This is a genomic window from Marvinbryantia formatexigens DSM 14469, from assembly GCF_025148285.1.
Classification (GTDB): domain Bacteria; phylum Bacillota; class Clostridia; order Lachnospirales; family Lachnospiraceae; genus Marvinbryantia; species Marvinbryantia formatexigens.
Map to the genome: position 1 here is coordinate 1317048 of NZ_CP102268.1, position 230686 is coordinate 1547733.

A 230686-nucleotide genomic window follows, 5' to 3' on the forward strand; every position below is an offset into this window, starting at 1 on the left:
GCATCGTTCAGTTTTACCTTCTGTCCCAGAAATTCCACGTCGCCGCTCGCCTCATAAACGCCCATGATACCGTTCGGCACGCCGATCTTTCCCTGCCCGGCAAGTCCGCCGATTCCGAAAATCTCGCCCTGGCGCACGTTAAAGGAAACATCCTTTACCACCTCACCCGGCATATCCACCGCCAAATGGCTTACCTTCAAGGCAATCGGTGTATCCGCCGCAAACTCGCGCGGCTCGGCTGTCACCAGGGAAAACTCCCCGTCACCGCCGGAACGTCCGATCATCATCTCCGCCAGACGCACGGCATTCGTCTCCGCTGTCGGGCAGGACGCCACGAACTGACCGTCCCGCAGAATAGTGATGGTATCCGCCGCGCTGATGACCTCATCCAGACGGTGTGTAATAAAGATGATCGCGATTCCCTTTGCCGCAATCTCCTTCATCACCTTCAGAAGCTGCGCAGCCTCGCTCTCCGTCAGAACCGCCGTCGGCTCGTCAAACACCAGAAGCTTCACGCCCTGTTTATCAATTTCACGCGCAATCTCGACAAACTGCATGTAACCGACCGGAAGTCCGGCAACCATCGTGTATTCACTGATGCCCATTCCTACGCTGTCCAGCGCCCTCCGCGCATCCTCAGCCATTGCTTTCATGTCCAGCGATTCCATTTGGGAACCGAAAATGCGCGACATAATATTCGGTTTGGTAATCTCACGATTCAGTTTAATATTCTCGGTAATAGTAAAACCAGGAAGAAGCATAAATTCCTGGTGGACCATTCCAATCCCCTTCAGCATCGCATCATGCGGAGAGGCAATGACCGTCTTTTCTCCATCAATCAAAACTTCACCGGAAAAACCGCCGGTTGCATGAATCACAGGCATACCAAAAAGAACATTCATTAACGTACTTTTTCCTGCACCGTTTTCCCCAAGCAACGCATGTATTTCGCCCGGACGAATTTTCAGCGATACATTCGACAGAACAGTATTTTCACCATACCGTTTGGTGATATCTTTCATCTCCAGAATGTATTCTGCAGCCAATTTCTTTCCTCCTTACTAACCCGGAAAACGGTCCGCCTCAACCAGATGAAGCGGACCGGCATATCCATTTGTCTATATGCAGCGGTCTTCCTTGTCCGCCGCCTTGTCTTTTTTCACCTGCTGCAGATTAGTTGAGATAGTCGTTGAAGTCTACCGGAGCAAGCAGAATGGTGTAGTAGTTGTCGATGGTCGTGCCATCTGCGTTTACGTAGTTCTCTACGATCGCACCCGGGCATTTTCCTTCGAACATAGCAACAACCTGATCATGATCGTTGCGCTCTGTGATAGTGCCTTCGATGAATGCTTTGGAGTACTCAACAGCAACGTCGATGATGGTCATGTTAACCGGTGACGGCCATGTGGAGTAACGTCCGACTGCATCATGCTCAGCCAGCTTTTCAGCGATTGCCTGCAGTGCTACTGTGTCATCGCCGCCAACTGCGATTTCCAGACCCAGAGAAGCCGGGAATGCATGGTACGGGCTCGGGCAGCACGGCTGCGGATAGTAAGCATCCGGCTGATCCAGGATCGCTGCCTGCAGCGGCTCCTGCATAGAGCAGTTTGTGGTGAAGAATGCTACCTTCTTGCCAGCGTACTCTTCCATCTTAGCCGGAACATCTTCCAGGATGAACTGCTGTGCGCCGGATACACCGGAGTCACCTGTCGGGTCGGGAGCGGTTGCTTCCACATACTCAATGCCAAGTGCTGCACAGTTCTCTTCCAGAAGCGCTTTACGTGCTGCGATGGTTTCCATTGCCAGATGACGCGGGAAGGAATAGTGTACAAATACCTCTACGCCCCAGTTTGCGCAGGTCTCCATGATGGTGTCACCCTGTTTTGCTTCGTTGGTGTAGAATACCAGGTCTGCCGCCTCAGAGATAACTGCCGGGTCTTCCTGCGGAACACCTGCGATCAGCAGCATGTCGTCGCGGCCAAGCTCTGTGCGGATCTTATCAAATGCAGCCTTTGCGCCCGGTACAGCCTGGCACATAACGATTGCTTTGATGTCCGGATCAGATGCGAAAGATACCAGCTTGGAGATGGTTGTCTCTGTCTCATCCATAAAGTTGTCCGGATAGGTATCCGTAACGATATGTTCCTCTCCGTAAGTTGCCACAGCACGCTCTGCTGCGCGGAACTCTTCTTCGCCCTGAGAGGTGGTCCCTGTCAGGATTGCGATTTTCCAGTTGCCTTCCTCTGCAAATACGCCCATGTTAAAGGTGAGGCACATTGCCAGAGTCAATAACAAAAAACCTAACTTTTTCATTTCTCTTTCCTCCTTGTTTTCTCCTTTTGTTTTGCTTGCGCAAATATACTTAGTTAGTCTACCATATTTTTCAGCACTGTGCAAGATTAAATCGTCAAATTCGTGAAATTTTTATAAACTTTTTTAAATTTTTGCCAAAAAAACCTGCCGGTCAAACGCCGGCAGGGAAATTTTTTCTGAACATCAATAAGAATATACAGTTGTATTATTCGGAATCGTATTGTATAAGTACCACAGGTCGTCCGACGCGCAGCGGATGCAGCCACCCGAAACAGCAGTACCTACCCGTGCTCCCAGGAGCGAGTGGAATGCGTTGCCATTGGGCGACCAGTAAACCACCGGCAGATTTTCATACCCCCACCGGCTTCTTCCGTAAATCTTGCGGATACCGCGCACCGAACCGGTACGCCCCAGCACGACCTTAAAGCTTCGCACAAGCTTCCAGTTTCCGACAGAACCCTTAAATACATTCACACGCGCACGGTACTGGTTGATCCAGATGAGATACTTTGTCGGACTGGTGAGGTTTTTGGAATTGATAAATTCCTCCTTCACCGCCGTTGAATAATCGCTCTTTGCATTAAATTCAATGCCCGAAGTGCCGCCAAGGGCGCTCGCCTTAATCTTTACCTTCTGACCGTTTGTAAGATATCCGTACAGATACCCGCTGGTCGTCTTGCTGCTCACATACACTTTTGTGCCTGCTGAGAGCGTCTGGTTTTTCTTTTTATCATAATTATAAACGGTCACTCTCTTTTTCGTTTTCCGGATGTAGCGGAAGCTGCGCACCGCCGCCGCTTTTGCGGAAAGCTGGATCGCCTCCTCTGACACCAGCGGGGTGTATGCGCTGTATGCATACTGCCCGGAGACCTTCCGGTAGCTTCTCACTGCGAAGGTATACTTTTTCCCGGCTGTAAGCCCGGTAAACTTGCAGGAGGTTCCGCTGACCGTTTTCGCCAGCGTATATTTCCTGGCAGCGCTGTCATAGCGGAACACCTGATATCCGGTGGCATTCGATGCCTTGTTCCAGTTGAGTTCCAGCGTCCGGCTGCCGTTTACGCCCACACGGAAGCCTGTCGGCTTCGACGGCTTTTTTATCTTCGACGAAACGGTAATTATATTGGACGGCGTGTCGCTCATATAGATTTTATTCTTCACTTTCCGGTAAGCGACCACCATAAAACGGTAGCTCTTTCCCGGCGTCATCTGCGTGACTTTGTACGATGTTGCTTTTGTATTGGCAAGCATTCTGACTCTTGTTTCATCCACCCGGTAAACATAATAGCCCGTCGCTTTGGAAACCTTGCTCCATTTCAGGGTAAAGCCTGTCTCACCCACACTCGTGGCTTTTATCCCGTTCACCTTTCCCGGCTTATCATCCGCCGCCAGCACGCTTGCACTGCACAGCAGAAGCATTAGTACCAGCATGGTCAGGTATCTGGCTATTTTCCTCATTTTCGCTCCCTCATAGCTTTCCTTTTTCTACTTATTATGATACTCCCAGACCGGTTTTCTGTCAAGAAAGACTGGTCTCCGGTTCACTTTTTACTGCCCCGTCTCAAAAAGCTCTTGTGATTTTGTTGATTTTTTATATAATAGAATAAGAAATGCAATTACTTCACAGGAGGATATATGAATGCCCAAAAGAACAGATATTCACAAAGTGCTCATTATTGGTTCCGGTCCGATCGTTATCGGACAGGCATGTGAGTTCGATTATTCCGGCACGCAGGCGTGCAAGGCGCTGAAGAAGCTTGGTTACGAGATTGTGCTCGTCAATTCCAACCCTGCCACCATCATGACAGACCCGGAGACCGCGGATGTCACCTACATTGAACCGCTGAACGTAGAACGTCTGGAACAGATTATCCAGAAGGAACGTCCGGACGCGCTGCTCCCCAATCTCGGCGGACAGTCCGGTCTGAATCTGTGTGCCGAATTATATAAGGCAGGCATCCTGGACAAATATGGCGTAAAGGTAATCGGCGTGCAGGTGGATGCCATCGAGCGCGGCGAGGACCGTATCGAATTTAAAAAAGCGATGAACGCTCTCGGCATCGAGATGGCGCGCAGTGAAGTGGCGTATTCGGTGGAGGAGGCGCTCGCCATCGCAGATAATCTCGGCTATCCGGTCGTTCTGCGCCCGGCATACACGATGGGCGGCGCCGGCGGCGGTCTTGTCTACAACCGCGAAGAGCTGAAAACTGTCTGCGCCAGAGGTCTGCAGGCAAGCCTTGTGGGGCAGGTGCTGGTGGAAGAATCCATTATCGGCTGGGAAGAGCTGGAGCTGGAGGTCGTGCGCGACGCTGACAACAACATGATTACCGTCTGCTTCATCGAAAATATCGACCCGATGGGCGTTCACACCGGCGACTCCTTCTGCTCCGCCCCGATGCTCACCATCTCCGAAGAGTGTCAGAAGCGTCTGCAGGAGCAGGCATATAAAATTGTCGAGTCTGTCCAGGTCATCGGCGGAACCAACGTACAGTTTGCACACGATCCGGTCAGCGACCGCATCATCGTTATCGAAATCAACCCGCGTACCTCGCGTTCCTCCGCGCTGGCATCCAAAGCCACCGGTTTCCCGATCGCACTGGTATCCGCCATGCTTGCCGCCGGTCTTACCTTAAAAGACATTCCCTGTGGAAAATACGGCACCCTGGACAAATACGTGCCGGACGGCGATTATGTGGTCATCAAATTTGCGCGCTGGGCATTTGAGAAATTCAAGGGCGTCGAGGACAAGCTCGGCACACAGATGCGTGCTGTCGGCGAAGTCATGAGCATCGGCAAAACCTACAAGGAAGCCTTCCAGAAAGCCATCCGCAGTCTGGAGACCGGACGCTACGGTCTGGGACATGTGAAAAACTTCGACCAGTTGAGCAAAGATGAGCTGTTAAAGCTTCTGATCACTCCATCCAGCGAGCGTCATTTCATTATGTACGAAGCGCTGCGCAAGGGCGCCACTACCGAAGAAATCTATGAGCTTACGAAAGTAAAAGCTTATTTCATCGACCAGATGCGCGAGCTTGTCGAGGAGGAAGAACAGATTCTGACATATAAAGGCTCCATGCTGCCCGACGAGCTGCTGATTACCGCAAAGAAGGATGGCTTTTCCGACAAATATTTAAGCCAGCTTCTGGAAGTTCCGGAGGAGGATATCCGCAGCCGCCGCATCAGCCTCGGCGCAGAGGAAGCGTGGGAGGGCGTACATGTAAGCGGCACGCAGGACAGTGCTTACTACTACTCCACCTACAATGCGCCGGATAAAAATCCGGTGAACGAAGACAAGCCAAAGATTATGATTCTCGGCGGCGGACCGAACCGCATCGGACAGGGCATCGAATTTGACTACTGCTGCGTTCACGCGGCGCTGGCGCTGAAAAAGCTCGGCTTTGAGACGATCATCGTAAACTGCAACCCGGAAACGGTTTCCACGGATTACGATACCTCCGACAAGCTTTACTTCGAGCCGCTCACACTGGAGGACGTGCTCAGTATATATAAGAAAGAAAAGCCGCTCGGCGTCATCGCGCAGTTTGGCGGACAGACGCCGCTCAATCTCGCCGCTGACCTGGAGAAAAACGGCGTGAAGATTCTCGGCACCTCTCCGTCCGTCATCGACCTGGCAGAGGACCGTGACCAGTTCCGCGAAATGATGGAAAAACTGGAAATCCCGATGCCGGAATCCGGCATGGCAGTCAATGTAGAAGAGGCTCTGTCGATTGCAAAACAGATCGGCTATCCGGTGATGGTGCGTCCTTCCTACGTACTCGGCGGACGCGGCATGGAAGTCGTTTACGACGACGAAAGCATGACCGAATACATGAAAGCGGCTGTCGGCGTGACGCCGGACCGTCCGATTCTGATCGACCGTTTCCTCAATCACGCAACCGAGTGCGAAGCGGATGCTATCAGCGACGGCACGCACGCTTTCGTTCCGGCGGTCATGGAGCACATTGAGCTTGCCGGCGTACATTCCGGCGACTCCGCCTGCATTATTCCGTCTGTGCATATCTCTGCGGAAAATGTGGAAACGATCAAAGAATATACCCGGAAAATTGCCGAGGAAATGCACGTAAAGGGTCTGATGAACATGCAGTACGCTATCGAAAAGGGCAAAGTGTATGTGCTGGAGGCAAATCCGCGTGCATCCCGCACGGTACCGCTGGTATCGAAGGTCTGCAACATCCGCATGGTGCCGATCGCAACCGACATCATCACCTCGGAGCTGACCGGACGTCCCTCGCCCGTGCCTTCCCTGAAGGAACAGGAGATCCCGAACTACGGCGTGAAGGAAGCGGTGTTCCCGTTCAATATGTTCCAGGAGGTCGATCCGATCCTCGGACCGGAAATGCGCTCCACCGGCGAAGTGCTTGGTCTTTCCCGCTCCTACGGCGAAGCATTTTATAAGGCGCAGGAAGCCGCGCAGCAGAAGCTCCCGCTGGAGGGTACCGTGCTGATTTCCGTCAACCGCAAGGATAAAGCGGAGGTCGTGGAGGTTGCCCGCATGTTCGCGGACAACGGCTTTACCATCGTTGCCACCGGAACCACCTGCGACTTAATCACGGAAGCCGGCATTCCCGCCACAAAGGTGAAAAAGCTGTACGAAGGACGCCCGAACGTGCTGGATATGATTACAAACGGCAAGATTGATTTGATTATCAACTCCCCGGTCGGCAAGGATTCCGTACACGACGACAGCTATCTGCGAAAGGCGGCGATCAAGGCAAAGATTCCGTACATGACCACCATCGCGGCGGCAAAAGCAACCGCAAGCGGTATTCACTATCTGAAAACCCACAAGAGCAGCGAGGTGAAATCCCTGCAGGAGCTGCACAGTGAGATTCACGACAAGGCATAGCCGGATGCAGACAACATATTAACAGAAATTACACATTGGCGGCAGGAAATATCGTTTTCCTGCCGCCAGTTTAATAATAAGGTTATTGCATTGTTTCTGTATATAGAATAAAATAGAAATAGCAGATTTTCGTGAAAAATTTCCACAAGGAGGACTCTTATGCAGCACCACAATCCATTATTACGCGACAATGACAGCGAAAACAAATTTATCACCATCGGGGAAATCATGCTCCGGCTGACGCCGCCAAACTATGAAAAAATCCGTATGGCTTCCAGCTTTGAGGCAAGCTACGGCGGCAGCGAGGCAAATATCGCGCTGGCTCTTGCCAATCTGGGCGTGGACAGCACTTTTTTCAGCGTTGTCCCGAACAACAGCCTCGGCAAAAGCGCCATCCGTATGCTGCGCAGCAACGACGTGCACTGCACGCCGGTCATTTTAAGTACGCCGGAGCAGACGCCGACACATCGGCTTGGCAGCTATTATCTGGAGACCGGCTACGGAATCCGCGCAAGCAAGGTTATTTACGACCGCAAGAACAGCGCCATCACAGAATTTGATTTTGATACGATTGACCTTGCCGAGCTTCTGGATGGCTTTACCTGGCTCCATTTAAGTGGCATCACTCCGGCGCTTGCACCGAACTGCCGCAAACTGATTATGGACTGTCTGAAGGTTGCCAAAGAAAAAGGCATCACCGTCAGCTTCGACGGCAACTTCCGCAGCAAGCTCTGGACCTGGGAGGAAGCCCGCGACTACTGCACCGAATGTCTCCCCTATATCGACGTCCTTCTCGGCATCGAGCCATATCATCTGTGGCGCGACGAAAACGACCACAGTAAAGGCGATGTTAAAGACGGTGTTCCGCTGCAGCCGAGCTACGAGCAGCAGGATGAGATTTTCCAGAAATTCATCGAGAGCTACCCGAATCTTAAATGCATCGCCCGCCATGTGCGCTATGCACACAGCGGAAGTGAAAACAGCTTAAAGGCGTTTATGTGGTACGAGGGGCATACCTTCGAGAGTAAGCTCTTCACCTTCAATATTCTCGACCGCGTGGGCGGCGGCGACGCCTTTGCCAGCGGTCTGATCTACGCCATGATGCACGACTACAAACCAATGGATATGGTAAACTTCGCCGTAGCCAGCAGCGCCATCAAGCACACCATCCGGGGTGATGCAAATATTACAGATGATGTTTCCACCATCCGCAACCTGATGAACATGAACTACGATATTAAGAGATAATATCCGGCCCGGTCTCAAAAGATCAGGCAGCCAACATGATACGTAGCCGCTGCAAGGATCAGTGACACAATTCTCATTCGCGAAGCGAATTTTAAATGGATTTGCGAAGGCTACCGCGAACAGAGTGAACAGTAAGTATTCACAAAAAACTCACAAAAAATACACCAATTTTGCACCGGATAGCATATTGAAATCCTTATCCGCATATGCTATAATGCCAGTAGGCAAAAAGATAACACAAGTCCATTGTGGACGACAACGAAAAGCCCCAGTGTTCCAGCACCGGGGCTTTTCTATTCCCTATTTTGGAATGGCAGGGCTTAGGACCATAGGCTAGTTACCGACTATTCATCGCCGTCTAACCATTTGATGATGTAATGGCAAATTACACCAGCCGCGGCGGCGTCTCAAAAAAGCAGGCAGCCAACATGATAAGCGACCGCCGCAAGGCTTTCGCCTGCAGATACAGAATCCGGAGATTCCACACTTGGTTCAATCATTCTTCCGATCCGGTACAGGACGCTCCGCGAAAGCTTTCCATCCGCTGTGTAGGAAAGCGCCCACATGATCACAAACACAACGATCACAATGCGGATCGCCCGTTTAAATGCTGCTGCCATCCTCTGGTCCCATGTGTCAAGCACACGCACACCGGTCGCACTGGCAATATTGCAGCCAAAACTCACAAGGAACGGCATGACCGCTTTTCCGTGAAGTCCAAGATGCCGCATAGTTCCATCAAACACATAGGAGATGCGGACCATATAGCCGATTTCTTCCTCAGAATTTGCTGCAAGGCTGTATGTGCCGGGAAGGTCTGCCACCTTATATGTATTTTCCCCATGCCGGAAGGTGCCTGTATTTTGCTCCATGATTTCGCATCCATTCCGGCCTTCTGCCTGTTTTTCTTGACAGTTCTCTGTTTCCATGATAACCTGTACTTCACATTTGGATTATACAGACGGGCAGGCAAAAGAGCCCTTTTTAAAACTATGAGGATTATCGAAAAATCTGGATACCATCTCAGAAGGGAGCAATTGATATGGAGCTTCTCACAACAATTATCGTCACCTTTTTTGCAGGCATGGGCGCCGGACTTGGCACCGGCTTTGCCGGCATGAGCGCCGCTGCAGTTATCAGTCCCATGCTGATTACCTTTCTCGGCATGGATTCCTATATGGCGGTGGGCATTGCCCTGTCCTCCGATGTGCTCGCAAGCGCCGTCTCGGCATACACCTATGGAAAAAATAAAAATCTCGACATTAAAAACGGTCTGATTATGATGGTAAGCGTGCTCATTTTCACCGTCGTCGGGAGCTACGTTGCCAGTCTGGTCCCGCCAGCCACAATGGGCAATTTTTCCGTATTCATGACGCTCCTGCTCGGCATCAAATTTATTGTAAAGCCGGTTATGACCACAAAAGAAGCCATGCAGAATGTATCGGCCAGAAAAAGAGCCGTCCAGTCCATCATCTGCGGTATCCTGATTGGCTTTATCTGCGGTTTCATCGGCGCCGGCGGCGGAATGATGATGCTCCTTATTCTGACAACGGTTCTCGGATATGAACTGAAAACCGCGGTTGGCACCAGCGTATTCATCATGACCTTTACCGCACTGACCGGCGCAGTCTCTCACTTTACGATCGGAGGAGCTCCCGACTGGACAGTCTGGATACTTTGTGTTGTATTCACGCTTCTCTGGGCAAGAATCGCCGCCGTATTTGCTAATAAAGCTGAACCAAAAACGCTCAACCGGGCGACTGGAATTGTTCTTGTGATATTGGGAGCGGTTATCCTGCTTTTTCCCGGCTGATGCTCCGCCTGTAGATGATACTTATTTCTGATGCCACATGATGTTGCCCGACAAATGATTCCCCCGGACATCACAAAACATGTTTTTATGTCCATTTGTCCTCTGGCTCATCACATAAATTTTACATGAATTGGAGATTACTATGAAACAGAATTTTAAGCTCACTGTCACTTACGACGGCACACGCTATCATGGCTGGGAAGCAAAGCCAGGCATTGAAATGACTATTCAGGGAAAACTGGAAGCTGTACTGACAAAAATGCTGGCGTTTCCGGATGACGTCCCGGTTCAAAGTCTTATAGCCCCCGCTGCCAGCGTGGTATCCTGCAATCCGGGCGCAGCGGACGGGATGCCCGGTTGCCCGGTGCCGGTCAAAGTTATCGGAGCCGGCCGGACAGACGCCGGCGTACATGCGAGGGAAATGACGGCAAATGTTCATCTGGACACCGCCATGCTCCCCGGTGATATCCGTGATTATCTGAACCGTTATCTTCCGGAGGATATCTGCGTCAGGGAGGTCTGCATCGTATCGGACCGTTTCCACAGCAGATATAATGCCACCGGAAAAACATACCGCTATACCTGCTTTACCGGCCCCCTGAAGCCGGTATTTGACCGGAAATATGTATACGTACTGGATAAGACCCCGGATATAGCTGCAATGAAAAAAGCCGCCGGATATCTCTGCGGCACACATGATTTTGCAAGCTTTTGTGGAAATCCGAAAATGAAAAAATCAACAGTGCGAACGATTGATTCCATTGAAATCACACAAAATAATTCCTACCTGTATTTTATGTATCATGGCAACGGCTTTCTGCAGCATATGGTGCGCATTCTCACCGGCACCCTGCTGGAGACAGGCTACGGAAGGCGCTCTCCCGAAAGTATGCCGGAGCTTCTCGCCGCCAGGAAAAGAGCTCTGGCAGGTTTTCTGGCTCCTGCCCAGGGACTTTGCCTGATGAAAGTGGATTACGGAAGCTGATGCGGCACCCCGGCGTCATCCCCGCCCCTCTCCAGAGCACAGTCCGTACACTGAAGCCTGCCGTGCCGCTTAATGCTTTATCCCGCTAAGTCCTTTGATATCCGGCTTCTGGTCTGCGTGCGTATAATTCTTCATTTCCGTTTTGAGCTGCTCATTTATGTCATTATAATAAGAAATCTGTTTCGATTTCAGCGTTCCATTCTGTTTGTATTCTTCAAACAGTGTTAAAAATTGCCGGTAATTTTCCTGTGCAGCATCCTTATAATTATTTGATGCATTTGCATGAAGACGTAAAAGCAGCTCCTCCAGGTTTTTATTCTTTTTTCCAAACTGAAACATTGTTTACCTCCTGCTGTTCAGCCAAAACATCACATATCTATATTCCAGCGGAATTAATCCGCTCTCTGATATATTTCTCCGTCTCCTCCAGAATTATTTCTACCCGTTTTTTTGTTTCTGCATCTACAAAACAGGTTCTGTCAAACGGCGCACGGTAATATTTTTCTTCCGTCAGAATCTCCAGGCTCTCTGCAAAATTCATATCATAAAAGAAGCCCAGAAAAGAAACCCATTTGTCCAATCCTGTTTTTCTCTCTTCCTTTTTCACACACTCATGGCGAAGAATACTATTATAGACAGCATCCGTAATTGTCTCCCCCGCCACCTGCTCTTCCGTCTCACCCATTGTATCCACCATATTCTCGCAGGCAAATACACGGAAGATGTCACATTTGTCGGCGTCCCGAATCAGCCTGCACAAAAACTCTGTGTGACCATCCAGTCCCGGTTCTATCTGGTAGCGGTTGTGATTCCGTATCGCTGTCAGAATCATCTGCTGCTTCGCCTCCGGCAGCTCAGCAAGGAAGCCCTCCTGCTTCAGCACCTCGCATCCCAGCTCCGCATGGTCTACACTCAGATGATCCAGAAAGGTATCATACCGTCTCACCTGCTCAAACCGTCCGATGTCATGAAACACTGCACAGATATGTGCCATTTCACATGTTTCCCCGTCCAGGTGCAGCTTTTTCGTAAGCCGGTCCATTACCTTTGCCACTTCCAGCGTATGTAATATTTTCAGTTCTATCTTTCCATTACTCCGGTCATACCTATCCGTATACTTCAAAAATATTGCTTCTGCATTCATGAATCCTGTTCCTCCATATCATGGTACCTCCGCTATTTCGTCAGCCCCCGTATATATTTCTCCGTTTTTTCCATGATATCCTGCATATTTTTAAGGTCGTTCTGCACATTTCCTGTTTCCAGGGAATGATTTGCCGCCTCATAAGAATAGCATGGGAGTTCCTTTTTCCGGCAGCCCTGCTGAATAATCTCCGCGTCTGCCCACGGGTCCGCAGTACCATGAAAAACAATTCCATTTTGCATCACAGGCAGCGATGCCTCCACCGGTGTATAGAATATGTGATGTGCACGTATCCCATACTTTGCATCATAAGCTCCCGCGACTGCAGTTCCTATACTTTTTGAAACAAACAGTACCGTTTCATACCTGTTAAATGTCACATGCTCCAGCACCTGTTCAGCCTGCATGAGCGCGTTTTCAAATGCCTCGCGCATTTTTTCTTCCGAGCCTCTGATATCCCGCCGAAATCCTTCGTAGGAAACCTCTGTAATCTCAAACCCATATCCTGCTGCAAGCTTTCTGCTGTAATACAGCAGCGGTTTGTCACAATGATAGCCAATTCCCGGAAAAAACACCGCCAGTCTCATTTATTCTTACCTCCCTGATTGCTGCCTGCCTCTTTATCCGCAGATTTTAAAAAAGTGTAAACCTCCGTCGTAGAAAGTTCCGGTGAAAAACAATACCCCAGTCCGCAAAACGCTTTCATCTGTTCCGGATTTTCCACCCGGTTTTCCGCCATATAGCGCACCATTTCTCCCCGCGCCATTTTCGCGATTGTTCCTTTCTGCACAACTCTGCCATTCTGCATTTCTCCAAAGATGCAGGTGAGAAACCGGTCCTCCGGCTGCAAATATCTCTCAATAATTTTCGCATATTCTCTGGATGCCAGATTGATAATTATCCTGCTTTCATCCAGAACCGCCCGGTATAGCCGCTCTGCCCAGAAGTCATATAAACTTTCTGTACCATTTACAGTTGCCTTTGCCTGCATTTCCAAACGGTATGGAACCACCCCGTCCATTGGTTTCAGTACCCCATAAAATCCGGACAAAATTCTCAGATTCTCCTGTATATAATCCAGTTCTCCATCCGAAAAAACTGTCGGAGCCATATACTGGTACTGTATCCCTTCATAAGAAAGAATCGCCGGTGTCAGATTCCGTTCCAGGTCCATTTCCCGCAGACGTTCGTAATTCAGACCGGCAATCCCGTCATTACATCCCCAGAGCTTCTTTGCCTCATCATATGTGAGTTTCTGCAGCCAGTGCATAATTTCTGTCGTTTCTTTTATAAATTCCGGCAATGTGTGTCCTTCCAGCGTATCCGTATCCACTCGCATCTTCTTCGCCGGTGAAATAATTATTTTCATATGTTGCTTTCCTCATTCTGCAGATGCGCTGTCCTCACGGAACAGATAATAAAACGCCTCTGCCTCATCCTCCGTAGTTTTCCACACAAAGCGCTTTAAATCAACTTTATATCCACTTTCTGTCCGCTCTGCTTCCACACCTTCCATTTCCAGCAGCTTTTTCTGCGTATCGGGTGCCTCAAAATATCCTGCCCCGCTCAAAAGTCCCTTACTGTTTACGATGCGATGCGCCGGTACCTCCCCTGCCAGCCCCATCCGCAGCGCATATCCCACCTGCCTGCTGTTTTTCGGTTTTCCGCAAAGCAATGCAAGCTGACCATAAGTAGCCACTGTTCCATATGGAATCTGGTTACATACAATATGAAGACGTTCGTAAAAATTCATCTCCGGATTCACTCCCGTTTTCCGCTGTTTACCACATAAATTCCCACGCACACAAGCACAAGCGAGATAACGCTCACCCACCCCGCTGCCTGTTCACGCTCGCCAAGCAGCAGCGCTGAAAGAATAACTCCAAATACCGGATTCATAAACCCGAATACCGTCACTTTTGATACCGGGTTGTATTTCAGCAAAATACCCCACAAAGAATATGCGACTGCCGAAAGCATTGCCAGATACAGAAGCATTCCGGCTCCCTGCAGCGATATTGTCCGGATTTCTCCGCCAGCCAGTATCCCGGCGGCAATCATAAGGGCTCCGCCAATCACAAACTGATATCCGCTCAGCATAACCGGATTATGCTTTACAGAAAAACGCTTTAAAAATACAGATGAAAAGGCATAGGCAACCGTAGAAAGAAGAATAAATCCCTCTCCCTGAAAGCTCATTTCCAGATTCAGACCGCTTAAATTTATCAGAATTACGCCCGCAAAGCCAATAACACAGCCTGCCATTTTTCTTATCGTCAGTTTTTCCTGCCGGAACAGGATACTTGCTATCAGAATCGCCACAAAAACGTTCACTGCCTCAATAATAGATGCTTTCACTCCGCTTGTGTGCGCAAGTCCGATATAGAAAAACAAATACTGTATCACCGTCTGCAGCATACTTAAAACAAGTATCGGTCCTGCGGCGTCTTTCGTCGGACGGAGTATCCTCTTTTCCGGTATGCTTCCTAAAAGAATACTGAAAATCCCGGCAAGTGTAAAGCGGCAGCCTGCAAACAAAATCTGCCCTGCCGTATCGGATGCTTCTATTTCAAAAAGCTTATAACCAATTTTGATGCATGGAAATGCACTGCCCCAGAGTGCGCAGCAAAGCAGCGCTCCCGCCCATACGACCCACGTTTTCTGAAGCCACTCTTCCCGTTTTCTCATATTGTTTAACATCTCACAAATCTCCCGTGATTTTTCATTCCTGCAGACTTCTGCAGTCGTACCTACTATAAGTCAATTTCACATAAAATGCAAGTGGCTGTCTGTATACTCCGGCGCCAGTAGTGTCATCCAGAATGTATATTTATCCACCGGCAGGAGATAATAATATTCAAATCCCCCGCAGTCAAACGGTAGCTGCACAGTCATGCAAGGCATATCTGTAGCTTCACAATCATGCAGGGCATATCTGTAACTACACAATCCTGCAGGGCATATTTGTAACTGCACAGTCATGCAGGGTATATCTGTCTCTGCCGCATGACCGGATAGTTACACAAAATTTAAGAAACAGGAAAGGATTGACGACTTTATGGAAAAGAAAGATACCAGAGATACTATCTGTCTGCTAAAAGAATGCAATGCCGGTTCAAAAATGGCAGTATCCTCTATTGAAGATGTGCTTGATAAAGTAAAGGATTCCAACATGAGAAAATTATTATCAGAAAGTAAAAGCCATCACGAAAAATTATGTGATGATATCCACACGCTTCTGGAACAGCATCACAGTGAAGAAAAAGAACCCGGTAATGTAGCCAAAGGCATGGCATGGCTGAAAACCACCATGAAACTCGGCATAGAAGAAGGCGACGCAACTGTTGCCGACCTGATGACCGATGGCTGCAATATGGGAATCAAAACACTCCATAAATACCTGAATCAATATCCGGCTGCCGACCATTCCTCAAAAGATATCTGCAACCGTCTGATTGATATTGAGGAAAAGCTCTGCCGGGATTTAAAAAGCTATCTTTAAAAATTGCAGTAACTACAGCGTATTTGCACGGTCGATTACCTTCTGCCGGAAGTTAATTACCTGGTGCTCATACTCCTCGTCCATAAACTTTGAAGTAATCATAAAATCTGCAGTCGCACGATTATTTGCAATCGGGATGTCATACACCTGCGCAATACGAAGCAGCGCTTTTACATCCGGATCGTGCGGCTGTGCTTCCAGCGGGTCGGAAAAGAAAATTACAAAATCAATATTTCCTTCAACAATCTTTGCGCCTATCTGCTGGTCTCCGCCGAGAGGACCGCTGTTATACCCCTTTACCGGAAGGTCCGTGTACTCGGAAATCATCCGCGCGGTTGTCCCGGTGCCGCAAAGAAAATGATTCTGCAAAATACTCTTATTTTTCTGGCACCACTCAATCAGCTCCATTTTCTTTCCGTCATGCGCAATCAGGGCAATCCGTTTTTTCTTACCTATTGTAAATGTGATATATTCATTATCCATATACATACCTCCTGTAACAAATGTGATTTTTATACCAATGTGCCGTATAATCCGGAAATCCCGAACCATACTGCACATTGCTATTTTACATGATTATCCAGAGAAAAACAACCAATTTTCTGTGAATTCTTTGTAAAATCACACTTTTGTAAATGCTTTCCGGTACAGCATCTCCACATCCTTCTGCTCCGTGCTTCTTGGATTTACCAGAATGTTGCCGCTCTTCATTGCGTCAGCCGCCATTGCTGCTATCCGTTCCTCCCCGACCCCCACTTCCCGCAGAGATTCCGGGATTCCCAGTTCCCTGTTCAGCTCCCGGAGCGCTTCTGTCAGCATCTGCGGTTCAAATTCTTCTTTTTTCACATTTTTACCGGTAATATAACTGTATATTTTCCGATATCTTCCCCGGTCCGCCAGAGCATTATATTCCATAACGACCGGCAGCAGTATCGCATTCGCCACTCCATGCGGCACATGATACATCGCACTTACCGGATGGCTCATCGCATGTACATTTCCCAGTCTTGCCCAGGAAAATGCAATGCCCGCAAACATAGAGCCGCTTAGCATGGCGGCAGCCGCCTCTTCATCTTTTCTGTTCGCCACATATCTTCGTATATTTCCGCCAATCAGCTCCAGCGCTTTTTCCGCCATCGCATCGGAAAACGGGGACGCCGCTGTCGAGATATAAGCTTCTATTGCATGAACCATCGCGTCAACACCGCAGGCTGCCGCAACATTTGACGGTACGGAAACCAGCAGCTCCGGATCCAGCAGCGCATACTCCGGAATTAACTCATAGCTGAAAACCGTTAATTTATAATTTCTGCTGCAATCCGTAATTACGGAAAAGGCTGTCACCTCCGAGCCGGTCCCCGCTGTAGTCGGCACTGCAATCAGCGGAACAATTTTCCCCGGTACCTTTCCGCCGCCCTCATATTCTGTAATACTTCCCCCGTATTTTACCAGGATACCTGCCGCTTTTGCCACATCCATCGGCGAGCCGCCGCCAAGCGCTATCATGCATTGCGCGCCGGACCTTCGGAATGCTTCTGCCGCTTTATCCACCGTTTCAACAGACGGGTTTCCTTCTGTCTCTGTAAATGCATCTGACTGAATATGTGATTCCTGCAAAAGCCTCCTGCATGTGTCCACCAGTCCCATCCTGTTCAGATGCGGACCGGAAATAATAAATGCATGGTCCGCACCCAGCTTTTTCACAAGCTCCGGTAATTTTGTGAGACATCCCTTGCCCGCAATAATATTCTGCGGTACGGAAAACGTAAACTCATTCATATGTGACCTCCTTGTATGCTGTTATCTCCGCCATGCGCAAACTCATTGCAAAGCAGATATTCACAGTTTACCTTGCTACATGCTCATAAACACAGGTCGCTGCGCGGCTTGTCAATGGGAGCTTTAAGCTCCCACTGACATAAGCATATGCACCGCCAATTAGCGCTATGCACACCTAAAGCGTGGGAATGCTTATCTGAATTCAAATCCGCCTCCGGCCGCCCCTTTCTATTGCTGTGCATTCGAAGCAGCTTTTTCACTGTATTCTTCTACCCACTTATCAAAGTTTCCATTTTCCTGGTTTTCTTTGATTACCTCATTCACAATTTCCATAAGGTCTTCGTTTCCTTTGTCCATTGCCACTGCGGATGTTTTCAGCTTGCCTGTTTCGGCATCCGAAAATACAATGTTATCGTAAGCTATCACATATTGTTCCCCAACAATATTTTCAACCATAACGCCTGCAACCTTTCCGTTCTGAAGCTCCATCAGACAATCAGGCACTTTTTCCAGAGATACCAGCGGGGAATCCGTAAGCAGCTCCTGGCAGACAGTCTCCTGCGTGGTAGATTTTTCAGCAGCAACCGTTTCACCGCTAAAGTCCTCCAGCGTCTTATATTTATCCGCATTTTCACTTAAAATCAGCATTTTCTGTTCTGCTTCCAGATACGGTTCCGAGAAATCCATCGTTTCTTTTCTCTCTTCTGTAATGGAAATACCGGCAATCGCCATATCTACCTTATGCGTCGGAATAGAGGAAATCAGAGAAGTAAAGTTCATATCCTGTATTTCCAGCTCCACTCCCAGCTTATCTGCAATCGCCTGTGCCAGCTCCATATCTATGCCGACAATGTCCTGATTTGCAGATGTGATGTCTATAAATTCATACGGCGGGTACCCCGATGCCGTTCCTACTACCAGCTTGCCTTTTTCTTTTATAGATTCCAGAAGCCCTCCTTCTCCGGTTCCTTCAGCCTCTGTTTCCTCCGCAGCCTCTGCTGCCTCTGTTGTAATCTCTGTTTCCCCTGCCGCTTCCGTTGTGCCTTCCGCGTAAACCGGAATGCCCGCCAGCATAGCTGCCGCCAGAATGCCACTCATTGCCGCTGCTGCCAAATTTCTTTTCTTCATAATGTTTTCCTCCTCTGACTTAATGATGCGGGGCGAAAGTATTGCCCCGTGACGCCTTCTGATTTTTGCGCGCTTTCAAAATCCGGCATCACATAATGTTTTATAACCAGAAGCGGTTGATTGCCGCTTCTAATTACCAGATAAATAAAAGTATCGTATCTATAATACCAGTCTGTCCCGGTTTACGATTCTATTCACCAGGTCATACTCCCCTCTCAGATAATGTACGACATTTTCGCAGGAAATATCCTGCAGCGCCTTCAGTGTTTCTACCGTATAAAACGCAGCATGAGGAGTGATGATAACATTTTCCCTTCCTGCCAGCTCCTCCTGCGCCAGATCCGGATTCTCCTGCGCCAGCACATCCAGACCCGCTCCAAACATGCGCCCCTCATCAAGAGCCTTTACAAGCGCACTATGATTTACCACTTCTCCGCGACCTGTGTTGACAAAAATCGGGCACTGCTTCAGACTTCCAAAAAATTTTTCATCCAGTAAGCCTCTGTTTTCTTCACTTAATATCATGTGATTTGTAATAATATGACACCTTTCTGCAATTTCCGGCAGGCTCACAAGCTCTGCTCCCGTCTTCCTGGCAATTTCCGCCGGAAGATAAGGGTCATAAGCTATCACACGAATCCCGAAGCTCTTTGCCCGATCCGCTACCGCCCTTCCGATTTTTCCCAGTCCCAGGATTCCCATCGTCATTCCGCTGATTCTGCGCAGCCTCTGTCCGGAATAATACTGCCACCGTTTCAAATCGTCAATGTCATGTCCGTAATGCTTCAGCCCTCTGGCAAGCGCCAGTACCAGAGCCATCGTGTGGTCTGCCACCTCTCCGGTACAATACTCCCCGATTGGCACAATTCCGATATTCCGTCTGCACGCTTCTTCATAATCCACCGCATTGTAACCGGTAGCATTAAAGCAGATGCATTTCATCCCCGGCGCACTGTCCAGCAGCTCCTTATCAAAATACAAAAAAGCCGTCAGCACCGCATCCGCGTCCGAAACCAGACGCTTCAGCTCTTCCTTATCTCCTCTGTACAGATAGCAGATCGTCTCACATCCCGGAAGCCCTCTCTTCAGAATGGCTTCCTCATATGCCAGATTCCGCCCCATTGTATCCGGATAATCCGTAATCACTACCTTCATTTCCAGCCTCCTTACGCTTCTGAGATACCGGGCATCTTCCGCTGTTCACTCTCAGCTTCTTTTCTGAACATCCGTTATCTTCTGCCGTTCTTACCATCAGCTTTTCTTCATATCCGTTGTCTTTTTCTGTTCTTCCCATCCGTTTTTCTGCATATCCGTCAGCTTCTGCTGCTCCTGCGCATATTTTTTTCAATTCTGCGAATGACGCAGGACAGGGAAAAGGTGATGATAAAATAAATCACAGCAACAATAAGTAACGGTTCCATCGGACGGAAGCTGATGCCCCGGATCGTATCCGCCGCATACATCAGTTCTGCAATACCTATCACAGAAACCTGTGAAGACGTTTTAATCACCGTCACAAATTCATTCGCAAGCGCCGGAATAATATTTTTTATCGCCTGCGGCAAAATCACATACCACATGCGTCTCCTTCCATTCAGACCGAGCGCCATTGCGCCCTCCGTCTGTCCGATATCAATCGACTGGATACCGCTTCGTACAATCTCGCAGATATACGCTGTCGAGTTGACACTTAACGCAACCGTTCCGGAAAGGAGTCGTGAAATGTCCACGCCGCCAAACATAATAGAAGGAATTTCTATCCCCATCATCGGCAAACCGTAATACACAATAAAAATCTGTACCAGTACGGGCGTACCGCGTATGAATTCCACATAAGCTGCCGCAATCGACCGCAAAACAGGGGATTTGCTGATACGCATAAACGCCATCAGCGTTCCGCAAATCAGACCAAGGATAATCGTCATGACGGAAATCAAAAGTGTAATTTTGGTACCATTCCAGAGCAAAACTCTGTATGTTGATAAAATACGTAAAATCTGTGCCATCCTGCTCCCTCCTTTACAGCATCTTTTTCAAAAACGCCTGTACCCTTTCGTTCTGCGTTTCCTCAAACACCTGCTGCGGGGTTCCTTTTTCCATGATTATTCCCTCGTCCATAAAGACCACGCGGTCCGCGACCTCCCTGGCAAATCCCATTTCATGTGTGACAACAACCATCGTCATGCCCGTCCTGGCAAGCTCCTGCATGGTACTTAATACTTCCCCGACCATCTCCGGGTCAAGCGCGGAGGTCGGTTCATCAAAAAGAAGGATCTCCGGCTCCATTGCCAGCGCCCGCGCAATGGCGATACGCTGCTTCTGCCCGCCCGACAGCATTTCCGGGTACACATCCTTCTTATCCTCCAGCCCGACCTTTTTCAAAAGCTCCAGAGCTTTCTTTTCCATCAGATCCTTCGGCTGTTTCTTTACCTTTACCGGGGACAGCAGGATATTTTTCATCACCGTCATATGAGGAAACAAATTAAAATGCTGAAAAACCATTCCCACTTTCTGTCTGAGCAGGTCATAATCCACACGCCGGTCCGTGATACACTGTTCCTTAAACCAGATCTCTCCTCCGCTCACCTTCTCAATCGCATTCATGCACCGCAGAAGCGTGCTCTTTCCGGAACCGGAAGGACCGATGACAGCCACCACCTCTCCCGGCATAATATCCAGATTGATTTTTTTCAGGACCTGCAGGGAGCCATAATTTTTTGATACATCCTTTATTCTGATTACCGGATTTTTCATAACCGTTCCTCCTCGCTCTTCTCACGGTGTACAGAAGTGCTCTTCCACAAAGCTTTTCAGAAGCTTTACCGTTCCCTCTGTGCCAAGCACACTGCTATCTATCATAATGTTTTTGTAACGATAGTCTCCGGGCAGATATCCGGCATAGGCTTTGTGATAGCGTTCCCTTGCCTTATCCACCTCCAGGATCATTTTCTTTGCCTCATCCGGCTGCAGGTGAAATTCTTTGAGACATGTTTCATATCGTTTTTCGTAAGGCGCGTAAATAAAAACATGTATGCAGTTCGGATATTCCTGCAGAATACTATCTGCGCATCTTCCTACAATGACGCATGGTCCCTGCTCCGCGAGCTCCCGGATAATCTTCCTCTGCGTGCGGAAAATGGTATCCTGCGTATCCGTCGTCCCCATTCCCAGGGGATATTTCATGCGGAAAAATCTCCCCTGGACGGCTTCCTCCAGCTCTCCGATTACAGAAAGCGGAACACCGAGCTTCTTGGCCGTCATATCCACAATGTCTCTGTCATAATATGCGACACCAAGAGCCTCCGCCAGTTTTTTTGCAATCGGTCTTCCAAGGCTTCCAAACTGCCTTGTCACGGTGATAATATAGTTGTTCACGCTTTCCGCCCCCTTTATTTATGAAACCGGCATCCGCCACAACGGCAATGTGGAACAATGGATTCCACCGCCCAGTCTGTTAATTTCCGAAATATCAACCGGTATCGTTTCTACTCCTGCTTTTTCCAGATTCTTTCTGGTTTTCACACCGGAAGCGGAAAACAATACCTTTCCCGGCTCAAGCGCAAGGCAGTTGTTTGTCAGCATCGGGTCTTCCATGTCCGTTTCAATAAGCTGATATCCCCTTTCCTTCAGCATCTTCAGAAACCAGTGCGGCAAAATGAAGGTGCTCACCAGTATCTTATCTTTATCAACAGGCAGGAACGCCTCGTCCAGATGAATATAATATGCCGGCATATCCACAACAATCAGCTCAATATCCTGATACGACAGCAGCGTGCGCAGCTGCTCAATACCTGCATCATTAATCCGTACCGAGCGTCCGACGATTGCCGTATGCGCATCGAGCATGGAGAAGGAACCGCCCTCCACCGTGCCCCTGCCCTGGATTGCCCCGATAATCGGGATTCCCTGCTCCGCCATAAATTTTTGTGTGATGCAGGTATCTCCCTGATGGAAATACATCGCAAATCTTGTGAGAACAACACCCTTTGGCAGCATCAGTGCAACGTCTCTGGTAAATGTGAGGTTTGTCCAGTAATAAGAGGGATCTTCCAGATAAAAAATCTCAATTCCGTTGTTTCTGAGGATTTCTGCCATCCGGTCATGCTGCTCCTGCATCAGCCCGATATCCGGAAGTTTATGTGACTTAAAGTAATTGCGGATTCTTTTTCCGTCCCTGCTTTTTAAAATTCGGGCTCCTGCCTCCTCTTCATAAGAGCCTTCTGCAAGCTGTTTTAATTCTTCTCCCGGACGATGTATCAAAATCTTCCTGATTTTGCCCACAGAATTATCCACTCCGAATTCATTACCCCAGACCTCCCCGTATACCTCCGAAGTAAACATATTGTCAATTCTGCTCCTGTCCATATACATCTGTAAGGTTGCCATCTTCCTATCTCCCCTCTTCCTGCAAAATGTCGTCCACCACAGCGACTGCAAAATCAATTTCCTCTTTTTTTACAATAAGCGGCGGGATAAAACGAACAACATTATGGTCCGCCCCGCAGGTCAGAAGCACCAGATTCCGCTCCAGCGCTTTTGACTGAATTTTGGCAGTCAGCGCCGCATCCGGCTTCAACGCTGTCCCCATATCTGTAGTTCCGTATGCCTGTCCTTCCGGCACTTTTTCCGCATCCGTTTTTTGAGGACGTGTCACCAGCTCCATAGCCACCATAAGCCCCGCTCCGCGCACATCCCCGATTGCCTCCGGATGCTTTTTCTGAAGCGCCTGCAGTTTTTCCAGAAAATACGCTCCCATTTTCCGGCAGTTTTCCAGCAGATGCTCCTCCTCTATTATCTTCAGTGTTTCCAGACCGGCACGACAGGCAAGCGGATTGCCGCCAAAGGTTCCGCCATGCGCTCCGGCAGGCCATTTATCCATAATCTCTTTTCTGGCAATAATTGCCGAAAGCGGAATCCCGCCGCCAAGCGCCTTGGCAGAGGTCAAGATGTCCGGCTTTACGCCAAAGGTCTGATATGCATACAGTTCCCCGGTTCTTCCAATACCGGTCTGCACCTCATCGAAAATCAGCAGAATACCATATTTATCACATATTGCCCGCAGCCCCTCAAGGAATGCTTTTCCCGGAACAATATATCCGCCCTCTCCCTGCACCGGTTCCACAATGATTGCCGCCACACATTCCGGATCTATCATTTTATGGAAAATCTGTTCAAACTGTCCCAGACATTCCATGTGACATTTTCCTTTTTTCTGTCCGAACGGACAGCGGTAGCAGTTCGCATAATCCGCCCAGTAAACTGCCGGAAGCAGCGGTTCATAATATTTCCGGTACGCCGCATTGGAACCGGTAATGGATACTGCCGCCAGCGTGCGGCCGTGAAAGGAATTCCGGAAGCTGATAATCCCCGGTCTTTTTGTGACATATTTCGCCAGCTTGATTGCCCCCTCATTTGCTTCCGCACCGGAATTGCTGAAATATACCTTTGTGTCACCACCGGTCAGCTCCACCAGCTTTTCCGCCAGTGCAACATAAGATTCATAATACACGACGTTATGCCCCACATGTATCATATTGTCCAGTTCGTCTTTAATCGCTGCAACTACCCGTTCATTGCGGCATCCGATGTTGTTCACGGCAACTCCGCTTGCAAAGTCCAGAAGCCGTCTCCCGTCCTCTGTATACAGATATGCTCCCTCAGAACCTGTTACCCCCAGCGTCGTCGCACGTTTTGCAACGGCAGGCATTACCTCCATACATCTCTCATACATGCTCTTCATCATTCCGTCCCCGCTTTCTGCGCTTACCTTTTCGCCTTATCTTCTACGTTTTTCTCTGCTCTTCTTTATACCTTATCTCCTGCGTTTTTCTCTGTTTGCTTTCCGCTTTTCCTTCTGCGTTTTTCTGCGATAATTTACTTTTTATTTCTGCCCAGCTTTAACCCGATATCATTGCTTTAACCCGCTATCATTACTTTAACCCGATATCATTGCTTTACTTCAGATAATATGTAATTGTTTTCCAGATTAGTGTTGGTAAAGTCTCAAAAGTATATGGAACATGTACACGTTCTGTCCATTTATGCGCATCTTTCCCGTAGCATCCATAATTTACTGCCGGAATATTCAGCCTTTTCATCTGAGCAAGCGGCAACGGATACAGACTTTCCATTCCGGGAAAATTATCCAGAAGCAGTTTCAGTGATTCCTCCGTATCGTCAATTTTCAGATAGCTGCTGTCAGAAAGACTTGGGAAAAATTTCATGAACCGGAATTCCTCCCCCGTTTCCTGCGTTACTTCCTTTGCAATTCCCATAATCTGACTGATGAGCGCCTCATCTTTCCCCTGCAGTGTGTTGTGCGGACAATACGGAGCCGCAAAATATAACACAATAATTGGATGCGTTATTTTGGCGGTATGCAGCAGATAGCGTATCACATGAATGGGAATTTCCCTTTTATCTGTCCCCTTCTGCAACTCCCGTGTCAGTATCCTGTCAATCTCCTCATCGTCTGCCCCCAGCTTCTTTGCCCTCTGGTACAGCCCGTCATAGGTGCAGACATCACAGTGATATTTGTAGTCACTGTGCCGCTGACCGTTCCGTGCACAAAATCTCCGGCTCATATCATTGATGTTCTGTAACATATCTCTCATTGTTTCATCTGCCGCCGCCAGCAGTTTTGACAGAATCTCTTCCATCGAGCTGTTATGCACAAAATAATTAAAATAAACAAATGCTTCTGACGGTGTCTGCACATTGTACCAGGGCTTCAGGTCCTTCATCTTCAGTACCGACGGCGGATAGGCATACTCTCCGGCATATTCATCGGAAAAATCACAGTTCAGAGAAATTTTTTCCGTCAGCTTTGCCGCAAGCATAGCGGCGTCAAATCCTTCAAAGCACTGCCCCACATGCGTTTCCTTTCCCTGTATATAGAAACAGGGCAGCAGCTTTCCGACTACTCCTGTATAAATCGTCTTCGCCGTATCCCCCGGAAACAGCGGACAAATAAAATCATTATTCACAGCCATCAGATAGTTAAGATGGTAACGGTTCTTTAGTTCTTCCAGAATGTCCAGCCCCTCAATAATGCCGGTGTGAAGATTTTCCTCGACAGGATTCAGAGAAAGAAGAATATTTCCCCGCAGCTCCTCCGGATGCTCACTGGCGGTCTTCAGAATACTGAGAAACACCGCATCCCCGCTTTTCATATCGCAGGCGCCCCGCCCAAACATATACTCTCCGGATTCCAGGTCCTTTCGCACCTCTTCCGGAAGGTCCTCCAGCCTGCCAAGTGCCTCCTTCAGCTCATCCGGACTGCACGCCAGCGGTTTCAGTCCCTTATATTCCTCAATTCCAACCGTGTCGGTATGTCCATGAAAAATCAAGGTGTCTCCGCACGCATCCTTTTCGCCGATCAGCAGCGCGCAGACATTGCGCCGATGGAGCGCATCGTTTTTCAGTTCTCTTACAACGACCTGTTCCGGATGCTTTTGAAAATATGGAATCTGCCTCAGATACTGTTCCAGGAACATTCCAATCTGCTGCTCCCCTTCTGTAGAATTAATGCTGCATATACGAACGAGCTGTTTTGTCAAATCCACCATTTCCTGATTAATCACAATATTCCCTCCCCTTCTCAGATAGAAATCTGCCCTGGTGCAACAAAATCATTTTGAAATTAAAAGCACCCGGCTATGATATCTGCGGATTTTTCTGTGAAGCCTGCAGGAGCTGCCACCGGCAACTCCTTTCAGATACACGGCAACGAAAAGAGGCTATTGCTTTTGCAACAGCCCCTTTGCCATAATGGTGTTTCTCTTTTTTCAATTCGGTTTACGCCCTCCGGTATCCTCTCCGGCTTTTGCGTTATCCCTCTGTCTTTTGGTATACATTTTACACGGCTTTTTCGAATTGTCAATACCCAATTTTTAATTTTTTTCTTGATTTTTCGCGTTTTGCATATTAAAATAATTTTAAAAATGTATACATTTTTGGAGGAAAGACCATGAAAACGCCTACGAAAACAGGAAAAAAAGCTGCCAGCACTGTCACTTTAAAAGAGCAGGCGTACCAGGCGATCCGGGAACAGATTCTGAAAAACCATCTGCCTTCCGGCACGCCGCTCACGGAGGAACAGCTCAGTGCAGCGCTGAATATCAGCCGCACTCCTATCCGCGCCGCGCTGCAGAAGCTGACCTATGAAAAGCTGACCATCCAGGATGCGACCGGACATATTTTTGTTTCCACAATTACCAGAAAAGATGTGGAAAATCTCACCGTGCTCCGCGCCCGGATTGAACCGCTGGCAATCGAGCTGGCGTCCTTTCCCATAGACGCCGAAAAAATTGAATTGCTGAAAAAAGACTGCTCCGTACAGTCTGCCCTGGTGAAGGAACACCCGGAAGATGACTACCGCTACGCCATACTGGATACGCAGTTTCACACGGATATCGCAGCATTATGTGACAATTCCATTCTGGCGGATACTTTTAATTATCTGGCGCCAACCGTCATCCGCGTCCACATTCTTACCGGAACACTGAATCCGTATAAGGAAACTGCCATCGAAGAACACCTGGAGCTTATTCATTATCTGGAACGCGGAAAAAAAGATTTCGCCATGCTTGCATTAAAAGAACATGTTATGCAGGTGGGGAACCGGATTATGACCAGCTTATAAGATGTCATTTGACCGATTCCGGAAACAGCGTTATAATTACGCTATATTTTATGTTGCGGGGAGGTCGTCCGGTATGGAACAAAAAGTATCAAACTATGAAAAATGGTGTGAAGAATGGGGCAGACGTTTTTTAACGCTGAATCAGACACAGCTTCAGCAGACACTGCCGGAATTAAAAGAAGAGGGAGATTACCTCACCCTCTTCCATTTCGGGAAAAAATACGGCATTCACCGGCAGACCGGCAAAATTGTTCTTATGGAAGAGCCTGCGCAATCTGTCTTTGCGGTCTCTTCCACCGGAAAATCCCCTGCCGCCGGTACGCTTACCGGGCGACCTGTCTCTGCAGGCGCTCCCGCAGAACAGCCTGTTTCCACAAATGTCCGTCTGAATATCTATACGCTGCTCTGGTATGCAAAGCCTTCCGCCAGGTTACAAAATCACTGGGTGACATTTGCCGACCTCAAGGATGCACGCCCCTTTGCGCCCGCTTTTCAAAAAGGCGTTCTCCAGACATTTGCCCGGACCTTTACCGGACACTCTGACAGGCTGATTGCCGCCTGCGAAGCACTCGGCGGGCAGAAGCTGCCACATTCTGATGTCGGCTATCAGATAAATGCATTTGAATGCATTCCCGTACAGTTTCTTTTCTGGGAAGGGGACGACGAATTTCCTGCACAGGCAAATATGCTTTTTGACATCAGTGCAACCGATTTTATTCATGTGGAAAGTGTCGTAACTATCGCCTCCGTCGGGCTTGATGAACTTGCCGAAGCTGCCGGAATCCCCGTGTACGCCGGCGGATTCCAGACAAAATGAGACTTGCGCCGCCGGATTTCCCGTATGCGCCAGCTACAGTCCCTCTCCGTCAAACGCCGGAATAAAGCTTTCCTTTGCGGTTTCGCCCTCCTGAATAAACGCATTTTCAACGCCAAGAGAGAGGGCATAATCCAGCAGGCGCTCATATTCCCGTTTAGTCACTTTGCGGTTCAGCTCCGGCAGCTTTTCCACCTGCACAAGCGGCGTATACTGGTTCATAAGGCTCAGATACACCTGGTTTCCATATGTTTCATACACATATTGCACCACTGCCTTCGCATTTTTTAAGTGATTTGGCAGGAGCAGATGACGGACAATTACGCCTTTTTGCATCATCCCCTCCGCATCGAAGACCGGTTTTCCCTGCTGCCTTACCATTTCAGCAAGCGCAATCTTTGCTTTCTCCGGATAATCCTGCGCGTGCGACAGACGCCCGGCAAGCTCCGGCTCCATGTATTTAAAATCTGTCAGATAAATATCTACAATCCCATCCAGCATCGCCAGCGTCTCCGCTTTTTCATAACCACCACAGTTATAAACAATCGGAACCGTCAGTCCCTGCGCGCGCGCAATCTGCACTGCCCGGATAATTTCCGGCGTATAATGTGTCGGCGTGACCAGATTCATATTCGCCGCCCCTTTTTCCTGCAGCTCCAGAAATATTTCTGCCAGACGTTCCTGTGAAATTTCCATACCTGCCGCAGCATCCGCGATTACCGCATTCTGACAGTACACACACCGCAGCGGACACCCGGAGAAAAAAACGGTTCCGGAGCCGTGCTCCCCGGAAATACATGGCTCCTCCCACATATGAAGGCCGGCACGCGCAGCGAGAATCTTCGTCCCCGCCACACCGCAAAATCCTTTTTTTCCTGCCGCCCGGTCCGCTCCACATTCACGCGGGCAGAGCCTGCAGCCCCTCTGTTCTTTCTTATGCACCGCTTCACATTTCATCTCATGCGCAGTCGTACCCTCTGTCCCGTGTTCCATCCTACACTCCGTCTTATGCGCCATTTCATACTCTGTGCCGTGCACATTCATACACGCTGTTTCATGTCCCGTCTTATGTGATGTATCTGGTTCCATCTTTTATACTGTCCCCCATTTCCGGCTGCTCTGGTATTCATCCACCCGAATATCTCATATTAATCTGACACGATTCTGATTTTTATCCGCCGGGTCTGTTTTTCTTTCCTCACTTTTTCAGGTCTATCCGGAATGTTTCTCCAACCGGCTCTGCGTCAGCCACATCTCCCACATCTGATACTGCAAAATAAAAATCTCCATCGCCGGTCAGATTCTGTTCTGTCTGCAGCTCTTCCATTTCCAACTTATAAAACTGCAGCTCTATCCACTCGCTGTTCACGGAAGGAGCCGTCGCGGACAGGCCATACGCAGACCCTGTTTTAAAAGTATAACAGTTTTTATCAATTCCTTCCAGTGTAAACCGGACTGGATTTCCAATGCTGTCCCTTCCCTGTATAAAATATTGCGCGTTTCCGGAAAATTCCCTGCCGTCCCCGCTCACCTCAAGAGTTCCATAAATGCTGTTGAGAGTAAGTCTTTCCACATTCACATAAAAATCCGGTTCTATCTGTACCTTTTGTCCAACGTCACAGATTAATGTGCTGTCTTCCAGTTCTTTCCGCGAAGCCGAAAAGGCAAATGAAAATGTCACCGGCTCCGTGTCATCCATCCCCCTGCCTGCCATTGCCTCAAAAGAAATATCCGCAATGTCCGGGATTTCTTCATCTGAAAATCCCCACTCAAAAATATAATGCCGCTCATCTATATAGCTGATTCCTGTGCTTGCGCAGTTTATCGCTTTCCCGTTTATCGCAAGCAGACCGCTGTTACTTAAACAGATCTCCTGCAGCTCATCTGCTTCTGCATCAAGCTCCAGAACAGCAAAAAGATGATTTCCGGACAAAATCGCCTCTTTCAATGTAAGCGAAATTCCTTCTCTTGTCTGCGTCAAATCCGGCATTTTTGCGTATGGTGTCAAATCCTCTGACAGACCGAGTGCCTGTCCTATCAAAGTCGAAAAATTCCGGATTGCTGCCCGCACTTCATTATGAAACATACAGGACAATCCCAGAAGCACAACCAGGACCGCACATGCCGCCCGCCCGGCAAAATTTCTTTTTGTTTTATGTTGCATTGTATGCCCGGCAAATGTCTCTCTTTGCACGGGTTGTCTCCCGCCAGACGTCTCTCTTTGCGCAGACTGTATTGTTCCCCCATCAAATGTCTCTCTTTGCGCAGACTGTATTGTTCTCCCGGCAAATGTCTCTCTTTGCGGTTCTGCTGCCGCTTCCAGAATCAATACATCATCAATCTCGCCAAATATCTCTAAAAATTTCAGTTCTTTCTCTCTCATAGCCTGCCTCCTATATGCAATGCTGTACCACGCGCTGCGGCTGCTCATTTTCCAGATACTTCTTCAGCCGCCTGCGGTTGCGGAACAGATTGGACTTCACCTTGCTTACGGAACATCCGTGGCGCTTTGCAATATCCTTCAGCCCGTCCATATACCAGTACCGGCGGATAAAAATATCGCGGTCAATCTCCGGAAGGCTTTTCAGAAAGGTATTAAGAAGCTGCACCAGCTCCTGTTTTTCCATATATTCGTCCAGTGTGGACACTGCCACATCCGCCAGCGTTTCCACCTCTCCGGCAACGTCCGCTATATGCATATCCATGCGCTTCGCCGCATATTTCCTGCGCAGGCAGTCAATCGCCAGACCCCGTGTAATTTTTCCGAGAAACGCTGAAAGAATGGCCGGTCTCTTTGGCGGCATATACGTCCACGCGGAAAGCCACGTGTCATTGACACACTCCTCACTGTCTTCCCTGCTGCCGACAATATTCCAGGCAATTTGCCAGCAGTAATGATTATATTTTTCACTGACCGCAGAAATTGCCGATTCATCCCGGTTCCAGAAGAGCGCAATAATATCTCTGTCATCCATATTATTCACCTGTCACTGCAATGCAGTGTATCCTTTCTGTATATATAGTCGTATTCTATCGCTTCCGGTTGCATATATCACAAAAAAAATTTCATTCGCGAAACGAATTTTGATAGGTTTGCAAAAGTTGCCGCAAACAGAGCAGACAACAAACGGTTATTGCCCCATACAGATAAAAATCAATTTGACAAATGTCCCTTATCCTTATATGATGAATGTTGTTGGGGGCAAAAACCCTAAATATCACAAATATGTCAGGAGGCTTTTTATGAGATTTGTATACCCCGCTGTTTTCCACAAAACGGAAACAGACACCTATAAAGGATATTTCCCAGATCTGGAGGACTGCCATGCGCAGGGCGACACGCTGGATGAGGCGCTGGATAACGCCATTGAAGCGGCGCGCGACTGGATTACGCTGGAGCTGGAGGAAGGCGGCGTTCTGCCCTCTATCTCTGAAGATGATGATCTGACATTAAAAGAAGGCGAATTTATACGGAACATTGCCGTAACCATTCGCCTAATGGATGGATGGGATGAATAAAAATTTCATAACGGAGAGATTTCCGTACATTGCCCGCGCGCAAAAGCGCCCGAAGCTGCTTCGTCAATGTGCTATGCTCTGTATGCATACTACAGATTTTATTCTACATCAGTTTCTGCGACAGTTTTTGCGCCGTTGGTGTTGCTGCCAGACCACCGCGGGCAGTTTCTTTTAAATCTGAATGCATCTGGCATCCTACACATTTCATTGCTGTTACAACTTCATCAAACGGAATCAGACTCTTAACTCCTGCCAGGGCAAGATCGCACGAAAGCAGCGCATTTGCTGCCCCTATTGCATTGCGTTTCACGCAGGGGCACTCCACTAATCCGCCCACCGGATCACAGACAAGTCCCATGATATTCTTCAGAGCAATCGCCGCTGCATCCAGAACAGTGGGTACGTCCGCACCGCAAAGCTCAGCCAGGGCGCCTGCCGCCATTGCTGCAGCGCTCCCCGTCTCTGCCTGACAACCGCCAGAGGCGCCGGCGATACATGCATTTTTCGCTATGATGCAGCCAATAGCACCCGCAGTAAAAAGCCCCTGGCAGATTTTCCCGTCATCAAACCCTTTCTTTTCACCGCCGACAATCAATACTGCCGGAAGGATACCACTTGCCCCTGCGGTAGGCGCCGCCACAATTTTGCCCATAGCCGCATTGAATTCTACAACCGCCATAGCAGATGCAACCACAGCAGCCATATCTGTTCCCATATTGCTCTGCTCTGCAAAAGACATCAGCTTTATAGCATCGCCTCCTGTAAATAAGCCATGATGCTTTTCACTGGCATCCAAGCCTTTTTTGATAGATTCCCGCATAACAACAAGGTTGCTATGCATCTCTCCCAGAATTTCTTTCCTTGAGCGCTCACTCTTTTCCATTTCATTGCGCAGCATAATCTCACTGATTGAGATGTTTTCCCGCCGGCTGATTTCACAAAGATCTGTTCCATGATTAAATCCGTATTTCACAGCATACACACCTCCATAACGTCTTCCGATTCCCTGCGGATGTGCTCCAGTATTTCACGTTTGACATCCCCGTCTGTCTCAATAATCATACAGGCATTCTGCCAGCGTGAACTGCGGAAAACACACATAAATGCAATATTAATTTTCTCTTCTGCCAATACCCCCGTTACTTTATTGATTACACCCGGTCTGTCATGATGAAAAATTAAAATAGTAGGATACTCGCAGCCAAAGGATACTTCCATTCCATTAATTTCCTGAATTTCAATACTTCCCCCGCCTACAGAAGCGCCAAGCAAATCAATCTTCCGCCCGTTTTCGTCTTCAACTACTATTCTCGCCGTATTTGGATGATTCATACTTTGCTTTGAAAACTCTACCGATATATCCTTCTTTTGTTCCGCCGCCAGCTGAAGTGAATTACGCAGCCTGCTGTCATCCGGAGCAAGACCTAAAAGCCCTGCTACAATTGCTTTATCGGTTCCATGTCCCTTACCCGTATCCGCAAATGAACCATATAAAGTTACTTTCGCTTTTTTTATCTTTCCGTTTGCAAGTCTGTATGCAACGCCGCCAAGTCTTGCCGCTCCCGCTGTATGAGAGCTTGATGGACCTATCATCTGTGGTCCGATCAAATCAAACACTCCATATTCCTTCATAATATGTCTCCTGTATTCAGCAATTTCCACTGTTTCGACGAGTAAAGCATTGCCATTACTCTCTGCTCCATAACGTATCTTTTCCCGTACAACTTTCCGTTCGTCTTTTTCATTATAACGGATATGCTTTCTTAAGTCATCCATTATTTCATCAAAAATCCCTTGTCGTATGCATGGCAGCTAAAACCGGGAACCTGTTTCCAGATTCCCGGTTTTACGTGATTATTATCGCTCCATCTGGCTTTTCCACATTCCGGCATACCTGCCGTTCTTTTCCAGCAGCTCACGATGTGTTCCCTGTTCTGCAATCCGTCCATGTTCCACAACATAGATCCAGTCGAAATTTTCCGTCAGCTCCAGCCGGTGTGTCACAACCACCACAGTATGGTCTGTACCATACTGCTCAATCGCGCGTTTTACAATTTCCCCGTTTTCCGTATCAAGTGCAGAAACCGGCTCATCCATTAAAAGGAACGGGGCGTTCCGGTACAGACCTCTTGCCAGCGCGATGCGCTGCAGTTGTCCTCCGGAAAAGCTTTCCTTAGTCTGCCCAAGCGTCTGCTCATAGCCGTTCCCTGTTCCCAGGATAAAGCTCTCCGCTCCCAGCGACTTTACAAGCTTTTCTATTTTTTCTGTATCCGGCTTTGTCTCCATTCCGATATTTTCCCGTATGCTCATCTGAAAAAAGGAAAAATCCTGCGGCATATAAGAAAAATTCTTCCGCCACTGCGCCTTTGAAAACGCTGTAATGGGCGTATCTCCCAGGCAGACTTTCCCTTCCTGCGGTTTATAGAAGCCCAGCAGCAGCTTCAGAATCGTCGATTTTCCACTTCCGCTCCCACCCACAAAAGCCACCTTTTTTCCATATGGAATACGGACTGTAACATGCTCCAGAACCGCCTGTTCCGGATAAGAAAAGGATACGTCCCGCAGGCAGAGCTCCCCTCCGGCACAATTTACCGCTTCCCCATCCTCTGAGGCTTCCTCCTGCTGCAAATCCAACACTTCAAAAACCCGCTCCATGTGCGGAGCATGTATCCGTAAAATCGTATGATAATTTCCAAAAGCAACCAGCATCTGCCCAATCTGGTCCGACAGCGGCAGCGCCAGCATTACGTCGGAGAAAGCAATGATGCCCTTTCCCGCCAGAAATCCTCCCAGCAATAAGAGACTTACTATCGTGACACAATCCGTGACAATCACAACCACCGCTCTTCTAAACGCCCTGTACTTTCCAATCTGAAGCTGTTTTCTGCCAATCTCCTCCAGTTGTCTCTCCTGCTTTTCTTCAAACGGCTTCCACAGAAAATAGGTACGGATTTCTGTACTTCCCTGCACGCATTCCTGCATAAATTTAACCAGTCCGCTTTTTCCGGCAACCAGCTCTTTATTTTTTTTCTGCTGTTTCTTCGATGCAATCTGGACAACAAATAAATTCAGCGCCGCACAGAGGAAGGTCAGCAATGTCACACGGACATCTACAAAAAGCAGGAATATCAGCGAAAAGCTTCCCGATAAAATCGGCGCAAAAACATAACCGTTCATGTAATATCCTGTCAGCCGCGCGCAGGCAGGAATATCGGAGCTGATACGGTTTAACACCTCCACGTGCGAGAGCTTTTCCACGGCTTCCTCCCTGCCACGGATATACGCATTCATCATTCCGCTGCGGATATTTGCCTGGACCTTCTGTTCGATGTAGGTAAAGCCCAGCAGGGCAAAACCGGATATCACAGAAAAGGCCATAATTCCCACTAAGTATAACACCATCTGCCATACTTTCCCGGTTCCGTCTGTTCCCGAAACGCTTCCTACCACTTCACGCAGCAATACGCCCACAGATGAAAACACCAGAAAAAGCGCCATGCCGTTCACCAGACTGCATATTGCATACAGAGGCAGAAAGGGCTTCAGATATCCCAGCAGACGTTTATATAATTGATTCTCTGACGAAGCTTTCATCCAGTCACCTCCCCGGATATCATGTTTCTTTCACACAGCTCTTTATAACTTCCATGCGCCAGAAGCTTTCCGTCGCGCAGCAGATATATTTCATCCATAAATGGCAGCAATTCTTTCTGGTGCAGACCAAAAATCATCGTCGTCTCCGGATAATCCCCGACCAGTTTTTTCATAATTCTTTTTGCCAGTCCGGGATCCAGTGCGGAAAATGCCTCATCCAACAGCAGAATTTTCCGTCTGCTGTTCAGAGCTCTCGCCAGAGCAATCCGTTGCCGCTGTCCTCCGCTCAAGGTATCCCCGTTTTCTGTAATCTGCGTTTCATATCCCTCTTTCTGTCCGGAAACAAATTCATTTAACTGCATATCCTCGCAGACCTGTCTGAAAAAGTCATCCTCTTTATCACAGGAATATAAAATATTCCGCCGTATCGTATCGGTAAATAAATAGGGGAACTGGTCTCCATAAACCGCCTGCTTTCCTGAGATTTTCCCCTTCTGCGGACAGAGCAGCCCTGCTATCAGCTTCATCAGCGTTGTTTTTCCGCTGCCGCTCGCACCGACAAGCGCTATCTTTTTTCCCGCTTCTATCTGAAGCGATATATCAGTCAGCACCCATTTTTCATTTCCCGGATACCGGTACCACACCCGCTCTATCGCAACATCCCCGGAATCCTCTTCCTCGCGGGAAACCACCGTCCGGACCGGCTCCCCGAAGAAATCCATCAGCCACTTTCCGGAAGATCTGGCTTTCGCCGCTTCTGTCCACAGGTCCGTATAGTGAAGCTGGTCCGGCAGAATATTCTGGCAGAGATAAAAGATACCCATAAATGCGCCTGTTTCTACCAGCCCCGCCGGTATCAGCCAGAGCCCTGCAAGGCACAGACAGAGTATCGGTAAAATGCCGCACAGCAGCCCTATCATGCTCACCGGCAGCGTGCGCAGCCCCATGCGGATATTGGCTTTTATGTAAAGCGCTTCCTGCGATTTCCAGTAATCATCTATCCAGTCGAAGCATCCCCATACCTTGATAATTGTATGACTGCCAAGCGCATCCTTCATTTTCGTATTAAGCTCCGCCTCGCACTTTTTCACGTCATAGCTTGCTTTCTCCATAATCCTGCTGATGAAAAACTGAATCGTCATGGAAACCAGTATGGCGGCTACATAAACCACCGTGCTTCTCCAGTCCACCAGAGCAATATACACCAGGACAAGTACCAGACGGATGGTCTGGAAGATAATATTCGGAACCGTGTCCGACAAAAATCCGGTGTAATCCTCTGCATGACGGACCATCAGCGTATACAGACCGGAAGAATTTTTCATTTCCGGATGGTCCGGGCTTAAATACAGAATCTGATGCAGCAGTTTCTTCTGGATATTGCCAAACGTATAGCATTCTATCCGGCTTTTCAGAAGCTGATAGACCGCGTCCAGAAGCTCCTGCAGAAGAAAAGCGCCGGCTACGAGTATCAACAGTCTGCCTGCGCCGTCCGCGCCGAATCCGGACAGCTTCTCCGTAAGCTCTCCAAGCACGTTGGATGCCAGAATAATTGCTCCTGTCAGTAAAATACTGACAAGCACAGTCATCCCGTAATAAAATCTGCATTGATTAAAGTAATAAAAGAATTTTTTCATAGCTCTCCCCTGCCATTTCTAAATTCTATACTGATTTCAGAAGTATTCTTTCATATCGCTTTCTGCGTTTCTGGCAAATGCTTTCTTCCACCATTCCTGTCTGCCCCTCTTTTGCCGCTGTATAATGAGCAGGGCAAAAATGACATATCTTTCTTGCCCAGCATTGCTTACATATTTCATTTTCTTTTTTAGTGAATACCAGTAATTTATCCATATTTTTCTTAATATCCTCCACTTCACATGTATCTGCTAAATTTCCAAGGCAAAAACATCTGTCTGCCGCGTACATGTGGCATGGATATAAGTCCCCGTCCGGCATAATACATGCCGTCTGATACCCGGCATTACAAAACAGATTGCTCTGCATTTCCTGTGACAGGAACTGCCATAATTCTCCCTTTTTTTACATCAAATGTATCTGAAAGATACTTTCTCAAATCCTTCAGCGAAATATCCGCCAAAACATGATTTATTGTATATGTAGCCTCGATTGCATCTATATTTTTCTTTAATAATTTTGCATTTTTAAAAACAAGTTCCGCCGAACCACTCCCATTCGGAAAAATTCTCTGCAAATCATGAATTTCTCCCGGTCCATCCACGCTTATAGTCAGTCGAATATCATACTTTGCGATTACAGCACATATTTTTTCACTATATCCCACCAGATTCGTTATTCCATTTTTTACTATTAGATTGTCTAAATATTTTACAGCATCTTCGGGATTCATGTTTCCTTTTTCGTATCCTGCATATACCCCAAAATCTGCGAAACAATATTTACATCTCAGATTACAATTCGTTGTCACATTAATGGTCAGCTTTGAAAGAGTTTTGCTCTCTCCCCAATAGGAGTGTTCCGGAACAGGAACGGCAGCTATCCTTTCTCCCAACTTTTTTGTCATAAGCTCCTGTAAAATCCCATATGATTTTTCTGACGAATTCTGCAGCTCATTTATCTTTTCCGCTGCATCCGCCGGTACTTTGTAAAGCATATTTGCCGGGATATCATAGAGAAGCGCCTTCTTCCCTAAAATCGCTATATGTAAATTAAATACACTGGTTTTGAAATCATCCTCTTTTTTCGCAGCAGCTCATTAATCAGATTATTAAAGTGCAAATCCTGTTCTGAAAAGCCAGCTTCTGTATATACCCGGCATTCTTCCGGATATAATTCAGAAGGTGGATGTGTATGTGCAAACATCAACGAGTTGTCTGTATTTTCCGCTGCATTCATTCCCGCCAGAATAATCTTTGGTGGAATCTGCACGGATGCGGTATCTGCTGCCGTAAACTGTTCCTCTAATTGTATCGCTTCCTGTATACTACCTTGCCCTTCCTGTCCGGTTCCATTTTTAATAAAATAGATAACCGCCGTTTCTCTGAATGGTTTTCTATCCAAAGCGCTGTACAAAAGATTCAGCTTATTCTGTGGGTCCATTATATGCCGCATTTTTCTCACCTCTCCGGATTTCACTCCGAGCAGAGACCGCATCGTAAAACATAACCATTTGTATTTTCCGAATCAGTCTCTGCTCTTTTAAAAGTTAATCTTTAATAATGCATCCGACACCACAGTTTCCGCCTGTCAGTTCAAAATCTGCTCCATCAACAAGCGCTAAATCCTGCGTCGTAACTTCTTCCAGTTCCTCTTCAAAGATTTTTTTGATATCTTCCATGACTTTTTCCTCCTTTTCCACGTTAAAATGTTCTTGCTGTCAGATGACCATCTTTCTTCAATATATTTTCCATATGGTAAATATATATTACCATATATTTTTTCTCCCGTGCGGCATCGTCCTCCAATGGTCTTTTTCATGTCCATAAAAATGCTTCCTGACTATATCGAAATTTATATCACTTTCTCTTAGATATTTCCGGATAGCAGAACAAACGATACATGAAAAGCTTTCATTTGTTATTACTTCGCAGTATGATTTTTTCCGGATAATAATTCAAAACGACATCTACCGCTCTTCGTTCAAGCTGCTCCCAGTCTTTTTTCTTAAAATTCAGATCGAGCATATAGACCGGAAAGACAATCTCTTTTTCTTCCTGTTCTTTCAACTCCAGCTGCATCATTCCTTTCCCGTTTAACGCTTCAAACAGAAAAAATTCATGCTGATTATGCCATGCGCCGATTTCAAAGGCAATGTTTGTCAAATCCAGTACGGTATCATCTGCTTTATTTTTTTTGATACCAAGCGTTACCAGAATAACTTTTTCTTTCTCCGCCGGATATCGTTCTCCATTTTGACTTACAATCGTATATCCTGGAATGATTTCTTCTGTAATCTCGCCGGTATACCACGCTATATCCTTTAATACAAATTCATAATTTCCTATACGTGCTGCTTCTCCCTGTGGAATTATCGTTATTTTAGGATTGGGATATTTTTGATTAAGAGTAACATAACGCCAGACTGCACTAAGTCCAATCAGCACTATCATTAAAAATAGCAGAGTATTTTTATATTTCTTCAATGATTCTGCCTCCATTCATTACAAAAATATGGTCGGACAAATTTTCCAGTTCCTCCCGGTCATGACATGCCAGTATCACAAGCGCTCCCTCTTCTTTTAATCGGAAAATCATCTCTCTGATTAATTCTACACCAGAAATATCCAGCGCATTAAAAGGCTCATCCAAAATAACCAGCTCCGGCTTTTCCATAATCGCACAGGCAATTCCCAACCGCTGTTTCATACCCAGGGAATATTTTCTATATTTTTTCGGGTCATCCGGATTTAAACCCACCTTTTCCAGAGTGCCGCGTATTTCTTCTTTGCTCACCTTTTTTCTGATAGCAGCCAATAACTCCAGATTATCCATTCCCGAACAATTTGGCAAAAAAGACGGGTTTTCAATCAAAGCTCCCACATTGTCTGGAAACGTCATATCTTTACCCATTATCTTCCCATCAATCTCAATCTGTCCTTCCTGACACAAAATCAGCCCGCAGATTGCCCGCATCAACATTGTTTTTCCACAGCCATTCTTGCCCTGCAGACCATAGATATGTCCACTTTCCATCTCCAATGAAATATGATTCAATACTATATTTCCTTTTATTGTCTTCGATAAATTCCGTACCTTCAGTTTCATCCCTGCTCCCTCCTGCTAATAATGTCCATTTTTTCTATATAAGTAATGCCTGCTAAAATTATCACCAGACATACTATGGCACATTCTGCAACCCCATTCATCGTTTTCCTTCCTGTTTCAATCAGAACCCTGTTGCGCAGCAGCATTGCATGATTTGCAAGCAACCATCCTCTATTAACATATACGGAAACAATCAGATATGTAAGCATTATAATGTAGGATACAACGGGACCTGATATCAGTGTCAAAATCAACTCCAACAAACATAACACTATTCCAACGAGTACCGGCAATATATACAGCGTACACATATCCATATTTGTTGCAGAAAATGCCCGCAATGAAGAAAAGATTTGGTTTCCTGTATTCTGTAGATTATAAAGCTGTACACTTCCCATAAATATCAGAAATTGTGCAACAAAATACAAAAGTACCATTTCCATGCACCACACTGCTTTGCTCAAGAACCATTTTTGTCTGTTCTGGCACCGCAAAATTCCCTGTATGCCAATGCCCTTTAAGTCATCAGCAGGATAACTGCATACTAAAAATAATAAATACGAATAAAACAGAAACCACAAAACCGGTAATTCAAATTCGCTATCCGGAGTTCGTATATATTCCGGCTTTCCTAAAAACAACTGCAGCCAGCAGTCACCAAAGCTGACCATGCTTTCATTCATAGGCATCAATTCATTCACCAGTATGTTTCCAATAAAAATCAGAATACCCAAACCCGCCAGCACTCGCAGCCGCACCATATGCCAGCCATTTTTCCATTCATATTTCAGCATTAATAAAAGTCCTTTCTCCTTATAATCAGACATCCTGCAATATAAAAAGCAAAACAGCAGACTGTTGTGATATACAGCCATTTCATGTCCGGTGCCGTCCAAAATGTATGAGAAAAACTCAACGTATTTAATATCGGTCCCCCGCATTCATACTCCGTAACACACCAGCCCCCGGCAATCAAGCACCCCAGCGCAGGATTTCGATAAATATATCCTATAAACATCAACAACATTCCTAACAAAAAACATGATATTGCAATGCTGACAAAAAATGCGACAGCAACAACAAGTAAAGAAATTTCTTTTTTTATCCTCTGTCCAGTAATATACCAGAGAATATTTTTTTCCTCCGTCCAGTCCATTTGTGCCTGTCCACTGCATAAACCTGCCAGCCAGACCGTTGCCGTCGCTGTCAGTGCTGTAAAACACGCCAGGATCAGACAACGGCAACAATCCATATCCCAAATTTTCTTACGCGATTGACAACGCAAAATTACCTGTACCTGCTCCCGCTCATCACAGGTAATTAACAGAGACAGAAAAAAAGCGGACAGAATCAACAGACTTCTCTTATCCACAGCTTCCAGCAGTGCAAAATTATCTGCAATCGAAAGATGCAGTTTCACCGTCATGAAAAACTCATTTTTCACCGTTGTTATATAATATATGACACTGCACATCATCAACAGATGCAATCCCAAAATCTGCCTGCCTTTTTTCCTCAATCTATAAAAAGCATTCAAAAAAAGCGGATGATTAGTATACATCCTTTTTTACTCCTATCGCATAATAAACTGCCCCCGCAGCCACCATAAGTAACACTTCCGCTGCAATTACGACTACATTACCTGCTATCGGCTGTGCTGGTCTTAAAAAACCAAACGGACACAACTGATGCAGTCCCGTCAGTTGTGTTACCGCATATACAAACAGATATACCAGAAAAGGCATCAACACCACAGAAAACAAATTATCACAAAAATGTGCCGCTGGTAATGCCAGTGAAGCCAGCAATCCAAAATATAAAAAGTTAATTCCCAGATAGCTTATCAAGTATGCATATGGGTGCAGATAATACAAATCTCCCAGCAGACTGCTGCTAAAAATTGGAAACAAACCTGTGCCGCTCTGAGGAATCAGTGCCGGAAGAACCATAGCCGTCAAAGCAAAATCCAATACCATAGGAAAAACTACAATCATTCCTCCGCTCAAAAATGCTACCAGATATTTTGTGCACAAATACGTCCTCCGTTCGGTGCGTGTCAGTACATTTTTGATATAGCCGGATTTCATATCAGCTTTATAACTGCCCGCGCTGGGAAACGCCGCCAGAATCGGCGCAATAAAATAGAACAACGTCGAATACACCGTAGCATTTTCTCCTCCAAACCACTGTCCAAATGCAGAAAGCGGATAAACCTTTCCATCAATATGGTCTTTCATAGGCAGTATTTCTGTAAAAAAGTGGATGAACACGATTAATAATCCGATTATAAAAGCAAATCGGCTCCCTGTGCTTTTCAAACTTCGTTTCGTCTCTGCCGCAAACATCTGTTTCATTACTTTTCCTCCAGGTGTACCAGTACACAATCCGCGTTCTCAAAAGTTCCCCATACCCCAATATGATAATACAGTTCTCCCTCTGGCTCCTCCGGAAGAATATAACCTACTTCCAGGCTTTTTTCCTCTCCTGGTGCAAAAAAACAATGAAAGCGTTTTGATGGATTATCCGCCAGCTTTTGCTCCGGATTAATATAACGCATCTCTGCCCCCGTCCCTGTAAGAACATTTTTTTCACTTACATTCACGAGGCGGAAAGAATTTATCAAAATTTCTTTTTCCTGTTCTGTTTCATTTTTTGCTGTCAGAGAAATCCATACATAACGTTCTTCTCCAAGCAGATTTCCCTGTTCATCTACTTCTTCCTCCCAAAAATCAATTCTATCTTTATCATGGTCTCCTATTTCTCTTCCAATAAATACAGATTCTATTTCAAAAGAAACTCCCTCATACTCTGCCTTTGCAGGAATTTCTTTTTTGTTTTCATCTTTAATAATAATATCCGGCTCCGGCGCATAAGTCTCTGGTTCTGCCGACTGTTCCATAATTTTCTTACCCGTCTCGCTTTCTTCTACAATTAAGCCGGCCTGTACCGGAAAATGCTGTGCCAGCAGCATACCGGAAAATACCAGTATCAACGCAGGCATTGTTTTTTTAATATGTTTCATATCCTGTTCCTCCCTTTCGTTCAAGTCATTTTGGACAGCACTGAGAAATTAAATCTCAGTGCTGTCTCAGCATTATACGCTGTCCGGACTCCAGACTCCTTTTGCCGTATATGTAAATGAATAGTTAGGCGCCCCGGCAATTCCGCCATATTCATATCCCCGTTCCTTTACATAATTCGCAATATAACTTGTCGTACCCGCATAAAAAGTATAGGTTCCGGCAGCACAATTAACTTTCGGCCCGTTTGACGTTCTGGAACCAACTGCATGTGCTGTATAGCTTGCTCCCGTACTGGATATATCCTGGCATGACATATACATGGATGTGTAATCCTTTTTCGATCTCAACTCCGTATAATTCATGGCATTTCTAAAAACAAATTCATATGAAGAATCTTTAACATTGCCTGCCATCGCCGGTACCGTTCCGGTAACAATTGTTGCTGCCATCAAAATAGCTGCTACTTTTTTAAAAAATTTACTCATAAAATTCCCTCTTTTCTTTTTGTATTTTTAAAATTGCATTTTATACGTATACGCCTTTCCTGCTTTGCAGGCTTTTCCATATGGTATACATATATTATCATACTATTTCCTTACATATTCACCAGCGTCCGCCAGTCGTTTCTTTCCTGTCCTCAAAAAAAACGGCCACCGGAAATCCGGCAGCCAATCGTATTTTTAACTCATTTTATGCTATACTATTTTAGCTTTTTTCTCCCACTGCATCATAATTTTTACCGTAAACACGCCATCCTGCGCCCCGCATTCCAGAGTTCCGCTGTATTTTTCCACCGTATCCCGGACGCTACGCAGCCCCCAGCCATGCAGGTTTTTATTTGCTTTCGTAGTCTTTGGAATGTCTTCAAAACTTTTTATGTGTTCGCTGCAGGGGTTTGTCACTTTAATAAGCAGCAGATAATTGATTCTGCGTACCGTCAGACATACACATCCCTTCTGCTCTGTCTCCGCTGCGGCTTCTATCGCATTATCCAGCAGGTTTGAGAGAATTGTACACATATCATTCGGCGTGATATTACATTCTGACGGATATTCTACGTTAATATCCGCCTCAATTCCAAGCTGTTCCATTTTTTCCAGCTTGCTGTTGATGATTACATCTACCACATCCACACCGGTCCATATCGTTTTCGACAGCTTCAGAATCGGCTTACTTATCTCTTTAATATATGCTTTTGCCGCCTCCCCCTGCTTTTCCTCCAGCAACTGATACAAAGTATTTAAGTGATTATTCAAATCATGATACAGTTTTGCATTTTCCATGTAAACATCATTCAGCGTCTTATATTTATCTTCCAGTAAACGGCTCTGCATCTCCATAAAACTCAATGCAGTCTTTTCCTTCTGCTGCTCAATCATAAAATAAAATACAAGCACAATCAATACCAGAATACAGATAAACATAAACCATACCCACGGTACCGTGTAATTAAAAATCTGCATTGCCTGTTCAGCAAGAAATATAAAACCACAAAACCCAATCACCGATGTCAGGAGAGCTGCATAAGTACCCTTAATGGTAAAAGAAATCTTCTTTAAATATTTTTTTAATACCAAATATATCGCTACCCATAATATCTTTGTAAAAAAAATGACCCCGATACGCAATGAACTCATTTCCATTAACAAATAATTTAGCATATCAATATCTTTATAAAAACTTGATATTGTGGTCATCACTAAAAAATCCAAGCCACACAGGCACAATCCATAAAAGCTTATTATTGACAGCACCTGTATACACTTCGCCCTATATATATACATTCCGGAAACGCTGGAATAAAAAACAGATATAAAAATCGTGAAATACGAAAATAAGGAAATCTGATTACATATTCTGGTCACAACCGCGCCAACGAGTGCAAGTATTATCATTTCTTTCTGTTTCTTTCGCGAATTTCTTGCCGGAAAGAAAATTTCCAATACCTTATATGCAATATAAGTTTCTACAAAACATACCAGATATTCTATGATTTCCCACACTATCCTCATATCTGTTCTCCCCAGAACCGGCTCAGCGTCTGTTTAATCTGCTCTTCCTTTGCCTGGCTTGCCGGCAGACGTATCCCATTTTCCATCTCAACAATGCCATCTTTCACTTTCAATATGTATCGCAGATTTACAATATTTCCACGGTCTATATAAATAAAATCCTTACAGTCCAGTTCACTCATTACCTGCGCCAGACTTTTTCTCACCCGCGTTTCTGTATTATCCGTAAGTGAAATAACAGCATTCTTGCCCTCTCTCCAGATATACAAAATTCTCTGATACGGTATTTTTTCCACCCGGCTGGGCATCGTAATATGGTAGTACCGGTCTGACCTGCCCTCTATAAGCTTTACCACATCTTCCAGCGCATGACGCAGTCTTTCATCGATTGCATTCTTTGGAATATAGCGGAAGACAGCCAGTTCATACGCATCTATTGCATATTTCAAATGTGATGTAACAAAAATAACAAAAACATCCGGCAGATAAGATTTAATATAGCGCGCCAGATTCATTCCATCTATGTGCGGCATCTCAATATCACTCAGGATAATGTCGAAATATTTTCCCTCCTGGACGTCGTACTGAAGCATTCTGCTCTGGGAATATGTGGCAATTTCTATACCGATATTATTTTTCTTAAAATATGCCGCCACCTTTTTTGTCAGCGAATCCGCCGTTTTTTCATTATCATCACAAACTGCAATATAAATCATGCCCGCTTCCCTCTCTTTTTCTGTTTTCTATTGTATCAGTTTTCTGCTTTTTCCTCAATCCTCAAAGGTATAAAATATTCCGCTGCGGATGTCATGAAAAAATGTTTCTTCCTCACCGACAACAAGCTCATAGAAATCTCCGGTAGCAGCACACTCGTAGCCAAATATCCCCGTTTCTTTTGTTCTCACTTTTGTAATAATATCCTCCACAACCTCGCCAATCTTCATGCCCTGGCGTGAAGATGCCGGCCACCTCCGGAGCATACTTCTTACCCGGCTTTTGTTCAGCTTTATTTTTTTTGAGGCATAAAATTTATCCGGAAACTGTATCTCGCGCGTTGTTCCAAGACCTTCAAGAATCCTCTCAAATACTTCCGCTCCCTCATCATAGGCAAAGCCCATCTCCAGATATGCCTGCATATGCAGCATTGCTGTCTCCAGATAACGCATGTCTTTCAGCTTTTCATAATACCAGTAAAGCTGTTCTGCCGCTTTAATCATCGTCGTTTTCACAGAAAGATTTTTATACTGGACACTGCCCGCCGCCATCTTAATTGCCTCAATATAACTGTTCCGTTCTATTTCCTGCATTATATCTTCCCCCAGACTGTTTTTGACTAATTATAGCAAAGCAGCTTACCCGGAAAGAAATCCTGACCGCAAAGCACTGCTGTTTTGTCCGCCAACGCAGACTATTTCGATTCTGCTTCGCGAATGGGGATTGCCAATCACCTTAATATAAAGTATTATATAAATATAATTTGCAAAACCGGGGTGATAATGTCAAATGTCAGCAGAGGAAGTAATAAAACAAGTAGCGGAAATCTGCCGGAAATATAATGCCCGTGAAGTAATTCTTTTTGGTTCACGCGCGAAGGGTACCGCAAGAGACCGCAGTGATATTGATATTGCAGTATCGGGAGTAACTTATTTTGAAGAGCTTGCCGAAGAGGTGGATACATTTCCTACCTTATACACCATTGATATAGTCAACCTTGATACCTGCAAAAATCGCTTGCTGTTGGAGGATATAAAGGACTATGGACGGAAAATTTAAAAAACGTTATCTTTCTTATAAGAATTCATTATCTGCGCTTTCCGAAGCACGTGAAAGAGATCTGACAGATTCTTTTGTACTGAGTGGCACAAGTGCAAAATTCTGTATTACCTTCGACCTTGCCTGGAAAGTCATGAAAGATATCCTGACAGAATACTATGCCATAACGGATTTTGTGGCAGAATCTCCCAGAGAGGTATTAAAAAAAGCCTTTCAGGCTAATCTGATTCATGATAATACATGGTTGGAAATGCTTCAGGTGCGAAACCAGCTCACGCATGATTATGACGGAGATATTATAAAAAGCTGCTGCGAAGTAATTATAGAAAAATATATCGATGAATTTTATGGTTTCCAGGCAGAAGTGGAAAATCTCCTGGAAAATAATTCTGACTGACAACATCATCCCGCCTGCCATGTCTTCCTTCCCGGAAGGTCTGGCAGGCGGGATGAATCTTTTTACGCCCCTTTTATTCTATTTCCCGGATACGCCTGCGCAGCTCCAGCACCATTGCCGGAGAGACGGACAGCTCATCCACTCCCATTTTGATAAATTCCTCTGTCAGCTCCAGATCGGCTCCCAGCTCTCCGCAGATGCCCGCCCATTTTCCGTGGCGGTGCGCACTTTCCACTGTCATGCGTATCATCTTCAGAACCGCCGGATGATGCGGGTCGTAAAAATCGTCAAGGCGGGCATTCTGTCGGTCGATGGCAAGCGTATACTGCGTAAGGTCATTCGTCCCGATGCTGAAAAAATCCGTCAGCTCTGCCAGCTCATCGCTAATCATCACGGCGGCGGGCGTTTCTATCATGATGCCCTGCTCCGGCACCTTATACGGAATCTGCTCCGCCTCCAGCTCTTCCTGCACCTGCCGCACGATTGCGGCAATCTGCTGCATCTCCCCGACAGAAATAATCATCGGATACATAATGGAAAGATTGCCGTACACTGCCGCCCGCAGAAGCGCCCGGAGCTGCGTCCGGAAAATTTCCGGCTGCTTCAGGCAGATACGGATTGCCCGGTATCCGAGCGCCGGATTCTCTTCCCTGCCAAGTCCCAGATAATCCGCCTGCTTGTCCGCGCCGATATCCAGCGTGCGGATAATCACCTTCTTCTCACCCATCATGCGCAGCACATGCATATACGTCTGGAACTGCTCCTCCTCACCCGGAAAATCATTGCGCCCGATATAAAGAAATTCGCTGCGGAACAGACCGATTCCGCCGGCATCGTTCTCCAGCGCATAGCCGACGTCTCCCACACCGCCGATATTTGCATAAACATTCACGGTTCTGCCGCTGCGCGTGCGGTTTTCCTTTCCCTTCAGCTCCTGCAGAAGAGCCGCCCGCTCCCGCTCCTGCGCCATCCGGCGCTCCGCCTCCTGCAGGGCCGCCTGCGACGGCTCGAAAATCACCTCGCCGCGCATCCCGTCCACTACCACGGTCACGCCATTCTCTATTTTATCCAGGTCCAGAGGGACGCCCACCAGCGCCGGAATATTCATCTGCCGCGCCAGAATCGCCGTATGGGAATTTGTAGAGCCGTGCACCGTGACGAACGCCAGAATCCGGCTCTTATCCATCTGCACCGTCTCGCTGGGCGAAAGGTCATCCGCTATGATCACGGACGGCTGCTCTGCAAAAAAACCATCCTGTCCCTGCCCGCTCAGATTCTGAATCAGACGGTTTGTAATATCGCGCATATCCGCGGCGCGCGCCTTCATGTAATCGCTGTCCATCTCCGCAAACATTTTCGCAAAATTATCTCCCGCCGCTGCCGCCGCATATTCCGCATTCACCCTCTCCGTGCGTATCATATGATACATTGCTTCCAGAAAATCCTCATCCTCCAGAATCATCTGATGCGCCTCAAAAATCATGGCGTTCGCCTCTCCAACCTCCGTCACCGCCTTTTCATACAGCTCCTGAAGCTGCTGCTTTGTCGCTGCCGCCGCATCTTTGAGACGCGCAATCTCCGCGTCCGCATCCTCTGTTTTTCTGCGCTGCACCTGCTGGTCCTGCTTTTTCAGCACCGCGGCGGGTCCTGCAGCAATCCCTCTGTATACTGATTTTCCGGAAAGTTTCCACATCACACAAAGCCTCCGTCCCTGTCTTTCAGGCATTCCTGTTTTTCCCGCCGCATTCTTTATCTTTCCGGCGGGATTTTTTTGATTATATCATGCCCGGCTTTTTCTGTTAATATACTTATGAAAATTTTTCCACCTCCGCAAATCCATTTAAAATTCGATTCGCGAATGGGATTTACTTTCTGGTGTGGCTGTCATTCCAGTTGATTTGCCACATTCTGCGCATCTTCTATGTGATATGGCTCCGTCTCGTGCGAGCCGGGCGCTCCCGCCGTCACCAGAATATATTCTCTGCCGCCCACGCGCAGCAGACTTGCCAGACAGAGTCCCGCTTCCTGGGTATAGCCTGTTTTTCCTCCCAGAATCCTGTCATCGCCGCTTGCCTGCGCCTGTGAAAACAGCGTGCTCCAGAAGGTAAAGCCCTCCGGATGCTCCTGTGTTGGCTGCACATAATAATATTCGCTGGTAAACGCTTCCCGGAAGGAAGCATTCTGCAGAGCATATTGCAGAAGCGCCGCGATATCCTCCGCCGAGGAATAATGCTGTGCATCCTGCAGCCCGGTACTGTTTGTAAAATGTGTATTTGTCATGCCAAGCTCCGCCGCCCTCTGATTCATAATTTGCACAAAAGACTCCTCCGAACCCGCGATGTAACGGGCGGCAGTCAGACAGCACTCCGCCCCGGATGGAAGCAAAATTCCATACAGAAGGTCGCGCAGCGTCACCTCCTCGCCCGGCAGAAAGCCTGCCACAGAGGCGCCCTCCGCATAGAGCTGGTCATAAATATCCGTCGGTATCCATGCCGTCCCGTCCAGATTTCCGCAATATTCAACCAGCAGCAGCGCCGTCATGATTTTCGTAAGAGACGCCGGATACATCTGGGCACTGCCGTTTTTCTCCGCCAGCATTTCACCGGTACCCGCGTCCAGCAGAACCGCACAGGGGCTGTACAGACCGCCAAGATCCACGCTGGCAGTCCCGCTCCCGGCATCCGCCCCTTCGTCCTCTGACACGCCATACTGCTGTGCCAGGCTTCCGTCATCTGTCACCTGCGGCGCCGCACTCTCCCCGCCAATCGTATCCGCCGCACCGTACTGCTGCGTCCGCACCAGATTTTCCGCCACCTGCGTAAGCCAGGGAATTACTACCCGCACCGCCGCCAGGCAGACAAAAGCCGCACCCAGAAACCCCGCCGCAGTAAGCAGCATCTTCTGTATACGCACACGCCGTCTTCTGCGGCGCTGCTGCTTCATTGCCTTACGACTTCCCATCCGGCGCTCTGACTCCTGCCGTTTTCCCGTCTGCTGTCTTACCATATTCTGTCTTTTCCGGTTCCCGTCCGTCTGACGTCCCGCCGGACGCCTGTCATTTCTATATTCATAATTCACCATAATCTCCCCCTCAATCCGTCAAACGGCTCCATCGATTTTTCCGTGCCTCGCACCACCAAAATCCAAAAACATCAAAGCACCTTCCAGCACATCTGCGTTTTTCCTGCGCCGACCGGCGTGCAAAGGAATCCGGTTGTCATGCGCTGACCGGTGTGCAAGGGAATCCGGCTGTCATGCGCTGACCGGCGTGCAAAAGAATCCGGCTGTCATGCGCTGACCGGCGTGCAATGGAATCCGGCTGTCATGCGCCGACCGGCGTCCAAGGGAATCCGGCTGTCATATGTCCGGCGCAGACGATAGGCAGCTCCCGCAGATTTTGCGAGCATAGCGACAGCTTTTGAAGCTTGTCTGAGCCTGCAAAGCAGGCGAGTTTGCGCAAAAAGCTGTCAGATAGGCGGCGCAGCAAAATCAAGAGGAGCAACGTGTCTGCGCCGGACATATGACAGCCGGATTCCACGCACCGCCTTCCTGCGCACATAAAGCAGCCGGATTCCATACACCGCCTTCCTGTGCACATAAAGCAGCCGGATTCCGCGCACCGCCCTGCCTGTACACCTACAGGAGCTGTCACCGGCAACTCCTTTCGGATGCCTGGCAGCGAAAAAGCTCCTTCCGATATTTATCTTACCAGACAGAAGCTTTTCATCCTTTAATATGCGGTTGTTTATTTCCTGAGAAAAAATTAAGAAGCCGCCGGCAGCGTAACCGTAAAGGTGGTCAGCTCCTCCGCGCTTGCCGCCGTGACCGTACCGCCGTGCAGCTCGACAATTTCTCTGGCGATAGCGAGCCCCAGTCCGGCTCCGCCGGTATTCGTAGCGCGGGCGCCATCGAGCCGGAAAAATTTTTCAAAAATAGTCTCCAGCTTCTGCTTCGGAATCGTTCTGCCATGATTCGTAAAGCGGATTATCACCCTGCCATCCTGCTCCTGCGCGCTGATTTCAACCGGCGTATCCCGGTAGCTGTATGCCACCGCATTTTTCAGAATATTATTAAACACACGCGCCAGCTTCATGGAATCGCCGTAAACCGTCAGTCCCTCCCCCGCTTCCACCTGCGCCGTATTTCCATGCGCCTGCAGAATAGGATAAAACTCATCCGCCATCTGGATAAGCATATAAGAAATATCTATGCTCTCCTTCTCCAGCACAATCTGCTGCAGATTATAGCGCGTAATTTCAAAAAATTCATTGATAAGCTGCTCCAGCCGGAGCGCCTTTTCCAGAGAAATATGCACATACTTTGCCTTCTGCGCCGGCGGCATATCCGGCGCTTCCTCCAGCAGGCTCAGATAGCCGATAACAGAAGTAAGCGGCGTTTTTAAATCGTGCGCCAGATAAACAATCAGATCATTTTTCCGGCTCACCTCTTCCTTCAGCGTCTGTTCCCGCCGCTGTATATCATTTCTGATACTGCTCATCTGCATGGCGATTTCCTCATATCCGGGCGGAAAGACCTCCTCCGCCTCCAGATTCTTCGCCATATAGCGGCGTATCATAGCGCCCGTTTCCGTGACGGACTCCCTCACCTTTTTTCTGGCATAATAGCGCGCCGTCAGGTATGCCACCGCGATACATATCATCACGCCCAGAATCATCATTCTGAGAAGCAGCCACTTGACATCCCCCCAGATTGGCTCATAAACATAGGCGCCGTTATCCAGCATATACATGTTTGTATAATTTGCCGTAAACCAGTCTATAAACATGCCGTTCCAGAAATAATCGACAGTGCTGTAAATCCATAGACAGCCGGCAATCCCCGCCGCCATTATCAATATGAATTTTAATGTCCGTATGCATTTAGCCTTCAATTTTGTAGCCGCACCCCCAGACTGTTTTTATGTATTTCGGATTTTCAAAGGAATCGCCCATCTTTTCCCGCAAATGACGGATGTGAACGGTAATCGTATTGTTATTCTTCGTAAAATATTCTTCCTTCCATATCTGGCGGAACAGCTCCTCCGAGCTGACCACCCGTCCGCGGTTCTGGCAGAGAATGCGCAGAATGGAAAATTCGGTCGGCGTCAGCACCAGCGGCTTTTCGTTCAGCGTACATTCATGCGTCGTCACATTAAGCACAAGCCCGCCATATTCAAACACATCCGCCTGCGGCTGCGCCCCCACATTGTAGCGCTTATAACGACGGAGCTGCGCTTTCACACGCGCGACCAGCTCCAGCGGCAGAAAAGGCTTCGTGATGTAGTCGTCAGCTCCCAGCGTCAGACCGGTGATTTTGTCAACCTCCTCGCCCTTCGCCGTCAGCATAATAACCGGGTAATTATATTTTTCGCGGATTTTGCGGCAAATCTGAAATCCGTCGGTTTCCGGAAGCATCACATCCAGAATCGCCAGGTCCAGCTTTTCCTTCTCAATGCACCGGAGCGCATCCGCCGCACTATAGTATTTGTACACCTGGAAATTTTCATTCTTCAGGTACAATTCTACCAGATCCGCAATTTCCCGCTCGTCATCCACAATTAAAATGTTTTCACTCATAGCTGTCCCCCTGTTCCGGATGTTTTTGTCTCCTGGCATCATTATAATTTATCTGTCTCTAATTTATTTCTAAACGCGAATGGGATTTGCTCACGCCTGAATCACGTTCTTACGCCTCAGACCCACAGCCCCGGCTTTGCGTCGCAGCAAGTGTCTGAGGCCAGCGTGAACCCTCCACTTCATCAGTATAGCATCGTCCGGAAAATGTTGCTATCATTTTTGTATAGTTTGTATGGCAAAGCAGCGGCGTCAGAACGGTATAAACAGTAACAGGCGCAGAACCCGTCCGGATTCTGCGCCTGTCGGCATGGACTGTAGCTTTGCGCCTCATCAGCCCTCAATCGTAATGTACTTCTTCTGCTCAACTGTCTGTTTTGCGTCTTTCTTCGGAACGAACAGCTTCAGCGTGCCGTCCTCGAATCTGGCTTTGATTTCCTCCTGCTTTACTTCCTCGCCTACATAGAAGCTTCTGCTGCAGGTACCGTAGTGACGCTCTCTGCGGATGTATCTGCCGTTGTTGTCCTTTTCGTCATTGCCGCCGTTGGTGGTTGCCTGGATAGTCAGGTAGCCGTCCTTCAGCTCCGCCTTTACATCCTCTTTCTTTACGCCTGGGATGTTCATCGTAACTTCATATCCCTGGTCTGTTTCCTTCACATCTGTCTGCATCATGGTAGATTTTACTGCATCACTCGTTCTTACTACATCAAACGGATATCCAAAAAAGTCATCAAACATATCTCTTCCAAAAATACTCGGCATCATCATAAGTCATCTCTCCTTTTCCTACTCAAAATGTATTATATCCAATTTTTTATTTTTCAGAGCCTCCGGAAAGGATTTCCTTTTTGTAATACCCTTTCCATCTGTTCTAGATGTAATATAACACACTTTTTAGCACTCGTCAAGAGGGAGTGCTAACAATTTTGTGAAAAATTTGTGAACTTTTGGGAAATATGAAAAAAAGACAGTGTACCTTTATCTCAGTACACTGCCTTCTTTCCTTTGCTTCCATTTTCCGGTATCTGAACTGTCTTCCCGCGCAGTGCGCAGACATCAGCAGGCATGTCCGGCTGTTTCCTTTACGGCGCAGGCAATGGAGGTATCCACTCTGCGGTACGGAATCAGCATGGACTGCAATGCATGGTAGATGTCGGATTTTCCCGGCCACACGGTTCCGAGAAGCTGATTGTTCTGATCTAACTGATGGAACCAGGAGCCGTTTACATGGTCCAGCACGGTCTCATCGAGATACTGCATAAATTCTGCGTAATTATCCGCATACTGCTGTTTTCCGGTGACGCGGTATAAAACAGCGGAGGTGTTGATGGCTTCCGCCAGCGTCCAGTGCATTCTGTCGTGTACGCAGGGCTTTCCGCTCCAGTCGGTCGTGTAAACGATTCCCGGCGCCCCGTCCACGTTCCATGCATCCGCAATAGCGCGGTTGAAGAGCTTTTCAGCCGCTTCCACATACGGCTGCGCCTTTTCTGTATTTTTTCCATAAGTGGACAGCGCCCAGTGCGTGATGAGGCGCGCCCACTCAATGCCGTGTCCCGGCGTTGCGCCATACGGCTTGAAGGGGTCGTCCGGCTTTTCCTTATTCTTCTCCAGATCCGGCTGCCAGTCCTTTGTGAAGTGCTCCGGGATTCTCCACTCATTATCCTTTGCCCACGCAATCACATGGTCGACAATGCGTCCCGCGCGCACCCGGTATTCCTCTCTGCCTGTCGCATCGGCAACCGCCAGGAACGCCTCTACGGTATGCATATTTGCGTTTACGCCGCGGTAATCGTCCAGTACGGTAAATGCGGTATTCCAAGTATCGCAGGAAAGTCCTTCCTCCTCATTCCAGAAGCGCTTATCATACAGCTCCAGCGCTTCCGCAAGCAGCTCCTCCGCGCCCGGTCTTTTCGCCAGCATGGCGGAAGTCGCCGCCAGAATCACGAATGCATGTGCATAGCACTGCTTGTCCGGCAGAATATCGCCCTCCGGCGTGCGCCCCGGATACCAGCCGCCGTTTTCCACGTCCTTCAGCTCTCCGTTTAAGCCCTTCAGCGCCGCGTCCACCAGCTCTTCGCTGCCCTCGTGCCCCAGCAGGCAGCCGATGCTGTAGACATGCGCCATACGGCAGGTAATCCAGGTCTCGCGGTTGCGGTCCTTCCACGGCGTACCATCGTCCCCCAGATACCAGGAGCTTCCCTGCGGCGAGGGAAACTTGTGTCCAAACCGGAGCAGCTCGTCAGCGCGCTCCTGCAAAAATGCCCTGTTTTCCTCTGTGTCAATCTGATACTTTCTGTTCATTTCTCCCATCCCTTCCGACTGCGTCCGGAAGCAGCCGCCCGGCTCCGGCACGTCCGGACAGCGTCTCTTTTCCACAGTCTGTTGATAATAGTATATTTAATTTACTATCATTATAACAGGTATATGATGTATGTCAAGACAGTCTTTTTACAAAAATCAGACGAATCCCCTGAACATCTGGTCCACCGCATTGCACGCCGCCCCGATAAGCTGCGCCTCTTTCCCGAAATACGCTTTTTTTACCGGAAGCGGACGCTGGTCGTGCACGACCTTCCGCTCGTTTACCAGCTCCTCCAGCCTGCCGACAAGACGTTCGTCCCAGTCGATGCAGTCATGACCGAGCACAATCATTTCCGGGTGCAGAATATTGACGCTGGTAACAAGCGCGGCGCTGACGTCCTGCAGCATTTCCTCAAAGATTTCCTCTGTCTCCGCCGTCTGCGGCGCCCGGCAGAAGTCAGCGAAGGAAGCACCCTCCTCCCGGCAGAAGTCAGCAAAAGAAGCCCCTTCCTCCGCCCGGCAGAAGTTTGCCGAAAGAGCGTCCCCCGGACCGGCGCAGCGCTCACCGGAAAAAGCACGTCCCTTTGCCGCCCGCAGCTTTTCCAGAACAATATGTGTATTGGCGTACAGCTCCAGACACCCCCGGTTTCCGCAGGCGCACAGCGGACCTCTGCGGTCGATGCTGATGTGCCCGATTTCGGGCGGAAGTCCGCGGTGGCTGTGATAGACCCGCCCGCCGCTGACGATTCCGGAGCCGATACCGTTGGAAATCCCCACAAACAGAAAATCCTGCACGTTTCTTCCGATTCCGAACAGAAGCTCTGCCAGCGCGGCGCTGTTGTTGTCATGGTCGAAAAACACCGGCAGCGCATACCTTTTTTCCAGTGCCTCCCGGACAGGTACATTCTGTATCCCGTAAAACCGCGGCGGATTTAAAATCACGCCCTTCCAGATGTCCACCGGACCGATTGCCGCCACGCCAATGCCAAAAATATTTTTTTCTTTTTCCAGCAGCCTGTCAATCACGGAAAAACAGTGCGCATATAGCTGCTCCTTAGTCAGCGAATCAAAATGAATGCTCTCCGACGCCAGCTTTTGCATGGAAAGCGTGCACAGCACCGCCTCTATACGGTCGCGGAAAATCAGAAGCCCGATTACCTTTGGCGCCTTTCCGGAGATTTCCAGCAGTATCGGATTTCTTCCGCAGACCTCCGTCTGCACCTCCTCACGCTCGGCAACCAGCCCCTGCTGTATAAATTCCGAAACGATATTGGTGACGGTCATCTTGGTCAGACCGGTCGCCTTTGACAGCTCGATGCGCGTCCGGCAGTTCTGTGTCGCTATCAGCTTCAGCAAGAGACCTCTGTTGAACTGCTTTGATGTAAGATTATTTTTGCCCGTCATCCGTGCCATTTCCATTCCTCCCAAAGTTTTCCGCGGCATGTCTGTTCCTCTCCGGAGCTTTCCGCAGCATGCCTGTTCCTCCCCGAAATTTTCCGCAGCATGTCTGTTCCTCCCCGAAATTTTCCGCGGCATATCTTTGCTTCCCGCACCGGCTCTGCCGCGCGCAGACGCCGCATTACCCGCTAAAGCCGTGCGCCGTCACAGAAGCTTTTGCAGCGCTTCCAGATCCTCATCCGTGGTGGACCAGCCTGTCACAAAACGCACCACCGTATGATTTTCATCCAGCTTTTCCCAGAAGCTGAAAGCTACCTGCTCCTTCAGCTCCTCCATCCGCCGGTTTTCCAGAATAATAAACTGCTGGTTTGTGGGAGATTCCAGGTAAATATCCATATTTTTGCTGTGAAAAAGCGCTTTCAGCTCCTCCGCTTTTTCAATGGCATGACGACCGATTTTAAAATACAAATCATCCGTAAACAGCGCGTCAAACTGCACGCCCGTCAGACGTCCCTTGGCAAGCAGCGCGCCCCGTTTTTTCACAGACGTCAGAAAATGCGCCGGCTTATTGCCCTTTGTGAAAACCACCGCCTCCCCGCAGAGAGCGCCCACCTTGGTGCCGCCGATGTAGAAAACGTCACAGATCTGCGCCAGCTCCGGCAGCGTGATGTCCGCCTCGCGGCTCATCAGACCGTAGCCCAGACGCGCGCCGTCCACGTAGAGCGGAATCTGATATGCATGGCACACGCCGGCAATCTCCTGCAGCTCCTTTTTGGAATAAAGCGTGCCGTACTCCGTGGGCCAGGAAATATAGACCATTCCCGGAAAAACCATGTGCTCAAAGTTTTCGTCGGCATAGTAGGCTTCCAGATATGCGCGCAGCGCATCCGCCCGGATTTTTCCCTCTTCCTGCGCAATTTCCAGCACCTTGTGTCCGGTGTATTCGATGGCGCCTGCCTCATGTACGCTCACATGACCGGTTTTTGCCGCAATGACGCCCTCATAATCCTTCAGCATGGAGGATATGACGACAGCGTTCGTCTGCGTGCCGCCCACCAGAAATTCCACTTCCGCCTGCGGGCATCCGCACGCCGCACGGATTTTTTCCTTCGCGCGCTCACTGTATAAATCGGCTCCGTAGCCGGAAAGCGGCTCCAGATTTGTTTCCATCAGTCTTTTCAGCACCTGGGGATGCGCCCCGGCAATATAATCATTTTCAAATGAAACCATGTCTTTCTCCTCTCTGCCCTTTGCCTGCCGGCGGCATGAGAGGCAGATATCGCCTCCTGCCGCGCGTGCAGCAGCAAAACTACTACCTCGGTTATAGCATTGAAAGAAATAAATGTCCACCGTTTTTTCCCGGCAGGTGTTGAAATTTCCGGCGGAGGGTGCTAAAATAATCGTTGGTGACAAAGATTGCGGGTTCCTGCAGATGTGGCAGACCCCGACAATCTTATCCGTCACCAGATAATTCTGATAAGAGAGGTGAGACTATGGACGGCAACAGCGGTGGACGAAGTAGCGACAGGGCAGTTATCCCGCGGCGGATTTTCAGGCGCAGACCGTCTGTATTCTGACCGTTTTTATAACTGCCATTGTCTGTCTGAAAGCTGCGCTACATCAGCAAAGCAGGGTGCACGGCATTTTGCCGGGGACAATGGTTTTTTTGTGCTCTTTTTTACCCCGGCATCCTGTGCCCGTCTTTGCTCAGTCATAGTACGACAAAATTTATGAGTAAAGGAGGATGCAGACAATGACGATGAAAAAGAACCTTTCCGGCGGCACGACCGCCATGCAGCAGCCGGATTACGAGCGTGAGATTGTTTCCGTAATCCGCAGCACGCTGACCCCGAAGCTTCTGCAGGAGCGCCTGCACGAATACCACGAAAAGGATATTGCAGAGGCAATGGATGTCCTGCACAGGGACGAGCGCCACAAGCTGTACAGTATCCTGGATACGCAGACGCTTGCAGATGTGCTGGAATATTCCCAGCAGCGCGATCTTTATCTGGAGGAATTAAATATCCGCAGACGTGTTGCAGTGCTCTCAGATTTTGATGTCACATCGGCGGTGGAATATCTGCGGCAGCTCGACAAGGGGCAGCGCGACACGCTGATTGATCTGATGGAGGACGATTTAAAAAAGGAAATCGCGCTCTCCTGCTCTTTCGACAAAGACGAAATCGGCAGCCGGATGACGACCAACTATATTTCCGTCTCTGAGGGCACCGGTGTGCGCCAGGCGATGAAGGAGCTGGTGAGGCAGGCGGCGGAAAATGACAATATTTCCACCATCTATGTGTTAGATGAGGACGGCGTTCTGGTGGGCGCGGTCGATTTAAAGGATCTGATCATTGCGCGCGAGAACACGCCGCTGGAGGAAATCACTACCACCTCCTATCCTTACGTGTACGCGAGCCAGCTTATTGAGGACTGTGTGAATCTTCTCCGCGATTATTCCGAGGATTCGATTCCGGTTCTCGATGAGAATAACCGTCTGACAGGTGTGCTGACCTCCCAGGACATGGTGGAAATGGTGGACGACATTATGGGCGATGATTACGCAAAGTTCGGCGGTCTGTCCTCCGAGGAGGATCTGCGGGAACCGCTGAAAAAGAGCATCAGCAAGCGTCTTCCCTGGCTGATCGTCCTGCTCGCGCTCGGCATGGTGGTGTCCGGCACCGTCAGCCTCTTCGAGTTTGTGGTGGTACAGCTTCCCCTGCTCGTGAGCTTCCAGTCACTCGTCCTCGACATGGCGGGCAATGTCGGCACACAGTCGCTCGCTGTCACCATCCGTGTGCTGATGGATGAAAAGCTTCCCTTAAAGCAAAAGCTTTTTCTGGTTTCCAAGGAAGCGCGTATCGGTCTTCTGAACGGTATCATTCTGGGCGCGCTGTCCTTTGTGTGCATCGGCATCTATCTGGTGCTGTTTAAGGGGCAGGCGCCGCTGACGGCGTTTTCTACCTCGCTGTGCGTCGGCATTTCACTGCTGACAGCGATGATGCTCTCCAGCATCGCCGGAACGGTCATCCCGATTCTTCTGAAGAAGCTAAAAATCGACCCGGCAGTCGCTTCCGGTCCGCTCATCACGACACTCAACGATCTGGTTGCCGTCGTTACGTATTACGGACTTGCCTGGATTCTGCTGCTCAACCTTCTGCCGCGGCTGACAGGCTGAGCGCAGATGGCGACGCTCCTTCAGGTCCGGCTTCCGGTCCGGAAATCCGCCGTTCAAAATCCCCCCAAAAAAACAGTGAGCTTTTCCGCCCACTGTTTTTCTTTTGCTTTTTAAAAGCCGGCTACCTTTATAACGGCGTCCGCCGCGATAACCGACAGCCCTGCCACCGCTCCGATATCTGCCACATTTCTGTGGTTCTGATAAAGCTGCCGCATACGCGGCTCCACCTCTGTCAGCGCGATTACCCCGAAAAATCCCCAGATGAGGGAAAACAGCGGGCTTACGCGCGTGCCGATGCTGAACGGAATCATGGAGTAGTCCCACAGCAGCACATGGAATACCCGTTCAAAGGTAAAGGAAACGACGTATTCCAGCAGAGAAGCCAGCACGAAAATCTCCAGAAAGGAAACCCATTTCTTTTTATGATTGCAGAAGAGCGTAACAGCAACCACGCCAAAGCCGTAAATCGGGCAGTATGGTCCGTACAGAAATCCCGGAATCACCAGCTTCCGGCAGAATACCGACCGGAACGCCACTTCTGCGCACCATCCTGCCACACTGATTGTTACAAATAAAAACACCAGATACAGTAACATGATTTTGCCATGTGTTTTCATTCTTCCCCTCTCCCTCCCCGTTTTAGCAGCCAGTTTTTAAAAATGCTGCTAAAATAAAGCACATTTTTTCTCTGTGCTGCCGCCGTATCCGGGCGGCAGACAGAGGATTCTTAAATTCTATATTTTTTCAAGCTGCGCGGCGGTTTCTACGTGAACGCTCATCGGGAACTGGTCGACTGCCCGGCAGCGCTTCAGTGCATAACCGTTATCGCACAGTATCCGCAGATCCCGCGCCAGCGTAGCGCTGTCGCAGCTTACGTACACCACCCGCTCCGGCTGCATTTCAATAATCGTGGAAAGCAGCGAATCGTCGCACCCTTTGCGCGGCGGGTCCACCACGATTACCTCCGCATGGATGCGGTGCCTGCGGTATACCTCCGGCAGGATTTCCTCCGCCCTTCCCACAAAGAACTGGGCGTTGGCAATACCATTGATCTTTGCATTGCGGCAGGCATCATCAATCGCCTGCGGGATGACCTCCACGCCGTACACCTGGCGCGCCTGTTGCGCGAGAAACAGGGAAATCGTCCCGATTCCGCAGTATAAATCCCACACCGTCTCTTTTCCGGTCAGCCCGGCATATTCCAGCGCCAGAGAATACAGCTTCTCCGTCTGCACCGGATTCACCTGGAAAAAGGAGAGCGGCGATATCTGATAGCGGATATTTCCGATGTAGTCCTCAATATACGGTCTGCCCCACAGAAGGCGCACATCCTTTCCCATAATCACATTGGTTTTTTCCCGGTTCGTATTTATGGAAATGCTGGTCATATTGGGAACCTTCCGCAGCGCCTCCACCAGCTTTTCCTCCTTCGGAAGCGTAGTTCCGTTGACAATCAGGCAGACCATAATCTCTTTCGTGGTAAAGCCGCAGCGGATCAGCACATGGCGCACCAGTCCGCGTCCGGTCTTCTCGTCATACGGGCTGACAAATTCCTTTTCCATATAAGAAATAATAATGTTTAAAATTTCCTCGTTTACCTCGGCACCCAGGAAGCACCTGCGGTTGTCGATGATCGAATGAGTGCGTCCCGCGTAAAACCCGGCGACAATATGACCGTCCTTATCCTTCCCGATGGGGTACTGCGCTTTGTTGCGATAATAAAACGGCTGCTCCATGCCGATAATCGGCTCCATCGGAATGTCCGTAAATTTCCCGATGCGCTCCAGATTGCCGCGCACCTTTTTCTCCTTAAAGCGGAGCTGCTCCGCATAATCCATTTCCTGAATCTGGCAGCCCCCGCACTGTTTTGCCACCGGGCATACCGCAGGCACCCGGAAGGGTGAAGGAGAGAGAATCTTCATCAGACGTGCATAACCGTAGGTCTTTTTCATTTTTATGACCTTTGCCTCTATCTCATCGCCCGGAATCGCATCCTTCACAAAAAGAACCATATCGCCGGTCCGTCCGATGCCAGAGCCCTCGGCGCTGATATCTTCAATCGTAAGCTGTACATAATCATCCTTTTTTATCACTCTTTCCATGTCCTCCCTCACCTGCAATCTCCTGTCTGTCATTTAAGGACGGCACCGCTCTAGACACTCAGACGGCGTTCCATAATCCAGCCTGCCACCAGATACATCACAACAATTTCCACAAACAATACCCCGACTGACAGCGCAAACTGCAGTCCCTCGTTTACCATTGATACCGGCACACATTTGTCCGCAATCCAGCCGCACAGCCATCCGAGCAGCAGATAAAGGATAAAGCTTACCACACCGCTGAAGCGTCTGCCCGCCAGAACCGTCGCGGAGAGGGTGATTGCCAGATATCCCGTCACCACCAGCATCAGCCAGGAGACCAGGATGGAGAAAAATCCCATCGCAAGACTCTGCGCGGAAATATTGATTTCCAACTGGAGGTTAATCATCAGATCATGCAGCATATCCAGAAACTGTTTTACGCCGCCGATATAAATGACGCTGACCGTAAAGTCGAGCGCGGCAAGCGCAGCGAAGCAGGCGCCGGTAAACAGAATGGATATGCCGTTTTCGATTATCTTTGCGCCGAGCACCTGGTAGCTGTTGGTCGGCGTGAGAAACAGCATGTAGCTCTGCTTGGTATTCAGGTCGCGGTGAAACACCAGCAGACTTTCGATACCGATATAAAGAACGCCGAACAAAGAACACAGCAGCAATGCTATGATGCCGAATAAGAGCCCGTTTTCCCAGTCGAAGAATACGCCGATAAGATAGGCGATTTCCGCGATTGCCGTAATAATCAGAAGAATAAATTTTGAAAACATCGTTTTGCGCAGTTCATATTTCATTAATTTCAGCATGTTGCTTCCCCTCCATGTCCATAAATTTCCCGGTACAGATCTACCACGGATTTCCCACGCTCCTCGCGCAGCGCCTCCACGCCGACCATTTCCACCAGGTGGCTTTCCTTCATAAAGATAGCGGCGTCCACCACCTTCTCCAGCTCGTCGACCAGGTGACTGGAGATCACCAGCGTAGTGTCCTCGCCCGCCGCCTCCAGCACACTGCGGATGATCTCATCCCGCGCCAGCAGATCGATGCCGTTGAGCGGTTCGTCCAGCAGATATACCTTTGCCTGCCGTGCCATCGTGACGGCTATTTTCAGCTTCGCCATCATACCGGAGGAAAGGCTTTTGGTCTTCATATCCTCCGAAAGCTCCATCCGCTCTATCAGCCGCCCGTAATGCTCCATAGAGAAGTCGTCAAAAAAGTCATCGTAATATTTTCCCACGTCCTTTATGGTCATCCAGCTGTAAAAATATGGCTCCGTGGACATATATGCCACCTCCCGGCGGCTCCTGGGTCCGACCGGCTCCCCGTTATAATAGAAGCCGCCGCTATTTGGCTTCACCAGCCCGACCGCCATTTTCATCAGCGTGGTCTTGCCGCTTCCGTTCGGACCAAGCATCGCGTAGATTTTGCCCTGCTCCAGCTTAAAGGAAACATGGTCCACCGCTGTTTTTCTGCCATAAACCTTTGTGATTTCCCTGCATTCCAACATATTTATTCTCTCCTTCTTTTTCTATTTCCGTGCGGACTGCGCCGCATCGTCTCTTTTTGTTCTGCGGACTTTTCTGGTCAGCCGTCCGCATCGTCTCTTTTGCTCTGCGGACCTTTCTGGTCAGCCGCCCGCATCATCTATTTTGCTCTGCGGTTTCTCTGGTCAGCCGTCCCTGCCGCCGTCCGCATCCTTCTTTGCCTGGTAGCGTCCGACCAGCTCGATTGCTTCTTCCCCGGAGATACCGAGACGTCTCATCCCCCCCAGAAACTGGCTGATAAGCTCACCTGCCATTTCTTCCTTCATCTGCTTTATCCTCTCTTCATCCTCCGTCACGAAGGTGCCCATACCGCGTCTGGTAAAGCATATTCCTTCGTTCTCCAGCTCCTTGTACACTCTGCCGGCGGTGTTCGGATTGATGGTATACTGAATCGCCAGGTCGCGGACAGAAGGCATTTTCTCGCCGAGCGCAAGTCTGCCGGCGACAATATCATGCTTGATAGCCGTCATTACCTGTAAATAAATGGGAAGCGCCGGATTATATTCCATAATGTCCTCCTTTTTCCAGTGTATCTGTGTACTAGATATATAGTACACTAGGTTTCTGGGTATGTCAAGACCAATTTTGAAATTTTCTGAACAAAAGTAACTATTCAGCCATACAGGCCACATGGCTGAATAGTTACCACAAAAAAACAGCTCCGGCTCACACAAATGCATGTAAACCAGAACTGCCTTTGATTCTTTGCTGTCAGCGGCTTGTTTTGCGCACGTTGGAATCAAATATACGGTTGAAGCCGAGCCAGCCATTGTTATCCCCCGCACTTTTGATGACTTCCCTGAAGGATTCCAGCTTGGCGTCGGTGTTGTCCGCCATTGTCAGCGCCACCGCCTCTATCAGCGCCGGTTTTTTCGGCGAGCCGTATTCCAGTTCCCCGTGATGGGCGAGAATACAGTGACATAGCTCTGCGGAAAGGCGCTTCGGGAAATTGGGGATACGGCGGATGCTCGCGCGCACCAGCTCGGTTCCCATATAAATATGACCGAGAAGCTGCCCGTCGTCCGTGTAATCATTCTCCGGGAATACGGAAAGCTCCTTCATCTTGCCGATATCGTGAAAGGCTGCCGCTGTCAGCAGCAAATCGCGGTTCAGGTCGGGATACTGCCTGCAGTAAAAATCGCAGAGTTTCACCACGCCGAGCGTATGCTCCAGCAGCCCGCCCACAAAGCCGTGATGGACCGCTTTGGCGGCGGAGTGGAATTTAAACGCCTTTTCAAACGCCTCGTTGTTCTCAAAATACATGGCGAGAAGCTGCTCCAGGTATGGGTTCTGCACTGTTCCCAGGATCTGGCACAGCTCACTGTACATTTCATCCACATCCTTTTCGGAAACCGGCAGATAATCCTGCGGATTGTACTCGCCCTCCTGCGCCCTGCGGACGCGCTTGATGGAAAGCTGCAGCGCCCCCTGGAAGTTGCTCACGTCGCCCACGACCTCCACATAATCCATCGCCTCAAATTCTTCAATGCCGCCCGAATTCGGCTCCCATATCTTGGAATCAATCGTGCCGGTCTTGTCCTGCAGAATCACATTTTCATACGGCTTGCCGTTTTTCGTCACTGCCGCCTGCCTGTGCTTGCACAGGTAAATATCATTAATACGGTCTCCCTCTTTAAAATTCTCAATAAATTTCATCTGACTGCTCCTCATCTAAAATTACGTTACTGTTCACGTCAGCCATGCATGCCACAGACCGCCTGCCTGAACTGTAACCCCATTATACTAAACACCCGCAGCAATAACAAGATAAATTTGCAGATTGCGTCATTCTGTGGTAGAATGATGTTATTGTTCAAGTCAGGACTTTGCATTCACTGCAAAGTCCGTAAGAAAGTGATACAAGAGTGCAAAAATCCCATCGCGAAGCGATTTTAAATGGATTTTTGCAGGTAACAGGGCAGCCTGGCTGAACTGTTACGAATGTCATTATTGCTTACATCAGCCCCGGTCATTTACTGTCCGGGGCGCGGGAGCATGAAGAACGTTATTATACAGACAAAACAACGATACAGGAGATTTTCATGAACACGAAGGTGCTGAAAACATTAGAATATCATAAAATCATCGACCGGCTGACGGAGCTTGCCGGTTCGACGCCCGGAAAGGAGCTGTGCAAGAATCTGCTGCCCTCCTCCGACATCGAAGAAATCCGGATGCTGCAGGCGGAAACCAGCCTGGCGCTGTCCATGCTCTATCAGAAGGGGCATGTCTCGTTTTCCGGCGTCACCAACATCCGCGGTTCGCTGAAGCGCCTGGAGGTGGGAAGCATTCTCAGCCCGGCGGAGCTGCTCGCTATCTGCCGCCTGCTGGAGGTTACCAACCGCGTGAAGGCTTACTCCCGCAAAGAAAACAGCGAGGAAGAACCTAATGCGCTGGATGTCATGTTCGAAGCGCTGCAGCCGCTCACGCCGCTGGCGAACGAAATCCGCCGCTGTCTGCCCTCCGAGGAGGAAATCAGCGACGACGCCAGTCCCGCACTCCGCAGCATCCGCCGCGCCATGCGCCAGATGAACGATAAGGTTCACGCGCAGCTTAATTCTATGGTAAACGGCTCCGCGAAGGCTTATCTGCAGGACGCCGTCGTCACCATGCGCAACGGGCGCTATTGTCTGCCGGTAAAGGCGGAATACCGCGGGCAGGTGCAGGGCATGATTCATGACCAGTCCTCCACCGGTTCCACATTATTTATTGAGCCGATGGCGGTTATCAAATTAAATAACGAGCTGCGCGAGCTGGAAATCAAAGAAGAAAAGGAAATTGAGGTAATCCTCGCCAATCTGAGCGGACAGGCGGGCGTGGAACAGGAAGCGCTGGAGAGCAATCTGACGCTGCTTACAAAGCTGGATTTTATTTTTGCGCGCGCCCAGCTCTCCAAATCGTATGACGGCAGCGAACCGGTTCTGAACAACCACGGCGTTATCAATATCAAGAAGGGACGCCACCCGCTGCTCGACAAAAAAACCGTGGTGCCCATCGATATCCGTCTTGGACAGGATTTCGACCTGCTCATCATCACCGGACCAAATACCGGCGGAAAGACCGTTTCTCTGAAAACGGTGGGGCTGTTCACGCTGATGGGACAGTCCGGTCTGCATATTCCGGCGTTCGACGGGTCAGAGCTTGCCGTCTTTGACGATGTGTTTGCGGATATCGGCGACGAGCAGAGTATCGAGCAGAGCCTCAGTACCTTTTCGGCGCACATGACAAATATTGTATCTATTTTAAAGGAAGCAAATGAGCGCTCCCTGGTGCTTTTTGATGAGCTTGGCGCCGGAACCGACCCGACGGAGGGCGCCGCCCTTGCCATCGCTGTGCTGTCAAATCTGCACCGCCAGGGCATCCGCACAATGGCGACCACGCATTACAGCGAGCTGAAGGTATTTGCGCTCTCCACGCCGGGCGTGGAAAACGGCTGCTGCGAATTTAACGTGGAGACCCTGCGTCCGACCTACCGCCTCCTCATCGGCATTCCCGGAAAGAGCAATGCCTTTGCCATTTCCGCAAAGCTGGGGCTACCGGAGGATATTATCGAGGAAGCGCGCGAACAGCTTTCCCAGCAGGATGAGGATTTCGAATCGCTCATCAGCGATCTGGAGACGAGCCGCGTGACGATTGAGCGCGAGCGCGAGGAAATCAATCATTATAAAGAAGAAATCGAGCGTCTGAAGCAGCGTCTGGAGCAGAAGCAGGAAACGCTGGACGCCAGCCGCGAGCGTATTCTGCGCGAAGCGAACGAGCAGGCGCACGCTATTTTGCGCGAGGCAAAGGAGTACGCCGACACGACCATCAAGAATTTCAATAAATTCGGGAAGCAGGGCATTGATTCCAGGGCAATGGAGCAGGAGCGCTCCCGCCTGCGCGAGAAAATGTCCTCCGTGGAGAAAAATCTTGCCATCAAAACGCAGCGCGCGCCTGCAAAAACCCTGCAGGCAAAGGATCTGCATCTGGGCGACAGCGTGCGGGTACTCAGCATGAATTTAAAGGGCACCGTCAGCACCCTGCCGAACGCAAAAGGCGATTTGTTTGTGCAGATGGGCATCCTGCGCTCCCAGGTGAACATCAAAGACCTGGAAAAAATTGCGGATGTGGAGACAGCCGCTCCTTATAAGCACCAGACTGGCAGCGGCAAAATCAAGATGTCAAAATCCGCTTCCGTCGGTACTGAAATCAATCTGCTCGGCAAAACCACGGACGAAGCGATTGCTGAGCTGGACAAATATCTGGACGACGCCTATCTTTCCCATATGCCGAGCGTGCGCATTGTGCACGGCAAGGGAACCGGCGCGCTGCGCAAAGCGGTACACAATTATCTGCGCCGGCAGAAGTATGTGGAATCCTACCGTCTGGGAGAATTCGGGGAAGGAGACGCCGGAGTAACTATTGTAAAATTCCGCAGCTAGACTGCGGTGTTCCGGATGCCAGACCATCCCGGACGGACTTGTAAAGGAAGACAACGAGGTTTTAGAATGAACAACCCACAGAGAATTTTGCTTGTGGAACATGATGTACAGACCGCACGCACACTGCGGGATGCTTTAAAGAAGAGATTTCCGGAGGTGCAGGTAGCCTTCGACAGCGCCACCGCCGCCAGGGAGCTTATTATTCAACCGGTGGATTTTATTGTGCTTGATAAAGACACCGTACCGCGCATCGACTACGTGGACCTTCTCCGTGAGCTGCGCCCGAAGGGCTGCACGCCGGTTCTGATTCTCTCCGGCAGCCGTGACGCAGAGGAGAAAATCTGCGCGCTGAATGCCGGAGCGGACGATTTTCTGGAAAAACCGCCCGATACACGCGAGCTGATTGCCCGAATCCTTGCCATCTGGCGGCGCACCATGACGCCGCCCCCTTCCGCTGCCCGGCAGACTCCGCCCAAGTGCGTGGAATACCCGCAGCTTTCTATCAGCCTGTCCAATTATACTGTGACATGCGACGGCGAAGCGGTGGATATGCCGCCGAAGGAGCTGGAGCTGCTTTATTTTCTTGCTTCCTCCCCCAACCAGGTTTTTACACGCGAACAGCTTCTGGATCATATCTGGGGTTATGACTACATCGGAGACGCACGTACCATTGACGTACATATCAAGCGTATCCGCGAAAAAATAAAAGACCATGAAACATGGTCTCTGGATACCGTATGGGGTGTCGGCTATAAATTCCGCACAGCGGAGGAGCTGACCTGATTGTGTTATCCGGCGGTTCTGCCCGCCGGTCTTTATTTTTGCCTGTTTCCCGGCAGACGCACATTTCCTGCGTTTCCAGTCATGTCCCGACAGACGTGCATTTCCTGCGTTTCCGGTCATGTCCCGGCAAGAGCCGCCGGTCTTTATTTCCAGTCGTACTTTGTCAGATGCCCGGTCAGCTTCATCTGCGCGAACTGATTCTGGCGCAGCGCTTCGTAGAGAACGATCGCCACCGCATTGCTCAAATTCAGGGAGCGCGTTTCTCCCAGCATCGGAATACGCACCACCGTTTCCTGGTGCGCAAGCAGTATCTCCTCCGGAATCCCGGCGCTCTCCTTCCCGAACATCAGATAGCAGTCCGGCTCGTAATGCACTTCTGTGTACGTCTGCGGCGCTTTCGTCGTCGCCATGTAAATCTTTGCACCCGGATTTTTCTCCAGAAATTCCTCAAAATCCAGATAACGGGTAACGTCCAGCTCTTTCCAGTAATCCATGCCCGCGCGTTTGATTGCCTTTTCGCTTAAACTGAAGCCGAGCGGCTCTATCAGATGCAGCCTGGCTCCGGTCGCCACGCAGGTTCTGCCGATGTTTCCTGTGTTGGACGGAATCTCCGGTTCAAATAATACAATATTCAGTCTGTCCATCATACGCCTCTTTCTTTCCAGATTTCATCCTGTGCCGGACGATCCAGGAAACGCCGTTCCTCTCCGTTTAACAGGATCCGGTCGTTTGAATCCGTCAGCTTTCCGATGACCGCCGCTGTTATGCCATGCCGCGCAAGCTCCATTTCCACCCGCCGTCCGTCCGGCGCCACCACCAGGAGCGCTCCGCCCGAAAGCAGACAATACGGATTGTATCCGAAATATTCACAGATTTCGATGGTCTCCTGCCGGATGGGGATTTTCCGCAGGTCCGCCGTCAGCCCGCACCCTGCGCCCTCGCACAGCTCCCACAGAGCTCCGAAAATACCGCCCTGCGAGGCATCGTGCAGCGCCGCCGCCCCGCACTGCATGGCAACGCGCGCCGCCTGCAGAATGCTGATGCTGCTGCCAAAGCTCTCTGCCTGCTCCACAAAATCCGCCGGAAAGCGTTTTTTTAATTCTTCTTCATGCGCCCACGCCAGCAGCGCCGTGCCCTCGCGCGCCACCGTGCCCGCTATCAGAACATCCATGCCGGGCTGCGCGCCCGCCGCCCGCAGATAGCTGTCCATCGCTCCGGCACCGTGCACGCCTGAGGTCGCCGCTCCGGACGCTGCCTCTCCTGATGGTGTCGCTCTGGGTGCTATAGCTTTAGATGTTGTCGCCCCGGATGGCGCCGCTCCAAGCGCCGTCACTGTCAGCAGCGGAAGCATGACCGCCGGATTCACTTCCGTGTGACCTCCCGCAATTTGTATGCCCAGTTCTTTGCAGACTGCTTCCGCCTCCCGCATCACTTCTTTTAAAAAGGCTTCTTCTGTATTCTCCGGCAGCAGCACCGTCAGAAGCACAGCTTCCGGTTCAGAGCCGGCGCACGCCAGATTATTCACCGCATGTTCGATGGCAAAGCGCACCTTTTTCATGGTATCCAGCACAGCCGGATGCACAGAACAGGAAACGGCAGATTTCTCTGCCGTCAGAATCAGTGCGCAATCACTGCCGCTTCCCGCACCCTGCAATACCGCCGGATGCGTATTTTGGCATTGCTTTAACACGGAGCGCTTTAAAACCGCCTCCGGAATTTTTCCTGTTTTCATACTTTTTACTCCCAGATTACTACTCCGTCTGAGCTTCCGGCATCTGTATTTGCACCTGCATTCGGGTCGATATAATCCGTTGCCGGTGTATCTGTCGCCGGGGTATCCGTCGCCGGAGTTTCCGTGACAACCGTATCCGTGGCCTGTGTCTCACTCTCCGTCTGCGTAGTGACGCCGAGCGCCGCTGCCTGCGCCGCCTCCAGGTCGTTTGCATAAATCGCACTCAGCAGAGCGTCCGAAGCACCAAGCGTGCCGACCTCCCAGCTCGCCGGAGTCGCCTGATAATAGCTGGTGTTCACAAGCTCTGTCGTCGTCTCTCCGTTATATGTTACCTCTTTCCAGCACTCCGCCGACACGCCTGCCATCGCAGACTGCACCTGGTTAAAGTAACCGACCGGCTGGTCCGGCGCCGCGTAAAGCGCCACGCCCTCCGCATTGGTCTCGCTGAGCGTATTGCTGTAGTAATATATCGTCCTGTCCGCCGGCCGCGTCTCTTTGCCCCAGATGGTGAAGGTCAGCTCGCCGCCGTAAGCATAACCGGAAATCAGAATCGGCGTGTCCAGATTGTTGCAGAACTTAAGGTCCATGCTTCCCTCCGCGATAGCCGCGTCCATTGAGTACGGAACATAGGATACCGTCATCGTGTGATTATGCCGCTCTACAATCTCAAGCTCCGCCAGCAGCAGAGCATTGTACAGCGTGGTCGATACCTGGCAGATTCCGCCGCCATAGCCCTGCACGACCTGCCCCATCGAATATTCCGGCGCCAGCTCGTAGCCATTCTCCGCCGTAAACGGTACCAGCTGGTCACACACGGAGAAAGTCTCGCCCGGCCAGACCACATGATTATTAATCAGCTCCGCACCGCGCTCCACGTTCATATTACGCCCGGCAGTCGAGCCATAATATGTTGTATAAGTGCCCAGCATATCCTGGATGGACTCCAGATCCTCCGTATTGCCCTCCGGCTCCTCAATCTCGACAGAGAGCGCAATCGTGCCGTCTTCCCCCTGCCATTCATTTGCAATATAGTCCTGCACGGCTTTTACCGATTCGTCGACGTTGATCACCTGTCCGGTAACGCCCTCCTGCAAATCGAATCCGCCGCTTCCGTCCGCGCTGATTGTGGCGTTCTGCGGTTCTTTTTCAAACTGCTTGCATTTTTCCTCAATAAAATCGCGCACCGCATTGGCATTTGCGCTGAATTCCAGAGAAAGCACCTGCGTTTCCTGGTCCAGGTCCTTTCTTTCTTTATAACGCTTTACCGGATTGCCGGAATTTCCCAGGTCGATGGCATCCTGCACTACGCTTTTATTGTTCCACTGCAGTCCGAGCTCGCTTGCCGTCGTTTCGATACTGTCTTCCCCTACCTGGACCGTAATCACCGCCGAGCGCATCTCCCCGATACGCTGCTTCACCAGCGCATAAGCCTCGTCATATGTCATGCCGGACACATCGATATCGCCGATGCAGATGCCGTTATCAATGCGTACATCATCTTCCGCAGCCGCACAAAACGCACCCGTCATCACAAACGCGAAAACAAGTGTCCCCAGAAACCTCTTTTTTAATTTCATTCTATACCCCCGGTCTTTTTATAAAAACGCGCCGATAATCGTAGTAACCACCATCGCCAGCACTATCACGATTGCTATGATCGCTGCTATCATGCGTTTTCTGTCTTCTTTCTTTTTTCTGTTCGCCATACTTTCTCACCTCTTATCCTCACTCTATTCTATGCTATTTTACCAAATCTATCAAGTGAAATTTACATGAACAGTTCACCTGTCCGTACAAGCGGGAGGCCCAACATGCTTGCATGTGGGGGACTCACGTTGTGCGGACAGTGGGAGCGCCGTCTTATGAGCAAAGTTAGCTGCGTATGCAGCGGGAAAGCTCCGAAGGAGCCTTTGCGAATGGCGCGGGTGAACTGTTCTCAATTATTCACCTGTCCGTACAAGCGGGAGGACCCACATGCTTGCATGTTGGGGGCTCACGTTGTGCGCGGGAGTTTGACAATTGAATAATCGAAAAATCCTCTGCAGGCCGCATAAAGCCTGCGTTTTTTGTGTCAACTTTTTTGTTTTATTATATTGTATTTTATTGCAATGTATTGTATAATAAGGGCCAGGAGGGTTTTTATATGAGAGTTACAACATCAAAATCAAAAAATTCGGAATCATTTTATATTACGAAAGGTTACGTCAATAACAAAGGTGTTAGCACTTCTGTTATTATTCGAAAACTCGGAACCTTGAAAGAACTTCTTCCAGAACACGGTCCTACCCGCGATGATGTCATGAAATGGGCCAGAGAGGAAGCCAGACTGGAAACACTCAGATACAAAGAAGAACAGCAGGCCAAGTCGGTTCAGATAACTTTTCACTCTGACCAGAAGCTGGATTATAGTCAGCAGGTCTTTTACCGCGGAGGATATCTTTTTCCACAAGCCTTTTACTATCGTATCCAGCTTGATAAGACTTGCCGAAAGCTCAGAGATAAATATAAATTTAAGTATGATATCAATGCCATCCTTTCCGATCTGATCTATGCCAGGGTTCTGGAACCAGCAAGTAAGCGTTCTTCTTTTAAGATAGCTTCTGAATTCCTGGAAAAACCTTCTTATCAATTACATGATATATACCGGGCTCTTGATGTCCTGGGAAATGAATGCGATTTCATCCAGTCTGAAGTTTATAAAAACAGTCATCTTCTCGGAAAACGAGATGATAAGATACTTTATTATGACTGTACAAACTATTTCTTTGAGATCGAGCAGGAAGATGGGGAGAGAAAATACGGGAAAGGAAAAGAACACCGGCCTAATCCAATCATTCAAATGGGGATGTTTATGGACGGAGCTGGAATTCCTCTTGCTTTTTCCCTTTTTCCCGGAAATGCGAATGAACAAACATCACTAAAACCTCTGGAAGAAAAAGTCCTCCAGGACTTTGGTTGTACAAAATTTATTTACTGCAGTGATGCCGGACTTGGTTCAGAAGCCATTAAAAGAATAAACCATGCAGGCCAGAGAGCTTTTATTGTTACCCAGTCCATCAAAAAGCTGAATAAAGATGACAGGAAATGGGCACTGGACAAAACTGGCTTTAAACGTGTTTCCGATGATTCTCCGGCAGATCTTTCCAGACTTACAGAGGATGATGCCGGCCTGTATTATAAGGATGAACCATATACCCCTCATTCACTGCACCAGCGTCTCATTGTCACTTACTCTCCTAAATATGCAAAATATCAGAAAGCAATACGTGACGCACAGGTAGAGCGTGCCGAAAAAATGCTCCATTCCGGGAAAGTAAAAAAAGAACGCAGAAACCCGAACGATCCCGCACGATTTATAGGTAAGATTGCAGTTACAGAAGAAGGAGAAGCTGCTAAAATCAAGAATTATCTGGATACAGATAAAATAGAAACCGAAGCGCTCTATGATGGAATGTACGCTGTAACTACAGATTTGTTAGATGATGACGTAAAAGATATTTTAAAAGTAAGCGAGGGCCGTTGGGAAATCGAAGAATGTTTCCGCATCATGAAAACAGATTTTGAAGCAAGACCTGTATTTCTTCATGACGATGTGCGTATCAAAGCACATTTCCTGATCTGTTTTCTTGCATTAGTCATATACCGTTACCTTGAAAAAAGTTTGGGAAATGCCTATACCTGTGAAACAATCCTGGACAAACTGAAATCCATGAATTTTGCTGATGTACAGGAACAGGGGTTCATGCCACTTTATACACGGGACAAACTAACCGATGCCTTACACGAAGCATGTGGTTTTGAAACAGACTTTCAATTCATTACAAAAAGCCAAATGAAAACAATCCAGAAAAAAAGTAAAGGGAGAAAATAAAATACCATACTTCAAAACAAGAGCAAAACACCTTGCAACCAGCATAAACACTGGGTTTGCGAGGTGTTTTAGCCTTCTCAACTGTCAAAGATGGGATTTTACCAAATCTATCAAGTGAAATTTACATGAACAGTTCACCTGTCCGTACAGGCGGGAGAACCCACATGCTTGCATGTGGGGGACTCCTGTTGTGCGGACAGTGGGAGCGCCGTCTTATGAGCAAAGTTAGCTGCGTATGCAGCGGGAAAGCTCCGAAGGAGCCTTTGCGAATGGCGCGGGTGAACTGTTCTCAATTATTCACCTGTCCGTACAAGCGGGAGAACCCACATGCTTGCATGTTGGGGGCTCACGTTGTGCGGACAGTGGGAGCGCCGTCTTATGAGCAAAGTTAGCTGCGTATGCAGCGGGAGTTTACCCATCCACTTTCACCTCGTACACGGCGGCTTCCTGCGTCAGCGGATTCCGCTTCCGGTAATCAAACAGAAGCCAGTGCCTGCCCTCCCGGCAGTCCCCGCAGACGGCATAGTGGAACAGCTCCAGATGCGTCATATTCATCATCTGCCTGGCGCTGCGCCCCTCATAGCCGGAAAGCAGGCTGCGGTTTTCTTCCTCCCGCTTGAAAAATGCCAGCATTGCCGGTTTGTCGCCGCCAATATCTCCGGCCCACGCCGGACGGCTTTTGCTGTTTTCCCTCAGGTACAAATCAAGCAGAAGCAGCTCGTCATACAGCGCCGCTTCTGTCTTTGTGCGGATAAAATCCCGCAGAATGTCGAAGCGCGCCATCCGCGTATGCTTCTTTCCGGCAAGCCCGCTGCGCTCATAGTATTCTGCCAGCTCCAGATACATGGCAAAGGGATGCGCAAATTCGCGCTCCAGGCGGCGCATCGTGTGCGTAAACTGTCCGCTGTTGTAGTAGACCTCCACCATTTCCTCCACCATTTTCAGCCTCAGGAGCTCTTCATAAGAAATCCAGCGGGTGTGCAGGACCTCGTAAACCGGCTGTCTGCGGTAGCAGAGCGCATATTCCTGCGCCTTTTCGTGCATCTTCGACCCCTTCAGCACCTTCAGAAACCCAAGCTGGAGCTGCTCTGGATACAAACGGTACACATCATTGAAGGAATGTACAAAGCTGTCATAATCTTCATAGGGCAGCCCGGCAATCAAATCAAGATGCAGATGGATATTTTCGCCGCTCTGGAGCCGTTTTACAATCTCCGAGAGCCTGCCAAAATCGGAAATCCGGTCGATTTCCGCGAGCGTGCGCGGATTGGTCGACTGCACCCCGATTTCCATCTGCACCAGTCCCGGCCGCAGCGTATTTAAAAGCGCCAGCTCCTCCTCTGTAAGCAAATCTGCCGCAATCTCAAAATGAAAATTCGTAACGCCATTGTCATGCTCCTTAATAAACCGCCAGATTTCCATTGCATGGCTGTGGCGGCAGTTAAAGGTCCTGTCCACAAATTTTACCTGTCTGACTTTATGGTCCAGAAAAAATGCCAGCTCCCGCTTCACTTTCTCCGTGCTGCGGAAACGCACGCTTTTTTCAATAGAAGAAAGGCAGTAGCTGCAGGAAAACGGACAGCCCCTGCTGCTCTCATAATAAATGATGCGGTTCACGAAATCCTCAAGGGATATATTGGCGCCTGCCTTCGCAATCCCGGCAGACACACCTGTATCATTGTCCACACGACCGGCAGATGCGCCAGTTTCTTCCCCGCCGCTTCGGGGTGACGGCAGCGCGTACAAAAAAGGCAGCTTATCCATAGCGAGCAGCGGTCGCGGCGCATTGGTCCGCACCGTCCCCCGGTCGTCCCGGAAAACAATTCCCCGGATGGCAGACAGCCCGCCATCCGCCGGCATATCTGTCCGCCCGGCAGCATGTTCTGGCCACTGCGCCTCCTCCACATATGTCCGGCGGGTTCGCCGCGGCTCCTCTGTACACATCTGGCCGCCCTGTTCCTCCGTCCGGGCATACCATGCGGCAAGCTCCGCAAAGGTTTCCTCGCCCTCTCCTGTCATAATGCCGCGCACCTGCAGATGCTCCTCCAGGAAAGCCTCTGCATCCCAGGACACCTCCGGTCCGCCAAGCCACAGCTCCGTCCGCGGCAGTATATACGGAAGATTTTCAAGCAGCTTCTCCACCATCTCCAGATTCCAGATGTAGCAGGAAAATGCCAGAACCTCCGGCTGCTTTTTATAAATTTCCCGCAAGATTTCATCCGCCTCCTGGTTGATTGTAAACTCGACAATCTCAATCGTACATGCCGCAGCGCAGTCGCCGTTCCCACGCCCCGGCTTTGCAGACTGTCCGCCATCCCCGCGCTCCGGCTTTGCAGACTGGCTTTTGTCCTTTAAAAATTGCTCCGCATACGCCTTCAGGCTGTAGACCGCCGGGTTGGAGTGTATATATTTTGCATTTATTGCCGCCAGTAAAATATCCATCGTCCGTCCCTACATCAGTTCTTTCATCAGATATCCGTAAATCTGCTGGCTCTTCTTTTTCCAGTTGTCGCAGAGCACTATCGCCTGCTGCTCCAGCGGCACCGTAAGCGCCACCTCCACCAGCACCGCTTCCTTTTCCTTCACCTGGAGGCGCGCGGTAAATTCATTTCCGTTTGTCCGGTAATAATCGGCGATTACCGCATTATCGTTGCGCATCTGCAGTTTATTTTTCCGGAAATATTTTTCAATGTCTTCTTTAATACCATCCGATATATCATCTCCGAAATAAGCAAGCGTTTCCTTTCCGCTCTCCGTCATTGCGTAGCGCGTGCTGTTACGGATGGTTTTTGCCTCCAGAAGCCCGGATTCAATCATATCTGCCAGCGTCTCCTGCACCGTAAAATAATCGGTATACTGCTCTTCCAGAATGAACGCTGTAATCTGGCTGTTGGTAAGCTCAAATTCCACCCTGTCCAGCATAGATAAAATGATTAATTTATAAAGTGTATGCACATCCTTCATATGCGCTTCCTCCTCTCCCTGCCGGAGGCCCCGGCTCTTACTGGCAGACACAAAAGTGCGACAGCACGTATTATACAAATGGAACAATGAAGTGGACGCCCTTCAGAGCGTCTGGCCGCACTGCTGAAAAAATTTTCCCTGCCAGATCTCTTCTTCCTTCATCCGGCTGTGTATGGTATTTAATACGGTACGCTTCCGGCTGCTCCAGAGCGGAGCCAGAAGAAGCTCCTTCGGTCCGTCCCCCGTCAGACGGTGAATGGTGATATCCGGCGACAGATGCGCCACACAGTCCAGGACCAGATCAATATACTCATCCATCGAAAGAACGTGAATCGCGCCCTGTGCATCCGGCACAGACTTTTCATCCACTGTCATGCCCGCGCCCGGATTTTCTGCCGCCCGCATACTCTGCTGCAGATAGAGCGCCCCCAGATCAGTGCCCCGCAGAATATGCAGAAGCTGCAGCTTGATTCCCTGGATACCGGCATCGTTCAAATACCCGATCGTTTCCAGCATTTCCCTGCGTCCTTCGCCCGGAAGTCCCAGAATGGTATGCACGATCACTTCAATGCCGCGGCTTCGCAGACCGCGCACCGCCGTCTCAAAGCAGGAAAGCCCGTAGCCTCTGCGGATAAACCGTGCTGTCTGCGGATGGATGGTCTGCAGGCCAAGCTCCACCCATACCGGTTTTCTGCGGTTCAGACGCCCCAGAAGCTCCAGAACATCCGCTGGCAGACAATCCGGACGCGTTGCCACCGAAAGTATGACCACTTCGTCGTCCTCTATAGCTTCCGTGAAGATTTTTTCCAGATAATCCACCGGAGCGTAGGTGTTTGTGTACGCCTGAAAATAGGCGATATATTTTCTGGCGGATTTTTTTTCGCGCAGCGCTTCTTTCTGGATACGGAGCTGCTCCGCCACCGGCAGTCTTTTGTCGGCGGCAAATTCCCCGCTCCCGCCTGCACTGCAGAAAATACAGCCGCCCGTTCCCACTGTCCCGTCACGGTTCGGACAGGTCATTCCTCCGTTCAGAGACAGCTTATATACCTTTTCCCCAAACTGCTCCCGCAGCCGGAAATCCAGGGACCGATATGGCTTATCGCCCCACATCCGCCCCTTTGTCTTCTGCATCTGTGCCCCGTCTCTCTCCATCCGCCGTATCTTCCTCTCTGCCTTTCCGTAACAGTTCAGCCAGGCTGCCCTGGTGCCTGCAAAAATCCGTAGGCATCATATTTAGACCTTTTGACCCTGGCATCATTTTATTATAGCTTCCTGCACATTTCCTGTCAATGTGAGTCAATCCACTGTTTCTCTTTTCCCGCCCCTGTGCTATACTGATAGCAGAACATATAAAACATGAAAAAAGTCCTGCTTTACGGGATTTTGCACAGCAGCGTTTCCCATGCCGCGCTGCCGTCAGAGAAAGGAGTACATATGAACAGGAATCTGAACCAGGAGCAGCGTGAAAAGCTGACGCTCGCCATCCAGGCTGCCGTCGGCATACTGGTCATCGGTCTGTCCATCAGAAACAGCGCCCGGATACAGACCGCCGAAATGAAGAAGCTGGCAAAAAAGGATGCCGCGCAGCAGGCACGTCTGCAGAAAAACGAATATGCCATGAAGCAGAAGCTGCAGAAAAATGAATACTCCATGAAGCAAAAGCTGCAGAAACAGAAATACCGGGCAAAGCTGCAGCGCGCCAGAAAGTCCGGAAAGCGCGGACCGCTTATTTTTGCCCGCACAAAGCCTTTATCCGGCAGGCCCGGATTTTCCGCCCGCTAAACGCCTCCGCCCGGCAGACCCGGATTTCCGCACACAAAAAAGCTCTGCCCGTCGGCTCCGTTTTTTCACTAAAAAACGTCCACCGGACATTTTTGTCGTATGCATGGCAACACGGAGTGTCTCCGCCTTACTCCTCGCGGAGCCACCGCATATATTCCCGTATCTGCTTTTCGTATCCGTTCTCAGACGGATGATAAAAGACCTGGTCTTTGATTTCGTCGGGCAGATACTGCTGTCTGGAAAAATGCTTCGGGAAATCATGGGCATACTCATAGCCGACGCCATGTCCGAGCTTTGCCGCTCCCTTATAATGGGAATCCTGCAGATGCACCGGAACCGTCGCCTTAAAATTTTTCACCGCCTCCGCCGCCGAAAAGACGGCGTTGCAGGCGGCGTTGCTTTTTGGCGCCGTGGCAACATAGAGCACCGCCTGTGAAAGGATAATCTGTGCCTCCGGCATTCCGACGCGCTCCACCGCCTGCGCAGCGGCAACCGCCACCTGCAGCGCCTGCGGGTCCGCATTGCCCACATCCTCCGACGCGCAGATCATGATTCTGCGCGCAATAAACGTCACGCTCTCGCCCGCGTACAGCATTCTGGCAAGGTAATAGACCGCCGCGTCCGGGTCGGAGCCGCGCATACTTTTAATAAACGCCGAGATAGTATCGTAGTGGTTGTCCCCGGTCTTATCATAGCGCACCGCACGCTTCTGGATGCACTCCGACGCCACCTCCAGTGTCAGATGAATCTTTCCGTCTCCGCTGCGCTCTGTCGTCAGAATCCCCAGCTCCACCGCATTCAGCGCCGCCCGCGCATCTCCGTCCGCAACGTCCGCCAGAAAATCCTTTGCGTCCCCGTCAATCACCGCATTATAATTTCCCATGCCGCGCTCCTTATCGTTTATGGCGCGGTCTATCAGGGTGCAGATATCCTCCTTTGAAAGCGGCTTCAGCTCAAATACCACCGACCTGGAAATCAGCGCGCTGTTCACCTCAAAATACGGATTTTCCGTTGTCGCGCCGATAAGAATCAGCGTGCCGTCCTCCACAAACGGCAGAAGATAATCCTGCTGTCCTTTGTTGAAGCGGTGAATCTCATCCACGAAAAGTATCGTCTTTTTTCCGTACATGCCAAGGCTGTCCTTTGCCGCCTTCACCACATCCTCCATGTCCTTTTTGCCGGCAACCGTCGCGTTAATCTGCTTAAAATCCGCGCTGGTCGTGTTGGCGATTACCTTCGCCAGCGTCGTTTTTCCCGTTCCCGGCGGTCCGTAAAAAATCAGCGAGCCGAGCTTATCCGCCTTGATGGCACGGTATAACAGCTTGCCCTCCCCGATAATCTCCTGCTGTCCGACCACCTCCTCCAGAGTGCGCGGACGCAGTCTCGACGCCAGCGGCGCTTCCTTCTCCATTGTATTTTGTCTCATATAGTCAAATAAATCCATTGCATTTCCTTTCTTTTTCCTGCTGCTTACTCCAGAAGCAGCTCCTCGACAGTAACAAATGAGAAGCCCCGCGCCTGCAGGATATCCACAATCTGCAGCGCCGCTTCCACCGACGATTTGTAATAATCATGCAGCAGAATGATGTCGTCTCCGGCTGCCTCCGTCACTACCCGCTCGACCACCTGCGCCGTGTTCGCCGTCGTCCAGTCCAGCGGATCGATTGTCCAGTTTACGGCAATCATGGAGCTGAGACAGTCCAGCTCATCGTCCCAGTTTCCAAACGGAGGGCGCACATACGGCGTCGCCTCCCCGGTAATCTCCTCCACCAGGTCGCTCGTTTTCTGAAACTCCTCGCACACCTGGCTGCTGCTCAGTCTGCTGACGTCCGCGTGGTCGTAGGTGTGATTTCCAATCAGATGCCCTTCCTGCGCCATCCGCAAAATCACTTTCTCGTGCCCCGGAATATTTTTCCCGACTACAAAGAACGTGGCTTTCACACCACGTTCCTTCAGACCATCCAGCAGAAGCTCCGTATATACCGGATGGGGACCATCATCGAAGGTGAGCGCAATTTTCCGCTCTCCAACATCCGCCTGCTCACGCTCCGTTTCTTCTGCAGCGTCCGTCTGCATACTCTCCGCCTTTTCCCCTGTATCTGCCCCGGCGTCCGCCTGCATTCCCTGCGCTTCAGGGGATACCATCGCTTCCTGCTGCCGTTTTCCCTCCTGCTGCGCGCCGGTCTCCTGCACCTCCTGCTGTTTCTGTACATAAATACTGAAAAAAATCATAAATGCGAACAGCACAAACATCCACCGCCCGCCGCGGATTCCCGTTTCCTTCATAGACACACTCTGCCGGTTTCTTGCTTCTATGATATGCGCAGATTTCGTAACTTATGTTATCCGGTATACGCAGATTCCGTGACTTATGTTATCCGGTATGCGCAGATTCCGCGACTTATGTTATCCGGTATGCGCAGATTCCATGATTTATGTTATCCGTTTTCCGCATGGAAACCGCACCGCACCGTCTGCATCAAGTGTTCTCTGTGCGGCGGTCATCCGGAGCACGCCTGCGCATTACGACAGCGTACGCGGGTCGTCCACATTTTCGTCTTCACTTTCATCTGCCTCTCCATCCGTCTGTTCCAATACATTTTCCGTTTCCTGTTCCGTCTCATCCTTTTCTTCCGGCACGCCGTGGTAAAAAATATCCTGGCTGTCGCGCTTCGGCTTCATGGTAATCACATAAATGATGGCGCCCACCAGACCGTTGCCGCCGGCATTTCCCATACTGTACAGAAAATACGCGATACCGGCAAGTCCGGCAAAATCCAGAACGAGAAACTTTATATACGCCGTCTTCTGTTCCTGCGTGATGTCTTTAAACCGCTTCATCACGACCGGCTCCAGAATATCCGATAAAATCCAGAAAACCAGCAGGGAAGCCGCAATCAGAATATCCGACTGCCGTCCTGTCATTTTCCGTGTAACCGTTCCGTATACCATGACCGCCACCGCCAGCACAAGCTGGGCGATCGCCAGATACAGAACCCATGATCTCTTGTTCACATTTTCCTCCATAATACCCCCTGCCGCCATAACGCTCCCGGATACCTCCGTGCTGCGTATTATAAATATAGTACCAGTATATACTATTCTTCCCGCTTTTGCAAAACATTTGTAGACAAACTATATATATCCTGCTATAGTATAGTTAATAACAGAACCGGGTGAGCTATACCGATTCTGCTTTTTATGTGCAAAAGAAAGGAAGAGACACATGCCACAAACACAGGTAACAGAAAACAAAATGGGCATCATGCCCATTCCGAAGCTGCTGATTTCCATGTCGGTGCCGATTATGCTTTCCATGCTGGTGCAGGCGCTCTATAACATCGTAGACAGTATTTTTGTATCCAGAATCGATGAACACGCGCTGACCGCCGTCTCACTGGCATTTCCGATACAGAATCTGATGATTGCGGTCGCCTCCGGCACCTGCGTCGGCATCAACGCCCTGCTGTCGCGCAGCCTGGGCGCCAAAAACCAGCGCGACGCCAGTCTTGCCGCCAACAACGGTATTTTTTTGTCCATCCTCAGCTACATCGTGTTTGCGCTGATAGGAATTTTCGGCTCCCGGTTCTTTTTCTCTGTCCAGATTACAAAAGCTTCCGAAGCCCCCATCATCGAATACGGCACACAGTATCTGTCGATTATTCTCATCTGCTCGTTCGGCGTCTTTATGCAGTTTACCTTTGAGCGTCTCCTGCAGGCGACGGGAAAGACCTTTTACACCATGATTACGCAGGGGCTCGGTGCGATTATCAATATCATTCTCGATCCCATCCTAATTTTCGGTCTTTGCGGAATGCCGAAAATGGGCGTTGCCGGAGCGGCGGCGGCTACCGTCATCGGACAGATCGTCGCCATGCTGCTCGCGCTGTACTTCAACCTGACAAAGAACCCGGAAATCCAGATAAATCTGAAGGGCTTCCGTCCAAACGGGCGCATTATCCGCACGATTTACGCGGTCGGCGTTCCGTCCATTATCATGATGGCAATCGGTTCCGTCATGAATTTCTGCTTCAACAAGATTCTGCTGATGTTCACCTCCACGGCGACTGCGGTGTTCGGCGTCTACTTCAAGCTGAACAGCTTCGCGTTTATGCCGGTATTCGGTCTGAACAACGGTATGATTCCGATTATCGCATACAACTACGGTGCCAGAAATAAAAAGCGCATCACGGAGACGGTGAAGCTGAGCGTCTTTATTGCTGTTGGCATTATGCTGATTGGCCTGCTGGTGTTCCAGCTCATTCCGGACAGGCTTCTGCTGCTTTTCAACGCATCGGAAAATATGCTGGAGATTGGCGTGCCGGCGCTGCGCATCATCAGTCTGAGCTTTTTGTTTGCGGGGTACTGCATCGTAATCGGCTCCGTTTTCCAGGCGCTCGGCAACGGCGTTTACAGTCTGATCGTATCTGTGGCGCGTCAGCTCCTGGTGCTCGTGCCGGCAGCGTATCTGCTCGCGGTTACGCTTGGTCTGGGTGCCGTGTGGTGGAGCTACGACATCGCCGAGATCGTGTCCCTGGTTTTAAATACCATTCTTCTTAAAAAAATCTACAAATCGAGTAGGAGGAATTTCTCTTAAATGAGAAATTCCGACCTCTCACACCACCGTGCGTACCGTTCGGTACACGGCGGTTCAATCAACTTAACAAGTGACACACCTCTCGGTGTAGTAATCCAGCATTGAGACTAATCCAAATGAGGTTAGTCTCTTTGTACTTATAGCTTTCTGTATCCAGCCATTGTGTGCGAGACGAGCGTATTTATCGCCACAATAAGCGATATTGTATGCCGCCCATCTTGGTACATCAAGTTTCATCAGATTCTTTGCTCTGTTCTGGGGAGTTTTCCAGTGTTTCCATATACACATGCGCAATCTATATCTGATGTTTCCGTCCAGTTCTCTACAGAGCGTTTTCATGCTTCCTATCCTGAAGTAGTTTATCCATCCTCTGATGAGTTGGTTGAGTTTCTCCACCTTATAGCTGTTGCTAACGCCCCAGCTACGGCAGGTGAGTTCTTTCATCTTCTTCTTAAATTTCTCAGCTGATTTTGCATGTGGTTTAGCCTTGTATTGGTGTGCCATTGGGTCATAGTAGAATCCGAATCCAAGGTATTTTAACCCTTGTGGTCTGTCTGCTTTGCTCTTGGTCATGTTGACCTTGAGTCCCAGTTTCTCTTCGATGAAACGTGATATATTTCTCATCACCCGCTTTGCAGACATTTCGCTTCCTACCATGATAATGCAGTCATCCGCATATCTTACAAAGTTCAACCCTCGCTTTTCCATTTCCTTATCGAGTTCATTGAGCATGATGTTTGCTAACAGCGGAGAAAGATTTCCTCCTTGTGGTGTTCCCACAACTGATTCCCTGTACTCATCATCTATCATGATTCCGCTTACAAGATATTTCCTTACAATAGAGATAACATCTCCATCTTTGATTGTTCTGCCAATTAAAGTCATTAACTTGTCATGGTTTACTGTGTCAAAGAACTTTTCCAGGTCAATATCTACAATCCAGTCATTTCCGTCATTCATCATGTCGAGTGCCGCAAGGATTGCCTGCTGTGCACATCTGTTTGGTCTAAATCCATAACTGTGGTCATGAAACTGTTCTTCATAGATTGGTGTTAACACTTGTGCTATGGCTTGTTGTACAAATCTGTCTGTTACTGTTGGTACTCCCAGATTTCTGACACCGCCATCCGTCTTTGGTATCTCCACTCTTCGTACTGGCTGAGGCTTATATTTCCTTGTCCTCAGCTGTTCCTTGATGATTTCGCCGTTCTTTGCAAGGTGCTCCTTAAGTTCCGTGTACTTCATTCCGTCCACTCCCTCTGCACCTTTGTTTCGTACGACTTGCAGGTACGCTCTGTTGAGATTATCTCTGGATAATATCTGCTCCATTAGACTACTTGTGTCCATGCGTTCTTTCCTTTCCGTCTCGCTTGATTTGACCATCTTTTCCCCGATTGGTTACGGCGGATGTCTGTCTCTTCTGCAACACGAGACCTACTCAAACTGATTGATTGTTCGCCCCTTCGCTCCATCTCCATTACTGAGACTTCCTCACTACTATGGACTCTGCTGACTTCTCACAGTTCGTTGTTACTAGGCTGATGGAACCTCTGTGAGACCTCCACGCTTAAGGTGCACGCTCTTTCTCTCCATATATCCGCCGCATTTACTCTGCTACTACTAACGTGATAGTTATTAGACTTCGTTGCTTTCTGCCAGCTTATCTCTCGTAGCCTAGCCTTATATGCGATTTCTGTCCGTCGGACCAGAGATTTGCCTACAGCTTCCTTCAGATTCCACCTCACGATGGACACCCTTGCTGTTCAGCTATACATTTTCCACTATCCGGGCATGTTCGGGACTTGCACCCGTTAGAGCGCGCCCATGACGCGCAAACAGAAAAGGTGCAGGTTTTATAAGCCTGCACCCTTTTTCTGCCGCTTCCGGCGGACTACACAAATCTATTCAGCTCCGCATCGTATTCATAATCGATGGCGCGCAGCTTTTCCGTCAGCTCATCTTTGTCCAGCTCCAGTCCTTCCGCAAGTGCGTCCAGACTGGGGTAGAAATCGCGAAGCTGTGTGTTGATGTAGCTTAACAGCATCATCGGGTCCTTTGGTATCATGCCCGCACCTCCGCCGTCAGTTTTCCATCCTTTTCATCGATGGTGATAACATCGCCGCCGCGCACCTCGCCGGAGAGAATCTCCCTCGCCGCCAGCGTCTCCACGTTTTTCTGCAGGAACCGCTTCAGCGGTCTCGCGCCGTACATCGGCTCGTAGCCGCCGTCAATCACGAACGCTTTCGCCGCGTCCGTAAGCTGCAGCGAAATATCCTGCGAAGCCAGCCGCCTGTTCAGATCCGCCATCATCAGATCGATGATGTGACCGATATTCTCCCTGGTGAGCGGCTTAAACATGATAATCTCATCCAGACGGTTCAGAAACTCCGGACGGAAATGCGCCCGCAGATCGTTCATTACCAGCTCTTCGCACTCCGGCTTAATCGTTCCGTCATCCTCAATGCCCTCCAGCAGATAGGTGGAACCGATGTTGGATGTCATAATCAGAATGGTATTCTTAAAGTCAACCGTTCTGCCCTGGGAATCCGTGATACGTCCGTCGTCCAGCACCTGCAGAAGCACGTTGAATACATCCGGGTGCGCTTTTTCAATCTCGTCGAACAATACAACGGAGTACGGCTTTCTGCGCACTGCCTCCGTGAGCTGTCCGCCTTCCTCGTAGCCTACATATCCGGGAGGCGCTCCAATCAGCCTGGACACGGAGTATTTCTCCATGTACTCACTCATGTCGATACGCACCATATTCTGCTCATCGTCAAACAGGCTCTGCGCCAGCGCCTTCGCCAGCTCCGTTTTGCCGACACCGGTCGGTCCCATAAACAGGAAGGAACCGATGGGCTTGGTCGGGTCTTTGATGCCCGCCTTGGAACGGATAATGGCATCCGTCACCTTCTGCACGCCGTCGTCCTGTCCGATTACGCGCTTATGCAGCTCGCCGCTCAGGTTTAAGATCTTGCTGCGCTCGCTCTCCGTCAGCTTCGCCACCGGGATACCCGTCCAGCGGGAGATAATACGGCTGATTTCCTCCTCCGTAACGCTCTCGTGCACCAAGGAAAGGTCTTTGTTTTTCACCTTTTCTTCCTCGATAGCAAGCTGCTGCTGCAGCTTCGGCAGCTCGCCGTACTGGAGCTGCGCCGCGCGGTTCAGATCGTATTCCCGCTGCGCCTTCTCGATTTCCTTATTCATTGCCTCTATCTGCTCACGCAGCTTTGAGAGGTTTTCCACAGCGCTCTTCTCGTTATCCCACTGCGCTTTCATATTGGCAAATTCATCCTTCAGCTCCGCCAGCTCCTTCTGCAGATTTGCCAGACGGTCCTGACTGAGCTTATCGGTCTCCTTCTTCAGCGCCGCTTCCTCGATTTCCATCTGCATGACGCGGCGTCGCAGCTCGTCGAGCTCTGTCGGCATGGAATCCATTTCCGTCTTGATCAGCGCGCACGCTTCATCTACAAGGTCGATTGCCTTATCCGGCAGGAAACGGTCGGAAATATAGCGGTCAGACAGCGTTGCCGCCGCCACCAGCGCGCCGTCGGTAATCTTTACCCCGTGGTAAACCTCATAACGGTCCTTCAGACCACGCAGGATGGAAATAGTATCCTCCACGGTCGGCTCGTCCACCATGACCGGCTGGAAACGACGCTCCAGCGCCGCATCCTTTTCGATGTACTGACGGTATTCATCCAGCGTGGTGGCGCCGATACAGTGCAGCTCGCCGCGCGCCAGCATCGGCTTTAACATATTTCCGGCATCCATCGCGCCGTCCGTCTTGCCCGCGCCAACAATCAGATGCAGCTCATCGATAAACAGGATGATTTCGCCATCGCTCTTGCGCACGTCCTCCAGCACCGCTTTCAGACGCTCCTCAAACTCGCCGCGGTACTTGGCGCCAGCCACCAGCGCCCCCATATCCAGCGAGAAAATCTTTTTATTTTTCAGTCCCTCCGGAACGTCGCCGCGCACAATACGCTGCGCCAGTCCTTCCACGACCGCCGTCTTGCCGACGCCCGGCTCTCCGATGAGCACCGGATTGTTTTTCGTCTTTCGGGACAGGATACGGATGACGTTGCGGATTTCCGTATCACGCCCGATGACCGGGTCCAGCTTCTGCTGGCGTGCCTTTTCCACCAGCTCCTGCCCGTACTTTTTCAAGGTATCGTAGGTAGCCTCCGGATTGTCCGAGGTGACGCGCTGATTGCCGCGCACAGTGGACAATGCCTGCAGAAAACGCTCCCGCGTAATACCAAACTCCCTGAAAATCTCCTTTACCGCTTTGTTTGGGTGACGGATCAGCGCCAAAAACAGATGCTCGACGGAAACGTACTCATCGCCCATCGCCTTTGCCTCATCCTCGGCGGATACCAGCACCTGGTTCAAATCGTTTCCGATATAGGGCTGCCCGCCCGATACCTTTGTCCGCTTTTCCAGAGCCGAGATAACAGCGTTGGCAAAATACTGCGGCTGGATTTCCATTTTTTCTATCAGCTTTTTAATCAGGCTGTCTTCCTGATTCATAAGCGCATACAAAAGATGCTCTTCTTCAATTTCCTGGTTCCCGTATTCATAGGCGACTTTCTCCAGGTCGTTGATCGCCTGCAGGGATTTTTGCGTAAATTTATTGATATTCATAACATTCCCCTCCTCTTCACAGAGAATTTCCAGACAAATGAAGCATCGTTTCATTTGTTCTATAACTACTATAACACAAGTTTTCGAAAATGCAAGCACTTTTTTTCAAAACATGTAAATATTTTTGAAATATTTACGTGAACAGACCGCTTCTCTTTGCGCCGGAACTGTGATAGAATTAGATATCCTGCGCCATCTGTCTGTTTTGTCCATCCGGGCAGAACCGGCAATATTGCGCTGTTTTAGATTCGAAGAAAGGATGGATTTTATGGATTCTGTGAAGAGTATGACCTCCGGCAGTCCGGGCAGACTGATTTTTTCTTTTGCGCTTCCGCTGATGGTCGGCAATCTGTTCCAGCAGCTCTATACGGTTGCCGATGCCATGATTGTCGGACAGGTGCTCGGTGTCGGAGCAATCGCCGCCGTCGGGGCGGCCGAGTGGATGATATGGCTGATGCAGGGAATGATTCAGGGCTTTACCCAGGGCTTTTCCATCTGGATGGCGCAGGCGTTCGGCGCCGGAAAGACAGACGAGCTTCGCCGTGTCGTTGCAAACTCGGCGGTTCTGTCTGCCGCCATCGCCGTGCTGATGCTTCTCTGCGGACAGCTTGTCGCCGCGCCTATCCTTCATATTTTAAATACTCCCGCCACAGTATTCCCGGAGGCGGAGATTTATATGCGCACAATGTTTGCCGGTATCCCGGTTGTGATGGTTTACAACCTGCTTGCCGCCATCCTGCGCTCTCTTGGCGACGGAAAAACGCCGCTGTACGCAATGATTTTTGCCTCCGTACTGAATATCGCGCTGGATTTACTGTTTGTAATCGTCTTTCACTGGGGCGTGGCAGGCGCTGCCGCCGCCACCGTCACGGCACAGCTCGCCTCCGCTATTTTCTGCCTGGCGCGTCTCCGCTCCATCGAAATGCTGAGGCTTGCAAAGACAGATTTTGTTCTGACGCCCGCTACACATGGCAAGCTTCTGCAGCTTGGCTTTCCGATGGCGTTCCAGAATGCTGTTATCTCTGTGGGCGGCATGATTGTCCAGTCTGTTGTAAACAGCTTCGGCGTGCATTTCATTGCCGGTTTCACCGCGACAAACAAGCTGTACGGTATGCTTGAGGTGGCTGCCACCTCCTACGGCTTTGCCATGACCACCTACACCGGTCAGAATATCGGCGCTGGAAAGCAGGAGCGCGTCCGCAGCGGCTACCGCGCCGCTATGGGAATCGCTATGCTTACCTCGCTTGTCATTATGGTGGCAATGATTCTCGGCGGCAGGGCAATCCTCCGGTGCTTTATTTCCGGCGACGCGCAGACGGTGGAGGATACGCTGGCAATCGCTTATCATTATCTGTTTATCATGAGCGTGTGTCTGCCCATTTTGTACTATCTGCATGTCACCCGCTCCTGCATCCAGGGTATGGGCAACACCGTGCTGCCGATGGTCTCCGGCATTGCAGAATTTCTGATGCGGACTGGTGCCGCTCTCCTGCTTCCACTTCTTATGGGACAGGAAGGCATCTTCTATGCGGAAATCTCCGCCTGGGCAGGTGCGGACGTGGTGCTGTTTTTCAGCTACCGGTATTGTATGAAAAAACAAAAAGGATAGACACCACAGAAGTGCTTGCAAAAAGGCTTGAATGTAATGACAAACTATGCTATAGTAAACATAAGGAAGAACAACCGCCCACAAAGTGGTTAACCTCCCGTTTTGGCTATAAGCCTACCCAGACCGGTCAAGTACAAGGTAGGCTTATTTTTATTTTCGCTTGTTTTTCCTATCTATGTAGGCAAGCAGTGTTACTACGAATATACCGAATGAAATCATTAGGGAAATCGCTTCGAATACAGACATTTCACACCACCTCCCTTCTTTTTCAAGTACGGGAGGCTCCCCACCCTGTTACACGGTTGTCTGCATCATATATTATCACATATTTATATTTTGTGCAACTTAATTCGCAAAATTATCATATAAAATATATGTTCCTCTTAAGCCAAACTTCCAACTGATTCGCGAATACCGTTATACTCTAAGGCGATTAGCAGATTTCTCCTATCCGCATATGATAATAAAAAAGGATAGGAGGAATATGATGAGCACTCAGAATGATTGCGAAAGACAGAAGCACGTTCATGAAATTACGGGTATTACCGAGATTTTCAGAGAATGTCATGACTGTCATAATCATAGATTGGCTACCGTTTCCGGAGAAGCTATGCCGATTCCGGGTAAACAGGATCACTATCATGAAGTGAAATTCCGCACGGATTTCGCCGACGGACACTACCATGAGTTTTGCGGCAAATCTTCCGGTGCTATTGATGTCGGCGGCGGCAAGCATGTGCATTTTGCAAAAGCCTGCACCGAGGAAACTGACGGACACAGACATGAGTTCCAGGTTGCCTCTTTAATTGATAGCCCGACAGATTTTGTCTGTAAATAAAATCGGATAGGGGAGACTGACTCTCCCCTTCCACACCGCGCAGCGTACCATTCGGTACTGCGCGGTCCAATAGTTTACGCTACGCATACTTCCCGATAAAAATAATTGACAACCATAGGAAAAGCGCATATCATAAATTTTTTTTATTTATCATATTATAAAAGTTCGTCTTTTATCTCATCCGCAATCACATCCGCCACATATACCCCGCTGGCGGATGCATGAGACAGCGAATGCGTTACACCACTGCCGTCGCCGATTACATACAGTCCTTTATGGACTGTTTCCAGGTGATTGTCCAGTTCTACTTCCATATTATAGAACTTCACCTCCACGCCGTACAGGAGCGTGTCGTCATTGGCTGTTCCGGGAGCTATTTTGTCGAGCGCGTAAATCATCTCGATGATGCCGTCCAGGATCCGCTTGGGCAGCACCAGACTGAGGTCGCCCGGCGTAGCGGCAAGCGTCGGCCGCACAAGTCCCTCTTCTATTCTGGATTTTGTGCTTCTGCGGCCTCTTTCCAAATCACCAAAACGCTGCACGATTACACCGCCGCCCAGCATATTGGACAATCTGGCAATGCTTTCGCCATAGCCGTTGCTGTCCTTAAACGGCTCGGAAAAATGCTTTGCCACCAGCAGCGCAAAATTCGTGTTTTCTGTCTTTTTTGACGCATCCTCAAAGCTATGCCCGTTTACCGTCACGATGCCATTGGTGTTTTCGTTTACAACGATACCGTTCGGATTCATGCAGAAGGTGCGGACATTATCCTCAAATTTTTCCGTGCGGTACACGATTTTGCTCTCATAGAGCTGGTCTGTCAGATGCGAAAAAATGACCGCCGGAAGCTCCACACGCACGCCAATGTCCACACGGTTGGATTTTGTGGGAATTTCAAGCTCCGTACAGATTTTCTCCATCCACTTGCTTCCGCTTCTTCCCACAGAGACAATACACCGGCGACACTCTGCCGTCTCTTCCTTTGTAAATACGCGGTATCCGCTGTCTGTTATTTCAATCCGTTCTACCGGCGTGCGGAATTTAAATTCCACCTTGTCCTTCAGGTCCGCGTACAGCTTTTCAAGAACCACATAATTAATGTCGGTTCCCAGATGCCGGACAGACGCATCCAGCAGCTTCAGCCTGTTCTGCATACAGATTTTCTTAAACTCACTCCCGGCAGTGGAATACATTTTTGTCTGACCGCCGCCGTAAGATACGTTGATCGCGTCCACATATTCCATCAGCTCAATCGCTTTTTCTTTTCCGATATACTGGTACAGCGTCCCGCCGAAATCATTTGTGATGTTGTATTTTCCATCAGAAAAAGCACCGGCTCCTCCAAAGCCGTTCATAATCGCACATGGATTACACTTTACACAGCTTTTCACCTTTTTTCCGTCAATCGGACATTTCCGTTTTTCCAGCGGATTTCCGCTCTCAAATACCGCAATTTTCAGCTCCGGTCTTTTCCTTGACAGCTCGTATGCGGAAAATATCCCGCCCGGTCCCGCGCCAATAATAATTACATCATATTGTGTTTCCTGCGTCCTGCTCATTGCAACCCCTCCATAAAAACGCTTACGGTTCCCCGTTCTCCTGCAGATATGCCAGCGCTTTCTGGTATTTTCTGCACCGCTTATAATCCCTCGCTGACGGATTGGGAATCCGTGATAAATCCAGATTGTGTGTGATATCCGATATTTTGACTGCACGCGCAATCGGATTTTTTTTGACAAGATAAATATATTCCCGGTATGTCAGAGAATCATTTTTCGTGTGAGTGAGCACGCGGATTGCCTCCACCAGCTCCGGCGGAAAGCCTTCATTGAGAAGGTCCTCCGCCGTCACGCTGCTGTCCTCCAGAACGTCGTGCAGCAACGCTACGATTTTCAGTTCATACCCTTCTACGCCCGCCGCAACCGCAAGCGGATGACTGATATAAGGATTTCCGCCCTTGTCCACCTGCCCTGCGTGCGCATGTACTGCTATTTCTTCTGCCCGTCTGCATAATGCCTCAAGATTTTCCATAGCTTCTGTAAATCTCCCACAATGATTTTCCGTTTTCCGCCGCCAGTTTTACTGCGCTTTCATATTCCGGATAAATCCGCTCTTCTTCTCCCAGATATACCTTTTTTGCCGCCATTTTCCCGCATGGCGTGTTTACCTGCACCTGTTCTCTTTTTAATATGCTGCGCATCTCCGTCCGCCTGCGGATCCCGATAGTCGTCGTATGCCGGAACATCAGCCGTTCCATGCGCGCACCGTCCTGCGGTTTTGCAAGGACTGTCAGCCGGTATGCCGGGCGGTTTTTCTTCATATATATGGGTGTATAAAATACATCCAGCGCCCCCTCCTCCAGAAGCGCCCCCATCGCTGCACCGAGCATTTCTCCGGTGCAGTCGTCCAGGTTCGCTTCCAGAACGAGAATTTCATCCTGCACATAGTCCGTGTTCTCTTCCTGCCCGGCTCTCTTTTCCGCCAGACCATCCGCGTCTGTACTTTCTGGCGCTCTGCCCGTTTCTGCTCCTTCCGCTTCTATTGCAGTGCCCTGATAAACCCGCAGCACGTTGGGAACCGGCAGATTTTTCGTGCCTGCTCCCCACCCCGTCCGGGTAATCCGCATCCCCGGCATGACGCCAAAGTGCTCCGCCAGCTCCGTGATAATCGCCGCCCCCGTCGGCGTGATAAGTTCACCCTCAATGTCTATCTGCGCAAGCGGCGCGCCTGCCGCTGCCAGTATTTCCGATGTGGCGGGAACCGGCACAGACAGCAGTCCATGCTGGCACCTTACAAAACCATGCCCCTCATGAAGCACTGACGCGCAGATTTTATCGGGTTTTATCATATTTATCAGAATGGCGCATCCGACGATATCAATGATGGAATCCACCGCACCCACTTCGTGAAAGTGTACTTCATCTATGGATTTTCCATGCACCTTCGCTTCCGCCGCCGCCACTCGTCCGAAAATCCGGAGCGCCAGCTCCCGGACATTCTCCTCCAGCGCACTCTGCTCAATCATGCGGCGGATATCCGCAAAGTTACGGTGCGGGTGAGCATGGTCATGCGTGTGTGTATGCTCATGCCCGGACGCTTTCCCGTGCTCATGCCCGTTCAAGTGTATATCCCCACTCTCCTCCGGAACCCCGTCCACGCATACATTTACATGCTTCGCGCGAATGCCGTTTTTGTCTGTTTCTTCTATTTTTATGTGATATCCTTCTACGTGCAGCTTATCCAGCTCCTGCAGAAATTTCTGCTCATCCACGCCAAGATCCAGCAGAGCGCCCAGAGTCATATCTCCGCTGATACCGGATGCACAGTCAAAGTACAATACTTTCTTCGCCAAATTACTTTCCTCCCCTTATATACCGTCATTTCACCGGCTGCGTTTTCCCGCCAGACAGTTAATGCTGTGCGCCATATAGCCCGCGCCGAAACCATTATCTATGTTGACTACGCTGGTGCCGCTCGCGCAACTGTTCAGCATGGCAAGCAGCGCCGCCAGACCGTTAAAACTGGCTCCATAACCCACAGAGGTCGGCACCGCAATTACCGGCTTGTCCGTCAGACCGCCGATTACAGATGCCAGTGCTCCTTCCATTCCCGCCACCGCAATTACAACATTCGCGCGGGTGAGCACATCCATCTTTGCCAGCAGGCGGTGAATGCCCGCCACGCCCACATCGTAGATTTCCTCCACCTCATTTCCGAGGAAACGCGCTGTCAGCGCCGCTTCTCTCGCCACCGGCAAATCCGACGTTCCGGCGCACGCCACCAGAATCATGCCATTATTAAACGGCTGCGCAGGTTTGCCCCGGCTGATGATACGCGCCAGCTCATCGTATTCCATATCCGGGCAGATTTTTCTGACAGCCTCATATTTTTCCCGGCTGCAGCGTGTTCCGAAAATATGCTCCGCGCCATGCTCCAGCATATTTTTCACAATTCCGCAAATCTGCTCCTGCGTCTTTCCGGCACAGTAGATGATTTCCGGCACGCCGGTGCGCACCTCCCGGTGGTAATCCACCTTGGCGTATCCCAGCTCCTCAAAAGGCTCTATTTTGAGCATTTTTTCTGCTTCTTCCGCCCGTATTTCTCCCTTTTCCAGTTTCTGTAAAATCTCCATTGTATTCACAAAGCGTCATCTCCTTTTCCGGCTTCGTAACCGTTCAGACGGGCTGCCCTGTCACCTGCGGCAGACCGTTTTTATTACAGCGGACCGGTCCCGCTTATATTAATCAAACACGCCGCTGCGGATTCCTTCCAGGTCGAGTGTGACAAACGAAAATCCCAGTTCTCTGATTTTCTGAATCTGTCCGGTAAGCGTCACCAGACGTCCCATATCTTCCCGCGGCACCTCAATACGCGCAATCATATCATGAACCCGCACACGGCAAGCCGCAAATCCGGCATCATGCAGAATTTTTTCCGCCTCCCCCACCCGCTGCAGTTTTTCCGCAGTCAGATGCGTATGATATGAGAACCTGGATGCCAGGCACGCCTGCGACGGCTTGTTCCAGATGGAAATCCCCCACTCTCTTGCACAGGTGCGGATATCCTGCTTTGTAAATCCGCTCTCAAAAAGCGGCGAAATGATACCGATTTCCTCCGCCGCCTGCGCACCCGGCCGGTATACCCCGGCATCGTCCGCATTTTTGCCGTCCGCCACCGCCGTAAATCCGTTTTCTGCTGCACATTCCTTTATCCGGCTCATCAGATGCTTTTTGCAAAAATAGCAGCGCCGTTTATCGTTCTCTGCAAACTCCGGAATTGCAAGCACATCCACCTCCAGAATACGGTAATCTGCCCCCATATCTTTAAGAAGCCGCTCTGCTTCGCACACCTCCGCCTCCGGCATCATCAGTCCCCGGCAGAGAACAGCCAGCACCTGCTCTTTCCCCAGCGCCCGCAGCGCCGCCGCCAGCAGGAAATGAGAATCAATTCCCCCGGAGTAAGCAACCGCAAGCCTGCCTTTTTCCTGCAGAATGCTCTGCAGCTTATCTGTTTTTTCTGTCATATGCTTCTCCTTCCGATTTCCGTTAATGCTCATACCGGCTGCGAAGCAGCGCAATTTCCCGCGCATAGCCTTCGTCATCGTTGGGTGTTTCCAGAATAAACGGAAGGTGGCAGAGCTTCGGATGATTTATTACGCGCACCAGCGCTTCCAGCCCAATCTGGCCCTCGCCGATTCTGGCGTGGCGGTCCTTATGGCTGCCGCACGGGTTCATACTGTCATTCAGATGGATTGCGCAGAGCCGTTCCAGCCCGATAATACGGTCGAATTCTTCCAGAACGCCGTCCAGGTTTCCGGCAATATCGTAGCCGCCGTCCCATACATGGCAGGTGTCCAGACAGACGCCCATTTTCTCCTGCAGTTCAACTTTATCCAGTATGGCGCGCAGCTCTTCAAAAGTACGTCCGATTTCACTGCCTTTTCCGGACATTGTCTCCAGCAGCACGATCGTACTCTGCCCTGGTGTGAGCGTTTCATTCAGCATCTGCGCCGTGTAGGCAATTCCCGCCTCCGCTCCCTGCTTCACATGGCTGCCCGGATGAAAATTATAGTAATTTCCCGGCGTGTACTCCAGCCGTTTCAAATCATCCGCAAAAGTATTTTTCGCAAATTCCCGCAGATGCGCATCCGCCGAGCACGGATTTAACGTATAAGGCGCATGCGCCACCAGCTTTTCGAAGCCCTGTTCCTTTGCGAATTGAAGAAACGCTGCCGCGTCCTCCGGATTTATCTCCTTTGCTTTCCCGCCGCGCGGATTTCTGGTAAAAAACGCAAAGGTATTTGCGCCCAGCCTGACTGCCATTTTCCCCATTGCGAGATAGCCTTTTGAGGATGACAGATGATTTCCTATTTTCAGCATACTAAATTCCTTTCCATCATTAAAAAAGCAGATTCACAAAACCGATAACCGCACCAAGCAGACCGCCGATCCACACCAGCGCATTCAGCTCCCTGCGTGAAATATCCATAATCAGAGCTTCCAGTTCCCGTATATCAAATTCATTAATTTTTTCTTCAACAATGCCGGAAACATCCAGCCGCTCGATAAAACGCCCGGATTTCTTTTCCAGTATCTCCAGATACAGGTCCCAGATTTTTTCTTTGAACACATCTTTTTTCTGCCAGAGCAGCGTCGCCGCCTCTTTTACCGGCTTGTCCATCCATTTCCGGTACCCGTCGTCAATATAGCCTTTTATGATAGCCGGGCACTGCATGGCAATCACCTCGTCAATCCGCTCCGCAATCGCATCCTGCGACTTGCGGATAGCCGGTTCCGCAACCATTGCCACCATCGTATTCAGATTTGACAGAATCTCCGTGATTGCGTATTCCAGGATTGTATCCCCGATTTTCTGCGATATTATTTTATCCGTAACGTAGGCTGATATCGTATCCCCCGCGTATTCCTCTGCGGAATTGATTGCCGGATACACGCCCTTTCGTTCCAGATATTCCTGCACGGTACCTTCCTCATGCCCCAGCTTTTCTATTACGCTGTCCACTTTTCTGTGAAACGCATCGTGAAGCGTATCCGACGCAAGCGCCTTCTGCAGCGTATCCTTATCCAGCAGCTTGTCCCCGATGACTCTGCCGATTGCCTTCGCCAGTCTGGGCTGCTCTTTGGGAATCAGTCCCGGCGTAAAGGGCAGCGTAAACTTCCCGATTTTCACCGGGTGAAACGGGCGGAACAACATTCTGATGGCGATACCATTTGTAATAAGCCCAATCAGACCGCCAATCACCGGCGCTGCAATTATTTTAAAATCTATCATTTTACATCATCCACTCTTTTTCTATTGTCTCCTTCAGTTCCCCAAACATCGGATAAAAGCGGGTTTTTGTATCCTTTATAATATCCTCCGCAATCGCTTTGTTATACGCGTGTGTGACATTATTGCGGGCAACCAGCGCCGACATCCATAGTTCCTCATCAGAAATCAGACCTGCCTGGTAGGCGGTTTTCAGAATCTGCCTGGGCGACCCGGTTTTTCCTTCCGCAAATCCATCGCGCTCCAGAATTTCCTTCATTGCCTTCCATGATTGCTCAAAGCAGACCTCGTAGAGACCAACCATCCCGGTCAGTTCCACATTTCCATATGGCTCCGTATAGTCAAAGATATCTTTCAGATTTTTATACGCATTACAAAAATTCTCAAATTTTTTCATAAAGCAGTATTCCTTCCTCCTTGATTGCCGCTCTGAGCTCCGGCTCAACGGCTGCTCCAAGATTCACTATGTCAAATTTCAAAAGCGTCGGCGCCTCTTCATCCGCCAGGATAGTGAATTTATCCGTATTTCCGCCAAACACCGCCAAATCAATATCGCTTCTTTCTTTAAAATCTCCTCTCGCCCGTGAACCAAACAATATCACGCGCTCAATATTGCACTCCTGTGCATATTGTTTAAGCGCAGCAAGAACTTTTTCTTTTATCCCTGTTTTCTGACATATTGTATTTTCCATAAAGCACCCCTGCAAAATATCATACCATATTCTGCCGCCCGATGTCCACGAAATTAATTATACAGAGCTTCCTGGAACACAATCTTTCTGAATGATACTTCTGATTCTGCATACACTAATCGAAGCAGACAATGCGTGTATTGCAGCAATTCAGACAGGCGCCCGCCCCGGCTGCAGCAATCACAGAAAGGAGCATTTATATGAGCAGATATACAAAAAACGAAGATATTACAGAATCTTATGATTATCTGGGAAAATCGGCTTCCCGGACGGACTGTACCGGGCTGATTCCCTCCGCGCCGCAGAGCGACTACGAGCTGGAATCCTATGAAAATATATATCCGTTTCTTCCGCCACATATTGCAAACAAAGAAGGACCGGGCGACGCTTCCGGAAAAACGGACGCGCATGGCAGACTGCCCGGCGCCCGCGGCTGAAGTCACACAGACTTCCAGAACCGCTGGTTACTGTGAACAGAGTGAACAGTAACAACCGCTTTAACGGATTCCACAACCATTTCAAAAACACTTGTGCGAATCACCTTCTATGATATATAATATAAAGAAAACAGAATTCATAGGAGGTACATATGGAAAAGTCAAAGGTTTATTTTACAAATCTGCGTACAGACGGAAATCATAATCTGCAGCAGAAGCTCACCCGACTGATTAAAAAAGCAGGCATTGCCAATATTGATTTTGAAAATAAATATGTTGCAATTAAAATCCATTTTGGCGAGCCGGGTAATCTTGCCTACCTTCGCCCGAACTATGCAAAAACGGTTGTAGATATCGTGAAGGAACTCGGCGGAAAGCCGTTTCTTACGGACTGCAATACGCTTTATGTCGGCGGAAGGAAAAACGCGCTGGACCACATCGAAAGCGCTTATGTGAACGGCTTTTCTCCGTTTTCCACCGGCTGCCATATCCTGATTGCCGATGGTCTGAAGGGAACGGATGACGTGCAGGTTCCGGTAAGCGGCGGTGAATATGTAAAAGAAGCGAAAATCGGACGCGCTGTGATGGACGCCGATATTGTAATCAGCCTGAATCATTTTAAGGGACACGAGGCAACCGGTTTTGGCGGCGCTCTGAAGAATCTCGGCATGGGCTGCGGTTCCCGCGCCGGAAAAATGGAAATGCACAGCGCAGGAAAGCCGTCGGTCAATACGGATGCCTGCATAGGATGCGGAGCCTGCAGCCGTATCTGCGCACATGGTGCCGCTGTTGTAACAGACAAAAAAGCTTCTATCGACCACAATAAATGTGTCGGCTGCGGAAGATGCATCGGCGTCTGTCCGAAGGATGCCGTAGAGGCAGCGAGCGATGAGGCAAATGATATCTTAAACTGCAAAATCGCCGAGTATTCCAAGGCAGTTATCGACGGCAGACCGAATTTCCATATCAGTCTGGTGGTGGATGTTTCCCCGAACTGCGACTGCCATGCGGAAAATGACCTGCCAATCGTACCGGATGTCGGCATGTTCGCTTCCTTCGACCCGGTTGCGCTTGATGTGGCATGTGCCGACGCTGTAAATGCACAGCCGGTCATTCACGGCAGTATTCTGGATGAAGCCCGCCAGAAGCACGACCATACCGGACATGACCATTTCCACATGAATCATCCGGATACAAACTGGAAATCCTGCATCGAACATGCAAAGAAAATCGGTATCGGAACCGATGAATATGAATTAATTGAAGTATAAAACCCGCAGAGTATTGCATCAGCAGCCGGTCAGCCGGCTGCTGATTTTCTGCGAAAGTCCTGTTGCCGGCATTGCACTGCTAAAAAACACCGGACAGCATTTCCCCCAGAGTTTCTGCCGGTTCGCTGTGCGGTGTGTTCCGGTAGCGGTCACTGAGATACTCTCCCGGAACACGTCCCTCATCGGACAGTGTTTTTAAATAACTTTCTTCATCCCTGTAGGTGTGCAGAAACACCAGACTGTTCCGGGAAATTACCGGCATCTGTTCCAGATCCAGCAGAACCTCCCGCAGCTCATCCGGAGCCATACACAGGTTTTTTCCCAGAACAATCGCTTTGATATGCCCCAGATCCAGATATTTATCCAGTTCATTCTGATAGTTTGCCCGGATTTCGTCCACACTGTCTCCCTCCACCAGAAAATCCCCGAACCCGCCCGTCAGCGTTCCGCCGCGCCAGTCCAGTTCCATTGCCTGTGCAAAGATACGGTCTTCCAGTTCGCGCGCCGCGCATCCGCAGAGTGCCGCCGCACATACCGCACACATCAGCAGCATTTTCACAATCCGCATTTTTTCTTCATCCTTTCCAGTATACTAAGAAAAACAGGCGTTGCCGCCAGCAGCGGCACCAGAGCGCAAAGTCCCCATCTGAAATACAGGTGCGCGGCATTTTCATAGCTTCCCGTCAGCAGCGCCGGAAGTGTTCCTGCCGCAAATGTGCCTGCCGTCAGCCAGACGCTTTTGTTTTCCGGCAACAGTTCTCCCGCTATCCGCCTCAGATAATGGAATGCATTCCCGGCAGCAAGGAAAAGACCGGGAAGCAAAACCGCCAGAAATACTGCGTCCCACCGCTGTAAAAACCCGCCCGGTACCGAGGCGCTGCTCATGAGCGTCAGAGCCGGCCAGGGCAGGCGCGAAAAGCTGCTCTCCCCGAAAACTCCCAGCGCGATCCCAAATACGGCAAGCAGAACCCCCGCCGTAAGAAGTATTCCCTTCTGCATCGCTCCTCTAAGCGTTTTTACGGACCGGCTTTTCCGGCGGCTGATATACGGCAGTTCGTATAAAATCAGGGTCACTTCAAAGAAACTGCCGGCTGCTGCGCCGCTTCTGCCCAGAATTTTCATTATGTCAAAATTCCCCGCATCATGAAAGCTTCCGTTGCCGGATAAATTTTCCAGTCTTACCGACCCCGCCGACGCAAGCAGCATAATAATCAGCGCCGCCGCGACCGGAAGGAAAAATATCTCCGCCATCCGTCCGCATATCTGTCCGTCGTCCGCGCTCCTGCCCTGCGGCTTTATCTCCTGCTTTTCCATATGGCTCCCTGCCATCCGGCACCGCCCTCCCGATGCCGTCGCCGCGCCTGCCAGAAGCGTGCAGACCAGCAGCGTATTCTCTGACGTTTCCGGAAGCAGGTACAGTCGGCAGATGGCTCCCGTAAGCCTCGCCAGATACGCCAGATGCAGTATTAAAAATAAAATCATCAGAATACTGAAGGCATACGCCGTATATCTGCCCACCCGCTCCTGCAGATATACGGTGAAGCCGCCCGGTGCAGATACCGGATTTTCGTTACGCACCGTAGTTCCGGTATCTGCGGAATTTCCGGTATATTCCGCAATCCCGGCAATCAGTCCGGTATAAAGGAATGCCCAGAAAATTCCAAGTGCCACCGCCGCCAGAAATTCCGCTCCCGACATTCCCGTGCCCACATATGGCAGAAACAGCATTAATCTGGCAGTCAGACTGATAAAAAGCAGACGTGAAATCTGATGAACCGATATTTTCCCATTATTTGCGAGCATTGTCCCCCTCCTTTTGCCGCATACGGACCCGCTGTCTGTGCCAGGCAAAAAGCGGGCGTCTCTGCAGTGTCCGCATCGGCCAGCGCAGCAGACTGTCGCGCAGATCATATGCGTCATTTACTTCCGGCATGGCAAACGGGTTCAGGTACGGAACACCAAAGCTCTGCAGGCGGGTCAGATGCAGTGCCAGGAAATAACCTCCGAGCGCAATTCCCACAATGCCAAGAGCCCCTCCCAGAAAAACGTTTACATATTTTATGAGACGGAGCGCCTCCGAAAATTCTTCATTTGGAACCGAAAAGGAACCAAGCGCCGTCAGCGCAACCACCACGACGGTCATCGGACTGACAAGATTTGCCGACACCGCCGACTGCCCGATGATAAGCCCACCGACAATACCGATGGTATTTCCGATTGCTCCCGGCATTCTGAGCCCTGCCTCACGAATCAGCTCAAAAGCAAGCTCCATTAAAAGAACCTCCAGAAGAACCGGAAACGGCACTCCCGCTCTCGCCTCTGCCAGAGACAATATGAGATTTGTCGGAAGAAGCTGTGTATGATAACAGCTTGCAGCCACATACAGCCCCGGCAGAAACGCTGCCAGAAATGCCGCCAGATACCGTATCAGGCGCAAAAAGGAAACCACCATAAAATGACGGTAGTAATCGTCGCCCGTCTGAAACATACTGTTTACGGTAGCCGGCAGAATCAGCGCTTCCGGTGAATGGTCCAGCAGAATTGCCGCCCTTCCCTCCAGCAGCGCCTGGGCGGTGCGGTCCGGGCGTTCACTCGCCTGGCACTGCGGAAACGGCGACCAGACATTTTCTTTCATAAGCTGCTCCAGCATACCGCCATCCATCACACTGTCAATATCCGGCACACGCAGCTTCGTCCGCACCTGCTCCAGAATCTTTCCGTAAGCCACTCCCTCCAGATACAGAAGAACCGCCTCCGTCTTCGTGCGGCGCCCCAGCACCCATTTTTCCTGCGTCAGCGCACCGTCACGGATGCGCTTCTCTATCAGAGAAATATTCGTACCGATATCCTCCGTAAAAGCCTCTCTGGAGCCGCGGATGTTTTTTTCACCCTCCGCTTTTGGTATTTCCATAGATTTCCTCCTGTCGCTGTTATAATCAATATATTGCATCATTCTCCGGATACCTGGCAGCACTAAAACATCCACCAGAATTTTTTTAGTATGCATAACATCAAAAAAAGAGAGAACCGTGCAAAAACGTTCTCTCTTTATCCTGTCCATTTCTTTCCTTTTTATTCTCTAATGCTTTTCCCCTGCAGTCCACTTTTCCTTATGACGTGACTGCCTTGCAGCCCTGCATGCACTGTTCCTGTAATCTTCAGTATTGTTCTATTTTAACATTTCCTGTCAGGCTCTGCACCATTGAATCCTTCTGGTTATTGATATGCACGCGCATAGCGCTTCCGGCTTTCGCCGCATCCCGCTTCTTCAGGGCACGGCGGATGGTGTCGTGCTCTTCCACCAGCAGGCGGTGCATCCGCTTATCCTTCAGATATTCCAGACGGTAACGGTACATTTGCTCGCGGATATTCTGCAGCATCTGCTGCAGGCGGCGGTTGTTGGCCGCACTGTATATAATCTCATGAAATGCCATGTCTGTTTCCACACAGGCAAGCAGATTGTCCTCCTCCAGGCTGCGGCGGAATTCGCCCGCCGCTTTTTTCAAATCGCGGAGCTGCTCCTCGGTAATGTATTCACATGCCTTCTGGACAGCAAGCTCTTCCAGGGCGGCGCGCACCTCCAGCACGTCCTCCAGATCCTGCAGCGTAATCTCCGCCACCACCGCGCCGCGCCGCGGCATCATGCGCACCAGTCCTTCCAGCTCCAGCTTCCGGATAGCCTCACGCACCGGTGTGCGGCTCACCCCCAGGCGCTGGGCAAGCTGGATTTCCATAAGGCGCTCGCCCGGCTTCAGTTCGCCCTTTAAAATTGCCTTCCGCAATGTGTTAAATACCACATCCCGCAGCGGAAGATATTCGTTCATATCCACATGGAAATTATCGTTCATTTTCTCCTCCGTATTACATAATGCCCCGCACTACGCCTCCCGGCAGTCTGCACGGCATCCTCTGCCTCTATGATACAAGATAGACCTGTTTTGCTTCCCCGCCTCCGTCAAGCGCCCGGTAAGCCTCCTGCGCCGCCGCGGCATCCTCGAATAATCCGAACACGGTCGGACCACTTCCGCTCATCATGGCATTCAGTGCGCCGTGCTCTTTCATCACTTCCTTTATCCGGCGGATAACAGGGTATTCCGGAATGGTAACCGTCTCCAGCACATTTCCCATAAGACGCGCCAGTCCGTGCAGATCGCCGCGCTTCAGGGCCTCGATCTGTCCGTCGATGTCCGGGTGTTCTTTTAATTCGTCCGCCCGCAGATTCCCGTACACAAATTTTGTGGATACATGGATACCGGGCTTCGCAATCAGAATGTGACATTCCGGCATGGGCGGCAGCGGCGTCAGCCTTTCCCCGATTCCCTCCGCCAGCGCGGTTCCGCGCATGACGCAGAACGGAACATCCGCGCCGATTTTCACACCGCGCTTCATCAGCTGCTCCGTATCCAGTCCCAGCTCAAACAATTTATTTACGCCAACCAGCGTGGCAGCGGCATCCGAGCTTCCGCCCGCCATGCCGGCGGCCACCGGAATATATTTGCCAAGCTCGATTTCCACGCCCTGTTTTATCTGAAACTCGTCCATCAGAAGCTTTGCTGCCCGGTATACCAGATTATCCTCCCCGGTAGGCAGGAAGCGCAGATTTGTCCGTATGGAAATCTGTCCGTCCGCCGCCGGGCGGATTACCAGTCTGTCGTACAGCCCGATGGTCTGCATAATCATTCGTACCTCGTGATAACCGTCTTCTCTTTTTCGAAGTACATCAAGACCGAGGTTGATTTTCGCCTTTGCCTTCAGTTTTATTTCTTTCATTGTGTACCTCACTCGTATTTTGTATACAATCCTGTCAAGATTGTATCATGTTCCGTGCAGGATTGCAACCGTTGTCAGCTCACAGTTTTCAAACTGTTTTCAAAATTATAAGCTGCGTGCCAGGCCGGATATCCTTCTCCTCTATCTTGTTCAGCGCGCATATCCGCTGCGGTGTCGTGAAATAGTGTTTAGAAATTTCCCAGAGCGTATCCTCCGGCTGTACAAGATATCCGACAATTCCCGGCAGCTCCTGCAGCTTCTTCAGATCCAGCTCGTGCTCCTCAATATCCACAATGCACTGCTCATGATGGATGCGCACCACAAAGGCATTCAGATTTACGCAGATTTTTGCCTCGATTTCTTCGCTGTCAATCATGGTCGTGGACAACTGCTCCAGGTCGGTCTGCAGCGTAAAGCGGCAATCCGGCGTGATGTTTTTCACCTCGATGGTCTGCGTAAACGGCACGGCGCCCTCCATGACTGCATAGGGAGCCTGGTCATCTGGAGAGACATACAGAATCGTGACAAAAACCGCTCCCTCCACCTCGATTCCCTGCTCTGTAATGGCGGTGTTATCAATGCGCACCTCCCCACGGCTGCTGCAGGTCTGAAGCATACGCGGCTGCCTGCCATCCAGATGGATACGCTCGCTCGCCCGGATTTTGGAAAAGTTTTTCACCAGAAGGCTCTCGTAGACCTGCTGCTGTGTGACTGGCTGCAGATTCCTGACGGGCGAATAAATATCCTCCAGCACGCGCACCTGTTCCTCCCGGTATAGCTTGATATCTAAATCCAGCACCGCTTCAATGGACAGCAGACGCCGCTCCCCGTCATAATCCTCCAGCACCTCCAGGCTGCTCTGGGAGAGTACGATGTCAATCTGTGGAATCATATCCGCCGTGCATTCTTTGCACTCGATGGTTCCCTGAAACGGCAGGGCAGTCTCCAGCCACTGCTTTGTGCGGTTTTCATCGTCCCCCTCATACAGCACAAATACGAATAATTCTCCCTTAATGTCCAGTTGCCCGTCCAGTACGCGGCTGTCTGTTCCTCTGAGCTGGATACTCTCCCAGAGAACATTGGCAATATTAGGTTTATTGGAAGAAACCGTTGCTTCGTCCTTGATCCGCAGAATATCCTTTTTCTGCACAACAAGCTGCAGCAGCTCCAGATCTTTTGTCAGCGTGCTCACCTCCGGTACGCCGTGAAGCTCCACCGCCGCCTGCGCATCATAGATTTCTTCCATCGAAGCGGTAAATGCAAGCAGCGCTTTCACACTCAGCTTTCTGGAGTTAATCAGCGACACGCTGATGTCCTCCGTCTCCCACTTCAGATGCACATTTTCTCCCGGAGCCGCTCCCGGCAGATTCAGCACCTCCCTAAAGGGCAGCTTTGCGTCCAGCCTGCCCAGCGAACGTTCCGGCGTGTCTGTGATATAAAGCACGCAAACCTGCAGAAAGCCCGCGACCGTGACTCTGTCGGTGTCCACCTGCACATCCTCCGGCTTCACTTCCGCCTTGTTCTGGATGATACGCCCGGCATCCGCCTGGGAATCCGGCACATTACAGTCCTCCTCCAGCGTAATCCGGCTGACAGTTCTCCCCTTTTCGCGCATCATATGTATATTTTTCTTCAATAATTCCACAAAAAATCCCTCCCTGCATAGTCTCTTAGCAGTCTATGCAGAGAAGGATATAAATAGACCTCTTCCCGCTGTGGGCACAGCCGGGTCTGGCTATAACCGGGCATTCCTCTGTCCGGATGTACCTATATCCGGATACATTTATGTCCGGGCGTATTCATAGTCTTCCTTCCCGAAACGGTGGTAGGTAAGCCCGAATTCGTTTTCCTCCACGCAGTATACGTAACAGTCATCCGCGCCCTCTTCGAAATAAAACACATGCCCCATACCGTCGTGCGCTCCGTCCTCTTCCACAAAGCCGGTCTTCTGCCCGGCGGCATAATCCGCAAAGCACCGGCGCACGTCAGAGAGCGTTTTGCCCGGCGCGGTGATAACCGCCAGAAGCTGCTTTAAAAACGCCGGTTCCGGTACCTCCCTGGCAATATAAGCGCATCCCTCAGCCGGAATATCAAGACAATAGCGCTCTTTATTATGTGATATTTTTAATCTTCCCAGCGACGGATATACTTTCTCTGCGAAAACGGCAAGTGCCGTATCCAGCTCCTCCTGCGCGGCTTCCTCCGGAAGTCCGAGAAGCGCTTTCAGCGACTGCGCCGGATAATAGAGCTTCATGTTCTCCTCCATGTAGCCGATTTTAAGCTGCCACTCCTTTACCGTATCAATCATATGCTTTTTTAATGCGCCGGTCTCCACTGCTTCCATCAGATACATCTGCTGCAGCTTCCGCAGCTTCGCCTCATCCATGCCGAGCGCCTTTTCCAGATATTCCCGCATCGTCCCATACTTATTTTTAATGTAATCCAGCGCGCTGTCAAGATAGGCTTCTTTTGCGTCAAAAATAGTCTTTATCTTTGCCAGCTTTTCTTCATCCGCTCCGGGAACCTTCGAAAGCTGCGCAACCAGCTGCCTGTTTGCCGCCTGCAGATAATCGTTCGTGAGCAGATAATCCGCCCGGATGACGCTCTCTGGTACGCCCAGCGCCGCCAGAACCAGCGCACTTCCAAGACCGGCGCGGTCTTTTCCCGCGCTGCAGTGCCACAAAACAGCGCCCTCCTCCTGCGCAAGCAGATACTCGAAGAATAAGAATCTGGCATAATGCTTCTGCGACAGCTCACTTCCGACCAGCTCCGGATAAATTTTCAGCATCAGCGCATCTGCATCCTGCTTCAGATTCAGAAGCTCCAGAAGTCCCTGTCTGCCTCTGGTAATTCCCATTGTCTCTTCTTCCGCGATCGGGTCGATGATAAGGCGCACGCCCTCCATCTCCGGGTCCGGCTTTTCTTCGCGCTCCGTATCCGTCCGGAAATCAATCACGGTTTTTACGTTATATTCGTTTAAGAGAATCTCCCGGTCCGCATCGGAAATTCCCGCGAGCGCTCCGCTGCGAACAAGCCGGTGCGGTCTGATTATCCTGCCGTCGGCGGTGCGGATACCGCCAAGGTCCCTGGTGTTCGGCAGGCTCTCCAGCGGGATACGGGTGCCGGTCATATTCTCATGACAATCGCCGGCAGTCTTATCAAAAATGCTGTCCGCTGCGCTGCTGTTTTTCTTAAAAGTCATATATATTCCTCCCGTTTATCTTGTGGGAACGATCTCCAGCCAGTAACCATCGGGATCGACGATAAAGTAAATGCCCATTTCCGGATTTTCAAAACAGATGCAGCCCATCTCCTTGTGAAGCTGATGCGCCGCGTCAAAATCGTCCACGCGGAACGCCAGATGAAACTCGCACTCGCCCAGGTCATATTTCTGCGGATGCTCCTCCAGACAGGTAAGCTCCAGTTCAAAATCGGACTGCTCATTGCCGAGATAGGCGATCACAAAGCCCTCGCCGTTAATGCGGCGCTTCTCCGTAAGACCAAGTGCCTTTTCATAAAACGCTTTAGAAACCTCCAGATTGGCAACATTATAGTTTTCGTGAATCATTTTAAACTTCATAGTCGTCTCCTCCTCGTTTTCTATATCATAGGATTATTCCGGGTGCGCCTATTGGCACTCGTATCGTCTCAGTAAGCTTTGCGCTGTATTCGAAAGCTTCCGTACCCGGTTTCGCAGACGGAACTTTCGAAAAATACCTTTGCCGCTTTCACAAGATATTCCGTGTCCCGGATACCGCCCGTCTCGTAAGGCGAGTGCATGGCGAGCTGCGCAAGCCCGATATCCGCCGTGGCAACCGCCACCTGCGTTCCGGAAATATTGCCGAGCGTCGAGCCGCCCAGAATATCTGAACGATTTACATAATTCTGGTAAGGCACCTCCGCCATCGTGCAGATTTCCTTAAACACTGCCGCCGCGATGCCGTCCGTGGTGTATTTCTGGTTCGCGCTGTATTTGAGCACGATACCGCCGTTTAAGTACGGGCGGTTGGTCGGGCACGCCTTTTCCCCGTAATTGGGATGCACGCCCTGCGCGTTATCCGCCGAGAGCATAAAGCTGGCGGCAAGCATCCTGCGGTATTCCATCATCGTTTTTCCCAGCGCCCCGCAGATGTTCGCCAGCGTATCATACAGAAATGTGGAGGCTGCTCCCTGCCGGGTACCGCTGCCCACTTCCTCATTATCAAACACACAGTGCACCGGGATGCTCTCCCCCTCTTCTGCTTCCAGGAAGCCCTTCAGCGAAGAAAAGGCGCACTGCAGATCGTCCAGCCTTCCGATAGAGATAAATTCCCGGTTCGCGCCCCAGATGCTGCCCGGCATCCGGTTATATAAAAACAGGTCGCTGCCGGTCACCGCCTCTGGCGATACCCCTGCCGCCTCCGCAACAAGCGCCTGAAAGCTGCCCTTCGCCGTCTCATCCCCGTAAAGCGGCAGCAGATCCTTCTGTACATTGTATTTCATGCCGTCGTTTGCTTCCCGGTTCATGTGGATGGCAAGGTTGGGGATCATCAGAAGATCGCGGTCTACATTGACAAGCTTTACCTTAATCTGCCCGTTCTCACGCACCATCAGACGTCCCGCTACCGAGAGCGGGCGGTCAAACCAGGGAGCCATCAGCATTCCGCCGTATTTCTCCACATTCAGCTTTATATAATGTCCTTCTGCTTCCATTTCCGGATTTTCCTTGATCTTAAAGCACGGAGAATCGCTGTGGCTCGCCATAATCTGAAAGCCGCAGATTTCCGTCTCCGGGATACGGAACGCAATCAGAGAGGAACCGTTGCGCACCACATAATATTTTCCGCCGGGCGCAAGGCTCCACGGCCTGCTTTCCAGAAGCTGTGTATAACCCGCACCGTCAAGCTGCCTGCGCATGGATTCCACCGCATGAAAGCAGCTTGGACTTCCTTCTATAAAATCAAACAGTTCCCTTGTGAGCTGTACGCTCATGTCGCTTCCACTCCTTTACTTCTTCTAAATGCTTTTTCACTGCCGCCTCCGCGCCCTGCGAAGTCGGATGGTAATACTCCCGGTCCGCCATCGCTTCCGGCAGACACTGCATCGCCGTCAGCTTCTCCTGCGTATCGTGCGCATACTGGTAGCCGTCTCCATAGTGCAGCTCCTTCATAAGCCCGGTCGGGGCATTGCGCAGCCAGAGCGGAACCGGCTCCGCCCGCCGCTCCTTCACATCGCGCTTACATTCCTCGCAGGCTGTATAAAGCGCATTCGACTTCGGCGCCATCGAAAGATAGGTGACTGCGTGCGTCAGATGCACATCGCACTCCGGCATTCCAAGAAAATGACACGCCTGGTACGCCGCCACCGCCACCTGCAGCGCCTGACTGTCCGCCATACCGATGTCCTCGCTGGCAAAACGAATGAGCCTGCGCGCAATATACAGCGGATCTTCCCCGCCCTCCAGCATCCGGCACATCCAGTAGATCGCCGCGTCCGGATCGCTGTTGCGCATGGATTTATGCAGTGCGGAGATGAGATTGTAATGCTCCTCGCCGCTTTTATCGTATAAAAGAGACTTCCGGCTGATGCACTGCTCCAGCCCTTCGTCCGTGACGGTGATCCCCTCCGCGCTGATCTCGCCGTTTGTCACCGCCATTTCCAGGGTATTCAGCGCCGTGCGGGCATCCCCGTTTGCAAATGCCGCGATTGCCTGAAGCTGGCGCCCGCTCATTTTTACATGGGAGTGCAGAAAGCCGGAAGGACTGGTAAGAGCATTTTCCAGCACACGCACAAGGTCCTTCTCCTCCAGCGCCTTCAGCACAAATACCCGGCAGCGTGACAGAAGCGCCGCGTTTACCTCAAAAGACGGATTTTCCGTGGTCGCCCCGATTAAGATAATACTGCCCTTTTCCACAAATGGCAGGAAAGCATCCTGCTGCGCCTTGTTAAAACGATGGATCTCGTCCACAAAAAGCACCGTCCTGCGCCCCATGCGGCGGCTGTTTTCCGCCTGCTGCATCACTTCTTTTATTTCTTTGATGCCGCTGGTGACAGCACTGAAGTTAATAAACTCCGCCTTCGTGTGCGCCGCAATGATTCCGGCAAGCGTCGTCTTACCGACGCCCGGCGGTCCCCAGAAAATCATGGAGGATATCTGGTCCTCCTCAATCAGCCTGCGCAGCATCTTCCCCGGTCCGAGCAGGTGCTCCTGTCCCACAAAATCCTCCAGCCGCTCCGGGCGCAGGCGACTGGCAAGCGGCACCGTTTTCTCTCTGTCATCAAATAAGGTCATCTGCTCCATCGCATTGTCCTCCAAAAATAGCTCTGAGCATAGTATAACAGACAAGCCGGAAAAAGTACAGTACATTTTTCGAACTTTTGTTCTATTCTTGTGATCTGTCGTAACAGTTCAGACAGGTCTTTGCACTCGCTGCAAAGACCGTAAGAAAATGATACAAGAGTGCAAAAATCCCATCGCGAAGCGATTTTAAATGGATTTTTGCATGTAACAGGGCAGCTTAGCTGAACTGTTACAATCTGTCCTTCATCCATCGTATAAGATTTTTTCTTTTTTTGCTCCGGTCTGGCGCAAAGTATGTTAAACTGAATTCTGTACGGGTTTGTGGCTGTGAGCAGATGAAGCAGCAACACAGTTTTTCCTGCACGAACGCGGCGAACATTTATACAGACAGAAAGGAAGATGGCACAATATGAATCATTATGTAGATTATATTCTTGAACAGGCGCAGAAGCTTCTCGCCATTGACAGCCCCTCTGGCTTTACCGGGGCAGTCTCCGATTATCTGATGGAGGAATACCGGCGTCTCGGATATTCCCCGCAGAAAACCGTGAAGGGCGGCGTTCTTGCCGACCTCGGAGGCGACGGCAACGCGCTGATGCTGCTGGCGCACGTGGATACGCTGGGTGCAATGGTCGCGGAGATAAAAAGCGACGGCCGTCTGCGCCTCACGCCCATCGGAGGCTTAAACGCCAACAATGTCGAGGCGGAAAACTGCACCGTCTACGCGATGGACGGAAAAACATACGAGGGAACCATCCAGCTCGCGGACGCCTCCATCCATGTAAACAAATCCTACAACGATACCGCCCGCACCTTCGACAGCGTGGAGCTGGTGCTCGACGAACCGGTGTTCTCCAAAGATGATGTGAAAAAGCTTGGCATCATGACCGGGTGCTATGTCTGCCCGCAGCCGCGCACACGCATCACGGCTTCCGGCTACATCAAAAGCCGCTATCTTGACGATAAGCTCAGCACCGCGATCCTGCTCGGCTACGCAAAATACGTGAAAGAGGAAAACGTCGTACTTCCGCGAAAGGTCTGGCAGCACGCCACGGTCTTTGAGGAGGTCGGACACGGCGGCTGCGCCTCGATCCCGTCTGACGTAACGGAGCTTCTCTCCGTCGATATGGGCTGCGTAGGCAGTGGTCTGGAATGCACGGAACGCCAGGTGTCCATCTGCGTGAAGGACAGCCGCGGTCCCTATCATCACGATGTGGTAAAAGCATTAATAAAAGCAGCGCAGGATCACGGAATCGACTACGCTGCTGATGTGTATCCGTTTTATGGTTCCGACGCCGACGCAGCGCTCGCTGCCGGAATCGACGCCAGACACGGTCTGATCGGTCCTGGCGTCTACGCCTCCCACGGCTATGAGCGCTCTCACCGCGACGGCGCAGAAAATACGCTCCGGCTGCTGCAGGCATACGTCGGATGAAGCAGCTTTATCACATGATGCGCCCGGCGTTCTCCGTATATCATACCTATGAAATAGAAATTACTTTGTAGTCCTGGTCCTCGACCGTCTTTTTGAGCAGCTCGTCAGCTACCGGCGCATTCAGGGTAACAACTGCCGTGCCCTCCTGGTGGCTGACCACCGCCTGCTCTACCCCCGGCAATGCTTCCAGCACTTTCTTCACTCTCGCCTCGCAGTGTCCGCACATCATTCCTTCAATTTTCATTGTTTTTTCCATTGTTTTACTCTCCTTCTCTTTTTTCTTTCTGATTTTTTTGTCTCTGCCTGCATCATATATTTTGAACAGATTCAAGCGCAGCGCATTTGTCACTACGCAGAAGCTGGACAGGCTCATCGCCGCCGCTCCGAACATCGGATTTAATTTCCAGCCGGTGAGCGGAATCCAGAGTCCCATAGCAAGCGGAATACCCACCGCATTGTAAAAGAACGCCCAGAACAGGTTCTGGTGAATATTCCGCAGAGTCGCACGGCTCAGCCGGATTGCCGCCGGAACATCGCTCAGACGGCTCTTCATCAGCACGATATCCGCCGCATCAATGGCGACATCCGTGCCCGCGCCGATGGCGATTCCGATATCCGCCCGCGTCAGCGCCGGGGCGTCGTTGATACCGTCGCCGACCATTGCCACCCTGCCCTGTTTCTTCAAGCCACGGATAACGCTCTCTTTGCCGTCGGGAAGCACGCCCGCAATCACTTCGTCAACGCCCGCCTGTCTGCCGATCGCCCGCGCCGTCCGCTCATTATCTCCCGTGAGCATCACCACCCGGATACCCATGTTCTGCAGCTCGCTGATTGCCTGCGGACTGTCCTCTTTTATAACATCCGCCACCGCAATAATGCCTGCAAGTTTCTCGTCCTTTGCAAAGTACAACGGCGTTTTTCCTTCCTCCGCCAGACGGTCGCCCTGTGCGCGGATGCTTTCCGGCAGTTGTACCTTCGTGCTGATAAACTGCGCGTTTCCACCGTTCAGGGAGCTGCCCGCCAGAACCGCCGTCAGCCCGTTTCCGGGAAGCGCCCTAAAATCGGATACCTCCGGCAGCGCCCGTCCTTCCTTCTGCCCCCGCGCAAGCACAGCGCGCGCCAGCGGATGCTCGCTCTTCTGCTCCAGCGCGCAGGCAAGCGTAAGCAGCTCTTCCTCTGTAAAGCCGTCCGCCGGAAGAAGGTCCGTCACCTGCGGTTCTCCGCGCGTAATGGTGCCGGTTTTATCAAGCGCTACAATTTCCGTTCTGCCTGTTTCCTCCAGAGAAACCGCCGTCTTAAACAGAATACCGTTTTTCGCACCCATGCCGTTGCCGACCATGATCGCCACCGGCGTGGCAAGCCCCAGCGCGCACGGACAGCTGATCACCAGCACGGAAATTCCGCGCGCCAGCGCAAAGCCGACGCTCTCACCGGCAAGCAGCCAGCCGATGATTGTCACGATCGCAATCGCAATCACCGCCGGAACAAACACGCCGGACACCTTGTCCGCCACCTTTGCGATCGGCGCTTTGGTCGCCGCCGCGTCGCTTACCATCTGGATAATCTGCGAGAGAGTGGTGTCCTCTCCCACGCGCGTCGCTTCACATTTTAAAAAGCCGGACTGGTTGATGGTCGCCGCCGAGACAGCGTCCCCCGCCGCTTTGTCCGCCGGAATGCTCTCACCGGTCAGCGCCGCTTCATTTACCGCGCTGCTGCCCTCCAGCACAATACCGTCCACCGGGATATTTTCACCGGGGCGGACAACAAAAATATCTCCTTTGCGCACCTGTTCAATGGAAACCTCCGTTTCCACACCGTCGCGCAGGACCGTCGCCTTTTTGGGTGCCAGCTTCATCAGACCCTTCAGTGCGTCGGTCGTTTTGCCCTTTGAGCGCGCCTCCAGCATCTTGCCCACCGTAATCAGGGTGAGAATCATCGCTGCGGACTCAAAATAAAATTCATGCATGTACGACATCACGCCCGCCATATCGCCCTTCACCTGCGCATCCGTCATGGCGAACAGGGCGTAGGTGCTGTATACAAAGGAAGCACCGGAACCGAGCGCCACCAGCGTATCCATGTTCGGCGCGCCGTGCAACAGTCCTTTGAAACCGCTGATAAAAAATTTCTGGTTGATCACCATAATAATCTCCGTGAGAAGAAGCTGCAGCAGCCCCATCGCCACATGATTATTTTCAAAGAAGGACGGCAACGGCCAGTCCCACATCATATGCCCCATTGAAAAATACATCAGAACCAGCAGAAACCCGACGGACGCAATCAGACGTTTTTTCAGGACCGGCGTTTCCCTGTCCTTTAAAAGCTCCTCATCATTTGCCGCTGCCGCCTTCGGGGCGTCCGGCGCTCCCTTCACAGCGGCTCCGTACCCGGCGTCCGTGACAGCCGCTATGACAGCGCTATCGGAAGCGGTTCCCTCCACGCCCATCGAATTTGTCAGCAGACTGACCGAGCACGACGTAACTCCCGGCACCTTCGATACCGCTTTTTCCACGCGCGCGCTGCACGCCGCGCAGCTCATACCCGTCACTGTATATTGCTTCATCTTTCATCTCACTCCTTGTGTTTATTGTGTCTTATAGCTGTCCGGATATCCGGCAAAGTGTCCGAAATCAGATACACGCCTTTACTTCATCAGCTTCTGCAGAACCGCCACCAGCTCGTCCACCGTCTCATCCTTTCCCTCGTGAAGGTCCCGGACAACGCAGGTACGGATGTGATTGGCAAGCAGTACCTTATTGAAGCTGTTCAGCGCGGCGTTTGCCGCCGCCACCTGCACCAGGATATCGGGACAGTAGGCATTTTTTTCCACCATTCCCTTAATTCCGCGTATCTGCCCCTCGATGCGGTTCAGACGATGAATCAGATCCTTGTATTCTTTTTCATCGCGCTCTTTGGTTTTGGCGCAGCAGCATTCTTTTTTGCCATTATCTGAACAGACTTCCCCATTTAACTCTTCCATATACGTCCTCCTTCTTTCGTGTATACACCGGCATATCTTTTCAGCCTCATGTGCGGCGCGCCGGTTATCCTCTTTATAATTTTCCGCATTTCATATACCCCCGACCGGTATATCGGTATTATATACCCTGTCGGGGTATATTGCAAGCATTATTTTTGCAATTATTCGAAGGTTATCGTTTCATCCATCGCCTCCATCCTGATGACAATATAGGGATAGGACGCTTCCTCTTTGAGTTCCGCCCCGCTCTGCGGTCCAATCAGCTCGAATTTTACATGAATGCCATCCTCCGCAAGGTAGCACTGCGGCACCGCAATGCTGTATCCGGCTGTTTTCTGTTCGCCGAATCCGCGCGCTATGTAAAGATAGCCCTCCTTCTGATAGCTCAGCTTCATTTCCTTCTGCCGGTTTTCTGCGATTACCTCAGCAAGCGCTTCCGGTATATCGCTCTCCTCCAGAACCGTAAATTCCAGATCGCGGATTTTGTCCTCCGGCTGTGTCTCCCCGCATCCGGCAAGCAGCACGGCGGCGCCGAGCACAAGAAGACAGAGACACACTTTTTTCCATAAATACTTCATGGCTTCCCACATTTCTTTTTTATATGCTTATGAAATATTTTCCGCGCATATGTCTTTTCACAGGAAAAACACAGGAAATTCATAAAAATAAAATTGCTTTTCTCACCCCGATACACTACAATAAAAGCTATATCAGATTCACAAAATAAAAAAAGCGAGGTACGTATTATGTTAAAGAAAAAAATAGCGGCAATTCTTTCCTGCACCGTTGCACTTTCCGCCTTTTCCGGTCTTTCCGCCGGGGCAATGCTCTGGGACAGCGACAAGCTCCCGACAGAGGTTCCTTCCTTTACGACTGAGGACATTGCGGGCAACGAGGTAACGGAAGATATTTTTTCGGATAAAGATGTCACAATGGTAAATGTCTGGGGCACCTTCTGCTCTCCCTGTATCAGCGAAATGCCGGAGCTTGGCGAAATCGCGCGCAGTCTCCCGGAAAACATGCAGATGGTCGGACTGGTCATTGATGTCATGGACCAGAATAATGAGATTTCACAGACAAATCTGGACCTTGCCAACCAGATCGTGGAAAAGGCGGATGCCGGATTCACTCAGTTGATTGCAAATGAAGATTTTGCAGAATTTCTCTCTCCCGTGACGGGCGTACCCAGCACCTTCTTTGTTGATAAGGACGGCAATATTCTCGGTCAGTGGATTGAGGGCGCGGATGTGGACGCCTATAAAGAGCGTCTGGAAGAATACCAGGCAGAATACCCGGCAGACAGCACGGATGCGGACACCGAAGCCAGTGCGAAAGTGACCGGTACCGGTGCGGAATCCGAAACCGGCGCAGATGCCGCGGAGAAACAGAATGCGTAGCCTTACACGGCACCTGCTTCAGGCAGGCGCGCTTGCCGCGGCGGCGCTGTTTCTGATTTACGGCGTTTCGCGCGGCGAGGTTGCAATCGTCCTGAATAAAGCCATCCATATCTGTATGGAATGCATCGGGCTGGGGTGATGATATGATGAAGCTTACCAATCCTATAAAAAGAAAACTTATTCAGATTGCCGCCTTCGGCTTTTCCAATATTCATCTGGGAAACTTTAAAAGCGGCAGTCTGTACACCGGCTCCTGGAAACAATTCTGCAATCCGGGGCTGAACTGTTATTCCTGCCCTGCCGCCTCGCTCGCCTGTCCCATCGGCGCGCTGCAGGCTGTCAGCGGCTCCATGAATTTTAAATTCAGCTTTTATGTGGTCGGTTTTCTGCTTGCCGCCGGCGTTCTCTTCGGGCGTGCAATCTGCGGCTTTCTCTGTCCCTTCGGACTGCTGCAGGAGCTGCTGCACAAGATCCCGTTTCCCAAACGGAAGCTCCCGAAACCCGTGCGCTATCTGAAATATGTGATTCTGGCGGTTTTTGTCATTATCCTGCCGATTACCGCCACCGACTATATGGGTATGGGAAAACCGGCGTTCTGCGAATTTATCTGCCCGGCTGGAACCCTGGAGGGCGGTATCCCGCTGCTTCTGGCAAACCCGCGGCTGCGCTCTGTCATCGGGGAGCTGTTCAGCCTGAAGGTAGCCATTCTGGTGCTGACGCTTTTCGGCTGCATGTCCGTCTACCGCTTTTTCTGCAAGGCGATGTGCCCGCTCGGCGCTATTTACGGGCTGCTGAATAAAATCAGCATCTATCATCTGGAGGTTGACGAAAAAAAATGCGTGGGCTGCCAGAAATGCGCCCACGTCTGTAAAATGGATGTCGATCCGGTAAAGCATCCGGATTCCGCGGAATGTATCCGCTGCGGCGAATGCCGCGACGCCTGCCCGGTGCAGGCAATTCATCTTGGATTTAAAGGTCCGGCAAAGCGCACCGTACAGCCAAAAGCGGCAGGCGCGGGCTGCAGGTCCTGTGCCGGAGCGCAGAGCGTCCGCCACCAGGCAGCAGCCTCTTCAGAACACAAACTGCACGAGCAGCATATAGAGCACCGTACCGCCGGCGATTGACAGCAGCATCTGCCGTTTCCACAGGTGCAGCAAAACCACCGCCGCAATAGAAATGAGCTCCGGCAGGGCATGACTTCCGGAAAATACGGAAACGTCTTTCAGACAGTAAATAATCAGCATCCCGAATACCGCCGCCGGGAGCACCTTTCCAAGATATTGGATATATTTTGGCGTCTGCTTTCCTGCCGGAAAGATTAAAAACGGCAGGAAGCGCGTCAGCATGGTGCCCAGAACTACCACTGCAATGGTTATAATCTGCTGTGCAAGTGTCATCGCCACGCCTCCTCCCTTTTCTCTTCTTCATTTTCAAGGCTTCCCCGCAGAAGCGTCAGCGCTCCGAGAATTCCCAGCATAGACGGAATAATAAAATTGTCCGCCCCAAACATAATCAGGCACAAAAGCGACAGTCCCAGACCAAGCAGGGCGCTGGTATGATTTTTATCCTTCAGCCACTGCTCCATAAAGATGACGACAAACATCGCGGTCATCACAAATTCCAGCCCCTCTGTGTCAAAGTGCAGAAAAGAGCCGAAAATTCCGCCAAGCGTCGCTCCCAGGAACCAGTAAAACTGGTTCAGCAGCGTGACAGCAAGCATAAACCAGCCCCGGTCCACCCCCTCCGGCACCTTTGCGGTATAATTAATAGAGAATGTTTCATCACACATCCCAAAAATCAGATAAAACTTTTTCCAGCCTGTCCCCTTAAATTTGTCCAGCATGGAGATGCCGTAAAACAGATGGCGCGCATTGATCATCAGCGTCATCACAAACGCCTGCAGCGGATTGAATGCGCCCAGAAGCAGATCACAGGTCACAAATTCCATCGAACCGGCGAAAATCGTGACGCTCATCACCATCGGATACCAGAAGTCAAAGCCCGACACATTCATATAAATCCCGTAGGTCAGACCAAGAAACCAGAAGCCCGCAAAAATCGGAATGGTGTGCGGAAACGCCGCAGCAAACGCCTTCTTTATCTTCTCCACTTCTTATCCCTCATTCCATCTGCAGCTCTACATAGTCCTCCGGAATTTCCAGACCGAGCTTCTCACAGATTTCTTTATTATATTCCTTTGTTACCGCCGGCGCATATTCAATCGGCATGGTGGAGATATCCTCCCCGTCTGCCAGAATGCGTACCGCCATCTGCCCGGTGGTATAGCCAAGGTCGTAATAATCAATCGAAAGCGTTGCCACACCGCAGATTCTGCAGATACCCTCTTCGCCAGCCACAACCGGGATACCAGCCGGAATGCACACGTTGGCAATCAGTTCCGCGTTGGACGCTGCGGTGTTATCTGTCGGAACAAAAATCACATCGCACTCCATCGTAGCGTTCGTGGTGACAGAAGCAATATCATTGGAATCCGAAAAGCCATATTCTCTGCATGTGTAACCGCGCGCTTCCAGCTCTTCCGTCATCACGTCAATCTGATACTGCGAGTTCGGCTCCGCCGAGCAGTAAAGCAGACCTACCGTTTCCGCCTTCGGAAACAGCTCCTGTATCATGGACGCCTGCTCGTCGAGCGGCGCCAGATCGGAGGTGCCCGAAATATTTCCGCCCACCGTGCCGTCAAAATCATCCAGCTGCAGAGCCGCCTCATATTTTGTGACCGATGTCCCCAGAATCGGTATCTGACTGGTCGCCGTGGCCGCCGTCTGCAGGGACGCCGTGGAATTTGCCAGAATCAAATCCACATTTCCCGCCACAAAACCGTTTATAATCGTGGAGCACAGATAAAAATCCCCCTGCGCGTTCTGCTCCTCAATCACTACCTCATCGCCGAATTTTTCCGTCAACGCATCCTTAAAGCCCCGCGTCGCACTGTCTAACGCCTCATGCTGTATCAGCTGGCAGATACCGACATGATATGTCTCCTCCGCTGCCGCCGCATTTCCAAGGCATTCGGTCATTACCGCCGCTGCGGCTGCCGTCATCCAGAATCTTTTTTTCATCCTGCACATCCTCCCAGTCAAGTTCTTCCTGCCGCCGCGGCAAAAAGTCTGAACGGCTTCTGCCCGGCAGTATCATAATCTATAAGGATAGTATAATGCGGTTTTGGCAATTTGTAAAATTATTTCTGATTACATCTGATATAACCCAGCGCTTCCTCCCGGCTCAGCGAGAAATATTTCTGCAGCTTGTCTATAATTGATTCCGTTGTTTTTCCCTCCTCCTGGTTTTCCCGTATCATCGCCCCGATTCCCCGACCGAGTCCTTGGCTTATTCCTTGATGGATTCCGATATTTTTCCCTTCTTCCACTCCCGATTTGTAATGGTCCTCAAATGCTTTACACATAACTGCTCTCTCTCCTTTCCTTTTCAAGGCATTATAATAATCCAGATGTCCCGTCAACGCAAAAATCAAACGATTGGTATCCTCCGGCAGTTTTTCATATACAGACCGTTTTTTCTGCAGATAGCGCTGCATTTCCTTTTCGTCATTCCGTCTCTGCAAAATTTCAAATACCTCTCGCCAGCCTCCCGAAAACCAAGCCGCATCTACATTTTCCGGCGTAATCAGAAGCATGGCGTATGGTCTGATATACTTCTTCAACCACTTAAACTCCTCCGGTATCTTCACCATATCAGCCAAATCTGTCGGTCCGCTCCAGATTTGTGCTCCATAATAAAACACGATTGTGATTACCGGCGCTAGTTTTTCTCCTTTATGCAGTTTTTCATCTTTGCACATGCGCCGCTGCACATCATATTCCAGCGCATCCTCTGTCATAACCCTGAGAGGCATTCCAAAATCAACTGTCGTCTGATTCTGAAGCGCAACAATAATCTCTCCGTCCGGCGCCACAATTTTCTTGTTAAATCCCGGAAGCGCTGTACGCCTCTGACACTCTTTCTGTTTTCTTTTCCTTTCTGCGGAATTTCTTCTATGCGTACCAGCTCCGTGGGTACCGGTACCATCTGTCCGCACTGCACCAGTGGCTTTCCCTGTGCCAGCACACCATTTACAAAATCGCAGAAATGACGGCTGTTTTCTTGATACTCTTTTAAAATAATATCTTTTTCCTGCAAATAAGCTCCTCCATGCATTCATTTTGATTTTTCTGAAATGTGTAGCCGAACGGCTTTGAGTTGTAATCCAGAAACTACAGATAACACATTTTCAATGAGCTTATCATATCACAGGTCTTCCCGTTTTGCAATATTTATTTTAATGTTGTGTATTAATTATAATATGTTATTATTTATAATGCAAGTGAAAAATAAATTCCTTTTTTCCAAAATGCTTGCCAGCCGCCCGTTTTTTCTGTATACTAAACACAGTACAAACGACCGGGCACCGGGAGCGGACACACAAAAGCGTCCGTCCCCGGCGGCGCGTATGTTTCAAGGGAGGCTTTGTATATCATGATACGTTTTCTCATTGTTGCAGTTACAGTTATCGGCTTTCTGATTCTCTCCATTCCGATTCTGATCGTGGAATGGATCATCGGAAAATTCAATCCCCGCGCGCGGGACATTTCCTCGCTGCGGATTATCCAGGCGGTATTCCGGTTTATCCTCTGGGAGACCGGCGCAAAAATCACGGTAATCGGCTATGAAAACGTGCCGCAGAATGAAACGGTGCTTTATGTAGGGAATCACAGAAGCTATTTCGATATTCTGATGACCTACTGCCGCTGCCCGGACCTGACTGGTTATGTGGCAAAGGACAGCATGGAAAAAATCCCGCTGCTCTCCACCTGGATGAAGCGCCTGTACTGCCTGTTTCTGGACCGCTCCGACATCAAACAGGGGCTGAAAACCATTCTCACCGGCATCCAGCAGATTAAAAACGGGATTTCAATGTGTATTTTTCCGGAGGGGACAAGAAACCACGAGCCCAGGCTTCTTCCCTTTAAAGAGGGCAGTCTGAAAATGGCGGAAAAAACGGGCTGTGCGATTGTCCCGATGGCGATTACCAATTCCGGCGATATTTTTGAGGACCATCTTCCGAAAATCCGTCCTGCGCACGTCATTCTGGAATACGGCAAGCCCATCTATCCGAAAGACCTGAGCAAAGAAGAACGGAAATTCCTCGGATCCTATACGCAGAACATCATTCAGGATATGCTTGACAAACATGTTATTGAATAGCTGTAGAACCGGAAAATGCGCCGCCATGCAGGCCGCATTTCCCATCAGCATAAAAACAGCTTCCGGTACTTAAGCTGCGCACGGCAGCAAAAAGGAGCTGCGGTTACATATATCCCCCTCTTATCAGAGAAGGTATCTTAGTAACCGCAGCTCCTTTTAAATTTCCCCGCGCTCAAATCAGATATCCCGCTGCTGGCATGATACCCGGCTCATTGCCCGCGGGAACAAATTTCCCATGCCTTAGAAATTTCCCATTTCTTCCTCAAAATCCGCAAACTCGTCTGACATTTCCCCGTCGATGCTCTCCAGGATTTCATCGACATTCACGTCCGCCGATGTTTCCGCCGCGTCCGCAGCGCCCTCTTCCGGCGCTGCTGCGGTTTCCTCCATCGCCGCCTCCGTCATGTCTGCGGCATCCTCTACCTTATACGCATCCTCCAGAATACCCATGATGAGATTATAAAGAACCACCTCATCCGCGTCCTCCAGATTGCTGTCTGCAAGGAATTCCTCGGAATCTTTGAAAATCAGTCTTCTTACATACTTATCAAGCTGCACCATATCGCTGTCCTCATAGGACTTATCCGGCGCCTGCGCCTGGGTATCCGCAACGATAGTCTGGCTGATGGATGTATCCGCCGCTTCCTCCGCTGCAACCGCATCCGCGCCCTTCGTGAGCACCTTCAGCAGATACTGCTCAATCTTTTCCGGGAAAAGCTTCGCCGCCGTCTCAGTCAGATATACCTGGGACATGCCGTCCTCGCTGGTGATGGTCGTGCTCTGGAAAGCACTCTCCAGATCCTTCTTTACAGCATCGTAAATCTCACGGTCTTCTGCATTTAAGCTGTCCGCCGTCAGAACCTCTTCCGTTTCCTGAACCGCCGCTTCTGTCTCTGCAGCCGCTTCTGTCTCAGGAGCTGCCGCTTCTGTTCCCGCCGTGCTTTCCGTTTCTTCCGACGGAATCACTGCGTCACTGCTTCCGGTTCCATCCTCCGGAAGTGCCTCTCCACCGGCTTCCGCAGCATTCGTATCATCGGTAAATACCGGGTCTTCCACGCTGCCATCTGCGTTCTCAGAAGCCGCCTGGGTCTCCAGCTGGATCGTGCCGTCGTCCGTCGCCTCCGGGATACCAAATTCATTCTCCGTCTGCTCCTGCTGTTCGGACTGCTCCTGCACTGTCTGGGTGGTATCCTCCTCGGAAACCGTACCGCCGTCGCTCTCCAGCACGGACGGGTCAGTGTTATTCAGAATATTATCGTTATCGAGGTCTGTCACATCGTCGACGATCACCACATCGCCGCCTGCTTCTGTCTCCTGCGCTTCGGATTCCTGCTGCTTCGCCGCTTCTTCTGCCGCTGCTTCAGCTTCCTGCGCGCGCTCCTCAGCCTGCTGCTGCTCCTCCTCGGAAGCGCCGGCGTCGCCCGCTACATTTGCCTGCACACGCTCCAGCGTCGCTTGAAGCTGGATGATATCGTATTCCTGCTGTGCAATCTGCTGCATCAGCTCTGCGATCTCTTCACTCTGGTCGTCGTTAATAGTAACGTCGTAATTATTCGACACTTCATTGACAATGTTTGTAATCTCTTCTATATTGGTGACATTGTTTTCGATGACCTGTATCTTTGTCTCATTGATAACGGCGGTCGCCTTGCTCTGTCCGACTTCGTTCGCCAGATTTCCGGTCGTCACCAGTTCCTGGTTTGCCAGCTCCACCTTAACCGGGTCAAGCGACTGTTTGCTTGCCTGCTCATAAGCCATAATAACGCCTGTGAGCGCTCCGGTACCGGATACCTTGAACGGGCATGCCGCCACTACCTGGCAGTTTGTAACGCCGGAGGTCGACAGGGTGGACGCGATCATATTGCAGGTAACCCACTCCAGATTCGCCGTCTTTACCTGGATACCGCCGGAGCTGGTCGGCGCCACCAGCGCACAGCTATAGGTATAGTTTCCAATCTGTTCCAGCGGAACATAAGAACCGAGGTGATTTCTCTCATCGGTATTGTTAATATAAATAACATCCACGCTGTCATACGTTACTCCGAAATACCGCATCATGGTATCCTTCTGGTCCTGTGATAAATCCGTGCCCAGCGTGACCACCTTGCGGCTGTCCGCCAGCGCCGGAACCGCACATACCAGCACCGCTGCCAGCGAGAGAATGATGCTGCTGACGAGTTTCTTCTTCATATCCATATCCTCCTTAGAATTATTTTGCGCAACTGCCCTGTCCTGCAGCGCTTCCGCCTGCGCGGCAGTTACTTTGTGAGTGCCTCCACGATTTTCTCAAAATGCATTGCGTGAGACGCTTTTACAAGCACGGTGTCCCCCTTCTGCACACTGTCCGGAAGAAGCCTTAAGACCTCTTCCACCGAATCCGCCGTGATGACCTGCTTTTCCGGAGACAGCCTCCGGATTTCCTCTGCCATATAACGGCACAGCGCGCCCACACAGAAAAACACCGGGATATCGAGCCCCGCAGCAAATCTGCCGACCTCCCCGTGGAGCTGCTGTTCGTTCTCGCCCAGCTCTCCCATATCTCCGAGAACCGCTATTTTTCTGCCCGGAGCATCCGCAAGCACGCCAAGAGACGCCTTCATCGACATCGGGTTGGCATTGTAGCAGTCATCCACCACCGTAATGCCGCCCGCCTCCAGAATACGGAACCTGCCGCCAAGCGCCTGAAGCTTTTCAATTCCCCGCCGGATCTCCTCCAGGCTCATGCCGAGCGCCCTGCCGACTGCCGTTGCAGCCAGAGCGTTCAGCACCATGTGATATCCCGGAATGGGAATCGTCACAGCAAAGCTTTCCGTTCCATCATGGATTCTGCACTTTACTCCCTTTAAGCCCGCATTTTCAATGTCCGTCGCCCGGATAGCGCACGCATGCTCAATTCCGAAAAACTGCGGCGTAATCCCTCTGACCTCCTTTAAAGCGGACAATTTATCATCATCCCCGTTAAGGACGATCTGTCCGTCGGGGGCAATGAAATCAAAAATCTCCGACTTTGCCCGCAGCACACCATCCCGGTCTCCCAGAAACTCCAGATGGCAAGTGCCGATGTTTGTGATCACACAGACATCCGGACGGGCAATTTTGCTCAGCCGGTGCATCTCCCCGAAATGGTTGATGCCCATTTCCAGAACCGCCACCTCGTCTTCCTCCGTAAGCTGGAAAACGGTGAGCGGCAGCCCAAGCTCATTATTGAAATTTCCCGGCGTCTTTAGCACCCGGTACTTTTCCGAAAGCACGCTGGCTATCATTTCCTTCGTGCTGGTTTTTCCAACACTGCCGGTAATCCCGACTACTTTTATATCAAGCTGCTGCCGGTAAAACTCCGCAATCGCCATCAGCGCCTTCAGAGTGGATTCCACAAGGATATACGGTCCCTGCGCCTCTGCCGGCGCCTTCTCGCAGAGCACGCAGAGCGCTCCCTGCGCGTAAACCTGCGGAATGAATCTGTGACCGTCCACGTGCTCTCCGCAGATTGCCGCAAACAGACTGCCTTCCTTCGCCCTGCGGCTGTCCGTGACGATATCCGCCACCTCCCGGCTGCGGTCGGCGTCACTTCCAACATATGCTCCGCCACAGGCTCCGGCAATATTTTCCAATGTGAGATTTTTCATAAACTACCTCTTTGATACCTCTATCAGCTTTTCGCACAAATCAGCAAAGTTCATTCCGACCGCCGCCGCTTCCTGCGGGAGCAGACTGGTCGGAGTCATGCCCGGAAGGGTATTTGCCTCCAGGCAGTAGATTCCGCCGTCTTCATCCATCATGAAATCCATGCGCGCATAGCTCTCCAGGCGGAGCGTATCATACGCTTTCAGGGCAATTTCCTGCATCTTCTGCGTCAGTTCAGCACTCAGCGGCGCCGGACATGTCTCAATCGTGCTTCCCGCCTGATATTTGTTTTTATAGTCGTAAAAGCCGGCAATCGGACTGATTTCCACAATCGGATAGGCTTTTCCGTCTATCACGCCCACGGTGTACTCCTGCCCTCTGATGTACTGCTCCACAATCAGCTTATCTTCATAAGAGAAGCCATTTTTTACCGCCTCGGAGAATTCCTCCTCCGTATGTACGATATAAACGCCGACGCTGGAACCGCCGCACGCTGTCTTTACCACACATGGCAGCTCCATGCCAAGCTCCGCCGCGCTTTTAGGCGAATCTGTTTTTCTCACAATCACGCCCGCCGGCGCCGGCACGCCGTTTTCCCGGAAAAGCTGCTTTGTAATTGTTTTATCCATCGCCAGCGCGCTGCCAAGATAGCCGCTGCCGGTGTAGGTAATGCCAAGTAAATCGAATGCCGCCTGTATCCTGCCGTCCTCGCCGCAGGTTCCGTGCAGCGCCAGAAATACTGTGTCCGCCGCTCTGCATGTCTCCAGAACCCCCGGTCCGAAAAACTCCCGCCGCTCTGCCTTTATCTTTTCGATAGAATCGTTAAAGCTTCTTATGTACGCCGCCTCGCGCTCCACATCATATTCCTCTGCAAACGCCGTTTCCGCCTGCAGTCCTTCCTTTCCGCAGAATACGTCCAGCAGAATCGCCAGATGTCCTCTGCTGCGCAGCGCTTCACAGACCTTTGTCCCGGACACAATGGAAACATCGCGCTCCGTGCTGGTCCCCCCTGCCAGTACCACAATCTTCATTCCTTTAACCTCGCCTCCCTTTAAAGTATACCTAAAAGGAAGTCATAATACAAGTGTATCATCACTTCCTTTATCTTAAAAATTCATTATGATTTTATTTACTCTCCAGAATCTTGTCGATGCTTACCAGCTTCACGCTGAGCACGAAAATCTCCGATGCGATTGCCAGCTCCTCCGGCGTCGGATAAGACGGTGCGATACGGATATTGCTGTCCTGCGGGTCTTTTCCGTACGGATAGGTAGCGCCCGCTTCCGTCATAACAAGTCCCGCCTCTTTAGCTTTTGCCACGATTGCCTTTGCACAGCCCGGCAGCGCGTCAAAGGAGATAAAGTAGCCGCCGCGCGGACGGATCCAGCTTCCGATTTCCAGATCGCCCAGCTCTTTGTCCAGCACGTTCAGCACCGCCTCGAACTTGGGGCGCATAATTTCCGCATGCTTCTTCATATGGCTTACCATTCCGTGGATGTCCTTAAAGAAACGCACATGACGGAGCTGGTTCAGCTTGTCATGACCGATGGTCTGGATGCGCATCTGCTTGCGGATGTCCTCCAGGTTTGCCGGTGACGCTGCGATTGCCGCCACACCGGAGCCCGGAAAGCTTACCTTGGAGGTGGAGCAGAATTTGTATACCATATCCGGATTGCCCTCTTTTTTGCACTCCATGAGAATCTCGATCAGATGGTCCTGCTTATCCTCATATAAGTGATGGATGCCATAGGCGTTATCCCAGTAAATACGGAAGTCCTCCGCCGCCGGTTTCAGTCGCGCAAAACGGCGCACGGTCTCATCGGAATAGGTGATGCCCTGCGGGTTGGAATACTTCGGCACGCACCAGATACCCTTTACAGACTCGTCGTTGTTTACGTATTCCTCAACCATATCCATATCCGGTCCGTCCGGCGTCATCGGAATATTTACCATCTCGATTCCAAAATACTCCGTGATGGCGAAATGTCTGTCGTATCCCGGTACCGGGCAGAGGAATTTTACTTTATCCAGCTTGCACCACGGCGTGCTTCCCATTACGCCGTGCGTCATGGAGCGTGCAACGGTATCAAACATAATGTTCAAGCTGGAGTTTCCGTAAATAATAATCTGGTTTGCCGGAACCTCCGTCATATCCGCAAGAAGCTCCTGCGCTTCCGGAATACCGTCCAGAACGCCGTAGTTTCTGCAGTCTACGCCCGCTTTACATTTTAAGTTGGAAGTGCTGTTTAAAACGTCCATCATACCCATCGCCAGGTCAAGCTGCGCTGCGGAGGGTTTTCCCCTGGACATATCCAGATGCAGATTCTGCGCTTTAATCTGGTCAAATTTCTTCGTGAGTACTTTCTTTTCCTTCAGTAATTCTTCCTTGCTTAAATCCTTGTACGCTGCCATTTTTTCATTCTCCTCCTAAAGTTTATGATAAGGGCAGTTATATATGCCCCATGAAGCCTCCGTCCGTTTCCCGTGCTCTGCACTTCCGGAATGCGGCGGCATTCATTGCCTTAAATAGATTCCCTGCGACTCGATCCAGTCGTCGATATCCTCAATGCACTCCTGCGCCCAGGTCGGGCTGAGCTTTGTAGCCGCAGTTTCCTTTAACGCCTCTTTTTCCTGTTCGCTCTGTTCCTGTTTTTTTCTTTCTTCGCTCATACATAAGCCTCCTTTTCCCGCAGACGGCTGCACCTTCCGGAGACGTCTGCATGTCAGTCGTTTTCTTTGCGGTTGAAAAATCCTTCCTGTCCCAGCTCCTGCGTCTGTACACTTCCGCGTACCTTAAACTGCAGCTCCGGGTTTTTGATGCTCACCCTGGTATGGTCCGGCACGGACGAGGTGATGAACGCGTTACTTCCGATCACGGCGCCCTCCCCGATAACGGTGTCTCCTCCCAGAATAGAGGCGCCGGAATATACCGTGACATTGTCCATGAGTGTCGGATGACGCTTGACGCCCCGCAGGGTCTGCCCGCCTCTTGTAGAGAGCGCGCCCAGGGTCACGCCCTGATAAAGCTTGACATTTTTGCCAATAACGGTCGTTTCTCCAACGACCACGCCGGTTCCGTGGTCGATAAAGAAATATTCCCCGATTGTCGCCCCCGGATGGATATCGATGCCGGTAAGATTGTGCGCATACTCCGTCATGATTCTCGGAATCATCGGAACGCCCAGAACATGAAGCTCATGCGCAATGCGGTTGACAGTGATGGCAAAGACGCCCGGATAGGAGAAAATGACCTCATCCGTATTAAACGCCGCCGGGTCGCCGTCGTATGCCGCCTGTACATCCTTCGCCAGCATTTCACGCAGCCACGGCAGTCTGTACAAAAAGCTCTGCACAATTTCCTCCGCCCGGCATCGGCATTCGCATTCCGCCTGCGCACCGGCGCATTCCATCGCCTTACCCACCTGCTTCGTCAGCTCATATTCGATATTTTCCAGCAGTTCCCCGACATGATACCGCACGGTGCCGCTTTTCAGCTTCTTATCCTCGAAATATCCCGGAAACAGTACCTGTCGCACCATTTCGCATATCTGGATAATCATTTCCCGGTTGAGCCGGTTATCTGAATCGATATTGCTGATAACCGAATGCTCCTCATAGCTCTCCAGCAGGGACGCAACCAGCGTTTCCATCTGTGCTGCCTGTAATTTATTCATGTGCTGTTCTCCTGATAGTTACTAATTTGCGGATAGTATAGCACATTTTAAAAAAAAGGGCAAACCTTTCTCAGAAGTTTGCCCCTTTGCATAAATTTATTTTATAGCAGACCGCTTTTCCTGTCAAATACTATTTCTCCGGCAGCGCCACTGCTCACTCTGTTTTCAGCGGCAGCCGCGTCTCGTCCAGTATCTTTGACAGACCGTCCGGGAATTGCTCTGCAATTTCTTCCCCGGAGGGTTCTTCGCCTATCGCGGATACCGGTACTGTGGAATACTCTGCCAGCTCAATGTCCAGATATTCCGCCGTATCCACCGTCGGTGTGCCGTATGCGCAGTCCAGAACCAGAGCACCCGTTTTCTCATCATAGTCAACCGCTTCAAACAGCATCCGGTTTCCCTTATCGTCCGTCATATCCAGCCGGTAATAAATCTCACTGTAGCGCTCCTCTCCCTCGCCATAGAAAGTGCGCGGATCTCCCTCCATCTGCACATGAACGCGCGCTGAAGCTTCTGTATAGGCAATGTCCTGCACATGGAAAACAATTCCATCCTCCGTTTTCAGCGTCCGGTCAACCGGCAGAGTCATTATCTGCTCTCTGATATTTTCTCCAGAGGTTTCAAAAGCGAAGTCGAAATCAGCGATTCCGTCAATGGTATTGTCCTCCTGCGTCTGGACAAAGCGTATCATCAGCTCCGCATTTTCTATCTCCTGCGGAACCGCGCCCTCCTGATAGGGAGCAGACAGCACATACTGCCCTTCTGCTTCCATTTCATAGCTGCGCAGCATCAGGGTATCGACATATTCTCCGTTCACATAAATTGCGCCATAGTACACCCAGGGCCGCCCCGTCACAACGCCGTCCTCCCAGGAAACGTCTATGGCGGCGTTGATGCTGCTGGCATCAATCAGAACCTCTCTCAGTGTCATTGTGACGCCATTCTCTGTCTGTTTCTCATTTATCACCTCCGTATAGGGACGCAGGTCATTTTCATTTCCCAGCCACCGGGCAATCTGTGTGGTAAAGCTGCTGATTGCCGCCGCCACCTGTTCATGGAAAATTCCGCCGAGCCCCGCCGCCGCTACCAGCAGCATACACGCCGCGCGCACACCGGCGCTTTCCAGGATACGCTTCTTTTTTCCGTTCCACGGCTGCCCCGCCGTCTCAACAAATGTATCGTCCGCACACTGCAGCGCCTCCAGCAGTTCAAAATGCTTTCTGTTCATAATATCCCCCTCTCCTCTGAAAAATCCACGCGTCTTTTTGCCGTGCCATCTTTTTTGCGTACCGGCTCCTTCTGCTGCCCAGCAGATTCCACGCAATCTTCGTGCAGTAAGCATGATACTTCGCGCTCAGTTCTTCTACCGCCTTCTCATCTCTCTGAAAGAAAAGATCCACTATCTGAATATCCTCCATATCTTCCTCCTTTCCGCCCTGTCAACACTATCCGCCCGGCAAATGCTTCCTGTCCATTTTCCCGGCTTATATAATAAATCGTAAAAAAACAGCAAAGGTGTCGCAAAACCCTGCAATCAAATTATATTTATTTTATAAAAACACAGTTCTTTAGGGATTGCACTTTTCGATAAAATTCGCTATACTGTTATTTATATCTAAAAATTTTTCCGAGGTGATATCATGAATCGTTTTTTTAACATGGACAACGGTTTTTTCCAGGTTTTGTCCAGGATTGCAGATTTGATGATTTTAAACATCATTTTTATCATAACATGCATTCCTATTGTTACAATCGGCGCCGCCTGGACGGCTCTTTATTACGTGACGCTGAAAATGGTGCGCAATGAGGAATCCTATATCGTGCGCAGCTATTTCCGGTCCTTTAAGCAGAATTTCAAGCAGTCCACGATTATGTGGCTGGTTATGCTTGCGCTGTTTGTACTGCTTTTCTTCGATTACCGTATTGTGAGCGTTATGGATGGAACGCTGAAGCAGGCAATGCTGATAGGGCTGACGATTGTAGCAGTATTTCTGGCGCTGATTCTCACCTACCTGTTTCCGCTGCAGTCAAAGTTTTATAACTCTATCAAAAACACTGTGAAAAATGCGCTCCTGATGTCTATCCGTCATCTGCCGCAGACGCTTATCATGATTGTCATCACGGTAGCCGCTGTGCTGGTCACGTTCATTAACAGCTGGACGATTTCTTACGGTATCCTGGTCTGGATTCTGCTTGGATTCGCCACCATCGCACTGGCAAATTCCTGGTTCCTGGTGCGGATTTTTGATAAATATATTCCGCAGGATGACGAAGAGCCTGTACCGGATGAAGAATTTTCCGTTCCGGAGGTTGATGAAAACAGCAGCGAAGCGCTGACAGATGAGGGTTCTGATACGGCTGAAAATTAAATGTCCGGGTATGCTGTCAAAACCGGTGGTGTGTTGCACCGGAGATTCGCAGACATCCCAGGATTAATTATGCGGCAGGGAGTTTTATCCGAATCTCCCTGCCGCCCTCTGTTTATTCTATCATCACAGCAAAATCCCGTGCTCCCATCCGGCATAAACCCTCAGCTTATCCGGCGCAAACCCTCAGTCTTTCATCCGCTTTTCGTTGGTCCCCGCTCTTTTGTCCGGCATCCGCCGCCAGTCCATCATCCCTTTGCCTGCCCGGCTCCGCCGGATACAAAAATTTCTGTCATCCAGTAATAAATATCCCCGTAGACATCCTCTCTGTCTGTTTCATTTAAAATTTCATGGCGGTCCTGCGGGTAAAGCCTGCATTTTACGTTCGTCATCCCCATCCTTAGGAATTGTTTATATACCTTTCTGACGCCCCTGCCAAACTGCCCTACCGGATCATCGTCGCCGGAGACAAACAGCACCGGCAGGCTGCGCGGCATCCCGTCCAGAAAATTTTCAAAACTCAGTGTATAAATGCTGTAAAACAAATTGTAATAGCCATTTAAGGTAAAACGGAAGTTGCAAAGCTTTTCCTTCATGTATGTATTCACGTTTTCCTCGTTCCGGCTCAGCCATGCCTTGCCGCTTAGCTTTCCGAATTTCCGGTTATAGCCGCCGAACGCCATCGCATCCACCAGAAAACTGCGGTAATTCCAGCCGAGAACCTTTGCCATCGCCGTGGTAAGCACCATTCCAAACTGCGTGGCAATGCGCGGCTGCCAGCCTGTCCCCATAATCACCGCACCCGCAAGCCCTTCTCCGTGAATGCAGAGGTACTGCCTCACCAGAAAAGAGCCCATGCTGTGTCCGAGCAGGAAATATGGGGCGTCCGGATATCTTTTCTGCGTCAGCCTGCGCAGTCTGTGAATGTCCCGTAAAAGCGTCTTGTTGCCGTCCTTATCCGCAAAATAGCCATAATATTCCTCAGACCGCACCGAATCACCATGCCCCAGATGGTCGTTGCCCGTCACCAGGATTCCCCGTTCCGCCAGGTACGCCGCAAATTCATCGTAGCGGTCGATAAACTCCACCATACCGTGGGAAATCTGCAGTACCGCGCGCACCTTTCCCTCCGGAATCCAGCGGATGGCGTGAATCTCTGTCACATTATCACTGGAATGATACGTAAAATGCTCCTTCTTCATTGTCCAGCCTCCTTCTTGCTTATTATCTTGCTTATTTTCTTGCTTATTTTCTTACTTACTATCTTATCACACGCGCCCCAAAAATCAATATATTGAAAAAACAGACATCACATATGTGACATCTGCCTTTTCTGCTATCCGTTTTTGTCTCTGCCCGGCCATGCGGCAAATCCGGACGCGGATATAACGTGCCGGACCGCCTTTCTTTACTTCCTGTTATTTCTTCGCTTCCCCCTCCGGGAATATGATTTTGAAGACAAAGAAGAATATGACCATCGATATACCGCCCATCAGTACCGTGGTTCCGATGTTGTACAGCCATCCCGGAAGAAGCTGGCTTGCAACCGCCACCCACACGCAGTTGATGGAGTTTACCACTACCGTGATCACTGCCCAGGCAATCACATACCACATAATCTGCCAGGGAATGTTTCCGTGACTGCGGAAAGTAATGTTCCTCTGCAGCGGGAAATTGATGCACTGCGCGAGGAAGGAACCTACCAGCATGGCGATAAAGTAGCCGAGACCGCCGCCAATGATTACCTCTCCGGCTTCGTTGTACAGGACATCATAGCCGAGCGCATTCCATGTAAAATCAATTCCGAACAGGCTTACCGGAAGCGCCGGCCAGCTCCATTCCGTTCCTGCCAGCTCCAGACCGAGCAGATTCGGCAGGAACGCATAGATGATATACTGGACAACCGTTACCAGGTTACTGAAGATGAGGAAAAGACCGCCTTCACGCACCCACTTCGCTGCCGACGGGTGTTTATCGGCAAAATTTCCCCACCAGGATTTTAAAGCATTCATATGTTTACCCTCTCCTTATATATGTTGTTTATGTGATGCCTGCGGATTCAAAAGTACTGGATTCTGTTTCGTGCAAGCACGACAGTCCCAGCACTTCTCACCCCCTGGCATCACTTCATGTCATTTGCTTTTTTCATAACCTTCCGCTGACGGAAGAAGCCGCTGATTACTTTACCAAGCCCTTTGAAGAAATGACCGTTGACAATCTGCATGATGCCGCCGACCATTTCCTGGCTGCACATGCCGCCTGCCATCTTGCCAATTCCGCGGAACGGCATATTGTATATGAACAGAATGTTCAGATCCGGCTTGCCCTTCGCCTCGCTCTTGTTCTTCATGTTGGTCATGATCTTCCACACAAGTCTTGCCGGGGCGCTCTTTGCGTAATACATCTGACAGATAGCGTCATTTACATCCAGCAGCCCGTCGGTCCGCCAGCTTCCGTCCGGAATAGCGTGCCCAAGCAGCGCCTCATATTCCGCATCCGGCACCTTGCAGATATTTCCACTGTAATAATCCGCAAGCTTTTCCTTATCATACGGGCACGCCGCCTCTGTTCCCTTCACAGAAACAGTCGCGCGCAGACGGATATCCGCACTGGAGGCTCCGACAAGGATCTCATATTCGCCGCTCTCCACTTCCCAGCGGTTCGTCTTTACGTTAAAGTAGCGGAACGCCTTGTCATCCAGCGGCACGGTCACGGTTCTGCTCTCGCCCGCCTTTAAAAATACCTTTGTAAAACCCTTCAGCTCCAGCGCCGGACGGAATACCTTCCCGCCCTTTGCCGCCACGTAGACCTGCGCGGCTTCTGCGCCGTCCACGCCGCCGGTATTCTTCACAGTAAAGGTAACGCTCTTATCTGTCGCCGTAATGTCAGAGTAAGCAAATGTCGTGTAGGACAATCCGTATCCGAACGGATAGCGCACCTTCACGCCCGTCGTCGCATAATAACGGTAGCCCACATACAGACCCTCGCGGTACTCGCTGCTGCGCTCTTTGCTTGGGAAATAGCTGTACGCCGGTGTGTCCTCGTATTTATACGGATACGTCTCCGCCAGCTTGCCGCTCGGATTAATCTGACCGGTGATGGCTTTGAGCATCGCAGGCGCTCCCGCCTGTCCGGAAAGATATCCGTGGATAATCGCCGGAACCTCGTCCGCCCACGGCATTTCCACAGGAGAACCTGCACTGAGCACGACGATGATATTGGGATTTACCTTCAGAAGGGCTTTCAGCAGCTCCTCCTGGTTCTTCGGCAGACGCATATGGGAGCGGTCCAGACCCTCCGCCTCGCTCACCTCGTCCAGTCCGATGTACAACAGTACGGTCTCGTTTTCCTTCGCCAGACGCACCGCCTCCTGCTTCATCACATCGTTTGCCTCACCGGTGCGCACATAACCCGGCGCAAAGCCTGTCATTACCAGACCCGAATCTTTGATGACATCCAGCGTGCTCTCCAGCTTCGTCGGATTTACCACTGAGGAGCCTGCGCCCTGGTAGCGCGGCTTCTGTGCAAAATCTCCGATTACCGCCACCTTTGTGCCCTTCGCCAGCGGCAGCATACCATTTTTATTTTTCAGAAGGACAATACTGCCCTCCGCTGCTTTCTGTGCCATTGCATGATGTGCTTCCACATCAAATACTTTTCCTTTTGCCGCCTGTGTTGCCGGTGCCAGCTGCATGATGACCTTTACCAGCTCCTCCACGCGCTCATTTACCGCGGCTTCCGGTATCCTGCCGCTCTTTACTGCCGCAATCAGCTCTTCATCGCTGTCCCCTCCGGTCGTCGGCATTTCCAGATGGGAGCCATTCTCCACACCCTTTACGTGGTCGTTCGACCCGCCCCAGTCGGATACCACAAATCCATCAAATCCCCACTCGTCCACAAGAATGTCGCGCAGAAGATGTTTGTTTTCGTTTGCATACTCCCCGTTTACCCGGTTGTAGGAAGACATAATTGCCTTCGGATGCGCTTCCCGCACCGCAATTTCAAAGCCGGTCAGATAAATTTCACGCAGGGTCCGTTCATCCACGATCGAATCGCTTGCCATGCGGCGCAGCTCCTGACTGTTCGCCGCAAAATGCTTCGGACATGCTGAGGAACCGGACGCCTGGATGCCCTTTACGTAAGCCGCCGCCATTTTCCCCGCCAGATAGGGGTCTTCCGAAAAATACTCAAAATTACGTCCGCAAAGCGGGCTTCTCTTAATATTCAGTCCCGGTCCGAGCAGGACATTTACCTCCTGGGCGAGTGCTTCCTCTCCGAGAGAGCGCGCCATTTCCTCCGCCAGATTCTCATCCCAGCTATTCGCCATCGTCGCCGCCGTCGGGTAGCAGGTTGCCGGTACGCTGGCGTTCAGTCCAAGCTGGTCCGACGCTCCCGCCTGCTTACGCACGCCGTGAGGGCCGTCCGACAGAAAGATGGACGGGATACCCACACGCTCCACGCTTCTGGTCTGCCAGAAATCCTTACCGGAAAGCAGATAGCATTTTTCCTCCAGGGTCATATCCCGGACCATTTTTTTGATATCCAACTTTTCACCTTCTTTTCTTTTTATGGAAAGGGACCCGGCTTTTCGCCGCAATCCCTTTCCGCAGAATTCATGTCTTATTTTTATTTACTCAACAGATGCTTTTTTCTTTTTCTTCAGCAGATAACGTACCAGTACGAGAACCGCGATGCCCACGATAATCACGCCGCCGATAACGTCAACCATAACGAACAGCTTATCCATATTTGTCATGCCGCCTACCGGGTTGGTGTCGCCTGCATAATAGCCGCTGTTTACGATGGTGTACATGATGTTCTTACAAGCCTGGCGCATTGCAAGAGTCGCTGTTGCGCTCTGGTCTGTGAACTGGTTGGACGCTGCGCTTGCAAAGCCAAGCATCAGATCGTTGCCGGAACGTACACAGTGGTCGGAAATCATGTAGCCGTAGGAACCGTCGTAGTCGGTGATTACCATGCCCTCAAAGCCCCACTCACCGCGCAGAACGTTGTTGAGCAGATACGGGTTGCCGCAGCTCGGAATCGTTCCGATCCAGTTGAAGGAGGACATGCACGCCTGGCTGTTTCCGGTGAAGCCCTTCACGCAGATCTCAAACGGTTTCAGGTAAATCTCACGAATCGCCTGCTCGGATGCATAGGTCAGCAGGAAGGAGCAGCGGTTCGTTTCCTGGTCATTTACTGCAAAGTGCTTGATGTAAGCGTATACGCCTTTTTCTGCCGCGCCGTTTACCTGGTTCGCCGCCAGATAGCCTGCCAGAACGCCATCCTCGGAATAATACTCGAAGTTACGTCCTGCAAATGCGGAGCGGTGCGTGTTCATAGCCGGTCCATACCAGCCGTAGTTGTTTGCGTCTGCATATTCCTGTCCCATAGCCTGTCCCACTTCATAAGCAAGCTGCTTGTTCCAGGTCTGCGCAAGCAGAACCTCAGACGGATAAGCGGTACCATAGGAACCAGTGATGAAGTTACTTAAACCTGCAGGACCATCACAGTCGGAGGTCGCCACCTTGCCAACGGAATCGATAGCAACCGTCTGCCATCCGCCCACATTGATCATCATGGACATATCATCAAAAGTAAGCTGGTCAAGAAGCTGCTCCCACTTCGCATCGTCATACGGTGCACCCTTCAAATCAAACAGGGTCAGACCGTTATCCGCGCCGAGCGTCGGCATTACATCTTCATCGTTGTTATACTTTGTGCCGTCATAGGTGCCAAAAGCATATTCCTCTACGGCTGCGCGCGTCTCATCGGACATCACAAACTGCTCGTCCTTCAGCGGACCGCACGCTTCGTCATAGTTTGCAAATTTGTCTGCACGGGAGAGCTGTACGAAATCGCCGCGGGAGTAATCCTCAAACTGATTGGTTGCCGCCACAGCGTCGCCTGCGCGTCCCTCTGTGCTGTAGTCGATGTCAGCGTCAACCGTGAAGGTCTCCTCTGCATCTACGGTGTGTGAATCAGAGCGAACGGAAATCACATAATCGCCCTCTTCCAGGATGTAGCCGCCGCCCTGGATCTTGATGCCCTCGGAATCGTAGGAAGCAAGGTCTTCCTTTGCGATTTCAAAGGAGAGCGTCTCGGATGCGCCCGGTTCGAGCACACCGGTCTTTTCAAACTGAACAAGGTTTACAGAAGCCTTTTCAATGCCGCCATTCGTGTAAGGCGGTGTGAAGTAAATTTCTGCAACATCTTTGCCTGCAACGTCGCCGGTGTTGGTTACGACTACATCAAAGGAGATGCTGTCGCCGTTGTCCGCAAAGTTTTCGATAGTCTTCTCAAAGGTGGTGAAGCTTAAGCCGTAGCCGAACGGATACTGCACGTAATCTTCATATTTTAAGAAGCCCTCTTCTGCTGCTGTCTCGTAGAACTTGTATCCGACATAGATACCTTCTACATAGTTTGCAAATGCAATGTTTCCTTCGTAGGAAGCGTCCGCAGCAGCGATCTGCTGTTTCAGATCCTCCACATTGTTGTACGGCATATTGCCGATGTTGTTGATGTACGGTGTCTCCATCAGATCCTTTACAAAGGTATCGGTAGTCTTACCGGACGGGTTCACGGAACCGTTGATGATCTCACCAAGCGCTGCAAATCCGGTGTTGCCTGCGCCCGGAGCCAGAAGAACGGCGCCGATCTGTTCATACTCGTCTACCCAGCCAAGCTCCATCGTATTGTTCGCATTGATGATGACAATAACATTGTCGAACTCGGAGCAAACCTTTTCGACAAGCTGTTCCTCGGTTACGGAAAGCTCCAGGTAGGATTCGCCCGGCTCAAAATCATCATAGCTGCCGTTGTTGGTGTAGTAAGCATTCATGTAACACCAGTTTGCCGGAGCAACAGAAACCTCCAGACCCGGATTATAGGTGCCGTGGATGATGGCGTTCATGTCCATCGGAAGGTCTGCGCCCTCGCCTCCGGAACGTCCGATAACGATTACGGCGGTATCAGAGAATTCCTTCGCTTCTGTCATGATATCATCTGTATAAGCGTCTACCGTCGGTTCCGGCAGCGTCCAGTCCTGCGAAGACATCGCGATGGTCGGACGCTCTGTGCGGTAATCCGTATACAGCTTTGTGAGTGTTTCGTTGGTTGCATAGCCTGCGTCCTGCAGAGACTGCAGAATACCGACTGCGGTGGATGCATCCGAGGAACCGGAGCCTGTTCCGCCAAACAGCGGGTTGGTGGAATCCCATCCGAATACGTTCAGGGCATTTACATCAGAAGATAACGGAAGAAGACCGTTGTTCTTCAAAAGAACCGTACCCTCTTCACCGATTCTTTTAATGATGTCTTTACTCTGTGCAATCGTTTCTTCCGAGAGATCTGCTTTTGATGCATTCAGAAAACCGGAAACGTTTGTGTACATCGGTCCGTAACAAATTACATTGACCGTAATGAGCAGCGCAGCAAAGAATGCCATCACCGCTTCCCAGCGGATTACGTGTTTGAAGCCCTTTTTTGCTTTGGATGCAAGGATCAATACCACAATCAGTACAACCAGAGCGGCAAGGATGAAATACACGTATCCCTGCAGTTGTGTGAGGTAGGCGAGCAAATCTGCCTCACTGACTCCCAGGCTGCCGAAAATCGGACCTAAGAGATTTGCCAATAAGTTTACCATTTTTTCTCCTCCTTTTACTTTTCACTCCGGCGCCCCGAAACGCCTTCGTGATTTTGATGAAAAAATTATAGCATACATCTTGATTTATGGTGCGTTATTTGCACGAATTGCATGTTTTCCTTCCTAAATTGTCCTATGCTTTTTTCAATTCCTGTCCTCATATGTCTATTTTGTACAAATTCAACAGGTCAGTTTTGTGCACGATGCATAGTTGACGACGATAGGTTACTGTTCGCTCCGTTCACATTAGCGACGGCAGGACAGTGTACTCTAATTCGGGTACAAAACCCATTGAAGATGCCGGAAATATGATTTACAATAATAGATATCATATACGGGCGGTGATTATATGGCAAGAACGGTAGGAATCGGATTACAGGATTTTGAAAAAGTCCGTAAGCGAAATGTCTTTTATGTAGATAAAACAAAATTTATACAGGAATGGTGGGAATCACAGGATGATGTAACATTGATTACCCGTCCGAGACGCTTTGGAAAGACACTGACGATGAGCATGCTGGAACAGTTCTTTTCTGTTGATTACCAGAATCGCAGCGATTTGTTTGAAGGATTGTATATCTGGCAAAAGGAAGAATACCGCAGACTGCAGGGGACATATCCGGTTATTTTTCTGAGCTTTGCAAATGTAAAGGAAACCTCCTTTTCTGAGACGAGGAAAAAGCTGTGTAAAACAATTCAGCTTCTGTACCGTAAATACAGTTTCCTGCTTGAGGGTGATTTACTGAGCGAAAGTGAAAAAGAGGAATTTTTAAAAGTGTCACCGGATATGGAAGACTACGCGGCATCTTTATCGTTACAACAGTTATCAAATTATCTCTATCGATATTACGGGAAAAACGTGCTGATTTTGTTGGACGAGTACGATACTCCAATGCAGGAGGCGTATGTCAACGGGTTCTGGAATGAGTTATCTTCTTTTACACGTAATTTGTTCAATGCAACATTTAAGGGAAATCCCTATCTGGAGCGTGCGATTATGACCGGCATTACCAGAATCAGCAAAGAATCTATTTTCTCAGATTTAAATAACCTGAAGGCGATAACCGTAACCTCTGAAAAGTACGCAGACTGCTTTGGTTTTACAGAGGCAGAAGTATTTTCCGCCCTGGATGAATACGGACTTTCTGACAAAAAGCCGGAAGTGAAGGCATGGTATGATGGATTTGTATTTGGTAACAAAGCGGATATTTATAATCCGTGGTCTATTATCAATTATCTGGCTGAGCACAAGCTGGGCGCATACTGGGCAAATACCAGTTCAAACAGCCTGGTCGGAAAGCTGCTCAGGGAGGGCAGCAAAAATATCAAACAGGATTTTGAAATATTGCTGAAGGGCGGCTGTCTGAAAAAAGTGATTGATGAGCAAATCGTATATAATCAGCTTCACGCAAAAGAAAGCGCCATCTGGAGTCTGCTTCTGGCAGGCGGATACCTGAAGGCAGTGCAGACAGAACAGATTGCCTCAACAGGTACTGTGTATTACTATCTGGAATTAACGAATAAAGAAGTGCGCAGCATGTTTTGCAACATGATACATGAATGGTTTGCAGATTATGACAGTGGTTATAATGATTTTGTTAAGGCTCTGCTGCAAAATGACCTGAAAGCGATGAATGTATATATGAACCGGGTGGCTATGGCAACATTCAGTTTTTTTGACAGCGGCAGCAGACCTTCTGCCGAAAGTGAACCGGAACGTTTCTATCACGGTTTTGTTTTAGGACTTTTGGTAGATTTAGGAGAACGCTATGTGATCACTTCTAACCGGGAAAGCGGTTTTGGAAGATATGATGTGATGCTGGAGCCAAAAAATCCGGCAGATGATGCAATCATTCTGGAATTTAAAGTGCGCGATGCGCAGGAAGAACCAGATTTAAATGCAACGGTCCAGTCGGCATTGCAGCAGATTGAGGAAAAGAAATATGCCGAAGCATTGATTTCACGTGGAATTCCCCCGGAAAAGATTCGCAGGTACGGCTTCGCCTTCCAGGGAAAGAAAATTTTAATCGGCTAAGCAAATAAAAAGACAAAAAACAATGTAAGGCTGACAGGCACCCCTGCCAGCCCTTTCTCCAATCATATTTTCCGTTTCCGATTGTGCCGCAAAAGTGGAAATGCTTATTGATAAAAATATTGCTATCGTTAAGAACCTTTAAGAATCTTCATTTCCATGATATAATGTGCATATGAATAAATCGAAAGATGGAGGAATAAAATGGACAGACCAATTACAACCTTGTTTATGCTAATGTCTGTTGATGGTAAAATCAGCACTGGTGCGTCAGATAATTTAGATATGGATAAGGACTTTCCTAAAATTACAGGCGTGAAAGAGGGGTTACATCAATATTATGAAATTGAGCAGACAACAGATTTATGGTCACTTAATTCTGGAAGAGTGCAGGCGAAAATCGGTGTCAACACAGCGGATATGCCAGCTAAAACGCCTGTCTCCTTTGTTGTCATTGATAATAAACATTTAACGGAACACGGTATCCGCTATTTTTGTGCTTTATCAAAACAGTTCGTTCTGATTACATCCAACAAAAATCATCCGGCATTTGAAATGGAAGAGGATAATCTTCATATCATATACCAAAATGAATTATCGCCAGAGGACGCTCTTGCCAGGCTCAAAGCAGACTATGGCTGTGAAAGGATAACAATACAGACTGGTGGTACATTAAACGGACTGTTTCTTCGTGAAAAGCTGATAGATTTTGTTGATATTGTTGTAGCGCCTGTATTAGTCGGAGGGAAAGATACCGCCACTTTAATCGATGGAAAATCCTTACTGTCGGAAAACGAATTATCAAAATTATGCGTGTTGAAATTGCAGGAATGCGTCGTTCTGGAAAATTCCTATCTCAGATTACGCTATAAGGTAATTCACTGACCGCAGTCCATTTGTATGGCAGAAATGTGAAAGCTAAGTATCTGCAGATACCGCGCGGGGCGGTACTGTGCGGTCAGCCAGCGTCCTGTGTCCAGCGCAGACAATAGGCAGCTTTTGCAGATTTTGCGAGCATAGCGGCAGCTTTCGAAGCTTGTCTGAGCCTGCATCGCAGGCGAGTTAGCGGAGAAAGCTGTCTGATAGGCGGCGCAGCAAAATCAAGAAAGCAACGTGTCTGCGCCGGACACAGGACGCTGGCTGACCCCGGCAGAAGCCCCTGTACAGATTATCGCCGCAGACTACATGCCTGTACGTCACTCCCGCCAGACAAAAAAAGGGGCAATTTTTTTGTGTAAGTTTTTAACATATAGAAAATCCGGCAGAGGATAATCCCCTGCCGGACTCTAAAGGAAGAGTTTCTGCAGGGCTGAGCTCATCCAGCCCCGCAATCCGAAAAGCATCTTAACTTCTTTTCTGATCCATTATTTTGCTTCTGTTGTTTCTTCTTCCGCGGTTTCTGCTTCCGTTGTCTCTTCTTCCGTCTCCGCTTCTGCAGTTTCCGCCTCTGTTGTTTCTTCCGTCTCTGCTTCTGTCGTTTCCGCCTCTGTTGCCGCTTCTTCTGTCTCTGTTTCCGCTTCCGTCGTTTCTTCTTCTGTTTCCGCTTCCGAAGTTCCCTCTGCAGCATCTTCTCCTGCCCAGGAAGCAGCGTATGCATCATAATCAAGGCTCTGGATGGTGGTCAGCGGCTCTGCAGAATATTTCTCTGTACGCTCGTCGCTGATTACGCCTGCCCAGTTCATACCGAATGCGAAGTCATAGGTGTTGCCTGCTGCATCTTTATAGCATTCCATGTCGCGCGGTACGTCCTCAAGCTGTGCTTCCACAACTTCCATAGAAGCCGGCTGCTGGAATACAAGGAGACCGTTCGGCTCTGTCTGGCCAAGGATGATCTCAGCAACAACGTCATTGTACTGCTTGTTGTAGCATACCAGGATAGCGTCTGCCAGCGGCTCTACTTCATCCCAAACCATGCCGCGTTCCATCTTCATGGATACGATAACCGGAATGTCACCTGCTACAGAATCCGCATACTGGAGTGCTTCCAGGTCGCCGTAGTTTGCCGCCGCCGGAGCAGTCTTGCCCTTGTAGGAGCGGTTTTCCTTCGTGCCATCCTCCAGAATCTTACCGGAGATAGAAACCTCACATGCAGTGTCAGCCGTGTACTCAGCATACTGCAGGGATGCCGGATACCATTCATCTTCCGTTCCTTCCGGAGCCGGAGCGCCGCCGAATGCACCTGTCATAAGCGCATTGTAGGAAACGCTGTATGCATTGCTCATGCCAACCAGGATATAATCGCACGCTGCAATCTCTTCCTCAGTTGCACGTGTAAGGTCGTCCTTCGTGTAGGTCGCGTTGCCGTCTGCATCCGCCTCGCCGGTCGGATCGCCCAGTGTATCGGTTACGATGTTGAAATACTTGCCGAGAACTTCCAGATCCATACCCGGTGTCCAGGACGGTGTCCCCTGGCTGATGCCGGTTGTCCAGCTTGCGCTGAAGCCTGTGTTGTAAACGTACGGTACGTATACGGTCGGTTTTTCTTCGGAAGCTTCCTTCTCGCTGATCACGCCGTCGTTCTTAATCATAACTACAGACTGTCTCTGTGTTTCCAGACCATACTCGTTTGCGGAATCGCTGAAAATGATGGAATCAGCATATGCGGAATCACTGTACGGCTGATCGAACATTCCCAGGTTCATCATCACGATAATATAGTTGTAAGCTGCATGTCCAACGATCTCGTCAGCTTCTTCCTGTCCGTCGCGCTCTACCAGGATGTTGTAAGCTGCTACAGCATTCTCAACATTACTGTAACCGCCGAGCAGGTTTGCGCCTCTCTCCCAGCTTGTAGCGATACGATCCGGCTCTTCCAGGGATTCTGCACCCCATACGCCTGCGAACTGATATACGCCCCAGTCGGTAATCTTCAGACTGTCATAGCCTGCTTCTTCCAGCAGACCATACATATACGGATTGTAAGCGCCTGCCCACTCACCGCCGTACGGATTGCCGTCTGCATCTACGTTGATCGCATATTCTGTCATGATACCCGATGCACCTGTCAGACCCGGCAGATTAAATACGCCGTCAAAGTAGGTGATCAGGTGTGCCTGCAGGTTGTTGCCTGGGAACGTAGCATAACGTCCCGCATTGCTGTGGTCGTTGCGTCCGCCCTCGGTAGAGCCTGCGCCGCCGTAATGCTTTGTGAAGCAGTATACGGACTCGTCGCCCCATCCAAGGTCTTCGCCGTTTTCATCATAGGTGGACTGCATCGCGTTTACATAAGCGGTAGCGATGTCCAGTGTAAGCTGCGGATCCTCGCCGTAGGTTCCGCCTGCGCGTTCCATAACTGGAGATGCGATATCAACCTGCGGTCCAAGGAGCGCGGTAACGCCTGCCGCGCGGTACTGCTTCGAGGTTTCTTCACCGATCTCAGCCGCCAGCTCCGGATCCATAGTAGATGCCAGGGAAACCGTCTCGATCAGACCGGAAATGTTTGCCGGGTCGATAGAGATCATAGCCGGGATACCGTATAAGCAGCTCTCAGCTACTGCCTGGATTTCATTGGTCCATTTTGCATGTGCGCCGCCGCCAAGAGAGATATTACGGGTAACGCCGCCGCGGCCGCCCTGTCTTAAATAGGTTGCGGAGCCGTCTTCATCGGTAAGCGGTTCAGTGGTGAAATCGCCCCAGCCGCCATGTGTGAGCATTGCCGCCATCTCGGAGCCTTCCATCTGGCTTACGAGATCCTCTGCACGCTCTTCGCCTGTCTTTCTCCAGTCTTCATATACGTCCAGCTCGCCATCCTGGTCGAGATCCTTAAATGCGTAGCCATCTTCTTCGATAATCTTTACGCCGGAGCTGGAGGACAGTCCCAGAGTATCGCCATCCTCGTTCTCAATCTTGATCCAGTTGTCGTCTGTAACCGTAACGGTATATTTTGCGTCATCGCCCGGAACCGGAACGTAAGCTTCTGCCTCTGTTTCCGCTTCGGTGGCTGCCTCCGTAGCCGCCTCGGTCTCTGCTTCGGTTGCTGCTTCGGTTTCCGCTTCTGTCGCCGCCTCTGTCTCAGCTTCGGTCTCTTCCTCTGCTGCGCCGGCATTCTTATACGGATCTGCCGCTGCGTCCGCATTCTTGTACGGGTCTGCCGCTGCGTCTGCGTTCTTATACGGGTCTGCTGTTGCCGCATCTGCATTCTTGTACGGATCTGCCGTTGCCGCGTCTGCGTTCTTATACGGATCTGCTGTCGCTGCGTCTGCGTTCTTATACGGATCTGCCGTCGCCGCGTCTGCATTCTTGTACGGATCTGCTGTTGCTGCGTCTGCATTCTTGTACGGGTCTGCTGTTGCCGCGTCTGCGTTCTTATACGGATCTGCCGTCGCCGCATCTGCGTTCTTATACGGATCTGCTGTCGCTGCGTCTGCGTTCTTATACGGATCTGCCGTTGCCGCGTCTGCGTTCTTATACGGGTCCGCCGTTGCTGCGTCTGCGTTCTTATACGGATCTGCCGTTGCCGCATCCGCTGTCTTATACGGGTCTGCCGCTGCCGTTTCTGCTTCAGTTTCCGCCGCTTCTGTCTCTGCTGCTTCGGTTTCCGCTGCTTCTGTCTCTGCTGCTTCTGTCTCTGCCGCTTCGGTTTCCGCTGCTTCTGTCTCTGCTGCCTCAGTCTCCTTCGCTTCGGTTTCTGCCTCCGTCGCAGCAGTCGTCTCTGCCTTCTTCTGAGAACCGGAGTCTCCGCATGCGGTAAGACTCAGCGCCATCGTCGAAGCCAGCAACAGTGATAACACTTTCTTTCTCTTCAAAATACTTTTCCTCCTTTTCTCTTTCCCGGAACGACGGGGTGAGCTACTTCCCCTCTCTCCGGTCCGGCTGGGCGCAAAAAACATCTGTCGACTTTTCCCACACCTGCCGACTGTAAAAAAAATATACCACAAATACAGCTTTGCGGCACATTTATTGCACAAGCTGTTTCTTTTTTTGCATAAATTGTCGCTTCTGTTTTGTGGTATAGGATATGTTTTAAATATATTGCACAATTTCTATTTTTTATTTTTGTGCACTTCGCTGTTTTCCTGTTCCTTCGGAAATGGTATCAGAACCATCAGGCGGAACCAGTTTTTTTCCTGGCTCACAGTAATAGAACCGCCGTATTTCTGCGCGCTGTGCAGAATACTTTTCACCCCGAAACCATGATAGGCATGATCTTTTTTGGATGTCAGCGGCAGCCCGTCCTTAAACACCGCCTCCTCCTCACAGTAATTTTCGATACTGATCGTCAGAAACTGCTTTTTAGCCGCCACCGACAGATGAATCAGGCGCTTCTCCTTATCCGCTATTTTCAGCTCACACTCAATCGCATTGTCCAGCGCGTTTCCAAAAATCGTACAGATATCCATAACGTCCATAAATTCCAGGAGATGTCCGTCCGCCACGCAGGTAATCCCGATTTTATGCTTCTCACAGTACAGGCTTTTGGAGGTGAGCACAGTGTCCAGGATATCATTTCCGGTCTTATTCTGCGCCTCGTACACCCGGATTTCGCTTTCCATCTCATCCAGGTAGGCGTTGCGCCTGTCGGCATTGCTCTCTGCGCGCAGCACGGCAATCTGATGCTTCAGATCGTGATATTTGCGATTCACCAGGTCAATGCTCTCCCTGGAAAGCTTGTACTGCATAAGCTGGTTCTGCAGCATGTTTTCCATCGTGTCCCGCTCGTAGCGCAGGTAAAATTCATTCAGAAGCGCGTGATAGGCGTACAAAATAAAAAAGCCCGCCAGATCCACCCAGGTGCGGATATTAAAGATTTCCGTCTCTATACTGCTGCTGAACGGCGTTTTTTCGTACAGAAAGCTCAGGTTGCTCATGAAAAAGGCAAGCGCGCCAATCATGACAGCGGAGAGCAGCTCCCGTGTGGAAACCTGCAGCATATCGCCGTCCGAGAGCACCCGCTTCTCCAGCGTCCAGGCAATGCCAAACACAATACCGTAGATCACAGCAACATAGAGCAGACGCACATAAAATACATCCTCCGGTTTTCCGTGTACCATATAAAAATAAAGCTGCCATTCCAGAGACGCCGCCAGTTCGGCAAGAAGAAAGGCGCGCACTGCATTATACATGGCATTCTTCAGCGACATCGCGCAGCAGAACATAATCAGTCCGCCCATCGCCGCCACCGCCGTCAGCATCCCCGGTATCCAGAGAATTTCCGGAAGCTTCCCCGCAACTATCTGGATAATAAGCTGCCCGGCAAGCCCTCCTGCCAGAATCAGCGCTGTTTTTCCCTTTGCATAGCGTTTTTTCAGAATTGAGACATATACAACACATGCCAGCCACTCCGCCACCGCCGTATAATAGCGGGGAATATTGGGAATTACCGGTTCAAAGATCATAGCAGCACCTCGTTCATATAGGCGGCAAGCGTTTCCTGGAAAATTTTTCTGCGCGGACGGCTGACAGCAAGCGCGTCTCCTCCCGCCGTCACACAGCCATCCTGGATGCTGTCCACATGCTCCAGATTGACAAGGTACCCTTTATTACAGCGGCAGAAATGAAACGGCTCCAGCTTCTCCTCCATTTCCTTCATAGTGCCGGAGGTTTCACAGATGCCGTCCTTTGCGTGGACAAACAGCGTGTGCCCCTGACTTTCTATATAGTAGATGTCCTCCGTCGCAATTCTCCTGGAGCCGCCTTTTACGCGCACCACCAGATAATGCTTCTCCTTTTTGCCCAGCCGGCTTACCGCCCGGTCCAGGCGCTGGGAAAAAGCAAAATAAGAAACCGGCTTCAGCACATAATCCAGCGCATTTACGGCATACCCGCGGATGGCATACTGCGCCATGTTTGTGACAAAAATAATGGCGACCTCCTCATCCAGCCTGCGGATGTTTTCCGCCGCCGTCATTCCGTCCATAAAGCGCATCTCGATATCCATCAGAATAATATCGTAAATCGCCTGGTAATTCGTGACGATGTCTTCCCCGTCCTCAAAGCAGGTAAGCTGGATGGTCTGTCCGCTTTCCCTCTCATATCTGCGGATGTAAGCCGTCAGCTCCTGCCTGCATAAACTATCATCTTCCACAATCGCAATCCGTATCATTTGTTCTCTTTCCTCCGAGAATATTTGCAAGCTGCGCAAACTGCTCCAGCGCCAGCGTCTCCCCACGAACGCCCGCCGGTACGCCCAGCTTTTCTATCGCCCCCGTAATTTCTTCTTTTGTAAACGTAAGCTCCGGCGCATTGCTCAGCCCGTTCGCCAGGGTTTTTCTTCTCTGGTTAAAGGAAGCCCGGATAAGCGCAAACATCAGCTTCTCGTGTTCCGTTTTCACCGGAGGTTCCCTGTGCGCCGTCAGCCGGATGACCGCGCTGCCCACCTTCGGACGCGGGATGAAGCAGTTCGGCGGCACGTTCGCCGCGATATATGGCTCGCAGTAATACTGAACCGCCAGTGACAGCGCCCCATAGTCCTTGCTGCCCGGCTGCGCCTGCATCCGCTGCGCCACCTCTTTTTGCACCATCACGGTAATGCTTTTCACCGGCACATGCTGCTCCAGCAGCCCCATGATAATCGGCGTTGTAATATAATATGGAAGATTTGCCACCACCTTGATGGGCTTCCCACCATTCTTTTCCTCCACGAGCGCCGCGATGTCCACCTTCAGAATATCTTCATTTAAAATCTCCACGTTCTCATAACCGGCGAGCGTCTCGTGCAGAATCGGTATCAGCATTTTATCAATCTCCACGGCAAGCACTCTGCCCGCCGCCTCGGAAAGATACTGCGTCATGGTGCCGATGCCCGGTCCGATTTCCAGCACAAAATCTTCTTTTGTAATGTCGGCCGCCGCAATGATTTTATCCAGTACATGACCGTCAATCAGAAAATTCTGGCCGAATTTTTTCTGAAAGGCAAATTCGTATTTCTGAATGACCGCAATCGTGTTCTGTGGATTTGAAAGCTTTTCCATACTACTCCTTTACTTCTGCCGCCAGGGGAGCCTGCATACACTCCAGACGATACAGCCGGTACGCGTTTTCCCAGGTCGCCCGCTCCGTCTCCTGCGGCGTCAGTCCTTTGATTTTTGCAATTTCTTCTATTATATATGGAATGTACAGCGAACAGTTGCGCTTGCCGCGGTACGGAACCGGCGCCAGATACGGGCAGTCGGTTTCCGTCACGATTCGCTCCAGCGGAACCGCCGCCACCACTTCTTTCAGTACTCTGGCATTTTTAAATGTCACAACGCCGCCGACGCCGATGTAGTAGCCCATTTTTACGTATTCGCGCGCCATCTCGGCGGAGCCGGAATAACAGTGGATCACGCCGCCCGCAAAGCCCGTTTTCCCGGCGTGCACTGCCCGGATACAGTCGAAGGTATCCTTTGCCGCCTCGCGGCTGTGCACGATGATGGGCTTATCAAGCTCCAGCGCCAGCTCCATCTGCGCCGCGAACCATTTTTTCTGCACCTCGTGCGCCTCTTTATCCCAGTAATAATCCAGCCCGATTTCGCCAACTGCCACCGCCTTCGGATGACGCAGCATCCTGCGCAGCGCCTGCATTCCTTCCTCATCCAGCTCCCCGGCATGGTCGGGATGAATCCCGATTGCGCCGTAAACAAAATCGTACTTCTGCATAAGCCGCCAGGATTCTTCCGCTCCGCGCATACTCGCGCCCACATTTACCACCGCCCCGATGCCGTGCCCCGGAAGACCTTCCAGTAACTGTTCCCTGTCTGCATCAAATGCCTCATCATCATAATGCGCATGTGTATCAAAAATCATATCCGTTCTCCTTCTGCGGGCAGAGACTCAGAAATGCTCCGCATTTCTTCGTTCGCTTCGCTCGTCGAATGAACGGAAATATGGCTGCCTGTGCAAGCCCCGCATCCATATTTCTGTTCATTCTTCTCTGCCCTTTACGTGTATTTTACCATATACGCTGCCATTCTGAAAAGCATCTTTCCTTTTTTTTAAAAATAATATATACTTTGTATTGACTTTCCCCCTTGTGGAAGGTGTAGGATTTGAACAGGAGGTGGGGATTTGAAGATTCAGCAGGTAGAGGAACTGGTGGGAATCACCAAAAAGAACATCCGTTTTTATGAGCATGAAGGGCTGCTGTCCCCGAAGCGCAGCGAAAACGGCTACCGCGATTATACGCAGGAGGACGTGGAAACACTGAGAAAGATAAAGCTGCTCCGGAGTCTTTCTTTCCCGCTGGAGGAAATACGCAGGCTGCAGGCAGGCGTCCTGACTATGGAGGACGGCGCGCGCCGCCACATTATCGTGCTGGAGCGTGAACAGGCGTCCCTTGAAAAGGCGCAGTGTCTCTGCCGGGAAATGCAGGAGCACGGCGAGACCCTGGATACGCTGGACGCCGGTCTTTATCTGGAAAAAATGAAGCATATGGAAAAGGAAGGAGCTGTCTTTATGGATGTGAAAAAGCAGGACCACCGCCGGGATTATATCGCGCCCGCAGCGGCTTCGGTTATCATCGTTCTTTTCATCGGAATTGTTTTATTTTTTATGATAACAGAATCCATGAAAGAACGCCTGTCCACAGGTGAATTTTTATTTATCGCGGCTATGGCTGCGATGCTGCTCGCCGTCATCGTCGGCGTACTGCTGGCGCTCTGGCAGCGTATTAAACAGATTAAAGGAGGAGAAGAGGATGCTGCTTCTAAATATTGATTATATTCCTGGAAAAGAAATTGCCGAAGCGCTCGGCATCGCCAAAGGAAGCGTCGTAATGTCAAAGCATCTGGGAAAGGATTTTATGGCGGGCATGAAAACCATCGTCGGAGGAGAAATTGAAAGCTACACAGAAATGCTGGACGGAGCGCGGAAAATCGCCATGAAACGGATGGTGGAGGACGCGGAGGGCATGGGAGCCGACGCCGTCATCAACATCCGCTACGCTTCCTCCTCCGTTATGCAGGGCGCCGCCGAGGTGACCGCCTACGGAACCGCGGTGCGCGTAAAGGACTGACGCTGCTTCACAGAGACTTACACAGAGCGCAGCACTTCACAGCACAGCGCATCGCATGGCAGCACCGCCAAATGCCCGTACCCTAAAGGATTAGTCCTTGCATGGCGTCGCAGGCACGAAACCTGGCTCATTGCCCGCGGAAGTGAGGCACTGCGCAGCTGATCATACTTACTCACAAGGAGATTCATCATGATTACTCTTACAAACGTTTCCAAGACTTACGGAAACAGCAACAAAAAAGCCGTGGATTCCCAGACCTGGGAGATTCCGGACGGCAGCATCACCGGCTTTATCGGTCCGAACGGCGCCGGAAAGTCTACCACTTTAAAAATGATTACCGGTATCGTGACCCCCGACGAGGGAAGCATTGTCATCAACGGACACGATATTGTGAAAGAACCGATCGCAGCGAAAAAGCAGTTTGGCTTTGTGTCGGATTCGCCGGATAAGTTTCTCCGTCTGAAGGGCATCGAATATCTGCGCTTCTGCGCGGATGTCTATGAGGTTCCGGAGGCGCAGCGCAGAGAGCGGATTGATATGTTCGCCAGCCGCTTCGGTCTCACGGACGCCCTCTCCAGCCGGATTATGAGCTATTCCCACGGTATGCGCCAGAAGCTGATGGTCATCGGCGCGCTTCTGCACAACCCGTCCGTCTGGATTCTGGATGAGCCGCTGACAGGACTTGACCCAGGCTCTTCCTTCGCGCTGAAGGAAATGATGCGCGAGCACGCTGCTGCCGGAAATTCTGTGCTTTTCTCCACGCATATTCTGGAAATCGCCGAACGGCTCTGCGATTATGTGGCGATTATCAATCACGGACGCATCGTGTTCCGGGGCACGCTGGAACAGCTCCGCGCCCGTTATTCCGGCGAAATGTCGCTGGAAAATATTTTCCTGGAGATGACCAGTCATGCGTAAAGAATTATTACTCACAAAAATCCTGTTAAAATGCGGAATGGGCAGTATGCTGCCCGCAGGAAAAAAGAAGCGGCAGATAATCGGACAGTGGGCGCTCTATCTGCTGATTGCCGTCTGCATCGTGCCGCTGCTGGTTCTGCTTTACCAGTTTGGCAGAGCCATGTATCAGACGCTGTCTCCGCTGCGCCTGGAGTACCTTGCCTATGACATCACGCTCCTGCTGCTCTCCCTTACCACGCTGATCTTGTCGCTGCCCTTTGCGATGTCCGTTTTATTTCTGGCAAAGGATATTGAATATCTTCTGCCGATGCCGCTTTCCCCGTGGCAGATTGCGGGGGCAAAGCTCTGTACGGTGCTGCTGTACGAATATATCACCACCGCGGCTGTCGGCATCCCCATGCTTGCCGGAATCGGAACGGCGGCGCATCACGGCATTGCCTATTTTCTTTTTGCTGCGCTCGTGCTGCTCGCACTCCCCATACTGCCGGTGATTTACGGATGCCTCCTCGGCGTTCTGATTCTGCCACTCACCACAAAGCTGCGCCGCAAAGAGGCAGTCACAACGCTTTTTTCCATCCTGATTATCCTGCTCGCCAGCGGCGCAGGACTTCTCTTCAGTTACTTTGGCGAGACGCTGGGCAGTCTGGATATCGCCGCCATTATCACCGGAAATAAGCAACTGCTCATCCAGGCGGAATACCTCTTCCCGAATCTTCTGCTCGCCGGAAGGGCACTGAAAAGTACAGACCCGGCAATGCTGCTTCTCTACGTGCTGACTGCCGCGGCGGCAATCCTTGTTTTCCTGCTGGCAGGAAACCGGTTTTATCTGAAAGCGGTATCCGGCATGAACGAGGTTTCCCAGAAGCGCGAAAAGCTCTCCGCTGCAGAGGAGATGCGCGCGCTGAAGACTTCGGGCATTGTAAAGAGCTGCGCGCTCCGGGAGTGGAAGCTGCTGGTGCGCACGCCCGTGTATTTTCTGAACTGTGTGCTTTCCGCCTTTCTTGTGCCGGTCATCCTTCTGGCAGCGCTCATCGTTCCCCTGCTTGGGAACATGGAAGAGCTGCAGAAGTTCCTGCCTCAGGTGTCGCAGCTTTTTCAGATGTTCGGCACAGACCAGCTCTCCGGTGTGCTTATGCTAACTGTTTTCGCCCTCACGACGCTGTTCTGCACAATGAATCTGTCGGCTGCCACCTGCATTTCCCGCGAGGGAAGCAATTTTATCGAAATGAAATACATCCCGGTTCCCTATAAAAAGCAGCTCCAGGGAAAAATGCTCTGCGCCGTCAGCCTCAGCTTCGCGGCTACGCTGCCCTACACGTTTTTGCTTGTATTTGCAGGGGCGGCAATCTTAAAGACCCCGGTGTGGCTGCTCCTCCCGGCGCTTGCCATCAATGTTTTTACGGTATTTACCGTCAGCTATTTCCAGTTGCTCGGCGATCTCTGGAAGCCAAAGCTCTCCTGGACCAGCGAGCAGGCCGCCGTCAAACAGAATTTCATCGCCATGCTCACCATGCTCGGCGCATTTTTGGTCTGCCTGCTGCTCGGACTTGGCTGCATCGGGCTTTATCTGCTGCGGATTCCCGTCTACGGAATCCTCGCCGCAGGAATCATAGTCCTTGGCGTACTTGCCTTCGGGCTGCGCGCCTTCGCTTTCCGCTACGGAGAGCGGGCGCTGGCAAAACTGTAATCAGATACTATTCCCCGCAATAAGCTGCGTGATATCAGACCTGTACCGCAGCAGAACTGCGGGGATTTTCTCTCCGCTTATCTCTGACTGCTACTGAACGTGTGCCCTTTGCAACCGACCTTTTAAAAGTGTAAAAATCAGTCGCGCAGACATATCTCCCTCAGGTCGTTTCCATCTCCCGTTTCACGCTTTCCAGCTCCCCGGACGTCATTTCAACAAGCCTGAGAATCTCCTCCTCCGGATATCTTCCCTCCAGCATGGCCCGCGCTGTCCTTCTCTTCTCTGCCCGCCTGCCACGCCGTATCCCACGCTTTATTCCGCTTTTTCTGCCATTTTCATATACAGCCTCCGAAAGATTACACATCAGATTTATCTCCCTTCTCATATCTGCGTCCATTTTTATATGAAATTTTTCCCGCAGCAGACGCTCTTGCCGCAATTCCTGTTGTATTCATTACTGAAATTTTGGCGAGACGCCAGATTTTCTGAAATGTGAAATCATTATAGCATATCATTTTTTACATGTCAATATTTAAAAATATTTTTATAATATCTCTTACTATTTATAATATTCTCGGTCATGCAACAAATATCAGAAACAAATGTGTCTTACCTTCGACGGGAAGCCAGTCCTTTAAAGCATGTAAGCAGATATTTCTGATATTTAACATATGGCGTTTAGACAGAGGTCACAGACAGGAGCTGTCGCTGTCAGCCTCCTTCTTATACATGGCAACAAAAGAGCCAGCCCGGACAGCGTAAATCATCCGGGTTGGCTATGTCTGTTCTCATATTATAACCGGGCATCTGCCCTGTGCTGTAAATGTTCTGACAGGATAGTCAGGGTATCTGCCCCATGCTGCACATGTTCTGGTATCATCACCGGGGGCATCTGCCTTCTGCTGTCCGCGCCTTAGTTCAGCAGCGCGCTCTCCAGGTCAGAAAGCATAACATCGAATGCTGTCACGCCGCCCTCTGCGGTGTACCACACTGCCGGGTGCTCCAGAATGACAAGATTGCCGTTTTTGTATGCGTCTGTGCCCATTACCAGCTCATTTTCCATGATTTCCTGTGCGAGCTGCGCGCCGTTTGTGCCGATAGCCGCATCGCGGTCCATTACGAAAATGTAATCCGGATTCAGCGATACGATCAGCTCGAAGGACGCCTCATTTCCGTGCGCGGATTCCGCTGCGCCGCCATTTCCCTGGGCAGCCGCCTCTGTAACCGCTTCGGTTGTGCCTTCCTGTGCCTCTGTTGCTGCTTCCGTTGTACCTTCCTGTGCCTCACCTGCTGCTTCCGCTGCACCTTCCTGCGCACCGGCATTTTCTCTGCCGCCGCCCTGTCCGCCGTTGCCGCCTCGTCCGCCGCCGCTGGATTCCGCAACGTCAGCGCAAAGGTTCTCAAAGCCGACTTCCACGCCGATAAGAGAGCAGCGTCCGCCGTTTCCGATTACGTTAAAGCTGCCGCTGGTGCACATACCGATTACCGCGGTCTTTCCTTCCGCAAATTCATGCAGCGTGGCAATGCGCTCGTCAAACCCGGCAAATTTTTCTTCTATCTCAGCTTCCTTTCCGAAGATGGAGGCGATGGTCTGCGCATTCTGACGGGTACTCTCCAGAAGTCCAATTTCTGTGTCGGTAGACAGATAAACGACCGGGGCAATCTCACTGAGTGCATCGTAGCTTGCCGACAGACGTCCGCCGATGAAAATGATATCCGGCTCGCACGCCATGACCGCTTCCAGGTCTGCCTCTTTAATCGTGCCGAGATTTACGATTTCTTCATTTTCCATATAGCTCTGCAGATAATCCAGGGAGGTGGAGGCAGAGCCGACCACGCGGTCTCCCAGGTCCAGGTTAGCCAGGATATCCAGCGCCGCCATATCCAGAATCGCGATGCGCTCCGGGTCATAGGGAACCGCCATCTCTGTTTTTTCACCTGCTCCATTAAGGCAGGTAATCTCCACGGTCTCCGCCGAAGCATCCTCCGCCTGGCAGCACGCCGCCGCACCAAATGCCATCATTGCTGTCATAAGAATCGAAACTGCTTTTTTCATATCGTTTTGCTCCTCCTTAAATTTTAATAGTAAATGGAAAGAGGCTTTCCCTCGATCTCCATGATTTCAAAGTCTACATCGTAGATACGGGATAAGGTCTCTTTCGTCATCACCTCCTGCACCGTCCCGAATTTTGCGATTTTTCCATCTTTAAATGCACAGATGTAGTCTGAATAAAATGCCGCGTAATTAATTTCATGCAGCACTAAAATCACCGTCTTGCCCAGCTCATCGCAAAGGCGACGGACAATTTTCATCATATTGGTGGCGTGGTAAATGTCCAGATTATTCGTCGGCTCGTCCAGAAGCACATACTCCGTATCCTGGGCAATGACCATCGCAATATAAGCGCGCTGTCTCTGCCCTCCAGAGAGCTCGTCGATAAACCGGTCGCGGAAGCTATCCAGCTCCATATAGCGGATCGCCTGGTCGACAATACGCTCATCCTCCGGGGTAAGCCGCCCTCCGCAGTAGGGGAAGCGCCCGAACGCCACCAGCTCCTCCACCGTAAGCTTCATCTGGATATTGTTGCTCTGCGTAAGAATCGCCAGCCGCTTTGCCAGCTCCTTACTCTTCCATTTCGAAATGTCGGCGCCCTCAAATTCTACCTCGCCGCCGTCCCGCGCAATCAGACGCGAAATCACGCCCATCACCGTCGATTTTCCGGCGCCGTTCGGACCAATCAGGGACAGCACCTTCCCTTTGGGAATCTCGAAGCTTACCCCCTGCACGACTTCCTTTCCGTCGTATTTCTTTGTCAGTTTATCAATAATCATTCTTCAGGACCTCCTGTTCTTTAGCAGCAGATAAAGGAAATAAATGCCGCCGCCCACGGAAATAAACACGCTGATAGGAACGGAATACACATACACCCGCTCCACGATGCACTGCCCGCCGATCAGCACAATCATGCCAAAAAGCGCCGAGCCGAGAATCAGCTGCGAATGCCGGTATGTGTGCAGAAGCTGCCGGGACAGATTGGCAATAATCAGTCCCAGAAAGGAAATCGGTCCCACCATCGCCGTCGCCACCGCAATGCAGATGGTGACGCCCAGAAGCAGCCGCCGGATGCTCCTGTCGTAATCCACGCCGAGATTTATCGCCTGGTCCTTCCCCAGCGTCAGCACATCCAGCAGCGCCAGGTCTTTGCGCAGTACAAAAATCAGCGCGGCGAGTATAACCACCGACAAAACGATAATCTCCGAATTTATGTTGTTGAAGCTTGCCACCAGGGTGGCGAGCAGCGTGTCGTACTCATTCGGGTCCATAATGCGCGTCAGTGTCGACTGGATGCTGGAGAAAAAGGACGACAGCACCGTACCGATCAGCAGCACATAAAGCACATTATGGTTCGTCTTCTTAAACAGATAGCTGTAAATAAACGTCGCGATAATGCCCATCAACAGCACGTCCATTGCAAACGCAGCGTTTGCGTTCACCGCGAAAATGCTTGCAGAGCCTGCAAAAAAATACACCGCCGTGTGAATCAGCGTGTAAAGCGAATTCATGCCGAGCAGGCAGGGCGTCACGATCGTATTGTTGATAATCGACTGAAATACGATGGATGCGCCGCCGATGGCGAACGCCGTAATCAGCATGACGATCAGCTTCGGAATGCGGATTTTCATGGAATACTGAAACAGCTTCGGGTTATGAAAGTTTACGGCAACAAACAGGTACGCCGCCGAGCACAGCAGCACCAGCACCGCCATGATAATCAGCTTATTTTTATTTGAGAGACGTCTGGTTTTCATCACGCGTTCCCTCCTGTTCCATTCTGCGCCGCGCCTTTTCCGGTTTTTTTCGTAAAATCAAAGCGCACAGCCTTTCTGCCGCGCTTCAGGCGGTACAACAGCAGCCCGATAAACAAAATACTGCCGAGAATACCGACAATCAGCTCAATCGGCAGCTCGTAGGGGGCAATCACCACGCGCCCGATCATATCGCAGCCCAGCACGAAAATGGCTCCGAACAGCGCCGTGTCCACCAGCGTTCCGCGGATTTTGTCCCCCTTAAACATGGCGACAACATTGGGCACGATCAGACCTATGTAGGAGATAGAGCCGACCACCACCACGACTGACGCCGTAATCATCGCCGCAATGCTCAGTCCCATAAACAGCACCAGATTGTAGGGGACGCCGAGGTTTCTGGAGAAATCCTTTCCCATACCGACAATATTAAAATGATTGGCAAAGATAAACGCCAGAATCACCAGCGGAACCACCAGATAAACAATCTCGTAGCGCCCGCGCAGAACCATTGAAAAATGTCCCACCAGCCAGGAGGACAGCGCCTGCGTCATCTCATACTTGTACGCCAGATAGTTTGTGACGCCGTTTATCACGTTGCCGAACATAATGCCGACCAGCGGCACCATCACCACATCCTTAAAGGTGATGCGCTGGATAAACCATACAAAAATCCAGGTGCCGAGGATGGCGAACACAAATGCAAAAATCGCTCTGCCCCACAGCGTGGACTGCGGCATAAACAAAAGCGCCAGCAGGATGCCGAACTGTGCCGAAGAAATCGTAGCTCCGGTGGTCGGGGAAACAAATTTGTTCATGCAGAGCTGCTGCATAATCAGTCCCGCCACACTCATGCCGACGCCGGTGCAGAGAATCGCCAGCAGGCGTGGCAGTCTGGAAACAAGGAAAACCTCCCACTGCTGCAGATCTCCCGCAAGCAGTCCCGCCGCATCCACATCCAGCACGCCGATAAACAGCGACCAGATGGACAGCACCGCCAGGGCGACTGCCAGAATTATTGTAAGACTATACTTCCGAATAACAATCCCTCCATTGTTAGTTTCAACTAACTTTTGTAGCAAAAAAAAGAAGCCTGTCCGCGCAATGATATTCGTCTGGCCTATTACCTTCAGAAATCAAAAATGCGCTCTGTGCTAAGTTACAGAACGCATTATAACAGACTCTCTTCTGCCGTTTCCACTCCAAACGGTTCTTTCAATGCTCCAAAAGGATACTTTTCCGGTATTCCGTCGGGGAGACGCCCATCACCTCGCGGAACGCCCGCGAGAATTTGCTGCTGTTATCGTACCCGAAGGAAGCGGCGATCTGCGCGACCGGCGTGTCCGTTGTTTTTAAAAGCTGCGCCGCCGCCCGCATTTTGTATGCGCGCAGATAGGTCTGGATAGATTCCCCGTAAACGCTGTAAAAGCATTTTTTCAGCCGGGCAGGGGATACGTAAAACTGCTCCGCAAGCTGACGGATGGTCAGCCGCCTGTCCATATGCTCATTGATAAAACGGCAGACGTCCTTTGCCAGCTCCACCTGCGATTTCTGGCAGGAATGCTGACCGGACTGCGAAAGCGCCGTATCCAGGCTGCTCAGAAACAGAAACAGCTCCAGGACCTTCACCTTCAGATAGCCCTTGCGGATATCCTCCGGAACCGTGTAGAGCTCGGAAAAAACGTGCTCCAGACGCGCCGTGGAGCGCATAATAAAGCAGCGGTTTTCCGCGCAGAACTTCTCCAGAAGCGCAGCCGGGCTCACCCGCACATCCGCCAGAAAACAGGAAAGGCACCGCGGCGTCAGCTCCGGGTCGACAATCACGGAAACGCCGTAATAACGCCCCGTCGGGCAGTATACGGCGGTGCCGCTGCCCGCGCTTTTGCAGACCGCCATGTCGCCCGCGGCAAGATAAAAAAACTGCTCCCCGGCATCGTATTCAAACCGCCCCTCCCGGCAGTGCGTGATTTCCAGCACGCCCGCCGGATAAGAGGGCGGATAGGTGTACGTCTGCATCCGGGCGTCCTTATAGCACACCCAGATTCCCGGAAAAACAGGATATTCCGTAATCGTCAGCTCGCCGTCGTCATTCGCCACCCGGTAAGCGATACAGTCTTCATTTTCAAAAAGTAATCTGGCATCCCTGTCGCAGGTGCCCTCGCATAAATTCATCTTCATGCAGGCTATGATAACATCACATTTCTTTTTTGTCAATTTCCGCCCTGCCGTATTTTTCCCGTTGCCCTTCCTCTAATTGCTTTTCTTATACTCATTCGGCGTCATTCCCATAAGCTTCTTAAATACGCGGGTAAAATACTTCTCGTCCTTAAACCCGACCTTATAAGCAATCTCATAGGTTTTAAAATACTTCTGCTTCAGATAGGCGCACGCGTGCTCTATGCGGACCTGGTTCAGATAATCCACAAAGCCCTTCCCGCAGACCTGCGGAAAGCTGGTGGAGAGATAGCCCGGCGAAATCCCCGCCACATCCGCGACGCGCTGGAGCGTAAGCTCTTCGCTATAATGCTCCTCCACATATTCCCTGGCGCGGCTGACCGCTCCAAAGCTGGCGTTCTCTTCCTCATGCACCTGCACAACTCCGGCTATCTCATCGGCAATTTCCATGATCTGCTTCAGAATATCAGAGGAACGGCTGGGCTTTAGCATATAGCAGCGGGCGCCGTAACGCACCGCCTGCTGCGCATACTTAAATTCCTCATAGCCGCTTAAGATAATCGTTGCCGGCAGGATTCCCGCTCCCTTCGTCTCCTTCATGACATCGATTCCGTCCTTTCCCGGCATCTGAATGTCCAGAAGCATAATTTCGGGATGCTTTTCAAATATGATGTCAATCGCCTCCTGCCCGTTCCGCGCCAGATAAATCTGTTCAAAGCGGTCGGTATGCAGACGGATATATTTTTCCATTCCGTTTCGTATCGTATCCTCATCCTCCGCTATTAATAACCGCACACGCTCACCCCTCTTCCATGTCCGCCGGCAGGCAGACCGTCACCAGCGTTCCCCTGCCCACCCGGCTCTCAATATTCAGTTCAAAGTTTTCTCCGTATTTCAGTGCCAGACGCTCCCGGACATTTTTAATCGCATACCTGCCGATCCGCTGGCCGGAATAAAACTTATCGCTGTCTTCCTCCCATATCCGCCTGAGCTGCACATCATCCATACCGACGCCGTTATCCCGGACAAAAAATTTTACAAATGCCCCTTCCATACGCGCGGCAACCGTAATTTTAAAATCCTTTACCGCATCCTGCATCCCGTGAACTACGGCGTTTTCCACAAAAGGCTGCAGAATCAGCTTCGGTATTTTCACATTCAGAGCCGCCGGCTCCACCTCAAAGCTGTAATTCATCTGCTCATGAAAGCGGAGCTTCTGGATTTCCAGATAGCGCTCCAGAAGCTGAAGCTCCATCTCCACAGTCACCATACTCTTTCCCTGTCCCAGTACAAGCCGGAAGAGCTGCGCCAGCTCATATACGCTCTCCGCCGTTTTTTCATCGCCCTCTCCCTCCGCCTGCCAGTAGATGCTGTCCAGCGCATTGTACAGAAAATGAGGATTTATCTGTGCCTGCAGGACGGCAAGCTCGCTCTCGCGTTCCCGCAGCACCATCACGTAGTTTTTATTAATCAGCTCGCGGATATCCGTTACCATCTGGTTAAAGCATGACGCCACTTCACCGATTTCATCTTTTGTGGTAATTTCAATCTGCTGTTCAAAATCGCCCCTGCGAAACTTTCCCATCGCCACACAGACCTGCTCCAGCGGCTTCGAAATCACATACGAGATTATAATCGTCAGCGGCAGGATGCCCAGCGATATACCGATAAGCAGCAGCAGCGGAATGTAGGCAATCTCTCCGAAAATGTCAAAAAAGCCCTTTGTGGGCACTACCTTAAAAAATATCCACTGGTCGTCCGTTACGCTGCCTCCGTATATCTCCCGTTTTCCGCAGCGGACCTGCATGTTTCCCTTCAGCGCCTGCATATTTTCCGCAATATACCCGCGCACCTCTTCATCGACATTCCCGCAGATCAGAAGCTCGCCGCCGTTTTTTTCGTACAGCAGAATCGCTTCCTTCTCCGACTGAAGCGCATTCCGGCAGAGCTTCTCTATCGCTTCCAGCGAGATCCCGATGGTGGTATATCCCAGCATCTGCGATTTCGCCGTATTATAGACCGCCCTGCAGAGAACCAGCTTGTCCGACCTGCTTCCCTGATAGATTTCTCCGTTTCCATGCGGCACATACACCCACAGCCCCTTTCCAAGGAGCGCCTTTGTCCGCTGATAAATTCCGGTAGCGCTGATTTCCTCCAGCGTCGAAATATAAGAGCTGGCGTCCATGCAGCGCAGATACGGCGTCACTCCGTTTTCCGGATAAACAGACAGCGTCTTGATATAACCCTTCAGCGCAATAATATCCTCCACCATACGCATGGGCGCAAGATTCTGCCAGAGCCGGACGTCCCGGCTGACGGCTTCCGGGTCATCCGTGGTGAGAATGCTCCGTATATCATTATTGATTGCCAGGTTCAGAGAAAGATTTCTTACATCCTCCTCGATAATATCCAGAGAGGACTGCAGGTTGTTAATATTCTGCCTCTGAAGCCTGGCATATTCGTTGCCGGATTCCCGGTAGCGGTACACCGTCACCGCAATGCAGATGACAAGCAGCAGCGGAATCAGCACGACATACATATAGAAAACAATCTTCCTTCTGATAGACATATTCCCTATCTTTTCCCGCAGCCTTCCCATTTCTGCACCTCCGAGCCATTTTTCCGGCGGCAATGTCAGCCTTTTACCGCTCCCATTGCCACACCCTTTGTAATGTGCTTATTCAATATAATATAAATGATAACCGCCGGGGCAGCCGTCAGCGCCATGACCGCAAACTGCACCGCATAATTGGAGGAATACTGCCCGGTAAATTCCAGCACCGAGAACGGCAGCGTCTTCCATTTCGGCGAACTTAAATAGGTGCTCGCCATCATAAATTCATTCCAGTTGTTTAAAAATGTCATGATAGATACCGTCGCTATGGATGGCTTCAGTATCGGCGTAATAATCTGGAAAATAATACGGTAAATCCCGCATCCGTCCATGACAGCCGCTTCCTCCAGCTCCGCCGGGACCGCGCTCATAAAGCTGGTCATCAGAAACAGTCCCTGCGGAAGGGAAAATGCCACATAAGGAATCAGCAGCGCCCAGATGGTGTCCGTCATGTGCAGCGTACTGTAAATTTTGTAATTCGGAAGCAGCGTTGCGTGGATAGGAATCATCATGCCCATCAGAAGCAGCGTCTTTACAAATCCGTTCAGCTTCCACTGCATCCGCAGGCAGGCGAACGCCGCCATGATGGAAACCAGCAGCACCAGAAGAACCGCCAGCCCGTTGATCAGAAGGCTGTTTTTCAGATAGTGCAGGAAATTTCCGTCCACAAATGCTTTCACATAGTTGCCCCACTGGATTTTTTCCGGAATAATCAGCAGCCCGCTTGTAAACATTTCATTACTGCTCGCCAGCGAAAAATCCAACAGCCAGATTAATGGAAAAATCTGGATAACGGCAACAAATATCAGTATCGCCCAGAGGATTACTTTTCCAACGGACATTTTTTTCTTTTCTGTTCTTTTCATATCTTATGCCCTCCCTTCCGGTCTGCGCTCTTCAAAAATTTTGTTCAGAAATACCGTCGCAAGAAGGCAGATAATGATAAATACAACGCTGATCGCATTGCCGTAGCCGTACCGGAACGCTTTAAACGCCTGCTGGTACAGATAGGTCGCCGTAAACTGGGTGGCATTGCCCGGTCCGCCGTTGGTCAGAAGGTACACTGTTTCCATCTGCTTTAAAGCGGAGATAACAGCCATCGTGACATTCACCTGGATGACCGGCTTCATCAGCGGGAGCGTGATGCGCAAAAAGGTCTGCCTCTGATTCGCCCCGTCGATCGCCGCCGCCTCGTAAAGCGTCGGGTCGATATTTTTAATGCCGGAGTAGTAAATCAGCATACCCCAGCCGAAGCCATGCCAGATAAGCACCACCAGCACCGACCAGATCGCGTTTTCCGCACTGAGCCAGTTGACCGTCCCCTTATAACCGAACAGCTTCAGAATATTGTTCAGCAGACCGAAGTTGGGATTGTAGATAAACTTCCAGAGGTATGCGATCACGGCTACCGAGATAACGTTCGGAATAAAGTACACGCAGCGGAAAAAGGATTCGCCCTTTCCGCTTAATTTATCGAGCACCGCGGCTACGATAATCGCCAGCGGATGCTGGATGCAGATAAATCCGATTGCCAGAAGCAGGGAATTGCGCAGCGCCGTAAAAAACGCTTCATCCTTCATCAGCGCCTTATAATTGTCCAGCCCGATCATATTCCAGGAGCCCATGCCCGAATAATCCGTCAGCGAATAATATACGCTCAGGCATATCGGAGCCAGGATCGCAAATACAAAAAGCAGGACGCCCGGCAGCACAAGGCTTGTTATTACCAGCTTATTGCTGTACATTTTTTTCATAACAATAACATTCCTTTCTAATTATAGCACAAATTATTAAGAGCAGCTACCCTGTTCCGGCAGCCGCTCTTTTTCTTACTTATTTAATGCTGTCTATTTGCAGGCCGCTCCGATGTCTGCAAGAAATGTGTCGATGTCCATCGTTCCGTTGGAAACACTCTGAATCTCGCTTTCAATGCAGGTCTTAAAAGCGGAAGGTCCGCAGTCATTGACCGGCGTTCCGGAAACGCTCGTTGCTTCCGTAACAATATCTACGATCTGCTTCATCAGCTCAGTTTCTTCTCCGGTCATATATTCGGTCTGATCCTGTGCCGACATGCCGACGCCATTCTCCCAGCCATACTTTGAAAGCTTGTCCGGCTGATACATATAGTTAAGGAATTTAATTGCTTCTTCTTTGATTTCCGAGTTTGCTGACACGCCATATCCGCCGCCGTTCCATGCCGCGATATCTGTTGCGGAAGCTGCGCCGCCTTCTACGACCGGCATAGTAAATACGCGGATGTTTGTGCGGATTTCCTCCGGGATATCCTCGTTAAGCGCCATAGACGCCTCCCAGCTTCCCATGTAGAACATCGCCGCCTGTCCGTTTGTAAACAGGTTCATGGCTGTTCCGTAGTCCTGTGAATCATAGCCGACCTGGAAAAGTCCCGCATCCGCTGCATCCTTCAGAAGCTGTGTCGCCTGCTTTATAGTATCCGCGGTAAAATCGCCGTTTGCAACAGCATCCGCTACCGTCGTCTGATAATCTGCTCCTGTAATCTTGTAGAGCACATCGGAAAGATAAACCGCCATCGGCCATCCGTCTCCGCCGTCCATTGCTACCGGCGCAATGCCTGCTTCTGTAATGGTCTTTCCAAGCTCCAGAAGCTCGTCGTATGTAGAAGGCACGCTCCAGCCGTTGTCCTCAAACATTTTCTGGTTATAATAGAAAACCGCTACATCTGTGTTTCTCGGAAGTCCGTAAAGCTTACCGTCCTTCTTAAAGCCTTCCAGCGATCCTTCAATGAATTTGTAGTCCGCATAATCAGCTTCGTTCAACTCTGCGAGCACGCCTGCATCCAGTACCTCATCGAGGAAAGAAGGCTGTCCCCAGATGCTCACTACATCCGGCATTCCTTCCATCGCATACGCCTTGAATTTTGTTTTGTACGCTCCCTCATCCAGCGCTTCCACTTCAATCGTAACGTTCGGATTCTCCGCCATGTACTCGTCGATAATCGTCTGCTCTACCAGTCCCTGCCCGTTTTTACGGTCCGGAAGATTGGAAAACACCTTTAACGTTACCTGCTCCTCTGCCTGTACGGCTGCTGTTCCGCCCAAAAGACCTGTTACCATTGCCGCTGCCAGCGCTGCTGACCACCATTTTGCTTTCATATCCTGATCCCTCCTGATTTTCTGCCGTCTATGAAAACCCTTTTTCCGGTTCCCTCCGGCTTTCTCTTGATGAAATCAGTATAGCACCCGTTTTCTTCAGATTACAGATACCAATCTTTCAAAATAGTGGACAATTTTCATGTATGCAGACAGTTCCGGCAAACATTGACAAGATAACGGGCATTCCGATATAATGAAAAAAATAATAAGGAAAGGGACGGCAAGACATTATGTCGTTTTCAAAGAAATATACGGAAGCAGGTCTGCCTGCGGACAATAATTATCTGGAATGCGGACTGCCCGCTTTTTTGCAGGAATCTGTGCTGGCAATGAAGGAAGCGTGGAAAAAGCGGGATGCCGGAGAGAAGTATCTGCACTGGGACTGCGACTATTGCAATCTGCAGAGTGATATTAACAATGCGGAGGTAAACCAGCTAATCAGCACGGAGCAGGCATGGTACCTCCGGGAAAAATATTTAAGAATAGAAAGGATTTGAAAGAATGGCGGTGACTGATTTTACGCATCTTCCCAGACGGAATAAAATGTATGCGGGTGCAAACGGAAGTAAAATATGCGTTATATATGAAAATGCCCCATATATGCTGAAGTTTCCTCCTTTGGCAAAGCAGAATAAGGAAATGAGTTACAGCAACAGCTGTTTTTCAGAATATCTTGGCTGCCAGATTTACGAAAGTATCGGCATACCGGTCCAGAAAACCCTTCTTGGCACCTATACGGTAAAGGGACAGCAGAAAATCGTAGTGGCATGCAGTGATTTTACAGAACCCGGTATCGTTCTGCAGGATTTTGCCTCACTGAAAAACCAGATGATTGATTCGGAACGGAACGGTTACGGCACTGAACTGTCAGATATTCTTCTGACCTTCGAAGAGCAGACTGCCATTGATTCGTCAGCTCTTGCTGCACGCTTCTGGGATATGTTTATTGTAGATGCTTTTATCGGAAACTGGGACCGGCATAACGGCAACTGGGGTTTTCTGTACGACACCAGAACAGATGATATGACACTTGCCCCCGTTTTCGACTGCGGAAGCTGTCTCTATCCCCAGGCCGATGAAACTATTATGCAGACTGTACTGGAGCAGCCCGACGAACTGCATTTCCGCATTTATGAAATCCCAACCTCTGCCATTATGTTAAACGGCAAAAAAATCAAATACTATGATTTTATATCCTCTCTTCAGAATGAGGATTGTAACCGTGCGCTGCAGCGTATCGTACCCCGGATTGATATGGAACATATCCAGCAGATTGTGGAGGGCACACCTTTTCTCAGCACTCTGCAGCGCCGGTTTTACCTTACCATGCTGACAGAGAGAAAACGGCTTATTTTAGATTTCTCCCTCTCAGCACTGGTAAAGCGAGGCAGCAGACAGACTGATATCTGAAGCCGGCATAAGCCTTTATCCCAACAACCTCTTAAAGACACCCGCCAGACCAGAGGCGGGCTTTGCAATGTATCCGCACTCATAAAAATGGCGGAGGTAGCTCTTCATCAGCGCAGCGTCCACCGGCGGACAGGTAATGCCGCTTCCCGCCAGCAGCCTGTCGGTGTTGCCGGTATCGAACTCTGCCTGGCGCACACCGAAGCGTTCCACCATATTCTCGCCCGCCTGCCGCTTATCCGTGAACAGGCAGGATAAGATGCGCAGCACATTCTCCTCATTGGAGCAGGCCTCCAGCTTCTGACACCACTGTTCGAACGGAAGATGACCGACCCGGTAGCCGAGACGGTTTAAAAGCGCATAAAAATCCTTCATCGGCATCAGATGCCCGTTAATGATATTAAACGCCTGCCCGGCGGAAGCCGTCTGAAAGGCAATGCACACAATCGCATCCGCCACATAATCGACCGGCGTCAGATGAAGATTTACCTCGATTTCCGGCACACAGCCCATCTGGATACATCCCACGATGGAGCGGCTGATTAAGTCTTCCAGCTTCCAGATACCGTCCTTCAGGGTACCGGTAATATCTCCCGGACGGTAGATACTGACGCGCAGTCCCCGCTCCTGTGCGATCCGCACAAGTTTTTCCGCTACCCATTTCGTCTCGGAATATCCAAGGAAATAGCCGTCCGGCGATTCCAGCGGGTCGTTTTCCATGACGTGCCGCTCAAAATGGCTTGGATTATCATAAACACTGTAGGAAGAAATATAATGGAAATATTTCGCGCGTCCCCGGCAGGCAAAGCGCAGCGCCTCTATGGTTCCCTCCACATTCGTGCGCTTCATCTGCGTATACGGGAACACAAAATTCAGAATCGCCCCGTTGTGGATGACCATGTCTATCTCCTGCGAAAGGGATTCGTACAGCCCGGACGCAATTCCCAGATTCGGCAGATTCAGATCCCCCGGCACCGGAATGATATATTTTCTATATTCCTCCTCCCAGCAGTGGAAACGGCGCATATTCTTTTCGATCCGCTCCATCAGATTTTCCGTGGAAGAGCCGCGCCCGTGGCAATATACCTTTATGCCGCTGCCGCCCTTCTGCCGTATCAGAGAGCGCATCAGATACGCACCCAGAAAGCCGGTCGTCCCCGTAACCAGAATGTTTCTGCATTCCCTGGGACTGCACGCATAGCCGCTTTGCAAACGGACGTCCTCATCCAGCCTGCACTCCGCGCGCAGATCCAGCTTCCGGCTCTTTACATCGCCGTTTAACAGGGCACTGATATAGCCGGAGATTCCCTCTATCGTGGGCGCCGCCGCGATTTCCCGCAAATCGATATTAATATCCAGGTCATTTTCCAGCTCGCAGACCAGCTCCATCAGACGCAGCGAATCGCCGCCTTTTTCCATGAAGCTGTCCTCCGGACCAAATTCCGTGCCCGGCAGAAGCAGTTCAAACATATTCCGTACAATCGGGCGGACGTCCTCCGGGGACGGATTTTCCGGAAGCACCACCTTTTTCCGTTCAGCTTCCGCAGCCGCCTTTCCTTCCGCCGCATCGCCGTGCTTCTGCGTACTGAACAGAACCTTCAGACGGTTCGCCTCATAATTATCCCTTGCCGCCAGCGTTTTTATCTTCTGGTTATCGGTCCGCGGCAGACTGCCCGTCTCCACAAAAACAACGTCCATAAAGGAAAACCCGAAGGTATGGGAAACAGCCTTATTAATCTGTGCCGCAATTCCCTTAAAATCAGCGGCAGGCTCACATTCCGCGCAGAGAACCGGGCGCTCGCCGCCGTTCTGGCTTACGGAAAACAGCGCAATAGCGTTCATAGGCAGTGCGACGCCCGCTTCCTGAAGCAGCAGAATAATATCATTCGGAAAAATATTTCTGCCCCCGATAATGATCATTTCCTTGATGCGCCCGGTCAGATAGAGCTGCCCGCCGTACACGGCACCCATATCCCCGGTGCGGTAAAACTGCCCCTCATATCCGGCAATGGACGCTGCAAAGCTCTTACTCTCCTGCGGATTTTTCCAGTAGCCTTTGCATACATTGGAACCTTGCAGGTAAATTTCTCCGATTTCCCCGTCCCGGCACGCAGTACCATCCCCGCGTACCGCCACAACCTTCATATCAATTGCCGGACGCCCTACGCTCACAATCGATTTCCCGCCATCTTCCTCCGGCAGAAATTTTCCTTCGCGGTAAGCATCCAGACTGATATCCACGCGGCGGAAATCCCGGCTGGACAGCGTCGCCACACAGACGCACTCCGACAGTCCGTAGCCCGGCGCAAAGGAATCCGGCGATACCCGGAACAGTCTGCAGAATTTATCAATCGTATAGAAGTCGACAAATTCCGAGCCGTTGATAAAATGCGTCATGGAGGACAAATCATACTTCTGTGCTTCTTCCTCCGTAACCAGCCTCGTGCAGAGCTCATATGCGGAATTGGGGCCGGTCGTAATGGTCGCGCGATACCTGGACATCACCTCCAGCCAGACCGTCGGCTTCTGCAGAAACTGCAGGGTGGGAATAAAGCAGGCGTGCGCATCATTTGCAAACACCGGCAGAAAAATACCCACCACAAGCCCAATATTGTGATAAAACGGAACCCAGGACGCCAGCACCTGCTTTTCCCTGTTAAAGTCAAAGATTTCCAGACACAGATCAATACAGCTCATCACATTTTTATAAGTAACCATAACGCCCTTGGGCGCCGACGTGGAACCCGATGTATACTGCAGATAGAGCAGGTCGTCCGCATCATGGGCGCAGAGCAGCTCCGGTCCGTGATAAGGCTTTATTTTATCTGTATAAATGCGTTTCAGAGTAAGCACTTGAAAGAACGCCTGGCGCATCAGCGCGCCCGCCGCATTATTTTCGCTTGTTTTTATCTGAAGCAGATTACCGACGCCCAGACCGCACAGTATCAGCTTCTGAAATCCCATATGGACGAGACCCGGCGGGCAAGACACGACCTCCGCCATCATCTGCGCGCCCTCCAAGGATATGTTGACAAAAAGGACCTTGCCTCCCTTGCTTCTTATCTGCAGGATTACAGCAAAAGCATTCCTGCTGAGGCGCTCTCTGATTATTGCGGAAATTGCGCCGTCAATTCTCTTCTCTGCTATTATGCGGAAAAAGCCGCCAGCACCGGAATCCGGATGCACATTTCTTTCTGCGCACTCACAGATACGCCCATTCTGGAACCGGATTTCTGCGTGATTCTCGGCAATCTTCTGGAAAATGCTGTGGATGCCTGCCGCAAAAATGCAGGCGGCGGTTCCCCGCTGATTTCTGTCCGTGCCGCCAGAGCCGGCAGCCATATGTTTACGATTACCGTAGACAATACCTGCTCTGTCAGCCCTGCCTTTCTGGAAGACCGCATTCTCTCCAGCAAGCACGAAAGCTTCGGCATCGGAACCGATTCCGTGCTTAACATCGCCCGCAGATACAACGGGGATGCCCGGTTTGAATGGAAGGACAATGTTTTCTTTGCCTCTGTCATGCTCAATCCCTGACCTTTCCCGGATAGCAGCGTCCGCCCTGGCAGGCGCGTCCATTTATTGTACAAGCACCCAGCCGTCCAGCCAGCGCAGAAACGTCGACACATATCCGGCGGAAACCGGCTGCCCGGACAGCACCGGGTAAAATAACAAAAATAACACATACGCGGCCGCCCCATAGAACGCCACCAGAGCAGCGAATCTGCTTTCCCCCAGACGCGGTCTCCACAGCGCAAAGCTGTATGTAATCATGCAGACCACAATGGGCACGCTGGGAAAATAATGGTAAGCAAACGTGCACCTTGTAACAAGGCTCCACGGCAGGTAGCAGAATGCATACGCGATGCAGAGAAACATGGCGTTTCTGTCCTTCTTTTTCAGACAGAGGTACAGCATATAGATACATGCCGGGATTCCCGCCCACCATACCAGCGGATTTCCGAAAGCGCTGATTCCCTGGCGCATTGTGTCATCGATGATTCTGGAATAATAAAATACCGGGCGAATCATCAGCGGCCACTCATACCACGCGGACGCATACGCATGGTCCGCCTTAAGTCCCGTATGGTAGCGGAACATATGCTTCTGGTTCGCCAGCATCCGCGCAAGCAGTCCCGTATCCGTCCCGTTGGAAAACGGCAGATAGGAAAGCAGGTAAATCAAAAACGGTACCGCCACAAAAAAGAGAATGCAGAAAATCAGTGTTTTCACCGTATCCATACGAAAGCTTTTAATGATATAAGCGTGGGAAATCCCGCCGCTGCTGCCCTCCGGCGATTTCCGGGCAAAGACATATTCCCGGTACCTGCGCCACAGCGTCAGAAAGAACAGCACTGCCAGCCCTGCCCCGGCATAGAATCCGGTCCATTTGCAGGCGATTCCCAACCCGAAAGAAACCCCGCAGGCTCCCAGCGGCAGAAATGTGCGCCGCAGGGGCGTATCGTAAAAGCTCATCCGGCTGTACTGATACATAAAATAAAACATCAGGATCGTAAAAAACGTGATAAACACATCAATCGTCGCAATTCTGGTCTGCGTAAAATGCATGAAATCAAACGCAAACAAAAAAGCTGCAAATCCGCCCAGCAGGCGGCTTTTTGTTATATCACGCCCCAGCAGATACAAAAACGGAAGCATCAGAATCCCGAAAATGACACCGACGACCCGGAAGCCGAACGGCGTAGTCCCAAAGCAGTACGCCCCAAGGGCAATCAGAATTTTCCCAAGCGGCGGATGCGTCGTCTCAAAGGCACGGGTGCCATTCAAAAACTCGTAAGCTGTTCTTGTGTAATAGCACTCGTCAAAATAGGCGCCGCTCTGGTAATCAATCTCCTCCGGCAGCAGAACCGTCTCATCAAAGAGCGCCTCCATTCCCGCCGTATCTGCAGGCTTCACAATTTCTCCGTCCGCATTCTGTATTACCAGCTCCGCAATGGTCATATCACTCCCCGGATTAGTGAGCCGCAGATATTTTCCGGACGCTGTAAAAGAAGCGCTTCCCCAGCAAAATACCGTCCGCATATCGACCTCCTGCGCGTTCTGCCACGGCTCGTCCTGCGAATTTCTCCATTCTATCGTCACCGTATGATAAGCGGAATCCTTTAAATACCAGATCAGACTCCCGGAGCCTGGTTCTTCCTCCAGTTCCAGCACAATCGACTGCCCGGAGGGAAGCGCATATTCCGTAATGGGCGCCTCTGTGATTCCCAGTTTCCAGAAGGCAATGCAGCCATAAAACAGACAGATTGCCGCGATTATACAAAAATCCATCTTCCCGAAGGACATCCGCCCGGCGCTTCGCACCGGAGCAGCTTCCTTTTCGCCGTCCCCGGCAGGCGCCAGAAGCGCCCGGAAAAAATACAGCGCCGCCGCTGCGGTAAGCAGCCCGGTGACAACGAGCCACACCTGTCCGCTCCACGCCGCTTCTGCCTGCCGGACATAATAAAAATAAGCCGTTTTATATAGGAGGCAGGCGGAAAACGCCGCATAGCAGTCAAAAAATCTGGAATCCTTGCTGTATACGTATAAAAGCAGCAGAAGGAGCAAAGCCGGGTACAGAAGGCTGCTGTCGCTTCCCGCAGTCAGAAGCCCTGCAACGACAGCCAGAGCTGCGCACGCCTTCAGGCAGCCGGAAATAAATCTTTCCCGGCTTCTTCCCGCATTTACCAGCAGCAGAAACAACAGCACTGCAAGGCGCAGTGCCCATGTCTGCTGCCCTTCCCCGGCGGCAAAGCATATAACGATTGCCGGGTTGAACAGGTAAATTCCAGTCATCCCAAGCGCCGCATCGCCGCCGCTCTTTCTTTTTAGCGCGATGAAAAGGGACGCCCCGGCAAGCAGGTCGGAAACAATGCCCAAAATATTCTTCCACGCCGTTTCCCATCCTCCCGCCCACAATGCCAGTGCAAAACGCAGAAGGCACGCCAGCCACAGAATCGCCAGAAGCATGGAAAGCTGCCGGACTGTGTCCGGTCCGGAAATACACTCTCCGGAATCTGTCCCGGAGAGATTTGTTCCGTCTTCCTCCCGGCAGGATTTTGCATATGCCTTATAAAAACAATACAGCATCAATATCACGATGATATGAACTCCAACCATGTCTTTCCCTCAGTCGTTACTGTTCACTCCGTTCGCAGTAACCCTCAGTCTGCTTCTTTCTCTGTCGCCACAGTCCGGGCAGGTCTTTACCGCTAAGTGCAAAAAACCTGGATGAACTGTAAACATCTGTTATGATATACCGGATAGATACCGTACGCTTTTGCGGTATTTTTCCAGAGAACTGACCTCCACAAGAACCGACGCGTCCGGGCACATTGCCGGAAGAATCTTCTCCCAGGCAATATCGCCGTCTCCCACCGGAAGATGCTCGTCGACCCGCCCGTGATTGTCATTGATGTGATAATGGGCAATATAAGGCGCACACGTCTGCTGCCACACAGAAATCTCCGTCTTCGACAGATGGGCATGAGCCAGATCCAGGCAGACAGACAGGCGCTTTCCCTGCATCCGCCGGGCAAGGGCAACAAGACAGTCCGGCTCCTCGTCAAACATGTTTTCCATATAAATATGCAGCCCCGGATACTCCTCCAGCAGCGCTGTCAGATATTCCTCGTTCCTGTCGATCCAGCCTTTCCGGTAATTTTCCTCGTAAAAATTTGGTATAATATTTGTGTGAAGAATCATCCCCTTCACCTGCAGCCGCAATGCAATCTCGCTGACTTGCCGTATCCGGTAGTCGCTCGCCCGGCGTATCAGCGAATCCGAAGAATGGATTGTAATATCCAGGAAGGGACCGTGCAGGGTATCCCCGCTTCTGTCGCGTCCCGCTCCGAGATACGCACGGATGCGCCGCTCGGTCTCCTCTTTTCTGTCTAAAATTCCGGGCAGCATGAAATCATTATATTCAAAAGGAATATTCAATGCCGTCCATTCCTCCAGATGCTCTATGTCAGGTATCCCGTGATATCTCATGCTTCCTCCTTATATTCATTTTCTCAACGGACTCTGTCCAGCGCGTAAACCATAACGCCCCGCGATTTTCCCTTCAGCGGAATTTCCCCGATTTCCGTAACCTCTATCCGCTCCTTCAGCCGTTCGTATACAAATTCGCTGATAAAAATCTGTCCTGCGCCTGCGTTTGCCTCCAGGCGCGCCGCCGTGTTCACGGTGTCTCCGATTGCCGTATAATCCATCCGGAAATCCGAGCCGATATTTCCGACAACTGCATCGCCGCAGTTTACACCGATTCCATAGCTCACCTTTTTGCCGAAACGTTCCATAAACTTCGCGGCGATCCGGTCGCTTCCCGCCGCGATATCCCGCGCCGCGCAGACCGCTTTGTAAACATAATCCTCGCTGTCAAAGGGCGCGTTGAAAACCGCCATTGCAGCGTCCCCGATAAATTTGTCCAGAGTTCCGCCGTTCTTAAAAATCGCATCTGTCACAAGCCCCAGATATTCATTAAGAATTTCCACCACCTGCTCCGGCTCCAGCGCCTCGCTCAAAGGCGTAAATCCGCGGATATCCACGAAGAGCACCGCAATATGTCTTTTTTCCCCGCCAAGCTTCAGCCGGTAATCGTGATGCTTCGATATTTCCTCCACCACCTGCGGCGCGACATACTTCCGAAACGCGTGCATGATTTTCCGCCTCTGCAGAACCTCAGCCGCATATTTACTGACAATGCTCCATACCAGCACGACCAGAACGGACAGCGGAAAGGAAATCATATGGATTACAACGCCCTTTTCGTCCAGCTTCAGACAGAACAAATACCAGCCTGCAATGATGACTGCCGCCCCCAGGACGTTCACCGCGATTTTCATGCGGACAGCCAGCAGCGTCAGCGCAAAGGCAATCGACGCGTAGCAGAGCGCGTTCCAGAATCTGCTTACCTGCACCAGACTGCGCCCCTCCAGCAGGCTCTGGATAATATTGGCGTGAATCTCCACACCGTACATCTGAGCGCCCTTCCCGCTTGGGACAGAATATGCATCCCCCATTCCGGCAGCATGCGCTCCGACCAGCACAATGCTGTCTGCAAAAGCCGCCGCGGGAATCCTGCCCTCCAGCACATCAATCATAGATACCGTCTCGTAGGTATCCGGTCCTCCGGTATAATCAATGAAAATGCCGTGATTGGCACTCGTCTGCCGTTCATTTTCTGTCTCTGTCGTTTCCGTCTGCCGCCCATTTTCCGCCATCCGGACGATTGCGGAAGCAAAGGATTCGTAGCCGCCGCATTCCAGAAGCGTATAGCGCACACTGTTATCCCTGTAATCCTGCACGGTATTAACAAATCCCATCTGTACAATATCCGCCAGCTCCCCGAAGGGCGTTTCCACCATGTCGATGTGAAGCTGGTTGACCGTGCTCTTCCCGTTCTCTGTCTCAATCTGGGTAGAGAAAACCAGGTTGCATGCCATGACAATATTGTCATATTTTTTGCAGGCGTCCACAAGGAGCTGGTCTTCCTCTCCCTTTTCACTTACCATCAGAATATCCAGACCGATTGCCCCCGGCGCATACTCCCCGCCGTCAAGCAGCTCAATCAGCTCCGCGTATGGTTCTCTCGTCCATGTTTCAAACTGCCCCAGCGCTTCCAGTGTTTTCTCATCTATGGCGATGATTTTAATCGACGTGTCCGCACGGTTTTCCCGCTGGTAAACAGCGTCCTGGAGAGAAAGATTCAGGCTGGCAAACCATTGAAAATATGCGGCGGCAAAGGTGACTGCCGCGATGACCAGCGCCGCCGCCAGATTTCTTTTATTTTTTATCACTGTTCTTTTTTCTCTTTCTGACAAATGCCGCCATCTCCAGAAGCACAAGTGGGAAGATCGCCAGCCCGACAGCCTGTGCCGCTACATCCGGTGAACCGCTGTCACCGGAATCGTCCCCTGTCGGCGACTCATATGGTGTATCTGTCGGTGATTCATACGACGTGTCTGTTGGAGACTCGTACGGCGTATCCGTTGGTGACTCATACGGCGTGTCTGTTGGTGACTCATACGGCGTGTCTGTCGGTGATTCGTATGGCGTGTCCGTTGGCGACTCATACGGCGTATCCGTCGGAGACTCGTATGGCGTGTCTGTCGGTGACTCGTATGGCGTATCCGTTGGTGATTCATACGGCGTATCTGTTGGAGACTCGTACGGCGTGTCTGTTGGTGATTCATACGGCGTGTCTGTCGGCGACTCGTATGGCGTGTCTGTCGGTTCCGGGGACGGTGTCGTGCTCGTATCCGGCTGCGTCTCCGTCTCTGTTTCGGTCTCAGTTTCTGTCACCTGCGTCTCGGTTTCCGTCTCGGTTTCTGTTATCTGCGTCTCCGTTTCTGTTTCGGTTTCGGTCTCAGTTTCCGTTATCTGTGTCTCGGTTTCCGTTTCTGTCTCTGTCTCCGTTATCTGCGTCTCGGTCTCCGTCTCCGTTTCTGTCTCCGTTTCCGTCATCTGCGTCTCCGTTTCTGTTTCGGTCTCAGTTTCCGTTTCGGTCTCAGTTTCCGCCTCGGTTTCTGTCTCGGTCACCGGCGTCCCGGTTTCTGTCTGCTGCTCCGTCCCGGTCTGTTCTGTCATTTCTTCGGTTTCCGAAGGCCCAGTCTCCGATTCCTGCGCAGATGCGGCATCAGACGCCGGCTGCGATGCAGTGTTTCCGGTATTTCCGGCTATGGCTGCATTCCCGGTCGTATCTGCATTCCCCGCTGCGTCCGTATCTGCCGCCATACTTTCTTCTGCCAGCGCAGTGAGATAATCCGGCAGATTTTCTACCGCAATGTCACCGCCCCGCTTCCGGAACCAGGGTCTCGTCTCCTCCTCCGCTTCCGCGTCCCCGCTGATGTCCCGCTCAATCACAGCTTCCTCTCCGGACGAAATTACAACGTCCTCTTCCATATCATTGTAAACCTGTATATGAACAGCGCCCTCAAACACCGTGATAGTGGTCTCGCGAAGCTGGCCATCGGCTGATTTCCCCACGGCAACGCGGAATTTCGTTCCCCGGACCGCCATCACACCATCCGGCGTATGAATTTCATAACTGTCGTCCTCCGCTATGGGATTCTCAATTTCATTGTAAACAGCGCCCTCTGTCAGATGAATACGGATTGCGCCCTTCTCTTTTTCGCCCTCCAGCTCAAATTCCACCTTCGAGCTTTCTTCCACAACCACATATTTATCGTCATCCAGGCGCAGATCCACACGACCGTCCGCTCCCGTCGTCATGATATCGCCGCCCTGAATCGCCATCTGCGCATATACCGGCAGCTCCATCTCTTCTCTGTTGACAACCGCAGCCCCTGCCGTATCCAGCACCCTCACATTCCGGTACGTCTCTCCAGCGGCAAGCGCGCCCGTCTGCCCCGGATAACCGGATACGAGCAGAACCGCCGCCGTCATCACTATCGCCGCAATTCTTTTTCTCACTTTCATATACAAATATCACATCCTTCCTAATTACTGCTCACGTTTGTCAGATTCAGCTGTTTTACTTTTCTCAGCGCAATCAGATTAACAATCAGAGCAAAGAACGCACCCACCGCACAGGCGTACAGACATGCCGGAATATTCGGCGTGCGTACATAATGGATCGCACCGGTCTCTACCGCCCGGATTACCACATACGCCAGCGCAAGACCAAACCCGCTTCCCAGAAGCAGACCAAGTATCGTCAGAACGATATTATCCTTATAGACATAGGCTTTTGTTTCCTTGAGAGTATATCCGTTAATACGCATTACGGCGAGCTCCCGCGCTTTCCGGTTGATATACATCGCGATCTGATTCAGCAGAACCAGCAGCGCCATCACCGCCGACAGAAGCAGGCAGATTCCGATTACCGGGTCGATCACAGCCGAATTTGCCGTGAACTCACTGTTGTCCTTCAGCGAAAGGAATCCGTCTATGTCCTTAACACGTTCGTACAATCCGTCTATATCTCCGTTCAGCAGAAATACACACGCATCCGTCGCTTCCCCCATTGTCTCTTCAAAATAGCTGCCTGATGTCCCAAACAGATGATAGGAAAGATAATGCTCCATCACGCCCGCAATCTTAAATTCCCTGATGCCGCCCTCCGAATCCATAAATTCTACCGTGCTGCCCGCTTCCAGACCATATTCTTCCGCACATCTGCGCGAAACCAGCAGTCCGTCCTGCGGCACATCCACAACTTCCTTTGTTTTGATATCTTCGAGAACCATAAAATCCTTCAGTTCCTCAGCATCATCCACAGCAACGATTCTTCCATTTTCCCAGTTTCCGCCGTCCACGCGGAAATTTTCCAGTTTATCCTGAACCAGCGTATAGGAGATGCCTTCCTCATCCAGTATTTTCTCAAATTCCTCCGCCGAGCCCGTGCTGCTGTCAAAAACCAGACGGTTGTCATACAGAAAATATTTGTCGAACTGCCATACGGAAGAATCTGCAATCGCAAACTTCAGGGAAAAGCAGATAACCAGCAGGGATATGCAGCCTACCACGCCCATGATGGTCGTCGCCATCCGTCCTTTATCATTTAATACGTTTTTTATCATGGTACGGGAATACAGATTCATTCTTTTATAGCACTTCCAGTTTTCAAAGAACCGCTTCTTTCCCTGCACGGGAACCTCGCCCCGCAACAGCGTCGTCGCCGGCAGGCGCACCAGCTTCGCGCACGCCATATACGTCGCCGCCCAGAATACAATAAGACAGATAACGGCGGACACCAGCGCCGATTTCCATTCAAAGCCAAACGGAATACTGCCGATCAGAAACTCCGGCGCATAAATATACAGTACGATCACTTCCACAATTCCCACACTTGCCGCGTACCCGATCAGCACGCCCAGCAGACCGCTCAGGGTATTGTAAAGCATGTAATGCGTCAGAATTTCGCCGGACTGGAAGCCCAGCGCCTTCTGCGCCCCGATCAGCGCCCTCTGCTCATCAATCATCCTGGTAATGGCGGCATGACACACGATAATCGCCACCAGCAGGAAAATCACAGACATCGAGTAGCTTAATCCATAAATTCCTTCCACGAGCGTTTCAACGCCACGGACGTCGCCGATTTCATGCCGGTCGGCTACTATCCAGTCTTTCATCTGGATATCCGCCGCCTCTTCCTGCGCGTCCGCCAGTTCCGCCTGTGCATCCGCTAACTTTTCCTGCGCATCTGCAAGCTCCAGGCGGGCATCTGCAAGCTCTTCCTGTGAAGCTGTAAACTCCGTCTTCGCTTCCTCCAGCTGCCGCACGCCGTCCTGGTACTCTGTAACTGCATTCTTTAAAGGCAGAGCCGCCTCTCCAAGAGCTTCCATCTGCTCCAGCGCTTCGTCCAGGTCCGTGGATATCCCCAGATTTGTAAGCTGCGCTTCAATTTCTGCAAGCGCCAGCTCCAGTTCTTCTTCCGTGTCTGCAATCTCAGCTTCCGCATCCGCAAGCTCATTTTCCGCCTCTGCAATGTCAGACTGTCCGTCGTCAATTTCCGCCTGTCCGTCCGCTATTTCCGCCTGCGCATCCGCAATCGCCGTATCGGCTTCTTCTCTGAGAGAGGTATAGCGAAGCTCTGCCCTCTCTGCTCCCAGCTCCTCTGTTTTCTCCGCAAAGGCAGCCTCTTCCTGCGCATACTGATCCGAAAAATAATAAATTTCGCCCAGCGAATCATTTTGCACGTAAGCAGCCGAAAAGCAATCCTCATAATAAGAGGTGTCAAATGCTTCTCTGGAAAGCTCTATGTAATAGGAAGCAGCGCCAAGCCCCTCGGTGCTTTTTCCTCTGGAATCGATGACATTCGCGCAGGAGTAGCGCGGATCGTTAATAATAGACGTTACATGAAATGTATCGGAAACAAGGCTTCCGTCGTGGCTGACCGTAAACTCATCGCCCACTTGAAGCCCCTTTTCCTCAGCAAATTTTTCTTCAATCGCCGCCTCATTTTCCGCAGCCGGAAGCTCTCCCTCCAGCACCACCGGGTCATTCATCTCGCTGCACAGCGACAACGCCTGCAGCGTAACCTTCTCATCGCTGCCGTCCATCAGAATCATGGCGCTGTAGCCGCCCTCCACTGCGTCCACACCGTCCCATCCGGCAACCGCCTCAATATCCTCCTGCGTAATACCGTTTGCGCAGGAAATCTCCAGCGTTTCCAGACGGTTTTCCGTAAAATAACGATTCGCTTTCTTTAAAATGGCGTCCGCCGTAGACTGAAAGCCCAGAAAAATCGCAATGCTGACCGCCGCTATGAAGCCCACCGCAAAAAATGAAACGCCGTTTTTGCGGATTGTCCGCATCAGATGCTTTCTTCTTGTTTTTTTCATTACCATACCAACTCCTTTGCACTGGCAGGATGCCGGTTCATAATCACTTCGGCAACCACTCCGCCCTTCATGCGGATGACACGGTTCGCCATTTTTGCGATTTCCTCATTATGTGTGACCATCAGAAGCGTCGTGCCGGATTTGATGACCTCCTCCAGAACGGTAAGCACCTCGATACTCGTCTCATAATCCAGCGCCGCAGTCGGCTCATCCGCCAGAATGATCCGCGGCTTTTTCACAAGGGCGCGTGCTATGGATACGCGCTGCTGCTGTCCGCCCGACATCTGCGCCGGATAATTATCCCGACGTTTTGACAGCCCCACACGGTCCAGCGCCTCCGCAGAATCCATAGGCTCCTCGCAGAGTTCTCCGATAAAATCAAGATTTTCTTCCGCCGTCAGTGTGGGCATCAGATTATATGCCTGGAAAATAAAGCCCACCGAATTTCTCCGGTACATAGTCAGCTTTTTGTCGTCCGCATGGGAATAATCCTCCCCGTCAAACAAAAAGGTACCCGACGTAAGCTGGTCCATACCGCCGATGATATTCAGCATCGTAGATTTTCCGCAGCCGGATTCTCCCAGGATGACAAGAAATTCGCCCTCGCGGATATCAAGATTCACGCCCTTCAGCACCTGTATCTGATTTTCCCCTTCTCCGAAGGTCTTTTTCACATCACGCAGAGAAATGATGGATTTTTTTGTCTCAGCAAAGCCCAGATTCAGCCCGCGTCCATCCACCGCGATTGCGGTAAGCATCGCCAGATTCTCGCAGAGACTGACATCCTCGTCATTGTACAGAGAGCCGTCCTTTTTATTGATAATCTGGATACAGCCAATCACCTCATATTTATTTACCAAAGGAACACAGACCATGCTCTTTGTCACAAACCCTGTCGCCTCGTCGAACCGCCCTGCCCAGCGCTCATCCTTCTGACAGTCCCTGACCACGGTAGATTTTCCTTCTTTTACCACGGTTCCTGCAATTCCCTCTCCCGGAGCCAGACTGAGCCCTGTCAAGTCCGCCCCGCCAATCCAGAAGGACGGATAAATTCTCTTATCCCCGGACGCATTATAAAACCAGATGGTACCCGCTTCCGCACCGACCGCCTTTACCACCTCTTCCAGGCTGGCACGCAGCGCATCCTCCAGAGATTCCGCTTTCTGAAGCAGCCTGGTAATCTCCCAGACCACCTGCGTATAACCGATTTTTTTATTCATCCCTTCACCCGCATGTAACTGCTTTCACCTTTCTTTATTACTGCCTTACTGCCCTGCGGCAAAACTTTATCAAGTAATTTTATCATCTTTTTGAGGGTGCTTTTTTACATCTCATGCAGTTTTTTTACATCTCGTGCAAATATCAGTCGGATTACAGCACAGCCCTGCGAATCTATCTTCTGGAAAAATGCAAAAAAACCGGGAACCCGTTACGAATTCCCAGTCTAAAAACTTTAAGAGACATATAGCCTCCAACTACATTTTTTATTATACGCATGTATTAGTATTTTCCCTTACGTCTGTCAATATCACGTTGACAGACTCTCCCTCACACTCCAATATTTCTTCCATGAATCCAAACATCTGTTCCAAAATCAATTCGCGAAAATCGCTCGGCTGGATTTTTTCAAACATTTCAAGCTCCATGATGCCAAATCATACTCTCCTAAACATATCAGATTGTGACAACCGCGAAAGGTTCTATTCAGAAAAGAAAACGCGCTTTGCATGAACCATCTTTATTCGGGCGCTGTCATAATATTCCTCCGTTATTTCCGTTGCTGAAACAAAATTCTGCTCTTGCTCTCATCTGTTCTGTACAAAGCTTATAACACCTACATAATAAATCAAGATTAAAAAAACTGTAAGGCAGCCATTTCTTACCGCTTTACAGTTTTTGTGCTAATTCAAATTCCTATTTACCATATTTTCAACATCCGTCAACGCCTGAATATCTTCCCGATACCAGTCATCACATTCATCATAATAAACTTCTTCCTTCCGCTTCTTAAATATACGAAACGGCCTATTCCCCGAATTATCATAAATATGGCACACATCACATACTTTAACCAAATCCTTAACCAATGCTAATGCCCTGTCATATCTTGAAATGATTTTCTCCTCCGGCACATCATGCCCTCCGGATTCTACCCTGGATCTTACACGAAGTACATTAATCATCGGATCAGCCGTAAGCACATAATAGCAACGGATAAAATATCCCTTTTCTTTTGCTCTTTCAAGCAATTTCAAATTTCTCTCCGTTGACAAAACCGTTTCAAAGCAAAATTCCTCCATTTGTTCGACATGATCTTCTCGCTGCTTTTCCGCCAGCTGCGCAGCTTCCAGATCCGTGCATTTCAAATTCTTCTTTATTTCATCGGCATTAATATAGTCCATAGGAGGCTTTAATAATTCGGTAAAGGTGCTTTTTCCTGAACCGTTCGGTCCCGCGAAGACTACAACCTCAGGCTTCTTTTGCGACACGTTCACTATAACGCCCCTTTCTCATCCTTTTACCCGCTTCAACTCTGGTGCCATCACTGTTTTCATGATAGATGGTCTGCGTTTTGGGATCATATACTACAGCCGGAATGTCCATAGCTTTCTTTTTTTCCAGTTCAATTTTTACCGCTGCGTTTACTCTTTTTACAACCGCTTCATCAGTAATGTACTCTTCTCTTTTCATATTCTACACCTTCTTTCTGAATCGAGAAACCAATTATCTACACTAATATAATACCTTATCTCTCATTTTCTATCAATCAAAATCTTATACGTATGATTCGTTCAACTCATTTATACTTCAACGGTAAAATTACTCCGGCAGACTATCCCACACACACAGCGCCCCATACCCCACCTGGCTGTTGGGATACTGCGCAAATCCCGGCAGGGGGGGCGGGCTCCGCGGCGCAGATACACCCGCACCTTTTCTCCATATGCTGCTGTCAAGTAAAGACCAAAAATTTTTTATCCTTTCATTAAATTCTTCTCATCTCTTTTTACTCTGCGTTCCAACTTTTTCAGATCTTCTGCCGGAGGCAAATCCTCCGGCTTTATTCCTCTCTGTCCCAACATCTCTCTTACACTTGAATTATTCTGAACATGTTCATCTGTTATAGGAGCTTCGCCATATAATTCTTTTTGTTCCACATTATAATTGGTCATTTCTGTTGCCAGATTTTTAGCAGCTATGGTCAATGTTGGAAGAAAATCTGCCAGAGGTCTGTTCTCTTTTACTCTTAGACGTTCCTTCATGTCCTTTGTAGTAAATCCGCCAAAAAGCGCCTGATCACCCTTGGATCTTATTCTTCCAAAGCCAGCATCATCCACCCCACGTTCGTAAATATTCTGAGACAGCCTTTTTTCAGACTCTCTTAATTTCTCTCTTGCATTTAATCGCTCAATCAGCTTAATCCTGTCTTCAATAAGTTCCTGTTTTCTTGTCTGAACAGCAAAATAGCTTTGAGCAAAGGCAATCTCATCTTTTCTCACATCTCCGTTTTGGGCTATCAAATAACATGCATAACGTGTCAGCACATATTCTTTAATACCTCTTTCTGCATTTTTCGCCAATTTTATCATTTTCGTGACGCCACGAAAATGATTGTTTACATTTCCACCTGCATTCTCACAAGATATCATCGCTTTCTTTATAACTAACTCGAAATTTTCCCACCTGGAATATCCTAACAATGGCTGCAATTCCCTGGCATACCAAAATTCAATTGCTCCATCCTCCGATTTATGAATAATGTCATCAAAAAGCTTTTTTAATCTTCCAATCTTTTTTTCATCCATATGATTGCTATGTACCTCCATATAATTACAATTCATTCCGGCAAATATTTTGTCTTTCTTTTATATTGTCATCATAATTGCTGTTTTACCCGCAGCAGCTCTGCGTATTTCAATATATGTCTGTATTAATTCTCATTTATTTTTATCTTATCTACGATTCCTATCTCAATATCCGATTCCAGACGAAGCATATCGCAGATACTCCGCTCAATATCATAGATATTATAGCAGCCAAATTCTGTCTCTATTTTCCTCATGCCCATTAAGTAATTATTAGTCGAAAAATAATGCCGCATAATCGGGAAATTCATACTCAGCAAGCTACGGTCCGTCCGCGCTGTGGCAACATCCAATATTCCGGCTCTTCTTTAATTTCTCCTTGATAATAGAGCGCGCTGTTCATGCAAACGATCGCCCTGGGATCGCTAAAGCATACTTCTATGCATTTATAATCTGATGGTTTATCTTCCTCTTTCCCGTCCAGCCAATAATATCCATGACATACTTTTTCCAAATACCCCTCTTTTGCCAAGCCTGCTATCTGGCGATTTGAAAAACCCTCTTTCATAAGCTCCAGCGTTCCTATATATCCTTAAACTTCCGGTATACCTCTTCCATCTTATCATATGTACTGCTTCTCATATCAGCCTCCATTGCATTTTTTGTTACACATATATTAGCATTTTTTATTACACACGTTAATATCATACTGGCAAACTGTCCCTCACACACAGCGCCCCATACCCCACCTGGCTGTTGGGATACTGCGCAAATCCCGGCAGAGGGCGGGCTCCGCGGCGCAGGTAGGCGCGAACCTTCTCCCCATAAAGATAATCGTCGTTACCATTTACAATGCCCCACTGCATAAGCATTGCCGCCGCTCCGGTGGCAAATGGTGTCGCGAAGGAGGTTCCCGTAACGGAGGTATATCCTCCGCCAACCGCTGTTGTGCGGATATTCACGCCTGGTGCCACAATATCCGGCTTTACCACGGTCGCTCCGGATGTCAACGGCTGTCCGGGCGGATTGCCTCTTCCGGAAAATGGTGCGTAGGTAAGGCTGCGGGAATCGTATGCTCCCACAGCAACAATATTTCTGGCGGTTGCGGGGATTGTCAGCGTGTTTTCCACACTCGGCTCGTAAAAACGTGTTCCGCGGTTTAACGCCTCCGCCTGTGGAAGCCACATATCATATCTGCCGTCAACGACCCTGCGCGGCGCCAGATGGAAGCGCCAGATACCGCTGTCAATATAATCCCCCACAGGAAGAAAATCAAAATAGATTTCCTGTGAAATGCTGTACGGGCTGGGCTTCCCATAAAAAACAAGCAGTTCCGTGCCACCTGCAATATAACGCTGTGGTCCGAGATTTTCCGGCATCGGTCCGATTATCTGTCCCTCCGGAGAAATCAGCAAAACTCCAAATTCGTCTGAATACGATTTCCAGAGCTGCACGTTTATTGTTCTCTCAAAAGAGGCAACTCCCATCTGCACCTCCCGCAGTTCCCCCTGCCGCAGGATTCCAGACGCATGTCCCGCTGTGCTGCCCTCATTTCCGGTTCCAATGCAGATAACAGATTTCCAGCGGTCCGCAAGCTCTGCGATATAAGTCTCCAGAAGACTGGTACCATTATGCGGTCCATAAACATTTCCAAAGCTTAAATTTACGGCAACCGGAAGACGCCACTCCTGCGCCCTGCGATAAACATAATCCAGCGCCTGCATCAATTCTGTCGTACGCGGAAAGGATTCCGGCTTCGGATTGCCCAGCTTCACCACCAGAATATGTGCCAGCGGAACCACGCCGCGCTCTGATCCGAATTCGGGCTGCGCCGGGTCTGTCACCACATTACCGGCTGCCCGCTGCTGCCTGCCGGGAATCGACGTACGCCCATTGCCGGCAGCAATCCCCAGTACCTCTGTACCATGCCCGCTGATGTCCCGCGTGGGCAGGCGCTGTCCACTGCGAAGCGCCTCATCAATCTGCGCCTTTGTATACTCCGTTCCCAACGTATATCCCTCCGGCGGATTCCCGGCAACACTCTGGTCCCAGATTGCCAGAATGCGGGTACTGCCATCCGGATTGCGAAAATCCGGATGCGTGTAATCCACCCCGGAATCAATCACGGCAACCAGAATTCCCTGTCCCAGCAGCGGAAGCACTCTTCCTCCATTCTCCCCGGCAGATGCATCTTCAGATTGTCTATCTGTAACAGGCGACGTCTCCGGCACATTCAGCAGCGTCCCTGCCGCCTCCGTAATCTGCAGCGCATCCATGCAAGAAGCTGTCCTCCCCTGTCGTACAGAGAAGAACAGCCTCTTCGGTTTTTCAACATATTCAATTTCCGGCTGCGCAGAAAAATAAGAAATCATTGACTGCGCAATCGTAACAACCGCATAACCATTTGCCAGCTCCGCCACGCGGATACCCTGTTCACGGAATTTCTGCAGGCTGCCCGAATATTTTACAATTAAATCCCATTGCTGGTCCTGCGTATCGAATCCAACATTCAGCGTAAGCGACTTTTCCCGTTCCTCCGGCGTTGTATCGAGCGCAAGATTTAAAAGATTTTCAATTTTCTGGTCTGTTGCCATTTTATGCTTTCCTGGATTTTTCTATATTATATGAGTAAATACGTTTAAAAATACTCCTATCAGTTATTTCTTCTGTCAGCCCTACATAACGAACTATTTTTGCTCTTCTTAATTTTCTCTTTGGAGAGCGTAAACTTGATACCATTTGAAAGTGAAAAAGGAAGAAGTCACTCAGCCTGCACTTCTTCCTTTTTTATTATTTGTTTTATGTGATATGCAGTAAAACCGGAAACACCTATTGCTCTTGTGTCAATGCATCAATCGCAATGGAAAGATTCATATAGGCAACACCAATCGTGTTTATATCTGCATCTGATTCCGGATTGTCAGTCACATTTTGGGCTTCTTCTATCCTCTGCTTCAGTTTTTCTACGTCTGACTGCTCATATCCATTCAATTCTATACTTTCTGCTTCGACAATCAAAGCTTCCAGATCTTCCATTGTTAAACTGTCCTCATCAAATGCAGCCTTGCCTTGATTTGCCTGAATCTGCTCATATACATTTCCCAGTGTCCCAATATTCTCACTGTCTGGCTCCTGTCCTCTGTCCGTCCCTAAGCTGTAATAAATAAAAAATCCTGCCAGTAACATCAAAAAAATACAGCACACAATAATCAAAATTCTGTTTCTCTTTTTTCTTTTTTCATAACGTATTTTTTGTGTTCTTCTACCAGTTTCCCGATACTCTCTGCTATTTCGATTTTCCATAATTTCCTCAGATTGTCATGCCAGCGGTCGTTTACAAAGCGGATTTCCGTTAACATAAAATGTTTTATGAAGCTTTCGGCTAGGAGATTCATCATCTCCCAGCCGCTGAAAAGAGAGTCTGCACCTCTCCCTTCATGTATTCTTTTTTTTAGTTACATTGCTTTTCTCTTTTTTAATGCAAGAAGTACTGCGCAAATCGCCACTACAAGAAGAGTTATATACGGTGCAACTGTAGTATTATCTCCTGTCTGAACTGCATTGCCTTTCTGTTCAGTCTGTTTTGCACTGTCATCCTTCTTTGTATTATTGTTGTCCTTATTATCAGAAGCTGGCGCTTCCGTCTCCTCTTCTGTATCAGACTCTTCTTCCGTTTCAGATTCCTCTTCTGTTTCCGGTTCTGTTACAGTAGTATCATCCGTTGTCGGCTCTGATGTAGGTTCAGATGTCGGCTCTGACGTCGGCTCAGATGTCGGCTCTGATGTAGGTTCAGATGTCGGCTCTGACGTCGGCTCAGATGTCGGTTCTGACGTCGGCTCTGATGTCGGTTCTGACGTCGGCTCTGATGTAGGTTCTGACGTCGGCTCAGATGTCGGCTCTTGATCCTCAAAATACGGTTCAAATACGAACGCATATTTACCAAATGCCGGGCTTCCATTTTCCGTAGTCAGCACAAGTCTTTCGCCTGCCTTGTAAACCTCGGTTCCCTGATTCAGCGTCCAGCCTGCAAATACCTTGCCTTCCGGCACTTCGCCTGTATATTCCGGCATGTCTGTCGAAATCGGCAGAGAAACGCCATCCAGAACTGCACCGTCGATACCTACAAAGGATACGATTCCTTCAGCCTTCAAAATCTGGGCTTCTTCAAAATACGGTTCGAATACAAACGCATATTTACCAAATGCCGGGCTTCCGTTTTCCGTAGTCAGCACAAGTTTTTCGCCTGCCTTGTAAACCTCGGTTCCCTGATTCAGTGTCCAGCCTGCAAATACCTTGCCTTCCGGCACTTCGCCTGTATATTCCGGCATGTCTGTCGAAATCGGCAGAGAAACACCATCCAGAACTGCACCATCAATACCTACAAAAGATACGATTCCTTCAGCCTTCAAGGTCTGGGCTTCTTCAAAATACGGTTCGAATACGAACGCATATTTACCAAATGCCGGGCTTCCGTTTTCCGTAGTCAGCACAAGTTTTTCGCCTGCCTTGTAAACCTCGGTTCCCTGATTCAGCGTCCAGCCTGCAAATACCTTGCCTTCCGGCACTTCGCCTGTATATTCCGGCATGTCTGTCGAAATCGGCAAAGAAACGCCATCCAGAACTGCATCATCGATACCTACAAAGGATACGATTCCTTCAGCCTTCAAGGTCTGGGCTTCTTCAAAATACGGTTCGAATACAAAACCATACTTGTCCAGCGTCGGCATATAGCTTCCGTTTTCTGCTGTAAGAACCACTTTTTCGCCTGCCTTGTAAACCTCGGTTCCCTGATTCAGTGTCCAGCCTGCAAATACCTTGCCTTCCGGCACTTCACCTGTCCATTCCGGCATATCTGTTGAAATCGGAAGGGTTACATCAAGAACTGCTCCATCAATTCCATCAAATGATACTACGCCTGCATTGGACTGCTTTGTGAAATACGGCTCAAATACGAATGCATATTTTTCCAGCGTCGGCATATAGCTTCCGTTTTCTGCGGTAAGAACCACCTTTTCGCCTGCCTTGTAAACCTCGGTTCCCTGGTTCAGTGTCCAGCCTGCGAATACGCTACCTTCTGGCACTTCGCCTGTCCATTCCGGCATATCTGTTGAAATCGGAAGGGTTACATCAAGAACTGCTCCATCGATTCCATCAAATGATACTACGCCTGCATTGGACTGCTTTGTGAAATACGGCTCAAATACGAAACCATATTTTTCCAGCGTCGGCATATAGCTTCCGTTTTCTGTGGTAAGAACCACCTCTTCGCCTGCCTTGTAAACCTCGGTTCCCTGATTCAGTGTCCAGCCTGCGAATACGCTGCCTTCCGGCACTTCGCCTGTCCATTCCGGCATATCTGTTGAAATCGGAAGGGTTACATCAAGAACTGCTCCATCGATTCCATCAAATGATACTACACCTGCATTGGACTGCTTTGTGAAATATGGCTCGAATGCGAATGCATACTTACCAAATGCAACGCTTCCGTTCTCAGCGTTCAGTGTAATCTGCTCGCCTGCCTTATAAACTTCAGCTCCCTGGTTCAATGTCCAGCCTGCGAATACGCTGTTTTCCGGCACCTCACCCGTATACTCCGGCATGTCTACCGTAATCGGCAGGTCTACCTCTGTTGTTGCTCCATCAATTCCTGCAAAAGATACAATTCCTGTATTTTCCACAGTTACGAAGGACGGCTCGAATGCGAATGCATACTTACCAAATGCAACGCTTCCGTTCTCAGCGTTCAGTGTAATCTGCTCGCCTGCCTTATAAACTTCAGTTCCCTGGTTCAGTGTCCAGCCTGCGAATACGCTGTTTTCCGGCACCTCACCCGTGTACTCCGGCATATCTACCGTAATCGGCAGGTCTACCTCTGTTGTTGCTCCATCAATTCCTGCAAAAGATACAATTCCTGTATTTTCCACAGTTACGAAGGACGGCTCGAATGCGAACACATATTTGCCGAATGCAACGCTTCCGTTCTCGGTATTCAGCGTAATCTGCTCGCCTGCCTTATAAACTTCAGTTCCCCGGTTCAGTGTCCAGCCTGCGAATACACTGCCTTCCTGTACTTTACCCGTATACTCCGGCATATCTACCGTAGTCGGCAGGTCTACTTCTGTTGTTGCTCCGTCAATCCCCGCAAAGGATACAAGACCAACTTCTTCCGTTACCTCAGCATCTTCAAACACAGAAGTAAACATAAATGCATAAGTTCCACTGGGCATCGCTGTTCCAAGCTCTGTGGTTAATTCAACCTCTTCGCCTGCTGCGTATGTATTTCCGTTATAAAGCTGCCAGCCTACAAACTTCTTTCCTGGTTCCACTGTGCCTGTATACTCCGGCATGGTCTTCGTATACGGCAGAGTAATGTCCTCCACCGAGCTACCATCGAAGGATACAATTCCCTTAACTTCCTGCGGCTGTACCTCATTAAATACCGCTTCAAACACGAAATTGTACGCAGGAACTTTGCCTGTTAATTCCAGTACAATACTCTCACCAGCCTGATAAATTGTCTCCGTACCGGATAATTTCCAGCCAGCAAATTCATGTCCTTCCGGAATATTAGCCATCGGATATTCTGGTGCAGTTACCGTATATGTGGTATACGAATCTGTTACCCAGCCCGTTCCAGAAAGAACTGTGCCAAATGAATAATTCACGGGAATCTCTTCAATACCGACACCCCCGCCGTCATTATAAACCGTCTGAGCATCTGATACATATGTTTCATTTACAGTATCACTTCCCAAATCGTCAATATCATCGACGATTACCGGCTCATCCGTGACGTCTGTTCCTGCCCCGGTATTTTCTACAGCCAATACTCCCGATGCGCTGTTAAGCGCAACAGAGAGAGCCATTCCAAATACAAGGGCTCTTTTTAATATCGTTTTCCTTTTCATAATACCTCTAATCCTCTCTGCTCTTTAAAACTTTTTTCATGCTCCCTAAAACCCGCTTTGCAAACTTCCCTCCCCGCAATTATTTCATCTCGGTGTAACGACGCTATGGTCTTTATTACACTTTGATAAGTCCTATTTTATGTCTTATTTTTTAAGATGTCAATATATTTGAGCTTTATTTTTAAGACTTTGTTTATTTTGTCCAAATCCGGATATATTATGCCTGTCTTATTTGTTAAGACATCTTTTATTTGTCAATTATTCACAGATTTTCACTGTGCCGAAAGTGCAAATGCTTTAATATATGCACAAAAAAGAAAGGATTGTATATATGACAGATATTGGATTTGTGTTGAAAAATGCTCGTGAAAATAAAGAAATGACGCAGCAGAAGGTGATGGAGCTGACCGGCATCAACCGGAAATCACTGTCGGGATATGAAAATAATGTGGCAGAGCCGGACCTGTCCACCTTTGCCACACTGATTTCTCTCTACGGTCTATCCGCGGACGCCATTTTAAATATCAGTCCCGCCAGACCAGCCCCTGCTCTCACACGATATGACAGACAGCTTCTTTCACTTTTTAAGACACTGGATGAATCACATCAGAAGGAATTGCTGGTGCAGATAAACGCGCTTGTAAAGTATCTGCAGAAAGACGTGCAAAACAAAAAGGAGCATCCGGCTTCAGATACTCCTTCTAAATAGCTACAGCTTCCGGATAATGTTTTCCACCCATACGCACAGCCTTGCGCTACTTTCATTCGCTATGCGCACGACTTCTTCATGGCTGTGCTTCTCTTTTGCGATTCCGGTCGCCATATTGGTGATGCAGGCAATGCCAAGCACTTTAATGCCAAGGTAGTTTGCCGCAATGGTTTCCGGCACGGTGGACATCCCGATAGCGTCCGCGCCCAGACGCTCATATGCACGGATTTCCGCCGCCGTTTCGTAGCAGGGACCGGAAAACAGGGCGTACACGCCTTTTTTATAGGAAATGTCAAGTCCTCCGGCAATCTGCTCCGCTTTGTCAATCAGCTCGCGGGAATATGCCTCCGACATATCCGGGAAGCGGACACCGAAGCGTTCATCATTTTCTCCAATCAGGGAGTTCTGTCCCAGCATGTTGATGAAATCGGTCAGTATCATCAAATCGCCCGGCGCAAAGCTGCGGTTAATTCCACCGCAGGCGTTCGTCACAATCAGAGTCTTTACGCCGATCAGTTTCATGACATAAACCGGATAAGTGACTTCTTTCATGGTAAATCCCTCATAATAATGGAAACGTCCCTGCATGGCGGCAACAACGCGCTGCCCGATTCTGCCAATCACCAGATTTCCGGCATGTCCTGCCACATGCGACTGCGGGAAATGAGGGATTTCCCGGTATGGGATAACAGTCTTATCTTCCATCATATCTACAAGACTGCCAAGCCCGCTTCCAAGCACTACGCCAATAGTCGGCAGCTTTGCGCAGCGCTCTTTTATATACTCCGCTGATTCCGCAATATTTTCATAAAACATCTTTTTCCTCCTCCATAAATAAGATTCCGACGTAAGTCTCCTGCTATCTATTGTATCGAAAAACTACGCCTGCGCCAAGCACATTTTTTAAACAAAAAGAGCCGCCGAAGCGACTCTTCTTTATCTCTGCTATGTAATTACCAGTATCTTCTCGCACAGTACGGTGTCTGATAATCATAATTGGAAATGATGATACCGGTTTCTTCCGTGCTGGCGTGGACAATCTGACCGCCGCCGATATAGAGGGCAACATGTCCAACATAACCGCCGTCCGCATAGAATACCAGGTCGCCCGGCTGGAGATTGCTGATGTCAACCGCCGTGCCGCCGTAGGACTGGTCTGCAGCAGTTCTGGAAATATAGATTCCGAAGTTTGCCATAACGGACTGGGTAAATCCTGAGCAGTCCGCTCCGTTTGTCAGGCTGGTTCCGCCGTAAACATACGGATTTCCTACAAACTGTACCGCATAGTTAGCAATCTGCTGACCAAGGTCTGAATAGCTGGGTTCTGTTTCCACATACTCCGGCTCTGTCTCTACGTATTCCGGCTCTGTGTACGGCGCTTCCGTCTCCACATATTCCGGCTCTGTTTCCACATACTCCGGTTCCGTCTCTACGTATTCCGGCTCTGTGTACGGTGCTTCTGTCTCCACGTATTCCGGCTCCGTCTCTACATAATCGGTTTCCGTATACTGCGGCTCTGTCTCTACATAATCCGTTTCAACATACTCCGGCTCCGTATACGGCGCTTCTGTCTCTACATAACCGCCTTCCGTGTACTGCGGCTCTGTCTCCACATAACCGCCCTCTGTATACTGGGCTTCTGTTTCCACGTAACCGCCGTCCGTGTATACCGGTTCCTCCGCCGGTGCTTCTGTCTCCGGCTGCGTGTTCACCGGCTCTGTCTGGGCTGTGGTCTCCGTCGTTTCTGAAGTCTGGGCTGATGCCGCCTGGATGCTTGCCAGTCTGTCCTGCTCCTCCTCCAGCGTTACGCCAACCGGATAGTAAGTCTTATAATCCACATAATATGCATTGATGTATCCATATGTATCACTGTTGATTGCGACCGTCATCCAGTCTCCATTCCAGTCAACGACCTCCAGCTCTTCTGACTGCGTCGCCACATCCACAACCTCCGAATCCTCGCTCGGAGCGGAGCGCACATTCAGCACCTCCGGATGGACCTGCGCCACATTATATGCCACCTTGTCCGCAATCGCATCTGCTTCCTCGCCGGTAGCAAAATACTCCGCACTCACATAGCCGGATGCATTACCTGACGTAATCTGATACCAGTCACCCTCCTTGCCGACAATCGTTACCGCGCAGTTATTAAAAAGCTTTCCGGTAACCTCGCTGTCCACATCCGCGCTGCTGCGGATATTGATGTAACTGTCACACTGGGCAAATGCTATTGTACCAATCTCCCCTGCATCTGCCGCATCCTCCTCTGCGAAGACAGGAGTGGCCGCCCATGAAAACGCCATATTTGCAGACATTACAAAAGCTGTAATCTTTACCAGTCTGTTTTTCATTGCTCACGCAACCTCCTTATCCCTTTTTACACTTCTTTTTTCAAATCTGTTACATATTTGTTACAAATCCGTTGTCTGCATTATAGGACAATCGAAGTGCGCCGTCAATGTTTTTCGGAAAAGCTTAATGAATCTTAAGGATTCCTTAAATTTTTGAACACAATTTGCCCACAAACTGAAAATGCTCCGTTGTCAGACACGCAACCGGCAAAAAGGACGGCAAAAAACTGCCGTCCCGTCTTTTTCTTCACTTTTAATACTCTCCGGCTTCCTGTTTTTTAATCAGACTGATGGCGGAGCTGGTGCCGATGCGCGCGCAGCCCTCGCTGATAAAGGCTTCCAGGTCCTCCACGCTCTTTACGCCGCCCGCCGCTTTCATGCGGACGCCCGGTCCGATATGCTCCTTAAAAAGCTTAATATCCTCCAGCGTAGCGCCGCCGGTACCAAATCCGGTCGATGTCTTAATAAAATCCGCCCCGGCATTTGTCACTGCCTTGCAGAGCGCGATCTTCTCTTCCTCCGTCAGATAACAGGTCTCGATAATCACCTTCAGAATTTTGTCGCCTGTCTCCTTTTTCAGCGTCGCGATTTCCTGCTCCACCTTGTCGATGTCGCCGTTTTTCACGTCTGAAATATTAATGACCATATCAATCTCATTTGCTCCGTCCGCAAGCGCCTGGCGCACCTCCGCCACCTTTGCCGCCGTCACGCTGTAGCCCAGCGGAAAACCGACTACCGTACAGATATTGATTTTGTCGCCGTAAGCGTCATGCACCCGCTTTACATAACAGGGCGGAATACACACCGAAGCCGTATGAAATTCCAGGGCTTCCTCACATAATTTACGGATATCCTCCCACGTCGCATATGCTTTCAGCTGCGTGTGGTCTACATATGTCAACATTTCCTTTGCTTCCATGATTTTCTCCTTTTTAAAATTCTTCTACGTTTCCTTTTTCTACTCTCGCCAGCACCAGCGGTCTCTCCTTCGGACAGGTATCCGCAATCGTAACCGCCTTCTGGTAACGCTGCTCTGCCGCCGCAAAAAGCTTTTCCTCAGACGCAAAGAGCCGGGCAATCACATCACCCTTCTTTACAACGTCCCCCGTCTTTTTCACCAGCAAAATTCCTGCCGCCGGGTCAATCACGCTGTCCACCGTCTCGCGCCCTGCTCCCAGCATGGACGACGTGATGCCGATGCTCTCTGCATCCATATGCGCAATATAGCCGTCCGCCTGCGCCGTCACCTCCCGGCAGTACGGAGCCTTTTCAAACAGACCGGTGTCGTACACATAGCGCGCGTCGCCGCCCTGCGCCTCCACCATTGCCGCCAGGCGCTCCAGCGCGCGTCCGCTTTCGATTGCCTCCCGCGCCTTTTCCCGGCACTCCTCCAGTGTGCCCTGCTGCGCGAGATAAAGCATATTTGAGGCAAGCGCCAGGCAGACCTCCTGCAGATCCGCCGGCCCGCCGCCCTTTAATACCTCAATTGATTCCACGACCTCCATCGCGTTGCCGATAGCAAACCCAAGCGGCGTATCCATATCGGTAATCAGCGCAGCGGTTTTCTTTCCCGCCGCCTCCCCGATTGCCGTCATTTTCAGCGCCAGCGCAATGGCGTCCTCTTTCTTTTTCATAAACGCGCCGCTTCCGGTCGTCACATCCAGCAGAATAGCGTCGTTGCCCGCCGCCAGCTTCTTGCCCATGATGGATACGGCAATCAGCGGAATGCTGTCCACCGTCGCCGTCACGTCGCGCAGCGCATACAGCTTTTTATCCGCCGGCGTCAGATTGCCGGACTGTCCGATTACCGCAATGCCGGTCTTATTTACCACCGCAAAAAATTCCTCGCGGTCCAGATCGGTGCGCAATCCCGGAATACTCTCCAGCTTATCGACCGTTCCGCCGGTATGACCAAGCCCTCTTCCGGACATTTTCGCCACCTTCACACCGCACGCCGCCACCACCGGGGCAATGACAAGCGTCGTCTTATCGCCCACGCCGCCGGTGGAATGCTTATCTACCTTCACGCCCGCAATCGGCGACAAATCCACCATATCGCCGGAATGCGCAACGGCGTCCGTCATAATCGAGGTTTCCTCGTCGCTCATCCCCCGGAAATAAATCGCCATCAGCATGGCGGACATCTGGTAATCCGGGATATCGCCCGCCACATAACCGGAAATAAGCCAGCGGATTTCCTCCTCCGACAGTTCCCCGCCGTCGCGCTTCTTTTCAATCAGATCATACATTCTCATGTGCTATCTCCCCTTTCTTTAAAGCCATGCCGCTGAAATCGTATCCGCAGGCTTTCTGCAGGAAATCAGCAGGATTTTTTTATAAGCGGATAAAAGCTTTCGCCCTTAATCTGTCCCTTCAGACCAAGCATATCCAGCACGGTCGCGCCGATGTTTGCATAGGTGCTGCCGGTGCCGAGATTCACGCCCGGCTTCACCGCCGCGCCGTATACCAGCACCGGAATCTGCTCTCTGGTGTGGTCGGTTCCCGGATAGCCGGGGTCGCAGCCGTGGTCCGCCGTAATAAACAGCACATCGTCATCGCGCATCCGCTCCATAAACGTGCCGAGCTGCTCATCAAATACCGTCGCAGCATTTGCATAGCCGTCGATATCGTTGCGATGTCCGTAAAGCATATCAAAATCCACCAGATTAACAAAGCAGAGACCGTGGAAATCCTCCTTCTGGAATTCCAGCGTCTTTTCCATGCCGTCCACATTGTTTGTGATGGAAACGGTCCGCTGAATATTTTTTCCGGCAAAGATATCATAGATTTTCCCGACGCCCAGCGTATCCATGCCGTTCTCCGCAATCACATCCATCATCGTCTGCGCGGGCGGCTCCAGCGAATAATCGTGGCGGTGCGGCGTTCTCGTAAAGTTTCCGGGCGTGCCCACGAACGGTCTGGCAATAACGCGCCCCACGCTGTGCTCGCCCATCATAATCTCGCGCGCCTTATGGCAGTAATCGTACAGTGTCTCCAGCGGAACCACATCCTCGTGCGCGGCAATCTGCAGCACACTGTCCGCCGAGGTATATACGATCAGACTTCCGGTCTTCATATGCTCTTCCCCGTAATCGGCGATTACCTGCGTGCCGGAATACGGTTTATTGCACAGAATTTTGCGCCCGGTCGCTTTCTCCAGCTCATCCAGCACCTCCTGCGGAAAACCGTCCGGATAGGTCGGGAGCGGCTTTTCGGAAATAATCCCGGCAATCTCCCAGTGTCCGATGGTGGTATCCTTCCCGCGCGAAGCCTCCGTAAGTCTGCCGAATGCCCCTTCAAGCGGCGGCTGGTCCGGAACGGGTTCTACGCCGTCAATGCAGAACAGACCGAGCTTTTTCATGTTCGGCGTATCATATTTCTCCGATTTCCGGATGGTTGCAAGCGTATTTGCGCCCGCATCCCCGAAATCCGCCGCATCCGGCGCATTGCCGATGCCGTAGCTGTCCAGTACAATCACAAATACTCTGTTAATATCCATATCAGTTCAGCTCCTTAAATCTCACATTAATATATGCCTCAATCGCTTCCACACATTTTTCAAAGCCCAGTCTGCTGCTGTCCAGGCAAAGGTCGTAGTTTCTGGCGTCGTTCCACTCGCGCCCGGTATAATAATGGTAGAAATCCCCACGGAATTTATCCGTTTTCGCAATGAACTTCTCCAGCTCCGCCGTGGACATGGAATTGCGCAGTCTCGCCTGCTCCAGGCAATAATCCTTCGGCGCATGGACAAACACGCTCACCACGTTTGTGCGGTCTGTCAGCACAAAATCCGCGCAGCGTCCCACGAACACGCACGGTCCCTTATCGGCGAGGTCGCGGATTACCTTCGCCTGATAATTAAACAGGTTCTGCGGCGAAGTAAATTCGTCGCTGGACGGCGGCAGAAGCTCTCCGCGGTAAATCTTTTTCGAGATCCCGAACAGGGAACCGTTTTTCAGCTTCTCGTCTACCTGCCCGAACAGCGTCTCACTGATGCCGCTCATATCGGATGCCATTCTGAGAATGTCTCTTCCATAGCATGGTACGCCATTCTTCTTCGCATACATTTCCGCGACCGTTTTACCGCCGCTGCCATACTGTCTGGCAACTGTAACAATAATATTGCGCATAATACCCCTCCTTTAGTCACACATTTTTCTATACCCAGTATAACCCAACTCGGTCCGCTTCGCAACAAAGAAAAATAGCTGCCGCGCCATACGGCGGGCAGCTAAATATTGTCCAATGAATTTCGCGGTATTTTTACTCTCCCAGATACGCCTTCTTTATAGAATCGTCGTTGAGCAGCGTCTCCGCTTTGCCCTCTTTTACGATTTTTCCGGTTTCGAGCACATAGGCGCGGTCCGCGATGGAGAGCGCTTTTTTCGCATTCTGCTCTACCAGAAGCACGGTCGTGCCGCTGGCGCTCACGCTCTGGATAATGTCGAAGATTTCATTTACCAGAATCGGGGAAAGTCCCATCGACGGCTCGTCCATCAGGATGATGCGCGGCTTTGACATCAGCGCGCGGCCCATCGCAAGCATCTGCTGCTCGCCGCCGGAAAGCGTGCCGGCGGTCTGGTTTTTCCGCTCCTCCAGACGCGGGAAGCGCTTATAGACCTCCGCCAGACTTGCCTCGATCTCATTTTTATCTTTTCTGGTGTACGCCCCCATCAACAGGTTCTGATACACCGTAAACTGCGCAAACACGCGGCGTCCCTCCGGCACGTGCGCCATTCCCAGGCTGACGATCTTATGCGCCGGAACTTTGGTGAGCTCCTGCCCCTCGAACAGGATGCTGCCCTTTTTCGGGCTCAGAAGACCGGTAATGGTCTGCAGGGTCGTCGTCTTTCCGGCGCCGTTCGCGCCAATCAGTGCAACGACCTCGCCCTCGTTTACCTCGAAGGAAATTCCCTTGATGGCCTGAATCACGCCGTAAAATACTTCCAGGTCTTTGATTTCAAGCATTGCCATGTCCCATTTCCCTCCTATTCTCCAAGATATGCCGTGATAACCTGCGGATTGCTCAGAACCTCCGCCGTTTTGCCCTGACAGAGCACCTGTCCGAAATTCAGTACCGTCAGCTCCTCGCAGATACCGGAAACCAGCTTCATGTCGTGCTCTATCAGAAGAATCGTCATATCAAAATTATCGCGCACAAAATGAATGGTCTTCATCAGCTCCGCCGTTTCATTGGGGTTCATACCTGCCGCCGGTTCGTCGAGCAGCAGCAGCTTTGGCTCCGTCGCCATTGCGCGGGCAATCTCCAGCTTACGCTGTTTTCCGTAAGGAAGATTGGACGCCAGATACTCCGCCTCGCCGTCCAGCCCGAACACCTTCAGCAGCTCCATCGCCTTTTCGTTCATTTCCTTCTCTTTCCGGAAATAGGACGGCAGACGCAAAATGCCGGCAAGTGTGGAATATTTATAATGATTGTGCAGTCCGACCTTTACATTGTCGAGCACCGTCATCGCGCCGAAAAGGCGGATATTCTGGAAGGTTCGCGCAATTCCGGCTTCGTTAATCTCAATCGTGTTTTTTCCGGTGATATCCTCGCCGTCCAGGCGGATCACACCCTCGGTCGGCTTATAAACGCCCGTCAGCAGATTGAAAATCGTCGTTTTTCCGGCGCCGTTCGGTCCGATAAGACCGTACAGACGTCCCTTTTCTATCGAAACATGAAAGCCATCCACCGCACGGAGACCGCCAAACTGGATTGACAGATTATTTACCTCAAGCATTGCCATTTTAAGCCGCCTCCTTTTTCTTTCCTGCGCCCTTCAGCTTCTCCAGCATACGGCTTCTCCAGTTGCGTGCCGCCGGCGCCCAGTTAAACAGCATCATGACAATCAGCACGACCGCGTAAATCAGCATACGGTAGTTGGAGAATCCGCGCAGCAGCTCCGGAAGCGCATACAGAATAATCGTCGCGATAATCGAACCGCGCAGATTTCCGATGCCGCCCAGCACGACGTATACCAGAATCAGAATCGACAGGTTATAGTCGAAGGTGGAAACCTTCAGCATGGAGAGGTTGTGCGCATAAAGCACTCCCGCCACGCCGGCAAGCGCCGCCGAAATGGTGAACGCCATCAGCTTGTACTTCGTTACACTGATACCAACGGATTCCGCCGCGATACGGTTGTCTCTCGTGGACATAATCGCGCGCCCGCTCCTGGAATTTACCAGATTCTGTACGATAAACAGCGTAATCAAGATCAGTACCACGCCTATCGGGAAAAAGTAATCCTTAATATCTTTATACAGGGTCGCCGTGCCGGAAATACCGAGCGCGCCCTTCATAATCTGTTTGCCGCCCGCAGCCAGATTCAGTCCGGCGGAGCTTGTCGCCACATGCAGACCGTTTTCGTCCACACCCACATACAGCACGTTAATCAGATTTTTGATAATCTCTCCAAACGCCAGCGTGACGATAGCCAGATAGTCGCCGCGCAGACGCAGAACCGGAATACCGATTAAGATACCGAAAACCGCCGCCACCGCCGCGCCGACCAGAATCGCCAGAATCAGTCTCGGCACCGACGGGAGCGTCTCCGCAAATACATTGGAAAACAGCGCGCTGGAATACGCGCCCACGCACATAAACCCGGCATGTCCCAGACTGAGCTCGCCCGAAAATCCGACCACCAGATTCAGTGAAACAGCCGCAATCGTATAAACGCAGAGCGGAACCAAAAGTCCCGTAATCAGTCTTGACAGATTCCCCGTCGCAGAAAGTGTCTGGACAACGATGAAAATAACAATCACCATTGCATATGTGATATAATTATTTTTTGATGTCTTACTCATACCTTTTTTCATATCTGTCACCTACACCTTCTCCTGTATATTCCTGCCAAACAGACCGGTCGGTTTTACAAGCAGCACAACGATCAGCACTGCAAACACGATTGCGTCCGCCACCTGGGAAGAAATATAGGCTTTTCCGAAAATCTCAATCACGCCCAGCAGAATACCGCCAATCATCGCTCCCGGAATCGAGCCGATGCCGCCGAATACCGCCGCCACAAACGCCTTGATGCCGGGCATCGCGCCGGTGTAGGGCGTAAGCGTCGGATATGCCGAGCAGAGAAGCAGGCCGGCAATCGCCGCCAGTCCGGAGCCAATCGCAAAGGTCAGGGAAATCGTCGAGTTTACGTTTACACCCATAAGCTGCGCCGCGTCCCGGTCCTCTGAAACCGCCTGCATGGCGCGTCCCGGCTTCGTCTTATTTACAAAGAAGGTAAGCGCGCACATAATGATAATACATGCGGCGATGGTAACGATCGTGATTCCCTTGATCGTGAGCTGTCCGTCAAACAGAACCAGCGTCGGAACATCTATCACCGTCACGAAGCTCTTCGCATCCGCACCGAAAATCAGCAGCGCCAGATTCTGGAGCAGGTAGCTGACGCCGATCGCCGTGATCAGCACCGCCAGATTCGACGACGCTTTTCTGAGCGGGCGATAGGCTACCGCCTCAATCACAACGCCGAGCACCGTACACAATACAACAGCCAGCAGGATAGACAGCAGCGGAGATAACCCGGCTTTTGTGACCGCCGTCAGAATCACAAACGCGCCGACCATAATGACGTCTCCATGCGCAAAATTCAGCATCTTCGCGATGCCGTACACCATAGTATAGCCCAGGGCAATGATTGCGTAAATACTGCCCAGACTGATGCCGTCTTTTAAATAGGAAATAAAAGTCATAGTACACCTCTTAAATATTCTGTAAAAAAGAATCCGTGAGCATTTTTTGTCTTACAGGAAATCCGCCAAAGTCTCCTGTAAGACAAAAAAGCAGAGAGACGGTGCCCTCTCACAGGTACCGTCCCCCCGTTTCTTAAACGGCAATCCCCTGCTGTCAGGGAAGTGTCTTTTACATCAAAACACTGCGGAAATATTACTGCATCATTTCATAAACGCCATCTTTGATCACAACAGCCTTCGGCTCCTTATCGCACTCGCCGTCCTCGGTCCATTTTGCTGCACCGGTAAGACCGTCGATCTCAATGTTCAGCATGGAAGCGGACATTGCCGCGCTGATGTCCTCGTTGGACATATCCGGTGTGATGCCTGCATCGTTTGCTGCTGCCTGCATAGCGTAAATTACATCGTAAGCGTCTGCTGCAAACTGGTTCGGTGTCTCGCCGTTGTTTGCCTCGCCGTATGCGGTTACGAAGTTTACAGTCGCCTCATCCTCTGCGGTTGCGGAGAACGGTGTCAGAAGCATAACGCCCTCAGCCAGAGAGGTATCGAAGTTTTCTACAGAAAGGATACCATCCATACCATCTACACCAAAGAAAGTAACATCAAGCTGTGCATCTGCCGCCTGCTGCAGGATCAGCGCACAGTCAGAGTAGTAGTTCGGCAGGAACAGAAGCTCTGCGCCGCTGTCTTTGATCTTGGAGATCTGTACGGAGAAGTCTGTGTTGCTGTCTGTGGTGTATGCTTCGTCTGCAACGATTTCCAGACCATATTCCGGAGCCGCCTCTACAAATGCATCATGAATACCTACGTTGTAGTCTGTGGATGAATCATACAAAATTGCAATCTTGGTAGCAAGTCCGTTTTCAGAAATATACTGTGCAGATTTGGAACCCTGCATCGGGTCCGTGAAGCACATACGGAACTCGTTGGAGCCTGCTGTGATACAGTCTACCGCACTTCCGGACGGAGTGAACAGGAAGGTGCTCTCTGCCGCCTCAGCGCCTACTGCGATGCAGGCACCGGAGGTAACGGTACCGCAGAGCATCTGCATACCCTTGTCCAGAAGGTCGTTGTAAGCATTTACTGCCTTTTCTCCATCGCCCTGGTCATCGCCTGCGTCCAGAAGCTCAACCTGGTAGCCATTGAAGCCGCCGTTTGCATTTACTTCGTCGATGGCAATCTTTGCCGCATTATATACATTCGTGCCGTACTGTGCATAGTCGCCTGTCATCGGTCCGATAACGCCAATCTTGAAGGTACCTTCTTCCGCTGCTGCCGGTACTGTCAGAGCACCTGCGACCATAGCCGCTGCCATAGCAACGCTGACTGCTTTGTTCAATTTTTTCATAATCATATCCTCCTTTATCAATTTGTGATTAATGATATACCCGCAATGCCTTATTTGTCAATGTTTTTTTCGCTTCCTTATCATGGATATAAGGCATTACAGCCATTTATTTTCTTGATGCCAGGGTGCAGAAAGTCATACATCCCATGCTTGCATGGGAATGGATGACTTTGGCGCCCGCGAAACATGAGAAAGTAGCCATTTTTCACAGAAAAATGTGCGAATTTCGAATGTTTCCAGGATTTCGGGAGTGCGCAGCACGGAGAAATCCGCAGGCATCAGGATTTCCACTGCCAGGGTGCAAAAAGTCATACATCCCATGCCTGCATGGGAATGGATGACTTTGGCGCCCGCGAAACATGAGAAAGCAGCCATTTTTCGCAGAAAAATGTGCGAATTTCGAATGTTTCCAGGATTTCGGGAGTGCGCAGCACGGAGAAATCCGCAGGCATCAGGATTTCCACTGCCAGGGTGCAGAAAGTCATACATCCCATGCCTGCATGGGAATGGATGACTTTGGCGCCCGCGAAACATGAGAAAGCAGCCATTTTCCTACTCTCCCATATTCACCGCATACCATTTTCCGGTCGGCTCCGACAGGTACACCACGATCACATCCTCCAGCTCCACAATGCCGCCCTCCTGCGGCCAGATATGCATTTCCGCTGTCTGCTCCAGCGCCTCTGCGAGCTGCTGTCCGTCCGCCTGCTGCACCGCGTAACCCCTGGTCTGCAGAAAATCACATATTCTGGAATTGTTGCCGTCGTCCCACGAAAAGAAGGAACCGCCCAGCGTACAGGATTCCAGAACCGGCAGCTCATCTGGCGCAATCATACCGATAAACGCGACCGGCTTTTCGTGATAGTCCATCCCTGCCGCCTGGATATCGTACATAATCTGAGCGGCAGCCGTGCAGTCCTTCTCGTACACAATGCTGCTGTAATAGTAAATCAGATTCATGTTGCGCGCATTCAGGAACAAAAGATAACCGCCAAGTACCATTACCGCCTTTTTCAGAAACGGCCTCTTTATCGTCTGCAGAATAATAAACATCTGGACAGCGCCCGTCAGTGGAAGCGCAGGCAGCATCCTGCCGTGCGTTTTGTAGGTCGCCAGCGCCAGATAGAGCACAAAAGGCGCCACGCAGAGCGCAACTGTATAAAACAGAATTCCCGCCTTTTTCTTCCAGCCCTTCTGCCGGATAAACAGGAAAACCGCGCAGATTACAAAAAGAATGGAAAGTACGCGGATGACGCTTCCCCCGTAGATATATTCCCCCTGAAACGGAATTGCAAAAGAAACGCGTCCGATATTAGCGACCGCCAGCGCCAACGCCAGCTTCCAGTCTCCGTCCGCCCAGCCGTTATAGTTATCTCCAAGATAACCGGCAGAGCCAAACAGAAGTCCCAGAAGGAAATTGATGATGTAATAAGCCGCAACAGACGCCGCGCAGATGGCGGCGCAGGTAAGGATAGTGCGCCGGAAATATCCCGCCGGACCGGTCTTTTCTGCCGCGCCGGGCGTTTCCGCTTTCCCGCCGCACAGCCGCAGATAATCCAGCAGGCACTGTGCCACTACCGCCGTCACATACACGCAGACCATTGCCTGGAAGGTGGCAACACCGTAAAGCAAAAGAAGAAACGCATACATGGCATCCTTCTTTCTTTTCTGCTCCAGAAAGCGCCTGCTGAATACAAAGCCCGCCGCCGTCGCCGTCATGGCAATGCCCACCTGCAGGTCAAACATGGAAAACGCCATGATTTCCCCTACCACAAAGGGCAGTGAGGAATAATACGCGCAGAAGAAAAATACCTGCCACTCCTTCGGCCGCTCTCTTTCCAGAAGCGCATACGCAAAAATCACGCCCGATGCGTTCCAGAAAAGAATCGCCAGAAAATCCCACAAAAACGGGGCAAAATTGCCGTCGACTGTAAATATCAGATTAAACAGCCAGATGGCAAATCTCCCCTGTAAAATCCAGAGCGCGCTCGGCTCTGACGCCAGAATCCACGTTTCATCGTCTATGCAGAGTGTAAAATGCGTCAGCATAAACCCGAAGCACACGAAGGAAAACGCCAGCGAGCCGATGAGCGCCCGTTTATATTTTTTCGTAAACCCAATCATTGTTTAATAAGCTTTGCCCCAGTAAACCATTTTCGTTGCCGGTTTCCCACAATAAATGCAGGTATCGGAAATCTGCTCCTGTACAAACGGGATACAGCGGGAAGTAACGCCCGCCTCTTCCTTCAGAGCGTCCTCACATTCCTGGCAGCCGCACCACATGGCTTTGATAAAGCCCGGCTTATTTTCCGCGATGTCCTTAAATTCATCCAGCGTGCGCGCCGTATAGGTGTGTGCGTCGCGGTGCGCGCGTGCGCGCTCCAGCATATCCTTCTGCATAGTCTCCAGCACTTCCGCCGTCTTCTGCGGAAGCTCGGACAGCGGTGTCACCAGCTTTTCTCTTGTGTCGCGGCGCACGATGACCGCCTGTCCCGCCTCGATATCCTTCGGTCCCAGCTCGATGCGCACCGGAATGCCGCGCATCTCCTGCTCGGAGAATTTCCAGCCCGGACTCTTCTCAGAATCGTCCAGCTTCACGCGCAGACCTGCCGCAGCCAGCGCCGTCTTCACCTCGTTCGCCTTATCCAGCACGCCGTCCTTCTGCATCTGGATGGGGATCACCATCACCTGTGTGGGCGCCACGCGCGGCGGCAATACCAGACCGCTGTTGTCGCCATGCACCATAATGATCGCACCGATCATGCGGGTGGTCATTCCCCAGGAGGTCTGATGTACATATTTTAATGTATTGTCTTTATCCGCATACTGAATGCCGAAGGCTTTCGCAAACCCGTCGCCGAAATTATGGCTGGTGCCGGACTGCAGCGCCTTGCCGTCGTGCATCAGGGATTCGATGGTGTAGGTCGCCTCCGCACCGGCAAATTTTTCCTTATCGGTCTTGCGCCCTTTAATTACCGGGATAGCAAGAAATTCCTCGCAGAAATCAGCGTAAACGTTCAGCATCTGGATGGTGCGCTCCTCCGCTTCCTCAGCAGTCGCGTGCGCGGTGTGTCCCTCCTGCCACAGAAACTCGCGGGAACGAAGGAACGGACGCGTGGTCTTCTCCCAGCGCATAACCGAGCACCACTGGTTGTATACCTTCGGCAGATCGCGGTAGGAGTGTATGTCGTTTGCATAGAAATCGCAGAACAGTGTCTCGGAGGTCGGACGCACGCACATTCTCTCCTGCAACGGCTCCAGTCCGCCGTGCGTTACCCACGCCACCTCCGGCGCAAAACCTTCCACATGATCCTTTTCCTTCTGGAGCAGGCTTTCCGGAATCAGCATCGGCAGATATACATTCTCCACGCCCGTCTCTTTAAAGCGTCTGTCCAGTTCATGCTGTATATTTTCCCAGATGGCGTAGCCCGCCGGCTTAATTACCATGCAGCCCTTTACGCTGGTGTAATCGGTCAGCTCCGCCTTTTTCACGACGTCGGTGTACCACTGCGCGAAATCCTCCTCCATCGAGGTGATCGCTTCCACTAATTTCTTGTCTTTCGCCATAATTTCTCTCCTCAATATCTAATATTCACAGCGCCGCCGGCGGCCAAAAAGCCGCCCGGACACATTACTTTCTTTATTCTAGTGCATTTTCTCTACTTTTTCAACACTATTTCGCCAAAAATGAAAACTGTTAGCAGCCAGGCTGCCTGTCCGGACGGCGGCAGCTATTACAATTATCGTGTAATTACCCGGTCATGCCGTAAAAACAGGATTGCGGGAATCTTATTTTTAAACTATAATAAAAATACTATAAGGTCATTGCCAGGCGAATATCCGCCGGATGTTCCGCCTCTCCCGCAAAGAAAGGAGCCTCCATGTCCAAGCCCATTCTGTACCGCAAAAGACTGATTCCCGCTGAATGTATTCTTCTGAAAAACGACGAAATTCTCCATGCGGAAGAGCATCTGATCGTCACCCGCTGGAACACCATCCGCCCCAAAAAAGAATTAAGCCACGGTCTGTCTGCCTTTTTTCTTGACAAGGGCATCAAAATCAGCAAATTTTACAGCCACACTGACGAGCTTATCTGCTGGTACTGCGATATCATTACCCACACCTTCGATGAGAAAACCAACACCTACGTCATGATTGATTTGCTGGCGGATGTGCTGGTGTACCCGGACGGCATGGTAAAGGTCGTAGACCTGGACGAGCTTGCTCTGGCGACAGAAAAAAAGCTGCTCTCTGAAGAACAGCTTCTGATTGCTCTGCGTCAGCTCGACTGGCTGCTGAAAACGATTTACAGCGGCAGATTCCGCGACCTGCTTCTGTATGTGGACCGCTTTTGTCCGGACGACCGTTTTTCCTGAGCGCCGCACCCGCCTTCCCGGAAAGTCTTCCGTCTCTTCCCTGGCGCGCCATATCCGCAGAGCCTTTATTTTCCATCTTCTGCGCCCCGTCCGCGCCTTCCGTCAGGTCTGGCGCGCCTACAGCTCCAGGGAAATTTTGCGGCCCGTCCGCTCATATTTGCGGAATTTTACGCCCGCCGTCGTCAGCATCCGCTTGGACGCCAGAACGGAAGCTGTGTCCGCATATTTATCGCAGTCGTACACAATCTGTTTAATGCCCGCCTGGATGATCGCTTTCGCGCATTCGTTGCAGGGAAACAGCGATACGTACAGCGTCGCGCCGTCCAGACTGCCTCCCCGGTAGTTTAAAATGGCGTTCAGCTCGCTGTGCGTCGTATAAAGATACTTGGTATCCAGCGCTTCCCCCTCGCGCTCCCAGGGAAAATCATCATCGGAGCACCCGATGGGAAAGCCATTATAGCCCATCGATAAAATCTTGTTGTCGCTGCTGACAATGCAGGCTCCCACCTGCGTATTCGGGTCCTTGGAACGCATACCGGAAAGCATGGCAACTCCCATAAAATACTCGTCCCAGGAAATGTAATCTGCACGCTTCGGCATCCTTTTTCCCTCCTCATTTTACGCACCGGCTGCCCGGCTCTTACGCACATGCGCTGCCCGGACGCTGCACCGGCTGCCCGGATCCGGTTATTGTACTGCCAGAAAACCGCGCCGCCTCCCGGCTCATGCGCTGCCGGACTTTTTTATCTGCACGCCGCTACTTCGTTCCGAAAATACGATCGCCCGCGTCACCCAGCCCCGGCACAATATAACCGTGATCGTTCAGGCATTCATCCTTCGCGCCAATATAAATATCGACATCCGGATGCGCCTTCTGCATCGCCTCAATGCCCTCCGGTGCCGCAATAATGCACATAAAACGGATATTTTTCACGCCCTTGTCCTTGAGCATCTGAATCGCCGCCACCGCCGAGCCGCCGGTCGCCAGCATCGGGTCTACCACAAACACCTCGCGCTCCGCGCAGTCCCCCGGCAGCTTGCAGTAATATTCCACCGGCTTTAATGTCTCCGGGTCGCGGTACAGACCGATGTGTCCCACCTTCGCAGCCGGAATCATCGCCAGCATTCCTTCCACCATACCGATACCGGCACGCAGAATCGGGATAACCGCCAGCTTCTTGCCCTGCAGCTCCTTCGCCGTCGTCCTGCAGATAGGCGTCTCTATCTCCACATCCTGCAGCTTCAGATCGCGCGTCGCCTCATAGCACATCAGCATGGCAATCTCTCCGATAATCTGCCGGAAATCCTTGGAACCGGTCTCCTTTCTGCGGATGACCCCGATCTTATGCTGTATCAGCGGATGCTCCATCACACATACCTTTGCCATCGTTATCTCCTCCCGTCACTGTTCACTCCATTTACGAAAAAATCAGAAAATCCGTGAAAATCTGCTTTTTTCTAGTCCTCTTCAATCAGAGAAATTCTTCTCTTGTGGCGTTCCTCCTGCGAAAATGGCGTATCCAGAAACGTATCCACAATTTTCAGCGCCAGCCCCGGTCCTACCACTCTGCCGCCAAGCGCAAGGACATTCGCATCATTATGCAGGCGCGTTGCCTCTGCCGCAAAGCAGTCCGTACACAGCGCCGCCCGGATGCCTTTTACTTTGTTTGCCGCAATCGAGATGCCGATGCCGGTTCCGCAGATCAGAATACCGCGCTCGCATTCGCCCTTTGTGATGGCGTCCGTCACCTTGCGCGCATAAACCGGATAATCCACCGCCGCCTCGCTGTCGCAGCCGAAGTCCTTATACGCAAGCCCTCTCTTATCGAGGTGTTTTAATATTTCCTGTTTTAATACATATCCGCCGTGGTCACATGCTATCGCTATCATTTTCCTCTTCCTCCTTCAGAATCTCCGCCAGTTTTTCTATCAAATCCTTTAAAAAGAAAAAGCACTCGCCGTAAGCCGAGCTGTCCTTTCCAAACGGACTCTCCACGTCTCCTGTCCTGCCGCAGTATTCCGACAGGGTGTATACATTTTTTGCCGTATCCGGATATTCCTCCAGAATCTTGGCTTTCTGCGCCTCTTCCATTGTAAGCATCAGCGTGCGCTCGTCAAAATCATCCTTCGTGAGCTGCACCGCCTCGTGCTCCTCCAGAGGAAGCCCGTTCTGATTGATAATTTCCATCGCTTTTGGATTTACCGGCTCCGGAAACAGCACGATCATTCCGCGCGTATCCACCAGAATATCCTCCAGCAGCAGCTTTGCCTGCATCAGTGCCTCCGCCATCGGAGCACGGCATGTATCGCTGCGGCTGATAAATGTAAGCTTGTCATACTTTTTCATAGTTCTCTCCCTGCCTTTAAAGCTATACCTCCAGCACCTGGTGCCCGGCGGCTTTCAGAAGACGGTTCATAATCGCCTGTCCCATGACCGGCGTATCAAACGCTTCCGAATAGATTCTGCTGACATTCTGGCTGTCAAATTCCCGCAGCACGCCAAACAGATGTCTGGAAATACTAAGTTCGTCCATTCTGCTTCCGATTGACCGGACAATGCCGCCCACATAACGGTCCTTCGTCTCCTCAGAGGCGATAATTCCCGGCATCCTGCCCTCCTTCAGCTCCTTCTCCACCAGCTCGTTGATACGGGAAACGACGCGCGCTTCCTCACCCTCGACGATAAGCATATCCGCCTTCGGCGCGTAGTGCCGGTATTTCATCCCCGGCGCCTTCGGACGTGCCGTCGTATCCTCCCCGGAGATAGCAGGATCTGTGCCCACCTCCCCGATGGTCTCTTCCAGCATTTCCCGGTTGATATAACCTGGCCGGAGTATCATCGGCACATCGCCACTCATGTCCACAATAGTCGATTCCACTCCGATGCCGACACTGCCGCCGTCGATAATCATTTCAATTTTTCCCGTCATGTCCTCCGCCACATGCTGCGCCCGCGTAGGACTTGGCCTGCCGGAAGAGTTGGCGCTCGGCGCCGCGACAAAGCCGCCGCCCGCTTTTATGAGCGCCAGTGCGACCGGATGCTCCGGCATCCGCACCGCCACCGTCTCCAGCCCGCCGGTCGTCGTATATGGCACACAGTCCTTTTTCGGAAAAATCATGGTAAGCGGACCCGGCCAGAATTTCTCTGCCAGCCGCTCTGCCTTTTCGGGAACTACCGCCGCAATCCGGTACAGATCCTCCATCCGGGCAATATGCACAATCAGAGGGTTGTCCGAGGGACGCCCCTTCGCACGGTAAATTTTCCCGGAAGCCGTCTCATCCAGCGCATTCGCCCCCAGCCCGTACACGGTTTCCGTCGGAAATGCAACCAGACCGCCCGCCTGCAGGATACGCCCCGCCTGCGCGATTGCCGCCTCGTCGATTCCCGCTTTCATATCCACTATGATGGTATTCATTTCTCATTCGCATCCATTTTCTTTTTTGTCTGCCTATAGTATACCATTTCCGGCGCTCTTAGGCAAGAGCCGTTTCCAAATGGATACGTGCAGGTAACTACTACAAAAATGTCCCGCAGGGCAGACGATATGCCTGTCCTGCGGGACATCTGAAAAAATGCACTGTTTTTTACGCTTCAATTACCTCTTTGTCCAGGTGCCAGATTTCATCCACATACTGCTGGATGGTTCTGTCGGAGGTAAATTTGCCGCTGCATGCGGTGTTGAGCATCGCCATCTTTGCCCAGCGCGCCTCGTCGCGGTAAGCTTCCTCCACGCGTCTCTGCGCTTCCGCGTAGGACTTGAAGTCCGCCAGAATGAAGTACGTATCTGCGCGGTCGCTGCTCTTGGTGTTGAGCAGGGAATCGTAAATATCGCGGAACATTTCCGGGTCATTCGGCGCATAGGTGCCGTTGATAAGCTGCATCAGCACGCGGCGGATATCCTGGTCGCTGTTGAAGATATTTTCCGGATAGTAACCGCCATTGTTCTCGTAATTGATGACCTCATCCGCGGAGAGACCGAAGATAAAGGCGTTCTCCTCGCCAACTTCCTTCACGATTTCCACATTTGCGCCATCCATCGTTCCCAGCGTCGGAGCGCCGTTCAGCATGAACTTCATGTTTCCGGTACCGGAAGCTTCCTTGGAAGCAGTGGAGATCTGCTCAGAAACATCGGCAGCCGCGAAAATCAGCTCCGCATTGGATACGCGGTAATCCTCAATAAATACCACCTTCAGCTTGTTTTTGATGGATGCGTCGTTATTAATCACATCCGCCACCGAGTTAATCAGCTTGATGGTCAGCTTCGCACGGCGATAGCCTGCCGCCGCCTTCGCACCGAAGATAAAAGTTCTCGGATAGAAATCCATTTCCGGATGGTCTTTGATCTGGTTGTACAGATACATGACATGCAGGATATTGAGAAGCTGTCTCTTGTACTCATGCAGTCTCTTTACCTGTACATCAAAAATGGAGCGCGGGTCTACCTCTATGCCATTGTGCTCCCGGATATATTTTGCCAGACGCACCTTGTTCTGATACTTGATGTTCATGAACTCCTGCTGCGCCTTTCTGTCGTCCGCATACACCTTCAGCTTTGCAATCTGCGGCAGGTCTGTGATCCACTCGTCGCCGATGTGGTCTGTCACCCAGGCAGCCAGCAGCGGATTGCCGTGAAGCAGGAAACGTCTCTGTGTGATACCGTTTGTCTTGTTGTTGAACTTCTCCGGCATCATCTCGTAGAAATCCTTCAGCTCCTGCTTTTTCAGAATCTCGGTGTGCAGCTCCGCCACGCCGTTTACGGAATAGCCTGCCGCGATCGCCAGATGCGCCATCTTCACCTGTCCGTCGAAGATGATCGCCATCTTGCGCACCTTTTCAAAGTTGCCCGGATATCTCGCCTCGATTTCCGCTACAAAACGGCGGTTAATCTCCTCGATAATCTGATAAATACGCGGAAGCAGACGGGAGAACAGCTCGATCGGCCATTTCTCCAGAGCCTCTGCCATGATGGTGTGGTTCGTGTAAGCGCAGGTCTTCGTGGTAACATCCCACGCCTCTTCCCAGGTAAGTCCTTCCTCGTCGATCAGGATACGCATCAGCTCCGCAACCGCTACTGTCGGATGCGTATCGTTGAGCTGGAAGGTCGCCTTCTCATAGAACTTGCGGATATCGCTGTGTTTCTTCTTATATTTGCTGACTGCCGCCTGTACGCTCGCAGAAATAAAGAAATACTGCTGTTTCAGACGCAGCTCCTTTCCTGCATAATGGTTATCGTTCGGATAAAGCACCTCTACGATATTGCGGGCAAGGTTTTCCTGCTCCACCGCCTTGCGGTAGTCGCCCTTGTCAAAGGAATCAAGCTGGAATTCGCTGACCGCCTCCGCGTCCCAGACACGCAGAGTGTTTACCACGCGGTTGTTGTATCCGACGATTGGGAAATCATACGGTACCGCGCGCACCACCTGATAGCCCTCCTGCACGAAATGATTGCGGCCGGTCTTTTCGTCGTATACCACGCGCACATAACCGCCGAATTTTACTTCCTTCGCGTACTCCGGACGGCGCAGCTCAAACGGGTTGCCATCCTTTAACCAGTTGTCCGGCACCTCCACCTGGTAGCCGTCCTCAATTTTCTGTTTAAACATACCGTAACGGTAACGGATACCGCAGCCGTATGCCGGGTAGCCAAGGGTTGCCAGAGAATCCAGGAAGCATGCCGCAAGACGTCCGAGACCGCCGTTTCCAAGTGCCGCATCCGGTTCCTGGTCCTCGATGACATTCAGGTCGAAACCGATCTCCGCCAGCGCCTCTTTTACATCCTCATACTCTGTCAGATTGATGAGGTTGTTGCCGAGCGCGCGTCCCATCAGAAACTCCATCGACATATAGTACACGTACTTCGGGTCGTCCTTCTCGTACTGCTCCTGTGTGGCGAGCCAGTTATCGATAATGGTATCCTTCACTGTGTAAGACACCGCCTGGAAAATCTGCTGCTGCGTAGCTTCATCCAGATTTCTGCGGTAAAGCGCTCTTACATTTGCCTTTACATCATTAATGAACTCTTTTTTGTTAAACTTTTTGCTCATTGTTTCTCCTTCCGTCTGCTATCCGTTACTGTTTTTCGACTGCCAGGGTCACTTTTTCCCCGTTGATATTCCATTCTTTTACGTAACCCTCTGCGGCGCCGTATACAATGTCGTCCGCCAGCACTTCCGAACGGATTTCCTCCGTGTGGGCCTTCAGGATACCTTCAATTTTTTCATTGCCCATCGCATAAATGACGATTCTGTCCGTCACCTCAAAGCCGGCTTCCTTACGCATCGTCTGGATCTTGCTGACAAGCTCGCGGACGAAGCCCTCCTCAATCAGCTCCGGCGTGAGCGTCGTATCCAGAACAACCGTAATATCTCCGTCCTGCTCTGTCACATAGCCCTCTGTCTGGGCAGTCTCAATAAGCAGGTCGTCTTCTAATAATACAACATCCTGCCCGTTGATGTCAAGATGGAGCGCGCCGTCCTGCTTCAGTTCCGCCATTGCCGCGCGGCCGTCCAGATCTGCGAGCGCCTGACGGATACCGCCCAGCAGCTTGCCGTATTTCGGTCCCACGGTCTTAAGCTGCGGCTTGAAATTGTAAGAAACATAGCTTCCCGCATCCTCTGTAAAGGTAACTTTCTTGGTGTTCAGCTCGTCGCGGATAATCTCTGTGAAGTAGGAATCCAGCTCCTTCGGCGCCTTCACAAGCATATTTGCAACCGGCTGACGGTTTTTGATATTTGCCGCGTTTCTTGCTGCGCGTCCCATCACAACGATTTTCAGCACCTCGTCCATATTTGCTTCCAGCTCTTTATCGATATGCGCCTCGTCTACGGTCGGGAAATCGCACAGATGCACGCTCTCCGGAGCGCTCTTGTCGATGCTGCATACCAGATTGCGGTAGATATCCTCGGTCATAAACGGGATCATCGGAGCCGCCGCCTTCGCCACGTTCACCAGAGCGGTGTAGAGCGTCATATAAGCGTTGATCTTATCCTGCTCCATACCTTTCGCCCAGAAGCGCTCACGGCTGCGGCGCACGTACCAGTTGCTCATATCATCCACAAAATCCTGCAGCGCTCTCGCCGCCTCCGGGATACGGTAATTCTCCAGATGATTGTCCACGCTCTGAATCATGGTGTTCATCTTGGACAGCAGCCACTTATCCATTACCGGCAGCTTATCGTAGTCCAGTGTATATTTTGTCGCGTCAAAATTATCAATGTTCGCATACAGCACGAAAAATGCATAGGTGTTCCAGAGGGTGCCCATAAACTTGCGCTGTCCCTCCTGCACCGCTTTTCCGTGGAAGCGGTTCGGCAGCCACGGCGCGCTGTTGATATAGAAATACCAGCGGATAGCGTCCGCGCCGTAGGTTTCCAGCGCCTCAAACGGGTCGACCGCATTTCCTTTGGATTTGCTCATCTTCTGTCCGTTCTCGTCCTGCACATGTCCGAGCACGATAACATTCTCATACGGCGCTTTGTTGAAAAGCAGCGTCGATTCCGCCAGCAGGGAATAGAACCAGCCGCGGGTCTGGTCGACCGCCTCGGAAATAAACTGCGCCGGGAACTGCTTTTTAAACACATCCTGGTTTTCAAACGGGAAATGATGCTGCGCAAACGGCATCGCGCCGGAATCAAACCAGCAGTCGATTACCTCCGGCACGCGGTGCATCTGCCCTCCGCACTCCGGACAGGTGATGGTAATTTCGTCGATATACGGGCGGTGCAGCTCGACCGTCTTTGCCGCCTCGTTTCCGCTCAGGTCATATAATTCCTGGCGGCTGCCGATGGAATGCTGATGTCCGCACTCACACTCCCAGATGTTGAGCGGCGTGCCCCAGTAGCGGTTTCTGGAAATGCCCCAGTCCTGCACATTCTCCAGCCAGTCACCGAAGCGTCCTTTTCCGATGCTCTCCGGAATCCAGTTGATGGTATTGTTGTTGCGGATCAGGTCCTCTTTTACCGCGGTCATCTTAATAAACCAGGATTCGCGCGCATAATAGATAAGCGGCGTGTCGCAGCGCCAGCAGTGCGGGTAGCTGTGCTCAAATTTCGGCGCGTCAAACAGCAGTCCTCTCTCGTCCAGGTCTTTGAGTACAAGCGGGTCCGCTTTCTTCACGAAAATACCGCCGAACGGCGTATCCTCCGTAAGATTTCCTTTGCCGTCCACAAGCTGCACGAACGGGAAATCGTATTTGCGTCCCACCTTGGCGTCGTCTTCACCGAATGCCGGAGCGATATGAACCACGCCGGTACCGTCGGTCAGCGTTACGTAGCTGTCACATGTCACATAAAACGCTTTCTTATGCTGCTTTTCCGCATGTACGGCGGCGCACTCATAGAGCGGCTCGTACTCCTTATATTCCAGGTCCTTTCCAACGTATGTCTCCAGAACGTCGTAGGCGTCCTCGCCGAGCACCTTATCGCAGAGCGCGTGCGCCATATAATAAACGCGCCCGTCCTCTTTCATTTTGACTTTTACATATTCTTCAACCGGATTTACGCAGAGACCAAGGTTGGACGGCAGTGTCCACGGCGTGGTGGTCCATGCCAGAATGTAAGCGTCCTCGTCCTTCACTTTAAAGCGGACGATGGCGGAGCGCTCTTTTACATCCTTGTAGCCCTGCGCCACCTCCTGCGCCGACAGCGGGGTACCGCAGCGCGGGCAGTACGGCACGATCTTAAAGCCTTTGTACAAAAGTCCCTTTTCCCAGATCTGCTTCAGCGCCCACCACTCGGATTCGATATAATCATCATGATATGTGACATACGGATGTTCCATATCCGCCCAGAAGCCGACTGTGCCGGAGAAATCCTCCCACATGCCTTTATATTTCCAGACGCTCTCCTTGCACTTGTCGATAAACGGAACCAGACCATACTCCTCAATCTGGTCTTTACCGTCCAGACCGAGCTGCTTTTCCACCTCCAGCTCCACCGGCAGTCCGTGGGTATCCCAGCCCGCCTTGCGCGGAACCATGTAGCCCTTCATCGTGCGGTATCTGGGAATCATATCCTTGATAACACGGGTCAGCACATGGCCGATGTGCGGCTTTCCGTTCGCCGTGGGCGGTCCGTCGTAAAAAGTATACGTCGGTCCTTCCTTGCGATTTTCCATACTTTTTTCGAAGATGTGGTTCTCTTCCCAGAACTTTTTCACATTCTTCTCGCGCTCCACAAAATTTAAGTTTGTTGAGACTTTGTCGTACATAAATGCTCTCCTTTCTTTTCTGAGGCGGCTGCGCTCCGCTTTAGCCGGTGCCAGGCGTGTGCCACCGGCACACAGCACCGCCCAATATCCGCACAAGTGCGGCTGCCTGGTTCGTTTCCCACAGGAACCTGCAGAACCTGCCACCGGCAGCTTTCTCCGGATGCCTGGCAACTAAAAAACCCCCGTCCGTAAAAGGACGAGGGTCTCGCTGTACCACCTGTTACATTCTACTGCCATACGCATCACTGTCCGCCTTCCGCAGACAATCATTGATATGTGTTCCCTTTAACGGCGGAAAACCGTCGGGATTTACTTGCGCCACCGCGCTTTCAGTCCCGCTGCTCGGAAGGGATATTCCATCTGTGTTACTGGCGCCGGGCTCACACCCTCTCCGGCTCGCTGAGGCGTTCGCGACAGATGTACTGTCTTCGTCATGGCATGTGACATGTCCCTGGTTCACGGATTGCTCCTGCAATCCTCCCGGAAATCCGGGCTTCTGTCATCTGAACCAATATTCGCAAATATAATACCGTAAGTATCCTTTAAAGTCAAGCTTTTTGTCGCTCTTTTATATAGTCCTCCAGAAAATCAACCGTCTTTTCCAGACCGAGGCGGCTGCTGTTGATAGAGAAATCATAATTTCTGGAATCGCCCCATTTACCTTCACAGTGATAATTGTGATAACGCTTCCGGTACCAGTCCGATTTTTTCATTTTCTGCCGCGCAGCATCCTCCGAAAGATGATAGCGCTCCATGACGCGCTGCACCTTGCACTGCTCGTCTCCCAGCACAAAAATCGAGACGAGCGCCGGATATTTCCGCAGCTTTGTCTCCGCGCAGCGTCCGACTACCACGAAGGATTTTCCCTCCTCCGCCATGTTCTGCAGAAATTCAAACTGCATATTTGCCACATGATCCTCCATAGAATTGGAGTGACCGCGCACCGTTCTGGAGAAAAGCTTCTTTTTGTGCTTTTCATCGTACTTTTTCAAGCTCTCCCCGTCAACATTTTTTCCTTCTGCAATCTCATCCAGAAGATTGTGGTCGTACAGCGGAAGCCCAAAGCGCTCTGCAAGTGCTTCCGCAATCACATGTCCGCCGCTTCCGAATTCCCTTCCCACTGAAATAATCAGTTGTTCTCCCATAAGTATTTCCCCCTGCCTTCTTAAATTCCCGCGGTTGTCCGGGCGTCCGCCCGGTATCATTCTTTGTCCCACACGGACAGTCCGCCCTTTTCCCGTGAAACAAAAACGGCGCCCGCGAGGCGCCGCTTTCTGGCATGTCCGAAAGCAGCACCGCTGCTCCGGCTCGTCTAGCCATTATTATAACACATTTTTTCTATAATTGCATCTTTGTTCTGATAAATCTTTCCAGCATATCAGCAGTTTTTTCCAGACCGAGACGGCTGCTGTTTACCGACAGATCATAATTTCTGGAATCGCCCCACTGTCCCGGACAGAAATAATTGTGATAATACTTTCTCTCCCAGTCCTCTTTCTTGCACATCTGCTGCGCTTCGCGCTCGGACAGACCGTATTTTTCCATCACGCGCTTCACCTTGCAGTCCTTATCGCCCAGAATAAAGATTGTCACAAGACCGGGATTTCCCTTTAAAATGTACTCCGCGCAGCGCCCGACGACCACGAAGGATTTTCCCTCATTCGCCATCTGTCTGAGATAATCAAACTGCATCTGCGCAACGTGCTCCTGGATGGAGTTGGAATGGCCGCGCACCGTTCTGGAGAAAAGCTTTGACTTCGGCTTTTCATCGTACTTCTTCAGACCCTCATGCGCAACATCCTTCTCTTCCGCGATGTGCTCCAGAAGATTGTAGTCATACAGCGGCAGGTTGAATCTGCCCGCCAGATCCTCAGCAATCACATGACCGCCGCTGCCAAATTCACGGCCAACGGAGATAATCAGTTGTTTTTCCATACGCTCACCTCCTACAGATAACGCAGATAAATGCACGCCATCGCAATCAGCACCACAATAATCATGGCAGGCGCCATATACTTACAGTATTTGCCCCAGCCAATCATGTGACCGTTTTTCGCCGCAACGGAAATGCCGACAACGTTTGCGGAAGCTCCGATCGGTGTTGCGCTTCCTCCGATATCGGTTCCGATCGCCAGCGTCCACGCCAGCACCGGCAGCGCCACGCCCTGCGAAGCCGCCAGGCTCTTGATAATTGGTATCATGGTCGCCGCAAACGGGATATTGTCCACGAATGCGCTGGCAATCGCGGAAATCCACAGTACGATAGCAATCATCAGCATTACGTTGCCCTCGCTGACGCTTGCGATAAATCCGGCGATGATTTCCAGAATACCGGTCTGCTCCAGACCGCCTACTACCACAAACAGTCCGATAAAGAACAGCAGCGTTTTATAATCCACCTTTTTCAGCAATACCACAGCGTCCCTGCCCGCTGTCAGCAGCGTAACGATTCCGATGACCGTACCGATCGTGGAAACGGTAAGTCCGGTCTGCGCATGTGTTACCAGCAGAACGACAGTAACTGCAAAAATGATGCAGCTGATAGCAAAATCTCTTTTGTTCTCGATGGCATCCTTCGGGTCCAGACCGGTCGCCGGCACCTCCGCCTGCCCGCTGCCCAGCTCCTTATGGAAGCACAGGTAGAAATAAATAATAACGAAAACCAGGCAGATCAGCGCGATCACACCGGTGTTTGTGATGAAATCGCCGAAGGTATAGCCCAGCGAGGTTCCGATGATGATGTTGGGCGGGTCTCCGCACATGGTTGCCGAGCCTCCCAGGTTCGCGCAGAAAATCTCCGCCAGAATAACCGGAACCGGATTAAACTTCAGAAGCCGCGCCAGCTCTACCGTAACAGCCGCCAGAAACAGAATAACGGTGATGCTGTCGATAAACATTGCCAGTCCGAAGGACATAATCATAAAGGTGATGAAAATCGGCACCGCTTTGTATTTTACCAGTCTTGCGATGCACAGGCAGAGCCAGCGGAAAAATCCGGCTCTTCCCATTCCCTCTACCATAATCATCATACCGGCGATAAAGAAAATGGTCTCCCAGTTGATTCCCGCCGAGCTCTCAGACGCCTCTCCCGCGGAATACCAGAAGCCCGGCGTGAAGATGCTGCCTATATTGAGCGTTTCGATCACCGCCGAGCCGCTGTGCATGCAGACGCCGAATACCAGCACGATCATCAGCAGACCGCATCCCAGCGATGCCAGGTGACGCTCTATCTTTTCTGATACAATCAACGCGAACATCGCGATAAAGATTATAACAGCTACGATTTGTGTTACCATAAACTTTTTCCTCCTCTGTTAAATTTCTAGTTTTCCAGGAAACAGTCCGTTTCCTGTCCGGAAATACAGAGGATATTCTTTTTTCCGTCCTGCCGGTGGGCATAGCAGACGGCGATGCCCCGCCCGGAATTTTCCTGCATATATTCTGCGCTGCGTCGCTCCAGCAGCATCAGGGGACAGTACGGATATTCCTTACCCAGATTCAGAATATCCCTGCTTTCCGCCACCCTGCGGCTGCGGGCCGCCCTCTGTATATGGGCGTCGGGCGCCTCATTGCCCAGCTGCTCTTCCGTGCAGACCTCCCAGTCAACCAGCCGGTGCACTCTCCGGCAGATCCGCTTGGTGTATGTTTCCTGCTTCATATCTGTGATAAAGGAATGCGCCTCCGCTTCCCCCTGGAATATCCCGGAGAAAAACACCATCACAAGGAGCAGACGGCACATCCATCTTCTTAACGTCGGTCTCTTCATAAATACACCTCTTCGACGTCATTATAATCATTTTCAAAAAAAAAGCAATTCTTTTTTTCCACAGTTTTTTATCAAAATTTCATAGATTTTTAAGCAGAAATCTTTTTCGAAGTTTTTCTTGACATCCGTCCGAAGATACTATATAATTTCTGTTGTTGCAGGAGTGATGGAACAAAAGCTGTATCCATCCGGTCTCGCATCTTTCTTATCTGCCCAGATAGCTCAGTTGGTAGAGCAGAGGACTGAAAATCCTCGTGTCACTGGTTCGATTCCGGTTCTGGGCATTATGCATGTGCAGCGGCGCATCATAACCTTACAATTTATATTTTCTGCGGGTGTAGTTCAATGGTAGAACACCAGCCTTCCAAGCTGGATACGTGGGTTCGATTCCCATCACCCGCTTTTTTGCTGCTCATTTCTCTTTTAATTACGACAATTTACAACATTGTCGACCATATGTCTGTGTATGTACCGCACCTGCAGGAGCTGCTGCCGGCAGCTCTCTTCGGATACATGACAGCAAAGACGGCATAGCCTCCCGGCTACGCCGCCCTTCTTCGCTTCGTCTTCCACCGTCCCGGATGGTCTTTTTATTCCAGATACAGATACGGGTCGACCGGCTGCCCGTCTTTTTGCATCTGAAAATACAGATTGCTTCCTTCCTCGCAGTAGTACCTGGTCGGCTCGCTCACATAGCCGAGAAGTTGTCCCTGCTCCACCACATCGCCCTCGGATACCGCCAGCTCTTTGAGCTGCCCGTAAACCAGGCTGTAATTATTCCCCAGATTCAGCTTCAGCGTGGTTCCGGTCTCCTCGTTTACGCCGATGGATTCCACAATGCCTTTCGCGGACGCTACTACCGGATTGCCCGCTTCGCTGCTGATGATAAGCGCCGGATTATACTTGTACTGGTTGAGCGTCTTAAAATAAACGGTATTGTTCATATTATAGTCCATCAGTACGGTGCCGGCTGCGGGCCAGGCAAGCAGCGAATCGTCCTGAAAATTGACGGTCGGCTGCAGAACTGCCGTCGCTGAGGGAGAACTGACGTCCGCTGCCGGTTCCTCCTGCGCCTCCTCCGTCTCTTCCTCTTCCGGCACCGCCAGCGATGCCGGGTCCACATCCTTTTCATTCGCTGCCGTATAATCGTTCACCTGGGGCAGCTCCGCTACCACATCAGCGCCCGCCGCTTCCAGGTCCGCCGCCGTCGTTTCGCTCTCCTGCGTCACCGCCGCGTCCGGCTGTACCCCGCTGCTGCTGTCATAGCCAGCCCGGTACGTGGCAAACGCCACCGCGCCCACGAGGCAGAGTGTCAGCACACCCAGAGTTCCCTTGTTCTTCAAAATACGTAATAGATTTTCTTTTCGCATATCTGTCACCTCATATTATGTTCATTATGGTTCTACCCATATCATTTCCATAAATGAGGGATTTATACAAAAAGAATCCGGGAGATTTCAGCTGCAACGGCATGAAATTTTATGGCGCGTGAAATTTCCGCATCATAATCTTTCAGTATTTTATCAAATCCGTGCCCGGATAAAAGTACGCGAGTATCTCTTTATAATCTTTTCCGGTGAGCGCCATCTGCTGCGCGGTGTACTGGCTCATTCCAAGACCATGACCGATGCCGTGTACTGTCAGCCAGGTTTCCCCGCCGGTCGTGCTTACTTCGAAGTTTGCAGACGGCAGCCCCAGCAGATTGCGGAATTCTTCGCCGGACATGGTTTTCCCGTCCAGGGAAATCTGCAGTACATACCCGGTGCTGTCGCGCTCGGTTATCTGCATGTCCGCCCAGGAGCTGTCAATCTGAAGCGTAGTTTCGGCATCCGCCGCGCCCGTGTCCGAGGGGCAGACCTTCGACACCAGATAAGGATATTCCTCCGTGCGGAGCACCTCCTTCGCATCGCGTGTGTTTCCTGCACTGCACGCATGAAAGGAAGCCAGAATCGGTCTGCCCTCCCATTCCAGAACCTGTCCCCGCGTCTCCCGCTGTGCCCGCAGAAATTTTTCCGCAGAGCCCATGCGCTCCAGCTCCGTCATGGTCAGATATGCCCCGCTCTCCACCTTTCCGTCCGCTTCTATCTGGCGGTACAGATTGGTTCTTGCCGCGACCATCTGCGCCTTTACCGCCTCCAGGTCGTATCCCGCCGGTATCTGCGCCGCCGTCACTCCGATAACGTACTCCTCCAGCTCCATTTCCAGTGCTCCGCTGTTCGTCTTCACCGTAATGTAGTCCGTCTCATTTTTTATCGAGCGATAGATTTCGCTCATCCTTCCATCCAGCAGAAGCATCATGGCGCACGGGAGCACCAGCATCACCAGAATTCCGGTCAGAATATATTCTATACGTTTTTTCATAATTAAATCCTGCTTTACCGTTGTTTTCCGGACATCAAAAATCCTTCCCACATCATGCCATCCGGGGCAATGCCAGGCATTTGCCCCCAACTACATTTTATGAGAAGGATTTCAGGATTATGATTATTTCCGGTTAATAATTTTCCGGTTTTATCTGGAAAAACGCTTTTTCATGCCCGCAGACCGGGCACTTTTCCGGCGCCTTCTTTCCAAAATGAATGAAGCCGCATTTTCTGCACTGCCATATCATATCGCCGTCCCGCGAGAATACGATGCCCTCCTCCACATTGGCGAGCAGCCTGCGATAGCGCTCCTCGTGCTCCTTTTCCACGGCCGCCACCAGCTCAAATTTGCGTGCGATCTCCGTGAAACCCTCCTCGTACGCTTCCACCGCCATGCGGCTGTACATTTCCGTCCATTCAAAATTTTCCCCGTTTGCCGCCGCCAGCAGATTTTCTTTTGTATCGTCTATTTCGCCTCCGCAGATGTATTTAAACCACTGCTTTGCATGAGCCATCTCATTTCCGGCGGTTTCCTCAAAAATCGCCGCTATCTGCTGATAGCCGTCCTTGCGCGCCTTGTTTGCGTAATACGTATATTTGCTGTGCGCCATGCTTTCGCCCGCAAACGCCTCCAGCAGGTTTTTCTCTGTTTTGCTGCCTTTCAGTTCCATCAGAACATCCCCCTTTCGCTCTTTGCTATAGAGGATATCCGGATTCTGGAAATTTATACGCCGGCAGAGCAGCTTTCCGGACTGCTCATGCCTCTTTCCGGACTCTCCATGTCCCTTTCCGGACTGTCCATGTCTCTTTCCGGACTGCCCATGCCTCTTTCCGGACTGCCTGCCCATGTCTCTTTCCGGACTCTCCATTCCGCCCTCCGGCTCATCCGTTGTCCCGCACATAGGCTAAGATCCCGCTGCACACCGCCTCCGCCACCTTCTCCTGATAGTCGTCCGTGACCAGCTTTTCCGCTTCCTCCGGATTGCTCAGAAAACCGCACTCCACAATCACAATCGGGCTTTTCGTTTTCCGCAGGAGATAATAGCTGTCGTTCGCTTTAATTTCCCGCGGTCTTTCAATTTCCAGCATTTCATTGAGCGCTTCCTGCAAATCGGCGGCAAGCTCCTTTCCCGGAGCGGAGCTCTCATAGTAAAACACCTGCGGTCCCTTCACCGAACTCTCCGTATAGCTGTTCTGATGGATGCTGACGGCGAGAAGCGGGCTTTGCGCATCGATTGCCGCGCACCGCCGTTTCATGTCCTGCTGCTTTTTATTTGCCTCGCCCTCATCGTAAAGACCTCCATCACTCTCCCGCGTCAGCACCGCCGTGATGCCGTTTTTGGCAAGACGGTCGGCAAGCTTCTTTGCAATCGCCAGATTAATCTCCTTCTCCAGCGCCCCGTTCACCCCGACCTTTCCGGCGTCGATGCCCCCGTGACCGGCATCCAAAACCACGGTAATGCCGCGCTCTGTCAGCTCCTGCGCCTGCCGCAGTCCCTCCGGTGCCGCGGTTTTCTCCTCTTCCTGCTGCCCCTCAAGCGCCGCGGTTCCGTCCTCCCAGTTTATCACACCGGACGCCGCTTCCCCGCTTTTTTCCTTCTCTGCCTCTCCCGACGCCGTAATACTGGCGCCGAGCCTTCCGACATAAAACGCGCACACAAGAATCAGCGCCGTCATCAGCAGTTCCAGTATCTCTTTCTTTTTGTGCATAAAAATACCCCTGCCGCACACTTTGTTACAAGTATATGCGGCAGAGGCAGTAAATTTTCCCGGACCCCGGTATCTTCATCCCGGATTTCTTTTGCCTGGCCGTAAACTCAGCTTACATATTTCAGGATAATATCCCAGACGGAATCGCTCTCCAGTCCGAGACGCCATCCGGCAACTCCGGCAAGCCCGTAATCCTTCACCAGCGTCAGCTTTTCCTCGATAGATTTGTCATCCTCCAGCCAGATTTGATAGAGCGAACCGTCATCGCCCTCAAACTGCGCGTAATTCTGACCGGTCGTCTCATCCCAGGCGGCCTCCACGTTATTGTTTTCCAGCCGCTGCTGTCCCTCATCCATCCCCAGCGCCTCGCTGGTGACGGTAGTGGTGCCGTCCTCATTGGTCTTTGTATTCCAGAGCCTGGTATAGAACGGAATGCCGCTGATCAGCTTTTCCGCCGGAACATCCTTGCGCGTATCCAGGATGCCCTGGTTTTCAAAAGACAGACTCGCCACAGAACCAGCCTCCTCCGACCCGTCATAGTGCTCGTCATATCCCATCACAATGACATAATCGCAGACCGTGCCCAGCTCCGCCCGGTTGTAATGCTCGTTAAACGACATCGGCACCGGCACATCGACGGAGAGCACCAGTCCGTTCTTTCTGCACTTTACGGACAGCTCGCGGATAAACTGTATGTATCCGTCCGCCGCTTCCTCCGGGAGATTCTCAAAGTCCACATTGATGCCGTCAAATCCATACTCGATCGCGGAGGCAATCAGTGTATTTTCTATCTTCGTGCGTGATTCGGTAGACTTCAGCACCGCCGTTGTGTCAACCTCCGTATTGAAGTTGTCGACCAGCGCCCACACCTCCATATCGTTGCGGTGCGCCGTATCCACGTAATCCGCGTCGGCAAGACTGCTCAGGGTTCCATCATTTGACACAATCGAGAACCAGGTGGGCGAAATCGTATTGACGCCTTTTACCGAGGCAATATCGTATATGATATTATAATTCGCATCTGTGTTGCTGATCACATGCCATACCATATTGATTTTGTAGTCCTTCGCCACGGTCGTGTATTCCGGCTCCTCAAATTCGCGCTCCACTGTCTCCGTGCGCTCCTCCACCAGCCTGTCGTTCTGGATATAGCCGAAATATCCATCCTGTGTCAGCACGCCTGTCCAGTCCTCCATCGGCTCCAGCACCGTCACAACCTCATTTTTCTGAAGCTCTCTGAGAATCGGGCTTTTGATACCGCCCTGATAACGCAGCTTTCCGTTTTTGCGGATGGTCGCCAGCGTCTTTTCTCCCCACTCGTTTGTGATAACAATGCGCTCCGGGTCGTGGAACAGCTCGTATTCCAGATTGGTGTACATCTGTACAAAGTCCAGCGCCAGGTACGTTTTCGTGCCGTCCACCTTTACGATATCGTAGGACACCGTCTCCGTTTTTCCGGTAGCCGTATATTTCTGTCCGCCCGCCGGAATCTCGATAATATCCGTCGGCGTGGTGTACAGCATCAGATTAGCCTCGGAATCCCAGTAAAAGCGGTCGTTCAGCTGCTCCTTTACCGCTTCGAAATCCACATAGCAGACATCCCCCGATACCATGCCCTTATACGAAGAAACATCCCTTCCTATTACGATCGCCGCTTCATCGTCCGAAGACAGGCTGAAATATTCTTTTCCATCCATTACCTCCGATGTCGGAGTATACTTTTTTACCAGATTCGTTATACAAACGATTGCTGCCACAACCACCACCAGGACTACGACAGCCAGCAGCGGCGCCGCCTTCTTTTTCATACATTGCACCTCCCAGGTATAAACTATGAAAGCCCCATCTCCATGCAGGAGTGCCGTGTGAGCTTTCATGCACAGTGATGCCGGCGCGGGGCACAGGACTGCTCTTAAAATCCGTTCTGAACGGGCATACCTGTCTGCACAGACACCATCATATATAAAAGTATATCATACCTCAGTGCTTAGTTCTAACAATTTTCGACTTTTTCAGAAAATATTCATATTTATTTAAGCTTTTTGCACAAGGGGACTGCACTGCCTGCTGATTTTCTTTTCTGATCCGGTCGAATCCGATGCCGCACACCTGATTCCGGCAATCCACATAGTAGTCGCGCATATAATTGGTCCGCTCGCAGACACAGTCTGCAATCTGGTAGGATGTGCTTGGTTTTCCATCCAGCCAGAGCTGGATACCCGCTTCCTGGTAGCTTTTCAGTTCCCGGTACAGCCTGCTGTTTTTCACCTGTCTGTTTCTGGCGGGCTGCGCCTGGCTGATGAATTCTTTTTTCTGTCCGATGGCACTCACTCACTTTCTGTTTTCTTCTGCAGCTTCCCTTCCCGGTGCATTCGTGATATATTTCCGTGCAAAAGAAAACTGTTTATTCCAGAGAAGACATTTCCCTCCTTTCTCGTTCTATTTTGTTTTTATATCTTCTCTTATTGGTTATTATATATATTTTGTGTCGTTTTTGCAAGTGTTTTTTTCAATAATTATTTTATATTTTTTTTATACTACAAACCATCCTTTCCCTTTGCAATTTCCGGCAAATCAGGTTATACTGTGTTTGTAAATATAGACATTTATTAGTGAGGAGTGGTTTCATGAAACTGGAAAAGCTCAATGACAACCAGATACGCTGCACACTGACACGCGAAGATTTGGCGTCACGCCATCTGAACCTGCTTGAGCTTGTCTACGGGGGCGAAAAAGCAAAATCGCTGTTCCGCGAGATGATGCAGCAGGCGGCTTATGAATTTGGTTTTGAAGCGAACGACATTCCTATTATGATAGAAGCAATTCCCATGTCTTCCGAATCTCTTATTCTGATTATTACAAAAGTGGAGGACCCGGATGAGCTGGATACCCGTTTTGCCAAGTTCGCTCCCGGAGGCGACGCGCCAGATGCGGAGAACTCCTTCTCCGGTCTGAAGATGGAGGGTGCGGACGATATTCTGAATCTGTTCCGTAAAATACGGGAAGCCCATAAGAACATGGTGCAGAAAACCGAAGAAGACGGAAAGCAGACCGAAACCCCGGCAGGAGATACCGAGCTGGCGGTGGACATCACCCGGCTTTACTGCTTCGGTTCCCTGGATGACGTCATCCACGCCGCCCATGCGCTCGGAGGCAGCTATCACGGTGAGAATTCGCTGTACAAACACCCGGAGACCGGAGAATATTATCTGTTTCTCGGCAGTTCTTCGCACACTCCGGAGGAGTTCAACCGCATCTGCAACACGCTGTCCGAGTACAGCACGAGTATCAAATTCTCTGCCGGCGCTATGGGTTATCTCTCCGAGCATGGTATTGCTATCATCATGAAGGAGGCCCTGCAGCGGCTTGCAGCAATTTGATGCACAGGAAAACAAAGCGGTCATGCGCCGCAAAAATTTCCGTATAAAAGTGGTCCGGTCAGCGTGCCGGGCTTCTTTTTTACGCCGGAAATGCAACTTTTCTCTTTTCTTTTTCCGGCAGGTAAGCTATACTATAATATAGAAGCTATATCGTGTTGTTACGCAACTGTTTTAAGTATTTTAGAAAGGAATTTACACAATATCATGAGAATACTGGAATCCGCAGAAAATTATCTGGAAACCATCCTGGTTCTTCAGAACCGTATCGGAAATGTCCGTTCCATCGATATCGTAGCAGAAATGGGCTTTTCAAAGCCAAGTGTCAGCGTTGCCATGAAGAACCTGCGCGAAAACGGCTATATTCATATGGACGAGAACGGTTATATCACCCTGCTTGAACCCGGCCGGGCAATCGCCGAAAAAATATACGAGCGCCACACGCTGCTCACCGAATGGCTTACCAGTCTGGGCGTTTCCCCGAAAACTGCCGCGGAGGATGCCTGCCGCATCGAGCACGTCATCAGCGACGAAAGCTTTCAGGCGATGAAAAACCATGTACGGCAGAGGCAATAGCCATGAATAAAAAAAATTATACGCGCATTCTCCGTCTTTTCTTACTCATGCTGCTGGCAGTCTGTTTCTGTCTGCCCGCACAGGCATCGGCGGCAAACCCGAAAAACAGACTGGTAACAAAAGACGGCTATACTTATTATTATAACAGCAGCCGTAAAATGGTAAAAAATAAGTTTGCCACGATCAAAGGGCAGACCTATTATTTTGACAAAGACGGGCACATGCTCGTCAAGACGCTGTTTCAGGTCAGCGGAAAGACCTACTATGCCACCAACAAGGGCTATATCGCCAAAAACAAAATCATCAGCTACAAGGGCGTCAGTTACTATTTTGATTCCAAAGGCGTCCGCAAGACCGGCTGGGTGACCTATAAGGGATACCGCTATTATTTCCCGCAAAAGGGAGATTATCTTGTCAGCCGCTGGAAAAAGCTGGGCGGCTACTACTATTATTTTGACTCCAAAGGACACATGGTAAAAAATAAATGGGTGGATTCCTATTACATAAACTCCCAGGGGCACCGCACGGCGGAGCCGATGGAGAAAACCAATTCGTCCAAAGTCAAAAAGATTTCGATGAAAAACATTAAACAGAACCCGGAGCTTCCCACCGGATGCGAATCGGTGTCGCTCACGATGGTTCTGAAGTATTACGGCTTTAATCTGGGCAAGACGACCATCGCCTCCAGCTACATGCCGCGAAGCAGCAGCAATTTCGTAACCGCTTTTGCCGGCAATCCGTTTTCCTCATCGGGCTGCGGCATTTATTCTCCCGGTCTGACGACCACGGCGAACAAGTATCTGAAGGCAAAAAAGTCGTCGATGCGCGCCTATGACCTCACCGGAATTTCGTTTAAGGATCTGTACCGCTTTATCGACAACAACACGCCGGTAATCGTCTGGAATTCCATGTATATGTGGACGCCGCAGGCTTCCTTTACCACCCGTGTAAACGGAAAGACCTGGACCTTTTACCGCTACGAGCACTGCGTTGTTCTCTGCGGCTACAACAAGAAAACGAACAAGGTACTGATTAACGACCCATTAAGCGGGCTTGTCTGGAGAAATGCAAAATCCTTTGAGAGCATCTATAACCGTATGGGCAAAATGGCTGTCGTAATCAAATAACAGAAAATGAAATACCCTGGCAACGAAAAAACGTTCACTGGATGTTTTTGTCGTATGCATGACAACAAAAACTGCGCCGCTGCAAAAAACGGCGCAGTTTTTTCAGCCTACCTGGATATGGCTGAAGCCCTCTCCATGAACCTCATCGGATGGTACAATAATGATAAATGCACACGGGTCCGCCTTCTTTACCGCCTGCTGGACGCTGTACATTTCCTTGTTGCTGCATGCGCACATCACAAGCTGACGCTGGTCGCCCCGATATCCGCCCACCGCGTTGATCCGCGTCGTTCCCCGCTGGCAGGTCTCGTCAATCACATCACAGATAAGCTGCCCGTAATCGGTCACTATCATCGCCATTTTTCCGGCATTCACGCCATACATCAGCTTATCCACCACCGTGGAGAGCAGAAACGTCACAATAATACCATAAATCGTTCCGTCAATATCCTGCAGAATCATGCCGCCCATCAGCACAACCAGCAAATCCGAAAAGAATATAATCCTGCCGACCGGCACATGCGGTTTTTTCTTTTTCACCGCCATAATGATAAAGTCCATACCGCCGGTGGAAGAACCCTTCATATAAATAACGGCATAGCCCAGACCGGCAATGACGCCTGTGCAGAGCGCCGCCAGCAGCCTGCTGCCGGTATACACCGGAAAAAGCGGCGCCACGTAGTCTATCAGAATGGACGAAATCACCATGCACCGCATAGAGCTGATAAAGAAGCTTTTTCCCAGAAGGCGGAAGCACAAAATGCTTACCGGCACATTCAGTAAAATGGTGGACAGACCAATCGGTACGCCCCAGAGCTGGTATAAAATGATAGAAATGCCGGAAAAACCGCTCATCGGAAACCTGGCCTGCGCCGCGAAATTATAGATTCCTGCCGCAATACAAATGCTTCCGATAATTTCCCAGAATATCTGCGTGATAAATTCATGTTTTTTTAACTTTTCCATGACAATTCCTCCTTTTCTCTGCATTATGATAACATAAACTATTATTTTTGTGAACCACTCCCCATTTATTTCCATTGACATCACGGCACTATTTCTATATAATAAGAACAGGAATTATTATTGTTTTGGAGGTAATATGGCAAATATAAAAT

At 50.5% G+C, this 230686-nt stretch carries 211 protein-coding genes and 2 tRNA genes (2 of these 213 only partly in view); 43 read left to right on the plus strand and 170 right to left on the minus strand.

Features of this window, described 5'->3' with window-relative positions; all coding sequences use genetic code 11:
* The 3 genes from NQ534_RS06510 to NQ534_RS06520 all read right to left on the minus strand — a co-directional run.
* Positions 1–1022 carry the 5' portion of a sugar ABC transporter ATP-binding protein gene (locus tag NQ534_RS06510; RefSeq protein ID WP_040782790.1) on the minus strand. 577 nt of this gene lie to the left of the window's left edge, so only the first 1022 of its 1599 coding nucleotides appear in the window; its start codon is at positions 1020–1022; the stop codon falls past the left edge of the window.
* 151 nt (positions 1023–1173) lie between these two features.
* Positions 1174–2313 (minus strand): DUF3798 domain-containing protein, encoded by a 1140-nt coding sequence (locus NQ534_RS06515; RefSeq protein WP_050778291.1) that lies wholly within the window; start codon positions 2311–2313, stop codon positions 1174–1176.
* A gap of 183 nt (positions 2314–2496) precedes the next feature.
* A complete protein-coding gene (locus NQ534_RS06520; RefSeq protein ID WP_006861422.1) occupies positions 2497–3768 on the minus strand; it encodes a fibronectin type III domain-containing protein in 1272 nt (423 codons plus the stop codon).
* Between the two features lie 181 nt (positions 3769–3949).
* Here NQ534_RS06520 and carB point away from each other — a divergent pair, with 181 nt between their 5' ends.
* Both carB and NQ534_RS06530 read left to right on the plus strand, forming a co-directional pair.
* On the plus strand, positions 3950–7177 hold the full coding sequence (gene carB, locus NQ534_RS06525; protein WP_006861423.1) for a carbamoyl-phosphate synthase large subunit: 3228 nt from the start codon (positions 3950–3952) through the stop codon (positions 7175–7177).
* Positions 7178–7336: 159 nt separating this feature from the next.
* Positions 7337–8425: a sugar kinase gene (locus tag NQ534_RS06530; RefSeq protein WP_006861425.1), complete on the plus strand. Its 1089-nt coding sequence runs from the start codon at positions 7337–7339 to the stop codon at positions 8423–8425.
* A 407-nt stretch (positions 8426–8832) separates the two neighbouring features.
* Here the strand turns inward: NQ534_RS06530 and NQ534_RS06535 are convergent, their stop codons facing one another.
* Positions 8833–9297 carry a nucleoside recognition domain-containing protein gene (locus NQ534_RS06535; RefSeq protein WP_176944186.1) on the minus strand — a complete coding sequence of 155 codons (465 nt, stop codon included), beginning with the start codon at positions 9295–9297 and terminating at the stop codon, positions 8833–8835.
* A 170-nt stretch (positions 9298–9467) separates the two neighbouring features.
* Here NQ534_RS06535 and NQ534_RS06540 point away from each other — a divergent pair, with 170 nt between their 5' ends.
* Together NQ534_RS06540 and truA are read left to right on the plus strand one after the other, a co-directional pair.
* Complete coding sequence (locus NQ534_RS06540) at positions 9468–10238, plus strand: sulfite exporter TauE/SafE family protein (protein WP_006861427.1); 771 nt, start codon at positions 9468–9470, stop codon at positions 10236–10238.
* 142 nt (positions 10239–10380) lie between these two features.
* Positions 10381–11223, plus strand: a complete 843-nt coding sequence (gene truA, locus NQ534_RS06545) for a tRNA pseudouridine(38-40) synthase TruA (RefSeq protein WP_006861428.1) — start codon at positions 10381–10383, stop codon at positions 11221–11223.
* A 69-nt stretch (positions 11224–11292) separates the two neighbouring features.
* On the opposite strand, the gene NQ534_RS06550 is transcribed toward truA, so the two are convergent.
* Genes NQ534_RS06550 through NQ534_RS06575 form a run of 6 tightly spaced genes read right to left on the minus strand, consistent with a single transcriptional unit; the run spans position 11293 to position 15067 of the window.
* Complete coding sequence (locus tag NQ534_RS06550; protein WP_006861429.1) at positions 11293–11562, minus strand: hypothetical protein; 270 nt, start codon at positions 11560–11562, stop codon at positions 11293–11295.
* Positions 11563–11599: 37 nt separating this feature from the next.
* Positions 11600–12367 (minus strand): HD domain-containing protein, encoded by a 768-nt coding sequence (locus NQ534_RS06555; protein ID WP_006861430.1) that lies wholly within the window; start codon positions 12365–12367, stop codon positions 11600–11602.
* Positions 12368–12399: 32 nt separating this feature from the next.
* Positions 12400–12954: a hypothetical protein gene (locus tag NQ534_RS06560; RefSeq protein WP_006861431.1), complete on the minus strand. Its 555-nt coding sequence runs from the start codon at positions 12952–12954 to the stop codon at positions 12400–12402.
* Positions 12951–13736, minus strand: coding sequence for a peroxide stress protein YaaA (yaaA, locus tag NQ534_RS06565; RefSeq protein ID WP_006861432.1), 786 nt, complete (start codon positions 13734–13736; stop codon positions 12951–12953). The genes NQ534_RS06560 and yaaA overlap by 4 nt, the downstream gene beginning before the upstream one ends.
* A gap of 12 nt (positions 13737–13748) precedes the next feature.
* A complete protein-coding gene (locus NQ534_RS06570) occupies positions 13749–14120 on the minus strand; it encodes an MGMT family protein (protein WP_040782795.1) in 372 nt (123 codons plus the stop codon).
* A gap of 8 nt (positions 14121–14128) precedes the next feature.
* Positions 14129–15067 (minus strand): DMT family transporter, encoded by a 939-nt coding sequence (locus NQ534_RS06575; RefSeq protein ID WP_006861434.1) that lies wholly within the window; start codon positions 15065–15067, stop codon positions 14129–14131.
* Between the two features lie 358 nt (positions 15068–15425).
* Here NQ534_RS06575 and NQ534_RS06580 point away from each other — a divergent pair, with 358 nt between their 5' ends.
* Complete coding sequence (locus NQ534_RS06580) at positions 15426–15869, plus strand: hypothetical protein (protein WP_006861436.1); 444 nt, start codon at positions 15426–15428, stop codon at positions 15867–15869.
* Between the two features lie 12 nt (positions 15870–15881).
* Here the strand turns inward: NQ534_RS06580 and NQ534_RS06585 are convergent, their stop codons facing one another.
* From NQ534_RS06585 to NQ534_RS06635, 11 genes are all read right to left on the minus strand, one after another.
* Positions 15882–16352 (minus strand): methylglyoxal synthase, encoded by a 471-nt coding sequence (locus NQ534_RS06585; RefSeq protein WP_040782712.1) that lies wholly within the window; start codon positions 16350–16352, stop codon positions 15882–15884.
* Between the two features lie 138 nt (positions 16353–16490).
* Positions 16491–17648, minus strand: coding sequence for an iron-containing alcohol dehydrogenase (locus NQ534_RS06590; RefSeq protein WP_006861438.1), 1158 nt, complete (start codon positions 17646–17648; stop codon positions 16491–16493).
* A gap of 228 nt (positions 17649–17876) precedes the next feature.
* Entirely contained in the window at positions 17877–18776 is a 900-nt protein-coding gene (locus NQ534_RS06595) for a transporter substrate-binding domain-containing protein (protein ID WP_006861439.1), read from the minus strand.
* 159 nt (positions 18777–18935) lie between these two features.
* The gene (locus NQ534_RS06600) at positions 18936–19931 is read right to left on the minus strand and encodes a hydroxyacid dehydrogenase (protein WP_006861440.1); all 996 of its coding nucleotides are present in this window, start codon (positions 19929–19931) and stop codon (positions 18936–18938) included.
* Complete coding sequence (locus NQ534_RS06605; protein ID WP_006861441.1) at positions 19876–20070, minus strand: hypothetical protein; 195 nt, start codon at positions 20068–20070, stop codon at positions 19876–19878. The genes NQ534_RS06600 and NQ534_RS06605 overlap by 56 nt, the downstream gene beginning before the upstream one ends.
* A 19-nt stretch (positions 20071–20089) precedes the next feature.
* Positions 20090–20782 (minus strand): amino acid ABC transporter permease, encoded by a 693-nt coding sequence (locus NQ534_RS06610; RefSeq protein ID WP_006861442.1) that lies wholly within the window; start codon positions 20780–20782, stop codon positions 20090–20092.
* A gap of 13 nt (positions 20783–20795) precedes the next feature.
* Complete coding sequence (locus tag NQ534_RS06615) at positions 20796–21530, minus strand: amino acid ABC transporter ATP-binding protein (protein WP_006861443.1); 735 nt, start codon at positions 21528–21530, stop codon at positions 20796–20798.
* 21 nt (positions 21531–21551) lie between these two features.
* Positions 21552–22151 (minus strand): cytidylate kinase-like family protein, encoded by a 600-nt coding sequence (locus NQ534_RS06620; RefSeq protein ID WP_006861444.1) that lies wholly within the window; start codon positions 22149–22151, stop codon positions 21552–21554.
* Between the two features lie 18 nt (positions 22152–22169).
* On the minus strand, positions 22170–23162 hold the full coding sequence (locus tag NQ534_RS06625; RefSeq protein WP_006861445.1) for a dimethylarginine dimethylaminohydrolase family protein: 993 nt from the start codon (positions 23160–23162) through the stop codon (positions 22170–22172).
* 4 nt (positions 23163–23166) lie between these two features.
* On the minus strand, positions 23167–24519 hold the full coding sequence (locus NQ534_RS06630; RefSeq protein ID WP_006861447.1) for an aminotransferase class III-fold pyridoxal phosphate-dependent enzyme: 1353 nt from the start codon (positions 24517–24519) through the stop codon (positions 23167–23169).
* A 211-nt stretch (positions 24520–24730) separates the two neighbouring features.
* On the minus strand, positions 24731–26359 hold the full coding sequence (locus tag NQ534_RS06635) for a M20/M25/M40 family metallo-hydrolase (protein WP_322790988.1): 1629 nt from the start codon (positions 26357–26359) through the stop codon (positions 24731–24733).
* Positions 26360–26745: 386 nt separating this feature from the next.
* Between NQ534_RS06635 and NQ534_RS06640 the strand changes: the two genes are divergently transcribed.
* Together NQ534_RS06640 and NQ534_RS06645 are read left to right on the plus strand one after the other, a co-directional pair.
* A complete protein-coding gene (locus NQ534_RS06640) occupies positions 26746–27420 on the plus strand; it encodes a GntR family transcriptional regulator (protein ID WP_006861450.1) in 675 nt (224 codons plus the stop codon).
* A 73-nt stretch (positions 27421–27493) separates the two neighbouring features.
* Entirely contained in the window at positions 27494–28237 is a 744-nt protein-coding gene (locus NQ534_RS06645; RefSeq protein ID WP_040782716.1) for a DUF3786 domain-containing protein, read from the plus strand.
* A 33-nt stretch (positions 28238–28270) separates the two neighbouring features.
* Here the strand turns inward: NQ534_RS06645 and NQ534_RS06650 are convergent, their stop codons facing one another.
* The 3 genes from NQ534_RS06650 to NQ534_RS06660 form a co-directional block, all read right to left on the minus strand.
* Complete coding sequence (locus NQ534_RS06650; protein ID WP_040782804.1) at positions 28271–29191, minus strand: radical SAM protein; 921 nt, start codon at positions 29189–29191, stop codon at positions 28271–28273.
* 241 nt (positions 29192–29432) lie between these two features.
* Positions 29433–30617, minus strand: coding sequence for a DUF4179 domain-containing protein (locus NQ534_RS06655; protein ID WP_006861453.1), 1185 nt, complete (start codon positions 30615–30617; stop codon positions 29433–29435).
* A 10-nt stretch (positions 30618–30627) separates the two neighbouring features.
* Positions 30628–31209, minus strand: coding sequence for an RNA polymerase sigma factor (locus tag NQ534_RS06660; RefSeq protein ID WP_006861454.1), 582 nt, complete (start codon positions 31207–31209; stop codon positions 30628–30630).
* Positions 31210–31477: 268 nt separating this feature from the next.
* Between NQ534_RS06660 and NQ534_RS06665 the strand changes: the two genes are divergently transcribed.
* Positions 31478–31753 carry a type II toxin-antitoxin system HicB family antitoxin gene (locus tag NQ534_RS06665; protein ID WP_040782718.1) on the plus strand — a complete coding sequence of 92 codons (276 nt, stop codon included), beginning with the start codon at positions 31478–31480 and terminating at the stop codon, positions 31751–31753.
* A gap of 103 nt (positions 31754–31856) precedes the next feature.
* Here the strand turns inward: NQ534_RS06665 and sdaAA are convergent, their stop codons facing one another.
* From sdaAA to NQ534_RS06755, 18 genes are all read right to left on the minus strand, one after another.
* Positions 31857–32726: an L-serine ammonia-lyase, iron-sulfur-dependent, subunit alpha gene (sdaAA, locus tag NQ534_RS06670; protein ID WP_006861456.1), complete on the minus strand. Its 870-nt coding sequence runs from the start codon at positions 32724–32726 to the stop codon at positions 31857–31859.
* Entirely contained in the window at positions 32723–33385 is a 663-nt protein-coding gene (gene sdaAB, locus NQ534_RS06675; protein ID WP_040782720.1) for an L-serine ammonia-lyase, iron-sulfur-dependent subunit beta, read from the minus strand. The genes sdaAA and sdaAB overlap by 4 nt, the downstream gene beginning before the upstream one ends.
* 225 nt (positions 33386–33610) lie before the next feature.
* A complete protein-coding gene (locus tag NQ534_RS06680) occupies positions 33611–35347 on the minus strand; it encodes an ABC transporter ATP-binding protein (protein ID WP_006861458.1) in 1737 nt (578 codons plus the stop codon).
* Positions 35344–36984: an ABC transporter ATP-binding protein gene (locus NQ534_RS06685; protein ID WP_006861459.1), complete on the minus strand. Its 1641-nt coding sequence runs from the start codon at positions 36982–36984 to the stop codon at positions 35344–35346. Before NQ534_RS06685 ends, NQ534_RS06680 begins: the two co-directional genes overlap by 4 nt.
* 25 nt (positions 36985–37009) lie before the next feature.
* Positions 37010–37351, minus strand: a complete 342-nt coding sequence (locus NQ534_RS06690) for an SPASM domain-containing protein (RefSeq protein ID WP_006861460.1) — start codon at positions 37349–37351, stop codon at positions 37010–37012.
* Positions 37329–37979: a radical SAM protein gene (locus tag NQ534_RS06695; RefSeq protein ID WP_006861461.1), complete on the minus strand. Its 651-nt coding sequence runs from the start codon at positions 37977–37979 to the stop codon at positions 37329–37331. The genes NQ534_RS06690 and NQ534_RS06695 overlap by 23 nt, the downstream gene beginning before the upstream one ends.
* A gap of 44 nt (positions 37980–38023) precedes the next feature.
* Positions 38024–38437 carry a hypothetical protein gene (locus NQ534_RS06700; protein ID WP_143115750.1) on the minus strand — a complete coding sequence of 138 codons (414 nt, stop codon included), beginning with the start codon at positions 38435–38437 and terminating at the stop codon, positions 38024–38026.
* 94 nt (positions 38438–38531) lie between these two features.
* Entirely contained in the window at positions 38532–38663 is a 132-nt protein-coding gene (locus NQ534_RS06705; RefSeq protein ID WP_260043471.1) for a hypothetical protein, read from the minus strand.
* Between the two features lie 232 nt (positions 38664–38895).
* A complete protein-coding gene (locus NQ534_RS06710) occupies positions 38896–39468 on the minus strand; it encodes a DUF5028 domain-containing protein (protein ID WP_040782722.1) in 573 nt (190 codons plus the stop codon).
* Positions 39455–40090, minus strand: a complete 636-nt coding sequence (locus NQ534_RS06715; protein ID WP_006861465.1) for an ATP-binding cassette domain-containing protein — start codon at positions 40088–40090, stop codon at positions 39455–39457. The genes NQ534_RS06710 and NQ534_RS06715 overlap by 14 nt, the downstream gene beginning before the upstream one ends.
* On the minus strand, positions 40087–40884 hold the full coding sequence (locus tag NQ534_RS06720) for a DUF2705 family protein (protein ID WP_006861466.1): 798 nt from the start codon (positions 40882–40884) through the stop codon (positions 40087–40089). Before NQ534_RS06720 ends, NQ534_RS06715 begins: the two co-directional genes overlap by 4 nt.
* Positions 40884–41516, minus strand: a complete 633-nt coding sequence (locus NQ534_RS06725; RefSeq protein ID WP_260043475.1) for a hypothetical protein — start codon at positions 41514–41516, stop codon at positions 40884–40886. The genes NQ534_RS06720 and NQ534_RS06725 overlap by 1 nt, the downstream gene beginning before the upstream one ends.
* A gap of 124 nt (positions 41517–41640) precedes the next feature.
* Positions 41641–42435: a hypothetical protein gene (locus NQ534_RS06730; protein ID WP_143115751.1), complete on the minus strand. Its 795-nt coding sequence runs from the start codon at positions 42433–42435 to the stop codon at positions 41641–41643.
* An 8-nt stretch (positions 42436–42443) separates the two neighbouring features.
* Positions 42444–43112 (minus strand): hypothetical protein, encoded by a 669-nt coding sequence (locus NQ534_RS06735; protein WP_040782724.1) that lies wholly within the window; start codon positions 43110–43112, stop codon positions 42444–42446.
* 72 nt (positions 43113–43184) lie between these two features.
* A complete protein-coding gene (locus NQ534_RS06740; protein ID WP_006861470.1) occupies positions 43185–43598 on the minus strand; it encodes a DUF2712 domain-containing protein in 414 nt (137 codons plus the stop codon).
* Between the two features lie 210 nt (positions 43599–43808).
* The gene (locus tag NQ534_RS06745) at positions 43809–44690 is read right to left on the minus strand and encodes a sensor histidine kinase (protein WP_157200725.1); all 882 of its coding nucleotides are present in this window, start codon (positions 44688–44690) and stop codon (positions 43809–43811) included.
* Between the two features lie 431 nt (positions 44691–45121).
* Positions 45122–45841 carry a LytR/AlgR family response regulator transcription factor gene (locus tag NQ534_RS06750; protein WP_006861472.1) on the minus strand — a complete coding sequence of 240 codons (720 nt, stop codon included), beginning with the start codon at positions 45839–45841 and terminating at the stop codon, positions 45122–45124.
* Between the two features lie 54 nt (positions 45842–45895).
* Positions 45896–46432 carry a hypothetical protein gene (locus NQ534_RS06755; RefSeq protein ID WP_006861473.1) on the minus strand — a complete coding sequence of 179 codons (537 nt, stop codon included), beginning with the start codon at positions 46430–46432 and terminating at the stop codon, positions 45896–45898.
* Between the two features lie 196 nt (positions 46433–46628).
* Here NQ534_RS06755 and NQ534_RS06760 point away from each other — a divergent pair, with 196 nt between their 5' ends.
* Positions 46629–46898 carry a nucleotidyltransferase family protein gene (locus NQ534_RS06760; protein WP_006861474.1) on the plus strand — a complete coding sequence of 90 codons (270 nt, stop codon included), beginning with the start codon at positions 46629–46631 and terminating at the stop codon, positions 46896–46898.
* Positions 46882–47295, plus strand: coding sequence for an HI0074 family nucleotidyltransferase substrate-binding subunit (locus NQ534_RS06765; RefSeq protein ID WP_006861475.1), 414 nt, complete (start codon positions 46882–46884; stop codon positions 47293–47295). The genes NQ534_RS06760 and NQ534_RS06765 overlap by 17 nt, the downstream gene beginning before the upstream one ends.
* Before the next feature lie 73 nt (positions 47296–47368).
* On the opposite strand, the gene ptsP is transcribed toward NQ534_RS06765, so the two are convergent.
* The 8 genes from ptsP to NQ534_RS06805 all read right to left on the minus strand — a co-directional run bounded on the left by ptsP (position 47369) and on the right by NQ534_RS06805 (position 57797).
* Positions 47369–48988, minus strand: a complete 1620-nt coding sequence (gene ptsP / locus NQ534_RS06770) for a phosphoenolpyruvate--protein phosphotransferase (protein ID WP_006861476.1) — start codon at positions 48986–48988, stop codon at positions 47369–47371.
* Positions 48989–49179: 191 nt separating this feature from the next.
* Positions 49180–50376: a D-alanyl-D-alanine carboxypeptidase family protein gene (locus tag NQ534_RS06775; protein ID WP_006861478.1), complete on the minus strand. Its 1197-nt coding sequence runs from the start codon at positions 50374–50376 to the stop codon at positions 49180–49182.
* A 682-nt stretch (positions 50377–51058) separates the two neighbouring features.
* On the minus strand, positions 51059–52186 hold the full coding sequence (locus tag NQ534_RS06780; RefSeq protein WP_040782727.1) for a sensor histidine kinase: 1128 nt from the start codon (positions 52184–52186) through the stop codon (positions 51059–51061).
* Positions 52176–52871, minus strand: a complete 696-nt coding sequence (vanR, locus tag NQ534_RS06785; protein WP_040782729.1) for a VanR-ABDEGLN family response regulator transcription factor — start codon at positions 52869–52871, stop codon at positions 52176–52178. Before vanR ends, NQ534_RS06780 begins: the two co-directional genes overlap by 11 nt.
* A gap of 330 nt (positions 52872–53201) precedes the next feature.
* Entirely contained in the window at positions 53202–53636 is a 435-nt protein-coding gene (locus tag NQ534_RS06790) for an Hsp20/alpha crystallin family protein (protein WP_006861484.1), read from the minus strand.
* A gap of 288 nt (positions 53637–53924) precedes the next feature.
* Entirely contained in the window at positions 53925–55169 is a 1245-nt protein-coding gene (locus tag NQ534_RS06795; RefSeq protein ID WP_143115752.1) for an AGE family epimerase/isomerase, read from the minus strand.
* 156 nt (positions 55170–55325) lie between these two features.
* Positions 55326–56582 carry an ROK family transcriptional regulator gene (locus NQ534_RS06800; protein WP_242655331.1) on the minus strand — a complete coding sequence of 419 codons (1257 nt, stop codon included), beginning with the start codon at positions 56580–56582 and terminating at the stop codon, positions 55326–55328.
* Between the two features lie 189 nt (positions 56583–56771).
* Positions 56772–57797 carry a threonine aldolase family protein gene (locus NQ534_RS06805; RefSeq protein WP_040782730.1) on the minus strand — a complete coding sequence of 342 codons (1026 nt, stop codon included), beginning with the start codon at positions 57795–57797 and terminating at the stop codon, positions 56772–56774.
* A 514-nt stretch (positions 57798–58311) separates the two neighbouring features.
* Here NQ534_RS06805 and mgtE point away from each other — a divergent pair.
* Entirely contained in the window at positions 58312–59745 is a 1434-nt protein-coding gene (mgtE, locus tag NQ534_RS06810) for a magnesium transporter (protein WP_006861491.1), read from the plus strand.
* A gap of 110 nt (positions 59746–59855) precedes the next feature.
* Here the strand turns inward: mgtE and NQ534_RS06815 are convergent, their stop codons facing one another.
* From NQ534_RS06815 to NQ534_RS06840, 6 genes are all read right to left on the minus strand, one after another.
* Positions 59856–60362, minus strand: coding sequence for a putative ABC transporter permease (locus tag NQ534_RS06815; protein ID WP_006861492.1), 507 nt, complete (start codon positions 60360–60362; stop codon positions 59856–59858).
* 117 nt (positions 60363–60479) lie between these two features.
* Positions 60480–61847, minus strand: coding sequence for a 23S rRNA (uracil(1939)-C(5))-methyltransferase RlmD (rlmD, locus tag NQ534_RS06820; RefSeq protein WP_040782817.1), 1368 nt, complete (start codon positions 61845–61847; stop codon positions 60480–60482).
* 50 nt (positions 61848–61897) lie between these two features.
* Positions 61898–62647, minus strand: a complete 750-nt coding sequence (locus NQ534_RS06825; RefSeq protein WP_006861494.1) for a hypothetical protein — start codon at positions 62645–62647, stop codon at positions 61898–61900.
* A complete protein-coding gene (locus NQ534_RS06830; RefSeq protein WP_006861495.1) occupies positions 62641–63348 on the minus strand; it encodes an ABC transporter ATP-binding protein in 708 nt (235 codons plus the stop codon). The genes NQ534_RS06825 and NQ534_RS06830 overlap by 7 nt, the downstream gene beginning before the upstream one ends.
* Before the next feature lie 162 nt (positions 63349–63510).
* Positions 63511–63894: a GntR family transcriptional regulator gene (locus NQ534_RS06835; RefSeq protein ID WP_040782733.1), complete on the minus strand. Its 384-nt coding sequence runs from the start codon at positions 63892–63894 to the stop codon at positions 63511–63513.
* 202 nt (positions 63895–64096) lie between these two features.
* On the minus strand, positions 64097–65041 hold the full coding sequence (locus NQ534_RS06840) for a 3'-5' exoribonuclease YhaM family protein (RefSeq protein WP_040782736.1): 945 nt from the start codon (positions 65039–65041) through the stop codon (positions 64097–64099).
* 386 nt (positions 65042–65427) lie between these two features.
* Between NQ534_RS06840 and NQ534_RS06845 the strand changes: the two genes are divergently transcribed.
* The gene (locus NQ534_RS06845) at positions 65428–67806 is read left to right on the plus strand and encodes an endonuclease MutS2 (protein WP_006861499.1); all 2379 of its coding nucleotides are present in this window, start codon (positions 65428–65430) and stop codon (positions 67804–67806) included.
* A 66-nt stretch (positions 67807–67872) separates the two neighbouring features.
* Entirely contained in the window at positions 67873–68589 is a 717-nt protein-coding gene (locus NQ534_RS06850; RefSeq protein ID WP_006861500.1) for a response regulator transcription factor, read from the plus strand.
* A 143-nt stretch (positions 68590–68732) separates the two neighbouring features.
* Here the strand turns inward: NQ534_RS06850 and NQ534_RS06855 are convergent, their stop codons facing one another.
* Genes NQ534_RS06855 through NQ534_RS06865 form a run of 3 tightly spaced genes read right to left on the minus strand, consistent with a single transcriptional unit; the run spans position 68733 to position 71898 of the window.
* On the minus strand, positions 68733–69233 hold the full coding sequence (locus NQ534_RS06855; RefSeq protein WP_040782739.1) for a tRNA (cytidine(34)-2'-O)-methyltransferase: 501 nt from the start codon (positions 69231–69233) through the stop codon (positions 68733–68735).
* Positions 69233–70321, minus strand: a complete 1089-nt coding sequence (locus tag NQ534_RS06860) for an AIR synthase-related protein (RefSeq protein ID WP_006861502.1) — start codon at positions 70319–70321, stop codon at positions 69233–69235. The genes NQ534_RS06855 and NQ534_RS06860 overlap by 1 nt, the downstream gene beginning before the upstream one ends.
* A 5-nt stretch (positions 70322–70326) precedes the next feature.
* On the minus strand, positions 70327–71898 hold the full coding sequence (locus NQ534_RS06865) for a VanW family protein (protein ID WP_006861503.1): 1572 nt from the start codon (positions 71896–71898) through the stop codon (positions 70327–70329).
* A gap of 566 nt (positions 71899–72464) precedes the next feature.
* Here NQ534_RS06865 and NQ534_RS06870 point away from each other — a divergent pair.
* A complete protein-coding gene (locus NQ534_RS06870; RefSeq protein WP_040785292.1) occupies positions 72465–74192 on the plus strand; it encodes an IS1634 family transposase in 1728 nt (575 codons plus the stop codon).
* A 411-nt stretch (positions 74193–74603) separates the two neighbouring features.
* On the opposite strand, the gene NQ534_RS06875 is transcribed toward NQ534_RS06870, so the two are convergent.
* The 3 genes from NQ534_RS06875 to mnmL all read right to left on the minus strand — a co-directional run bounded on the left by NQ534_RS06875 (position 74604) and on the right by mnmL (position 78308).
* A complete protein-coding gene (locus NQ534_RS06875) occupies positions 74604–76634 on the minus strand; it encodes a B12-binding domain-containing radical SAM protein (protein ID WP_006864652.1) in 2031 nt (676 codons plus the stop codon).
* A gap of 9 nt (positions 76635–76643) precedes the next feature.
* Complete coding sequence (locus NQ534_RS06880) at positions 76644–77156, minus strand: DUF4364 family protein (protein WP_040785701.1); 513 nt, start codon at positions 77154–77156, stop codon at positions 76644–76646.
* Positions 77157–77258: 102 nt separating this feature from the next.
* Positions 77259–78308 carry a tRNA modification radical SAM protein MnmL/YtqA gene (gene mnmL, locus NQ534_RS06885; RefSeq protein ID WP_006864650.1) on the minus strand — a complete coding sequence of 350 codons (1050 nt, stop codon included), beginning with the start codon at positions 78306–78308 and terminating at the stop codon, positions 77259–77261.
* Between the two features lie 282 nt (positions 78309–78590).
* On the opposite strand from mnmL, the gene NQ534_RS06890 reads away from it, so the two are divergent.
* Positions 78591–78938, plus strand: coding sequence for a hypothetical protein (locus NQ534_RS06890; protein WP_143115919.1), 348 nt, complete (start codon positions 78591–78593; stop codon positions 78936–78938).
* A gap of 127 nt (positions 78939–79065) precedes the next feature.
* Here NQ534_RS06890 and NQ534_RS06895 read toward each other — a convergent pair whose 3' ends face one another.
* From NQ534_RS06895 to NQ534_RS06905, 3 genes are all read right to left on the minus strand, one after another.
* A complete protein-coding gene (locus tag NQ534_RS06895; protein WP_006864648.1) occupies positions 79066–80382 on the minus strand; it encodes a replication-associated recombination protein A in 1317 nt (438 codons plus the stop codon).
* Between the two features lie 26 nt (positions 80383–80408).
* A complete protein-coding gene (locus tag NQ534_RS06900; RefSeq protein WP_006864647.1) occupies positions 80409–81224 on the minus strand; it encodes a polysaccharide deacetylase family protein in 816 nt (271 codons plus the stop codon).
* Between the two features lie 237 nt (positions 81225–81461).
* Positions 81462–81953, minus strand: a complete 492-nt coding sequence (locus NQ534_RS06905) for an MFS transporter (RefSeq protein ID WP_143115920.1) — start codon at positions 81951–81953, stop codon at positions 81462–81464.
* A 211-nt stretch (positions 81954–82164) separates the two neighbouring features.
* Here NQ534_RS06905 and NQ534_RS06910 point away from each other — a divergent pair, with 211 nt between their 5' ends.
* Entirely contained in the window at positions 82165–83535 is a 1371-nt protein-coding gene (locus NQ534_RS06910) for an MATE family efflux transporter (protein ID WP_006864645.1), read from the plus strand.
* 63 nt (positions 83536–83598) lie between these two features.
* On the opposite strand, the gene ltrA is transcribed toward NQ534_RS06910, so the two are convergent.
* The 3 genes from ltrA to clpB all read right to left on the minus strand — a co-directional run bounded on the left by ltrA (position 83599) and on the right by clpB (position 88182).
* Positions 83599–84882, minus strand: coding sequence for a group II intron reverse transcriptase/maturase (gene ltrA, locus NQ534_RS06915; RefSeq protein WP_157200741.1), 1284 nt, complete (start codon positions 84880–84882; stop codon positions 83599–83601).
* 544 nt (positions 84883–85426) lie between these two features.
* A complete protein-coding gene (locus tag NQ534_RS06920; protein ID WP_006863681.1) occupies positions 85427–85600 on the minus strand; it encodes a DUF4250 domain-containing protein in 174 nt (57 codons plus the stop codon).
* Complete coding sequence (gene clpB, locus NQ534_RS06925) at positions 85597–88182, minus strand: ATP-dependent chaperone ClpB (protein WP_040784778.1); 2586 nt, start codon at positions 88180–88182, stop codon at positions 85597–85599. Before clpB ends, NQ534_RS06920 begins: the two co-directional genes overlap by 4 nt.
* A 259-nt stretch (positions 88183–88441) precedes the next feature.
* Between clpB and NQ534_RS06930 the strand changes: the two genes are divergently transcribed.
* Positions 88442–89791, plus strand: a complete 1350-nt coding sequence (locus tag NQ534_RS06930; protein WP_006863679.1) for an MATE family efflux transporter — start codon at positions 88442–88444, stop codon at positions 89789–89791.
* A gap of 150 nt (positions 89792–89941) precedes the next feature.
* On the opposite strand, the gene NQ534_RS06935 is transcribed toward NQ534_RS06930, so the two are convergent.
* Positions 89942–90037, minus strand: a complete 96-nt coding sequence (locus NQ534_RS06935) for a putative holin-like toxin (protein WP_143115769.1) — start codon at positions 90035–90037, stop codon at positions 89942–89944.
* Between the two features lie 241 nt (positions 90038–90278).
* Between NQ534_RS06935 and NQ534_RS06940 the strand changes: the two genes are divergently transcribed.
* Positions 90279–90629 (plus strand): YmaF family protein, encoded by a 351-nt coding sequence (locus tag NQ534_RS06940; protein ID WP_040784774.1) that lies wholly within the window; start codon positions 90279–90281, stop codon positions 90627–90629.
* 155 nt (positions 90630–90784) lie between these two features.
* On the opposite strand, the gene NQ534_RS06945 is transcribed toward NQ534_RS06940, so the two are convergent.
* From NQ534_RS06945 to NQ534_RS06985, 9 genes are all read right to left on the minus strand, one after another.
* Positions 90785–92188, minus strand: coding sequence for an NAD(P)/FAD-dependent oxidoreductase (locus tag NQ534_RS06945; RefSeq protein WP_006863676.1), 1404 nt, complete (start codon positions 92186–92188; stop codon positions 90785–90787).
* A 22-nt stretch (positions 92189–92210) separates the two neighbouring features.
* Positions 92211–92660: an HD domain-containing protein gene (locus NQ534_RS06950; RefSeq protein WP_006863675.1), complete on the minus strand. Its 450-nt coding sequence runs from the start codon at positions 92658–92660 to the stop codon at positions 92211–92213.
* Complete coding sequence (larC, locus tag NQ534_RS06955) at positions 92647–93981, minus strand: nickel pincer cofactor biosynthesis protein LarC (RefSeq protein WP_040784772.1); 1335 nt, start codon at positions 93979–93981, stop codon at positions 92647–92649. Before larC ends, NQ534_RS06950 begins: the two co-directional genes overlap by 14 nt.
* Positions 93982–94011: 30 nt before the next feature.
* Positions 94012–94761 carry a nickel pincer cofactor biosynthesis protein LarB gene (gene larB, locus NQ534_RS06960; RefSeq protein ID WP_006863673.1) on the minus strand — a complete coding sequence of 250 codons (750 nt, stop codon included), beginning with the start codon at positions 94759–94761 and terminating at the stop codon, positions 94012–94014.
* 108 nt (positions 94762–94869) lie between these two features.
* Complete coding sequence (gene larE, locus NQ534_RS06965; RefSeq protein ID WP_040784771.1) at positions 94870–95652, minus strand: ATP-dependent sacrificial sulfur transferase LarE; 783 nt, start codon at positions 95650–95652, stop codon at positions 94870–94872.
* Between the two features lie 22 nt (positions 95653–95674).
* Positions 95675–96508 carry a deoxyribonuclease IV gene (locus NQ534_RS06970; RefSeq protein WP_006863671.1) on the minus strand — a complete coding sequence of 278 codons (834 nt, stop codon included), beginning with the start codon at positions 96506–96508 and terminating at the stop codon, positions 95675–95677.
* A 19-nt stretch (positions 96509–96527) separates the two neighbouring features.
* On the minus strand, positions 96528–97421 hold the full coding sequence (locus tag NQ534_RS06975; RefSeq protein ID WP_006863670.1) for a DUF445 domain-containing protein: 894 nt from the start codon (positions 97419–97421) through the stop codon (positions 96528–96530).
* A gap of 1 nt (position 97422) precedes the next feature.
* Positions 97423–97815, minus strand: a complete 393-nt coding sequence (locus tag NQ534_RS06980; protein ID WP_006863669.1) for an HI0074 family nucleotidyltransferase substrate-binding subunit — start codon at positions 97813–97815, stop codon at positions 97423–97425.
* Complete coding sequence (locus NQ534_RS06985; RefSeq protein ID WP_006863668.1) at positions 97802–98110, minus strand: nucleotidyltransferase family protein; 309 nt, start codon at positions 98108–98110, stop codon at positions 97802–97804. Before NQ534_RS06985 ends, NQ534_RS06980 begins: the two co-directional genes overlap by 14 nt.
* Positions 98111–98310: 200 nt before the next feature.
* Here NQ534_RS06985 and NQ534_RS06990 point away from each other — a divergent pair, with 200 nt between their 5' ends.
* Positions 98311–98547: a hypothetical protein gene (locus NQ534_RS06990; protein WP_050778368.1), complete on the plus strand. Its 237-nt coding sequence runs from the start codon at positions 98311–98313 to the stop codon at positions 98545–98547.
* Positions 98548–98699: 152 nt separating this feature from the next.
* The gene (locus NQ534_RS06995) at positions 98700–99818 is read left to right on the plus strand and encodes a DUF362 domain-containing protein (RefSeq protein ID WP_006863666.1); all 1119 of its coding nucleotides are present in this window, start codon (positions 98700–98702) and stop codon (positions 99816–99818) included.
* Positions 99819–99897: 79 nt separating this feature from the next.
* Here the strand turns inward: NQ534_RS06995 and NQ534_RS07000 are convergent, their stop codons facing one another.
* The 10 genes from NQ534_RS07000 to NQ534_RS07045 all read right to left on the minus strand — a co-directional run bounded on the left by NQ534_RS07000 (position 99898) and on the right by NQ534_RS07045 (position 110868).
* A complete protein-coding gene (locus NQ534_RS07000; protein WP_006863665.1) occupies positions 99898–100386 on the minus strand; it encodes a Ger(x)C family spore germination protein in 489 nt (162 codons plus the stop codon).
* Positions 100374–101621 carry a GerAB/ArcD/ProY family transporter gene (locus NQ534_RS07005; RefSeq protein WP_006863664.1) on the minus strand — a complete coding sequence of 416 codons (1248 nt, stop codon included), beginning with the start codon at positions 101619–101621 and terminating at the stop codon, positions 100374–100376. The genes NQ534_RS07000 and NQ534_RS07005 overlap by 13 nt, the downstream gene beginning before the upstream one ends.
* Positions 101608–102729: a spore germination protein gene (locus tag NQ534_RS07010; RefSeq protein WP_157200760.1), complete on the minus strand. Its 1122-nt coding sequence runs from the start codon at positions 102727–102729 to the stop codon at positions 101608–101610. Before NQ534_RS07010 ends, NQ534_RS07005 begins: the two co-directional genes overlap by 14 nt.
* Positions 102730–102976: 247 nt before the next feature.
* Positions 102977–103666, minus strand: a complete 690-nt coding sequence (locus tag NQ534_RS07015) for a GntR family transcriptional regulator (RefSeq protein ID WP_006863662.1) — start codon at positions 103664–103666, stop codon at positions 102977–102979.
* A gap of 67 nt (positions 103667–103733) precedes the next feature.
* Positions 103734–104588, minus strand: coding sequence for a 4-(cytidine 5'-diphospho)-2-C-methyl-D-erythritol kinase (ispE, locus tag NQ534_RS07020; RefSeq protein WP_006863661.1), 855 nt, complete (start codon positions 104586–104588; stop codon positions 103734–103736).
* An 88-nt stretch (positions 104589–104676) separates the two neighbouring features.
* A complete protein-coding gene (locus NQ534_RS07025) occupies positions 104677–106233 on the minus strand; it encodes a DUF3794 and LysM peptidoglycan-binding domain-containing protein (RefSeq protein ID WP_040784768.1) in 1557 nt (518 codons plus the stop codon).
* A 138-nt stretch (positions 106234–106371) separates the two neighbouring features.
* Positions 106372–107790 carry a DUF3877 family protein gene (locus NQ534_RS07030; RefSeq protein WP_006863659.1) on the minus strand — a complete coding sequence of 473 codons (1419 nt, stop codon included), beginning with the start codon at positions 107788–107790 and terminating at the stop codon, positions 106372–106374.
* A gap of 15 nt (positions 107791–107805) precedes the next feature.
* Positions 107806–108168, minus strand: a complete 363-nt coding sequence (locus tag NQ534_RS07035) for a VOC family protein (RefSeq protein WP_006863658.1) — start codon at positions 108166–108168, stop codon at positions 107806–107808.
* Positions 108169–108236: 68 nt separating this feature from the next.
* On the minus strand, positions 108237–109559 hold the full coding sequence (locus NQ534_RS07040; RefSeq protein ID WP_006863657.1) for a M18 family aminopeptidase: 1323 nt from the start codon (positions 109557–109559) through the stop codon (positions 108237–108239).
* The gene (locus tag NQ534_RS07045; RefSeq protein ID WP_040784766.1) at positions 109528–110868 is read right to left on the minus strand and encodes a replication-associated recombination protein A; all 1341 of its coding nucleotides are present in this window, start codon (positions 110866–110868) and stop codon (positions 109528–109530) included. Before NQ534_RS07045 ends, NQ534_RS07040 begins: the two co-directional genes overlap by 32 nt.
* A gap of 409 nt (positions 110869–111277) precedes the next feature.
* Between NQ534_RS07045 and NQ534_RS07050 the strand changes: the two genes are divergently transcribed.
* Entirely contained in the window at positions 111278–112303 is a 1026-nt protein-coding gene (locus NQ534_RS07050; RefSeq protein WP_006863654.1) for a M42 family metallopeptidase, read from the plus strand.
* 46 nt (positions 112304–112349) lie between these two features.
* On the opposite strand, the gene NQ534_RS07055 is transcribed toward NQ534_RS07050, so the two are convergent.
* From NQ534_RS07055 to NQ534_RS07065, 3 genes are all read right to left on the minus strand, one after another.
* A complete protein-coding gene (locus NQ534_RS07055) occupies positions 112350–114866 on the minus strand; it encodes a heavy metal translocating P-type ATPase (protein WP_006863653.1) in 2517 nt (838 codons plus the stop codon).
* Between the two features lie 81 nt (positions 114867–114947).
* On the minus strand, positions 114948–115283 hold the full coding sequence (locus NQ534_RS07060) for a metal-sensing transcriptional repressor (RefSeq protein WP_006863652.1): 336 nt from the start codon (positions 115281–115283) through the stop codon (positions 114948–114950).
* A gap of 161 nt (positions 115284–115444) precedes the next feature.
* Entirely contained in the window at positions 115445–115861 is a 417-nt protein-coding gene (locus NQ534_RS07065) for a protease complex subunit PrcB family protein (RefSeq protein ID WP_040784764.1), read from the minus strand.
* A 168-nt stretch (positions 115862–116029) separates the two neighbouring features.
* Here NQ534_RS07065 and NQ534_RS07070 point away from each other — a divergent pair, with 168 nt between their 5' ends.
* From NQ534_RS07070 to NQ534_RS07080, 3 genes are read left to right on the plus strand one after another with little or no spacing between them, the layout of a single operon-like run.
* Complete coding sequence (locus tag NQ534_RS07070) at positions 116030–116680, plus strand: TlpA family protein disulfide reductase (protein WP_006863648.1); 651 nt, start codon at positions 116030–116032, stop codon at positions 116678–116680.
* On the plus strand, positions 116673–116819 hold the full coding sequence (locus NQ534_RS07075; RefSeq protein ID WP_006863647.1) for a CD1871A family CXXC motif-containing protein: 147 nt from the start codon (positions 116673–116675) through the stop codon (positions 116817–116819). Before NQ534_RS07070 ends, NQ534_RS07075 begins: the two co-directional genes overlap by 8 nt.
* Positions 116820–116826: 7 nt before the next feature.
* A complete protein-coding gene (locus NQ534_RS07080) occupies positions 116827–117804 on the plus strand; it encodes a 4Fe-4S binding protein (RefSeq protein ID WP_006863646.1) in 978 nt (325 codons plus the stop codon).
* Here the strand turns inward: NQ534_RS07080 and NQ534_RS07085 are convergent.
* The 4 genes from NQ534_RS07085 to NQ534_RS07100 all read right to left on the minus strand — a co-directional run bounded on the left by NQ534_RS07085 (position 117751) and on the right by NQ534_RS07100 (position 120737).
* On the minus strand, positions 117751–118077 hold the full coding sequence (locus NQ534_RS07085) for a branched-chain amino acid transport AzlD family protein (protein WP_006863645.1): 327 nt from the start codon (positions 118075–118077) through the stop codon (positions 117751–117753). The two genes, NQ534_RS07080 and NQ534_RS07085, sit on opposite strands and share 54 nt — an antisense overlap.
* The gene (locus NQ534_RS07090) at positions 118074–118790 is read right to left on the minus strand and encodes an AzlC family ABC transporter permease (RefSeq protein ID WP_006863644.1); all 717 of its coding nucleotides are present in this window, start codon (positions 118788–118790) and stop codon (positions 118074–118076) included. Before NQ534_RS07090 ends, NQ534_RS07085 begins: the two co-directional genes overlap by 4 nt.
* 10 nt (positions 118791–118800) lie before the next feature.
* A complete protein-coding gene (locus tag NQ534_RS07095; RefSeq protein ID WP_006863643.1) occupies positions 118801–119760 on the minus strand; it encodes an ABC transporter substrate-binding protein in 960 nt (319 codons plus the stop codon).
* 119 nt (positions 119761–119879) lie between these two features.
* Positions 119880–120737 (minus strand): Rpn family recombination-promoting nuclease/putative transposase, encoded by an 858-nt coding sequence (locus tag NQ534_RS07100; RefSeq protein ID WP_074680017.1) that lies wholly within the window; start codon positions 120735–120737, stop codon positions 119880–119882.
* A 437-nt stretch (positions 120738–121174) separates the two neighbouring features.
* Here NQ534_RS07100 and NQ534_RS07105 point away from each other — a divergent pair, with 437 nt between their 5' ends.
* Positions 121175–121903, plus strand: a complete 729-nt coding sequence (locus tag NQ534_RS07105; RefSeq protein WP_006863640.1) for a lysophospholipid acyltransferase family protein — start codon at positions 121175–121177, stop codon at positions 121901–121903.
* A gap of 240 nt (positions 121904–122143) precedes the next feature.
* On the opposite strand, the gene NQ534_RS07110 is transcribed toward NQ534_RS07105, so the two are convergent.
* The 8 genes from NQ534_RS07110 to NQ534_RS07145 all read right to left on the minus strand — a co-directional run bounded on the left by NQ534_RS07110 (position 122144) and on the right by NQ534_RS07145 (position 130619).
* Entirely contained in the window at positions 122144–124093 is a 1950-nt protein-coding gene (locus NQ534_RS07110; protein WP_050778366.1) for a DUF1002 domain-containing protein, read from the minus strand.
* Between the two features lie 68 nt (positions 124094–124161).
* Positions 124162–125529, minus strand: a complete 1368-nt coding sequence (locus tag NQ534_RS07115) for a UDP-N-acetylmuramoyl-tripeptide--D-alanyl-D-alanine ligase (RefSeq protein ID WP_006863637.1) — start codon at positions 125527–125529, stop codon at positions 124162–124164.
* Positions 125530–125532: 3 nt separating this feature from the next.
* Positions 125533–126558, minus strand: coding sequence for a D-alanine--D-alanine ligase family protein (locus NQ534_RS07120; RefSeq protein ID WP_006863636.1), 1026 nt, complete (start codon positions 126556–126558; stop codon positions 125533–125535).
* 94 nt (positions 126559–126652) lie between these two features.
* A complete protein-coding gene (locus NQ534_RS07125) occupies positions 126653–127939 on the minus strand; it encodes an aspartate aminotransferase type Ic (protein WP_006863635.1) in 1287 nt (428 codons plus the stop codon).
* A 102-nt stretch (positions 127940–128041) separates the two neighbouring features.
* Positions 128042–128197, minus strand: a complete 156-nt coding sequence (locus tag NQ534_RS07130; protein ID WP_006863634.1) for a hypothetical protein — start codon at positions 128195–128197, stop codon at positions 128042–128044.
* A gap of 53 nt (positions 128198–128250) precedes the next feature.
* Positions 128251–129201: a serine O-acetyltransferase gene (locus NQ534_RS07135; RefSeq protein ID WP_006863633.1), complete on the minus strand. Its 951-nt coding sequence runs from the start codon at positions 129199–129201 to the stop codon at positions 128251–128253.
* 154 nt (positions 129202–129355) lie between these two features.
* Complete coding sequence (locus tag NQ534_RS07140) at positions 129356–130429, minus strand: DUF4179 domain-containing protein (protein ID WP_006863632.1); 1074 nt, start codon at positions 130427–130429, stop codon at positions 129356–129358.
* Positions 130410–130619: a hypothetical protein gene (locus tag NQ534_RS07145; RefSeq protein WP_006863631.1), complete on the minus strand. Its 210-nt coding sequence runs from the start codon at positions 130617–130619 to the stop codon at positions 130410–130412. The genes NQ534_RS07140 and NQ534_RS07145 overlap by 20 nt, the downstream gene beginning before the upstream one ends.
* A gap of 222 nt (positions 130620–130841) precedes the next feature.
* On the opposite strand from NQ534_RS07145, the gene NQ534_RS07150 reads away from it, so the two are divergent.
* Entirely contained in the window at positions 130842–131570 is a 729-nt protein-coding gene (locus tag NQ534_RS07150; protein WP_006863630.1) for a YesL family protein, read from the plus strand.
* A gap of 245 nt (positions 131571–131815) precedes the next feature.
* Here NQ534_RS07150 and NQ534_RS07155 read toward each other — a convergent pair whose 3' ends face one another.
* From NQ534_RS07155 to NQ534_RS07170, 4 genes are all read right to left on the minus strand, one after another.
* Complete coding sequence (locus NQ534_RS07155) at positions 131816–132769, minus strand: alpha/beta hydrolase (RefSeq protein ID WP_006863627.1); 954 nt, start codon at positions 132767–132769, stop codon at positions 131816–131818.
* Between the two features lie 216 nt (positions 132770–132985).
* Entirely contained in the window at positions 132986–133579 is a 594-nt protein-coding gene (locus tag NQ534_RS07160; RefSeq protein ID WP_006863626.1) for a hypothetical protein, read from the minus strand.
* 110 nt (positions 133580–133689) lie between these two features.
* Positions 133690–136098, minus strand: a complete 2409-nt coding sequence (locus NQ534_RS07165; protein ID WP_040784796.1) for a glycoside hydrolase family 3 C-terminal domain-containing protein — start codon at positions 136096–136098, stop codon at positions 133690–133692.
* A 99-nt stretch (positions 136099–136197) separates the two neighbouring features.
* Entirely contained in the window at positions 136198–139215 is a 3018-nt protein-coding gene (locus NQ534_RS07170; protein WP_006863624.1) for a beta-glucosidase, read from the minus strand.
* Positions 139216–139564: 349 nt separating this feature from the next.
* Between NQ534_RS07170 and NQ534_RS07175 the strand changes: the two genes are divergently transcribed.
* Positions 139565–141250: an AAA family ATPase gene (locus tag NQ534_RS07175; protein ID WP_006863623.1), complete on the plus strand. Its 1686-nt coding sequence runs from the start codon at positions 139565–139567 to the stop codon at positions 141248–141250.
* Between the two features lie 201 nt (positions 141251–141451).
* Positions 141452–142132, plus strand: coding sequence for a dihydrofolate reductase family protein (locus NQ534_RS07180; protein WP_006863622.1), 681 nt, complete (start codon positions 141452–141454; stop codon positions 142130–142132).
* A gap of 479 nt (positions 142133–142611) precedes the next feature.
* Here NQ534_RS07180 and NQ534_RS07185 read toward each other — a convergent pair whose 3' ends face one another.
* The 5 genes from NQ534_RS07185 to NQ534_RS07205 form a co-directional block, all read right to left on the minus strand.
* Positions 142612–145992, minus strand: a complete 3381-nt coding sequence (locus NQ534_RS07185; protein WP_050778365.1) for a glycoside hydrolase family 3 N-terminal domain-containing protein — start codon at positions 145990–145992, stop codon at positions 142612–142614.
* Between the two features lie 237 nt (positions 145993–146229).
* A complete protein-coding gene (locus NQ534_RS07190; RefSeq protein WP_006863619.1) occupies positions 146230–147582 on the minus strand; it encodes an ATP-binding protein in 1353 nt (450 codons plus the stop codon).
* Positions 147579–148289: a LytR/AlgR family response regulator transcription factor gene (locus NQ534_RS07195; RefSeq protein WP_006863618.1), complete on the minus strand. Its 711-nt coding sequence runs from the start codon at positions 148287–148289 to the stop codon at positions 147579–147581. The genes NQ534_RS07190 and NQ534_RS07195 overlap by 4 nt, the downstream gene beginning before the upstream one ends.
* The gene (gene rsmA / locus NQ534_RS07200) at positions 148261–149157 is read right to left on the minus strand and encodes a 16S rRNA (adenine(1518)-N(6)/adenine(1519)-N(6))-dimethyltransferase RsmA (protein WP_006863617.1); all 897 of its coding nucleotides are present in this window, start codon (positions 149155–149157) and stop codon (positions 148261–148263) included. Before rsmA ends, NQ534_RS07195 begins: the two co-directional genes overlap by 29 nt.
* Before the next feature lies 1 nt (position 149158).
* Positions 149159–149971 carry a TatD family hydrolase gene (locus NQ534_RS07205; protein ID WP_006863616.1) on the minus strand — a complete coding sequence of 271 codons (813 nt, stop codon included), beginning with the start codon at positions 149969–149971 and terminating at the stop codon, positions 149159–149161.
* Between the two features lie 261 nt (positions 149972–150232).
* Here NQ534_RS07205 and NQ534_RS07210 point away from each other — a divergent pair, with 261 nt between their 5' ends.
* From NQ534_RS07210 to NQ534_RS07225, 4 genes are all read left to right on the plus strand, one after another.
* The gene (locus NQ534_RS07210) at positions 150233–150880 is read left to right on the plus strand and encodes a MerR family transcriptional regulator (protein WP_006863614.1); all 648 of its coding nucleotides are present in this window, start codon (positions 150233–150235) and stop codon (positions 150878–150880) included.
* Complete coding sequence (locus NQ534_RS07215; RefSeq protein WP_006863613.1) at positions 150861–151178, plus strand: YbjQ family protein; 318 nt, start codon at positions 150861–150863, stop codon at positions 151176–151178. Before NQ534_RS07210 ends, NQ534_RS07215 begins: the two co-directional genes overlap by 20 nt.
* Positions 151179–151367: 189 nt before the next feature.
* Complete coding sequence (locus tag NQ534_RS07220) at positions 151368–152096, plus strand: ABC transporter ATP-binding protein (RefSeq protein ID WP_006863612.1); 729 nt, start codon at positions 151368–151370, stop codon at positions 152094–152096.
* Positions 152089–153783, plus strand: a complete 1695-nt coding sequence (locus tag NQ534_RS07225) for a putative ABC transporter permease subunit (RefSeq protein WP_006863611.1) — start codon at positions 152089–152091, stop codon at positions 153781–153783. Before NQ534_RS07220 ends, NQ534_RS07225 begins: the two co-directional genes overlap by 8 nt.
* A 160-nt stretch (positions 153784–153943) precedes the next feature.
* Here NQ534_RS07225 and NQ534_RS07230 read toward each other — a convergent pair whose 3' ends face one another.
* The 11 genes from NQ534_RS07230 to NQ534_RS07280 form a co-directional block, all read right to left on the minus strand.
* On the minus strand, positions 153944–154168 hold the full coding sequence (locus tag NQ534_RS07230) for a hypothetical protein (protein ID WP_143115768.1): 225 nt from the start codon (positions 154166–154168) through the stop codon (positions 153944–153946).
* 528 nt (positions 154169–154696) lie between these two features.
* Entirely contained in the window at positions 154697–155839 is a 1143-nt protein-coding gene (locus NQ534_RS07235) for a siderophore ABC transporter substrate-binding protein (RefSeq protein WP_006863607.1), read from the minus strand.
* Between the two features lie 23 nt (positions 155840–155862).
* Positions 155863–156615 carry an iron ABC transporter ATP-binding protein gene (locus tag NQ534_RS07240; protein ID WP_006863606.1) on the minus strand — a complete coding sequence of 251 codons (753 nt, stop codon included), beginning with the start codon at positions 156613–156615 and terminating at the stop codon, positions 155863–155865.
* Between the two features lie 3 nt (positions 156616–156618).
* The gene (locus NQ534_RS07245; RefSeq protein ID WP_006863605.1) at positions 156619–157593 is read right to left on the minus strand and encodes an iron chelate uptake ABC transporter family permease subunit; all 975 of its coding nucleotides are present in this window, start codon (positions 157591–157593) and stop codon (positions 156619–156621) included.
* Positions 157593–158672, minus strand: coding sequence for an ABC transporter permease (locus NQ534_RS07250; protein ID WP_006863604.1), 1080 nt, complete (start codon positions 158670–158672; stop codon positions 157593–157595). The genes NQ534_RS07245 and NQ534_RS07250 overlap by 1 nt, the downstream gene beginning before the upstream one ends.
* Before the next feature lie 133 nt (positions 158673–158805).
* Positions 158806–159804, minus strand: coding sequence for a helix-turn-helix transcriptional regulator (locus NQ534_RS07255; protein WP_050778364.1), 999 nt, complete (start codon positions 159802–159804; stop codon positions 158806–158808).
* A gap of 36 nt (positions 159805–159840) precedes the next feature.
* Positions 159841–160560, minus strand: coding sequence for a response regulator transcription factor (locus NQ534_RS07260; RefSeq protein WP_006863602.1), 720 nt, complete (start codon positions 160558–160560; stop codon positions 159841–159843).
* Positions 160561–160564: 4 nt separating this feature from the next.
* Positions 160565–162364 (minus strand): sensor histidine kinase, encoded by a 1800-nt coding sequence (locus NQ534_RS07265; protein ID WP_006863601.1) that lies wholly within the window; start codon positions 162362–162364, stop codon positions 160565–160567.
* Positions 162365–162399: 35 nt separating this feature from the next.
* The gene (locus NQ534_RS07270) at positions 162400–163245 is read right to left on the minus strand and encodes a carbohydrate ABC transporter permease (RefSeq protein WP_006863600.1); all 846 of its coding nucleotides are present in this window, start codon (positions 163243–163245) and stop codon (positions 162400–162402) included.
* 3 nt (positions 163246–163248) lie between these two features.
* Entirely contained in the window at positions 163249–164133 is an 885-nt protein-coding gene (locus tag NQ534_RS07275; protein ID WP_006863599.1) for a carbohydrate ABC transporter permease, read from the minus strand.
* A gap of 93 nt (positions 164134–164226) precedes the next feature.
* Entirely contained in the window at positions 164227–165510 is a 1284-nt protein-coding gene (locus tag NQ534_RS07280; RefSeq protein WP_006863598.1) for an ABC transporter substrate-binding protein, read from the minus strand.
* Positions 165511–165740: 230 nt separating this feature from the next.
* Between NQ534_RS07280 and NQ534_RS07285 the strand changes: the two genes are divergently transcribed.
* Positions 165741–166007 carry a hypothetical protein gene (locus NQ534_RS07285; protein WP_006863597.1) on the plus strand — a complete coding sequence of 89 codons (267 nt, stop codon included), beginning with the start codon at positions 165741–165743 and terminating at the stop codon, positions 166005–166007.
* Positions 166008–166149: 142 nt separating this feature from the next.
* Entirely contained in the window at positions 166150–166920 is a 771-nt protein-coding gene (locus NQ534_RS07290; RefSeq protein WP_465220234.1) for a HipA domain-containing protein, read from the plus strand.
* A gap of 15 nt (positions 166921–166935) precedes the next feature.
* Here the strand turns inward: NQ534_RS07290 and NQ534_RS07295 are convergent, their stop codons facing one another.
* Positions 166936–169881 carry a thioester reductase domain-containing protein gene (locus NQ534_RS07295; RefSeq protein ID WP_074680011.1) on the minus strand — a complete coding sequence of 982 codons (2946 nt, stop codon included), beginning with the start codon at positions 169879–169881 and terminating at the stop codon, positions 166936–166938.
* On the opposite strand from NQ534_RS07295, the gene NQ534_RS07300 reads away from it, so the two are divergent.
* Positions 169882–170454 carry a sensor histidine kinase gene (locus NQ534_RS07300; RefSeq protein WP_006863595.1) on the plus strand — a complete coding sequence of 191 codons (573 nt, stop codon included), beginning with the start codon at positions 169882–169884 and terminating at the stop codon, positions 170452–170454.
* A gap of 42 nt (positions 170455–170496) precedes the next feature.
* Here NQ534_RS07300 and NQ534_RS07305 read toward each other — a convergent pair whose 3' ends face one another.
* From NQ534_RS07305 to NQ534_RS07370, 14 genes are all read right to left on the minus strand, one after another.
* Complete coding sequence (locus tag NQ534_RS07305) at positions 170497–173037, minus strand: phospholipid carrier-dependent glycosyltransferase (RefSeq protein WP_074680008.1); 2541 nt, start codon at positions 173035–173037, stop codon at positions 170497–170499.
* A 129-nt stretch (positions 173038–173166) separates the two neighbouring features.
* A complete protein-coding gene (locus tag NQ534_RS07310) occupies positions 173167–173910 on the minus strand; it encodes a sugar phosphate isomerase/epimerase family protein (RefSeq protein ID WP_006863268.1) in 744 nt (247 codons plus the stop codon).
* Between the two features lie 23 nt (positions 173911–173933).
* The gene (locus tag NQ534_RS07315) at positions 173934–175718 is read right to left on the minus strand and encodes an adenylate/guanylate cyclase domain-containing protein (RefSeq protein ID WP_006863267.1); all 1785 of its coding nucleotides are present in this window, start codon (positions 175716–175718) and stop codon (positions 173934–173936) included.
* Positions 175705–177360, minus strand: a complete 1656-nt coding sequence (locus tag NQ534_RS07320; RefSeq protein WP_006863266.1) for a FecR family protein — start codon at positions 177358–177360, stop codon at positions 175705–175707. Before NQ534_RS07320 ends, NQ534_RS07315 begins: the two co-directional genes overlap by 14 nt.
* A 20-nt stretch (positions 177361–177380) precedes the next feature.
* Positions 177381–180227, minus strand: a complete 2847-nt coding sequence (locus NQ534_RS07325; RefSeq protein ID WP_040784419.1) for an ABC transporter permease — start codon at positions 180225–180227, stop codon at positions 177381–177383.
* The gene (locus tag NQ534_RS07330; protein WP_083337306.1) at positions 180227–181447 is read right to left on the minus strand and encodes an ATP-binding cassette domain-containing protein; all 1221 of its coding nucleotides are present in this window, start codon (positions 181445–181447) and stop codon (positions 180227–180229) included. The genes NQ534_RS07325 and NQ534_RS07330 overlap by 1 nt, the downstream gene beginning before the upstream one ends.
* A 681-nt stretch (positions 181448–182128) precedes the next feature.
* A complete protein-coding gene (locus NQ534_RS07335; RefSeq protein ID WP_242655388.1) occupies positions 182129–182716 on the minus strand; it encodes an ATPase in 588 nt (195 codons plus the stop codon).
* Positions 182697–182918 (minus strand): hypothetical protein, encoded by a 222-nt coding sequence (locus NQ534_RS07340; protein WP_006863259.1) that lies wholly within the window; start codon positions 182916–182918, stop codon positions 182697–182699. Before NQ534_RS07340 ends, NQ534_RS07335 begins: the two co-directional genes overlap by 20 nt.
* Before the next feature lie 284 nt (positions 182919–183202).
* On the minus strand, positions 183203–184033 hold the full coding sequence (gene dinD / locus NQ534_RS07345; RefSeq protein ID WP_040784414.1) for a DNA damage-inducible protein D: 831 nt from the start codon (positions 184031–184033) through the stop codon (positions 183203–183205).
* Positions 184034–184158: 125 nt separating this feature from the next.
* Positions 184159–184353 (minus strand): hypothetical protein, encoded by a 195-nt coding sequence (locus tag NQ534_RS07350; protein WP_242655387.1) that lies wholly within the window; start codon positions 184351–184353, stop codon positions 184159–184161.
* Positions 184347–184601 (minus strand): type IV toxin-antitoxin system AbiEi family antitoxin domain-containing protein, encoded by a 255-nt coding sequence (locus NQ534_RS07355; protein WP_006863254.1) that lies wholly within the window; start codon positions 184599–184601, stop codon positions 184347–184349. Before NQ534_RS07355 ends, NQ534_RS07350 begins: the two co-directional genes overlap by 7 nt.
* Positions 184602–184737: 136 nt before the next feature.
* Positions 184738–186627: a S8 family peptidase gene (locus NQ534_RS07360; protein ID WP_006863252.1), complete on the minus strand. Its 1890-nt coding sequence runs from the start codon at positions 186625–186627 to the stop codon at positions 184738–184740.
* Between the two features lie 235 nt (positions 186628–186862).
* Positions 186863–187336, minus strand: coding sequence for a G-protein coupled receptor (locus tag NQ534_RS07365; protein WP_143115767.1), 474 nt, complete (start codon positions 187334–187336; stop codon positions 186863–186865).
* 152 nt (positions 187337–187488) lie between these two features.
* A complete protein-coding gene (locus tag NQ534_RS07370) occupies positions 187489–190941 on the minus strand; it encodes a PT domain-containing protein (protein ID WP_006863248.1) in 3453 nt (1150 codons plus the stop codon).
* 331 nt (positions 190942–191272) lie between these two features.
* Here NQ534_RS07370 and NQ534_RS07375 point away from each other — a divergent pair, with 331 nt between their 5' ends.
* Complete coding sequence (locus tag NQ534_RS07375) at positions 191273–191650, plus strand: helix-turn-helix domain-containing protein (protein WP_050778351.1); 378 nt, start codon at positions 191273–191275, stop codon at positions 191648–191650.
* On the opposite strand, the gene NQ534_RS07380 is transcribed toward NQ534_RS07375, so the two are convergent.
* The 14 genes from NQ534_RS07380 to proS form a co-directional block, all read right to left on the minus strand.
* Complete coding sequence (locus tag NQ534_RS07380) at positions 191651–192466, minus strand: purine-nucleoside phosphorylase (RefSeq protein WP_006863246.1); 816 nt, start codon at positions 192464–192466, stop codon at positions 191651–191653.
* 137 nt (positions 192467–192603) lie between these two features.
* Complete coding sequence (locus NQ534_RS07385; RefSeq protein ID WP_006863245.1) at positions 192604–194001, minus strand: C40 family peptidase; 1398 nt, start codon at positions 193999–194001, stop codon at positions 192604–192606.
* A gap of 253 nt (positions 194002–194254) precedes the next feature.
* Positions 194255–194920, minus strand: a complete 666-nt coding sequence (gene deoC / locus NQ534_RS07390) for a deoxyribose-phosphate aldolase (RefSeq protein ID WP_006863244.1) — start codon at positions 194918–194920, stop codon at positions 194255–194257.
* 13 nt (positions 194921–194933) lie between these two features.
* Positions 194934–196256 carry a pyrimidine-nucleoside phosphorylase gene (locus tag NQ534_RS07395; RefSeq protein ID WP_006863243.1) on the minus strand — a complete coding sequence of 441 codons (1323 nt, stop codon included), beginning with the start codon at positions 196254–196256 and terminating at the stop codon, positions 194934–194936.
* Positions 196257–196321: 65 nt separating this feature from the next.
* Complete coding sequence (locus NQ534_RS07400; protein WP_006863242.1) at positions 196322–197500, minus strand: phosphopentomutase; 1179 nt, start codon at positions 197498–197500, stop codon at positions 196322–196324.
* A 1-nt stretch (position 197501) separates the two neighbouring features.
* Complete coding sequence (locus NQ534_RS07405; RefSeq protein ID WP_006863241.1) at positions 197502–198131, minus strand: cytidylate kinase-like family protein; 630 nt, start codon at positions 198129–198131, stop codon at positions 197502–197504.
* 133 nt (positions 198132–198264) lie between these two features.
* Positions 198265–198975, minus strand: a complete 711-nt coding sequence (locus tag NQ534_RS07410) for an ABC transporter ATP-binding protein (RefSeq protein ID WP_006863240.1) — start codon at positions 198973–198975, stop codon at positions 198265–198267.
* A gap of 14 nt (positions 198976–198989) precedes the next feature.
* Positions 198990–199748 carry an ABC transporter ATP-binding protein gene (locus tag NQ534_RS07415; RefSeq protein WP_006863239.1) on the minus strand — a complete coding sequence of 253 codons (759 nt, stop codon included), beginning with the start codon at positions 199746–199748 and terminating at the stop codon, positions 198990–198992.
* Between the two features lies 1 nt (position 199749).
* The gene (locus NQ534_RS07420; protein ID WP_006863238.1) at positions 199750–200823 is read right to left on the minus strand and encodes a branched-chain amino acid ABC transporter permease; all 1074 of its coding nucleotides are present in this window, start codon (positions 200821–200823) and stop codon (positions 199750–199752) included.
* Positions 200824–200832: 9 nt separating this feature from the next.
* A complete protein-coding gene (locus NQ534_RS07425) occupies positions 200833–201717 on the minus strand; it encodes a branched-chain amino acid ABC transporter permease (protein ID WP_006863237.1) in 885 nt (294 codons plus the stop codon).
* Between the two features lie 193 nt (positions 201718–201910).
* Entirely contained in the window at positions 201911–203071 is a 1161-nt protein-coding gene (locus tag NQ534_RS07430) for an ABC transporter substrate-binding protein (RefSeq protein ID WP_006863236.1), read from the minus strand.
* A 129-nt stretch (positions 203072–203200) separates the two neighbouring features.
* A complete protein-coding gene (locus NQ534_RS07435) occupies positions 203201–203554 on the minus strand; it encodes a hypothetical protein (protein WP_143115766.1) in 354 nt (117 codons plus the stop codon).
* Positions 203555–203617: 63 nt separating this feature from the next.
* Entirely contained in the window at positions 203618–205189 is a 1572-nt protein-coding gene (locus NQ534_RS07440) for a glucosyltransferase domain-containing protein (protein ID WP_006863234.1), read from the minus strand.
* A gap of 3 nt (positions 205190–205192) precedes the next feature.
* Positions 205193–206632, minus strand: a complete 1440-nt coding sequence (gene proS, locus NQ534_RS07445; protein WP_006863233.1) for a proline--tRNA ligase — start codon at positions 206630–206632, stop codon at positions 205193–205195.
* Between the two features lie 314 nt (positions 206633–206946).
* Between proS and NQ534_RS07450 the strand changes: the two genes are divergently transcribed.
* Positions 206947–207441 (plus strand): ribonuclease FAU-1 family protein, encoded by a 495-nt coding sequence (locus tag NQ534_RS07450; RefSeq protein ID WP_006863232.1) that lies wholly within the window; start codon positions 206947–206949, stop codon positions 207439–207441.
* Between the two features lie 117 nt (positions 207442–207558).
* Here NQ534_RS07450 and NQ534_RS07455 read toward each other — a convergent pair whose 3' ends face one another.
* From NQ534_RS07455 to NQ534_RS07505, 11 genes are all read right to left on the minus strand, one after another.
* Complete coding sequence (locus NQ534_RS07455) at positions 207559–208041, minus strand: deoxycytidylate deaminase (protein ID WP_006863231.1); 483 nt, start codon at positions 208039–208041, stop codon at positions 207559–207561.
* A 157-nt stretch (positions 208042–208198) separates the two neighbouring features.
* Complete coding sequence (gene upp / locus NQ534_RS07460; RefSeq protein WP_006863230.1) at positions 208199–208828, minus strand: uracil phosphoribosyltransferase; 630 nt, start codon at positions 208826–208828, stop codon at positions 208199–208201.
* A 71-nt stretch (positions 208829–208899) separates the two neighbouring features.
* A complete protein-coding gene (gene rpiB / locus NQ534_RS07465) occupies positions 208900–209331 on the minus strand; it encodes a ribose 5-phosphate isomerase B (protein ID WP_006863229.1) in 432 nt (143 codons plus the stop codon).
* The gene (locus NQ534_RS07470) at positions 209312–209788 is read right to left on the minus strand and encodes an arsenate reductase/protein-tyrosine-phosphatase family protein (protein ID WP_006863228.1); all 477 of its coding nucleotides are present in this window, start codon (positions 209786–209788) and stop codon (positions 209312–209314) included. The genes rpiB and NQ534_RS07470 overlap by 20 nt, the downstream gene beginning before the upstream one ends.
* A 22-nt stretch (positions 209789–209810) precedes the next feature.
* The gene (locus tag NQ534_RS07475; protein ID WP_006863227.1) at positions 209811–210857 is read right to left on the minus strand and encodes an L-threonylcarbamoyladenylate synthase; all 1047 of its coding nucleotides are present in this window, start codon (positions 210855–210857) and stop codon (positions 209811–209813) included.
* Positions 210858–211026: 169 nt separating this feature from the next.
* Positions 211027–213486 carry a glycogen/starch/alpha-glucan phosphorylase gene (locus NQ534_RS07480; RefSeq protein WP_006863225.1) on the minus strand — a complete coding sequence of 820 codons (2460 nt, stop codon included), beginning with the start codon at positions 213484–213486 and terminating at the stop codon, positions 211027–211029.
* A gap of 25 nt (positions 213487–213511) precedes the next feature.
* Positions 213512–216649, minus strand: a complete 3138-nt coding sequence (gene ileS / locus NQ534_RS07485) for an isoleucine--tRNA ligase (protein WP_006863224.1) — start codon at positions 216647–216649, stop codon at positions 213512–213514.
* Positions 216650–217197: 548 nt separating this feature from the next.
* Positions 217198–217794 carry a cytidylate kinase-like family protein gene (locus tag NQ534_RS07490; protein ID WP_040784445.1) on the minus strand — a complete coding sequence of 199 codons (597 nt, stop codon included), beginning with the start codon at positions 217792–217794 and terminating at the stop codon, positions 217198–217200.
* Positions 217795–217987: 193 nt separating this feature from the next.
* Positions 217988–218584: a cytidylate kinase-like family protein gene (locus NQ534_RS07495; protein WP_006863221.1), complete on the minus strand. Its 597-nt coding sequence runs from the start codon at positions 218582–218584 to the stop codon at positions 217988–217990.
* Positions 218585–218595: 11 nt separating this feature from the next.
* Complete coding sequence (locus NQ534_RS07500) at positions 218596–219945, minus strand: ArsB/NhaD family transporter (RefSeq protein WP_006863220.1); 1350 nt, start codon at positions 219943–219945, stop codon at positions 218596–218598.
* Between the two features lie 26 nt (positions 219946–219971).
* Positions 219972–220415, minus strand: a complete 444-nt coding sequence (locus NQ534_RS07505) for a hypothetical protein (RefSeq protein ID WP_040784403.1) — start codon at positions 220413–220415, stop codon at positions 219972–219974.
* Between the two features lie 211 nt (positions 220416–220626).
* Here NQ534_RS07505 and NQ534_RS07510 point away from each other — a divergent pair.
* Together NQ534_RS07510 and NQ534_RS07515 are read left to right on the plus strand one after the other, a co-directional pair.
* Positions 220627–220699: transfer RNA gene (locus tag NQ534_RS07510), tRNA-Phe, on the plus strand.
* A gap of 47 nt (positions 220700–220746) precedes the next feature.
* Positions 220747–220817, plus strand: a tRNA-Gly gene (locus NQ534_RS07515).
* A gap of 188 nt (positions 220818–221005) precedes the next feature.
* Here the strand turns inward: NQ534_RS07515 and NQ534_RS07520 are convergent.
* The 6 genes from NQ534_RS07520 to NQ534_RS07545 all read right to left on the minus strand — a co-directional run bounded on the left by NQ534_RS07520 (position 221006) and on the right by NQ534_RS07545 (position 226819).
* The gene (locus NQ534_RS07520) at positions 221006–221785 is read right to left on the minus strand and encodes a M23 family metallopeptidase (RefSeq protein ID WP_006863217.1); all 780 of its coding nucleotides are present in this window, start codon (positions 221783–221785) and stop codon (positions 221006–221008) included.
* A 142-nt stretch (positions 221786–221927) separates the two neighbouring features.
* Positions 221928–222776: a SpoIID/LytB domain-containing protein gene (locus NQ534_RS07525; RefSeq protein ID WP_143115765.1), complete on the minus strand. Its 849-nt coding sequence runs from the start codon at positions 222774–222776 to the stop codon at positions 221928–221930.
* A gap of 133 nt (positions 222777–222909) precedes the next feature.
* On the minus strand, positions 222910–223449 hold the full coding sequence (gene rbr / locus NQ534_RS07530; RefSeq protein WP_278183809.1) for a rubrerythrin: 540 nt from the start codon (positions 223447–223449) through the stop codon (positions 222910–222912).
* A 211-nt stretch (positions 223450–223660) separates the two neighbouring features.
* Positions 223661–224488 (minus strand): N-acetylmuramoyl-L-alanine amidase, encoded by an 828-nt coding sequence (locus NQ534_RS07535; RefSeq protein WP_006863214.1) that lies wholly within the window; start codon positions 224486–224488, stop codon positions 223661–223663.
* Between the two features lie 107 nt (positions 224489–224595).
* A complete protein-coding gene (locus tag NQ534_RS07540; protein ID WP_040784398.1) occupies positions 224596–226296 on the minus strand; it encodes a glycosyl hydrolase family 18 protein in 1701 nt (566 codons plus the stop codon).
* Positions 226297–226468: 172 nt separating this feature from the next.
* Positions 226469–226819, minus strand: coding sequence for a hypothetical protein (locus NQ534_RS07545; RefSeq protein WP_006863212.1), 351 nt, complete (start codon positions 226817–226819; stop codon positions 226469–226471).
* A 296-nt stretch (positions 226820–227115) separates the two neighbouring features.
* Between NQ534_RS07545 and NQ534_RS07550 the strand changes: the two genes are divergently transcribed.
* The 3 genes from NQ534_RS07550 (at position 227116) to NQ534_RS07560 (ending at position 229568) form a co-directional block, all read left to right on the plus strand.
* Positions 227116–227868 (plus strand): adaptor protein MecA, encoded by a 753-nt coding sequence (locus NQ534_RS07550; protein WP_006863210.1) that lies wholly within the window; start codon positions 227116–227118, stop codon positions 227866–227868.
* A gap of 204 nt (positions 227869–228072) precedes the next feature.
* Positions 228073–228441 (plus strand): metal-dependent transcriptional regulator, encoded by a 369-nt coding sequence (locus NQ534_RS07555; protein WP_040784394.1) that lies wholly within the window; start codon positions 228073–228075, stop codon positions 228439–228441.
* A gap of 2 nt (positions 228442–228443) precedes the next feature.
* On the plus strand, positions 228444–229568 hold the full coding sequence (locus NQ534_RS07560; protein ID WP_006863207.1) for a C39 family peptidase: 1125 nt from the start codon (positions 228444–228446) through the stop codon (positions 229566–229568).
* A 102-nt stretch (positions 229569–229670) separates the two neighbouring features.
* Here the strand turns inward: NQ534_RS07560 and NQ534_RS07565 are convergent, their stop codons facing one another.
* Positions 229671–230534 carry a YitT family protein gene (locus NQ534_RS07565; protein WP_040784392.1) on the minus strand — a complete coding sequence of 288 codons (864 nt, stop codon included), beginning with the start codon at positions 230532–230534 and terminating at the stop codon, positions 229671–229673.
* A 136-nt stretch (positions 230535–230670) separates the two neighbouring features.
* On the opposite strand from NQ534_RS07565, the gene NQ534_RS07570 reads away from it, so the two are divergent.
* Positions 230671–230686 carry the beginning of a Fur family transcriptional regulator gene (locus tag NQ534_RS07570; protein WP_040784389.1) on the plus strand. Its footprint extends 407 nt past the window's final position, so the window shows 16 of its 423 coding nt (coding positions 1–16); its start codon is at positions 230671–230673; its stop codon lies off the right edge, out of view.

Coding starts and splice junctions, on each gene's coding strand:
- NQ534_RS06515 (WP_050778291.1), bottom strand. CDS start 2,313: ATGAAAAAGTTAGGTTTTTTGTTATTGACTCTGGCAATGTGCCTCACC.
- NQ534_RS06520 (WP_006861422.1), bottom strand. CDS start 3,768: ATGAGGAAAATAGCCAGATACCTGACCATGCTGGTACTAATGCTTCTG.
- carB (WP_006861423.1), top strand. CDS start 3,950: ATGCCCAAAAGAACAGATATTCACAAAGTGCTCATTATTGGTTCCGGT.
- NQ534_RS06530 (WP_006861425.1), top strand. CDS start 7,337: ATGCAGCACCACAATCCATTATTACGCGACAATGACAGCGAAAACAAA.
- NQ534_RS06535 (WP_176944186.1), bottom strand. CDS start 9,297: ATGGAGCAAAATACAGGCACCTTCCGGCATGGGGAAAATACATATAAG.
- NQ534_RS06540 (WP_006861427.1), top strand. CDS start 9,468: ATGGAGCTTCTCACAACAATTATCGTCACCTTTTTTGCAGGCATGGGC.
- truA (WP_006861428.1), top strand. CDS start 10,381: ATGAAACAGAATTTTAAGCTCACTGTCACTTACGACGGCACACGCTAT.
- NQ534_RS06550 (WP_006861429.1), bottom strand. CDS start 11,562: ATGTTTCAGTTTGGAAAAAAGAATAAAAACCTGGAGGAGCTGCTTTTA.
- NQ534_RS06555 (WP_006861430.1), bottom strand. CDS start 12,367: ATGAATGCAGAAGCAATATTTTTGAAGTATACGGATAGGTATGACCGG.
- NQ534_RS06560 (WP_006861431.1), bottom strand. CDS start 12,954: ATGAGACTGGCGGTGTTTTTTCCGGGAATTGGCTATCATTGTGACAAA.
- yaaA (WP_006861432.1), bottom strand. CDS start 13,736: ATGAAAATAATTATTTCACCGGCGAAGAAGATGCGAGTGGATACGGAT.
- NQ534_RS06570 (WP_040782795.1), bottom strand. CDS start 14,120: ATGAATTTTTACGAACGTCTTCATATTGTATGTAACCAGATTCCATAT.
- NQ534_RS06575 (WP_006861434.1), bottom strand. CDS start 15,067: ATGTTAAACAATATGAGAAAACGGGAAGAGTGGCTTCAGAAAACGTGG.
- NQ534_RS06580 (WP_006861436.1), top strand. CDS start 15,426: ATGGAAAAGAAAGATACCAGAGATACTATCTGTCTGCTAAAAGAATGC.
- NQ534_RS06585 (WP_040782712.1), bottom strand. CDS start 16,352: ATGGATAATGAATATATCACATTTACAATAGGTAAGAAAAAACGGATT.
- NQ534_RS06590 (WP_006861438.1), bottom strand. CDS start 17,648: ATGAATGAGTTTACGTTTTCCGTACCGCAGAATATTATTGCGGGCAAG.
- NQ534_RS06595 (WP_006861439.1), bottom strand. CDS start 18,776: ATGAAGAAAAGAAATTTGGCAGCAGCGGCAATGAGTGGCATTCTGGCG.
- NQ534_RS06600 (WP_006861440.1), bottom strand. CDS start 19,931: ATGAAGGTAGTGATTACGGATTATCCGGATACAATGGGGCGGAATCTG.
- NQ534_RS06605 (WP_006861441.1), bottom strand. CDS start 20,070: ATGGGAAGAACAGAAAAAGACAACGGATATGAAGAAAAGCTGATGGTA.
- NQ534_RS06610 (WP_006861442.1), bottom strand. CDS start 20,782: ATGGCACAGATTTTACGTATTTTATCAACATACAGAGTTTTGCTCTGG.
- NQ534_RS06615 (WP_006861443.1), bottom strand. CDS start 21,530: ATGAAAAATCCGGTAATCAGAATAAAGGATGTATCAAAAAATTATGGC.
- NQ534_RS06625 (WP_006861445.1), bottom strand. CDS start 23,162: ATGGCAACCTTACAGATGTATATGGACAGGAGCAGAATTGACAATATG.
- NQ534_RS06630 (WP_006861447.1), bottom strand. CDS start 24,519: ATGATGAAGAGCATGTATGAGAGATGTATGGAGGTAATGCCTGCCGTT.
- NQ534_RS06640 (WP_006861450.1), top strand. CDS start 26,746: ATGAAAACGCCTACGAAAACAGGAAAAAAAGCTGCCAGCACTGTCACT.
- NQ534_RS06645 (WP_040782716.1), top strand. CDS start 27,494: ATGGAACAAAAAGTATCAAACTATGAAAAATGGTGTGAAGAATGGGGC.
- NQ534_RS06650 (WP_040782804.1), bottom strand. CDS start 29,191: ATGAAATGTGAAGCGGTGCATAAGAAAGAACAGAGGGGCTGCAGGCTC.
- NQ534_RS06655 (WP_006861453.1), bottom strand. CDS start 30,617: ATGAGAGAGAAAGAACTGAAATTTTTAGAGATATTTGGCGAGATTGAT.
- NQ534_RS06660 (WP_006861454.1), bottom strand. CDS start 31,209: ATGGATGACAGAGATATTATTGCGCTCTTCTGGAACCGGGATGAATCG.
- NQ534_RS06665 (WP_040782718.1), top strand. CDS start 31,478: ATGAGATTTGTATACCCCGCTGTTTTCCACAAAACGGAAACAGACACC.
- sdaAB (WP_040782720.1), bottom strand. CDS start 33,385: ATGAAGGAATATGGAGTGTTTGATTTGATCGGACCACAGATGATAGGT.
- NQ534_RS06680 (WP_006861458.1), bottom strand. CDS start 35,347: ATGAAAGCTTCGTCAGAGAATCAATTATATAAACGTCTGCTGGGATAT.
- NQ534_RS06685 (WP_006861459.1), bottom strand. CDS start 36,984: ATGAAAAAATTCTTTTATTACTTTAATCAATGCAGATTTTATTACGGG.
- NQ534_RS06690 (WP_006861460.1), bottom strand. CDS start 37,351: ATGCAGAGCAATCTGTTTTGTAATGCCGGGTATCAGACGGCATGTATT.
- NQ534_RS06695 (WP_006861461.1), bottom strand. CDS start 37,979: ATGCTTTACAAAGTACCGGCGGATGCAGCGGAAAAGATAAATGAGCTG.
- NQ534_RS06700 (WP_143115750.1), bottom strand. CDS start 38,437: ATGCGGCATATAATGGACCCACAGAATAAGCTGAATCTTTTGTACAGC.
- NQ534_RS06705 (WP_260043471.1), bottom strand. CDS start 38,663: ATGGAAGATATCAAAAAAATCTTTGAAGAGGAACTGGAAGAAGTTACG.
- NQ534_RS06715 (WP_006861465.1), bottom strand. CDS start 40,090: ATGAAACTGAAGGTACGGAATTTATCGAAGACAATAAAAGGAAATATA.
- NQ534_RS06720 (WP_006861466.1), bottom strand. CDS start 40,884: ATGCTGAAATATGAATGGAAAAATGGCTGGCATATGGTGCGGCTGCGA.
- NQ534_RS06725 (WP_260043475.1), bottom strand. CDS start 41,516: ATGACGGTGAAACTGCATCTTTCGATTGCAGATAATTTTGCACTGCTG.
- NQ534_RS06730 (WP_143115751.1), bottom strand. CDS start 42,435: ATGTTTGCGGCAGAGACGAAACGAAGTTTGAAAAGCACAGGGAGCCGA.
- NQ534_RS06735 (WP_040782724.1), bottom strand. CDS start 43,112: ATGAAACATATTAAAAAAACAATGCCTGCGTTGATACTGGTATTTTCC.
- NQ534_RS06740 (WP_006861470.1), bottom strand. CDS start 43,598: ATGAGTAAATTTTTTAAAAAAGTAGCAGCTATTTTGATGGCAGCAACA.
- NQ534_RS06750 (WP_006861472.1), bottom strand. CDS start 45,841: ATGATTTATATTGCAGTTTGTGATGATAATGAAAAAACGGCGGATTCG.
- NQ534_RS06755 (WP_006861473.1), bottom strand. CDS start 46,432: ATGCAGGAAATAGAACGGAACAGTTATATTGAGGCAATTAAGATGGCG.
- NQ534_RS06760 (WP_006861474.1), top strand. CDS start 46,629: ATGTCAGCAGAGGAAGTAATAAAACAAGTAGCGGAAATCTGCCGGAAA.
- NQ534_RS06765 (WP_006861475.1), top strand. CDS start 46,882: ATGGACGGAAAATTTAAAAAACGTTATCTTTCTTATAAGAATTCATTA.
- ptsP (WP_006861476.1), bottom strand. CDS start 48,988: ATGTGGAAACTTTCCGGAAAATCAGTATACAGAGGGATTGCTGCAGGA.
- NQ534_RS06775 (WP_006861478.1), bottom strand. CDS start 50,376: ATGGTGAATTATGAATATAGAAATGACAGGCGTCCGGCGGGACGTCAG.
- vanR (WP_040782729.1), bottom strand. CDS start 52,871: ATGAGTGAAAACATTTTAATTGTGGATGACGAGCGGGAAATTGCGGAT.
- NQ534_RS06790 (WP_006861484.1), bottom strand. CDS start 53,636: ATGATGATGCCGAGTATTTTTGGAAGAGATATGTTTGATGACTTTTTT.
- NQ534_RS06795 (WP_143115752.1), bottom strand. CDS start 55,169: ATGAACAGAAAGTATCAGATTGACACAGAGGAAAACAGGGCATTTTTG.
- NQ534_RS06800 (WP_242655331.1), bottom strand. CDS start 56,582: ATGGCACGGATGACGGGCAAAAATAATCTTACATCAAAGCAGTTCAAC.
- NQ534_RS06805 (WP_040782730.1), bottom strand. CDS start 57,797: ATGGTTTCATTTGAAAATGATTATATTGCCGGGGCGCATCCCCAGGTG.
- mgtE (WP_006861491.1), top strand. CDS start 58,312: ATGCAGACAATGACGATGAAAAAGAACCTTTCCGGCGGCACGACCGCC.
- NQ534_RS06815 (WP_006861492.1), bottom strand. CDS start 60,362: ATGAAAACACATGGCAAAATCATGTTACTGTATCTGGTGTTTTTATTT.
- rlmD (WP_040782817.1), bottom strand. CDS start 61,847: ATGGAAAGAGTGATAAAAAAGGATGATTATGTACAGCTTACGATTGAA.
- NQ534_RS06825 (WP_006861494.1), bottom strand. CDS start 62,647: ATGCTGAAATTAATGAAATATGAACTGCGCAAAACGATGTTTTCAAAA.
- NQ534_RS06830 (WP_006861495.1), bottom strand. CDS start 63,348: ATGTTGGAATGCAGGGAAATCACAAAGGTTTATGGCAGAAAAACAGCG.
- NQ534_RS06835 (WP_040782733.1), bottom strand. CDS start 63,894: ATGGAATATAATCCGGCGCTTCCCATTTATTTACAGGTAATGACGGCT.
- NQ534_RS06840 (WP_040782736.1), bottom strand. CDS start 65,041: ATGAAATTTATTGAGAATTTTAAAGAGGGAGACCGTATTAATGATATT.
- NQ534_RS06845 (WP_006861499.1), top strand. CDS start 65,428: ATGAACACGAAGGTGCTGAAAACATTAGAATATCATAAAATCATCGAC.
- NQ534_RS06850 (WP_006861500.1), top strand. CDS start 67,873: ATGAACAACCCACAGAGAATTTTGCTTGTGGAACATGATGTACAGACC.
- NQ534_RS06855 (WP_040782739.1), bottom strand. CDS start 69,233: ATGGACAGACTGAATATTGTATTATTTGAACCGGAGATTCCGTCCAAC.
- NQ534_RS06860 (WP_006861502.1), bottom strand. CDS start 70,321: ATGAAAACAGGAAAAATTCCGGAGGCGGTTTTAAAGCGCTCCGTGTTA.
- NQ534_RS06865 (WP_006861503.1), bottom strand. CDS start 71,898: ATGAAATTAAAAAAGAGGTTTCTGGGGACACTTGTTTTCGCGTTTGTG.
- NQ534_RS06870 (WP_040785292.1), top strand. CDS start 72,465: ATGAGAGTTACAACATCAAAATCAAAAAATTCGGAATCATTTTATATT.
- NQ534_RS06875 (WP_006864652.1), bottom strand. CDS start 76,634: ATGGATATTTTACTGGCGGCAATAAATGCAAAATATATACACTCCAAC.
- NQ534_RS06880 (WP_040785701.1), bottom strand. CDS start 77,156: ATGAAGGATGTGCATACACTTTATAAATTAATCATTTTATCTATGCTG.
- mnmL (WP_006864650.1), bottom strand. CDS start 78,308: ATGGAGAGAGACGGGGCACAGATGCAGAAGACAAAGGGGCGGATGTGG.
- NQ534_RS06890 (WP_143115919.1), top strand. CDS start 78,591: ATGAACAGGAATCTGAACCAGGAGCAGCGTGAAAAGCTGACGCTCGCC.
- NQ534_RS06895 (WP_006864648.1), bottom strand. CDS start 80,382: ATGGATTTATTTGACTATATGAGACAAAATACAATGGAGAAGGAAGCG.
- NQ534_RS06900 (WP_006864647.1), bottom strand. CDS start 81,224: ATGAAGGAAACGGGAATCCGCGGCGGGCGGTGGATGTTTGTGCTGTTC.
- NQ534_RS06910 (WP_006864645.1), top strand. CDS start 82,165: ATGCCACAAACACAGGTAACAGAAAACAAAATGGGCATCATGCCCATT.
- ltrA (WP_157200741.1), bottom strand. CDS start 84,882: ATGGACACAAGTAGTCTAATGGAGCAGATATTATCCAGAGATAATCTC.
- NQ534_RS06920 (WP_006863681.1), bottom strand. CDS start 85,600: ATGATACCAAAGGACCCGATGATGCTGTTAAGCTACATCAACACACAG.
- clpB (WP_040784778.1), bottom strand. CDS start 88,182: ATGAATATCAATAAATTTACGCAAAAATCCCTGCAGGCGATCAACGAC.
- NQ534_RS06930 (WP_006863679.1), top strand. CDS start 88,442: ATGGATTTTATGGATTCTGTGAAGAGTATGACCTCCGGCAGTCCGGGC.
- NQ534_RS06935 (WP_143115769.1), bottom strand. CDS start 90,037: ATGTCTGTATTCGAAGCGATTTCCCTAATGATTTCATTCGGTATATTC.
- NQ534_RS06940 (WP_040784774.1), top strand. CDS start 90,279: ATGAGCACTCAGAATGATTGCGAAAGACAGAAGCACGTTCATGAAATT.
- NQ534_RS06945 (WP_006863676.1), bottom strand. CDS start 92,188: ATGAGCAGGACGCAGGAAACACAATATGATGTAATTATTATTGGCGCG.
- NQ534_RS06950 (WP_006863675.1), bottom strand. CDS start 92,660: ATGGAAAATCTTGAGGCATTATGCAGACGGGCAGAAGAAATAGCAGTA.
- larB (WP_006863673.1), bottom strand. CDS start 94,761: ATGGAGATTTTACAGAAACTGGAAAAGGGAGAAATACGGGCGGAAGAA.
- larE (WP_040784771.1), bottom strand. CDS start 95,652: ATGACAGAAAAAACAGATAAGCTGCAGAGCATTCTGCAGGAAAAAGGC.
- NQ534_RS06970 (WP_006863671.1), bottom strand. CDS start 96,508: ATGCTGAAAATAGGAAATCATCTGTCATCCTCAAAAGGCTATCTCGCA.
- NQ534_RS06975 (WP_006863670.1), bottom strand. CDS start 97,421: ATGATAGATTTTAAAATAATTGCAGCGCCGGTGATTGGCGGTCTGATT.
- NQ534_RS06980 (WP_006863669.1), bottom strand. CDS start 97,815: ATGAAAAAATTTGAGAATTTTTGTAATGCGTATAAAAATCTGAAAGAT.
- NQ534_RS06985 (WP_006863668.1), bottom strand. CDS start 98,110: ATGGAAAATACAATATGTCAGAAAACAGGGATAAAAGAAAAAGTTCTT.
- NQ534_RS06990 (WP_050778368.1), top strand. CDS start 98,311: ATGAGCAGATATACAAAAAACGAAGATATTACAGAATCTTATGATTAT.
- NQ534_RS06995 (WP_006863666.1), top strand. CDS start 98,700: ATGGAAAAGTCAAAGGTTTATTTTACAAATCTGCGTACAGACGGAAAT.
- NQ534_RS07000 (WP_006863665.1), bottom strand. CDS start 100,386: ATGCGGATTGTGAAAATGCTGCTGATGTGTGCGGTATGTGCGGCGGCA.
- NQ534_RS07005 (WP_006863664.1), bottom strand. CDS start 101,621: ATGCTCGCAAATAATGGGAAAATATCGGTTCATCAGATTTCACGTCTG.
- NQ534_RS07010 (WP_157200760.1), bottom strand. CDS start 102,729: ATGGAAATACCAAAAGCGGAGGGTGAAAAAAACATCCGCGGCTCCAGA.
- NQ534_RS07015 (WP_006863662.1), bottom strand. CDS start 103,666: ATGAACGATAATTTCCATGTGGATATGAACGAATATCTTCCGCTGCGG.
- ispE (WP_006863661.1), bottom strand. CDS start 104,588: ATGAAAGAAATAAAACTGAAGGCAAAGGCGAAAATCAACCTCGGTCTT.
- NQ534_RS07030 (WP_006863659.1), bottom strand. CDS start 107,790: ATGACTTTTAAGAAAAACAGCAGCGCAGCGGACAGCATTTTTGATAAG.
- NQ534_RS07035 (WP_006863658.1), bottom strand. CDS start 108,168: ATGAAGTTTAAAATGATTCACGAAAACTATAATGTTGCCAATCTGGAG.
- NQ534_RS07040 (WP_006863657.1), bottom strand. CDS start 109,559: ATGAGCGTACAGCTCACAAGGGAACTGTTTGATTTTATAGAAGGAAGT.
- NQ534_RS07045 (WP_040784766.1), bottom strand. CDS start 110,868: ATGGAGCAGATGACCTTATTTGATGACAGAGAGAAAACGGTGCCGCTT.
- NQ534_RS07050 (WP_006863654.1), top strand. CDS start 111,278: ATGAATCATTATGTAGATTATATTCTTGAACAGGCGCAGAAGCTTCTC.
- NQ534_RS07055 (WP_006863653.1), bottom strand. CDS start 114,866: ATGAAGCAATATACAGTGACGGGTATGAGCTGCGCGGCGTGCAGCGCG.
- NQ534_RS07060 (WP_006863652.1), bottom strand. CDS start 115,283: ATGGAAGAGTTAAATGGGGAAGTCTGTTCAGATAATGGCAAAAAAGAA.
- NQ534_RS07065 (WP_040784764.1), bottom strand. CDS start 115,861: ATGAAGTATTTATGGAAAAAAGTGTGTCTCTGTCTTCTTGTGCTCGGC.
- NQ534_RS07070 (WP_006863648.1), top strand. CDS start 116,030: ATGTTAAAGAAAAAAATAGCGGCAATTCTTTCCTGCACCGTTGCACTT.
- NQ534_RS07075 (WP_006863647.1), top strand. CDS start 116,673: ATGCGTAGCCTTACACGGCACCTGCTTCAGGCAGGCGCGCTTGCCGCG.
- NQ534_RS07080 (WP_006863646.1), top strand. CDS start 116,827: ATGAAGCTTACCAATCCTATAAAAAGAAAACTTATTCAGATTGCCGCC.
- NQ534_RS07085 (WP_006863645.1), bottom strand. CDS start 118,077: ATGACACTTGCACAGCAGATTATAACCATTGCAGTGGTAGTTCTGGGC.
- NQ534_RS07095 (WP_006863643.1), bottom strand. CDS start 119,760: ATGAAAAAAAGATTCTGGATGACGGCAGCCGCAGCGGCGGTAATGACC.
- NQ534_RS07105 (WP_006863640.1), top strand. CDS start 121,175: ATGATACGTTTTCTCATTGTTGCAGTTACAGTTATCGGCTTTCTGATT.
- NQ534_RS07110 (WP_050778366.1), bottom strand. CDS start 124,093: ATGAAGAAGAAACTCGTCAGCAGCATCATTCTCTCGCTGGCAGCGGTG.
- NQ534_RS07115 (WP_006863637.1), bottom strand. CDS start 125,529: ATGAAAAATCTCACATTGGAAAATATTGCCGGAGCCTGTGGCGGAGCA.
- NQ534_RS07120 (WP_006863636.1), bottom strand. CDS start 126,558: ATGAAGATTGTGGTACTGGCAGGGGGGACCAGCACGGAGCGCGATGTT.
- NQ534_RS07125 (WP_006863635.1), bottom strand. CDS start 127,939: ATGGCAGCGTACAAGGATTTAAGCAAGGAAGAATTACTGAAGGAAAAG.
- NQ534_RS07130 (WP_006863634.1), bottom strand. CDS start 128,197: ATGAGCGAAGAAAGAAAAAAACAGGAACAGAGCGAACAGGAAAAAGAG.
- NQ534_RS07135 (WP_006863633.1), bottom strand. CDS start 129,201: ATGAATAAATTACAGGCAGCACAGATGGAAACGCTGGTTGCGTCCCTG.
- NQ534_RS07140 (WP_006863632.1), bottom strand. CDS start 130,429: ATGAACAGAAAGCATTTTGAACTGCTGGAGGCGCTGCAGTGTGCGGAC.
- NQ534_RS07145 (WP_006863631.1), bottom strand. CDS start 130,619: ATGGAGGATATTCAGATAGTGGATCTTTTCTTTCAGAGAGATGAGAAG.
- NQ534_RS07150 (WP_006863630.1), top strand. CDS start 130,842: ATGAATCGTTTTTTTAACATGGACAACGGTTTTTTCCAGGTTTTGTCC.
- NQ534_RS07155 (WP_006863627.1), bottom strand. CDS start 132,769: ATGAAGAAGGAGCATTTTACGTATCATTCCAGTGATAATGTGACAGAG.
- NQ534_RS07160 (WP_006863626.1), bottom strand. CDS start 133,579: ATGAATGCTTTAAAATCCTGGTGGGGAAATTTTGCCGATAAACACCCG.
- NQ534_RS07165 (WP_040784796.1), bottom strand. CDS start 136,098: ATGGTCCGGGATATGACCCTGGAGGAAAAATGCTATCTGCTTTCCGGT.
- NQ534_RS07170 (WP_006863624.1), bottom strand. CDS start 139,215: ATGGTAAACTTATTGGCAAATCTCTTAGGTCCGATTTTCGGCAGCCTG.
- NQ534_RS07175 (WP_006863623.1), top strand. CDS start 139,565: ATGGCAAGAACGGTAGGAATCGGATTACAGGATTTTGAAAAAGTCCGT.
- NQ534_RS07180 (WP_006863622.1), top strand. CDS start 141,452: ATGGACAGACCAATTACAACCTTGTTTATGCTAATGTCTGTTGATGGT.
- NQ534_RS07190 (WP_006863619.1), bottom strand. CDS start 147,582: ATGATCTTTGAACCGGTAATTCCCAATATTCCCCGCTATTATACGGCG.
- NQ534_RS07195 (WP_006863618.1), bottom strand. CDS start 148,289: ATGATACGGATTGCGATTGTGGAAGATGATAGTTTATGCAGGCAGGAG.
- rsmA (WP_006863617.1), bottom strand. CDS start 149,157: ATGGAAAAGCTTTCAAATCCACAGAACACGATTGCGGTCATTCAGAAA.
- NQ534_RS07205 (WP_006863616.1), bottom strand. CDS start 149,971: ATGATTTTTGATACACATGCGCATTATGATGATGAGGCATTTGATGCA.
- NQ534_RS07215 (WP_006863613.1), top strand. CDS start 150,861: ATGCTGCTTCTAAATATTGATTATATTCCTGGAAAAGAAATTGCCGAA.
- NQ534_RS07220 (WP_006863612.1), top strand. CDS start 151,368: ATGATTACTCTTACAAACGTTTCCAAGACTTACGGAAACAGCAACAAA.
- NQ534_RS07225 (WP_006863611.1), top strand. CDS start 152,089: ATGCGTAAAGAATTATTACTCACAAAAATCCTGTTAAAATGCGGAATG.
- NQ534_RS07230 (WP_143115768.1), bottom strand. CDS start 154,168: ATGAGAAGGGAGATAAATCTGATGTGTAATCTTTCGGAGGCTGTATAT.
- NQ534_RS07235 (WP_006863607.1), bottom strand. CDS start 155,839: ATGAAAAAAGCAGTTTCGATTCTTATGACAGCAATGATGGCATTTGGT.
- NQ534_RS07240 (WP_006863606.1), bottom strand. CDS start 156,615: ATGATTATTGATAAACTGACAAAGAAATACGACGGAAAGGAAGTCGTG.
- NQ534_RS07245 (WP_006863605.1), bottom strand. CDS start 157,593: ATGAAAACCAGACGTCTCTCAAATAAAAATAAGCTGATTATCATGGCG.
- NQ534_RS07265 (WP_006863601.1), bottom strand. CDS start 162,364: ATGGGAAGGCTGCGGGAAAAGATAGGGAATATGTCTATCAGAAGGAAG.
- NQ534_RS07270 (WP_006863600.1), bottom strand. CDS start 163,245: ATGAAAAGAACAGAAAAGAAAAAAATGTCCGTTGGAAAAGTAATCCTC.
- NQ534_RS07275 (WP_006863599.1), bottom strand. CDS start 164,133: ATGAAAAAAATGTACAGCAATAAGCTGGTAATAACAAGCCTTGTGCTG.
- NQ534_RS07280 (WP_006863598.1), bottom strand. CDS start 165,510: ATGAAAGCAAAATGGTGGTCAGCAGCGCTGGCAGCGGCAATGGTAACA.
- NQ534_RS07285 (WP_006863597.1), top strand. CDS start 165,741: ATGTCGTTTTCAAAGAAATATACGGAAGCAGGTCTGCCTGCGGACAAT.
- NQ534_RS07290 (WP_465220234.1), top strand. CDS start 166,150: ATGAGTTACAGCAACAGCTGTTTTTCAGAATATCTTGGCTGCCAGATT.
- NQ534_RS07295 (WP_074680011.1), bottom strand. CDS start 169,881: ATGGGATTTCAGAAGCTGATACTGTGCGGTCTGGGCGTCGGTAATCTG.
- NQ534_RS07300 (WP_006863595.1), top strand. CDS start 169,882: ATGGACGAGACCCGGCGGGCAAGACACGACCTCCGCCATCATCTGCGC.
- NQ534_RS07305 (WP_074680008.1), bottom strand. CDS start 173,037: ATGGTTGGAGTTCATATCATCGTGATATTGATGCTGTATTGTTTTTAT.
- NQ534_RS07310 (WP_006863268.1), bottom strand. CDS start 173,910: ATGAGATATCACGGGATACCTGACATAGAGCATCTGGAGGAATGGACG.
- NQ534_RS07320 (WP_006863266.1), bottom strand. CDS start 177,360: ATGAAAGTGAGAAAAAGAATTGCGGCGATAGTGATGACGGCGGCGGTT.
- NQ534_RS07325 (WP_040784419.1), bottom strand. CDS start 180,227: ATGAAAAAAACAAGAAGAAAGCATCTGATGCGGACAATCCGCAAAAAC.
- NQ534_RS07330 (WP_083337306.1), bottom strand. CDS start 181,447: ATGAATAAAAAAATCGGTTATACGCAGGTGGTCTGGGAGATTACCAGG.
- NQ534_RS07340 (WP_006863259.1), bottom strand. CDS start 182,918: ATGAAAAGAGAAGAGTACATTACTGATGAAGCGGTTGTAAAAAGAGTA.
- dinD (WP_040784414.1), bottom strand. CDS start 184,033: ATGGATGAAAAAAAGATTGGAAGATTAAAAAAGCTTTTTGATGACATT.
- NQ534_RS07355 (WP_006863254.1), bottom strand. CDS start 184,601: ATGAAAGAGGGTTTTTCAAATCGCCAGATAGCAGGCTTGGCAAAAGAG.
- NQ534_RS07360 (WP_006863252.1), bottom strand. CDS start 186,627: ATGGCAACAGACCAGAAAATTGAAAATCTTTTAAATCTTGCGCTCGAT.
- NQ534_RS07365 (WP_143115767.1), bottom strand. CDS start 187,336: ATGGAAAATCGAAATAGCAGAGAGTATCGGGAAACTGGTAGAAGAACA.
- NQ534_RS07370 (WP_006863248.1), bottom strand. CDS start 190,941: ATGAAAAGGAAAACGATATTAAAAAGAGCCCTTGTATTTGGAATGGCT.
- NQ534_RS07375 (WP_050778351.1), top strand. CDS start 191,273: ATGACAGATATTGGATTTGTGTTGAAAAATGCTCGTGAAAATAAAGAA.
- NQ534_RS07380 (WP_006863246.1), bottom strand. CDS start 192,466: ATGTTTTATGAAAATATTGCGGAATCAGCGGAGTATATAAAAGAGCGC.
- NQ534_RS07385 (WP_006863245.1), bottom strand. CDS start 194,001: ATGAAAAACAGACTGGTAAAGATTACAGCTTTTGTAATGTCTGCAAAT.
- deoC (WP_006863244.1), bottom strand. CDS start 194,920: ATGGAAGCAAAGGAAATGTTGACATATGTAGACCACACGCAGCTGAAA.
- NQ534_RS07395 (WP_006863243.1), bottom strand. CDS start 196,256: ATGAGAATGTATGATCTGATTGAAAAGAAGCGCGACGGCGGGGAACTG.
- NQ534_RS07400 (WP_006863242.1), bottom strand. CDS start 197,500: ATGGATATTAACAGAGTATTTGTGATTGTACTGGACAGCTACGGCATC.
- NQ534_RS07405 (WP_006863241.1), bottom strand. CDS start 198,131: ATGCGCAATATTATTGTTACAGTTGCCAGACAGTATGGCAGCGGCGGT.
- NQ534_RS07410 (WP_006863240.1), bottom strand. CDS start 198,975: ATGGCAATGCTTGAAATCAAAGACCTGGAAGTATTTTACGGCGTGATT.
- NQ534_RS07415 (WP_006863239.1), bottom strand. CDS start 199,748: ATGGCAATGCTTGAGGTAAATAATCTGTCAATCCAGTTTGGCGGTCTC.
- NQ534_RS07420 (WP_006863238.1), bottom strand. CDS start 200,823: ATGAAAAAAGGTATGAGTAAGACATCAAAAAATAATTATATCACATAT.
- NQ534_RS07425 (WP_006863237.1), bottom strand. CDS start 201,717: ATGACTTTTATTTCCTATTTAAAAGACGGCATCAGTCTGGGCAGTATT.
- NQ534_RS07430 (WP_006863236.1), bottom strand. CDS start 203,071: ATGATTATGAAAAAATTGAACAAAGCAGTCAGCGTTGCTATGGCAGCG.
- NQ534_RS07435 (WP_143115766.1), bottom strand. CDS start 203,554: ATGTATGACTTTCTGCACCCTGGCAGTGGAAATCCTGATGCCTGCGGA.
- NQ534_RS07440 (WP_006863234.1), bottom strand. CDS start 205,189: ATGATTGGGTTTACGAAAAAATATAAACGGGCGCTCATCGGCTCGCTG.
- proS (WP_006863233.1), bottom strand. CDS start 206,632: ATGGCGAAAGACAAGAAATTAGTGGAAGCGATCACCTCGATGGAGGAG.
- NQ534_RS07450 (WP_006863232.1), top strand. CDS start 206,947: ATGTCCAAGCCCATTCTGTACCGCAAAAGACTGATTCCCGCTGAATGT.
- NQ534_RS07455 (WP_006863231.1), bottom strand. CDS start 208,041: ATGCCGAAGCGTGCAGATTACATTTCCTGGGACGAGTATTTTATGGGA.
- upp (WP_006863230.1), bottom strand. CDS start 208,828: ATGGCAAAGGTATGTGTGATGGAGCATCCGCTGATACAGCATAAGATC.
- rpiB (WP_006863229.1), bottom strand. CDS start 209,331: ATGATAGCGATAGCATGTGACCACGGCGGATATGTATTAAAACAGGAA.
- NQ534_RS07470 (WP_006863228.1), bottom strand. CDS start 209,788: ATGAAAAAGTATGACAAGCTTACATTTATCAGCCGCAGCGATACATGC.
- NQ534_RS07475 (WP_006863227.1), bottom strand. CDS start 210,857: ATGAATACCATCATAGTGGATATGAAAGCGGGAATCGACGAGGCGGCA.
- NQ534_RS07480 (WP_006863225.1), bottom strand. CDS start 213,486: ATGAGCAAAAAGTTTAACAAAAAAGAGTTCATTAATGATGTAAAGGCA.
- ileS (WP_006863224.1), bottom strand. CDS start 216,649: ATGTACGACAAAGTCTCAACAAACTTAAATTTTGTGGAGCGCGAGAAG.
- NQ534_RS07490 (WP_040784445.1), bottom strand. CDS start 217,794: ATGGGAGAACAACTGATTATTTCAGTGGGAAGGGAATTCGGAAGCGGC.
- NQ534_RS07495 (WP_006863221.1), bottom strand. CDS start 218,584: ATGGAAAAACAACTGATTATCTCCGTTGGCCGTGAATTTGGCAGCGGC.
- NQ534_RS07500 (WP_006863220.1), bottom strand. CDS start 219,945: ATGGTAACACAAATCGTAGCTGTTATAATCTTTATCGCGATGTTCGCG.
- NQ534_RS07505 (WP_040784403.1), bottom strand. CDS start 220,415: ATGAAGAGACCGACGTTAAGAAGATGGATGTGCCGTCTGCTCCTTGTG.
- NQ534_RS07520 (WP_006863217.1), bottom strand. CDS start 221,785: ATGCGAAAAGAAAATCTATTACGTATTTTGAAGAACAAGGGAACTCTG.
- NQ534_RS07525 (WP_143115765.1), bottom strand. CDS start 222,776: ATGAAAAAACGTATAGAATATATTCTGACCGGAATTCTGGTGATGCTG.
- rbr (WP_278183809.1), bottom strand. CDS start 223,449: ATGGAACTGAAAGGCAGCAAAACAGAGAAAAACCTGCTGGAGGCGTTT.
- NQ534_RS07535 (WP_006863214.1), bottom strand. CDS start 224,488: ATGCACAAAAAGAAAGAGATACTGGAACTGCTGATGACGGCGCTGATT.
- NQ534_RS07540 (WP_040784398.1), bottom strand. CDS start 226,296: ATGAAAAAGAAGGCGGCGCCGCTGCTGGCTGTCGTAGTCCTGGTGGTG.
- NQ534_RS07550 (WP_006863210.1), top strand. CDS start 227,116: ATGAAACTGGAAAAGCTCAATGACAACCAGATACGCTGCACACTGACA.
- NQ534_RS07555 (WP_040784394.1), top strand. CDS start 228,073: ATGAGAATACTGGAATCCGCAGAAAATTATCTGGAAACCATCCTGGTT.
- NQ534_RS07560 (WP_006863207.1), top strand. CDS start 228,444: ATGAATAAAAAAAATTATACGCGCATTCTCCGTCTTTTCTTACTCATG.
- NQ534_RS07565 (WP_040784392.1), bottom strand. CDS start 230,534: ATGGAAAAGTTAAAAAAACATGAATTTATCACGCAGATATTCTGGGAA.